Origin of the sequence: Streptomyces sp. NPDC001381, from assembly GCF_042895685.1 — a bacterium.
Lineage (GTDB): Bacteria > Actinomycetota > Actinomycetes > Streptomycetales > Streptomycetaceae > Streptomyces.
This window is the reverse complement of sequence record NZ_JBIAWO010000001.1, coordinates 425,693-652,763: the sequence shown is the minus strand read 5'-3', so window position 1 is coordinate 652,763 and position 227,071 is coordinate 425,693. Positions and strand designations below refer to the sequence as shown.

General features: G+C 72.2%; 197 protein-coding genes, 1 other RNA gene, 3 pseudogenes and 1 riboswitch (2 of these 202 cut by a window edge). Of the genes and pseudogenes, 103 read left to right on the top strand and 98 right to left on the bottom strand.

Annotation, left to right across the window (positions count from 1 at the left end; genetic code table 11):
• The 3 genes in view from ACFY2L_RS02945 to ACFY2L_RS02935 are tightly spaced (each overlapping or abutting the next) and all read left to right on the top strand, a layout consistent with a single transcriptional unit that may run on beyond the window.
• On the top strand, positions 1–95 hold the end of the coding sequence (locus tag ACFY2L_RS02945) for a glycosyltransferase family 4 protein (RefSeq protein WP_390821317.1). 1,291 nt of this gene lie to the left of the window's left edge; 95 of the gene's 1,386 nt are visible here — the last part of the coding sequence; the start codon falls outside the window, past its left edge; its stop codon occupies positions 93–95.
• Positions 89–850: a class I SAM-dependent methyltransferase gene (locus tag ACFY2L_RS02940; RefSeq protein ID WP_390655613.1), complete on the top strand. Its 762-nt coding sequence runs from the start codon at positions 89–91 to the stop codon at positions 848–850. Before ACFY2L_RS02945 ends, ACFY2L_RS02940 begins: the two co-directional genes overlap by 7 nt.
• On the top strand, positions 847–1,917 hold the full coding sequence (locus tag ACFY2L_RS02935) for a prenyltransferase (protein WP_390821316.1): 1,071 nt from the start codon (positions 847–849) through the stop codon (positions 1,915–1,917). Before ACFY2L_RS02940 ends, ACFY2L_RS02935 begins: the two co-directional genes overlap by 4 nt.
• A 106-nt stretch (positions 1,918–2,023) precedes the next feature.
• Here the strand turns inward: ACFY2L_RS02935 and ACFY2L_RS02930 are convergent, their stop codons facing one another.
• Positions 2,024–2,317: a hypothetical protein gene (locus ACFY2L_RS02930; RefSeq protein WP_390655615.1), complete on the bottom strand. Its 294-nt coding sequence runs from the start codon at positions 2,315–2,317 to the stop codon at positions 2,024–2,026.
• A 148-nt stretch (positions 2,318–2,465) separates the two neighbouring features.
• Between ACFY2L_RS02930 and ACFY2L_RS02925 the strand changes: the two genes are divergently transcribed.
• Both ACFY2L_RS02925 and ACFY2L_RS02920 read left to right on the top strand, forming a co-directional pair.
• Positions 2,466–2,936, top strand: a complete 471-nt coding sequence (locus ACFY2L_RS02925; RefSeq protein WP_390821315.1) for a hypothetical protein — start codon at positions 2,466–2,468, stop codon at positions 2,934–2,936.
• Entirely contained in the window at positions 2,923–3,705 is a 783-nt protein-coding gene (locus ACFY2L_RS02920) for a hypothetical protein (protein ID WP_390655618.1), read from the top strand. The genes ACFY2L_RS02925 and ACFY2L_RS02920 overlap by 14 nt, the downstream gene beginning before the upstream one ends.
• 18 nt (positions 3,706–3,723) lie before the next feature.
• On the opposite strand, the gene ACFY2L_RS02915 is transcribed toward ACFY2L_RS02920, so the two are convergent.
• From ACFY2L_RS02915 to ACFY2L_RS02900, 4 genes and pseudogenes are all read right to left on the bottom strand, one after another.
• Positions 3,724–4,734 (bottom strand): LLM class F420-dependent oxidoreductase, encoded by a 1,011-nt coding sequence (locus ACFY2L_RS02915; RefSeq protein ID WP_390821314.1) that lies wholly within the window; start codon positions 4,732–4,734, stop codon positions 3,724–3,726.
• A gap of 109 nt (positions 4,735–4,843) precedes the next feature.
• Positions 4,844–5,665, bottom strand: coding sequence for a DUF5336 domain-containing protein (locus tag ACFY2L_RS02910; protein WP_390655620.1), 822 nt, complete (start codon positions 5,663–5,665; stop codon positions 4,844–4,846).
• A gap of 167 nt (positions 5,666–5,832) precedes the next feature.
• Positions 5,833–6,798 carry an N-acetylmuramoyl-L-alanine amidase gene (locus ACFY2L_RS02905; RefSeq protein WP_390655621.1) on the bottom strand — a complete coding sequence of 322 codons (966 nt, stop codon included), beginning with the start codon at positions 6,796–6,798 and terminating at the stop codon, positions 5,833–5,835.
• 259 nt (positions 6,799–7,057) lie between these two features.
• Positions 7,058–7,249 (bottom strand): annotated as a pseudogene (locus ACFY2L_RS02900) (SigE family RNA polymerase sigma factor); the annotation flags it as partial.
• Between the two features lie 230 nt (positions 7,250–7,479).
• Here ACFY2L_RS02900 and ACFY2L_RS02895 point away from each other — a divergent pair.
• Positions 7,480–9,225 (top strand): MFS transporter, encoded by a 1,746-nt coding sequence (locus tag ACFY2L_RS02895; protein ID WP_390821313.1) that lies wholly within the window; start codon positions 7,480–7,482, stop codon positions 9,223–9,225.
• Positions 9,226–9,326: 101 nt separating this feature from the next.
• A complete protein-coding gene (locus tag ACFY2L_RS02890) occupies positions 9,327–9,977 on the top strand; it encodes a class I SAM-dependent methyltransferase (RefSeq protein ID WP_390821312.1) in 651 nt (216 codons plus the stop codon).
• A 106-nt stretch (positions 9,978–10,083) separates the two neighbouring features.
• On the opposite strand, the gene ACFY2L_RS02885 is transcribed toward ACFY2L_RS02890, so the two are convergent.
• Both ACFY2L_RS02885 and ACFY2L_RS02880 read right to left on the bottom strand, forming a co-directional pair.
• Positions 10,084–10,716: a response regulator gene (locus tag ACFY2L_RS02885; protein WP_390656183.1), complete on the bottom strand. Its 633-nt coding sequence runs from the start codon at positions 10,714–10,716 to the stop codon at positions 10,084–10,086.
• A 32-nt stretch (positions 10,717–10,748) separates the two neighbouring features.
• On the bottom strand, positions 10,749–12,059 hold the full coding sequence (locus ACFY2L_RS02880; protein ID WP_390821693.1) for a sensor histidine kinase: 1,311 nt from the start codon (positions 12,057–12,059) through the stop codon (positions 10,749–10,751).
• 508 nt (positions 12,060–12,567) lie between these two features.
• Here ACFY2L_RS02880 and ACFY2L_RS02875 point away from each other — a divergent pair.
• The 3 genes from ACFY2L_RS02875 (at position 12,568) to ACFY2L_RS02865 (ending at position 15,604) form a co-directional block, all read left to right on the top strand.
• Positions 12,568–13,425: a MaoC/PaaZ C-terminal domain-containing protein gene (locus ACFY2L_RS02875; RefSeq protein WP_390821311.1), complete on the top strand. Its 858-nt coding sequence runs from the start codon at positions 12,568–12,570 to the stop codon at positions 13,423–13,425.
• 32 nt (positions 13,426–13,457) lie between these two features.
• On the top strand, positions 13,458–14,534 hold the full coding sequence (locus ACFY2L_RS02870) for a Zn-dependent alcohol dehydrogenase (protein WP_390821310.1): 1,077 nt from the start codon (positions 13,458–13,460) through the stop codon (positions 14,532–14,534).
• Between the two features lie 131 nt (positions 14,535–14,665).
• Positions 14,666–15,604: a 3-oxoacyl-ACP reductase gene (locus ACFY2L_RS02865; RefSeq protein ID WP_390821309.1), complete on the top strand. Its 939-nt coding sequence runs from the start codon at positions 14,666–14,668 to the stop codon at positions 15,602–15,604.
• A 169-nt stretch (positions 15,605–15,773) separates the two neighbouring features.
• Here ACFY2L_RS02865 and ACFY2L_RS02860 read toward each other — a convergent pair whose 3' ends face one another.
• Positions 15,774–15,932 (bottom strand): hypothetical protein, encoded by a 159-nt coding sequence (locus tag ACFY2L_RS02860; protein WP_390655627.1) that lies wholly within the window; start codon positions 15,930–15,932, stop codon positions 15,774–15,776.
• 94 nt (positions 15,933–16,026) lie between these two features.
• Positions 16,027–17,268: a hypothetical protein gene (locus ACFY2L_RS02855; RefSeq protein WP_390821308.1), complete on the bottom strand. Its 1,242-nt coding sequence runs from the start codon at positions 17,266–17,268 to the stop codon at positions 16,027–16,029.
• 515 nt (positions 17,269–17,783) lie between these two features.
• On the opposite strand from ACFY2L_RS02855, the gene ACFY2L_RS02850 reads away from it, so the two are divergent.
• Genes ACFY2L_RS02850 through ACFY2L_RS02840 form a run of 3 tightly spaced genes read left to right on the top strand, consistent with a single transcriptional unit; the run spans position 17,784 to position 20,839 of the window.
• Positions 17,784–18,641 carry a Nif3-like dinuclear metal center hexameric protein gene (locus ACFY2L_RS02850; RefSeq protein ID WP_390655629.1) on the top strand — a complete coding sequence of 286 codons (858 nt, stop codon included), beginning with the start codon at positions 17,784–17,786 and terminating at the stop codon, positions 18,639–18,641.
• On the top strand, positions 18,638–19,381 hold the full coding sequence (locus ACFY2L_RS02845) for a zinc ribbon domain-containing protein (RefSeq protein WP_390656185.1): 744 nt from the start codon (positions 18,638–18,640) through the stop codon (positions 19,379–19,381). The genes ACFY2L_RS02850 and ACFY2L_RS02845 overlap by 4 nt, the downstream gene beginning before the upstream one ends.
• Before the next feature lie 12 nt (positions 19,382–19,393).
• Complete coding sequence (locus tag ACFY2L_RS02840) at positions 19,394–20,839, top strand: bifunctional RNase H/acid phosphatase (protein WP_390821307.1); 1,446 nt, start codon at positions 19,394–19,396, stop codon at positions 20,837–20,839.
• A gap of 49 nt (positions 20,840–20,888) precedes the next feature.
• On the opposite strand, the gene eda is transcribed toward ACFY2L_RS02840, so the two are convergent.
• From eda to ACFY2L_RS02820, 4 genes are all read right to left on the bottom strand, one after another.
• Positions 20,889–21,536, bottom strand: coding sequence for a bifunctional 4-hydroxy-2-oxoglutarate aldolase/2-dehydro-3-deoxy-phosphogluconate aldolase (eda, locus tag ACFY2L_RS02835; protein WP_390821306.1), 648 nt, complete (start codon positions 21,534–21,536; stop codon positions 20,889–20,891).
• A gap of 112 nt (positions 21,537–21,648) precedes the next feature.
• A complete protein-coding gene (yaaA, locus tag ACFY2L_RS02830; protein ID WP_390821305.1) occupies positions 21,649–22,431 on the bottom strand; it encodes a peroxide stress protein YaaA in 783 nt (260 codons plus the stop codon).
• A gap of 131 nt (positions 22,432–22,562) precedes the next feature.
• Entirely contained in the window at positions 22,563–23,150 is a 588-nt protein-coding gene (locus ACFY2L_RS02825) for a hypothetical protein (protein ID WP_390821692.1), read from the bottom strand.
• Between the two features lie 26 nt (positions 23,151–23,176).
• The gene (locus ACFY2L_RS02820; RefSeq protein ID WP_390821304.1) at positions 23,177–23,932 is read right to left on the bottom strand and encodes a MerR family transcriptional regulator; all 756 of its coding nucleotides are present in this window, start codon (positions 23,930–23,932) and stop codon (positions 23,177–23,179) included.
• 162 nt (positions 23,933–24,094) lie between these two features.
• On the opposite strand from ACFY2L_RS02820, the gene ACFY2L_RS02815 reads away from it, so the two are divergent.
• From ACFY2L_RS02815 to rnpB, 4 genes and pseudogenes are all read left to right on the top strand, one after another.
• Positions 24,095–24,673 carry a Uma2 family endonuclease gene (locus ACFY2L_RS02815; protein ID WP_390655634.1) on the top strand — a complete coding sequence of 193 codons (579 nt, stop codon included), beginning with the start codon at positions 24,095–24,097 and terminating at the stop codon, positions 24,671–24,673.
• A gap of 69 nt (positions 24,674–24,742) precedes the next feature.
• Positions 24,743–25,564 carry a helix-turn-helix domain-containing protein gene (locus tag ACFY2L_RS02810; RefSeq protein ID WP_390655635.1) on the top strand — a complete coding sequence of 274 codons (822 nt, stop codon included), beginning with the start codon at positions 24,743–24,745 and terminating at the stop codon, positions 25,562–25,564.
• A 22-nt stretch (positions 25,565–25,586) separates the two neighbouring features.
• Positions 25,587–26,369: pseudogene (locus ACFY2L_RS02805) on the top strand (DMT family transporter); the annotation flags it as partial.
• A 115-nt stretch (positions 26,370–26,484) separates the two neighbouring features.
• An RNA gene (rnpB, locus tag ACFY2L_RS02800) (RNase P RNA component class A) lies at positions 26,485–26,889 on the top strand.
• 380 nt (positions 26,890–27,269) lie between these two features.
• Here the strand turns inward: rnpB and ACFY2L_RS02795 are convergent.
• Positions 27,270–27,839: a DoxX family protein gene (locus tag ACFY2L_RS02795; RefSeq protein ID WP_390821303.1), complete on the bottom strand. Its 570-nt coding sequence runs from the start codon at positions 27,837–27,839 to the stop codon at positions 27,270–27,272.
• Positions 27,840–27,969: 130 nt separating this feature from the next.
• Here ACFY2L_RS02795 and ACFY2L_RS02790 point away from each other — a divergent pair, with 130 nt between their 5' ends.
• Positions 27,970–28,296: a nuclear transport factor 2 family protein gene (locus ACFY2L_RS02790; protein ID WP_390655658.1), complete on the top strand. Its 327-nt coding sequence runs from the start codon at positions 27,970–27,972 to the stop codon at positions 28,294–28,296.
• A gap of 68 nt (positions 28,297–28,364) precedes the next feature.
• Here the strand turns inward: ACFY2L_RS02790 and ACFY2L_RS02785 are convergent, their stop codons facing one another.
• Together ACFY2L_RS02785 and ACFY2L_RS02780 are read right to left on the bottom strand one after the other, a co-directional pair.
• Positions 28,365–29,099, bottom strand: a complete 735-nt coding sequence (locus ACFY2L_RS02785) for an ABC transporter ATP-binding protein (protein ID WP_390655659.1) — start codon at positions 29,097–29,099, stop codon at positions 28,365–28,367.
• A gap of 185 nt (positions 29,100–29,284) precedes the next feature.
• Complete coding sequence (locus tag ACFY2L_RS02780; RefSeq protein ID WP_390821302.1) at positions 29,285–30,745, bottom strand: ABC transporter permease; 1,461 nt, start codon at positions 30,743–30,745, stop codon at positions 29,285–29,287.
• A gap of 224 nt (positions 30,746–30,969) precedes the next feature.
• On the opposite strand from ACFY2L_RS02780, the gene ACFY2L_RS02775 reads away from it, so the two are divergent.
• A complete protein-coding gene (locus ACFY2L_RS02775; RefSeq protein WP_390821301.1) occupies positions 30,970–32,307 on the top strand; it encodes a D-alanyl-D-alanine carboxypeptidase in 1,338 nt (445 codons plus the stop codon).
• Positions 32,308–32,564: 257 nt separating this feature from the next.
• On the opposite strand, the gene ACFY2L_RS02770 is transcribed toward ACFY2L_RS02775, so the two are convergent.
• Entirely contained in the window at positions 32,565–33,326 is a 762-nt protein-coding gene (locus tag ACFY2L_RS02770) for an SDR family oxidoreductase (protein ID WP_390821300.1), read from the bottom strand.
• 156 nt (positions 33,327–33,482) lie between these two features.
• On the opposite strand from ACFY2L_RS02770, the gene ACFY2L_RS02765 reads away from it, so the two are divergent.
• Positions 33,483–35,123 (top strand): alkaline phosphatase D family protein, encoded by a 1,641-nt coding sequence (locus ACFY2L_RS02765; protein WP_390821299.1) that lies wholly within the window; start codon positions 33,483–33,485, stop codon positions 35,121–35,123.
• Positions 35,124–35,136: 13 nt separating this feature from the next.
• On the opposite strand, the gene ACFY2L_RS02760 is transcribed toward ACFY2L_RS02765, so the two are convergent.
• The 3 genes from ACFY2L_RS02760 to ACFY2L_RS02750 form a co-directional block, all read right to left on the bottom strand.
• Complete coding sequence (locus ACFY2L_RS02760; protein ID WP_390655664.1) at positions 35,137–36,123, bottom strand: small ribosomal subunit Rsm22 family protein; 987 nt, start codon at positions 36,121–36,123, stop codon at positions 35,137–35,139.
• A 102-nt stretch (positions 36,124–36,225) separates the two neighbouring features.
• Positions 36,226–37,392 (bottom strand): serine hydrolase domain-containing protein, encoded by a 1,167-nt coding sequence (locus ACFY2L_RS02755; protein ID WP_390655665.1) that lies wholly within the window; start codon positions 37,390–37,392, stop codon positions 36,226–36,228.
• Entirely contained in the window at positions 37,347–38,630 is a 1,284-nt protein-coding gene (locus ACFY2L_RS02750; protein ID WP_390655666.1) for a multidrug effflux MFS transporter, read from the bottom strand. The genes ACFY2L_RS02755 and ACFY2L_RS02750 overlap by 46 nt, the downstream gene beginning before the upstream one ends.
• Before the next feature lie 87 nt (positions 38,631–38,717).
• On the opposite strand from ACFY2L_RS02750, the gene ACFY2L_RS02745 reads away from it, so the two are divergent.
• From ACFY2L_RS02745 to ACFY2L_RS02735, 3 genes are all read left to right on the top strand, one after another.
• Positions 38,718–39,719, top strand: a complete 1,002-nt coding sequence (locus ACFY2L_RS02745) for a Gfo/Idh/MocA family protein (protein WP_390655667.1) — start codon at positions 38,718–38,720, stop codon at positions 39,717–39,719.
• Positions 39,720–39,851: 132 nt separating this feature from the next.
• A complete protein-coding gene (locus ACFY2L_RS02740) occupies positions 39,852–40,493 on the top strand; it encodes a TetR/AcrR family transcriptional regulator (protein ID WP_390655668.1) in 642 nt (213 codons plus the stop codon).
• A 115-nt stretch (positions 40,494–40,608) separates the two neighbouring features.
• On the top strand, positions 40,609–41,340 hold the full coding sequence (locus tag ACFY2L_RS02735; protein WP_390655669.1) for a bifunctional DNA primase/polymerase: 732 nt from the start codon (positions 40,609–40,611) through the stop codon (positions 41,338–41,340).
• 21 nt (positions 41,341–41,361) lie between these two features.
• Here the strand turns inward: ACFY2L_RS02735 and ACFY2L_RS02730 are convergent, their stop codons facing one another.
• The 4 genes from ACFY2L_RS02730 to efeO are packed head-to-tail and all read right to left on the bottom strand — an operon-like array spanning position 41,362 to position 45,609.
• The gene (locus tag ACFY2L_RS02730; protein WP_390655670.1) at positions 41,362–42,375 is read right to left on the bottom strand and encodes a hypothetical protein; all 1,014 of its coding nucleotides are present in this window, start codon (positions 42,373–42,375) and stop codon (positions 41,362–41,364) included.
• Entirely contained in the window at positions 42,323–43,207 is an 885-nt protein-coding gene (efeU, locus tag ACFY2L_RS02725; protein ID WP_390655671.1) for an iron uptake transporter permease EfeU, read from the bottom strand. The genes ACFY2L_RS02730 and efeU overlap by 53 nt, the downstream gene beginning before the upstream one ends.
• A 3-nt stretch (positions 43,208–43,210) precedes the next feature.
• The gene (gene efeB / locus ACFY2L_RS02720) at positions 43,211–44,458 is read right to left on the bottom strand and encodes an iron uptake transporter deferrochelatase/peroxidase subunit (protein ID WP_390655672.1); all 1,248 of its coding nucleotides are present in this window, start codon (positions 44,456–44,458) and stop codon (positions 43,211–43,213) included.
• Positions 44,459–44,469: 11 nt separating this feature from the next.
• A complete protein-coding gene (efeO, locus tag ACFY2L_RS02715) occupies positions 44,470–45,609 on the bottom strand; it encodes an iron uptake system protein EfeO (RefSeq protein WP_390655673.1) in 1,140 nt (379 codons plus the stop codon).
• An 897-nt stretch (positions 45,610–46,506) separates the two neighbouring features.
• On the opposite strand from efeO, the gene ACFY2L_RS02710 reads away from it, so the two are divergent.
• Complete coding sequence (locus ACFY2L_RS02710) at positions 46,507–47,160, top strand: PhzF family phenazine biosynthesis protein (protein ID WP_390655674.1); 654 nt, start codon at positions 46,507–46,509, stop codon at positions 47,158–47,160.
• A gap of 117 nt (positions 47,161–47,277) precedes the next feature.
• Entirely contained in the window at positions 47,278–47,535 is a 258-nt protein-coding gene (locus ACFY2L_RS02705; RefSeq protein WP_390655675.1) for a hypothetical protein, read from the top strand.
• Between the two features lie 96 nt (positions 47,536–47,631).
• On the opposite strand, the gene ACFY2L_RS02700 is transcribed toward ACFY2L_RS02705, so the two are convergent.
• A complete protein-coding gene (locus tag ACFY2L_RS02700) occupies positions 47,632–48,279 on the bottom strand; it encodes a heme oxygenase (biliverdin-producing) (protein ID WP_390656187.1) in 648 nt (215 codons plus the stop codon).
• Between the two features lie 157 nt (positions 48,280–48,436).
• Complete coding sequence (gene map / locus ACFY2L_RS02695; RefSeq protein ID WP_390655676.1) at positions 48,437–49,294, bottom strand: type I methionyl aminopeptidase; 858 nt, start codon at positions 49,292–49,294, stop codon at positions 48,437–48,439.
• 58 nt (positions 49,295–49,352) lie between these two features.
• Between map and ACFY2L_RS02690 the strand changes: the two genes are divergently transcribed.
• Positions 49,353–49,586 carry a hypothetical protein gene (locus ACFY2L_RS02690; protein WP_390655677.1) on the top strand — a complete coding sequence of 78 codons (234 nt, stop codon included), beginning with the start codon at positions 49,353–49,355 and terminating at the stop codon, positions 49,584–49,586.
• On the opposite strand, the gene ACFY2L_RS02685 is transcribed toward ACFY2L_RS02690, so the two are convergent.
• A complete protein-coding gene (locus tag ACFY2L_RS02685) occupies positions 49,587–50,903 on the bottom strand; it encodes an MFS transporter (RefSeq protein ID WP_390655678.1) in 1,317 nt (438 codons plus the stop codon).
• Positions 50,904–50,955: 52 nt separating this feature from the next.
• On the bottom strand, positions 50,956–51,567 hold the full coding sequence (locus ACFY2L_RS02680) for a hypothetical protein (RefSeq protein ID WP_390655679.1): 612 nt from the start codon (positions 51,565–51,567) through the stop codon (positions 50,956–50,958).
• A 103-nt stretch (positions 51,568–51,670) separates the two neighbouring features.
• Here ACFY2L_RS02680 and npdG point away from each other — a divergent pair, with 103 nt between their 5' ends.
• Positions 51,671–52,387 carry an NADPH-dependent F420 reductase gene (gene npdG, locus ACFY2L_RS02675; RefSeq protein WP_390655680.1) on the top strand — a complete coding sequence of 239 codons (717 nt, stop codon included), beginning with the start codon at positions 51,671–51,673 and terminating at the stop codon, positions 52,385–52,387.
• A 93-nt stretch (positions 52,388–52,480) separates the two neighbouring features.
• Complete coding sequence (locus ACFY2L_RS02670; RefSeq protein ID WP_390655681.1) at positions 52,481–52,660, top strand: hypothetical protein; 180 nt, start codon at positions 52,481–52,483, stop codon at positions 52,658–52,660.
• Between the two features lie 2 nt (positions 52,661–52,662).
• Here ACFY2L_RS02670 and ACFY2L_RS02665 read toward each other — a convergent pair whose 3' ends face one another.
• Positions 52,663–53,460, bottom strand: a complete 798-nt coding sequence (locus ACFY2L_RS02665) for a site-2 protease family protein (RefSeq protein WP_390655682.1) — start codon at positions 53,458–53,460, stop codon at positions 52,663–52,665.
• 216 nt (positions 53,461–53,676) lie between these two features.
• On the opposite strand from ACFY2L_RS02665, the gene ACFY2L_RS02660 reads away from it, so the two are divergent.
• On the top strand, positions 53,677–57,456 hold the full coding sequence (locus ACFY2L_RS02660) for a BTAD domain-containing putative transcriptional regulator (protein ID WP_390821298.1): 3,780 nt from the start codon (positions 53,677–53,679) through the stop codon (positions 57,454–57,456).
• Positions 57,457–57,474: 18 nt separating this feature from the next.
• Here the strand turns inward: ACFY2L_RS02660 and ACFY2L_RS02655 are convergent, their stop codons facing one another.
• The 3 genes from ACFY2L_RS02655 to panB form a co-directional block, all read right to left on the bottom strand.
• A complete protein-coding gene (locus ACFY2L_RS02655) occupies positions 57,475–58,296 on the bottom strand; it encodes an ABC transporter permease (RefSeq protein WP_390655684.1) in 822 nt (273 codons plus the stop codon).
• Complete coding sequence (locus ACFY2L_RS02650) at positions 58,293–59,318, bottom strand: ATP-binding cassette domain-containing protein (RefSeq protein ID WP_390655685.1); 1,026 nt, start codon at positions 59,316–59,318, stop codon at positions 58,293–58,295. Before ACFY2L_RS02650 ends, ACFY2L_RS02655 begins: the two co-directional genes overlap by 4 nt.
• Positions 59,319–59,489: 171 nt before the next feature.
• A complete protein-coding gene (gene panB, locus ACFY2L_RS02645) occupies positions 59,490–60,365 on the bottom strand; it encodes a 3-methyl-2-oxobutanoate hydroxymethyltransferase (protein ID WP_390655686.1) in 876 nt (291 codons plus the stop codon).
• A gap of 206 nt (positions 60,366–60,571) precedes the next feature.
• Between panB and ACFY2L_RS02640 the strand changes: the two genes are divergently transcribed.
• The 4 genes from ACFY2L_RS02640 to ACFY2L_RS02625 all read left to right on the top strand — a co-directional run bounded on the left by ACFY2L_RS02640 (position 60,572) and on the right by ACFY2L_RS02625 (position 65,461).
• A complete protein-coding gene (locus ACFY2L_RS02640; RefSeq protein WP_390655687.1) occupies positions 60,572–62,164 on the top strand; it encodes an MFS transporter in 1,593 nt (530 codons plus the stop codon).
• 64 nt (positions 62,165–62,228) lie between these two features.
• On the top strand, positions 62,229–62,849 hold the full coding sequence (locus ACFY2L_RS02635) for a TetR/AcrR family transcriptional regulator (RefSeq protein WP_390656188.1): 621 nt from the start codon (positions 62,229–62,231) through the stop codon (positions 62,847–62,849).
• A gap of 193 nt (positions 62,850–63,042) precedes the next feature.
• On the top strand, positions 63,043–64,110 hold the full coding sequence (locus ACFY2L_RS02630) for an endonuclease/exonuclease/phosphatase family protein (RefSeq protein ID WP_390821297.1): 1,068 nt from the start codon (positions 63,043–63,045) through the stop codon (positions 64,108–64,110).
• Positions 64,111–64,234: 124 nt separating this feature from the next.
• Entirely contained in the window at positions 64,235–65,461 is a 1,227-nt protein-coding gene (locus ACFY2L_RS02625) for an MFS transporter (RefSeq protein ID WP_390655689.1), read from the top strand.
• 127 nt (positions 65,462–65,588) lie between these two features.
• Here the strand turns inward: ACFY2L_RS02625 and ACFY2L_RS02620 are convergent, their stop codons facing one another.
• From ACFY2L_RS02620 to ACFY2L_RS02605, 4 genes are all read right to left on the bottom strand, one after another.
• Positions 65,589–67,628 (bottom strand): NAD(+) synthase, encoded by a 2,040-nt coding sequence (locus tag ACFY2L_RS02620; protein WP_390821296.1) that lies wholly within the window; start codon positions 67,626–67,628, stop codon positions 65,589–65,591.
• Positions 67,629–67,746: 118 nt separating this feature from the next.
• Positions 67,747–69,687 (bottom strand): protease pro-enzyme activation domain-containing protein, encoded by a 1,941-nt coding sequence (locus ACFY2L_RS02615; RefSeq protein WP_390821295.1) that lies wholly within the window; start codon positions 69,685–69,687, stop codon positions 67,747–67,749.
• Positions 69,688–69,870: 183 nt separating this feature from the next.
• Complete coding sequence (locus ACFY2L_RS02610) at positions 69,871–70,491, bottom strand: DUF305 domain-containing protein (RefSeq protein ID WP_390655692.1); 621 nt, start codon at positions 70,489–70,491, stop codon at positions 69,871–69,873.
• Positions 70,488–71,150: a DUF3105 domain-containing protein gene (locus ACFY2L_RS02605; RefSeq protein ID WP_390821294.1), complete on the bottom strand. Its 663-nt coding sequence runs from the start codon at positions 71,148–71,150 to the stop codon at positions 70,488–70,490. Before ACFY2L_RS02605 ends, ACFY2L_RS02610 begins: the two co-directional genes overlap by 4 nt.
• 155 nt (positions 71,151–71,305) lie before the next feature.
• Between ACFY2L_RS02605 and ACFY2L_RS02600 the strand changes: the two genes are divergently transcribed.
• Positions 71,306–71,740 (top strand): Rrf2 family transcriptional regulator, encoded by a 435-nt coding sequence (locus ACFY2L_RS02600; RefSeq protein ID WP_390655694.1) that lies wholly within the window; start codon positions 71,306–71,308, stop codon positions 71,738–71,740.
• 102 nt (positions 71,741–71,842) lie between these two features.
• Here the strand turns inward: ACFY2L_RS02600 and ACFY2L_RS02595 are convergent, their stop codons facing one another.
• A complete protein-coding gene (locus ACFY2L_RS02595; RefSeq protein WP_390655695.1) occupies positions 71,843–73,033 on the bottom strand; it encodes a globin domain-containing protein in 1,191 nt (396 codons plus the stop codon).
• A 319-nt stretch (positions 73,034–73,352) separates the two neighbouring features.
• On the opposite strand from ACFY2L_RS02595, the gene glnA (ACFY2L_RS02590) reads away from it, so the two are divergent.
• A complete protein-coding gene (gene glnA / locus ACFY2L_RS02590; RefSeq protein WP_390655696.1) occupies positions 73,353–74,714 on the top strand; it encodes a type I glutamate--ammonia ligase in 1,362 nt (453 codons plus the stop codon).
• Positions 74,715–74,840: 126 nt separating this feature from the next.
• Here the strand turns inward: glnA (ACFY2L_RS02590) and ACFY2L_RS02585 are convergent, their stop codons facing one another.
• Positions 74,841–75,272, bottom strand: coding sequence for a VOC family protein (locus ACFY2L_RS02585; protein ID WP_390655697.1), 432 nt, complete (start codon positions 75,270–75,272; stop codon positions 74,841–74,843).
• Positions 75,273–75,418: 146 nt separating this feature from the next.
• On the opposite strand from ACFY2L_RS02585, the gene ACFY2L_RS02580 reads away from it, so the two are divergent.
• A complete protein-coding gene (locus ACFY2L_RS02580) occupies positions 75,419–78,418 on the top strand; it encodes a bifunctional [glutamine synthetase] adenylyltransferase/[glutamine synthetase]-adenylyl-L-tyrosine phosphorylase (RefSeq protein ID WP_390655698.1) in 3,000 nt (999 codons plus the stop codon).
• Positions 78,419–78,532: 114 nt separating this feature from the next.
• Here ACFY2L_RS02580 and ACFY2L_RS02575 read toward each other — a convergent pair whose 3' ends face one another.
• Entirely contained in the window at positions 78,533–79,141 is a 609-nt protein-coding gene (locus ACFY2L_RS02575) for a TetR/AcrR family transcriptional regulator (RefSeq protein ID WP_390655699.1), read from the bottom strand.
• 188 nt (positions 79,142–79,329) lie between these two features.
• Here ACFY2L_RS02575 and ACFY2L_RS02570 point away from each other — a divergent pair, with 188 nt between their 5' ends.
• Together ACFY2L_RS02570 and ACFY2L_RS02565 are read left to right on the top strand one after the other, a co-directional pair.
• Complete coding sequence (locus ACFY2L_RS02570; protein ID WP_390821293.1) at positions 79,330–80,868, top strand: APC family permease; 1,539 nt, start codon at positions 79,330–79,332, stop codon at positions 80,866–80,868.
• A 25-nt stretch (positions 80,869–80,893) separates the two neighbouring features.
• Complete coding sequence (locus ACFY2L_RS02565) at positions 80,894–82,456, top strand: amidohydrolase (protein ID WP_390821292.1); 1,563 nt, start codon at positions 80,894–80,896, stop codon at positions 82,454–82,456.
• A 477-nt stretch (positions 82,457–82,933) separates the two neighbouring features.
• On the opposite strand, the gene ACFY2L_RS02560 is transcribed toward ACFY2L_RS02565, so the two are convergent.
• Together ACFY2L_RS02560 and ACFY2L_RS02555 are read right to left on the bottom strand one after the other, a co-directional pair.
• The gene (locus ACFY2L_RS02560; RefSeq protein WP_390821291.1) at positions 82,934–83,830 is read right to left on the bottom strand and encodes a phosphatase PAP2 family protein; all 897 of its coding nucleotides are present in this window, start codon (positions 83,828–83,830) and stop codon (positions 82,934–82,936) included.
• 132 nt (positions 83,831–83,962) lie between these two features.
• A complete protein-coding gene (locus tag ACFY2L_RS02555) occupies positions 83,963–84,997 on the bottom strand; it encodes a LacI family DNA-binding transcriptional regulator (protein ID WP_390655703.1) in 1,035 nt (344 codons plus the stop codon).
• A 392-nt stretch (positions 84,998–85,389) separates the two neighbouring features.
• Here ACFY2L_RS02555 and ACFY2L_RS02550 point away from each other — a divergent pair, with 392 nt between their 5' ends.
• From ACFY2L_RS02550 to ACFY2L_RS02525, 6 genes are all read left to right on the top strand, one after another.
• Positions 85,390–86,664, top strand: coding sequence for an extracellular solute-binding protein (locus tag ACFY2L_RS02550; protein ID WP_390821290.1), 1,275 nt, complete (start codon positions 85,390–85,392; stop codon positions 86,662–86,664).
• Between the two features lie 117 nt (positions 86,665–86,781).
• The gene (locus ACFY2L_RS02545) at positions 86,782–87,786 is read left to right on the top strand and encodes a carbohydrate ABC transporter permease (RefSeq protein ID WP_390655705.1); all 1,005 of its coding nucleotides are present in this window, start codon (positions 86,782–86,784) and stop codon (positions 87,784–87,786) included.
• A gap of 14 nt (positions 87,787–87,800) precedes the next feature.
• Complete coding sequence (locus ACFY2L_RS02540) at positions 87,801–88,709, top strand: sugar ABC transporter permease (protein WP_390655706.1); 909 nt, start codon at positions 87,801–87,803, stop codon at positions 88,707–88,709.
• A 178-nt stretch (positions 88,710–88,887) separates the two neighbouring features.
• A complete protein-coding gene (locus ACFY2L_RS02535; RefSeq protein ID WP_390655707.1) occupies positions 88,888–90,567 on the top strand; it encodes a glycoside hydrolase family 13 protein in 1,680 nt (559 codons plus the stop codon).
• A gap of 331 nt (positions 90,568–90,898) precedes the next feature.
• Positions 90,899–91,675, top strand: coding sequence for an Fpg/Nei family DNA glycosylase (locus ACFY2L_RS02530; protein WP_390821289.1), 777 nt, complete (start codon positions 90,899–90,901; stop codon positions 91,673–91,675).
• Between the two features lie 147 nt (positions 91,676–91,822).
• Complete coding sequence (locus ACFY2L_RS02525; RefSeq protein ID WP_390655709.1) at positions 91,823–93,196, top strand: alpha-amylase family protein; 1,374 nt, start codon at positions 91,823–91,825, stop codon at positions 93,194–93,196.
• A gap of 91 nt (positions 93,197–93,287) precedes the next feature.
• On the opposite strand, the gene ACFY2L_RS02520 is transcribed toward ACFY2L_RS02525, so the two are convergent.
• Complete coding sequence (locus ACFY2L_RS02520; RefSeq protein WP_390821288.1) at positions 93,288–95,357, bottom strand: carbohydrate-binding module family 20 domain-containing protein; 2,070 nt, start codon at positions 95,355–95,357, stop codon at positions 93,288–93,290.
• 190 nt (positions 95,358–95,547) lie between these two features.
• On the opposite strand from ACFY2L_RS02520, the gene pulA reads away from it, so the two are divergent.
• The 3 genes and pseudogenes from pulA to ACFY2L_RS02505 all read left to right on the top strand — a co-directional run bounded on the left by pulA (position 95,548) and on the right by ACFY2L_RS02505 (position 102,695).
• Positions 95,548–100,962 (top strand): pullulanase-type alpha-1,6-glucosidase, encoded by a 5,415-nt coding sequence (pulA, locus tag ACFY2L_RS02515; RefSeq protein WP_390821287.1) that lies wholly within the window; start codon positions 95,548–95,550, stop codon positions 100,960–100,962.
• Positions 100,963–101,036: 74 nt separating this feature from the next.
• Positions 101,037–102,299, top strand: a pseudogene (locus tag ACFY2L_RS02510) (PP2C family protein-serine/threonine phosphatase); the annotation flags it as partial.
• Between the two features lie 30 nt (positions 102,300–102,329).
• Positions 102,330–102,695, top strand: a complete 366-nt coding sequence (locus ACFY2L_RS02505) for a 5-carboxymethyl-2-hydroxymuconate Delta-isomerase (protein ID WP_390821286.1) — start codon at positions 102,330–102,332, stop codon at positions 102,693–102,695.
• A 40-nt stretch (positions 102,696–102,735) separates the two neighbouring features.
• Here ACFY2L_RS02505 and ACFY2L_RS02500 read toward each other — a convergent pair whose 3' ends face one another.
• The 3 genes from ACFY2L_RS02500 to ACFY2L_RS02490 form a co-directional block, all read right to left on the bottom strand.
• Positions 102,736–103,425, bottom strand: coding sequence for a TetR/AcrR family transcriptional regulator (locus tag ACFY2L_RS02500; RefSeq protein ID WP_390655713.1), 690 nt, complete (start codon positions 103,423–103,425; stop codon positions 102,736–102,738).
• A 113-nt stretch (positions 103,426–103,538) separates the two neighbouring features.
• Positions 103,539–105,467: a hypothetical protein gene (locus ACFY2L_RS02495; RefSeq protein ID WP_390821285.1), complete on the bottom strand. Its 1,929-nt coding sequence runs from the start codon at positions 105,465–105,467 to the stop codon at positions 103,539–103,541.
• Positions 105,468–105,521: 54 nt separating this feature from the next.
• Positions 105,522–106,001 carry a tetratricopeptide repeat protein gene (locus ACFY2L_RS02490; protein ID WP_390821284.1) on the bottom strand — a complete coding sequence of 160 codons (480 nt, stop codon included), beginning with the start codon at positions 105,999–106,001 and terminating at the stop codon, positions 105,522–105,524.
• Between the two features lie 123 nt (positions 106,002–106,124).
• Here ACFY2L_RS02490 and ACFY2L_RS02485 point away from each other — a divergent pair, with 123 nt between their 5' ends.
• Positions 106,125–106,574: a hypothetical protein gene (locus tag ACFY2L_RS02485; RefSeq protein ID WP_390655716.1), complete on the top strand. Its 450-nt coding sequence runs from the start codon at positions 106,125–106,127 to the stop codon at positions 106,572–106,574.
• A 99-nt stretch (positions 106,575–106,673) separates the two neighbouring features.
• Here ACFY2L_RS02485 and ACFY2L_RS02480 read toward each other — a convergent pair whose 3' ends face one another.
• From ACFY2L_RS02480 to ACFY2L_RS02450, 7 genes are all read right to left on the bottom strand, one after another.
• On the bottom strand, positions 106,674–108,236 hold the full coding sequence (locus tag ACFY2L_RS02480) for a DUF1996 domain-containing protein (protein ID WP_390821283.1): 1,563 nt from the start codon (positions 108,234–108,236) through the stop codon (positions 106,674–106,676).
• Positions 108,237–108,407: 171 nt separating this feature from the next.
• The gene (locus ACFY2L_RS02475) at positions 108,408–109,064 is read right to left on the bottom strand and encodes a LuxR C-terminal-related transcriptional regulator (protein WP_390655718.1); all 657 of its coding nucleotides are present in this window, start codon (positions 109,062–109,064) and stop codon (positions 108,408–108,410) included.
• Positions 109,049–110,335, bottom strand: a complete 1,287-nt coding sequence (locus ACFY2L_RS02470) for a sensor histidine kinase (protein WP_390821282.1) — start codon at positions 110,333–110,335, stop codon at positions 109,049–109,051. The genes ACFY2L_RS02475 and ACFY2L_RS02470 overlap by 16 nt, the downstream gene beginning before the upstream one ends.
• Before the next feature lie 52 nt (positions 110,336–110,387).
• Positions 110,388–111,413: an NAD-dependent epimerase/dehydratase family protein gene (locus tag ACFY2L_RS02465; protein WP_390821281.1), complete on the bottom strand. Its 1,026-nt coding sequence runs from the start codon at positions 111,411–111,413 to the stop codon at positions 110,388–110,390.
• Between the two features lie 60 nt (positions 111,414–111,473).
• Positions 111,474–112,031 carry a winged helix-turn-helix domain-containing protein gene (locus tag ACFY2L_RS02460; RefSeq protein ID WP_390655721.1) on the bottom strand — a complete coding sequence of 186 codons (558 nt, stop codon included), beginning with the start codon at positions 112,029–112,031 and terminating at the stop codon, positions 111,474–111,476.
• 389 nt (positions 112,032–112,420) lie between these two features.
• Positions 112,421–113,452, bottom strand: coding sequence for a glutamine synthetase (glnII, locus tag ACFY2L_RS02455; RefSeq protein ID WP_390655722.1), 1,032 nt, complete (start codon positions 113,450–113,452; stop codon positions 112,421–112,423).
• 310 nt (positions 113,453–113,762) lie between these two features.
• Positions 113,763–114,212: a MarR family winged helix-turn-helix transcriptional regulator gene (locus tag ACFY2L_RS02450; RefSeq protein WP_390655723.1), complete on the bottom strand. Its 450-nt coding sequence runs from the start codon at positions 114,210–114,212 to the stop codon at positions 113,763–113,765.
• A 72-nt stretch (positions 114,213–114,284) separates the two neighbouring features.
• Between ACFY2L_RS02450 and ACFY2L_RS02445 the strand changes: the two genes are divergently transcribed.
• Positions 114,285–115,169, top strand: coding sequence for an alpha/beta fold hydrolase (locus ACFY2L_RS02445; protein WP_390821280.1), 885 nt, complete (start codon positions 114,285–114,287; stop codon positions 115,167–115,169).
• Positions 115,170–115,172: 3 nt separating this feature from the next.
• On the opposite strand, the gene ACFY2L_RS02440 is transcribed toward ACFY2L_RS02445, so the two are convergent.
• The 3 genes from ACFY2L_RS02440 to ACFY2L_RS02430 form a co-directional block, all read right to left on the bottom strand.
• Complete coding sequence (locus ACFY2L_RS02440; protein WP_390655725.1) at positions 115,173–115,877, bottom strand: hypothetical protein; 705 nt, start codon at positions 115,875–115,877, stop codon at positions 115,173–115,175.
• A gap of 144 nt (positions 115,878–116,021) precedes the next feature.
• Positions 116,022–116,951, bottom strand: coding sequence for a hypothetical protein (locus ACFY2L_RS02435; RefSeq protein WP_390821279.1), 930 nt, complete (start codon positions 116,949–116,951; stop codon positions 116,022–116,024).
• A gap of 66 nt (positions 116,952–117,017) precedes the next feature.
• Positions 117,018–117,377 (bottom strand): arsenate reductase family protein, encoded by a 360-nt coding sequence (locus ACFY2L_RS02430; protein ID WP_390655727.1) that lies wholly within the window; start codon positions 117,375–117,377, stop codon positions 117,018–117,020.
• Positions 117,378–117,642: 265 nt separating this feature from the next.
• Between ACFY2L_RS02430 and ACFY2L_RS02425 the strand changes: the two genes are divergently transcribed.
• Positions 117,643–117,957 carry a hypothetical protein gene (locus ACFY2L_RS02425; RefSeq protein WP_390655728.1) on the top strand — a complete coding sequence of 105 codons (315 nt, stop codon included), beginning with the start codon at positions 117,643–117,645 and terminating at the stop codon, positions 117,955–117,957.
• A gap of 93 nt (positions 117,958–118,050) precedes the next feature.
• Here the strand turns inward: ACFY2L_RS02425 and ACFY2L_RS02420 are convergent, their stop codons facing one another.
• Positions 118,051–119,235, bottom strand: coding sequence for a winged helix DNA-binding domain-containing protein (locus ACFY2L_RS02420; protein WP_390821278.1), 1,185 nt, complete (start codon positions 119,233–119,235; stop codon positions 118,051–118,053).
• A 195-nt stretch (positions 119,236–119,430) separates the two neighbouring features.
• On the opposite strand from ACFY2L_RS02420, the gene ACFY2L_RS02415 reads away from it, so the two are divergent.
• Together ACFY2L_RS02415 and ACFY2L_RS02410 are read left to right on the top strand one after the other, a co-directional pair.
• On the top strand, positions 119,431–120,798 hold the full coding sequence (locus ACFY2L_RS02415) for a DUF2252 domain-containing protein (protein ID WP_390655730.1): 1,368 nt from the start codon (positions 119,431–119,433) through the stop codon (positions 120,796–120,798).
• Between the two features lie 68 nt (positions 120,799–120,866).
• Positions 120,867–121,139 carry a hypothetical protein gene (locus ACFY2L_RS02410; RefSeq protein ID WP_390655731.1) on the top strand — a complete coding sequence of 91 codons (273 nt, stop codon included), beginning with the start codon at positions 120,867–120,869 and terminating at the stop codon, positions 121,137–121,139.
• A gap of 12 nt (positions 121,140–121,151) precedes the next feature.
• On the opposite strand, the gene ACFY2L_RS02405 is transcribed toward ACFY2L_RS02410, so the two are convergent.
• The 4 genes from ACFY2L_RS02405 to ACFY2L_RS02390 form a co-directional block, all read right to left on the bottom strand.
• Positions 121,152–121,736 carry a hypothetical protein gene (locus tag ACFY2L_RS02405; protein WP_390655732.1) on the bottom strand — a complete coding sequence of 195 codons (585 nt, stop codon included), beginning with the start codon at positions 121,734–121,736 and terminating at the stop codon, positions 121,152–121,154.
• A 3-nt stretch (positions 121,737–121,739) separates the two neighbouring features.
• A complete protein-coding gene (gene htpX / locus ACFY2L_RS02400; RefSeq protein WP_390655733.1) occupies positions 121,740–122,660 on the bottom strand; it encodes a zinc metalloprotease HtpX in 921 nt (306 codons plus the stop codon).
• Between the two features lie 109 nt (positions 122,661–122,769).
• Entirely contained in the window at positions 122,770–123,027 is a 258-nt protein-coding gene (locus tag ACFY2L_RS02395) for a hypothetical protein (RefSeq protein ID WP_390655734.1), read from the bottom strand.
• A 279-nt stretch (positions 123,028–123,306) separates the two neighbouring features.
• Entirely contained in the window at positions 123,307–124,590 is a 1,284-nt protein-coding gene (locus ACFY2L_RS02390) for a cation:proton antiporter (protein ID WP_390821277.1), read from the bottom strand.
• 319 nt (positions 124,591–124,909) lie between these two features.
• On the opposite strand from ACFY2L_RS02390, the gene ACFY2L_RS02385 reads away from it, so the two are divergent.
• Positions 124,910–125,251: a hypothetical protein gene (locus tag ACFY2L_RS02385; protein ID WP_390655736.1), complete on the top strand. Its 342-nt coding sequence runs from the start codon at positions 124,910–124,912 to the stop codon at positions 125,249–125,251.
• 24 nt (positions 125,252–125,275) lie between these two features.
• Here ACFY2L_RS02385 and ACFY2L_RS02380 read toward each other — a convergent pair whose 3' ends face one another.
• Both ACFY2L_RS02380 and glnA (ACFY2L_RS02375) read right to left on the bottom strand, forming a co-directional pair.
• On the bottom strand, positions 125,276–127,636 hold the full coding sequence (locus ACFY2L_RS02380) for an arylsulfatase (protein ID WP_390821276.1): 2,361 nt from the start codon (positions 127,634–127,636) through the stop codon (positions 125,276–125,278).
• Positions 127,637–128,042: 406 nt separating this feature from the next.
• Positions 128,043–129,452: a type I glutamate--ammonia ligase gene (gene glnA / locus ACFY2L_RS02375; protein ID WP_390655738.1), complete on the bottom strand. Its 1,410-nt coding sequence runs from the start codon at positions 129,450–129,452 to the stop codon at positions 128,043–128,045.
• Between the two features lie 199 nt (positions 129,453–129,651).
• Here glnA (ACFY2L_RS02375) and ACFY2L_RS02370 point away from each other — a divergent pair, with 199 nt between their 5' ends.
• Positions 129,652–130,119, top strand: a complete 468-nt coding sequence (locus ACFY2L_RS02370; RefSeq protein ID WP_390655739.1) for an RDD family protein — start codon at positions 129,652–129,654, stop codon at positions 130,117–130,119.
• Between the two features lie 250 nt (positions 130,120–130,369).
• Here the strand turns inward: ACFY2L_RS02370 and ACFY2L_RS02365 are convergent, their stop codons facing one another.
• The 4 genes from ACFY2L_RS02365 to lipB form a co-directional block, all read right to left on the bottom strand.
• The gene (locus ACFY2L_RS02365; protein ID WP_390655740.1) at positions 130,370–131,071 is read right to left on the bottom strand and encodes a DUF4191 domain-containing protein; all 702 of its coding nucleotides are present in this window, start codon (positions 131,069–131,071) and stop codon (positions 130,370–130,372) included.
• Between the two features lie 111 nt (positions 131,072–131,182).
• Positions 131,183–131,386 carry a hypothetical protein gene (locus ACFY2L_RS02360; RefSeq protein ID WP_390655741.1) on the bottom strand — a complete coding sequence of 68 codons (204 nt, stop codon included), beginning with the start codon at positions 131,384–131,386 and terminating at the stop codon, positions 131,183–131,185.
• Positions 131,387–131,674: 288 nt separating this feature from the next.
• Complete coding sequence (gene lipA / locus ACFY2L_RS02355) at positions 131,675–132,661, bottom strand: lipoyl synthase (protein WP_390655742.1); 987 nt, start codon at positions 132,659–132,661, stop codon at positions 131,675–131,677.
• A gap of 134 nt (positions 132,662–132,795) precedes the next feature.
• The gene (gene lipB, locus ACFY2L_RS02350; protein ID WP_390655743.1) at positions 132,796–133,614 is read right to left on the bottom strand and encodes a lipoyl(octanoyl) transferase LipB; all 819 of its coding nucleotides are present in this window, start codon (positions 133,612–133,614) and stop codon (positions 132,796–132,798) included.
• A 245-nt stretch (positions 133,615–133,859) separates the two neighbouring features.
• Here lipB and ACFY2L_RS02345 point away from each other — a divergent pair, with 245 nt between their 5' ends.
• Positions 133,860–135,344 (top strand): regulator, encoded by a 1,485-nt coding sequence (locus tag ACFY2L_RS02345; RefSeq protein ID WP_390655744.1) that lies wholly within the window; start codon positions 133,860–133,862, stop codon positions 135,342–135,344.
• Between the two features lie 85 nt (positions 135,345–135,429).
• On the opposite strand, the gene ACFY2L_RS02340 is transcribed toward ACFY2L_RS02345, so the two are convergent.
• Complete coding sequence (locus tag ACFY2L_RS02340) at positions 135,430–136,887, bottom strand: NAD(P)/FAD-dependent oxidoreductase (protein ID WP_390821275.1); 1,458 nt, start codon at positions 136,885–136,887, stop codon at positions 135,430–135,432.
• Positions 136,888–137,681: 794 nt separating this feature from the next.
• Entirely contained in the window at positions 137,682–138,581 is a 900-nt protein-coding gene (locus tag ACFY2L_RS02335) for a TIGR01777 family oxidoreductase (protein ID WP_390655746.1), read from the bottom strand.
• Between the two features lie 71 nt (positions 138,582–138,652).
• Here ACFY2L_RS02335 and ACFY2L_RS02330 point away from each other — a divergent pair, with 71 nt between their 5' ends.
• A complete protein-coding gene (locus ACFY2L_RS02330; RefSeq protein WP_390655747.1) occupies positions 138,653–139,147 on the top strand; it encodes a GNAT family N-acetyltransferase in 495 nt (164 codons plus the stop codon).
• Between the two features lie 3 nt (positions 139,148–139,150).
• Here the strand turns inward: ACFY2L_RS02330 and ACFY2L_RS02325 are convergent, their stop codons facing one another.
• Positions 139,151–140,335 carry a MarP family serine protease gene (locus ACFY2L_RS02325; protein ID WP_390655748.1) on the bottom strand — a complete coding sequence of 395 codons (1,185 nt, stop codon included), beginning with the start codon at positions 140,333–140,335 and terminating at the stop codon, positions 139,151–139,153.
• Positions 140,336–140,525: 190 nt separating this feature from the next.
• On the opposite strand from ACFY2L_RS02325, the gene ACFY2L_RS02320 reads away from it, so the two are divergent.
• On the top strand, positions 140,526–141,401 hold the full coding sequence (locus tag ACFY2L_RS02320) for a peptidoglycan recognition protein (protein ID WP_390821274.1): 876 nt from the start codon (positions 140,526–140,528) through the stop codon (positions 141,399–141,401).
• A 72-nt stretch (positions 141,402–141,473) separates the two neighbouring features.
• Positions 141,474–141,722, top strand: coding sequence for a hypothetical protein (locus ACFY2L_RS02315; RefSeq protein ID WP_390655750.1), 249 nt, complete (start codon positions 141,474–141,476; stop codon positions 141,720–141,722).
• 16 nt (positions 141,723–141,738) lie between these two features.
• Here ACFY2L_RS02315 and ACFY2L_RS02310 read toward each other — a convergent pair whose 3' ends face one another.
• From ACFY2L_RS02310 to ACFY2L_RS02280, 7 genes are all read right to left on the bottom strand, one after another.
• Positions 141,739–142,257, bottom strand: a complete 519-nt coding sequence (locus ACFY2L_RS02310; protein WP_390656189.1) for a DUF4240 domain-containing protein — start codon at positions 142,255–142,257, stop codon at positions 141,739–141,741.
• 57 nt (positions 142,258–142,314) lie between these two features.
• Positions 142,315–143,319: a helix-turn-helix transcriptional regulator gene (locus ACFY2L_RS02305; protein ID WP_390821273.1), complete on the bottom strand. Its 1,005-nt coding sequence runs from the start codon at positions 143,317–143,319 to the stop codon at positions 142,315–142,317.
• Positions 143,320–143,396: 77 nt separating this feature from the next.
• Entirely contained in the window at positions 143,397–146,099 is a 2,703-nt protein-coding gene (aceE, locus tag ACFY2L_RS02300; protein ID WP_390655752.1) for a pyruvate dehydrogenase (acetyl-transferring), homodimeric type, read from the bottom strand.
• Positions 146,100–146,371: 272 nt separating this feature from the next.
• Positions 146,372–146,995 carry a GntR family transcriptional regulator gene (locus ACFY2L_RS02295; RefSeq protein WP_390655753.1) on the bottom strand — a complete coding sequence of 208 codons (624 nt, stop codon included), beginning with the start codon at positions 146,993–146,995 and terminating at the stop codon, positions 146,372–146,374.
• Positions 146,996–147,236: 241 nt separating this feature from the next.
• The gene (gene sucB, locus ACFY2L_RS02290) at positions 147,237–149,012 is read right to left on the bottom strand and encodes a 2-oxoglutarate dehydrogenase, E2 component, dihydrolipoamide succinyltransferase (protein WP_390655754.1); all 1,776 of its coding nucleotides are present in this window, start codon (positions 149,010–149,012) and stop codon (positions 147,237–147,239) included.
• Positions 149,013–149,071: 59 nt separating this feature from the next.
• Positions 149,072–150,460 (bottom strand): dihydrolipoyl dehydrogenase, encoded by a 1,389-nt coding sequence (lpdA, locus tag ACFY2L_RS02285; RefSeq protein WP_390655755.1) that lies wholly within the window; start codon positions 150,458–150,460, stop codon positions 149,072–149,074.
• 309 nt (positions 150,461–150,769) lie between these two features.
• A complete protein-coding gene (locus ACFY2L_RS02280) occupies positions 150,770–152,308 on the bottom strand; it encodes a leucyl aminopeptidase (protein ID WP_390655756.1) in 1,539 nt (512 codons plus the stop codon).
• A gap of 425 nt (positions 152,309–152,733) precedes the next feature.
• Here ACFY2L_RS02280 and ACFY2L_RS02275 point away from each other — a divergent pair, with 425 nt between their 5' ends.
• From ACFY2L_RS02275 to ACFY2L_RS02260, 4 genes are all read left to right on the top strand, one after another.
• Entirely contained in the window at positions 152,734–154,752 is a 2,019-nt protein-coding gene (locus tag ACFY2L_RS02275) for a hypothetical protein (RefSeq protein ID WP_390655757.1), read from the top strand.
• Between the two features lie 150 nt (positions 154,753–154,902).
• Positions 154,903–156,441 (top strand): GT4 family glycosyltransferase PelF, encoded by a 1,539-nt coding sequence (gene pelF / locus ACFY2L_RS02270; protein WP_390655758.1) that lies wholly within the window; start codon positions 154,903–154,905, stop codon positions 156,439–156,441.
• Positions 156,442–156,509: 68 nt separating this feature from the next.
• Entirely contained in the window at positions 156,510–157,970 is a 1,461-nt protein-coding gene (locus ACFY2L_RS02265; protein ID WP_390821691.1) for a hypothetical protein, read from the top strand.
• The gene (locus ACFY2L_RS02260) at positions 157,967–158,785 is read left to right on the top strand and encodes an endo alpha-1,4 polygalactosaminidase (RefSeq protein ID WP_390655759.1); all 819 of its coding nucleotides are present in this window, start codon (positions 157,967–157,969) and stop codon (positions 158,783–158,785) included. The genes ACFY2L_RS02265 and ACFY2L_RS02260 overlap by 4 nt, the downstream gene beginning before the upstream one ends.
• Positions 158,786–159,161: 376 nt before the next feature.
• On the opposite strand, the gene ACFY2L_RS02255 is transcribed toward ACFY2L_RS02260, so the two are convergent.
• Positions 159,162–159,941, bottom strand: coding sequence for an adenosylcobinamide-GDP ribazoletransferase (locus tag ACFY2L_RS02255; protein ID WP_390821690.1), 780 nt, complete (start codon positions 159,939–159,941; stop codon positions 159,162–159,164).
• A 73-nt stretch (positions 159,942–160,014) separates the two neighbouring features.
• Between ACFY2L_RS02255 and ACFY2L_RS02250 the strand changes: the two genes are divergently transcribed.
• The gene (locus tag ACFY2L_RS02250; protein ID WP_390655760.1) at positions 160,015–160,770 is read left to right on the top strand and encodes a hypothetical protein; all 756 of its coding nucleotides are present in this window, start codon (positions 160,015–160,017) and stop codon (positions 160,768–160,770) included.
• Positions 160,771–160,828: 58 nt separating this feature from the next.
• Here ACFY2L_RS02250 and ACFY2L_RS02245 read toward each other — a convergent pair whose 3' ends face one another.
• The 3 genes from ACFY2L_RS02245 to cobT form a co-directional block, all read right to left on the bottom strand.
• Complete coding sequence (locus ACFY2L_RS02245) at positions 160,829–161,602, bottom strand: hypothetical protein (protein WP_390655761.1); 774 nt, start codon at positions 161,600–161,602, stop codon at positions 160,829–160,831.
• Positions 161,599–163,329 carry a phosphatidylglycerol lysyltransferase domain-containing protein gene (locus tag ACFY2L_RS02240; protein WP_390655762.1) on the bottom strand — a complete coding sequence of 577 codons (1,731 nt, stop codon included), beginning with the start codon at positions 163,327–163,329 and terminating at the stop codon, positions 161,599–161,601. Before ACFY2L_RS02240 ends, ACFY2L_RS02245 begins: the two co-directional genes overlap by 4 nt.
• Positions 163,330–163,392: 63 nt before the next feature.
• On the bottom strand, positions 163,393–164,493 hold the full coding sequence (cobT, locus tag ACFY2L_RS02235) for a nicotinate-nucleotide--dimethylbenzimidazole phosphoribosyltransferase (protein WP_390655763.1): 1,101 nt from the start codon (positions 164,491–164,493) through the stop codon (positions 163,393–163,395).
• A 150-nt stretch (positions 164,494–164,643) separates the two neighbouring features.
• Between cobT and ACFY2L_RS02230 the strand changes: the two genes are divergently transcribed.
• On the top strand, positions 164,644–165,567 hold the full coding sequence (locus ACFY2L_RS02230; protein ID WP_390655764.1) for a class I SAM-dependent methyltransferase: 924 nt from the start codon (positions 164,644–164,646) through the stop codon (positions 165,565–165,567).
• A gap of 33 nt (positions 165,568–165,600) precedes the next feature.
• Here the strand turns inward: ACFY2L_RS02230 and ACFY2L_RS02225 are convergent, their stop codons facing one another.
• The gene (locus ACFY2L_RS02225; RefSeq protein WP_390821272.1) at positions 165,601–166,809 is read right to left on the bottom strand and encodes a bifunctional adenosylcobinamide kinase/adenosylcobinamide-phosphate guanylyltransferase; all 1,209 of its coding nucleotides are present in this window, start codon (positions 166,807–166,809) and stop codon (positions 165,601–165,603) included.
• A gap of 114 nt (positions 166,810–166,923) precedes the next feature.
• Between ACFY2L_RS02225 and ACFY2L_RS02220 the strand changes: the two genes are divergently transcribed.
• Complete coding sequence (locus ACFY2L_RS02220) at positions 166,924–167,136, top strand: hypothetical protein (protein WP_055633266.1); 213 nt, start codon at positions 166,924–166,926, stop codon at positions 167,134–167,136.
• 49 nt (positions 167,137–167,185) lie between these two features.
• On the opposite strand, the gene ACFY2L_RS02215 is transcribed toward ACFY2L_RS02220, so the two are convergent.
• The 3 genes from ACFY2L_RS02215 to ACFY2L_RS02205 form a co-directional block, all read right to left on the bottom strand.
• Positions 167,186–168,259, bottom strand: a complete 1,074-nt coding sequence (locus ACFY2L_RS02215; RefSeq protein ID WP_390821271.1) for a S1C family serine protease — start codon at positions 168,257–168,259, stop codon at positions 167,186–167,188.
• Between the two features lie 68 nt (positions 168,260–168,327).
• Positions 168,328–169,038: a class I SAM-dependent methyltransferase gene (locus tag ACFY2L_RS02210; protein WP_390655767.1), complete on the bottom strand. Its 711-nt coding sequence runs from the start codon at positions 169,036–169,038 to the stop codon at positions 168,328–168,330.
• Positions 169,039–169,121: 83 nt separating this feature from the next.
• Positions 169,122–169,718 carry a DUF3043 domain-containing protein gene (locus ACFY2L_RS02205; RefSeq protein ID WP_390655768.1) on the bottom strand — a complete coding sequence of 199 codons (597 nt, stop codon included), beginning with the start codon at positions 169,716–169,718 and terminating at the stop codon, positions 169,122–169,124.
• A gap of 329 nt (positions 169,719–170,047) precedes the next feature.
• Here ACFY2L_RS02205 and ACFY2L_RS02200 point away from each other — a divergent pair, with 329 nt between their 5' ends.
• The 6 genes from ACFY2L_RS02200 to ACFY2L_RS02175 all read left to right on the top strand — a co-directional run bounded on the left by ACFY2L_RS02200 (position 170,048) and on the right by ACFY2L_RS02175 (position 178,783).
• Positions 170,048–170,824 carry a PspA/IM30 family protein gene (locus ACFY2L_RS02200; protein WP_390656192.1) on the top strand — a complete coding sequence of 259 codons (777 nt, stop codon included), beginning with the start codon at positions 170,048–170,050 and terminating at the stop codon, positions 170,822–170,824.
• Between the two features lie 37 nt (positions 170,825–170,861).
• Positions 170,862–171,140, top strand: a complete 279-nt coding sequence (locus ACFY2L_RS02195; protein WP_390655769.1) for a hypothetical protein — start codon at positions 170,862–170,864, stop codon at positions 171,138–171,140.
• Between the two features lie 110 nt (positions 171,141–171,250).
• Positions 171,251–172,474 (top strand): sensor histidine kinase, encoded by a 1,224-nt coding sequence (locus ACFY2L_RS02190; RefSeq protein WP_390655770.1) that lies wholly within the window; start codon positions 171,251–171,253, stop codon positions 172,472–172,474.
• On the top strand, positions 172,471–173,154 hold the full coding sequence (locus ACFY2L_RS02185; protein ID WP_390655771.1) for a response regulator: 684 nt from the start codon (positions 172,471–172,473) through the stop codon (positions 173,152–173,154). The genes ACFY2L_RS02190 and ACFY2L_RS02185 overlap by 4 nt, the downstream gene beginning before the upstream one ends.
• Positions 173,155–173,313: 159 nt before the next feature.
• Positions 173,314–176,442 carry an efflux RND transporter permease subunit gene (locus ACFY2L_RS02180; RefSeq protein WP_390821270.1) on the top strand — a complete coding sequence of 1,043 codons (3,129 nt, stop codon included), beginning with the start codon at positions 173,314–173,316 and terminating at the stop codon, positions 176,440–176,442.
• Positions 176,443–176,557: 115 nt separating this feature from the next.
• Positions 176,558–178,783 carry a serine/threonine-protein kinase gene (locus ACFY2L_RS02175; RefSeq protein WP_390821269.1) on the top strand — a complete coding sequence of 742 codons (2,226 nt, stop codon included), beginning with the start codon at positions 176,558–176,560 and terminating at the stop codon, positions 178,781–178,783.
• Positions 178,784–178,798: 15 nt separating this feature from the next.
• On the opposite strand, the gene nadA is transcribed toward ACFY2L_RS02175, so the two are convergent.
• Complete coding sequence (gene nadA / locus ACFY2L_RS02170) at positions 178,799–179,995, bottom strand: quinolinate synthase NadA (RefSeq protein WP_390655774.1); 1,197 nt, start codon at positions 179,993–179,995, stop codon at positions 178,799–178,801.
• A 287-nt stretch (positions 179,996–180,282) separates the two neighbouring features.
• Between nadA and ACFY2L_RS02165 the strand changes: the two genes are divergently transcribed.
• Complete coding sequence (locus ACFY2L_RS02165; RefSeq protein WP_030582488.1) at positions 180,283–180,639, top strand: iron-sulfur cluster assembly accessory protein; 357 nt, start codon at positions 180,283–180,285, stop codon at positions 180,637–180,639.
• 70 nt (positions 180,640–180,709) lie between these two features.
• On the opposite strand, the gene ACFY2L_RS02160 is transcribed toward ACFY2L_RS02165, so the two are convergent.
• Both ACFY2L_RS02160 and ACFY2L_RS02155 read right to left on the bottom strand, forming a co-directional pair.
• The gene (locus ACFY2L_RS02160) at positions 180,710–182,506 is read right to left on the bottom strand and encodes a hypothetical protein (protein ID WP_390821268.1); all 1,797 of its coding nucleotides are present in this window, start codon (positions 182,504–182,506) and stop codon (positions 180,710–180,712) included.
• Between the two features lie 119 nt (positions 182,507–182,625).
• Complete coding sequence (locus ACFY2L_RS02155; RefSeq protein ID WP_390821267.1) at positions 182,626–182,835, bottom strand: hypothetical protein; 210 nt, start codon at positions 182,833–182,835, stop codon at positions 182,626–182,628.
• Positions 182,836–182,965: 130 nt separating this feature from the next.
• On the opposite strand from ACFY2L_RS02155, the gene ACFY2L_RS02150 reads away from it, so the two are divergent.
• Positions 182,966–183,940 (top strand): carbohydrate kinase family protein, encoded by a 975-nt coding sequence (locus tag ACFY2L_RS02150; RefSeq protein ID WP_390655777.1) that lies wholly within the window; start codon positions 182,966–182,968, stop codon positions 183,938–183,940.
• 41 nt (positions 183,941–183,981) lie between these two features.
• On the opposite strand, the gene ACFY2L_RS02145 is transcribed toward ACFY2L_RS02150, so the two are convergent.
• A complete protein-coding gene (locus ACFY2L_RS02145) occupies positions 183,982–185,334 on the bottom strand; it encodes a cysteine desulfurase/sulfurtransferase TusA family protein (protein ID WP_390821266.1) in 1,353 nt (450 codons plus the stop codon).
• Positions 185,335–185,606: 272 nt separating this feature from the next.
• Between ACFY2L_RS02145 and coxB the strand changes: the two genes are divergently transcribed.
• The 4 genes from coxB to ACFY2L_RS02125 all read left to right on the top strand — a co-directional run bounded on the left by coxB (position 185,607) and on the right by ACFY2L_RS02125 (position 190,088).
• Complete coding sequence (coxB, locus tag ACFY2L_RS02140) at positions 185,607–186,566, top strand: cytochrome c oxidase subunit II (RefSeq protein ID WP_390655779.1); 960 nt, start codon at positions 185,607–185,609, stop codon at positions 186,564–186,566.
• Positions 186,563–188,299: a cytochrome c oxidase subunit I gene (gene ctaD / locus ACFY2L_RS02135; RefSeq protein ID WP_390655780.1), complete on the top strand. Its 1,737-nt coding sequence runs from the start codon at positions 186,563–186,565 to the stop codon at positions 188,297–188,299. The genes coxB and ctaD overlap by 4 nt, the downstream gene beginning before the upstream one ends.
• Entirely contained in the window at positions 188,296–188,694 is a 399-nt protein-coding gene (locus ACFY2L_RS02130) for a cytochrome c oxidase subunit 4 (RefSeq protein ID WP_390655781.1), read from the top strand. Before ctaD ends, ACFY2L_RS02130 begins: the two co-directional genes overlap by 4 nt.
• A gap of 131 nt (positions 188,695–188,825) precedes the next feature.
• A complete protein-coding gene (locus ACFY2L_RS02125) occupies positions 188,826–190,088 on the top strand; it encodes an Ig-like domain-containing protein (RefSeq protein WP_390655782.1) in 1,263 nt (420 codons plus the stop codon).
• Between the two features lie 5 nt (positions 190,089–190,093).
• Here ACFY2L_RS02125 and ACFY2L_RS02120 read toward each other — a convergent pair whose 3' ends face one another.
• Entirely contained in the window at positions 190,094–190,495 is a 402-nt protein-coding gene (locus ACFY2L_RS02120; RefSeq protein ID WP_390655783.1) for a hypothetical protein, read from the bottom strand.
• 178 nt (positions 190,496–190,673) lie between these two features.
• On the opposite strand from ACFY2L_RS02120, the gene ACFY2L_RS02115 reads away from it, so the two are divergent.
• The 6 genes from ACFY2L_RS02115 to ACFY2L_RS02090 all read left to right on the top strand — a co-directional run bounded on the left by ACFY2L_RS02115 (position 190,674) and on the right by ACFY2L_RS02090 (position 197,982).
• Positions 190,674–191,294 (top strand): heme-copper oxidase subunit III, encoded by a 621-nt coding sequence (locus ACFY2L_RS02115; protein WP_390655784.1) that lies wholly within the window; start codon positions 190,674–190,676, stop codon positions 191,292–191,294.
• Positions 191,295–191,370: 76 nt separating this feature from the next.
• Positions 191,371–192,183, top strand: a complete 813-nt coding sequence (locus ACFY2L_RS02110; protein ID WP_390655785.1) for a c-type cytochrome — start codon at positions 191,371–191,373, stop codon at positions 192,181–192,183.
• Positions 192,180–193,241: a Rieske 2Fe-2S domain-containing protein gene (locus ACFY2L_RS02105; protein ID WP_390655786.1), complete on the top strand. Its 1,062-nt coding sequence runs from the start codon at positions 192,180–192,182 to the stop codon at positions 193,239–193,241. The genes ACFY2L_RS02110 and ACFY2L_RS02105 overlap by 4 nt, the downstream gene beginning before the upstream one ends.
• Positions 193,238–194,875 carry a cytochrome bc complex cytochrome b subunit gene (locus tag ACFY2L_RS02100; protein WP_390655787.1) on the top strand — a complete coding sequence of 546 codons (1,638 nt, stop codon included), beginning with the start codon at positions 193,238–193,240 and terminating at the stop codon, positions 194,873–194,875. Before ACFY2L_RS02105 ends, ACFY2L_RS02100 begins: the two co-directional genes overlap by 4 nt.
• Before the next feature lie 143 nt (positions 194,876–195,018).
• A complete protein-coding gene (gene trpD, locus ACFY2L_RS02095) occupies positions 195,019–196,083 on the top strand; it encodes an anthranilate phosphoribosyltransferase (protein WP_390655788.1) in 1,065 nt (354 codons plus the stop codon).
• Positions 196,084–196,158: 75 nt separating this feature from the next.
• Positions 196,159–196,275, top strand: a riboswitch (SAM riboswitch).
• Between the two features lie 345 nt (positions 196,276–196,620).
• Entirely contained in the window at positions 196,621–197,982 is a 1,362-nt protein-coding gene (locus ACFY2L_RS02090; RefSeq protein ID WP_390821265.1) for an aminotransferase class V-fold PLP-dependent enzyme, read from the top strand.
• 51 nt (positions 197,983–198,033) lie between these two features.
• Here ACFY2L_RS02090 and ACFY2L_RS02085 read toward each other — a convergent pair whose 3' ends face one another.
• Together ACFY2L_RS02085 and ACFY2L_RS02080 are read right to left on the bottom strand one after the other, a co-directional pair.
• A complete protein-coding gene (locus ACFY2L_RS02085) occupies positions 198,034–198,315 on the bottom strand; it encodes an Lrp/AsnC family transcriptional regulator (RefSeq protein ID WP_089101146.1) in 282 nt (93 codons plus the stop codon).
• Complete coding sequence (locus tag ACFY2L_RS02080; protein ID WP_390821264.1) at positions 198,312–199,046, bottom strand: rhomboid family intramembrane serine protease; 735 nt, start codon at positions 199,044–199,046, stop codon at positions 198,312–198,314. The genes ACFY2L_RS02085 and ACFY2L_RS02080 overlap by 4 nt, the downstream gene beginning before the upstream one ends.
• 180 nt (positions 199,047–199,226) lie before the next feature.
• Here ACFY2L_RS02080 and ACFY2L_RS02075 point away from each other — a divergent pair, with 180 nt between their 5' ends.
• From ACFY2L_RS02075 to ACFY2L_RS02055, 5 genes are all read left to right on the top strand, one after another.
• The gene (locus ACFY2L_RS02075) at positions 199,227–199,466 is read left to right on the top strand and encodes a hypothetical protein (RefSeq protein WP_055541554.1); all 240 of its coding nucleotides are present in this window, start codon (positions 199,227–199,229) and stop codon (positions 199,464–199,466) included.
• Between the two features lie 71 nt (positions 199,467–199,537).
• Complete coding sequence (locus ACFY2L_RS02070) at positions 199,538–200,881, top strand: NYN domain-containing protein (protein WP_390655791.1); 1,344 nt, start codon at positions 199,538–199,540, stop codon at positions 200,879–200,881.
• A 212-nt stretch (positions 200,882–201,093) separates the two neighbouring features.
• A complete protein-coding gene (locus ACFY2L_RS02065) occupies positions 201,094–202,134 on the top strand; it encodes an NlpC/P60 family protein (protein ID WP_390655792.1) in 1,041 nt (346 codons plus the stop codon).
• A gap of 264 nt (positions 202,135–202,398) precedes the next feature.
• Positions 202,399–203,421: an NlpC/P60 family protein gene (locus tag ACFY2L_RS02060; RefSeq protein WP_390821263.1), complete on the top strand. Its 1,023-nt coding sequence runs from the start codon at positions 202,399–202,401 to the stop codon at positions 203,419–203,421.
• Between the two features lie 40 nt (positions 203,422–203,461).
• Positions 203,462–204,679 carry a hypothetical protein gene (locus ACFY2L_RS02055; protein WP_390821262.1) on the top strand — a complete coding sequence of 406 codons (1,218 nt, stop codon included), beginning with the start codon at positions 203,462–203,464 and terminating at the stop codon, positions 204,677–204,679.
• Here the strand turns inward: ACFY2L_RS02055 and ACFY2L_RS02050 are convergent.
• Entirely contained in the window at positions 204,667–205,197 is a 531-nt protein-coding gene (locus ACFY2L_RS02050) for a PadR family transcriptional regulator (RefSeq protein WP_390655795.1), read from the bottom strand. The two genes, ACFY2L_RS02055 and ACFY2L_RS02050, sit on opposite strands and share 13 nt — an antisense overlap.
• A gap of 102 nt (positions 205,198–205,299) precedes the next feature.
• Here ACFY2L_RS02050 and ACFY2L_RS02045 point away from each other — a divergent pair, with 102 nt between their 5' ends.
• Positions 205,300–206,625, top strand: a complete 1,326-nt coding sequence (locus ACFY2L_RS02045) for an MATE family efflux transporter (protein ID WP_390821261.1) — start codon at positions 205,300–205,302, stop codon at positions 206,623–206,625.
• Here ACFY2L_RS02045 and ACFY2L_RS02040 read toward each other — a convergent pair.
• Positions 206,583–207,809 (bottom strand): glycosyltransferase 87 family protein, encoded by a 1,227-nt coding sequence (locus ACFY2L_RS02040; RefSeq protein ID WP_390655797.1) that lies wholly within the window; start codon positions 207,807–207,809, stop codon positions 206,583–206,585. The two genes, ACFY2L_RS02045 and ACFY2L_RS02040, sit on opposite strands and share 43 nt — an antisense overlap.
• A 131-nt stretch (positions 207,810–207,940) precedes the next feature.
• Between ACFY2L_RS02040 and ACFY2L_RS02035 the strand changes: the two genes are divergently transcribed.
• Both ACFY2L_RS02035 and ACFY2L_RS02030 read left to right on the top strand, forming a co-directional pair.
• Positions 207,941–209,083 (top strand): glycosyltransferase family 4 protein, encoded by a 1,143-nt coding sequence (locus ACFY2L_RS02035; protein WP_390821260.1) that lies wholly within the window; start codon positions 207,941–207,943, stop codon positions 209,081–209,083.
• Positions 209,084–209,210: 127 nt separating this feature from the next.
• Positions 209,211–210,791, top strand: coding sequence for a GMC oxidoreductase (locus ACFY2L_RS02030; RefSeq protein WP_390655799.1), 1,581 nt, complete (start codon positions 209,211–209,213; stop codon positions 210,789–210,791).
• Positions 210,792–210,808: 17 nt separating this feature from the next.
• Here the strand turns inward: ACFY2L_RS02030 and ACFY2L_RS02025 are convergent, their stop codons facing one another.
• Positions 210,809–212,605, bottom strand: coding sequence for an AMP-dependent synthetase/ligase (locus tag ACFY2L_RS02025; RefSeq protein ID WP_390821259.1), 1,797 nt, complete (start codon positions 212,603–212,605; stop codon positions 210,809–210,811).
• A gap of 337 nt (positions 212,606–212,942) precedes the next feature.
• Between ACFY2L_RS02025 and ACFY2L_RS02020 the strand changes: the two genes are divergently transcribed.
• From ACFY2L_RS02020 to ACFY2L_RS01995, 6 genes are all read left to right on the top strand, one after another.
• On the top strand, positions 212,943–213,698 hold the full coding sequence (locus ACFY2L_RS02020; protein ID WP_390656193.1) for a metallophosphoesterase: 756 nt from the start codon (positions 212,943–212,945) through the stop codon (positions 213,696–213,698).
• A gap of 117 nt (positions 213,699–213,815) precedes the next feature.
• Positions 213,816–214,253, top strand: coding sequence for an SRPBCC family protein (locus ACFY2L_RS02015; protein ID WP_390655801.1), 438 nt, complete (start codon positions 213,816–213,818; stop codon positions 214,251–214,253).
• 173 nt (positions 214,254–214,426) lie between these two features.
• Positions 214,427–215,593 carry an ArsA family ATPase gene (locus ACFY2L_RS02010; RefSeq protein ID WP_390655802.1) on the top strand — a complete coding sequence of 389 codons (1,167 nt, stop codon included), beginning with the start codon at positions 214,427–214,429 and terminating at the stop codon, positions 215,591–215,593.
• An 82-nt stretch (positions 215,594–215,675) separates the two neighbouring features.
• The gene (locus ACFY2L_RS02005; RefSeq protein WP_390655803.1) at positions 215,676–216,173 is read left to right on the top strand and encodes a DUF5304 domain-containing protein; all 498 of its coding nucleotides are present in this window, start codon (positions 215,676–215,678) and stop codon (positions 216,171–216,173) included.
• Between the two features lie 119 nt (positions 216,174–216,292).
• Positions 216,293–217,246 (top strand): ROK family glucokinase, encoded by a 954-nt coding sequence (locus ACFY2L_RS02000; RefSeq protein WP_390655804.1) that lies wholly within the window; start codon positions 216,293–216,295, stop codon positions 217,244–217,246.
• Between the two features lie 137 nt (positions 217,247–217,383).
• Positions 217,384–218,130, top strand: a complete 747-nt coding sequence (locus tag ACFY2L_RS01995) for an endonuclease/exonuclease/phosphatase family protein (RefSeq protein ID WP_390655805.1) — start codon at positions 217,384–217,386, stop codon at positions 218,128–218,130.
• Positions 218,131–218,174: 44 nt separating this feature from the next.
• On the opposite strand, the gene ACFY2L_RS01990 is transcribed toward ACFY2L_RS01995, so the two are convergent.
• Positions 218,175–218,792 carry a hypothetical protein gene (locus ACFY2L_RS01990; RefSeq protein ID WP_390655806.1) on the bottom strand — a complete coding sequence of 206 codons (618 nt, stop codon included), beginning with the start codon at positions 218,790–218,792 and terminating at the stop codon, positions 218,175–218,177.
• On the bottom strand, positions 218,785–219,564 hold the full coding sequence (locus ACFY2L_RS01985) for an alpha/beta hydrolase (RefSeq protein ID WP_390655807.1): 780 nt from the start codon (positions 219,562–219,564) through the stop codon (positions 218,785–218,787). Before ACFY2L_RS01985 ends, ACFY2L_RS01990 begins: the two co-directional genes overlap by 8 nt.
• Before the next feature lie 158 nt (positions 219,565–219,722).
• Here ACFY2L_RS01985 and ACFY2L_RS01980 point away from each other — a divergent pair, with 158 nt between their 5' ends.
• The 5 genes from ACFY2L_RS01980 (at position 219,723) to ACFY2L_RS01960 (ending at position 224,785) form a co-directional block, all read left to right on the top strand.
• On the top strand, positions 219,723–220,481 hold the full coding sequence (locus ACFY2L_RS01980) for a lysophospholipid acyltransferase family protein (RefSeq protein WP_390655808.1): 759 nt from the start codon (positions 219,723–219,725) through the stop codon (positions 220,479–220,481).
• Between the two features lie 31 nt (positions 220,482–220,512).
• The gene (gene macS / locus ACFY2L_RS01975) at positions 220,513–221,736 is read left to right on the top strand and encodes a MacS family sensor histidine kinase (protein ID WP_390821258.1); all 1,224 of its coding nucleotides are present in this window, start codon (positions 220,513–220,515) and stop codon (positions 221,734–221,736) included.
• Positions 221,733–222,431 (top strand): response regulator, encoded by a 699-nt coding sequence (locus ACFY2L_RS01970; RefSeq protein ID WP_390821257.1) that lies wholly within the window; start codon positions 221,733–221,735, stop codon positions 222,429–222,431. Before macS ends, ACFY2L_RS01970 begins: the two co-directional genes overlap by 4 nt.
• A gap of 235 nt (positions 222,432–222,666) precedes the next feature.
• Positions 222,667–223,695, top strand: coding sequence for a 6-phosphofructokinase (locus tag ACFY2L_RS01965; protein ID WP_390821256.1), 1,029 nt, complete (start codon positions 222,667–222,669; stop codon positions 223,693–223,695).
• A gap of 94 nt (positions 223,696–223,789) precedes the next feature.
• Positions 223,790–224,785, top strand: coding sequence for a 2-hydroxyacid dehydrogenase (locus ACFY2L_RS01960; RefSeq protein WP_390656194.1), 996 nt, complete (start codon positions 223,790–223,792; stop codon positions 224,783–224,785).
• Here ACFY2L_RS01960 and ACFY2L_RS01955 read toward each other — a convergent pair.
• Positions 224,737–226,617: an anthranilate synthase family protein gene (locus ACFY2L_RS01955; protein WP_390821255.1), complete on the bottom strand. Its 1,881-nt coding sequence runs from the start codon at positions 226,615–226,617 to the stop codon at positions 224,737–224,739. The two genes, ACFY2L_RS01960 and ACFY2L_RS01955, sit on opposite strands and share 49 nt — an antisense overlap.
• 99 nt (positions 226,618–226,716) lie before the next feature.
• On the bottom strand, positions 226,717–226,773 hold the full coding sequence (locus tag ACFY2L_RS01950; protein WP_078912442.1) for a trp operon leader peptide: 57 nt from the start codon (positions 226,771–226,773) through the stop codon (positions 226,717–226,719).
• Positions 226,774–226,885: 112 nt separating this feature from the next.
• Between ACFY2L_RS01950 and ACFY2L_RS01945 the strand changes: the two genes are divergently transcribed.
• Positions 226,886–227,071: the 5' portion of a class II 3-deoxy-7-phosphoheptulonate synthase gene (locus ACFY2L_RS01945; RefSeq protein WP_390655813.1), read on the top strand. 1,167 nt of this gene lie beyond the right edge of the window; the window shows 186 of its 1,353 coding nt (coding positions 1–186); the start codon lies at positions 226,886–226,888; its stop codon lies beyond the right edge, outside the window.

Genomic DNA, 227,071 nt, shown 5'->3' with positions numbered 1-227,071 from the left:
TAGCCGGGGGTGCCCGCCGGCCGGCGGACAGGGTGCCCGAAGATGTTGACGTTGTAACCCAAGCATCCGATCGCGAAAGCAGGGCCACGTGCTGACCGTCGACTTCTCCCGGTTCCCGCTCGCCCCGGGCGACCGTGTCCTGGACCTCGGTTGTGGAGCCGGCCGGCACGCCTTCGAGTGCTACCGGCGCGGTGCCCAGGTCGTGGCCCTCGACCAGAACGGCGAGGAGATCCGCGAGGTCGCCAAGTGGTTCGCGGCGATGAAGGAGGCCGGCGAGGCACCGGAGGGCGCCACCGCCACGGCCATGGAGGGGGACGCCCTCGCGCTGCCCTTCCCCGACGAGTCCTTCGACGTCGTCATCATCTCCGAGGTCATGGAGCACATCCCGGACGACAAGGGCGTCCTCGCGGAGATGGTCCGCGTGCTCAGGCCCGGCGGACGGATCGCGATCACCGTCCCGCGCTACGGCCCCGAGAAGGTCTGCTGGGCGCTGTCCGACGCCTACCACGAGGTCGAGGGCGGGCACATCCGCATCTACAAGGCGGACGAACTCCTCGCCAAGATCCGCGAGGCGGGACTGAAGCCGTACGGCACCCATCACGCCCACGCGCTGCACTCGCCGTACTGGTGGCTGAAGTGCGCGTTCGGCGTGGACAACGACAAGGCGCTGCCGGTGCGGGCGTACCACAAGCTGCTGGTCTGGGACATCATGAAGAAGCCCCTCGCCACCCGGGTCGCCGAACAGGCGCTGAACCCGCTGATCGGCAAGAGCTTCGTCGCCTACGCGACCAAGCCGCACCTGCCGCACCTGCCGAACGTGTCCGCGAAGACCGGGGCGGCCGCCAAGTGACCACCCCCCGGACAGAACACCTGGTCCTGCCCGGGGTCCTCACCGCCGAGCAGGCCGCCGAAACCGTCGCCGGCATCCTCGCCGTACAGCGTGAGGACGGGGCGATCCCGTGGTTCCGGGGCCACCACCTCGACCCGTGGGACCACACCGAGGCCGCGATGGCCCTGGACGCGGCAGGCGAGCACGCGGCGGCCGAGCGTGCCTACCTGTGGCTGGCCCGGCACCAGAACGAGGACGGCTCCTGGTACGCGGCCTACGCCGACGGGGACTTCGACGACGTCACCGACCGGGGCCGCGAGTCGAACTTCGTCGCCTACATCGCCGTGGGCGTCTGGCACCACTACCTCTCGACCGGCGACGACACCTTCCTGGACCGCATGTGGCCGTCCGTCCACGCGGCCGTCGAGTGGGTCCTGCGGCTCCAGCAGCCGGGCGGCCAGATCGGCTGGCGGCGCGACGACGACGGCACGCCCACCGCGGACGCGCTGCTCACCGGCTCCTCCTCGATCCACCAGGCGCTGCGCTGCGCGCTGGCGATCGCCGAGCAGCGCGAAGAGCCGCAGCCGGACTGGGAGCTGGCGGCGGGCGCCCTCAGGCACGCCATACGGCGTCACCCGGAGCGGTTCCTCGACAAGGACCGCTACTCCATGGACTGGTACTACCCGGTGCTGGGCGGCGCGTTGACGGGCGCGGACGCCAAGTCCCGGATAGAGGAGGACTGGGAGCGGTTCGTCGTCCCCGGGCTCGGCGTGCGCTGTGTCGTGCCCAACCCGTGGGTCACCGGCGGGGAATCGGCCGAACTCGCCCTGGCCCTGTGGGCGATGGGCGAGTCCGACCGGGCCCTGGAGATCCTCCAGTCCATCCAGCATCTGCGGGACACCGAGTCCGGGCTGTACTGGACGGGGTACGTGTTCGAGGACGAGGTGGTCTGGCCCCGGGAACTGACCACGTGGACGGCGGGATCGCTGCTGCTCGCCGTCGCCGCGCTGGGCGGCCACGAGGCCACCTGCGCGGTGTTCGGCGGCGAGCACCTGCCGACGGGCCTGGACCCGGACTGCTGCGAGTAGCCTCCGGCGAGCGAGGGCGTTCGAGAACCCCGGTTGCTCTGCCGGATGGTGGGTGCGGGCCGTCCGTGGCTGGTCGCGCAGTTCCCCGCGCCCCGGAAACGGCGTCTCAGTGCCGGTGGACCCGGTTGGCGATCGCGTGGCCCACGAACAGGTACACCACGGCCGCCAGGCCGTAACCGGCGACGACCCGCGCCCACGCCTCGTCGAACGTGAACAGGTCGTGCGACCAGCCCGCCAGCCAGCGGGCCGCGTCATGGACGAACTGGACGAAGTCGTTGCCGCGGTTGGCGCCCAGCAGGTACATGAGAATCCACAGGCCCAGGATCAGGGCCATGACGTCGGCCACGACGGCGATGACCGTCCCGGCCTGGTTCGCACCGTTGCGATATCGAGGGGACATGCTCGACGGGTATCCCCTGCCCCGCGTCCGAAACCCGCCCTGCGAGGGGGCGTCATTTCACCGCCGTTGGCGTGGAGTTATGCGTTCCGGGGGACATTGTTCGAAGGGGTCCTTGATGATCCTGCCCCCTTGAGTGGCAGGAGGGCCGTTGTCCGACACCGGAAGACCCGCGATCGAGGAACCGAGGCTCACCACCCGCCGGGTGCGCCGCCGCCGCGTCCCGCGGCACGTCCTCGTCGCGCTGCCGCTCGCCCTCGCCGGACTGATCTCGCTGCTCGTCTCCGGCAACACCCTCAGACCCTTCGAGCACATCACCACGCTGGACGCGAAGATGGCCTCCAAGTCGGACTTCTTCAAGGACCCCGAGGTGCGCCGGCTGTTACTGCGGCACGGCATCCGCGTCGACATCCACCGCCTCGGCTCGCGCGGCAGGGAGTTCCTGCGCCGGCACGCACAACTGGGGCCCGCCGCCGACGCGGTGCCCACCTTTCCCGTCCAGTTCGGAGAGGCCGATGCCAAGGCGCTGCGCAAGGCCGCCACCGCCACCGGCGGCCGGATGGTCGACGCCGGCCTCTCCTCGCTCTCCGACGCGTTCAAGGAGATCCGTGGGTGTCATTGACGGTCAGTGGTGGAGCCTGTGGTGGCCCTGGGTGGCCGTCTGGGCGGTGACGGCGGCGGCGTGCGCCGTGCTGGCGCGCCACGCCCTGCAGCGGATGGGGTGGCTGCGCCGCCGCCGGCGCGACGGCGGACGCACCGTCCAGGGCATGTGCTTCTTCCTGCACAAACCCCGGGTCATGGACCTCTACGAGTACGGCGGCTTCTCCGCCGCCCTGGAGGCGGAGGTCGCCGTCCGCACCAACGTCAACGCGGGGGTCGGACTGTTCACCCGGCTGTTCGGCGGCCTGTTCGGGGCGCACCGGGACGCCACCAGGGAACGCGTCACCGCCTACATCCAGCAGAGCACGCCCATCACCGTGATCCGGCTGCTGATGGACACCATGCGCAAGGAGGACGCCGTCGTCCACGCCGACCTCACCACCGGTGTCGTCACCCCGAACCGGGCGCTCGCCGACCGCCTGGCCGAACAGGGCGGCGAGGGCCGGGTGCCGCTGACCGCCATCGGCGTCGCCACGGCGTTCGTCTCGGTCACCGGCCTGTTCACCGCGCGCCGTGCCGAGAACGGCGACATCGTGCTGCGCGCCCAGTACGGCGGCGGCGACCCCGCCGCCCAGGTGCGGATCACCTGCGAGGCGGCCGGGGTCCGCGAGGGCTTCCAGAACGCCGAGTACTTCACCGGCGAGTTCCAGGCCCGCTGCCTCGGCAAGGTACCGACCTGGAACCGCGAACGCGGGGAACTGACGCTGAACCCGATCGCGATCTTCCTCTGAACGCTCCTGCGGCACGCTCTACGCGTTGAGTTCGGCCAGCACCCGCAGCGTGTCCGGGTCCGGTGCCACGACCAGCAGGTCCGTCACCGGGCCCTTGCGCCACGACTCCAGCCGCTCCGCGATCCGCCCCCGCGGGCCGACCAGCGAGATCTCGTCGGCGAACGCGTCCGGCACGGCCAGCACGGCCTCCTCCCGCCGCCCCGCCAGGAACAGCTCCTGGATCCGCCGCGCCTCCTCCTCGTACCCCATGCGGCCCATCAGATCGGCGTGGAAGTTGCGGGTGGCGTGCCCCATGCCGCCGATGTAGAAGCCGAGCATCGCCTTGACGGGCAGCAGCCCCTCGGAGACGTCGTCACAGACCCTGGCCCGGACGAGGGGAGCGACGACGAACCCCTCCCGCAGCTCGCTCACCCCCGGCCCGTAGGCGTCCGGACGGTTCGGCGACCAGTACAACGGCAGCCACCCGTCGGCGATCCGCACGGTCTGCGCCACGTTCTTCGGACCCTCGGCCCCGAGCAGCACCGGCAGACCGGCCCGGAGCGGGTGCGTGATGGACTTCAGCGGCCGCCCGAGCCCGGTGCCGTCCGGCCCCCGGTAGGGGTGGGAGTGGAACCGCCCGTCGAGCTCCACCGGAGCCTCCCGCGCCAGCACCTGCCGTACGACGTCCACGTACTCCCGGGTCGCGGTCAGCGGCGACTTCGGGAACGGGCGCCCGTACCAGCCCTCCACGACCTGCGGGCCCGACAGACCGAGCCCCAGCGTCATCCGCCCGCCCGAGAGATGGTCCAGGGTGAGCGCGTGCATGGCGGTCGTGGTGGGGGAGCGGGCCGCCATCTGCGCAACCGCCGTCCCCAGCCTGATCCTTGAGGTCCGCGCCGCAATCCAGGTCAGCGGCGTGAAGGCGTCCGACCCCCAGGACTCCGCCGTCCACACCGAGTCGTACCCCAGCCGCTCCGCCTCCCGCGCCAGCTCCACCTGGCCGGGGGCGGGGCCGCGGCCCCAGTAGCCGAGCGCGAGACCGAGCCGCATGCCTGCCTCCTGACGATCCGTCAGATACGGGGGCTGCGACTGTACGACAACGGCCCCCCGCCCGGAAGGGCGAGGGGCCGTTCGTGCCGCTGTCCGGCCGGGCCGGGGCTCAGCCGCGCTGAATGCCGGAGGTGTCCCGCAGGACACCGCGACGACCGTCCTGCGTCTGGGCGACCAGGCCCTGGGCGCCCTGCTCGACCGCGAGGTACCAGGTGCCCGGCGCCAGCTCCGCGATCGGCATCGGCGCGCCGTCCTCCGCGTACAGCGGGCGCGGCACCGGCACCGCGAACCAGAACGGCGAGAAGTCCGGCGCCGGCGGCTGCGCGGCCGGACCGGGCTGACCGCCGAACTGCTGGCCCGGCTGCCCCTGCTGCGGCTGACCACCGAAGGCCGCGGGCTGCTGCGCCCCCGGGTAGCCGTAACCGGCGGGCGGCTGGGCGCCGTAGGGCTGGGGCGCCGCCGGCTTCGGAGCCGGGACGAGACCGGCCTGGAGGGCCGGGACGAGGGGGGTGGCGATGGCGGCGGCGGCCATGATCAGGGTGGCGATCAGGGCGATGATCAGGCCGGTGCCGGCGGAGGGGGCGTTGGAGTTGTCGCCACTGAAGTTGTCCAGGCCGCCCACCGGGTCGATGACGTTGCCGAGGGCACTCCACGCGGCGAAGAGCGCGAACGCCACACCGAACGGGCCGAGCTCCAGACCCGCCACCTTCCGGGGCTGCGGCAGAGCGCGGGAGACGACGATGAGTGCGGCGCCGATGAGGCCCGCCAGAACGACACTGAGCAGGACCGGTCCGCTCGACCACAGGCTCGGGATGTCGATGCTGTCGGAAACGCCGTCGTACGAGTAGTTGTCGAGAAACGACGCGATGAACAGCAACACCGCTGCTCCGATCACCACGCCGTCGCCTCGAGTGAGGGAGCGGATATTCACTTCAGGTCCTTCGTCAGTCGTCTCGTCATCGGTACGTCCGTTAGAGGCGTCGCTGTCACCATGCCGCCGTCGGGCCCCGGTGTGAAGCGCGGGGGTGGCCCCTGATCGTAGGGACGACACTATCGTCCGTGCGATCAGGCTGTCCGCCGGGATCAGCGCGCCGATCACTACCCGCGCAGGAAACTCACGATTCCCTCAGAGATCCCCTGCGCCGCCTTCTGCCGCCAGGCGCCGCTGGTCAGCAGTGCCGCGTCCTTGGTATCGCGCATGTTGCCGCACTCGATGAACACCTTGGGAACCGTTGACAGATTGAGACCGCCCAGGTCCTCACGCGTGACGAGACCGGTGCCGTCGCCGATGTAGTTGGACGGTGAACTGCCCGTGCTGCGGGCGAAGTCGTCCGCGATCAGCTTCCCGAGGTCCTTCGACGCGGCGACGATCGGACGGGTGTCGGCGGCGCCCGCGTGCACCGCGCCCGGCAGGATCACATGGAATCCCCGGTTGCCCTGTGCCGACCCGTCGGCGTGGATCGACACCACGGCGTCGGCGTGCGCCGCGTTCCCGATCCGGGCCCGCTCGTCGACACACGGCCCGAACGCCCGGTCCGCGTCCTGCGTCAGCTTCACCGTCGCCCCCTGCCGCTGCAGCAGCGTGCGCAGCCGGTGTGCCACGTCGAGCGTGAACTTCGCCTCGCTGTAACCCGCGTTGGTGGCCGTCCCCGTCGTGTCGCACTCCTTGCGGTGGGTGCCGATGTCCACCTTGCGGTTGATCTCTGCGGTGTGCTGGGAGTTGGTGAGGTTGTGGCCGGGGTCGATGACGACGACCTTGCCCGCGAGGGGAGCGGCGTCCTGGCTCGGGGAGGCGGAGAGGGTGCCGGGCTTGTGGTCGGCGGCGGTGCCGGAAGGGGAGCCGATGACGCGGGTCGGGCCCCCCGCCGCCCCGCCGTTCCCACCGCTGCCGGCCCCGCCCAGCGCGTCGTACGCCACCCACCCCAGCAGCGCCCCGGGCACGAGCGCGGCCAGCGCCACGGTCAGCGGGCGGCGCAGCGGCGAGCGCCGGGCCTGCGGGGAGTCGTAGGGGTCGTACGACTCGGACGGGCCGAAGGGGTCGGGGTGCTGGCCGGAGTAAGACACGCTGCCACCCTAACGGGCACCTGGGCCGAGGCTCAGGAGACGGCGACGGGGGATGGCGTGGGCGCCGCCCTCGTGCCCGGCCACCCCTCCCGCGGGTCGCAGCCCTCCCGTCCGGACGTCGCGCCATCCCGTCACCTTCGCCGACTTGTACTCCGTGCCCTGCGGCGCCAGGCAGACGATCCAGTTGTACGGGGAGTCCTCGGTCCAGGGTCACGTGTCCCCAGCCGGTGCTGTCCTCCCCGATGCCGCGGTGCACGAAGTAGGCGCTCTTGCCGACCAGCTCGGCGGCCCGGCGCCAGGCCACATAGACCTGTTCGAGTGTCGACTGGACCAGGTCCTCAGCGGCGTGCTGCTCCCCCGTGAGGAGAAACGCCGTGCGCATCAGCCGTGGCCAGCGGCCGACGACGAAGGCCTGGAACTCGGTGTCCCGGGCTTGCTTTCGATCCCCCATGTGCGCCTCCTTGATACACAAAGGAGGCCACGAGCGGCCCGGACCGTTGCCTCCGACGGCACGGAAGATTCCGACCGGGCTTCGGCCGCCGTACCGGTCGTCGGACGGGGCCGGTGTGTCAAGAGTAGTTAAAGAAATCATTAGTACGCCAAAGCATCGGAATAGTTGCCCGTGCATACAGGTTCGGCCTCCATGTAATGCCGACCAGCCGCCCCGGAGGCCCCCACCCCATGACGCACACGACGACCGACCGGCCCACCCGCCGGACGAGCGGAGCCGTCGTCCCGGTGCTCGCCTTCGCGGGCATCGTGGTCGCGGTGATGCAGACCCTGCTCGTCCCGGTCATCAAGGACCTGCCGCAGCTGCTGGACACCGCGCCCAGCGACGCCACCTGGGTCCTGACCTCCACCCTGCTGTCGGGTGCCGTGGCCACGCCGATCATGGGCCGCCTCGGCGACCTGTACGGCAAGCGGCGCATGCTGATCCTCAGCCTCGCCGTGATGGTCGTGGGCGCTCTGGTCAGCGCCCTCGCCAGCACCCTGATCCCGATGATCGCGGGCCGCACCCTGCAGGGCTTCGCGATGGGCGCGATACCGCTCGGCATCGGCCTGATGCGCGACATGCTGCCCCGCGAGAAGCTCGGCTCGGCGATGGCCCTGATGAGCTCCTCGATCGGCGTCGGCGGCGGCCTCGCGCTGCCCGCCGCGGCCCTGGTCGCCCAGCACGCCGACTGGCACGCCCTCTTCTACGGCGCCGCCGGCCTCGGCGCCCTCGCCATCGCCCTCACGCTCCTCGTCGTCCCCGAGTCCCCGGCGCGCGCCGGGGGCACCTTCGACGTCCTGGGCGCGATCGGCCTCTCCACCGGCCTCGTCCTCTTCCTGCTGCCGATCACCAAGGGCAGCGACTGGGGCTGGACCTCCGGCACCACCCTCGGCCTGTTCGCCGCCTCCGCCCTGGTCCTCGCCCTGTGGGGCGTGATGGAGCTGCGCGTCGCGGCACCGCTGGTGGACCTGCGGACGACGGCCCGCCCCGCCGTCCTGTTCACCAACCTCGCCTCGATCATGGTCGGTGTCAGCTTCTACGTCGTCTCCCTGGTCCTGCCGCAGCTCCTCCAGCTGCCCACCGCCACCGGCTACGGCCTCGGCCAGTCCATGGTCGTCGCCGGTCTGCTCGTGGCCCCGCTCGGCCTGACGATGATGGTCACCGCGCCCGTCTACGCCCGCCTGTCCGCCAGGTACGGCCCCAAGGTCACCCTGATCCTCGGCATGCTGATCATCGCGATCGGCTACGGCGCCGGCCTCGGCCTGATGAGCGCCGCCTGGCAGAGCCTCGTCATCGCCGTGGTCCTCGGCGCGGGCATCGGCCTCGCCTACTCCTCCCTGCCCGCGCTGATCGTCGGCGCGGTCCCGGCCTCGGAGACCGGCGCGGCCAACGGCCTCAACACCCTGATGCGCTCCATCGGTACGTCCGTGTCGAGCGCCGTCATCGGCATGGTGCTGGCCAACACCGCGAACGACGTGGGCGGCGTCGCCGTCCCGACCATGCACGGCTTCCGCGTCTCCTTCCTGATCGCCACCGCCGCCGTCGCCGTGGGTCTGCTCTTCGCCCTCCTCCTGCCCCGTCAGCAGCGCCCGTCCGCTGCTGGCCCGCAGCTGCGCGCCAGCAGCGAGGAGGACGCCAACCTGGAGCGCGCCGAGCAGGCCCTGCGCGGCTTCCGCGGCCGGGTCGTGGACGCGGAGGGCGCGCCGGTCGCCCGTGCCAAGGTCACCCTGATCGACCCCCGGGGCCGCCAGGCGGGCGCCACCGTCTCCGCGGACGACGGCAGCTACAGCCTCGCCGTCCCCGCCCAGGGCGCCTACGTCCTCGCCGCCAAGGCCAGCGGCCACGGCCCGCTCGCCTCCGCAGCGACCCACGCGGGCGAAGCGGCTTCCGTGGAGCTGGACCTGGCGCTGCCGGGGGAGACGGTCACCGCCTGACCCGTCCGTGACACCGCGGTCCGCACCCCCCGTCGTTCCCCCGGCGGGGGGTGTGGTGCACCATGGGCCGCCGGCACGCACGTACTACCGAAGGGACCTCCATGTCCGCGGCACCCAAGCCCGAGATCCTGGCCGCGTTCGAGGCGGCGAAGGGCTTCATGCCCGTGGACGAGGGGCTCGCGCTGTACGCGGCCGCGGCGGAGGCCGTGCGGCTCGGGCTGCCGCTGCTGGAGGTCGGCACGTACTGCGGACGCTCCACGATCCTGCTCGCCGACGCGGCCCGCGAGGCGGGCGTCACCGCCCTCACCGTCGACCACCACCGGGGCAGCGAGGAACAGCAGCCGGGCTGGGACTACCACGACCCGGAGACCGTCGACCCCGAACTCGGCCTGATGGACACGCTGCCCACCTTCCGCCGGACGCTCCACCGGGCGGGCCTGGAGGAGCACGTCGTCGCCGTCGTCGGCCGCTCCCCGCAGATCGCGGCGATCTGGAGCTCGCCCCTCGGCCTCGTCTTCGTCGACGGCGGACACACCGACGAGCACGCCACCGCCGACTACGAGGGCTGGGCCCCGCACCTCGCGCAGGGCGGCCTCCTCGTCATCCACGACGTCTTCCCCGACCCCGTCGACGAGTTCACCGGCCAGGCCCCCTACCGCGTCTATCTGCGCGCCCTGGAGTCCGGCGCCTTCGCGGAGGTCTCCGCCACGGGCTCGCTGCGGGTGCTGCGGCGCACCGGCGCGGGGATCTAGGACGCGGCATGCCTCTCGCGGCGGTGGCGGTGCACGACGACTCCGGTCGCCATGGCCACCGTCACCGCCACCGCGCCCGCCCCTTGCGTCGGGCGGATGGCGGACGTCAGAGCCAGCCCTGCCGGCGGGCCTCGCGCATCGCCTCCATCCGGTTGCGGGTACCGGTCTTGCCGATGGCCGAGGAGAGGTAGTTGCGGACCGTGGACTCGGACAGGTGCAGCTTCGCCGCGATGTCGGCCACCGTCGCGCCGTCCGCCGACGCCTTCAGCGCGTCGCGCTCGCGGCCGGTCAGCGGATTCGGGCCGGCGCTGAGCGCCGCCGCCGCGAGCGCCGGGTCGACGACCGTCTCCCCGGTCAGCACCCGGCGGATCGCCGCCGCCAGCTCCTCCACCGGGCCGTCCTTGACCAGGAACCCGGCGGCCCCGGCCTCCATGGCCCGGCGCAGATAGCCGGGCCGGCCGAACGTCGTCAGGATCAGCACCCGGCAGTCGGGCACCTCCTCGCGCAGTACGGCGGCGGCGTCCAGGCCGCTCATGCCCGGCAGCTCGATGTCGAGCAGCGCGACGTCCGGGCGGTGGAGCAGGGCCGCGTCCACGATCGCGTCCCCGGCGCCGGTCTGCGCGACGACCTCGATGTCCGGCTCCATCCCCAGCAGCAGGGCCAGTGCCCCGCGCATCATGCCCTGGTCCTCCGCCAGCAGGACCCTGATCGACTTGGCGGGGCGGTGGTCGCGGGGCATCTCGTTCACGGACCGGCCGCCGGGCGTCTCGTTCACGGCCCCAGCGTAGGCCCGGTGGCCACCGGCGGCACCGCTCCCGCACACCCCGCACGCCCGCCCGGAGCGGTGGTCCACTCCGCCCCGTGCGGCGCCCTCACCTCGTCGGACCGAGTCTCCACGGGGAGTTTCGCGGTGACCCTGAAGCCGCCGCTCGGGCCGGGGCCCGCCGTCAGGGAGCCGCCGGCCGCCGCGAGGCGCTCACGCAGGCCGGTGAGACCGGTGCCGCCGCCGTCGGCGCCGCCCCCGCCGGCGCCCGTGCCGTTGTCCGTGACCGTGAGCCGGGCCCGTTCCTGAGTGCCCGTCACGGCTATCTCGCAGCGGGTGGCGCCGCTGTGCCGGACCACGTTGGTGACCGCCTCGCGCACCACCCAGCCCAGCAGAGCCGCCGTCTGCGGTTCCGCGGGAGCCCCCGACCGGCAGATGGACGGCTCGACACCGGCCGCCGTCAGGACCGAGCGGGCCCGGTCCAGCTCGGTGGCCAGACTGCCCTCGCGGTAGCCGGTGACCGCCTCGCGTATCTCCGTCAGCGCCTGACGGCCCACCGACTCGATGTCCGCGATCTGGGCGAGCGCCGCGTCCGGCCGGCCGGGAGCCAGCCGACGGGCCGCCTCCGACTTCACCACGATCACGGAGAGGGTGTGCCCGAGCAGGTCGTGCAGATCGCGGGAGAACCGCAGCCGCTCCTTGTCCACCGCCTGCCGGGCCAGCTCCTCGCGGGCCGCGCGCAGCTCCCGCACGGCCTCGGACAGGCTCAGGATCACGGCCGTCACGATCGTGGAGATCCAGGTGGCGTAGGCGGTGCCGAGGCCGCTCCAGCCGTTGTGGAGGTAGGAGACCGCGCCCGCCAGGACGGCCAGGACGACGCCTGCCAGAGGCAGGTGACGGCCGCGCAGGGCGGCGCCCGCGGCGAGGCCGAGCAGCGGGAAGAACAGCACCCAGCTGCCGCCGTACCCGAGGGCGAGGCCGCAGGTCACCACGGCCATGACCGCCAGCGCCACCCGGGTGGAGACCGCCTCCCGCTTCTCCTTCACGAACGCGCGGACGGCGACGTAGATGTAGCAGGAGTTGAAGGTGAGCACGCCCAGGCCGCCGAGCAGCGGGTTGGGCGTCTCGCCCTGGAACAGGTTGGAGAAGGCGCCCATGCCCAGCAGCAGCCAGGGCAGCAGGGAGACGGGGCTGGACGGCGGGCCCGGCGACTCGCCCTCCTTGTCCTCCCGGGCCGCCCGCACCCGCGCCCGCCAGGCCTCCCGGTGGCAGGCCGCCCCGCGCCGCCACCGCGCCCCGTGCTCCTCCGGCCTCGTCATCTCTGCCGCCCCCGTTCCAGCGTTGTCCACGCTCTCGACGCTACGGCTCCGGGCGGGTGTGCGGCAGGCAGGGATGTCATCAACCCGGCAGTACAAATGTCACAGCCGCCCGGTAGCTGCCCGCCGACTCCGAGCCGTGCCCGCCGATTCCGAGGCGTGCCCGGCGACTCCGAGCCGTGCCACCGTACTTCGAGCTGCGCTCGGCGGAATCAGAGTGAGCCGCCCCACCGGACCCCGAGTGAGCCGCGCCCGTCGGCCCCCCCCTGGCCGCGCCCGCCGTCCCCCGGCCGCGCCCGGCCGGCCGGCCCCTCGTCCACCGCCGGACCCCGGGTCTGACACTCCGTCAGGAGCCTTCACAAGTGTCGAGCGCTCGGCTATACAGAGGGCGCCGGACTGGAACGCGTTCTAGATCGGCACCGCGACGACCTCGGTGCGTCCGACGGTGCGGACGGTCGCACCGAGGTCTTGACCGGCCCGTGCCGGGCCCGAGCCGTGACCAGGGAGCCCCATGCCCATCGACGCAGCCAAGGCGCTCGCCGCCGCCCCCCGCTCCGGTGAGATCTCCTGGATTCCGAAGGACGTCCAGCTCTACCACCTCGGCATCGGCGCCGGCGTCCCCGCGACCGACCCCGACGAGCTGCGCTACACCCTCGAGTCCCGGCTGCACGTCCTGCCGAGCTTCGCCACCGTCGCGGGCGCCGGTTCCCCCGGTGTGATCAGCGGACTGTCCATGCCCGGCGTCGACGTCGACCTCGCCCGCGTCCTGCACGGAGGACAGCGTCTGGAGATCCACCGCCCCCTCCCGGCCGAGGGCCGGGCGACCGCCACCGGGCGCATCGCCGCCGTGTACGACAAGGGCAAGGCCGCCGTCCTCGTCATGCGCACCGAAGTGGCCGACGACGACGGGCCGTTGTGGACCAACGACGCCCAGATCTTCGTACGCGGGGAAGGCGGCTGGGGCGGCGACCGCGGGCCCTCCACCCGCCTGGACCCGCCCGTCGGCGAACCCGTCAGGGTGGTCGAGCGGGCGGTCCGCGAGGACCAGGCCCTCCTCTACCGTCTCTCCGGCGACGGGAACCCGCTGCACGCCGACCCGGAGTTCGCCAAGCTCGCCGGGTTCGAGCGGCCCATCCTGCACGGCCTGTGCACGTACGGGATCACCCTCAAGGCGGTCGTCGACACCCTGCTCGACGGCGATGTGACCCGGGTGCGCTCGTACGCCACCCGCTTCGCCGGGGTCGTGTATCCCGGCGAGACCCTGCGCATCCGGATGTGGCGGGGCGAGGGCGAGGTGCGGGTGGCCGTGAGCGCGGCCGAGCGTGACGATGCGGCGGTCCTCGCCGACACCGTCGTACAGCACACCTGAGACCGTCCACCGTTGGTGAGGGGAGCCGCACCATGCGCGCAGCCGTACTGCACGAGATCGGCCAGGACAAGCTGGAGGTCCTCGACGACGTCGAGGCGGTGGGCTTCGGCCCCGGCAGGGTCAGGATCCGGATACGGGCCACCGGGCTGTGCCACTCCGACCTCTCCGCGATGGGCGGGGTGCTGCCGCAGCCCGCGCCGTTCGTGCCCGGACACGAGGGCGCGGGCGAGATCCTGGAGGTGGGGGAGGGCGTCACCCGGGTGAAGCCCGGCGACCGGGTCGTGGTCTGCTGGCTGCCCGCCTGCGGCGCGTGTCCCGCCTGCAAGCGGGGCCAGACCGAGCTGTGCCTGGCCGGGTTCGTGAACGCCGGCACGCCCAACTTCCGCCGCGGGGGCGGTGACGTGTTCGGCTTCGCCGGGACCGGCACCTTCGCCGAGGAGGTCGTCGTCGACGCCGGCTGCGCCGTCCCGATCCCCGACGACGTGCCCTTCGACATCGCCGCCCTCATCGGGTGCGGGGTGACGACGGGCCTCGGCGCCGCCCTCAACACGGCGGACGTGGAGGCCGGTTCGTCCGTCGCCGTGATCGGCTGCGGCGGGGTCGGCATCTCCGCGATCCAGGGCGCGCGGCTCAAGGGAGCCGCCGAGATCGTCGCCGTCGACCCCGTCGCCTCGCGCCGCGAGGCCGCGCTCAGGTTCGGCGCCACGAAGGCGGTCTCGCCGGAGGAACTGCCCGGAGCGAAGCAACTGGTCACCGGCGGCGAGGGGTTCGACTACGTCTTCGAGGTCGTCGGCCGCTCCGCCACCGCCCGCACGGCCTACGAGAACACCCGGCGCGGCGGCACCCTCGTCGTCGTCGGGGCGGGCGCCATGGACGACTTCCTCCAGCTCAACATGTTCGAGCTGTTCTTCGACGAGAAGCGGATCCTGCCCTCGATGTACGGCGGCGGAGACGTCCTGCGCGCCTACGAGCGGACCATCGCGCTGTGGCGGGCCGGCCGGATCGATCTCGCCGGACTGATCACGCACCGGCTCCCGCTCGCCGAGATCAACGAGGCGCTGGACCAGATGCGCACGGGCGCGGCTCTGCGTACCTGCATCGAGATCTGAGACGACCCGACAGCGGTCTCCGACGACCTGGCAGTGGTCTGCGACGACCCGACAGCGGTCTGAGGCGACCGACAGAGATCCGACATCCGACAGAGATCCGACATCCGACAGAGAAGATGCGGGAGGCCTTTATGGCACTGCCACTCGAGGGGCTGGCCGCGATCGTCACCGGTGCCGGGCGCGGGCTCGGGCGGGCCGAGGCGCTGGAGCTGGCCCGGCTGGGCGCGGCCGTCGTCGTCAACGACTACGGCCGCCCGGGACGGGACGGCTCGGGCGAGCTGTCGGCCGCTCCCGCGGAGGAGGTCGCGGCGGAGATCCGGGCCGCGGGCGGTACCGCGCTCGTCCACACCGGGGACGTGTCCGACTTCCCGCAGGCCCGTGAGCTGGTCGAGTTGGCGATCGGGGAGTTCGGCAAGCTGGACGTCGTCGTCAACAACGCGGGCATCCTGCGCGACCGCATGGTCTTCTCCATGACGGAGGAGGAGTGGGACTCGGTGATCCGGGTCCACCTCAAGGGACACTTCAACACCACCCGCTTCGCCGCCGCGCACTGGCGGGAGCGGTCCAAGGCGGCGGGCGCTCCGGTGTACGGGCGGATCGTGAACACCGCGTCGGAGGCGTTCCTCGCGGGGTCGGCGGGACAGCCCAACTACGCGGCGGCGAAGGGCGGGGTCGTCGGCCTGACGACCTCCACGGCCCTCGCGCTCGGCAAGTACGGGGTGACCGCCAACGCGATCTGCCCGCGTGCCCGCACCCGGATGACGGCGGACGTCTTCGCCGGGTTCGAGCAGCCCGCCGAGGGGCTCGACCCGCTCGCCCCCGAGCATGTCGCCCCGCTCGTCGGGTACTTGGCGTCACCGGCCGCCGCGCGGATCAACGGGCAGCTGCTCGTGGTGCACGGCGGGATGGTCGCCGTCGTCGAACGGCCACGGGTGCAGGCGAAGTTCGACAGCAAGCAGGACACCTTCAGCTACGAGGAGCTGGACGCCGTCCTCGGCCCGCACTACGCGGACCGGCCGGCCGGGGAGACGTTCGCGGCGGCGGAGGTGCTGGGGCTGCGGCGGGGATAGTCCGTAGCGGCTGAGCGCGCGCGGACGAAGGGGCGCGCGGGGAAGGTGCGCAGGCGGGCGGAGGAGCGCGCGGGGAAGGTGCGCAGGCCGGCGGAGGAGCGCAGGTGAAGGGGCGCAGGCGAAGGGGCGCCTTCCGCCCGTAGACGGGAGGCGCCCCTTCGGCGTACTGTCAGGCAGCCGCTTCGGCCTGTTCCTCGGCCGGCTTGCGGTGTCGGCCGCGCGGGGCCGAGTCGCCGTCGTGGGACGAGACCGGGCCCCTGTGCCGGCCGTGACCGGCCGTCTCCTGGGCGTCGGCGGACAGCGGCTGCCTGTTGCTTGCGTCGCTCATCGGTTGAGTTCACCCCGTCAACATGATCTTTTTCAGCCGGGTGAGTTTATCCGGCACACCACGGGGCGAATCCAGGCGGGCACGCCAACCGCTGCTACTTCGTTACAAGTCGGCCAAGCGGAGCCTCTTGCAGAGGGACCGGGCGAGGTGCCGGCGGGGTGGTGGCCGGATCGCAGGACGACCCGGCCGCCGGCTCCCCGAACTCCGCCGGGCCCCGGTCCGAGTGCCGGGCCGGACCCCTGTCCGGGTCCCCGTCCGGGGCCGTGGCCGGGGCGGGCGGTGGCGCCGTCAGCCGGGCCACCGCGCAGGGTTCCGTCCTCGTGGCGTACGGCAGCCGGAGCACGCCGTCCTCCGTCCACAGACCGGTGCCGGCCAACCAGCCCTCAGGGGCAGCGAATTGGTGGAGGTGCCGGTCCGCGGGGCGCCAGACGCCGACCCAGCTGCCGAAGGGGCTGTCGATCCGCAGCGCCACCGCGCAGCGCTCCGGCAGGAGCATCTGGCCGGGCTGGAGGGCGAACGGCGTGAGGGTACGGCCGGGCAGGCGCAGGGACTCCGGGAAACGGACCGGCAGGGTGCTGCCCAGCACACCCCACCCCAGCCGGGGCTCGCCGGGGGAGGGGGCGTCCGAGCCGATCAGCAGCAGACCGCTGTCGGGGTCGGCGAGCAGGAGGCGGTCGTCGCTGTGGGCGGCGATCTGCAGCAGCGGGGAGACCTCGCCGCCGCGCTCCAGGTCCACCACGACCGTCTTGGTCCGCCCGCCGATCTCACGGTCCAGGGCGAGCATCCGGCCCGTACGGTCCAGCCATACGCCGCCCGAGCAGCGGCCCGGGATCTCGGCGAGGTGCTCGGGCCCGAAGGCGCCGCCGGCCACCAGCCACACGGCGGTGGTGTACCGGCCCACGGCGAGGGCGTACGCGCGGGCGCCGCAGGGGGCCGGGGGGAGCAGGCGCAGGCTGGTGGCCTCGTCCGGGCACTCCACGGCGCCCAGGGGGTGTTCCCCGGTGCCGGGGTCGGTGGGGTAGAGGAGGGAGAAGGTGTGCAGGTCCTGGACGGGCCGCCGGACCAGGACCCGGCCGTCGGCCAGCGGCTGCACCTCCGTGCCGGGCTCTTCCGGCTGGTTGGCGGGGAGCGGTACGGCGTAGGGCTCGGGGCCGTCGAGCGTCCAGCGCTCCGGGAACCAGGTGTCGGGGCGGGGGCCTCGGGCGAGGCGGGCGGCGTAGGCGCCGTCCGCGGTGATCACACAGGGGGCGGGCGGTGTGTGGTCCTCGTCGCCGTCCGCCTCGTCCGTCCCGTCCGCTCTGTCCTTCGCGGCGGGTCCGATCGCACAGACCGTCATGGTTCGGTCACCTCCGGTGACGAAGCTAGTTTCGCATGCGCGGCTGGGGGAGTGGGGGACGGGCGCTTCCCTCGTAAGAGTGGTGCAGAAGCGATTCGCCTGAGGTCGGTCGGACGGCTGTGCATCCCCGGGCCTCCGTCCCGCCGGGCGCCGGCCCCGGCCCGCGCACCAGACGCCGGCCGCCCCCGCCCGCCTGCCTGTCTCGTCTGGCGTCGGCCTCCGGTCCGCGCATCGGGTGCCGGCGGTCCCGGCCCGCCCGCCTCGCCGGATGGGCCCCGGCCCGCCCGCCGCCGGGATCGGCACGGCCGTGGGTCACCGGGCCCGGTGACCCGGCCGGTGAGCTCGGCCGGGTGCGGCGGGCGGCCAAGGGCGGCTTGCCGGGGGGCGGTGGGGACGGGCGGCTTGCCCGGCGGTCGTATCGGAACCGGGGGCCGATTTCCCCTTCCCCCGCCCCCCGCCCGGCGGCCCCACCCGCACCGGTACTGCCGCGTGAAACGGCCAGGTAGCCTTGCCCCGTGCCCCGTCTGTCTGAAGTCATCGCCGCGCTGGAGAACCTGTGGCCCGCCGAGCGGGCCGAGTCCTGGGACGCGGTCGGAACCGTCGTGGGGGAGCCCGGTCAGGACGTCTCCCGGGTGCTGTTCGCCGTCGACCCGGTCCAGGACGTCGTAGAGGAAGCCGTGAAGCTGGGCGCCGATCTGCTCGTCACCCACCATCCGCTCTACCTCCGGGGGACCACCACCGTCGCGGCCTCCACCTTCAAGGGGCGGGTCGTGCACACCCTCATCAAGAACGACATCGCCCTGCACGTCGCCCACACCAACGCCGACACCGCCGACCCCGGGGTGAGCGACGCCCTCGCCGGCGCCCTCGACCTGCGCGTCGTACGGCCTCTCGTGCCCGACCCCACCGACGGCGAAGGGCGGCGCGGCCTCGGCAGGATCTGCGAGCTGGACCACCCGCTCACGGTCCGCGAGTTCGCCGCCCGCGCCGCCGAGCGGCTGCCCGCCACCGCCCAGGGCATCCGGGTGGCGGGGGACCCCGAGGCCCTCGTACGGACCGTCGCGGTCAGCGGCGGGTCCGGGGACAGCCTCTTCGAGTACGTCCGTGCCGCCGGCGTCGACGCCTTCCTCACCGCGGACCTGCGCCACCACCCGGCGTCCGAGGCCCGCGCCGAGAGTCCTCTCGCGCTGCTCGACGCGGCGCACTGGGCCACCGAATGGCCCTGGTGCGAGCTGGCCGCAACCCAGCTCGACGAGATCTCCGACCGGAAGGGATGGGGCCTCAGGGTCCATGTCTCCCGTACGGTCACCGACCCCTGGACCGCCCACGCGGCGTCCAGCCCCACCTCTAGCGCAATGGGAGCCCCCAACTGAACGCCGCGCCCGCCGACCAGATCCGCCTTCTCGACGTCCAGGACCTCGACGTCCGCCTTCAGCAGCTCGCGCACAAGCGGCGGTCGCTGCCCGAGCACGCCGAGATCGAGTCGCTGACCAAGGATCTGACGCAACTGCGCGACCTGCTCGTGGCCGCGCAGACCGAGGAGAGCGACACCGCCCGCGAGCAGACGAAGGCCGAGCAGGACGTGGACCAGGTGCGCCAGCGTGCCGCCCGCGACCAGCAGCGCCTCGACTCCGGAGCGGTCACCTCCCCCAAGGACCTGGAGAACCTCCAGAAGGAGATCGTCTCCCTCGCCAAGCGCCAGGGTGACCTCGAGGACGTCGTCCTGGAGGTCATGGAGCGCCGGGAGGCCGCCCAGGAGCGCGTCGCCGAGCTGACCGAGCGGGTCGGCGCCGTGCAGGGGAAGATCGACGACGCGACCGCCCGCCGGGACGCCGCCGTCGAGGAGATCGACGGCGAGGCCGCCACGGTCACCAAGGAGCGCGAGGTCGTCGCCGGGTCCGTCCCCGCCGACCTGCTCAAGCTGTACGACAAGCTGCGTCAGCAGCAGGGCGGCATCGGCGCGGCCAAGCTGTACGCGCGCACCTGCCAGGGCTGCCGCCAGGAACTCGCCATCACCGAGCTCAGCGAGATCCGGTCGGCCGCGCCCGACACGGTCGTCCGGTGCGAGAACTGCCGCCGGATCCTGGTGCGCACGTCCGAATCCGGTCTGTAAGGGGTCTGCGGGGTGCGGGAGTTCATCGTCGAGGCCGACGGAGGGTCGCGGGGCAACCCCGGGCCCGCGGGCTACGGCAGCGTGGTGATCGACGCGGCGACGGGGGAGACGCTCGCCGAGCGCGCCGAGTACATCGGGGTCGCCACCAACAACGTGGCCGAGTACCGGGGTCTTGTGGCCGGCCTGCGCGCCGCCCACGAGCTCGACCCGTCGGCCGCGGTGCGCGTCCGCATGGACTCCAAGCTCGTCGTCGAGCAGATGTCGGGCCGCTGGAAGATCAAGCACCCCGACATGAAGCCGCTGGCCGCGGAGGCAGCCCGGGTCTTCCCGCCCGGGCAGGTCACCTACGAGTGGATCCCGCGCGAGCAGAACAAGCACGCAGACCGCCTGGCCAACGAGGCGATGGACGCGGGCCGGCGCGGTGAACAGTGGGACCCGGCCGCCTCCCGCGCCGCGCTCGCCGCCGCCCCGGCGGCCCCGGCCGTCCCCGAGCCGTCCGGCCCGCCCGGTGACGCGGCGGCGGGCGCGGCGAAGGCCCGGCAGGCGCTGGCCCGGAGCCGCCCGGCGACCGCCTCCGCCCCCGCCGCCGGTCCCGCCTCCGCCTCCGCCCCCGCCTCCACCCCCGCCGCCGGTCCCGCCCTGGGGGCGACGGCCGGGACGACGACTGCGGACACCCCCGGAACGACGGCCGCCGACCGCGACCTCCGTGCCGCCCGCACCGTCGCCACCCCGTCCGCTTCCACGGACGGCACCGTCCCGGAAGCCGCAGGAACCGCGCCCGCCGCGCCCACCGCGAAACCCTCCGTCGGATGGGGCGCCGCCCCCGACCTCGGTGCTCCCGCCACCTTCGTCCTGCTCCGGCACGGCGAGACGCCCCTCACCCCGCAGAAGCGGTTCTCCGGCAGCGGCGGCACCGATCCCTCCCTCTCCGACGTCGGCCGGGAGCAGGCCGAGCGGGTCGCGGCCGCGCTCGCCCGGCGCGGGACGATCCAGCACATCCTCGCCTCCCCGCTCGCCCGCACCCGCGAGACCGCCGGCGCCGTCGCCTCCCGCCTCGGTCTGGAGGTCACGATCGAGGAGGGGCTGATCGAGACCGACTTCGGCGCCTGGGAGGGGCTCACCTTCGGCGAGGTCCGGGAGCGTCACCCCGACGACCTGAACAAGTGGCTCGCCGACCCGGAGGCCGAACCCACCGGCGGTGGCGAGAGCTTCGCGGCCACCGCCGCCCGCATCGCCGCCACCCGCGACAAACTGGTCGCGGCGTACGCGGGCCGCACGGTCCTGCTGGTCACCCATGTGACCCCGATCAAGACGTTCGTACGGCTCGCCCTGGGCGCCCCGCCCGAGTCGCTGTTCCGCATGGAACTCTCGGCGGCCTCACTCTCGGCGGTGGCCTACTACGCCGACGGCAACGCCAGCGTCAGGCTCTTCAACGACACGTCCCATCTGAGGCCCTGAGGCCCTGAGGCCCTGAGGTCATGACGCCCGCGGTCATGACGCCCTGAGGTCACGAGGTCCTGAAGTACGTGGCGGCGCGTGCCAGGCCCTCGATCCGGCCCCAGTCCCGCGCCGCCACGGTCTCCGCCGGGACCATCCAACTGCCGCCCACGCAACCGACGTTGGGCAGGGCCAGATACTCCGCCGCGTTGTCCGGGCCGATCCCGCCGGTCGGGCAGAAACGGGCCTGCGGGAGTGGTCCGGCGAGCGACCGCAGATACGCCGTACCCCCCGCCGCCTGCGCGGGGAAGAACTTCATCTCCCGCACCCCCCGCTCGAGCAGCGCCACCACCTCCGACGTGGTCGACACCCCGGGCAGGAACGGCATCCCCGACGCCCGCATCGCCGTCAGCAGGACGTCCGTCCAGCCGGGGCTGACCAGGAACCGCGCCCCCGCCGCCGCGCACGCCGTCACCTGTTCCGGTGCGATCACCGTTCCCGCCCCGACCACCGCCCCCGGCACCTCCCGGGAGATCTCCCGGATCGCGTCCAGCGCAGCCGGCGTACGCAACGTCACCTCGATCGCCGGCAGCCCGCCCGCCACCAGGGCCCGCGCCACCGGTACGGCGTCGGCGGCGTCCTCGACGACCACCACGGGCACGACTGGGGCCAGGTCCAGTACCGAGGCAGCCGGCGAGGAGGGCGGCGGTGAGGTCATGCGCGTCATCGTGCCGGTGCCGTACAGCATGCGCAAAGGTCATTGCGCATGCTGCAACACTGTTCCGGTGCTTCCGGTGCTTCCGGTGCTGCGGTGTTCGTGGCGGTCCGGGTCAGTGCACCTCGTCCACCAGCACATCCAGCGTCCACGGCGTCCCCGCCCGCGCCGGCTCCCGCACCTCCACCACGTACCCGAGCCCGCGCAGCGCCTCCACCAGATCCGCCGGGCCCTGCGGCGCGATGCCCGCCGCCAGCAGGCTCCGCACGATCCGCCCCTTCGTCGCCTTGTTGAAGTGGCTGACGACCTTCCGGGTCGGCGCGTGCAGCACCCGCACGGTCGCCGTCCGCCCGGCCGGCTCGCCCTTCGGCTTCCACGCCGCCGCGTACGCCGCCGACCGCAGGTCGAGCACAAGCCCGTCCCCGGCCGCCTCGGGCAGCACGGCCGCCATCGGCGTCCGCCAGTACGCCCCCAGCGCCCCGAGCCCGGGCAGCTTCACCCCCATCGAGCAGCGGTACGAGGGGATCCGGTCCGTGACCCGGACGGCGCCCCACAGCCCCGAGAACACCAGCAGCGACCGCGCCGCGCGCTTCTTCGCGGCCGCGTCCAGGGAGGCCAGGTCGAGGGCGTCGTACAGGACACCCGTGTAGATCTCCCCGGCCGGACGCGCGCCCGCGGTCAGCAGCTCCGCGTTCTTCGCCACCTCGCCGCGCAGGCCCTCGCTCAGCCCGAGCACCTCGCGTGCCTTCTCCTCGTCACCCGTGCAGAGCTCGACCAGCTCGCCGAGCACGGCCTCCCGGGCGGCGGTCAGCCCCGGCAGCGCGAGCGACTCCAGCTTCAACGGCGCGCCACGACCGGACGAGGCCTTCCCCTCGGAGGGCGGCAGCAGGACAAGCACGGGATCTCCTTCTGTAGAGCTCTGCGACAGCGTACGGCGTACCACTGAGGCCCCAGCGCCGCTCCGCCCTCAGCGCCCCCGCGGCCCCGACACCCCTTCGCCCCAACGCCGCTCCGGCCCCCGACCTGCGCTCACGGCGCCGCCGGCGCGCCACCGTCCCGCGTGAGGGCCTGTACGAGGCCGGCGGCGTCGTCGGCGTGCAGGCGGACCACCCGGACCTCCCGGCGGCGGCCGAGGAGGGTGAGGTGGGGGACCGGGGCGGTGAGTTCGAGGGTGACCGAGGTCTGCGAGCCGACCGGAAGGTTCAGCTCACCGTCGGCATGCTCGTGCGTGGTGCGCCGCTCCTGCCGTATCGCGGCGATCGCGGCCAGCGGGATGCGCAGATCCACATGGGCCGCCTGACGGACGCGCAGGGCGTCGTCGTACAGGACGTGCGGCCGGACCGTCCAGGCCGCGTACAGACCGGCCACGAGGACGAACGTACAGAGGTCGAGGACGAGCACCACCCGGTGCGCGGCGGGCCAGTCGCGCAGCAGCACGGACAGGGTGAACGTCTCGACCGCGCACACGAACACGAACCCGGCCATGACCGCGCCCTGACCTCGCGCGTAGCCGAACGCCCGCCCGTCACCCACCCCGTGCCGCCGACGGGCCACCCACAGCAGCAGACCGGCCAGCAGCCGCAGTTCGTGCCGCACGAGGCTGGCCACGAGCCCCAAGACCCTGCCGCGGTGCCCACGTCGTCTCACCGTCCCTCCTCCGTGAGGATGCGCAGCGCCCGGCGGATCGCCTCCGCCTGGGCGGGGGCGAAGTCGGCGTACAGGGCGCGCAGGAAGCTGTGGTCGAGGTCGAGGGGGGCGGCCTGCGGGAGCAGCTCGCGCGGGGTGCACTCGGCGAGCCGGCGGGCGGCCCGCTCCACCCGTGGGTCGTCGGGGCGGGCGTCGGCCAGCGCGTCCAGCAGCGCGTACGCCTCGTTGGCCCGGGCCACCGCCTCCGGCGACCGTACGACCTCGCCGACCGCCGCCAGCAGCCGTTCACGCTCCTCCGGGGCCGCGGCCGTCTCGACGAGGGCGAGCACCTCGCGGTCGCGGGCGGCCATGGGGGAGTCGGACAGCTCGGCCGCCGTGCGCGCGAACAGCGCGGCCAGCTCGGGGGAGACCGGCCCCTCGGCGGGCAGGTGCCCGGCATCCAGCAGGGCCCTCAGCCGGGCCCGCCGCTCCCGGATCGCGGTCTCCTGCCGGGCCAGATCCTCGTCCAGCTCGGTGAGCACCTCGACGAGATCCCTGCCGGCGTCGTCGGCGAGGACGTCCCTGGCCTCCGCCAGCCCGAGGCCCAGCTCGGTCAGCCGCCGGATCCGGGCGAGCGTGACGGCATGGCGCAGGGTGTAGTCCCGGTAACCGTTCGCACGCCGCTCGGGTTCGGGGAGCAGCCCGAGGTGGTGGTAGTGCCGGACGGTCCGCGTGGTGACGCCGACGGCCTCGGCGAGTTCTCCGATCCGCATGGGACCAGTAGAGAGGTTGACGTCGCGGCAGGGTCAAGCGGCGAGGCGGCGCCTGACGCCGGGCTTGGTCGTGTGCCACGATCGAGGGAACTGTTCCCGATCTCACGGGCAGGTGATCTTCCGATGTCCCAGTCTGGCGAGCGACCGAAGGAGGGGCGTGACATGACTGCCATGGCCCATGAGCCGCTCACGCAGGAAGAGGTCCTGCTGGAGGGCTTTCTCGCCCTGGACACCCCGGAAGGTTTCCGGGCGGAGCTTGTCGAGGGGGAGATCGTTGTGACACCGCCGCCGGACGGGGATCACGAGAAGTACATCAGCCGCATCGTGAGGCAGGTGATCAGGCGGGCGCGCACCGATATGGACTTCTCCGGCAACAAGGGACTGAAGCTGCAGAAGGCGGAGGGCTGGCCCAAGGACCATGTGATCCCGGACGCCACATTCAGCCCGGTCGAACTCGACCTGTTCGGGGGCGCCGACTCTTGGATGCCCTGCGATGGCGTGGCCATGGTGCTGGAGGTCACCTCCACCAAACCCAAGGCCGACCGCGAGGCCAAACGCCGCTGCTACGCCCGCGCCGGCGTCCCGCTCCACCTGCTGGTCGATCGCGACACATCCGAGATCACGCTCCTCAGCGACCCGAGACAGGACGACTACCGCCAGCGCTGCACCCTCCCCTTCGGCAAGCCGCTCACCCTCCCCGAGCCCTTCGCCTTCGACCTGGACACCTCCGACTTCCTCTGAACGCCGCCCCCGGCATGAATCGACCCTTGACGGCGTTGCACCCTCAAGGTGACAAGGGGGTACCAGCCGATGGGTGAGCAGGCGATATGGACACGGGCGCGGCTCGGCCGCTGTGGACCGCCCCTCGATCTGCTCACCGCCCGCTTCGACAAGCACGTCTTCGCCCCGCACGCCCACGACGAGTTCACCGTCGGCGTCTGCGTCGGCGGCTCGGAGATCATCGACTACCGGGGCGGCCACATCCGCAACGGCCCCGGTGCCATCGTCGTCCTCGCCCCCGGCGAGCCGCACACCGGCGGCCCAGCCAACGACACCGACGGTTACGCCTACCGCGCCCTGTACGCCGGCCTGGCCCTGCTCACGGAGGGCGTCCTCGGCGGCGTACCGCACTTCCGGGAGCCGCTGATAGACGACCCGGAACTCGCCGCCGCCCTGCGCGCCACCCACACCGAACTCAGCGTCTGCCCCGACCCCCTGGAGACCGAGTCGCGCCTGCCCTGGCTGCTCACGGCCCTGGCCCGCCGCCACTCCACGGCCCGCCCCGCCCCCGACACCGTCCCCGGCGCCGACCGCATCGCCCGCGCGGTGCGCGACCGCCTGGCCGACGAACTCCTCGAACCCCCCACCCTCACCGACCTCGCCGCCGACCTGGGCCTGTCCCGCTACCAGCTCCTGCGGGCCTTCCGTACGACGACCGGCATGCCTCCCTACGCATGGCTGGCCCAGTACCGCGTGACGAGGGCCCGCACCCTCCTCGAGACGGGCCTGCGCCCCGCCGAGGTCGCCCCGCTCGTCGGCTTCGCGGACCAGGCACACCTCACCCGCTGGTTCCGCCGGGTCCTCGGGGTCACCCCGGCGGCGTACCGCAACAGCGTTCAAGACGGAGGGTGACCCGGCGGCCGACACTGCCCGCATGACTGCACGCGGCTGGTTCCTCTTCTCCCTCATGGGAGTGATCTGGGGCATCCCCTACCTGATGATCAAAGTGGCGGTGGACGCCTCGATCTCCCCCTCCATGGTGGTGTTCACGCGCTGTGCGCTGGGCGCCCTGCTCCTGCTGCCCTTCGCCCTCCGCCAGGGCGGTCTGTGGCGGACCGTCCGCACCCACTGGGTGCCCATGCTGGCCTTCGCGTGCATCGAGATCATCGGCCCCTGGTTCACCCTCACCGACGCCGAGCGGCACCTGTCGAGCTCCACCGCCGGCCTGCTGATCGCGGGCGTCCCGATCATCGGCGTCGTGGCGGCCCGCTTCCTCGGGGACGGCGAGGGACTGGGCGTACGGCGGACGGCAGGCCTGGCCGTGGGTCTGGCGGGGGTGGCGGTCCTGACCGTGCCGCACCTGACGGGCGGCGACGCGCGGTCGCTGGCCGAGGTCCTGCTCACGGCGGTGGGCTACGCGACGGCCCCGCTGATAGCGGCCCGCCGCCTGAAGGACGTCCCCACCCTCCAGCTCATCGTCCCCTGCCTGACCCTGGCGGCACTCGTCTACGCACCGGCGGCCGCCGTCACCTGGCCCGACCGGACCCCCTCGGCCGAGGTCCTCGCGGCCCTCGCCGCCCTGGGCGTCCTCTGCACGGCCGTCGCCTTCGTCGCCTTCCTGGAACTGATCAAGGAGATCGGCCCGACCCGCTCCACCGTCATCACCTACGTCAACCCGGCGGTCGCAGTAGCCGCGGGCGCCCTGTTCCTCGACGAACCGCTGACCCCCACCATCCTGGCCGCCTTCGCCCTGATCCTGACGGGCTCGGTGCTGGCGACGGCGGCTGGTCCTCGGCGGGACAGCCGCCCGGTACCATGGTCGACACGGCAGACGAGCCGGGCGGACGGCCGCGTGGAGTCCCCTCAGGGGGCTTCCCGAGGAACGTCCGGGCTCCACAGGGCAGGGTGGTGGCTAACGGCCACCCGGGGTGACCCGCGGGACAGTGCCACAGAAAACAAACCGCCCGGCGCTCCGGCGCCGGGTAAGGGTGAAACGGTGGTGTAAGAGACCACCAGTGCCCAGGGTGACCTGGGCAGCTAGGTAAACCCCACCCGGAGCAAGGTCAAAAGGAGCGCCGTGAAAAGCGCTCTGCGCGGACGTTCGAGGGCTGCCCGCCCGAGTCCGCGGGTAGACCGCACGAGGCCGGCGGCAACGCCGGTCCTAGATGGATGGCCGTCTCCCCGGCCGCCGCGAGGCGACCGGGCGACAGAACCCGGCGTACAGCCCGACTCGTCTGCCGCTCTCTGCGGCTTTGCCTGGGAAGGGCCTCTGATCTGCGACGGTTGGGCACGCGTTGGAGCTCGCCGCCGCGTCGGTCCGCTCCGACCTGGTTCTTCGCTTGTTACTCGAGACTCTCAGGGCGGTCGGTGCTGTGGTCACCGAGGAGCAGTACGCCCGATACACGGATCTGTGCGAGCGCCTGGGCTATCACCAGAACTACATTCGCAACTACGAGCGTCTGCTACCAGGGCGAGGCGACTGGAACTGATCGACCCCTGTGAACCTCACCGGTACACGCCAGCCCGTACCCTCGCCACCGCGGGCAGCCGCCGACAACTGGAGCCCTTGCTCCCGGGAGTTCGGGCGCGGGATCCGCGGTGCGGTCGGATCGGCTCGTCACCGCTCCCCGGACAAGGCCTCCTGCTCGTCGAACAGCGCCGTCTGTTCGCCCTGCTCCGCGCGGTCCAGGCGCTTTCTGCGGGCGCCCACCACCAGGGCCGTCACCAGGCCGGTCGCCGCGAGGGCCGTGGGGACCATCCAGCCCCGGTCGAAGACGTGGCCGAGGGCGTGGTCGAGGGAGAGGCGGCCGGGGCCGGCGATGGCGAGGCCGGTGGCGGCCAGGCCCAGGGTCGCCGCGTACTCGTAGCCGCCCTCCTGGTTGAAGAAACCGTTGGGGGTGTGGACCGCCGACGCGCCCGTCATCGCGCCGGCCGCCGCCGCGCCCGCCGCCGGGGTGGCGAGGCCCAGGGCCAGCAGCGCGCCGCCGCCCGCCTCGGCGAGGCCCGCCGCCGTTGCGCTGGCCTTGCCGGGCGTGTAGCCGACGGTCTCCATGAACTGACCGGTGCCCTCCAGTCCGTGGCCGCCGAACCAGCCGAACAGCTTTTGCGTGCCGTGGGCGGCCAGCACGCCGCCGGCGCCCAGCCGGAGCAGCAGCAGGCCCAGATCACGTCGGTCGAAAGAGGTCACGGTGACTCCCTGAGCAGACAGCAGCGGCAACCCCCCTCGCGTTTCCACCGTCGCACCCTTCACACCCACCCGGCTCCTCCGGCACGCCGTTCGGGTGGCGGGGGTCCCGGGGCGGTGTGACGCTGCCCGTATGACGATCCAGACCGGAAGACTCAGCGACCCGGCCGTCCGGGCCTTCGTCACCGCCGTGAACGCGCATGACCGGGAGACGTTCCTCAGCCTGCTGACGCCGGACGCGACCATGGCAGACGACGGCTCCGACCGTGACCTCACCGAGTGGATCGACCGCGAGATCTTCTCCTCGAACGGCCACATCGACGTCGAGAGGGAGCGGGACGCGGGGCGTTCCCTCGTCGCCCGCTACCGCAACGACACGTGGGGCGAGATGCGCACCAGGTGGCAGTTCAGTGTCACCGACGACGGCCACATCTCCCGGTTCGAGACCGGCCAGGCGTGACCCGCCGCCAAGACGGACGGGCCGCTCACCCGAGTCGGTGAGCGGCCCCTGCCCCGGTGCCGGAAGGCTCAGTAGCCCTGGCTCCCGTGGTCCGCGTACGGCTGCTGCCGGGCGTACGCCCGCGCGTCGCCCTGTTCGGTCAGCGTGATCTGTCCCGCCTTGATGGTGGCCAGACGCGGGGCGCGGCGGGCGATCGACGAGTCGTGGGTGACCATGACGAAGGTCAGGCCGTACTCGTGCCACAGGCCTTCCAGCAGGCCCATGATGTCGTCGCGGGTGCCCTCGTCGAGGTTGCCGGTGGGCTCGTCGGCGAGGAGCACCTTGGGCTTCTTCACCAGCGCGCGGGCGATCGCGACGCGCTGCTGCTGGCCGCCGGAGAGTTCGGAGGGGGCGTGGCCGAGGCGTTCGCCCAGGCCCACCGAGCGCAGTGCCTCCGCCGCCCGCTCGCGCCGCTCGGCCGGCTTCACGCCGAGCGGGACGAGGGCCGTCTCCACGTTCTCCTGCGCGGTCAGCGTCGGGATGAGGTTGAACGACTGGAAGATGATGCCGATCTTCTCGGCGCGCAGCCGGGTCAGCTTGGCCTCGCTGATGCGGGCGAGGTCGACGCCGTCCAGTTCGACGCTGCCCTCGGTCGGGCGGTCCAGGCCGCCGATCATCTGCAGCAGGGTGGACTTGCCGCCGCCCGTCGGGCCCTGGATGACGAGCTGGTCGCCGTCCTCGATGGTGAGGTCGATGCCGCGCAGCGCCTCGACGGTCTCCTTGCCGCGCGAGTAGCGCTTGGTGACGCCGGTCAGTCTGTACATGGGTAGCTCCGTAGCCGCGTAGGGGGAGAAGAAGAGGGGTGGGGCGCCGCGTGCCGGGGGGGAAGGGGTACGCGGCGCCCCTGCTCAGGGGGTGCCTCGGTCCGGGGCACCGCCTCCTCGGGGTGCCTCAGTCCGGGGGCACCGCCTCCCGGGGGAGTGGAGGCGGTTGCCCGGCCGGAGGGGTGTTACGACACGCTGCGCAGCGCGTCCGCCGGGCGCATCCGCGAGGCGCGCCAGCCGCCCATCGCGCCGGCGATCAGACCACCGGCCACCGCCAGGCCCACCGCGAGCGCGATGGTGGTCCCGGAGACGGGCGCCGACAGGGCGATCTCCATCGTGTTGGAGGCCGACTGCTGGCCCGGACCGCCCCCGCCGGGGCCGCCGCCCATTCCGCCGCCGCCGGTGTTGCCGAGCTCGGCCGTCAGCTTGGGGCTGACCGCGGTCACCGCGTACGCGGCCGCCAGGCCCAGGGCGATGCCGAGGGCGCCGCCGAGCAGACCGTTGACGATGGACTCGCCGACCACCTGCCGGGTCACCCGGCGGCTCGGCCAGCCGAGCGCCTTCAGGGTGCCGAACTCACGCACCCGGCGGGACACGGCCGAGGAGGTGAGCAGCGCGGCCACCAGGAAGGCGGCGGCGAGAACGGCGATGGACAGCCACTTGCCGACACTGGTCGCCAGGTTGGAGGCGGTGGACAGGGAGCCGGAGACCGTCTCGGCCAGGTCGGCGGAGGTGGTGACCGTCGTACCGGAGATGTTCTTCTGGATCGTCGCCTTGACGGTGTCGATCTGCTGGGAGTCGGTCGCCTTGACGTAGATCGTGGTGACCTGGTTCTTGGCGTCGGCGAGGGTCTGTGCCTCCTTCAGCGGCAGGTAGACGTCGGTGGTGGACTCGCTGCTGTCGGGCGTCGCGATGCCGATGATCTTGTACTTGGTGCCGGAGATCTTCAGGGTCTCGCCGACCGTGTACTTGTTCTCCTTGGCGTACGACTTGCTGACGACCGCGACCTTCGCGTTGGTCTGCGCGGAGGTGAACGTCACGCCCGAGGTGATCTTCGAGCCGGCCAGCGGGCCGAGGTCCTGGTCGGTGACGTCCACACCGGCCACGGAGTAGGAGTTGACGTCGAAGGAGGCGCCGCCGCCCTGGACCTGCGGGGCCGCGGTGGAGCCGCCGCCCTGACCGCCGGGACCGCCCTGGCCGCTGCTGCCGCTGGTGGAACTCTGCGCCTTGCCCTGGGTGAAGGAGCCGTTGACCTTGGTGACGTTCAGCGTGAGCGCGCCGACCGCGGCCGACACGCCCTTCTGTGCGGCGACCTCGGCCACCAGCGAGGACTTCAGGGCCTGACCGCCCTGGGTCATCACCCGGTCGGAGCTCTGCTCGGTGTCGTCGTCGTCCGACTTCGCGTCGAACTCGAATCTGGGCTGGCCGGAGCTGTTGCCGGAGGGTGCCGTGCGGGCCTTGGTGACCGTCATGTCGGTGCCGAGGCCGTACAGCGACTGCAGGACCTTGTCCTGTGCCTGCGTCATGCCGGCCGACACCGAGTTGACGGTGATGACCAGCGCGATACCGAGCGCCAGACCCAGTGCGATGACCAGGGCAGCCTTCTTGCGCCGGCCCAGCTCGCGCTTGAGATAGATGCCAAACATCCCGTTCCTCGAAGGTTCTTGGCGCCCGCTGTGGGCGCGGCCCAAAAACTAGGGAGGAACCTTTGAGCCGGACTGAGTAAAGGATGTGTGAGGACTGAGAATGCGGGCCGGATCCGGGCCGCCGCCTCAGAATTCCATCAGACAGCTCATTCCTAAGCTGTGGAGGGGGTTTTCCCAGGTGGAGCGGGTTGGCTGCCCACAGGATCCCCTTGTACGGTCCCGCCGTGCACGCATTCACACGCCCTTCACGGCGGTCCCTGCTCGCCTTCGGCGCACTCGCCCCGCTCGCCGCGGCCACCCCTGCCGCCGCCGCGACCGGCACGGTGATCGGCGGCGCCCGGCTCGCCCGTGACGGTGTCCAGGCGACCCTCACCACCGGTCTGCCGAAGAAGCTCACCGCCCGCGCCTGGCTGCTCGCCGATTACGACACCGGCGAGGTGCTCGCCTCCTACCGCGCGCACCGGCGGCTGGCGCCCGCCTCCACGCTGAAGATGCTGTTCGCGGACACCCTGCTGGGGAAGTTCGAGCGCACCGAGCGGTACACCGTGACCGACGCGGACCTGGCCGGCCTTCCTCCCGGCTCCAGCCTCGTCGGACTCGAGCCCGGGGTCACCTACACCGTCGAGCAGTTGTGGCAGGGCGTGTTCCTGCGCTCCGGCAACGACGCCGTGCACATCCTCGCCCTGATGAACGGCGGGGTCGCCAAGTCCGTCGCCGACATGCGGGCGAAGGCCGCCGATCTGCAGGCCCTCGACACCCATGTCGTCAGCTGCGACGGCTACGACCACACCGGCCAGCTCTCCTCCGCCTACGACCTCACCCTCTTCGCCCGGCACGGGCTGCGGAACGCCGACTTCCGCGCCTACTGCTCCACCAAGGCCGCCGACTTCCCCGCCGGCGGGCGCAGGACGTTCCGGATCGAGAACACCGACCGGCTGCTGTCGGGGACGTACGGAGTCACGCCGTACGACGGCATGATCGGGGTGAAGAACGGCTACACCACGCACGCCGGCAACACCTTCACCGGCGCCGCCACCCGCGACGGCCGCACCCTCCTGGTCACCGTCCTCCATCCCGAGAGCGGCAACAACGCCGTGTACGAGGAGACGGCCGCCCTCCTGGACTGGGGTTTCGGGAAGGGCGGTTCGGCGGGGTCCGTGGGCAGGCTGGTCGATCCCCTGAGCGAGGGCGGCGCGAGCGCGTCACCCTCCGGGAGGACACCGCACGCCGGGGCGCAGGCGGCGGAGGACGGGGGCTCCGGTGGAGGCTGGGGCGTGTTCGGCGGCGCCGGGGGCGCGATCCTGCTGCTGGCGGCGGGAGCCTACGAGGCACGGCGCAGACGACGGGCCGAAGGGGCGCCGGGAACGGCGCGGCGAACGACGACGGACCCGCGGCCCGCGACGCACGAGACCCCCCATGCGGCGACGCACGAGACCCCCCATGCGGCGACGCACGAGACCCCCCACCCCGCGACGCAGGAGACCCCCCAGGCCACCACGCGCGAAACCCCCGACCCCGCCCCGCGCGAAACCCCCGACCCCGAGCCCGGCTCGCCGCGCTGAACGTCGAGGCAGCCGCTCCACGGCCCCGGTGCGTACCTCGCGGTCCCATGCGAGGTCCACCCCCAACCCGGTGCCGTGGAGCGGCTGCCCTCCCCCCTCGGTATGGCTCGACCCGCGGAGCGCCCCGCGGAAATTCCGTGCGCGAAGTGTGAAGTTCTCGTGCAGGAGAGTTGAGCATAAGTCCGCTACCGGCCGCAATGGCCCGGATGGTCAAATTCCACTTGTAGGGGTCGAGGAACTGACGGCCCGTGGGCCCCTCACCCGCGCCCCACGTACGGCATCGCCGTCGCCAGCACCGTCGCGAACTGCACGTTCGCCTCCAGCGGCAGCTCCGCCATGTGCCGCACCGTGCGCGCGACATCGGCCACGTCCATCACCGGTTCCGGCGCGATCTCGCCGTTGGCCTGCAGCGCGCCCGTCCGCATCCGCGCGGTCATGTCGGTCGCCGCGTTGCCGATGTCGATCTGCCCGACGGCGATGCCGTACGCCCGGCCGTCCAGCGAGAGGGACTTCGTCAGCCCGGTGAGGGCGTGCTTGGTCGCGGTGTAGGGCGCCGACAGCGGCCGGGGCGCGTGGGCCGAGACCGAGCCGTTGTTGATGATCCGTCCGCCCCGGGGGTCCTGCTCCTTCATCTGCCGGAACGCCGCCTGCGCGCACAGGAACGCCCCGTTGAGATTGGTGTCCACCACATGCCGCCAGGCGTCGTAGGGCAGTTCCTCGAACGGCACGCCCCCGGGCCCGAACGTCCCCGCGTTGTTGAACAGCAGATCCAGCCGCCCGAACCGCTCGCGCACGGCGGCGAACAGGGCGGTCACGTCGTCGGGGCGCGACACGTCCGTCCGTACGACGAGACTCGCGCGCTCGGGCGCCGACGCGGCCGTCCCCGCCAGAGCCTCCTCACGCCGCCCCGCCAGCGCCACCGACCAGCCCGCGCACAGCAGTTCCACGGCCACCGCCCGCCCGATGCCGGACCCGGCACCGGTGACGATCGCGATCCTGGGAGTCCGTTCGGCATCCATGCCGCCGCAGCGTACGGCAGACCGGACGTCGTCGTCCGTCATACGGAACGCGCCCGTCCGCCATCCGACCGTCGTGCGCGTGTCCCCCCGGCGACGCTCCCGGGTCGTCCCCGGCCACTCCAATGCCAGGGACACCCACCGTCAGGGGAGGACCGGATGACACCCGCAGCACGCCCGTCCCCGCACGCCCCCGAACTCCGGGCAGCCGCCCGCCACATCGGCCGCCGCCGCTTCCTCACCGTCACCGGCGCGGCCGCCGCCCTCGCCTTCGCCGTTAACCTGCCGGCCGCCGGCACCGCGGCCGCCGCCGAACTCGACCCCGCGCGCATCACCGACGACCCCTTCACCCTGGGCGTGGCCTCCGGCGACCCGCTGCCCGGCTCCGTCCTGCTGTGGACGCGGCTCGCCCCCGCCCCTTACCAGCCCGACGGCGGACTGCCCGCCGAACGGGTCGCCGTGCACTGGGAACTGGCCCACGACGAGAACTTCCGGCGGACGGTCAGACGCGGCACGGCCACCGCGCACCCCGAGTTCGACCACACGGTCCACGTCGAGGTCCCCCACCTCGACCCCGACCGTGTCTTCCACTACCGCTTCCGCGTCGGCGACTGGGTCAGTCCGACCGGCCGCACCCGCACCGCGCCCGCCCCCCACGCCCGTACCTCTGCCCTCACCCTCGCCGCGGTCTCCTGCCAGGCGTACGCCGACGGCTACTACACCGCCTACGGCCATCTCGCCCAGGAGGACGTCGACGTGGTCTTCCACCTCGGGGACTACCTGTACGAGTACGCCGTAAATCCGGTCGGCAACCACCGCAACTACACCGACCGCACGCTCCCCGACGTGTTCAACCGCGAGACGGTGACCCTGGAGGACTACCGGCTGCGCTACGCCCTCTTCAAGTCCGACCCCGACCTGATGGCCGCGCACGCCGCGCACCCCTTCGTCGTCACCTGGGACGACCACGAGACCGAGAACAACTACGCCGGCGACCTCCCCGAGAACGACGTCCCGCCGGAGGAGTTCCTGCTGCGCCGCGCCTCCGCCTACCGCGCCTACTGGGAGAACCAGCCGCTGCGCCGCCCCCAGCTCCCCGACGGCCCCGACATGCGGCTCCACCGCCGCCTGCACTGGGGCGAGCTCGCCCAGTTCGACGTCCTCGACACCCGCCAGTACCGCTCCGACCAGGCCTACGGCGACGGCGCGCAGCTGCCCGGCCCCGACATCGACGACCCGGCGCGCACCATGACCGGCGACACCCAGGAGCGGTGGCTCCTCGACGGCTGGCGCGCCTCACGGGCGCTGTGGAACGTCGTACCGCAGCAGGTCACCTTCTCCCAGCGGAAACTGGACCTGAACCCGGTCGCCAAGCTGTCCATGGACGCCTGGGACGGCTACCGCGCCTCCCGCCGCCGCGTCCTGGACGGCGCGAAGGCCGCCGGCGTCGACAACCTGATGGTCCTCACCGGCGACGTGCACGTCGGGTACGCCTTCGACATCAAGGACGACTTCGACGACCCCGCCTCCCGGACGCTCGGCACGGAGATCGTGGCCACCTCGATCGCCAGCGGCCGCGACGGCTCGGACAGGCCCGCGAACTGGAACACCTACATGACGGCCAACCCGCACCTGAGGTTCTACAACGGCCGGCGCGGCTACGTCACCGTCACCCTCGGCCGCGACCTGGCCCGCGCCGACTTCAGGACCGTCCCGTACGTCACCACCCCGGGCGCCCCGCTCACCACGGCCGCGTCCTTCGTCACGGAGACCGGCGACCAGGGACTCAAGCCGGCCTGACCCCCGAGGGCTCCTACGACGCCGGCGGCCAGGCGTCGCCCCAGGCCGCGTCCCGGGCCGCCTTGTACAGGTCGCCGTGCTTCTTCGTCACCGTCGTGCGGCCCAGCCGCTCCTCGGCCTCGCACAGGTCGAGGAGCACCTGCCCCTTGCGGATCTGCGGCCGGCGGACCACCCGGGAGGCGGCGGGGGAGACGGGGAAGCGGGCGGCTGCCACGTACGAGAACTTCTCGTCCTCGTACGGCAGCGAGCCGCCCTTGACCTGCCGGTGCAGGGAGGAGCGGCTGACCCGCGCCGAGAAGTGGCACCAGTCCTCGCCGGGCACGATCGGACAGGCGGCGCTGTGCGGGCAGGGCGCGGCGACCCGGAATCCGGCGGCGATCAGCCGGTCACGGGCCTCGATGATCCGGGCGTAGCCGTCCGGGGTGCCCGGTTCGACGATCACCACGGCCTGCGCGGCGGACGCGGCGGCGTCCACCAGGGCGGCGCGGTCGGCGGCGGCCAGCTCGTTGAGGACGTAGGAGACGGTGACGAGGTCGCAGCTCTCCAGGGCCAGGGCGGAGCCGATGCGGGCCCGCAGCCAGCGCGCGTCGCCGAGCGCCGGGTTCGCGGCGGCCACCTCGCGGCCGAGGGCCAGCGCGGGCTCCGCCCAGTCGAGCACGGTCACCGGGCGCGTCCCCTCCCAGGTGGCGCTCACCGCCCAGGTCGCCGCGCCCGTCCCGCCGCCCACGTCGGTGTGGCTGCCCGGCGTCCACTCCGGTACGGCGTCCGCGAACGCCTCCAGCGCCGAGCGCACCGCCTCGAAGGTCGCCGGCATCCGGTACGCGGCGTAGGCGGCGACGTCCGCGCGGTCCCGCAGGATGGGCGCGTCGGTCGGGGTCGCGCCCCGGTAGCTGGCGATGAGCCGCTCGACGGCCTGAGCGGCCTGCCGGGGCGGCAGGCCGTCGAGGAGTTCCGCGAGAGCGGTGCGGAGGGTTTCGGCGGCGGACACGGAGACGTTCACCTGGCGATTATGAGGCACCCGGCCGCGGTGCCGCCCTCGCTGGGAACAGCGCCCCCAGCCGGGCAGGACGGCGCGGCCCGGCGCCCCGGCGCCACGAGCCGCTCACCGCACCGCCATCGCCATCCGCGTCCCCGCCAGCGCCCGCGGCGCACTGTCCGGCGTCCTGCGCACCGGATGCACCGTGTTCGCCAGCAGCACCACGAAGGTGTCCGTGGCCGGGTCCAGGACCAGTGAGGTCCCGGTGAAACCGGTGTGGCCGGCCGCGCCCTCGCCGGCCAGCTCGCCCATGAACCACGGCTGGTCCACGGCGAACCCCAGTCCCGGCGGCGTCAGCAGCAGCTCCACGAAGTCCGGGCCGAGGATGCGCGCGGGGCCGTACGAGCCGCCCGCGAGCAGGGTGCGGCAGAAGACGGCGAGGTCGCGGCCGGTGGAGAACAGGCCCGCGTGACCGGCCACCCCGCCCAGCGCCCACGCGTTCTCGTCGTGCACCTCGCCCCGCAGCATCCCCCGGTCCGCCTTCGCCCACGGCCGCCGCTGGTCCTCGGTGGCCGCCGCGCCCGGACAGGGCCCGAACCGGGTGGACGTCATGCCCAGCGGCCGGGTGATCCCCTCGTGCACGAGGACGTCGAGGGAGCGTCCGGTCAGGCGCTCCAGGAGCTGCTGGAGCAGCAGCATGTTCAGATCGGAGTACACGTACGTGCCCGGCTCCGCCACCGGTGTCTCCGCCCGCAGCAGCTCCAGCCGCTCGGCGTCGTCCGCGCAGGCGTACAGCGGCAGCTCGGGGCGGAGCCCGGAGGTGTGGGTGAGGAGGTGGCGGACGGTGAGGCCGTGGGCGGCGGCACCGCGGAAGTCGGGCAGGTAGGCGCCGACGCGGGCGTCGATGCCGAGGGTGCCCCGCTCGATCTGCTGCACCGCCGCGACCGACGTGAACAGCTTGGTGAGGGAGGCCAGGTCGAAGGGGGTGCCGACGGTCATCGGGACGCGGGCCTCCGGCGGCAGCTCCACCCCCGCGTCGCGCCCCGGGTCGTAGGCCTCGTACCGCACCGCCCAGCCCGCCGCCTCCTGTACGGCGATCACCGGGCCGCGTCCGGCGACGACCACGGCGCCCGCCGCCCACGGCCGGTCGCCGACGGTCAGGTCCATGACGTCGAGGACGAGCAGGCGCATCTCCTCGGGGTCGAGCCCCGCCCGTTCCGGGGTGTCGACACGCAGTCTCGGCGCGCTCAGTGCTCGGCTCCCTCCGCCCCCGTGTTCTTCCAGGGACGGCACATTCCCACGAAGCAGGCCATCGCCACCAGTGCGGCCGCCAGTTGGACGACGGCCATCGGGACGGCCGTGTGCTCACCGGCGATCCCGACGAGCGGGGAGGCGACCGCGCCGATGAGGAACGAGGAGGTGCCGAGGAGCGCGGAGGCGGACCCGGCGGAGTGGCGGACCCGCATCAGCGCGAGCGTCTGGGCGTTGGGCAGCGTCACACCCATCGCGGACATCAGCACGAACAGGGCCGCCGCCACCGGGGCGAGCCCCACCTCGCCGAACGCGCCGCCCGCCATCAGCAGCAGCGCGGCCGCGGCCAGCGCCACCACCGTCAGACCCACGGCCAGCACCCGGTCCAGGCGGACCCGGCCCACCAGCACCTTGCCGTTGACCTGCCCGACCAGCACCAGCCCGACCGAGTTCGCGCCGAACAGCAGACCGAACGTCTGCGGCGAGGCGCCGTAGATCTCCTGGATCACGAACGGCGAGGCGGATATGTACGCGAACAGCGCGGCGAAGGCGAAGCCGCCGGTCAGCATGTAGCCGGTGAAGGGCAGGTCGGCCAGCAGACGGCGCATCGAGCGCAGCGCCTCGCCGACCCCGCCCGCGTGCCGCTCGGCGGGCTCCAGCGTCTCCGGGAGCCTCGCCCACACCAGCGCGGCCAGCGTCAGCCCCACCACCGTGAGGACCGCGAACACGCCCCGCCAGTCCGTCACCCGCAGGATCTGCGCGCCGATCAGCGGCGCCACCACCGGGGCCACCCCGGAGATCAGCATCAGGGTGGAGAAGAACCGGGCCATCGCCACACCGTCGTACAGGTCCCGGACGACGGCCCGCGCGATCACGATCCCGGCCGCGCCCGCCAGCCCCTGCGCCAGCCGGAACGCGATCAGCAGCTCCACGGTGGGCGCGAGCGCGCACAGCACCGTCGCCACGACGTACACCGCGAGCCCGGCGAGCAGCGGACGGCGGCGCCCCCACCGGTCGCTCATCGGGCCGACCACCAGCTGCCCCAGCGCCATGCCGGCCAGACAGGCGGTCAGCGTCAGCTGCACGGTCGCGGCGGGGGCGTGCAGATTGCGGGTGACCTCCGGCAGGGCCGGGAGGTACATGTCCATCGACAGCGGGGGAGTGGCGGTCAGACCGCCGAGGACGAGGGTGACCAGCAGGCTGGTGCGGCGCCGCGCACGCGGGGGCGGCGCCACGGCCGTCGTCTCCGACACCTTCGGTGTCGCCCCACCCTCCGGCATACGGCCGCCCCTCCCTGTGCGATGTCTGCGCCACCTATGCTCTCAGCTCGAACGGACTGCTGGTACGGCCACGAGGGCGGGCGGGGTATGACGACGGACACGGTGCGGTGGGGAATCCTGGCGACGGGCGGGATCGCCGCCGCCTTCACGGCGGACCTGGTCGACCTGCCCGACGCCGAGGTCGTCGCCGTCGGCTCGCGCTCGGAGGCCTCGGCGCGGGCGTTCGCCGAACGCTTCGGGATCCCCCGGGCCTACGGCGACTGGGGCGCGCTCGCCGAGGACGCGGACATCGATGTCGTCTACGTCGCCACCCCGCACGCCGCCCACCGCACCGCCGCCGGGATGTGCCTGAAGGCCGGCCGGGGCGTGCTGTGCGAGAAGCCGTTCACGCTCAACGTGCGCGAGGCCGAGGAACTCGTCGCGCTGGCCCGGGACAACGGCCGCTTCCTGATGGAAGCCATGTGGATGTACTGCAACCCCGTGATCCGCCGGCTCAAGACCCTCGTCGAGGACGGCGCGATCGGCGAGGTCCGCACGGTCCAGGCCGACTTCGGTCTGGAGGGTCCCTTCCCTCCCTCGCACCGGCTGCGCGACCCGGCGCAGGGCGGCGGCGCCCTCCTCGACCTCGGCGTCTACCCCGTCTCCTTCGCCCAGCTCCTGCTCGGCGAACCGTCCGGGATCTCCGCGCAGGCGGTGCTGTCCGCCGAGGGCGTCGACCTCCAGACCGCCCTCGCCCTGTCCTGGGAGTCCGGCGCGCTCGCCGCCCTGCACTGCTCGGTCACCGGCGGCACCGGCACCACCGCCTCCGTGACCGGCTCCCGCGGCCGCATCGACATCCCGTCCGGGTTCTTCCACCCCGACCGTCTGGTCCTGCACCGCGCCGGCCGCGATCCCGAGGAGTTCGCCGCCGACCCGGCCGACGGCCCCCGGACCACCTTCCGGCACGAGGCCCGCGAGGTCATGCGCGCCCTGCGGGCCGGCGAGACGGAGTCCCCGCTGGTACCGCTCGACGGCACCCTCGCGGTGATGCGCACGCTGGACGCGGTACGGGAGCGGATCGGCGTGCGGTACCCGGAGGAGCGGATCTAGGGGGTGTTCCGAAAGTCCCGCACAGCACCCGCGGCGGGCGGCGTCCGCCCCGTCGCGGCACCGGGCACCGGGCGGGTCCGCGGGGCGCCGTTGGCGAGACGCCCCGTCTCACCCCCTTGGTACGGTCGCCCCATGGTCACCAAGCCCGCCAGGTCCGCCCAGCCCGCCAAGCCCGCCCCCGACACCACCCGCCGCAGCGAGAGATCCCGGCGCGCCATCTACGAGGCGGCCCTCGCCCTCGTCGCCGAGGCCGGCTACCCGAGGACCACGATCGAGGGAATCGCCGCCCGGGCCGGCGTCGGCAAGCAGACCATCTACCGCTGGTGGGGGTCGAAGGCCGACGTCCTGCTGGAGGCGTTCCTCGACCTCGGCGAGCAGGCCGCCGAGGCCGCGGGCCAGGTGCCGTACACCATCCCGGACACCGGCGACCTGGCCGCCGACCTCAAGGGCGTCCTGCGCGCCACCGTCGACGAGCTCCTCGACCCCCGCTTCGAGGCACCGGCCCGCGCCCTGTCCGCCGAGGGCGTGGTCAACGAACAGCTCGGCCGCGAGTTCGTCGCCAAGCTCCTCGAACCCCAGCTCCAGGTGTACGTCGACCGTCTGCGCTCCGCCCAGCGGGCCGGCCTGCTCCGCCCCGAGATCGACCCGCGCATCGCCCTGGAGCTCTTCGTCTCCCCGCTGGCCCAGCGCTGGCTCCAGCACACGGGCCCCATCTCCTACGACTACACCGACACCCTGGTCGACTACGCCCTGTACGGCCTCGTCCCCCGTTAGGGCTCCCGCGTCACATCCGTCCCACCTGCCCCGATTAGGGCCTCGGGACCCCCGATGCGCAGGATGATGGGACCATAGGGCATGCTGTCCGCATCACAGCGAGGCGAGGGGATAGATGAGCGCGGAGTTCGGCGGCCTGAGCGGCCTGCGGGGCAGACTCACCCGGTGGCTGCGGGGAAGCGGCCCGACGGAAGGCGCCGACGACGGCGACCGTGAGGCCCTGCTGCTCGCCGCCGCGGGCGCGGGTCTGCCCCTCGCACCCGCCGCGTACCCGGCGGCCGGCTACCGGTGTTCCTGCGACCGCGTCGGCTGTCCGACCCCCGCCCGGCACCCGGTCTCCTTCGCCTGGCAGACGCAGTCCACCACCGACCGCGCGCAGATCGAGCGCTGGGCCCGGCACCAGCCGCAGGCCAACTTCATCACCGCGACCGGCATGACCCACGACGTCCTCGACGTACCGCTGGAGGCCGGCCGCCAGGCCCTGGAACGGCTGCTCGGCTCCGGCGTCGAGGTCGGCCCGGTCGCCGAGAGCGACGACGGCCGCATGCTGTTCTTCACCCTCACCCGCGGCACTCCCGAGGACGAGGACGAGTGGTGGCCCTGCGAGCTGGACTGCCACCCCGAGACCATGGACGAACACCCCGGACTGCGCTGGCACTGCCGGGGCTCCTACGTCCTCGTCCCGCCGGCCCGTCTGCCGGGGGACGACGGACAGTCGGTGCACTGGCTGCGGGGCCCCGAACACCCCCTGCCGGACCCCCTGAGCCTCCTGGAGGCCCTGACGGACGCATGCGCCCGTCACGTGACCGAACAGGACCACGCGGCGCCGGGATGGCAACGCCTCTGAGCGCCGCACCCGGGCGACGGGCTATTCCCCCTTCGCGCCCGTCAGCCCCTCCAGCCGGCTGAGCAGCGAGACCTTCCCGTCCCCCGAGCCCTTCGCCGGATCCAGGGCCAGCTCGTTCGCCACGAACTCCATCGTCAGCGACTGCTTGATCTCCCCGGTCGTCAACGCCCGCACACTCTCGTTGGGCGTGGGCACCGACGCCCCGGCCGCGGCCGTCTGCTTGACGTAGTGGTGCGTGGAGAAGAACACCAGCGCCCCGCCGTCCTTGGTCCGCAGCGCCAGCGGAGCGAACGCGCCGTCCGTCAGCGGCTCGTCGATGTACTGCTGCACCAGGCCCGGCTTCCTGGAGTTCTTCGCACGGGTGGTCCGCAGCTCGCTGGTGTACGTCCCGTCCGCGAAGACGTCCCCGCCGTCCTTCAGATGGACGGCGTAGTCCTCGCTCAAGTCCTCGGGCGCCCGCGTCAGTCCGGCGGACTCCGCCGGCACGGCCTCGGCCCAGCCGTCCTTGTCCTTGGCGAACTCCGGCATCGCGCCCGGCGCCACCAGCGTCAGATACGCCGCCTGCCACGGCTCGGAGAGGCCGCCGCGGGTGAACACCAGCACCCAGCGGGCGTCGCCCCCCTTGTTGGCCCTGGCGTCGGCGACGAACCAGCGCGGCCAGCCCGCCTTCTTGGGGATCGTGTACGTCACGTCCGAGAGCACCAACGGCGTGTGCTGCGGGTTGCCGTCCGGGTTGTTGACGCTCCCCGCCTTCAACCGCGCCGCGTCGATGGCCCCGACGGCGCCGGTGGTGTACGCGGCGTCCAGGGAACCGTCGTACGCCTTGTCCGCCTTGTTGTACGCGTTGGTGAACTGCCGCAGCGCCTTCGCGGCCTCCGCCCGGGTGGCCGCGGGGAGCACCACACGCTCCCCGTGGACCACCACACAACCGCTCGCCGTCAACGACAGAGCGGTCACGGAGGCCGCGATCAGTACGCGCCGGTCAAGCCTGCGAAGCCTTCGAGGGCCGCGATCCCTGGTCGTCAGGTGCGTCATCAGGTGCCTTCACCTTCCCCTTCCCGGAGGCGAACCCTACCGGGGCGAGGAACAGCGCGAGTGTCGGGACCAGGTACAGCAGCCACACCGTGACCTGGAGGACGGTCGGGTCGGGCTGGAAGTTGAACACGCCCTTCAGCAGCGTCCCGTACCAGCTGTCCGGCGGAATCGTGCCGCTGATGTCGAAGGCAAGGCTGTTCAGACCGGGGATCCAGTCGGCCTCCTGCAGATCGTGGAAGCCGTACGCCAGCACACCCGCGGCCACGACGACGAGCATGCCCCCCGTCCAGGTGAAGAACTTCGCCAGGTTGATTTTCAGCGCCCCGCGGTAGAACAGCCAGCCCAGGAACACCGCGGTCGCCAGGCCCAGGGCCACGCCGATCAGCGGGCGCGGGGTGCCGTCGCCGGCCGCGTGCACCGACGCCCACACGAACAGGGCGGTCTCCAGGCCCTCCCGGCCGACCGCGAGGAACGCGGTGGCGACCAGCGCGCCCGTGCCCAGCTGCAGAGCCGTGTCCAGCTTGTCGTGCAGCTCCGACTTCAGATGCCGGGCGGTGCGCCGCATCCAGAACACCATCCAGGTCACCAGCCCGACCGCGAGGACGGACAGCGAGCCGCCCAGCGCCTCCTGCGCCTGGAACGTCAGTTCCTGGGAGCCGAATTCGAGGACGCAGCCGAAGACCATGGCGATGAGGACGGCGATGGCGATGCCGGTCCACACCGGCTTCAGCGCGTCCCGGCGCCCGGTCTTCACAAGGTAGGCGATGAGGATGCAGACGACGAGCGAGGCCTCGAGCCCCTCGCGCAGTCCGATCAGGTAGTTGGAGAACACGGGCTACGCCTCCTCGGAGAACAGCGTCCGGCCCCACCAGTCGTCCTTGTCGCGGACGCCCGGCGGGACGGCGAAGACCGCCGAACCCACGTGCTGGATGTACTCGTTGAGCGCGTCGGTCGCGAGATTGCGCTGGACCCGGATGAACCCCTCGCGCACGTCCCGCTGGTAGGCGAGGAAGAACAGCCCCGCCTCCAGGCGCCCGAGACCGTCGGTGCCGTCGGTGAAGGAGTAGCCGCGGCGCAGGAGGGTCGCCCCGCCGTTGGAGTCGGGGTGCGCGAGCCGCACGTGCGCGTCGGGCTTCATCGCCTTCAGGAACGGCTCGTCGCGCTCCTTCGCCTTGCCGACCGGCGCGCCCTCGCCCTTGTCCCGCCCGAAGATGTCCTCCTGCTCCTGCAGGGAGGTGCGGTCCCAGGTCTCGATGTGCATGCGGATGCGCCGGGCGACGAGGTACGAGCCGCCCACCATCCAGTCGGGACCGTCCTTCTCGTCCACCCACACGAACTTCTTCAGCCGGTCGGTCTCGGTGCCCGCGATGTTGCGGGTGCCGTCCTTGAAGCCCATCAGGTTGCGGGGCGTCTGGGCGTCCGGGGTCGTCGAGGACGTCTTGCCGAAGCCCAGCTGCGACCAGCGGATGGAGACCTTGCCGAAGCCGATCCGGGCCAGGTTGCGGATCGCGTGCACGGCGACCTGCGGGTCGTCGGCACAGGCCTGCACACACAGGTCGCCGTCCGAACGGGTCGCGTCCAGGGCGTCCCCGGCGAACTTGGGCAGGTCGACGAGGGCGTCGGGCCGCTGGTCGGCGAGCCCGAACTTCGCGAACAGGGAGGGGCCGAAGCCGATCGTGAGCGTCAGCCGCGAGGGCTTCAGACCCAGGGCCTCGCCGGTGTCGTCCGGCGGCGCCTCGACGAGCCCGCCGTACGCCCCGTCACCGACCGTCTTCCCGGCCGTCATCCGGCGCGCGGCCGCCGTCCAGTCCTTGAGCATCTGGACGAACTCGGCGCGGTCGGTGGTCTTCACGTCGAACGCGGCGAAGTGCAGCCGGTCCTGGACGGGCGTGGCGATGCCGGCCTGGTGGGCGCCGTGGAAGGCGACGGCCGCGCCCGTCTCGGCGGCCGTCGGCTCGATGTCGTCGCCGGTCCGGGTCATCGCCACCGCTCCGCCGGCCGCGACGGCGCCGAGCGCGAGCCCGGCACCGCCCCAGCCGATCAGCGAACGGCGGGTGGGGCTGCTGCTCTGGGTCTCGGTCATGGACGTGCCTCCTACTTCACCACGGCCGCGGCGAGCTTCGAGAGGGGCTCCGCGAGCGCGTTCACCGCGTCGGAGAGCTCCTTGCGCTGGTCCTCGGTGACCTTGTCGTAGGAGACGAAGTCGTAGGAGGTCTTGTCCGAGCGGTACTGGTCGAGCAGTGCGTTCAGCGCCGCGAACTGCTTGTCGAGCTCGGTGGTCAGCGCCTTGTCGTTGGTCTGCGCGACCGGCTTGAGCAGGTCGTACGCCTTCTGCGCGCCCTCGACGTTGCCCTTGAAGTCGGTGAGGTCGGTGTGCGAGTAGCGGTCCTCCTCACCGGTGACCTTGCCGGTGGCGACCTCGTCGAGCAGTTCCTTGGCGCCGTTGGCCATGGAGGTCGGGGTGATCTCGGCCTTGCCGACCCGCTTCTGCCAGTCCTCCAGATCGGTGACGAGCCGATCGGCGAGGGTCTTCTCCTCGTCGCCGATCTTCTTGTCCTGCCAGAGGGCCTTCTCCAGCCGGTGCCAGCCGGTCCACTTCTGACCGTCCTCGAGGCCGTCCTCGCGCACGTCGACCTTCGGGTCGATGTCGCCGAAGGACTCGGCCACCGGCTCGGTGCGCTCCCAGCCGAGGCGGGAGGGGGCGAAGGCCTTCCGGGCGGCGGCGAGGTCGCCGGCCTTGACCGCCTTCACGAACGTCTCGACGAGCGGGATGGTGGCGTCGGCCTGCTCCTGGACGTACTCGCGGTAGTCGGCGACGGCCTTGTCCAGCTTCGGGTTCCGCTTGACGGCGGTGCCGCCGGTGACCGTGAGGTCCTGGCGGATTCCGTCGCCCTTCATGCCGGGCTTGCAGGCGATCTGGTACGTGCCCGCCTTCACCTCGGCGGTGACGCGCTGCTTGGTGCCGGGGCCGATGTTCTCACGCTCGGTGACCACGCGGTCGTCCGGGAAGAGGACGTAGACCTCGGTGACCTTGGAGCCCTTGTTCGCGATGGCCAGTTCGACGTGCCCGGCGGAGATCTCCTTCTTGGAGGTCTCGCACTTGGAGTCGGTGGCGGTCACGTTGATGACCCGGTCGCCGTCTTTGGCGTCGCTCTTCGAGGTGCAGCCCGTGACCGCGGTGACAGCGGTCACGGCGGCTACGGCGGTGAGGACGGACAGTCTGGCGGCTCGCATTCGGGCTCCCAGCGATGGCTGAATATTCGCGTTGCGGGACTCACAAGGATTGGTGAGCCTCGCCTAACTTATCCAAGGCTTACCTGCGTAATACCCGCGCGTGCCGTGATTCAGCTCTCATAGACGGTGTAAGAGCACGGGAGGGTCACGGTGGCTCAAAACGAACCCCAAGAAAAGGTCAAAGGAGATTCAAAGATTCCGCTTCCCCGCAAGCCCCAGCCGCAGCACGCATGCGCAGCCAGGGGCCGGGCACCCACGCCCCCGAGTGCCCGGGGCGGAGCCCCGCCCCTGAAGGGGCGCGGGGAACTGCGCGACCGGCCCCGACGGACCCGCGCCCGCCCCGCCGGGGGCCGCCCGGCGGGACCGCGCGGCCCCCGGCCTGGGTCGCGGACCCACGCGCCTGGGTGGGGCTCGGGGCGGAGCCCCACCCCTGGAGGGGCGCGGGGAACTGCGCGACCGGCCCCCACGGACCCGCACCCGCCCGGCCGCACCACGCCGCCCCCGGCCGGGGTCGCGCACCCACGCGCCCGGGTGCCCGGGGCGGAGCCCCGCCCCTGGAGGGGCGCGGGGAACTGCGCGACCGGCCCCCACGGACCCGCACCCGCCCGGCCGCACCACGCCGCCCCCGGCCGGGGTCGCGGACCCACGCGCCCGGGGGTCCGGGGCGGAGCCCCGCCCCCTGAGGGGCGCGGGGAACTGCGCGAGCGGCCCCGACGGACCCGCGCCCGCCCGGTCGCAGCACGCCGTCCGGCGGGACCGCGCGGCCCCCGGCAGGGCGTCGTGCGAGCGGCCCCGACCAAACCCGCGCCCGCCCGGCCGCAGCGCGCCGCCCGGCGGGGCCGTGACGGTGGACGGCCGTGCTCACCGGCCACGGCCCCGCGGTGCTTCAATTTCCGGGTGACTGATTACGACGTGCTCCGCGTCTTCTGCGCGCCGAACGGCGGCTACGGCAACGAACTGGGCGTGGTTCGCGACGGCTCGGTGCTGCCGGACCGGGAGGACCGCCAGGCCCTCGCGGCGAAGCTCGGCTTCAGTGAGACGGTGTTCGTCGACGACCCCGAGCGGGGGGTCATCGACATCTACACGCCCACCGTGCGCCTGCCCTTCGCCGGCTACCCGTGCGTGGGCGCCGCCTGGCTGCTCGACGTCCCCGAGCTGGTCACACCGGCCGGCGTGGTGGGAGCCCGGCTGGACGGGGAGTTCAGCTGGATCGAGGCGCGCGCGGAGTGGGCCCCGCCGCGCACCTTCCGCCAGTACGCCACCGCCGCCGAGGTCGAGGACCTGAGCGTGCCGCCGCCCGGCGAGTGGATCTACGCCTGGGCGTGGGAGGACGAGCCGGCGGGCCGGATCCGCGCCCGGGGCTTCCCCGGCCGGGGCGACGGCATCGAGGAGGACGAGGCGACCGGCGCGGCGGCGCTCCTGCTCACCGAGCGGCTCGGCCGCGCGCTGAACATCACCCAGGGCGCCGGATCCCAGATCCTGACGGCCCCGCAGCCGTACGGGTGGGTGGAGATCGGCGGCCGGGTCTGCCTGGAGGGTGCCGAATCCTAACGGCGGCTACCGGCGTCCGTGGTGTTCTGGGCGGCCGTACGGGTGGTCCCGCGTGTGCGCCCGGAGGCGAACGGTTACCTCTGGGCGTGACCACTCCGCCTCCATGAGAGGAGCATCATGCGTATCCGATCAGTTCTGGCCGCGACCGTCCTGGGGCTCGCCCTGGCCACCGCCGGCGCCACGAGCGCCGTCGCAGACGAGGGCCCCCGCCATTACGGCAACGACCACTACGGCTCGGAAGGCCACTACGGCCACGCGGAGCATGGCAAGCACCACGGCGTCCACGCGGGCCCCGTCTGCAGCCCGTACTTCGGCAAGATCGACACGGTCTCCAGCGACATCGTCTGGGGCGGCGCGCACTGCGGCTGGTTCTGACGGGACCGACCCGGCACCGGGCCCCTTCCCGACAAGGGAAAGGGGCCCGGCCCGTGCACGGAGCGGCCGCCGGCCGCAGGGCCTCGGCCGCCGGCCTCAGGCCGAGAGCGGGAACTCCTCGCCCAGCGCCCGGAACACGGCCGTGTTGAGGGCGAAGGCCCGCTTGCACTCGGCGACGATCCGCTGCTTCTCCAGGTCGTCCGCGCGCACCCCGTCCAGCCGTTCCCGGTAGTCCCGCTTGAACGCCGCCGGGCTGCCGATCTCCTCGAAGACGTAGAAGCGGACGCCGTCGCCCTTCTTCTCGAAGCCCCAGGCCCTCTCCGCCCGGTCGCGGATGATCTGGCCGCCGGAGAGGTCGCCGAGGTAGCGCGTGTAGTGGTGGGCGACGTACCCGGCCGGCCACCGCCCGGCGCACTCCCGCACCCGGTCCGCGTACGCCCGCGTCGCCGGCAGGGCCGACAGTCCCGCCCGCCAGCCGGGTCCCCGAAGGTGCGCCAGGTCCCGCTCCAGCGCGGCCAGCCGGAACAGCTCGGGCCGGACGAAGGGCCCGGCGACCGGATCCGACGCCAGCCGCTCGACGCCGGTCTCCAGCGCCTCGTACACGAACCACAGCTGTTCGGTGTAGCGCGCGTAGGCGTCGATCCCGAGCCGCCCGCCGAGGAGGTCGCTCATGAACGTCGAGGTCTCGGCCTCCACGTGCTGTGCGTGGGACGCCGTGCGCAGGAGTGCCGAGAACGAGGCCATGGGCTCCAGATGATCCATACGGCACATCCTCTGAGGTAAGGCTTACCTAAGTCAACGTCCTGGCAGCATCTTGCCGACACCGTGTCGGTAAAAGCGTACAAGGAAAGGCCCGCCCTCCCACAAGAGCAGGAAAGCGGGCCCGGCGCGCTCCGGACTGCTACGGCAGAGTGAGGATCTCCGCGCCCGTGTCCGTCACCACGAGCGTGTGCTCGAACTGGGCGGTCCGCTTGCGGTCCTTGGTCACCACGGTCCAGCCGTCGTCCCACATGTCGTAGTCGTGGGTCCCCAGCGTCAGCATCGGCTCGATCGTGAAGGTCATCCCCGGCTGGATGACCGTCGTCGCGTGCGGGCTGTCGTAGTGCGGGATGATCAGCCCGGAGTGGAACGACGAGTTGATCCCGTGTCCCGTGAAGTCCCGCACCACCCCGTACCCGAAGCGCTTCGCGTACGACTCGATGACCCGCCCGATGATGTTGATCTGCCGGCCCGGCCTGACCGCCTTGATCGCCCGGTCGAGGGACTCCCTGGTCCGTTCCACCAGCAGCCGCGACTCCTCGTCGACGTCCCCCACCAGGTAGGTGGCGTTGTTGTCACCGTGCACCCCGCCGATGTACGCCGTCACGTCGAGGTTGACGATGTCGCCGTCGCGCAGCACCGTCGAGTCCGGGATGCCGTGGCAGATCACCTCGTTGACACTGGTGCACAGCGACTTGGGGAAACCGCGGTAGCCGAGCGTGGACGGGTAGGCCCCGTGGTCGCACATGTACTCGTGCGCCACCTTGTCCAGTTCGTCGGTGGTGACCCCCGGCGCGATCAGCTTCGCCGCCTCCGCCATCGCCCGCGCGGCGATCCGCCCGGCGACGCGCATCGCCTCGATCGTCTCCGGCGTCTGCACCTCCCCACCGGTGTAGGGCGCCGGCGCGGGCTTGCCGACGTACTCGGGGCGGCGGATGTTTCCGGGCACGGAACGGGTGGGGGACAGCTCCCCGGGGACGAGCAGCGACTGGCCAGACATGCCAGTGAGTCTAACGAGCGGCCGTGGGGGAACATGTGGATGGCGAGAGGAGCTGGTCATGACCCTGTTCAAACGGCGCGTCACGGGAAAGCCGGGCGAGTGGTACTACTGCCTGGAGCACAAGAAGGTCGAGGAAGGGCCGGACTGTCCCGGCAAGGACCGCTTCGGCCCCTACGCCTCCCGGCGGGAGGCCGAGAACGCGATGGAGAGCGCCCGCGAGCGCAACCTCCAGTGGGAGAACGACCCCAGGTGGCACGACGCCCCGACGGGCAACACCCCCGACGGGGACTGATCAGGTCCCGGTCACGGGTGCCGCCGCGCGCCGCTCACGCAGCCGTTCCGCGTGCTCGTCGGTCCGTACGTCGTAGCGCATCAGCGCCGGCAGACACAGCGCCAGCAGCCCCACCGCACCGGCGCACAGCACCCCGCCCGACCAGACGGACGTCCGCACCCCGAGCCAGGCCGCGAAACCACCGGAGCGGACCTGGCCGACCGTCGGCCCCACCGAGTAGGACAGCAGCTCGATCCCGGCGAGCCGCCCGCGCAGCTCGTCCGGGATCGTCTGGTTCCACATCGCTCCCCGGAAGATCCCGCTGACCATGTCGCAACCGCCCGCGAGGGTGAGACACAGCAGCACCAGCCACACCTCGCCGGCGAGACCGGCGCCCGCGATCGCCACCCCCCACAGCGCGGCCGAGACGACCACGGCCCGCCCGTGCCGGTGCACCCGCGAGGTCCAGCCGCTCGTCAGGCTCACCAGCATCGACCCGGCCGGCACCGACGCGTACATCAGCCCCAGCGACCACTCGGCGTCCAGTTCGTCGGCGAGGAACGGCAGCACGGCGAGCGGCATGGCGAGGAACATCGCGGCCAGGTCGACGGCGTACGTCCCGAGCAGCTCCTTGCGGCTCCACGCGTACCGGGCGCCCTCGGCTATCGCCCGCAGGGACGGCTTCGCCGCCTCGTGCGCGGCCGGGGAGGAGGCGATCCGCACCACGAGGGCGACGGACACGACGAAGGTGAGGGCGTCGGCGGCATAGGCCCAGCCGAGTCCCGCGTAGGCCACGACGATCCCGGCGACCGCCGGTCCGGCGACCCCGCCGACGGTCCAGCGCAGCGAGTTGAGCGAGGTGGCGGCCGGCAGGTGCTCGTGGGCGACGATCCGCGGCCACAGCGAGTCCAGCGCGGGCCGCTGCACCGAGAACAGCACGGCGGACAGACCGGCGACGAGATAGAGCGGCCATACGGCGGGGTCCGGGAGCAGCGCGTTGACCAGCAGCGCGGCACTGAGCAGCCCCTGCCCGGCCTCCGTCCACACGATCAGCGTCCGCTTGTCGAGCGCGTCCGCGAGCGCCCCTCCGTACAGTCCGAACACCACCAGCGGCACGAGCTCCACCGCGCCGATGGCCCCCACCGCCGCGGCCGACCCCGTCAGGTCCTTGAGCTGCACCGGCAGCGCGACGAAGGTCAGGAAACTCCCGAAGTTGGAGATCAGGCCCGAGAACCAGAGCCGGCGGAAGTCACGGGAGGCGCGCCAGGGAGCGAGATCGGGGAGCAGGGAACGCACCCCGGAGGGCGGGGCGGGTACGGCGCTGTCGTCGGCGGTCACGAGGGGCCATGTTCGGCGGCGCCGTCAGGGGCGGCAACCCGTTTTCCGGCCGTCACCAGGGCGGCGGGGGCGGGGCCGTCAGGGACTCCGCCAGCCTCGACAGACGGGCACGGACCCCGCGGCGCGCCCGCGCCGAGCGCCCCGCGTTCTCCCCCGCCGCCGCGCTGACCAGGTGCTGCACGGTGTCCAGGTCCAGCTCCGAGCCGTCCGGCACGGCCAGCGTCTCGTGGGCCAGGGCCGCCCACTCGCCCTCACCGGGACCGAGGCTCAGCACGGTGAGCCCGGCCCGGCGCGCGTCGGACACCCTCTCCAGCAGCGCCGCATCCCGCGTCGCGGCCTCCTCCGGCGAGGCCACCAGCAGTGTCTCGCCCCGCCGGGCCGCCTCGATCCGGCCGAGGCCGGCCGCGAGGTGCGCGGGGTCGGACGGACGCGCGTCGTGCCGTACGAGAGTCGGCGCCAGCTCGGGCGTGCCCGACCACGCCGCCTCGTCCACCAGATGGGCCGCGAGGTGCCAGGGCTCGTACTCCGCGGTCCCCACCAGCAGCAGCCCGCCCCCGTGCGCGACCACCGACCCCCTCAGCACCGCGCCGAACCTCCGCGTGGCCCCCAGCCACTGCGTCCCGGCGAGCACCTCGCGCAGCAGCGCGACCCGTACGGCGTCCATGCGGCCGCATACTGCCGCAGCCGGTGAGCGCCGGCACGGGGTTCGCCGCTCATTCACCCGGGACGGCGACGGGCGGCCCGGAACGCCCACGTAAAGTCGGCCCATGACCTCTACCGACAGTGCACAGAACGCCCCCGCGAAGGCCCCCGCCAAGGACCCGTGGGACCTTCCCGACGTTTCCGGCCTGGTCGTCGGCGTGCTCGGCGGAACCGGCCCGCAGGGCAAGGGTCTCGCCTACCGCCTCGCCAAGGCGGGCCAGAAAGTGATCATCGGCTCGCGCGCCGCCGACCGCGCGCAGGCCGCCGCCGACGAGCTGGGACACGGAGTCGAGGGCGCCGACAACGCCGAGACCGCCCGCCGCAGCGACATCGTGATCGTCGCCGTGCCGTGGGAGGGCCACGGCAAGACGCTGGAGTCCCTGCGCGAGGAACTGGCCGGCAAGCTCGTCGTCGACTGCGTCAACCCGCTCGGCTTCGACAAGAAGGGCGCCTACGCGCTCAAGCCCGAGGAGGGCAGCGCCGCCGAACAGGCCGCCGCCCTGCTGCCGGACTCCCGGGTCACCGCAGCCTTCCACCACCTCTCGGCGGTCCTCCTCCAGGACCCGGGGATCGAGGAGATCGACACCGATGTGATGGTGCTCGGCGAGGAGCGCGCCGACGTGGAGATCGTGCAGGCCCTGGCCGGCCGGATCGCCGGCATGCGGGGCGTGTTCGCGGGCCGCCTGCGCAACGCCCACCAGGTCGAGTCCCTGGTCGCCAACCTGATCTCCGTCAACCGCCGCTACAAGGCGCACGCGGGACTGCGCGTCACGGACGTATGAGCGCATGGGGGACACTGGACGCCGTAGCAGTGTCCCCCCACGGGACCGGCAGGTTCCCACCGGATCGACAGGACCGACAGGAGAAACGTCCCCATGCCCCGCCTCGCCCTCTACACCCTCGTCGTCTGTCTCCTCGCCCTCGCCGCCGCCGTGCTGTCCTTCGCGCGGGGCAGCCTGCTGGGGATCGTCTGGGTGCTGCTCGCGGGTCTGTCGTCCAACATGACCTGGTACTACATCAAGCGGGACAAGGCCCGGAAGTCCGTCACCGGCTGACCTCAGGACACCGCGCAGTACTCGTTCGTCTCCTGCCAGAAGCGGTAGAGGTTCTCGCCGCAGGCGCGGTTCAGGACGTCGACGCCCAGCCCGTCCAGGATCCAGTACACCGCCTGGAAGAACTCGCGGTTCACCGACGGCACCATCAGCAGCGCGAACACGAACAGCAGCCCGAACGGCGCGAACGGCGCCACCTGCCGCTTCACGTCGTACGACAGCCAGGGCTCGATGACGCCGTAGCCGTCCAGGCCGGGCACCGGCAGGAAGTTCAGGAGCGCCGCCGTGACCTGCAGCAGGGCGAGGAACGCGAGCGCGTACCGGAAGCCGTCCGGCACGCCGTCCAGGGCGTCCAGCCAGAACGGCGCGGTGCACACCGCGGCGAACAGCACGTTCGTCAGCGGACCCGCCGCCGAGACCAGACTGTGCCGCCAGCGGCCCCGGATCCGCCCCCGCTCGATGAAGACGGCACCGCCCGGCAGACCGATCCCGCCCATGATCACGAACACCACGGGCAGCACGATGCTGAGCAGCGCGTGCGTGTACTTGAGCGGGTTGAGGGTGAGGTACCCCTTCTCGCCGACCGTGATGTCGCCGCTGTGCAGGGCGGTACGCGCGTGCGCGTACTCGTGCAGACACAGGGAGACGATCCAGGCCGCCGTCACGAACAGGAACACGGCCAGGCCCGGCTGCTCGGCGAAGCCGGTCCAGGTCGCCCAGCCGGTGACGGCGGTGACGGCCAGGATCCCCACGAAGACGGGACTGATCCGGCGGTCGCCGCGGCGGGTCGTGACGCTGGTCATGAGGCTCCCTGAGCTCGTCGACATGCTTGGAACCGCCCGACCGTACCGGGCGCACGGGGAAAACGTCTCGCGGTGGGCCCCGGGTTCCGTGGAAAGGTATGACGCACCGGCCGCACCCGCCGGGCGGCCGGCCGCGGCGTCGCCGGCCGACGCCGCACAGCCGGTCGGCGCCACCCCGCCGCAACCCCGTGACCGTCCCGACCTCCGCCGGAGACAATGAACCCCGTGCGCTACCGCATTCTCGGCACCACCCAGGCACTCCGCCCGGACGGCACCCACGTCGCCGTCGGCGGGGCGCGGCTGCGCGCGCTGCTGACCGTGCTGGCCCTGCGGGCCGGGCGGAGCGTGCCCGCGGGGCTGCTGGTGGAGGAGGTGTGGGCCGGGGACCCGCCCGCCGACGCGCCGGGCGCGCTCCAGGCGCTGGTCGGGCGGCTGCGCAGGGCCCTGGGCGCGGACGAGATCGCCTCCGCCGAGGGCGGCTACCGGCTCACCGCCGGCCCCGACGCCGTGGACCTGCACCGATTCGAACGGCTCAGCGCCGACGGCAGCCGCGCCCTCGCCGACGGCGACCCCGCCAAGGCGGCCGTCCTCCTCGACGAGGCCCTCGCCCTGTGGCAGGACCCGCCCCTCGCCGACCTGCCGGACCGCACCGCGGAGGCGGCCCGCCGGGAGGCCCGCCACCTGGACGCCGTGCGCGCCCGCCACACCGCCGCGCTCGCCCTGGGGCACGCCGAACAGTCGCTCCCCGAACTCACCGCCCTGTGCGACGCCCACCCCCTGGACGAGCCCCTCCAGTCGCTGCGCCTGCGCGCCCTGCGCGACGCGGGCCGCCCGGCCCAGGCGCTGGCCGCCTACGAGGACGTACGCCACCTCCTGGCCGACCGCCTCGGCTCCGACCCGGGCCCCGAACTCCAGGCCCTCCACACCCAGCTCCTCAACCCCCCGCCCCCGTCGAGGACCAGCACCCCGTCACCGTCACGGCGGCCCGGCCGGCCCCTCACCGAGCCGGCCGGCCCACCCACCCCGGCACCGGCCCGAACCTCCCCGACCCCGCCCCACACCACAGTCCCCACCACCCCCTACGGCACAGTCCCGCCTCCGCCGGGCGGGCCAGTCCCGCTCTCGCCCAACGGCACAGTCCCCACCTCGCCGGACGGCACAGTCCCGCCTCCGCCGGGCGGGCCAGTCCCGTTCTCGCCGTACGGCGCAGGCCCCGGCTCGGCGGGTGGCCCGGCCGTGCCCTCGCAGGGCGGGGTGCCCCAGGCCGGCCAGCACGGCGGCGGTGGTCCGGCGTCGGTGGCGTACGGTGCGGCGGCCGTCGGGGTGGATGGCTCGGTCGGGCCGGCGTCGGGCGGTGCGGTCCCCTTGTCGTACGGCGGAGGTGCCGGCTCGGCCGCGTCTTCGGTGGGAGGGGCGGACCGGGGCGGGCAGTACGGCGGGGGCGGTGGTGCGGTGGGGCTGGTCGCGTCGCCGCCCTCCGGCAACCTCCGTGCGCGGCTCACCTCCTTCGTCGGCCGGGAGGCCGAGATCGGGGTGATCCGGGGGGACCTCGCGGGCGCCCGGCTCGTCACGTTGCTCGGGCCCGGCGGGGCGGGGAAGACACGGCTGTCGCAGGAGGCCGCCGACGGCGTACGCGACGCCGCCCCCGACGGCGTGTGGCTGGCCGAGCTCGCGCCGGTCGCCGACCCCGACGCCGTACCGCAGGCCGTGCTGACCGCCGTGGGGGCGCGGGAGACCGTGATGTACGGCGCCGGCGCCGAGGACATCCGGGCGGCCGCCGAGCGGCACGACGATCCGGTGGAGCGGCTGGTCGAGCACTGCGCCCGGCGGCGCATGCTCATCGTCCTCGACAACTGCGAGCACGTCGTCACGGCCGCCGCCCGCCTGGTCGAGGAACTCCTCAGGCGCTGCCCCGAGGTGACCGTTCTCGCCACCAGCCGGGAGCCCCTCGGCGTGCCGGGGGAGCTGCTGCGCCCCGTCGAGCCGCTGCCGGAACCCGTCGCCCTGCGACTGCTCGCCGACCGGGGCGCCGCCGCCCGCCCGGGGTTCCGCGTCGAGGACGATCCCGAGGCCTGCGCGGAGATCTGCGGGCGGCTCGACGGCCTGCCCCTCGCGATCGAGCTCGCCGCCGCCCGGCTCCGCATGCTGACGCCACGCCAGATAGCCGAGCGGCTCGACGACCGCTTCCGGCTGCTGACCTCCGGCAGCCGAACCGTCCTGCCCCGCCAGCAGACCCTGCGCGCGGTCGTGGACTGGTCGTGGGACCTGCTCGACGAGGACGAGCGGGAGGTCCTCGCCCGGATGTCCGTCTTCGCCCGCGGCTGCGACCTCGCCGCCGTCGAGGCGGTCTGCGGGCCCGCCGTGCGCGACACGCTCGACCCCTTCGCCTGCCTCGCCTCCCTCGTCGACAAGTCCCTCGTGGTCGCCGCCCCCGCCTCCGACGGCGAGATGCGCTACCGGCTCCTGGAGACCGTCGCCGAATACGCCGCCGAGCGGCTCGACGAGACCGGCCGGCGGGCGGACGCCGAGCGCGCGCATCTGACGTACTACCGCGAACTCGCGCGCACCACCGAGCCGTTGCTGCGCGGACCGCGCCAACTCGCCGCCATCGAACGCTTCCAGCTGGAGTACGAGAACCTGCGCACCGCCCTGCGCCGGGCCGTCGCGGCCCGCGACGAGCACGAGGCGCTCACTCTCGCCCTCTCCCTCGTCTGGTACTGGCAGATGCGCGACCTGCGCATCGAGGCGCTGACCTGGTGCCGCGCGGTCATGGACCTGGGCCCCGACCCCTTCGCCGGCCCGGTCCGCCCCGTCGCGCCCGTCTGGAAGCCCCTCATCGACGCCCCGCCGCCGCTGTCCGGCGAGGTCCTCGCGGAGGCCCGGCGCGGTGTCCACCTCGCCCATCTCGCCTGCATGGACCGGGAGCTGGACGCCTGGCAGACCCCCGCCGCGCAGGCCAAACTGCGGGTCATCAGCGACACCTACACGCCCGGCCTGCCGCAGATCTGCCGGCCCCCCGGCCTGTTCTGGTTCTACGCCGTCATGCTCGTCGACGGCATCGACCGCATCCGCACCATCGTCGACGCCAACGTCGAGACCTGCCGCCGCACTCCCGGCTTCGAGCACGAGCTCGCCGCCTGTCTGCAACTGCGCGCCAACCTCCTCGCCAACCGCGCGGACTGGGCCGGTGACGCGACCCAGGACGCCGACGAGGCCCTGGAACTCTTCCGCCGCCTGGGTGACACCTGGGGCACGGCCGAGGCGCTCTCCGCGCGCGCCGAGGCCAACGAACGGCTGGGCGCCTACCGGGAGGCCGCCCGGGACTACGAGGCGGCCATGGTCGAGGCCGAACGGCTCGGCGCCCGCCACCAGACGGCCGTCCTCAGCGCCCGGCTGGGCAGCGCGCTCATCGAGGCGGGGGAGGAGGAGCGGGGCGAACGGCTGCTGCGCGAGGTCGTCGACAGCCCGTGGGGCAGTGCCAACGAGGCGATGCCCGCCGGCCGTCTCTTCCTGGCCGGCCACCTCGGTCTGACCGGCCGCCGCGCCGAGGCCCGGGAGCAGCTCCGGCTGCTGCGGGAGGGCTTCGGTCTCGCGCGCTTCGTCGTCTTCGACGCCTTCGTCCTCGGCGCGGAGGCCTGGCTGGACGCGATGGACGGCGAGCACGAGGCCTCCCTGGCCGCCATCCGCGTGGCGCTGGAACGCGCCGACGACCCCCTGTCCATCACCCTCGCCCCGCACCTTCGCTCCTTCTACCTCGCCATCGCCGCCCTCGCCCTGGCCGGCGTCGACGGCGGCGCCCGGGCCCGGACCGCCGCCCGCTGCCTCGGCACCGCCGACGCCCTGCTGTCCCCGCGCCATGTCGCCGTACGTCTGGAGCGCGAGTCCCACCGCCTCGCCGCCGAGGCCGCCCTGGCCGTCCTCGGCGACGAGGCGTTCGAGGCCGCGTACGCCGAAGGCGGCGGCCTCTCCTTCGCGGAGGCCGCCGCCCTGGTCTGACCGGCTCTCGCCGGTGGCTCAGCTCTTGGTGCGGAACTTGTGGATGGCGACCGGCGCCATCACCGCCGTCAGCCCCACGGACCAGGCCAGCGTCACCATCAGCCCGTGCGCGACCGGCCCGCCCACCATCAGTCCGCGGGCCGCGTCCGCGAGCGAGGACAAAGGGTTGTACTCGGTGAAGTTCTGCAGCCAGCCCGGCATCGAGGCGGTCGGCGCGAAGATGGACGAGCCGAACTGCAGCGGCATCAGCACCAGGAAGCCCATCGCCTGCACCGACTGCGCGCTCTTCATCACCACGCCGAGCGTGAGGAACACCCACATCAGTGCCGAGCCGAACACCGTGGCCAGGCCCACGGCGGCGAACAGACCGGGCCAGTGCGTGATGTCGAAGCCCACCAGCACGGCCACCACCATGAGGATCGCGCAGGCGACCAGCATGCGCATCAGCTCCACCACGATCTTGGCGAAGAGCACCGAGCCCCGTCCGATGGGCAGTGACCGGAAGCGGTCCATGACCCCGGAGTTGAAGTCCGTGTTGAAGCCGGTGCCCACGCCCTGCGCCATGTTCATCCCCATCATGGCCAGCAGCCCGGGGATGACGTACTGGACGTAGGCCTCCTGTCCGCCGCCCAGCGACTGGCCGATGGACCCGCCGAAGACGTACACGAACAGCAGGGTGAAGATCACCGGGAACAGCACCGCGTCGAACATGGACTCCGGGTCCTGCCGGATCCACAGCAGATTGCGGCGGATCAGGGCGCCGGTGTGGCGGAGGTGGCCGCGCAGCGGGATACGGGTGTCGGAAACGGTGGCGGTACCGGTGACGGTGGCGGCGCTCATACGGCGACCTCCTCGCGGGTGTCGGCGGGCGTGGCGTCCTGCGGGGCACTGGCGCGGTGGCCGGTGAGCGACAGGAACACCTCGTCCAGGCTGGGCAGTTCGGTGGTGAGGGAGGAGAGGGTGACACCGCGGGCGGTGACCGCGCCGACGACGGCGGTGAGCTGTTCGTCGCTCAGCACCGGCACCAGCAGCGAGCCGCGCTCGGCGTCCACGACGGTGGTGGCGAGGCCGGTGACGCCGAGTTCGTCGATCCAGGCCGCCAGCGGCCGCAGCTGCAGCGGATCGGCCGGCCGTACCCGCAGGGTGCGCCCGCCGACCTTCGCCTTCAGCTCCTCGATGCCGCCGCCCGCGATCACCCGGCCCCGGTCGACGACGGTCAGCTCGGAGGCGAGCTGTTCGGCCTCCTCCATGTACTGGGTGGTCAGGACGACGGTCACGCCGTCCCCGACCATCGCCTCGACCTCGCTCCACACCTCGTTGCGGGTGCGCGGGTCGAGCCCGGTGGTCGGCTCGTCCAGGAACAGCACGGCCGGCCGGCCGATCATGGACGCGGCGAGGTCCAGCCGCCGTCGCATGCCTCCGGAGTACGTCCCCGCCGGCCGCCGGGCGGCCTCGGTGAGCGAGAACCGCTCCAGCAGCTCGTCGGCCCGGACCCGCGCCTCCTTGCGGGACAGGTCGAGCAGCCGACCGATCATGTACAGGTTCTCCCAGCCCGGGAGCTTCTCGTCCACGGAGGCGTACTGTCCGGTGAGGCCGATGACCCGGCGCAGCTGGCGGGGCTGGCGTACGACGTCGTAGCCGGAGACGGTCGCCCGGCCCGCGTCGGGGGCGAGCAGGGTGGACAGGATCCGCACGAGGGTGGTCTTACCGGCGCCGTTCGGGCCGAGCACGCCCATCACGGTGCCCTCCCGCACGTCCAGGTCCACCCCGTCCAGCGCCTTGGTCTCGCCGTAGTGCTTCACCAGCCCCCGCACGGTCACGGCGCTCCCGGCGCCGCTGGTGTTCTTGTCGATTCGCGTCATGCCGGCAACGCTCCCAACGCCCACCGACAAACCACCGACAGCCCGCCGACAGACCTCCGCCGGCACCGACAGCTCACCTACACGCTCCGGGCGGCCCCCGGGCGCGGGGCCGGGAAACGCGGCAGCCCGCCGACGGGGGACGATCGGCGGGCTGCCCTGTGCGGAGATGGCTCAGTGAACGCTGTGCTCCTCCAGCGGGAAGGTCCCGCCGACGACGTCCTCCGCGAACGCCTTCGCCGCGTCGCCCATGACGGTACGCAAGTCGGCGTACTGCTTCACGAACTTCGGCACCCGCCCGCCGGTCAGACCCAGCATGTCGGTCCACACCAGCACCTGCGCGTCCGTCTCCGGACCGGCTCCGATGCCCACCGTCGGGATGTGCAGCACGCGGGTCACCTCGGCGGCCAGCTCGGCCGGGACGAGTTCGAGGACCACGGCGAAGGCGCCCGCGTCCTGCACGGCCTTCGCGTCCCGCAGCAGCTGCGCCGCCGCCTCCTCGCCGCGCCCCTGCACGCGGTAGCCCATCGCGTTCACGGACTGCGGGGTCAGTCCGATGTGCGCCATGACCGGGATGCCGGACTCCACCAGCAGCTCGATCTGGCGGTGCGAGCGCTCGCCGCCCTCCAGCTTCACCGCCCCGACCCCGGCCTCCTTCACCAGCCGGGTCGCCGAGCGCAGCGCCTGCACCGGGCCCTCCTGGTACGAGCCGAAGGGCAGGTCGCCGACGATCAGGGCGCGCTGCGTGCCCCGGACGACCGCCGCCGACAGCATGGTCATCTCGTCGAGGGTGACGGGCACGGTGGTCTCGTACCCCAGGTGGCAGTTGCCCGCCGAGTCGCCGACGAGCATCACGGGGATCCCGGCCTCGTCGAACACCGACGCGGTCATCGCGTCGTACGCGGTGAGCATGGGCCACTTCTCGCCGCGTTCCTTGGCGAGCGCGATGTCGCGGACGGTGATACGGCGTGTGCCCTTGCCCCCGTACAGCGCCTTGCTGCCGTCGGAGGTCTTCTGCTGTGCAGTCTGGGCAGCCGAAAGCTGCGTCATTGCAACGGCTCCTTACGTCATCTCGAGGCGCCCTCACGGCGTCCCCGGACCACCCCCATGGTGGCACCTCGTGCCAGGCAGGGCCAGAGGGCCCCGTGTGGCCGACACCTCACGAGGAGGAGCCGTGGGTAAAAGCTGAGTAAGGAAGTCGCCGGACGATCAGATACGAGACGGTCTCGTATCGAAAAACCTCTACCCTCGAACGCATGACTACTCCTGCCGTCCCCACCGCGCCCCGGATACCGGAACACGTGCACCGGCGCCGTTGGGCGATCCTCGGCGTGCTGATGCTGAGCCTGCTGATCGTGGTGCTGGACAACTCGATCCTGAACGTCGCGATCAAGACGATCTCCACCCCGGCCCCGACCGGGCTCGGCGCCACGCAGAGCGAGCTGGAGTGGGCCATCAACGCCTACACCCTGGTCTTCGCGGGCCTGCTGTTCACCGCCGGTCTCCTCGGTGACCGCATCGGCCGCAAGAAGGTCCTGCTCGGCGGCCTCGCCGTGTTCGGCATCGGCTCCGCGCTGGCCGCCGAGTCCGGCTCGCCCGCCCAGCTGATCGCCTTCCGCGCGCTGATGGCCGTCGGTGCCGCCTTCGTGATGCCGGCCACCCTCGCCGTCCTCATGAACGTCTTCGAGCGGGAGGAGCAGCCCAAGGCGATCGGCATCTGGGCCGGCGGCGTGGGCCTGGCCATCGCCATAGGACCGATCACCGGAGGCCTTCTCCTCGACCACTTCTGGTGGGGCTCGGTCTTCCTCATCAACGTGCCGATCGTGCTGCTCGCGTTCGGGCTGATGCTGTGGCTGGTGCCCGACTCCCGCGATCCCGCCCCCGGCCGGATCGACCCGGTCGGCGTCGTCCTGTCCGTCGTCGGCCTCGTCCTGCTCGTCTACGGCATCATCAAGGGCGGCGAGCTGGCCGACTTCACCGACCCGGTCGTGCTGGCGACCATCCTCGGCGGACTGGCGGTGCTCACCGCGTTCGTGGTGTTCGAGGCGCGCAGCGACCATCCGTCGATAGACGTCACCTACTTCAAGAACAAGGTCTTCTCGGCCGCGATGGCCGTCATCACCCTGGTCTTCTTCGCGCTGATGGGCGTGACCTTCTTCTCGGTCTTCTACACCCAGAGCGTGCGCGGCTACTCGCCGCTCCAGTCCGGTCTGCTCCTGCTGCCGCTGGCCGCCGCCCAGCTGCTCTTCGCGCCGCGCGCCCGGCTGGTCGTCGACCGCTTCGGGGTCAGGGCCACCACCACGGGGGCCATGCTCGTCCTCACGGCGACCCTGGCCGCGTTCGCCACGCTCGACGCGGACACGCCGATCTGGCTCCTGGAGGTCGTCTTCTTCTGCATGGGCGCCGGCATGGCCCACGTCATGACCCCGACCAGCGTGGTCATCATGCAGGCCCTGCCCCGGGAGAAGGCGGGCTCCGCCTCCGCCCTCAGCAACACCTTCCGCCAGCTCGGCGGCGCGCTCGGCATCGCCGTCCTCGGTTCGGTGCTGTCGACGGCGTACCGCGACGGCATCGAGGACAGGCTCGGCGCGCTGCCGGCCGGTCTGCGCGAGACGGCGGGCGAGTCCATCGAGGCCACGCTGGGCGTCGCCGCGAAGCTCGGCGCCCGCGGCGGGGACCTGGTCGCTCCCGCCAACGACGCGTTCCTGCACGCCATGCACGTCACCGCGCTGTGCGGCGCCGTGGTGGCGCTCGCCGGCGCGGTCGTGGTCGGGGTGTTCCTGCCGGGCAGGCCCAGGACGCCTCAGCAGGGCGCCCCCGAGGAGGAGTTGGTGCGCACCGAGTCCTAGACCTGCCGTGGCGGGAAGGCCCTTGGGCGAGAATTCCCCCAGTACGACGAAAGGAACGATGGACGTGAGCCTCGCCGGCAGTGGCACCGCTCCGGAACAGCCCGTCAGGGGCCGGCCCCGCAGCGAGGCCGTGGAACGGGCCATCATCGAGGGCACGATGAAGCTGCTGGAGGACGGCGTCCCGCTCGCCGAGATCTCCATGGAGCGCATCGCCCGTACCGCCGGAGTCGGCAAGGCCACGATCTACCGGCGCTGGAGCGGCAAGGAGGAACTCTTCGTCGACGTGCTGCGCGCCGCCGAACCCGAGGACCCCGAACTGCTCCCGGGCACCTCCCTGCGCGACGACCTCATCGTGCTGCTGGAGTCGCTGCGGAGGCGCGGCCTCGCCAACCGCTCCTCGGCGATCCTGCACAACGTCCACGCCCAGATGAAGAGCAGCCCCAAGATCTGGGCGGCGTACCACAACTCGGTCATAGCCCCCCGGCGCAGGCTCGGCATCGAGATCCTGCGCCGCGGTCAGGAGAACGGCGAACTCCGGGCCGACCTCGACCTGGAGCTGGTCAACGACATCGTCGTGGGCCCCATGCTCGTCCGCGCCGTCCTGCGTCCCGAGGCCGATCTCCCCGACGACCTCGCGGAGCGCATCGTCGACACCCTGCTCACCGGACTACGCCCCGTCAACTGACACACCCGCCGACGGGAATGTGCGCGTTTCGTCACAGACCAGGCATCGCGCCGCAGGTCCGGAACCCCCGGCGCCACCCCGGTCGTCCCAGTGCGCGTACGGCCGTCGAGGGACGGCAGGATCGGAGCCGATCATCCCCTAGGGTCGTACCCACGGGGGAGACGGTGTGCACGGCAGGCAGTGAGGCGACGGTATGGCGCAGCAGGCGTACATGACGGAGACGGACGACAACGGCGGCTCGGGACCCGAGCGTCGGGGAGATCGCCTCCGGCGCCTGATCGGACGTCTGGCCGGCCGGCTGGCCGCCGGCTGGCGCGGCGATCCGCGCATCTGGCGCCGCGGCCTGGTGGTCGCCGCGCTGGCCCTCCTCCTCTCCCTGGTGATGCTGCTGCACTCGCGCATCCCCAACCGCTTCGGCAACCTCGGCAGCCTCACGGAGACGTTCCTGCCGTGGCTGGGCCTCTTCGTCCCGCTGTTCCTGCTCCTCGCCGTGGTCCGCAGGTCGGCGAGCGCGCTCATCGCGGTGGTCCTGCCGGCCGTCGTCTGGCTGAACCTCTTCGGCGGACTGCTCGGCGACAAGACCGGCAGCGGCGGCGACCTCACCGTCGCCACCCACAACGTCAACGCCGACAACGCCGACCCGTCCGGCACCGCCCGTGACGTGGCCGCGTCCGGCGCGGACGTGGTGGCGCTGGAGGAACTGACCGCCTCGGCGGTGCCGGTGTACGAGAAGGCGCTGGCGGCGACGTACAAGTACCACTCGGTGCAGGGCACGGTCGGCCTGTGGAGCACGTACCCGCTGAGCGGGGTGAAGCCCGTCGACATCAAGCTGGGCTGGACGCGCGCGATGCGGGCGACGGTGGCGACCCCGGAGGGCGACGTGGCGTTCTACGTGGCCCATCTCCCCTCCGTGCGGGTCAAGCTGCAGGCCGGCTTCACCGCCCGGCAGCGCGACAAGAGCGCGGACGCGCTGGGCGAGGCGATCGCCGACGAGCCGCTGAGCCGGGTGATCCTGCTCGGCGACCTGAACGGCACCATGAACGACCGCTCGCTCAACGCCGTGACCTCCCAGATGCGTTCCACGCAGGGCGCGGCGGGCAGCGGCTTCGGCTTCAGCTGGCCGGCGTCCTTCCCGATGGCGCGGATCGACCAGATCATGGTGCGGGGCGTGGAACCGGAGACGTCGTGGACGCTCCCGGAGACGGGCAGCGACCACCTGCCGGTGGCGGCGCGTGTGAAGCTCACCACGCCGGACGGGTGAAAGGCCCGGGAAACCGGGACGTAGAGGATCCGCAACCTGCCGGAATAGCGGGCGGGGGAGAGTTTGTTCCGTCGTTGAACATACGATGGAAGCAACCCCTCCCCCGAAAGGCAACGGCCCCCTCATGCCTCTGGCCCTGCTCGCCCTCGCCGTCGGCGCCTTCGGCATCGGCACCACCGAGTTCGTGATGATGGGCCTGCTGCCCGACGTGGCGGCAGACCTGCGCATCTCCCTCCCCACCGCCGGACACCTGGTCTCCGCCTACGCCCTCGGCGTGGTCATCGGCGCACCGCTGCTCGCGGCGGTGACGGCCCGGATGCGCCGCCGGACGCTGCTGGTGTCCCTCATGGCGCTGTTCGTCGCGGGCAACGCGCTGTCCGCCCTCGCTCCCGGCTACGACTGGCTCCTGGCCGCCCGCTTCCTCAGCGGCCTTCCGCACGGCGCCTTCTTCGGCGTCGGCGCGGTGGTGGCCACCGGCCTGGTCGCGCCGGAGCGCAAGGCGCGCTCGGTGTCGCTGATGTTCCTCGGCCTGACGGTCGCCAACATCGCGGGCGTCCCGGTCGCCACGCTCGTCGGCCAGCACCTGGGCTGGCGGGTGACGTTCCTGGGCGTGAGCGCGATCGGCCTCGCGGCCATCGCCTCCCTCGTCCTGCTCGTCCCGCGCGAGGTGACGGGATCCCCCGCGGCCGGCCTGCGCGGCGAACTGAGGGCGCTGAAGTCCCTCCCGGTCTGGCTGGCGCTGGGCACGACGGTCGCGGGCTTCGGCGCGCTGTTCTCCGCGTACAGCTACATCACGCCGATGCTGACCGACGCGGCCGGCTACGCCGGCTCCAGCGTGACGCTCCTGCTCGGCCTGTTCGGCGTGGGCGCGACGATCGGCAACCTGCTGGGCGGCCGCCTCGCCGACCACGCGATGCGCCGCACCCTGTTCGCCGGCCTGATCTCCCTCGCGGCCGTCCTGGCGCTCTTCCCCGTCCTGATGCGCACCCAGTGGAGCGGGGCCCTGGCGGTCGTCCTCCTCGGCATCGCGGCCTTCGTCGCGGGCAACCCGCTCAACCTGATGGTCATGGAGAAGGCGACGGCGGCCCCCTCCCTCGCCTCCTCCGCCAACCAGGCCGCGTTCAACCTCGCCAACGCCGGCGGCGCCTGGATCGGCGGCCTGGCCCTGGCGGCGGGCTTCGGCGTGACCTCCCCGGCCCTGGCGGGCGCGGTGCTGGCGGTGCTGGGCCTGGCCGTGGCGGGCGTGGCGTACGGCGTGGACCGCCGCAGGGCCGCGGCCGGTGTCACCGGCCGGGAGCGGATCGTGGCGACGCACCGGCCGGAGCCGGCGGAGGCTGCGGCGCGTCACTGACGCCTCCTGGGGGAGCGGGGCGAAGCCCGGTCCCCGGAGCGCGGAGCCGCGGCGAGGCGCGGCTCCGCCGCGCGGGGCGCTCAGCGGGGGCGGCCACCTTCCGACCCACCCGAGGCGGGCGGGTGGGCTATGCGTCGAAGCGGGCGAGATCGCGCAGCCAGGCCCGGGCCGAACTGTCGGACGGCGCCCGCCAGTCGCCGCGCGGCGAGAGCGAACCCCCCGCCGAGACCTTCGGCCCGTTCGGCATGGCCGAGCGCTTGAACTGAGCGAACGCGAAGAAGCGCCGGCAGAAGACCTCCAGCCACTGCCGGATCTCCGGCAGGTCGTACGCCACCCGCTTGGCCTCGGGGAAGTTCGGCGGCCAGGCGCCGGCCTCCGGGTCGTGCCAGGCGTGCCAGGCCAGGAAGGCGATCTTCGACGGCCGGAAGCCGTACCGCAGCACGTGGAAGAGCGTGAAGTCGTGCAGCGCGTACGGGCCGATCTTGGATTCGGTGGACTGCAACTCCTCGCCCGGGACCAGCTCCGGGCTGATCTCGGTGTCGAGGATCGCGGCGAGCGTCCGGCCGGTCTCCTCGTCGAACTGGCCGCTGCTGATGACCCAGCGGATCAGATGCTGGATCAGCGTCTTCGGCACGCCCGAGTTGACGTTGTAGTGGCTCATCTGGTCGCCCACGCCGTACGTGGACCAGCCGAGCGCCAGCTCCGACAGGTCACCGGTGCCCAGCACGATGCCGCCGCGCTGGTTGGCGAGCCGGAACAGGTAGTCGGTGCGCAGTCCCGCCTGCACGTTCTCGAAGGTGACGTCGTACACCGGCTCCCCGGAGGCGAACGGGTGGCCCATCTCCCGCAGCATCAGCCGCGCCGTCGGCGTGATGTCCAGCTCGGCGGCGGTGACGCCGAGCGAGTTCATCAGCTTGTGGGCGTTGTCCTTGGTGTGGTCGCTGGTGGCGAAGCCGGGCAGCGTGAAGGCCAGGATGTCGCTGCGCGGGCGCCCCGCGCGGTCCATCGCGCGGGCGGCGACGATCAGCGCGTGCGTGGAGTCGAGGCCGCCGGACACCCCGATGACCACCTTCGGGCCGCCGATCGCCGCCAGCCGCTGCTGAAGGCCCGCGACCTGGATGTTGTACGCCTCGAAGCAGTCCAGGGCGAGGCGGTCGGCGTCGGCCGGCACGAACGGGAAGCGCTCCAGGCGACGGCGCAGCCCCAGGTCGGTGAGCGGCGGCTCGAGGGCGAACGTGACCGTCCGGAAGTCGCCGGTCCGCGCCTGGTGCGTACGGCGGTTGTCGTCGAACGTGCCCATCCGCTGCCGCTCCTGCCGCAGCAGGTCGAGGTCCACGTCCGCCACCGCGTGGCTGTCGCCGAGCGGGAACCGCTCGGTCTCCGCCAGCAGCACCCCGTTCTCGTAGACCATGGCCTGGCCGTCCCAGGACAGGTCGGTGGTCGACTCGCCCAGCCCGGCCGCCGCGTAGACGTACGCCGCGAGGCAGCGCGAGGACGCCGAACGGCACAGCAGCTTGCGGTCCTCGGCCCGCCCGACCGTGATCGGGCTGCCCGAGAGGTTGACGAGGACGGTCGCACCGGCGAGGGCCGCCTCCGCGCTGGGCGGCACCGGCACCCACATGTCCTCGCAGATCTCCGCGTGCAGCACGAGACCGGGAACGTCCCGCGCGTCGAACAGCAGGTCCACGCCGAACGGTACGGTCTCGCCGCCGACGCGGATCGACCCGCCGCGCTCGTCGGCGCCGTCGCCGATCTGCCGGCGCTCGTAGAACTCCCGGTAGTTCGGCGGGTACGACTTGGGCACCACACCGAGGACACGGCCGCGGTGCACGACCACCGCGCAGTTGTAGACCCGGTTGCGGTGGCGCAGCGGGGCACCGACGACGAGAACCGGCAGCAGATCCGCCGAGCCGGCCACCACCTCCCGGAGCGCCGCCTCGACCTGGTCGAGGACCGCGTCCTGGAGCAGCAGGTCCTCGATCGAGTAGCCGCACAGCACCATCTCCGGGAAGACGGCGACGGCGACCCCCTCCTCGGCGCACCGGCGCGCGTGGCGCAGGACCGACTCGGCGTTGGCATGCGGGTCCGCGATGACGGTGTGGCCCGTACATGCGGCGACGCGTGCGAAGCCGTGCTGATAGATCGACCAGAAGTTCAACGGAGGCACGGGGGCCAGTGTAATCGTCAGAGCGACACGATCGGGTGGCGCGGGGTGTCCCCACGCGGTGAAGGGGCGTGGGGTGTGTCCACCCCACGCCCCTTCGCGGTGCCGTCGCCGGCGTTCCTCAGCGGCCCTTGTACGACTCCACGTAACCGTTCGCGGGCGTGCCCACGCCGGTGACGTCGTCGTAGCCCTTGACCGCGGACAGCGAGCTGTCCTTGCCGAGACTGCGGACGGAGGTCAGCAGACCGTCGGCGGCGTCGTAGCCGTTGGCGAAGTCGACCCGCGCCACGGCGAGCCCGGACCCCGTGGGGTTGTCCGTGACGTCGTGGTAGACCCGCGAGCCGTACTTGGAGTAGATCGACGGGTTGGCGAAACCGATCGCCTTGCCGCCGCGCGCCTCCTGCGCCAGGGCCTGGACGGCCGCGATGACCGGCGCGGCCAGCGAGGTGCCGCCGATGCGGTACTCGCTGTACTGCTCGGACCCGTCCGGGAAGGTCTGGGTCTGGCCGACCTTGAAGCCGGTGTTCGGGTCGGCGATCGCCGCGATGTCCGGGACGACCCGGTTGCCGGCCGCGTTGTTGGCCGTGGCCAGCGCGTTCGGGACGACGCCCTTCTGGTAGTACGGCTCGGCGACGGTCTTGCTGGTGCCGCCGCCCGCACCCGAGGTGAACGCGCCGGGGAAGCCGGTCCAGCTCCTGCCGTCGTCGGACAGCATGGCCTTCTCGGTGCCCCAGCCGGTCTCCCACAGGTACTTGTCGCCCTTGCCGACCGCCAGCGAGGTGCCGCCGACGGCCGTCACCCACGCCGAGTTGGCCGGGGTGTCGACCTGCTTCGTACCGGTGTTGGCGACCTCGTCGCCGTTGTCGCCCGAGGAGAAGTAGAAGCCGATGCCCTCGACCGCGCCGAACTGGAAGACCTGGTCGTAGGCGGCCGCCAGGTCCGGCGTCTGGTTGGCCTCGATGTCGCCCCAGGAGTTGGAGACGATGTCGGCCAGGTGGTTGTCGACGATCTTGCCGAGCGAGTCGAGCAGGTCGTCGTCGTAGCAGGACGAGGCGCCGACGTAGGTGACGCTCGCGGCCGGCGCGACCGCGTGCACGGCCTCGACGTCGAGGGTCTCCTCGCCGTACCAGCCGGCCGCCCCGCACTCCTCGGTCTTGGTGTAGTTCTTCGGCAGGACCTGGGTCAGCTGGCCCGTCTTCCAGGCCGCGTCGCCGTGCGCCTTCGCGTAGGCGGCCGCGTCGTAGGCGATCGTCGGCGAGGCGTACGCGTCGGTGATGGCGATGCGCACGCCCTTGCCCGTGCGGGTGCCCGCGCCGTAGGCGGCGCGCAACTGCTTGCCGGTGTACCCCTGGACGGCGTACGGGATCTTCGTGCCGTACGCGTCCGGGAGCGTGCTCGCGATGGCCGAGCCGTAGTACGAGGAGAAGGGCCCGGAGTTCTTGAACACCGCGTCCGGCGGCGGGAGCTGGTCCTTGGCGCCGGCCTTGTGCGGCGCGTTGTCCAGGCCGGTGACGGTCAGGACGGCACCGTCCAGGCTCTCGGGCGCCGAGGCCGCCTTCGACGGCGCGCGGTACGTCCTGCCGCCCTTGGCGTAGTTGTGCAGCTGGGTGCCGAACGCCTTCTCGGCGGCGGCCACGTCACCGCTGACGGAGACGTAGTGCCGCGTGGTGCCCGTGACCTTGAGACCGGCCGCCGTCAGCCACGCCTCGACCGCGGCCACCTGCGCCTTGGTCGCGCCGAAGCGGGACCGCGCCTGCCGGGCGGAGAGGTACTTGCCGTAGGCCGGGGAGGACGGGTCGGACACCGCCTTCGCGTACGCGGCGAGGCCGTCGGCGTCCCGCCCCGCGAGATACACGCGGGCGGAGACCCGGGCGCTGTCCGAGGTCGCGCCCTTGTCCGCCTTGGCCGTCGCCCACGCGGGCTTGGTCCCGGCCAGCGTGTCACGGGCCGGACCGTCCGCGGCGTGCGCCGCGGGTATGCCGAGCGCCAGCGCGCCGGCGATCATGGGCAGTGTCGCTGCCATGCTCACCCCGGCGCGCAGCGCGGCACGGTTGGATCTCATCGGACCCCCTGTATGTGGTTCGACGCGAGTGGATCACTCGACGTGCGGGCCACTCTTGCGACGAACCGTTCATGCCAGGGGAATGCGCACCCCAAGAAGCGGCCAAGTGACCGCTTCCTGGGCTGATTTGACGGATACGTCCGTGAAATCGAGGGAAAACCCTATGGGGGTCCGCGGGGCGGGCTACGGCTTGGCTCCCCGCGCCTTCAGCAGGTCCGTCATCAGGTCGATCTCCGACTGCTGCGCCTCGACCATGCCCTGCGCGAGCCGCTTCTCCACCTTGACCGTGCACTTCGCCGCACAGCCCTCGGCCATGTGGATGCCGCCCTTGTGATGGGCCGTCATGAGCCGGAGATAGAACACCTCGGCCTGCTCGCCGTCGAGGGTGCCGAGCTTCTCCAGTTCGGCGTCGGTGGCCATGCCGGGCATCAGCGCGCCGTCCTCGCCGTCGCTCATGCCGCCCATGCCCATCCAGGTCATGGGCGCGTCGGAGGACACCTTGGGCAGTCCCCACAGATCGAGCCAGCCGAGGAGCATGCCGCGCTGGTTGGCCTGCGTCTGGGCGATGTCGTAGGCGAGCCGCCGCACCTCCTCGTCGTCCGTCCGGTCCCGCACGATGTACGACATCTCGACGGCCTGCTGGTGATGGACGGCCATGTCCCGGGCGAACCCGGCGTCCGCGGAGTCCGCGGCGGGGGTCGCGGTGTCCGGCCCGCCGTCCTCGGCGACGGCGTAGGTGAGCGCACCGACCGCGACCAGGACCGCCGCCGCCGTTCCCGCGACCAGGCCCGCGTGCCGGCTCACTTCATCGTCCCGCCGGTGCACGAGGCGCCCGGCTCGGGCGTCTGCTCACCCTGCACGAACTTCTGGAAGAACGTGTCCACGTCCGGGTCGTCGGCGCCGGTCACCGTCCGCTGCCTGCCCCACGCCGTGAGCATGATCGGGTCGGCCTGCTTGTCGTCGGGGCTCATGAACGTGTACGGCGTCTTCTTCACCTTCGCCGCGAGCGCCTCGACGTCGGCCTTGCCGGCCTCGCTGTTGTACGTCACCCAGACCGCGCCGTGCTCCAGCGAGTGCACGGCGTTCATGTTGTCGACCGGCTCGGTGTACACGTCGCCGTTGCAGTTCAGCCAGACCGGGTCGTGGTTGCCGCCGACCGGGGGCTCCACCGGGTACTTCACGGTCTTGGAGACGTGCGTCCGCCCGAGCGTCCCCTTCCAGGTCTTCACCCCGTCCGAACCGGTGGTGAAGTGCCCCGAGGACTTGGAGTCGGCGGCGGGGGCGTCGTCGCCGGACTGCGACTTCACCACGAACACCCCGCCCGCCACCAGCGCGGCGACGGCGACGGCGCTGCCGGTGATCACGAGGAACCGGCCGCGCCGCTCGCGGGCCTGCTGAGCCCGCCGCATCTGCTCTATGCGCGCCTTGCGTTCGGCACTGCTGGACTTGTTGGCGGAACCCATGAGCCTGTCCTTCTGGGGGAAAGGGGCGGGACGGTCGGGCGGTACGAGTGCGCTGATCGTAATGGGGGAGCGGGGGAACGGCGTAGACAGGTCACAGCCAGGCCGGCCCCGGCCGATAATTTGAAGGACAGATGCGTATTATCTACCCTTCCCCCATGCGCCTCCTGCGATCCACCGACCTGGCCCTGCGCTTCCTCATGCGCCTCGCGGTCGCGGGCGAGACCACCCCCACGACGCGCGAGGTGGCGGCCTCGATGGAGGTCCCCTACACCCACGCCGCCAAGGTCGTGGCCGAACTCCAGCACCTCGGCCTCCTGGAGGCCCGCCGGGGCAGGGGCGGCGGCCTGTCCCTGACCGAGAAGGGGCGCAAGGCGTCGGTGGGCGGCCTGGTCCGCACCTTCGAGGGCGAGGGCGACGTGGTCGAATGCGAGGGGGCCACGCCCTGCCCCCTGAACGCGGCCTGCCGTCTGCGCGGCGCCCTGCGCCGCGCCCAGGAGGCGTTCTTCGCGTCCCTGGACCCGATCAAGATCGAGGACATCGTGGCGGACCCGACGGGACCGGTGCTGCTGGGGATCTCCAGGCGGCCCTGAGGCTCCTGGCCGCCCGCGCCGGCCCCGGGCCCGCCACCCGCGCTGATCCGCCGCCGGTGGTGGGCCCGCGGTCACGACGCCTGTCAGGGCCTTCTTGTGCCGTCAGGCCGCCGCCAGCCAGAGGTCCGGGCCGAACACCTCGTAGTGGATGTCGGCCGCGGCCACGCCCTTCTCGATCAGCTGCGCCCGCACCGCCCGCATGAACGGCAGCGGCCCGCACAGGTACGCGCGCGTGCCCGCGGGGACGGGGACGTCCGTGAGGTCGGCCAGGCCCGTCGCGGTGCCCTCCGGCGCCTCCCGCTCGTACCACAGGTGCACGGACGCCTCCGGGAGCTTCGCCGCGTACGCCTCGTGGTCGGCGCGCAGGGCGTGGGCCGCGGGGGAGCGGTCGGCGTGGACGACCGTGACCGGGGCCCGGTGGCCCGTCGCCGCCAGGTGCGCCAGCATCGCCACCATCGGGGTCACGCCGATCCCGGCCGAGGCCAGCAGCAGGGGCGTGTCCCGGGCGTCGTCGAGGACCAGGTCGCCGTACGGCTCGGACAGCTCCAGCACGTCGCCCTCCCGCACGTGCGCGTGGAGGTGGTTGGAGACCTCGCCGTCCGGGGCCGTCCCGTCACCGGGGACCCGCTTGACGCTGATCTGGCGTACGGCGGAGTCCGGGGCGCCCGAGAGGCTGTACTGGCGTATCTGGCGGGCGCCGTCGGGGAGACCGACGCGGACGGAGACGTACTGGCCGGCGCGGAACTCCCGTACCTGTCCGGCGTCGAGCGGGCTCAGCCGGAGGGTGACGACGTCCTCGGTCTCCGGGAGGCGTTCCACGACCTTCCACCGCCGCCACTCGCCCGCGCCCCCGCGCTCCTCGTACAGCCGCCGCTCGATCGCGATCAGCGCGTTCGCCATCAGCCAGTAGACCTCGGTCCAGGCGGCGGCGACCTCGGGGGTGACCGCGTCGCCCAGGACGGCGGCGATCGCGCCGAAGAGGTGCTCGTACACCACCTCGTACTGCTCGGGCGCGACACCCAGGGAGGCGTGCTTGTGGGCGATGCGGGAAAGCATCGCGTCCGGGCGGGTGTCCGGGTGCTCCACGAGGTGGGTCGCGAAGGCGGCGATGGAACCCGCCAGGGCCTGGCGCTGGGTGCCCGCGGCCTGGTTGCCGCGGTTGAAGAGGTCGCGCAGGAGTTCGGGGTGGGCCGTGAACAGGTCGGCGTAGAAGCGTTCGGTGATCTCGCCGATCGCCGCGCCCACGGCGGGGAGCGTGGCGCGGACGGTGGCTGCGGACTGCTCGGACAGCATCGGGTCTCCTCTGGGCTCGCCGGCGCTGCGGGCCGGCGTTCGGCTGAGCCGCACGCTAGTTAAACTTGCATCTGAGATGCAAATTAACGAGGTGGGAGGGACTGAGGGGGCCGGGCATTACGGATGTCAGTCCGAGCAGGCAAGATGGGCGGGAGAGCAGTACACCTGCCTGACGTGAGGCGTTCAGGGCGGGGTCGCCCAGGCGATCATGGTCCGCAACGCGCACGAAATGGTGTTGTGGTGGGATGCTCGGGTGCCCGACCGCCTCTCGCGGGACGAGGGACAGGCGGCCTGACCAGCAAGGATGGGGAAGCGGAAGATGGACAAGCAGCAGGAGTTCGTGCTCCGGACCTTGGAGGAGCGCGACATCCGGTTCGTACGCCTGTGGTTCACGGACGTGCTGGGCTTCCTCAAGTCCGTCGCCGTGGCCCCGGCCGAGCTCGAGCAGGCGTTCGACGAGGGGATCGGCTTCGACGGCTCCGCGATCGAGGGCTTCGCCCGGGTCTACGAGTCCGACATGATCGCCAAGCCGGACCCGTCCACCTTCCAGGTCCTGCCCTGGCGCGCGGAGGCCCCCGGCACCGCCCGCATGTTCTGCGACATCCTCATGCCGGACGGCTCCCCGTCCTTCGCGGACCCGCGCTACGTGCTCAAGCGAGCCCTCGCCCGCGCCTCCGACCTGGGCTTCACCTTCTACACCCACCCGGAGATCGAGTTCTTCCTGCTGAAGGACAAGCCGGTCGACGGCTCCCGCCCGACCCCCGCCGACAACTCGGGTTACTTCGACCACACCCCGCAGAACGTGGGCATGGACTTCCGCCGCCAGGCGATCACCATGCTGGAGTCGATGGGCATCTCGGTCGAGTTCTCCCACCACGAGGGCGCCCCCGGCCAGCAGGAGATCGACCTCCGCTACGCCGACGCGCTCTCCACGGCCGACAACATCATGACCTTCCGCCTGGTCATGAAGCAGGTGGCGCTGGAGCAGGGCGTGCAGGCGACCTTCATGCCGAAGCCGTTCTCCGAGCACCCGGGCTCCGGCATGCACACCCACCTGTCCCTGTTCGAGGGCGACCGCAACGCGTTCTACGAGTCCGGCGCCGAGTACCAGCTCTCGAAGGTCGGCCGGTCCTTCATCGCCGGCCTGCTGAAGCACGCCGCCGAGATCGCCGCCGTCACCAACCAGTGGGTCAACTCCTACAAGCGCATCTGGGGCGGCACCGAGCGCACCGCGGGCGCCGGCGGCGAGGCCCCCTCGTACATCTGCTGGGGCCACAACAACCGCTCCGCCCTGGTCCGCGTCCCCATGTACAAGCCCGGCAAGACCGGCTCCGCCCGCATCGAGGTCCGCTCCCTCGACTCCGGCGCCAACCCCTACCTGGCCTACGCCATGCTCCTCGCCGCCGGCCTCAAGGGCGTCGAGGAGGGCTACGAGCTTCCGCCGGGCGCCGAGGACGACGTCTGGGCCCTCTCCGACGCGGAGCGACGCGCCATGGGCATCGAGCCGCTGCCCCAGAACCTCGGCGAGGCCCTCACCCTGATGGAACGCAGCGACCTCGTCGCCGAGACACTCGGCGAGCACGTCTTCGACTTCTTCCTGCGCAACAAGAAGCAGGAGTGGGAGGAGTACCGCTCGGAGGTCACCGCGTTCGAGCTGCGGAAGAACCTGCCGGTCCTGTAGGGCCCGGGGGCGTCGGCGCGCCCCGGGGCGCGCGGGGGTGCGGCGGCCCTTCCCGGTGGGGGCTTGTCGCGCTCGTGGGGCGGGGCCGCGTTCCGGTGCGGTTCCGCGGGCCTTCGGGGCGGCTGCTCAGCCGCCGGTGCCGGCGAGCACCTGGTGCAGGGGTTCCGTCAGTCTGCGGCGGTACTCCTGGATCGCCCAGCCGTTGCCGTCCGGGTCCTTGAAGTACATGAAGGTGGCGCCGTCCTGAGGGGCGAAGCGCTGGGGTTCGGTGACGTCCAGGCCGCGGGCGGTCAGTTCCCGGTAGGCCGCGTCGGCGTCCGTGACGCAGAGCTGCAGGCCGTGGTAGCTGCCGGGCCGAGGCGTGCCCGTGGGCACCTGGAGACCGCCGGCCAGGGCGATCGAACAGCCCGAGCCGGGCGGAGTGAGCTGGACGATGCGTACGCCCTCCATGACCTCGCCGTCGAGGTCCACGTGGAAGCCGACCTTGTCCCGGTAGAACTCCTTGGCGCGGTCCACGTCGGACACCGGCAGCAGGACCACCTCTAGCGACATGTCCATGGTTTGGCTCCTCGCCTCCCTCGGCCCTCCGGCTCCGTCGCCGCGGCCGCTCCTGTTCCACGGAACCCGAAACCGGCACGGGGCGCCACCGAGGGGCGCGGGTTACGCTCGGGGGCGTACGACCTTGATCCGAGGGAGGGCCGGGGATGGCGCCGGGGCGCAGGAGCAGTACCTTCACTCGGCTGCTGCGGCACGGCTTCACGGACCCCTCCGCCGCCGAGCGGCTGCTGGACGGGCCTGAGCTGTCCCCGGTGCGCAGCGATCCGTTCCTGCTGGAGGCGCTGGGGGCGACCGCCGACCCGGATCTCGCGCTGCGCGGGCTCGTACGGCTGCTGGAGGCCCAGTCCGGGCCCACGGCCCGCCGGGGACTGCTCGACACCCTGATAGCGGCCAAGCCGTTGCGGGACCGGCTGCTGGGAGTGCTGGGAGCGTCCGCCGCCCTCGCCGACCACCTGGCCCGGCATCCCCGGGACTGGGAGGCGCTGCTCACGTACGAGCCCAGGGATCTGCATCCCGGGGTGGAGGAGTTCGAACGGGGGCTCGCGGAGGCGGACGACCCGGTGTCCCTGCGGGTCGCCTACCGGCGGTGTCTGCTGTCGATCGCCGCGCGGGACGTGTGCGGGACGACCGATGTCGCTCAGACCGCGGCCGAGCTCGCCGACCTGGCCACGGCCACCCTGCGGGCCGCGCTCGGCATCGCACGGAGTGCCGCGCCCGAGGAGGCGGCGCTGTGCCGGCTCGCCGTCATCGCCATGGGGAAGTGCGGCGGCCACGAGCTGAACTACGTGTCCGACGTGGACGTCATCTTCGTGGGGGAGGCCGCCGACGGGGCCGACGAGGGCAAGGCGCTGCGGGCCGCCACCAAGCTCGCCTCCCACATGATGCGGATCTGTTCCGAGACGACCGTCGAGGGCACCATCTGGCCCGTCGACGCCAATCTGCGGCCCGAGGGGCGCAACGGGCCGCTCGTGCGGACGCTGAGCAGCCATCTCGCCTACTACCAGCGGTGGGCCAAGACCTGGGAGTTCCAGGCGCTGCTCAAGGCCCGGCCGGTGGCGGGGGACCTGGAGCTGGGGGCCGAGTACATCGCCGCCGTCGAGCCGCTGGTGTGGAAGGCGGCCGAGCGGGAGAACTTCGTCGCCGACGTGCAGAAGATGCGGCGGCGAGTCGTCGAGAACATTCCGGCCGCCGAGGTCGAGCGTGAGCTGAAGCTCGGGCCCGGCGGGCTGCGGGACGTCGAGTTCGCCGTGCAGCTGCTGCAGTTGGTGCACGGGCGGTCCGACGCCTCGCTGAGGAGCGGGACGACTCTGGACGCCCTGCAGGCCCTGGCCGCGGGCGGGTATGTGGGGCGGGCGGACGCCGTCCAGCTCGACGACGCCTACCGCTTCCTGCGGTCCATGGAGCACCGGATCCAGCTCTACCGGCTGCGCCGGACCCATCTCGTCCCCGAGCAGGAGGACGACCAGCGGCGGCTCGGGCGGTCGTTGGGGCTGCGGGCCGATCCGGTCGGGGAGCTGAACCGGGAGTGGAAGCGGCACGCGGCCGTGGTGCGGCGGCTGCACGAGAAGATCTTCTACCGGCCGCTGCTGGACGCGGTGGCCCAACTCGCCACCGGCGAGGCCCGGTTGAGCCTGGCCGCGGCCCGGGAGCGGCTGGTCGCCCTGGGGTACGCGGATCCCGGTTCCGCGCTGAGGCATCTGGAGGCGCTGGCTTCGGGCGTCAGCCGGAAGGCCGCCATCCAGCGGACGCTGCTGCCGGTGCTGCTGGCGTGGTTCGCCGACTCCGCCGATCCGGACGCCGGGCTGCTCAACTTCCGCAAGGTGTCCGACGCGTTGGGGAAGACGCCGTGGTATCTGAGGCTGCTGAGGGACGAGGGGGCCGCGGCCGAGAACCTCGCCCGGGTGCTGTCCGCCGGGCGGCTCGCTCCCGATCTGCTGATGCGGGCGCCGGAGGCCGTCGCGCTGCTGGGCGACGCCGACGGCGACGGGGGCGGGCTCCAGCCGCGCGGGCGGGCGCACCTGGAGCAGGAGATCCTGGCCACGGTGGGGCGCGCGGAGAACGCCCAGCAGGCCGTCACCGCGGCGCGCGGGGTGCGGCGGCGGGAGCTGTTCCGTACGGCCGCGGGGGACATCGTCGGTTCGTACGGCACCGAGATGCAGCCGGCCGAGCCCGATCAGGGGGCGCTGGTGGACCGGGTGGGGGCCGCCGTCTCGGACCTGACGGCCGCCACCCTGGCCGGGACGTTGCGGGCCGTGGTGCGGGAGGGCTGGGGGGACAGTCTGCCCACCCGGTTCGCGGTGATCGGCATGGGGCGGTTCGGCGGGCACGAACTGGGATACGGCTCGGACGCGGACGTCCTGTTCGTGCACGAGCCGCGGGAAGGCGTCGAGGAGCGGGAGGCCGGCGAGGCCGCCAACCGGGTCGTCGCCGAGATGCGGCGGCTGCTGCAGATCCCCAGTGCCGATCCGCCGTTGCTGGTCGACGCCGATCTGCGGCCCGAGGGCAAGTCCGGGCCGCTCGTACGGACGCTGAAGTCGTACGAGGCCTACTACCGGCGGTGGTCGCTGGTGTGGGAGTCGCAGGCGCTGCTGCGGGCCGAACCCGTGGCGGGGGACGAGGAGTTGGGGCGGCGGTTCATCGAGCTGATCGATCCGCTGCGGTATCCGGCGGACGGGCTCGGGGAGGATGCCGTGCGGGAGATCCGGCGGCTGAAGGCCCGGATGGAGTCGGAGCGGATGCCCCGGGGGGCGGATCCGAAGCTGCACACCAAGCTGGGGCCGGGCGGGCTGTCCGACGTGGAGTGGACCGTGCAGTTGCTGCAGATGCGGCACGGGTGGGGGGAGCCGGGGCTGCGGACCACACGGACCCGGGAGGCGCTGAGCGCGGCGCGTGCGGCCGGGGTCATCTCGGAGGAGGACGCGGAGATCCTCGACGAGGCGTGGGTGCTGGCCACGCGGGTGCGCAACGCCGTGATGCTGGTGCGGGGGCGGGCGGGGGACACGTTTCCCTCGGAGAGCCGGGAGCTGGCTGCCGTGGGCCGGTATCTGGGGTACGGGCCCGGGCGGGTGGGGGAGCTGCTGGACGGGTACCGGCGGACGGCTCGGCGGGCTCGGGGGGTCGTGGAGCAGTTGTTCTACGGGGGGTGAGCGGGGCTGTGCGGGAGGACTCGCCGTTGCGGGGCTGAGGAGAGTTCCGCGCCCGCCCACCCGCCGCCCACCTGCCCGCCCGCCCGTGTGGGCGGGGCGGGGCCGTGAGGGCTGTCACGTGGTGGTCCGCAGGGTTCTCGCGTGGTTCATCAGGCCTTGCAGGCCTGTTTCGAAGGCTCGGTCCGCCCTGTTCTCCGAGACCGCCGCCAGGGCTTCGGCCAGGTGGGGGGTGGGGGTGTCGTCCGTCAGTTCCCACATCGTCTCGGGGGCCGCGAGGTCCAGGGCCGAGCCCAGGACCAGGTTCTCCAGGGCGATGATCATCGGCATCACGTCGGCGGGGGCGAAACCCGCGTCCAGGAGGAGGGTCACCGCCCGTTCGTACTGTTCCAGGACGCGGGGGGCCCGCACGGGGGAGGTCATCAGCAGCGGGATCGTCCTCGGGTGCGCGGCGAACGCGGCCCGGTAGGAGCGGGCCCAGGACTCCAGCGCCCGGTCCCAGGGGGTGAGGTCGAGGGTCCGCGGGTCGATCGCGGAGGCGACCCGTTCGCGCAGGAGTTCCACTATGCCGTCGCGGCCGTCCACGTGGTGGTACACCGAGCCGGTCTGCACGCCGAGCCGTCTGGCGATCTGCGGCACGCTGAACTCTCCCTGCTCGTCGATGAGTTGCAGCGCGGTCGTGGTGATGCGCTCGCGGTCGAGGAGCGGTGTGCGCGGCCGTCCCATGTGTGCGTTCTCCCCGTGGATGTCGGACGAAGGTCGGTGAGGGGCTTCCCGGATGCCCAGGAGGAGGCTACATTGCCGAAACCGAAAGCCTTTAGATTTACGGGTCCGGGGCAGCCACCCCGCCTCGGGATCGCCGGTCATCCCGCACGCCCGGAACCCTCCCGTCCGCCGCGCTCGAAGGGCTTCCCATGTCCGTCACCACCCCCGAGAAGAGAACGCCGCCCGCCGCGGCGACCCTCCGCTCCGGCTCGCTCGGCACCGCCGACATCGCCTTCTTCGTCGTCTCCGCCGCCGCCCCGCTCACCGTCATGGCGGGCGTCGCCCCGCTCGCGATCCTGCTCGGCGGCGTCGGCGCCCCGGCCGGCTACCTCATCGCCGGTCTCACCCTCGCCGTCTTCGCCGTCGGCTTCACCACCATGAGCCGGCACGTGCGCAGCGGCGGCGCCTTCTACGCGTACATCACCCGGGGGCTCGGGCGTCCCGTCGGCATCGGTGCCGCGCTGCTCGCCCTCATCGGCTACAACGGCATGGAGATCGGCGTCTACGGTCTCCTCGGCACCGCCGGTCACGACACCGCGCGGGCCCTCTTCGGCACCGACGTGCCCTGGCTGCCGATCGCCCTCGCCGGGCTGCTGGTCATCGGCTACGGCGGCTACCGCTCCATCGACTTCGGCGCCAAGCTGCTGGGGGTGCTGCTCGCCGCGGAGACCGGGATCCTGCTGCTGCTCGCCGGCGGTGTGCTGGTCAAGGGGGGCGCGCACGGGCTCTCCGGGGCGTCCTTCGCGCCGGGCAACGTGCTCGTGCCGGGTACGGCCGTCGTCCTCGCCTTCGCCTTCGCCGCCTTCACCGGGTTCGAGTCGACCGTCATCTACCGGCGCGAGGCCCGCGACCCCGAGCGGACCGTGCCGCGCGCGACGTACGCGGCCATCGGGTTCCTCGGGCTCTTCTACGCCTTCATCGTGTGGATCACCATCCAGGCCTTCGGCGACCGCGACGTGATCGCGGCCGCCGCCAAGGACCCCGGCGGGCTCTTCTTCTCCGCCATCACCACCTACGTGGGGGGCTGGGCGGCCGACCTGATGCACGTCTTCATCGTCACCAGCGTCATCGCCTCCCTGCTCGCCTTCCACAACGCCATCAACCGGTACGTCCTCGCGCTCGCCGAGGAGGGAGTGCTGCCCGCCGCCCTCGGCCGTATCCACCCCCGGCACCGCTCCCCGTACGTCGCCGGTGTCGCACAGACCGTCCTCGGCGCGGTCGTGGTGATCGGGTTCTGGGCGGCAGGCGCCGACCCGTACCAGCAGCTGCTGCTGTGGGTCAACACCCCGGGCATGATCGGACTGTTCGTGCTCCAGCTGCTCGCCGCGATCGCCGTCCCCTGCTACTTCCGCCGGGTGCGGCACCAGGAGGGCGTGCTGCGCACTGTGGTCGCGCCGGTCGTCGCCGCCGTGCTGCTCGCCACCGCCATAGGGCTCGTGATCACTCACATCGACCTGTTCACCGGCGCCTCCGACACCGTGAACACCGTGCTGATCGTGCTGGCGCCCGCCGTCTTCGCCGGGGGCCTCGGCCTCGCGTGGTGGCTGCGCCGCGCGCGGCCCCGGGTGTACGCCGCCTTCGCCGCCGAGCCGGCCGAGCCCGGTGAACCCGCCGTGCCCGTCGAGTCCGCCGTGCCCGGTGAGTCCGCCGTGCCCGTCGAGTCCGCACCGCTCGCCGAACAGCCCTGACCCGCAGACAAAGGGAGTCACCCGCATGACCGACCTGATCCTCGCCGGTGCCAAGGTCCGCACCCTCGACCCCGCCCGGCCCCACGCCACCGCCGTCGCCGTCCGCGACGGGCTGATCGCCGCCGTCGGCGACGAGAGCGACGTACGCGACTGGCGCGGGCCGGGCACCGAGGTCGTCCCCCTGGAGGGTGCGCACCTCGTGCCCGGGCTGGTGGACGCGCACAGCCACCCCGTGTGGGGGCTGGACATGGCGACCGGCGTGGATCTGTCGGGGGTGACCGATCCGGCGGGGCTGCGGGCCGCCCTGGCCGGTGCCGAGCGGATCGGCGGGTGGGTGGTCGGCTTCGGGCTGGACCACAACGCCTTCGGCGGGCGGCCCGTCGACCGCGCGCTCGTCGAGGACGTCCTCGACGGGGCCCCGGCCTTCGTGCGCCTGTACGACGGCCACTCCGCGCTGGTCAGCGGCGCGGCACTCGCCGCGGCCGGGGTGACGGGGGCGCGGGAGTTCGCCCAGCGCTCGGAGATCGTGTGCGACGCCGGCGGCCGGCCCACCGGGCACCTCGTCGAGCACGCGGCCATGGAACTGGTGGCGGAGGTGATGCCCCGGCCGTCCCGCGCGGTCCGGCGGGAGCGGCTGGTGGGCCTGCTCGCCGCGATGGCCGCGACCGGGCTGACCGGGGCGCACGTCATGGACGCCGGTGACCCGGAGCTGGTCGCGTCGGTGGCGGAGGAGACCGTGCTGCCGGTGCGGCTGCGGTTCGCGCCCTGGTGCATGCCGGGGATCGACCGGGCCGGACTCGGGGAACTGGTCGCCGGGCAGGGGCGGGGCGGACGGCACTGGGTGGTCGACGGGGTCAAGTTCTTCATGGACGGGACCGTCGAGGGCGGTACCGCCTGGCTGGAGCACGCGGACTGCCACGGCCAGGGGACGGAGGCGTTCTGGCCGGACCCGGACGCGTACGCCGCCGCCGTACGGCATCTGCACGCCGCCGGGGTGCGCACGGCCACGCACGCCATCGGGGACGCGGCCGTACGGCACGTCCTCGACGTGGTGGCGGGACTCGGGGAGGGTGCCCGGGGGCGGCACCGGATCGAGCACGTCGAGACCGCGCCCGACGCGCTGCTGCCGAGGTTCGCCGAGCTGGGGGTGGCCGCGTCGATGCAGCCGCCGCACACCGCGTACACCCGGGCCGACGGCACCGACGAGTGGTCGCGCCGGCTGGGCGCCGGCCGGGCCGGGCACGCCTGGCGGCTGCGTGATCTGCGGGACGCGGGCGCGACGGTCGCCCTCGGCTCGGACTGGCCCATCGCCCCCTACGACGTCCGGGCCGTCCTGACCACGGCGCGTGCGCCACGGGGCGCCGCTGCGAGGAGGGCGGGACTCACGGGGCTGGAGGCGCTGGAGGGGTGTACGACCCATGCGGCGCGGGCGGCGGGAGAGGCCGACCGCGCCGGACGCATCGCCGTCGGCCTGCGGGCCGACCTCACCGCGCTCGGCCTGGACCCGGTGGAGGCCCCGGCGGACGAAGTCGCCGAGGCGCCGGTACGGCTGACCGTGACCGGCGGCCACGTGGTCCACCGGGGGTGACCACCACAGCCGGCCGCCGGGTCCCCCGGGAGTGACCCCACGGCCGCCCACCACCGGCCCGCCCACCGCCGGTCACGCCGGCATCCACCAGCGAGCGGTGTGCCGGCCCCGGTTTCCGCGGGCGAGTGCTGCCGGACCTGGCTTCCGTAGGCGAGTGCTGCCGGACCCGGCCTCCACCGGCGAGCGGGGTCCGGACGTCGCTTCCACCGGTGAGCGGTGCCGAACCCCACTTCCACCGGCGAGTGGTGTGCCGGACGTCGCTTCCGCCGGCGAGCGGTGTGCCGGACCCGGTTTCCGCGGGCGAGTGCTGCCGGACCTGGCTTCGTAGGCGAGTGGTGCCGGCCCCTGCTTCCACCGGCGAGCGGGGTCCGGACGTCGCTTCCGCCGGCAAGTGGTGTGCCGGACCCCGCTTCCACCGGCGACTGGTGCCGGACCCCGCTTCCGTCGGCGAGACCCCGCCTCCGCCGCCCGCCAGGGCTACGTCTTCGTCGGCAGCAGTGGCACGCCGGGCTCTCGCTCCGGCACCGCCCTCGGCAGGCTGTACGGCAGGGTCCCGTACCAGAGGCCGGCCACCGTGAAGCCGAAGGCGAGGCAGAGGACGCCGCCCACCGCGTCCAGCCAGAAGTGGTTGGCGGTGGCGACGATGACCACCAGGGTCACCACCGGGTAGAGCAGGCCCAGGATCCGCACCCAGGGAAGCCTGGCCAGCGCGAAGATCGTCAGGCCGCACCAGAGGGACCAGCCGATGTGCATGGACGGCATCGCGGCGTACTGGTTCGACATGTGCTTCAGATCGCCCGAGGCCATCGAGCCCCAGGTCTGGTGGACCATGACCGTGTCGACGAAGGCGCCGCCGCTCATCAGGCGCGGAGGCGCCAGGGGGTAGAAGTAGTAGCCGACGAGGGCCACGGCGGTGGTGGCGAAGAGGACCAGGCGCGTCGCGGCGTAGCGGCCGGGGTGGCTGCGGTAGAGCCAGACCAGGACGCCCAGGGTGACGACGAAGTGCAGCGTCGCGTAGTAGTAGTTCATGCCCACGATCAGCCACGTCACCGAGTTCACGGCGTGGTTGACCGACTCCTCGAAGGCGGCCCCGAGCCGCTGCTCCGCCTGCCAGATCCAGTCCGCGTTGCGCAGGGCCTCCGAGCGCTGCTCCGGGACGGCGTTGCGGATCAGCGAGTACGTCCAGTAGCTCACCGCGATGAGGAGGATCTCGAACCAGAGGCGGGGCCGGCGCGGGCTGCGCAGACGGCCGAGCCTGCGGCGGTCGGGCGAAGGGGCGGGAGCCGGGACCGGGGCGGGCGAGCCCCCGGCCGTGACGGGCTGCGGAACGGCCTGTTCACGGCCTTCCAGTGGCGTCACGGTCGAGTCACCCATGGACACAAAGTCTGCCAGAAAAGCCCTCTTCACCCGATCATCCCTCGGTCGGGTTCGGCCTGCACGTCCTACGGCGGAAAGACCCCCCGCCGTCCTCCCGGCGCAGTGGGGGAAATCCCCGCCTTCTCCACCCTACGGACGGTTTCGCTTCTCCGGCGCCGAAGCCGTCGAACCGCGCACCACCAGCTCCGGCATGAACACGAACTCGCTGTGCGGCGCGGGCGTCCCGCCGATCTCCTCCAGCAGCGTGCGGACCGCGGCCTGCCCCATCGCGGGCACGGGCTTGCGGATCGTGGTCAGCGGCGGGTCGGTGAACGCGATCAGGGGGGAGTCGTCGAAGCCGACCACGGAGATGTCCTGGGGGACCGCAAGGTCCAGCTGGCGGGCGGCCCGTATGGCGCCGAGCGCCATCATGTCGCTGGCGCAGACGATCGCCGTGCAGCCCCGGTCGATCAGCGCCGTGGTCGCGGCCTGACCGCCCTCCAGGGTGTAGAGGGAGTGCTGGACGAGATCGGCCTCGATGGACTGGGGGTCCAGCCCCAGCTGGTCCTGCATGGCGCGGACGAAGCCCTCGATCTTGCGCTGCACGGGCACGAACCGCTTGGGACCCAGGGCCAGCCCGATGCGGGTGTGGCCGAGGGAGACGAGGTGGGTGACCGCGAGGGTCATCGCCGCGCGGTCGTCCGGCGAGATGAAGGGGGCCTGGACCTTCGGCGAGAAGCCGTCGACCAGCACGAAGGGGACGCCCTGCGCGCGCAGCTGCTCGTAGCGCTGCATGTCGGCCGTGGTGTCCGCGTGCAGTCCGGAGACGTAGATGATGCCGGCGACCCCGCGGTCCACCAGCATCTCGGTCAGCTCGTCCTCCGTGGAGCCGCCCGGTGTCTGGGTGGCGAGCACGGGGGTGTAGCCCTGGCGGGTCAGCGCCTGGCCGATGACCTGGGCCAGGGCCGGGAATATCGGGTTCTCCAGCTCGGGCGTGATGAGGCCGACGAGGCCCGCGCTGCGCTGGCGCAGGCGGACCGGGCGTTCGTAGCCCAGGACGTCCAGCGCGGCGAGCACGGACTGGCGGGTGGTGGCGGCGACGCCAGGCTTGCCGTTGAGGACGCGGCTGACGGTCGCTTCGCTCACCCCCGCCTGCGCAGCGATGTCGGCAAGCCGTGTGGTCACAGACGTGGACTGTACCGGCCAGGTGTCGCCTTGCACACCAATCGGACGCCGTGGGCGACCGTTGGGCCGGCCGCGCCCGGGCTGCTGCGTCATCGCGCTCCCTCGTGATCCCTCATGAAAGTGATGGCAAGAGCTTGCAGAGTCTTGCACAGACCGCCTCAAGTGCTCGACGGGCGTAAACAAGCGTCTCACGGTGGTCGCTGTCGGGTCACGCCCGGATAACTTCGGAGACCTCTTGCACTTTTTTGCTGCAAGGACTTTCGCAACGCTTTCAACGCTGTTACGTTCGGCGTCGCCCGGCGGCGGCAACGGCGCAGTCGGCGAAGTCGGCAGGGACGGCGGACGGGACCGCTCCCTGTAGCTACACGGGCTTTCACCCTCAAGGAGAACTCATGCGGCGTGGCATAGCGGCCACCGCGCTGGTGGCGTCCCTCGCCCTCGCGGCGACGGCCTGCGGCGGAGACGACAGCGGCAGCGACAAGTCGGACGGCCCGGTGACCATCACCTGGTGGGACACCTCCAACGCCACCAATGAGGCACCGACGTACCAGGCCTTGGTCAAGCAGTTCGAGGCTGCCAACAAGAACATCAAGGTCAAGTACGTCAACGTGCCCTTCGACCAGGCGCAGAACAAGTTCGACACGGCTGCCGGTGCCTCCGGCGCCCCGGACGTGCTGCGCTCCGAGGTCGGCTGGACCCCGGCCTTCGCCAAGAAGGGCTACTTCCTGCCGCTGGACGGCACCGAGGCCCTCGGCGACCAGGCCAAGTTCAAGTCGAACCTGGTCGAGCAGGCCAAGTACGACGGCAAGACGTACGGCGTGCCGTTCGTCACCGACACCCTCGCGCTCGTCTACAACAAGGCGCTCTTCGAGAAGGCCGGCATCACCGAGGCTCCCAAGACCTGGGACGACCTGAAGAAGGCCGCCGCCACCGTCAAGGCCAAGACCGGCGTCGACGGCTACTGGGGCTCCACCCAGGCCTACTACGCCCAGACGTTCCTCTACGGCGAGGGCACCGACACCGTCGACGTCGACGCCAAGAAGATCACGGTGAACTCGGCCGCCGCGCAGAAGGCGTACGGCACCTGGCTGAGCATGTTCGACGGCAAGGGCCTGCACAAGGCCGACACCACCGCCGACGCCTACGCCCACATCCAGGACGCGTTCGTCAACGGCAAGGTCGCCGCGATCGTCCAGGGCCCCTGGGAGATCACGAACTTCTACAAGGGCAGCGCCTTCAAGGACAAGAACAACCTGGGCATCGCCACCGTCCCGGCCGGCTCCGCCGGCAAGGCGGGCGCCCCGACCGGCGGCCACAACCTCTCGGTCTACGCCGGCTCGGACAAGGCCCACCAGGCCGCTTCGCTGAAGTTCGTCAACTTCATGACGTCCGCCAAGTCCCAGGCGACCATCGCGCTGAAGAACTCCACCCTGCCGACGCGCGACGACGCCTACACCGACCAGGTCAAGGCCGACCCGGGCATCGCCGGCTACGGCGCCGTCCTGGCCGCCGCCCAGCCGCGCCCCGCGCTGCCGGAGTACAGCTCCCTGTGGGGGCCGCTCGACACCGAACTGCCCAAGATCGCGGGCGGTAAGGAGTCCCTCGACAAGGGCCTGAGCACCGCCGAGACCGCCATCGCCAAGCTGGTGCCGGACTTCAGCAAGTGAGCCCCGCGTGGCCGTCGGATCTCCCGCTGCATGGGGGGAGAGATCCGGCGGCCACCGGCCTGTGAGCCGTACACCCCCCTCGAAGATCCAGCGTGAAGATCCAGAAGGTGTCGAACCATGACAGTCGCCATCGACCGCGCGACCGGCAAGCGCCGCGGTGACCGTGAACCAGGGCCCGGCCTGGGCGGGCGCCTGAAGCGGGGCTACCAGAAGCACTGGTACGCCTACGCGATGATCGCCCCGGTGGCGGTCGTCCTCGGCGTCCTCGTGCTGTATCCCCTGGTGTACGGCCTCTACCTCACCCTCACCGACGCCAACAGCCTCAACACCGCGCGCACGATCGGCGTCAACCACATCGACGCCACCTACAAGTTCATCGGCCTGGACAACTACGCCGACATCCTCTGGGGCCCGACCGCCTACGACCGCTTCTGGTCGCACTTCATCTGGACGATCGTCTGGACGGTCGTCTGTGTCGCCCTGCACTACTCCATCGGCCTCGGCCTCGCGCTCCTGCTCAACCAGAAGCTGCGCGGCCGCACGATGTACCGGCTGATCCTGGTGCTGCCCTGGGCGGTGCCCACCTTCGTCACCGTCTTCGGCTGGCGCTTCATGCTCGCCGACGGCGGCATCATCAACTCCGCGCTCGACGTCCTCCATCTGCCGACACCGCTCTGGCTGGAGGACACCTTCTGGCAGCGGTTCGCCGCGATCATGGTCAACACCTGGTGCGGTGTGCCGTTCATGATGATCTCCCTGCTCGGCGGGCTGCAGTCCATCGACGCCTCCCTCTACGAGGCGGCCGAGATGGACGGCGCGACCGCCTGGCAGCGGTTCCGCTACGTCACCCTCCCGGGCCTGCGGACGGTCAGCTCCACCGTCATCCTGCTCGGCGTCATCTGGACCTTCAACCAGTTCGCCGTGATCTTCCTGCTGTTCGGCAACACCGCCCCCGACGCGCAGATCCTCGTCACCTGGGCGTACTACCTCGGCTTCGGACAGCAGCCGCGTGACTTCGCCCAGTCGGCCGCCTACGGCATCCTGCTGCTGGCCATCCTGATCGTCTTCACCTCCTTCTACCGCCGCTGGCTGAACCGCAACGAGCAGCAGCTCGCGATCTGAGGCAGGAGTTCTCCATGAGTACGACCACCGCGCAGACCTCCGCCCCGGTGAGCAAGGACGACCCCGTGAAGACACCGCGCCGGAGCCGCCGACGCGGCGAGACGAGCCTCGCCGGCTCCCTGGTCTCCCACGGCGTCCTGACCGTCGCGAGCCTGATCGCGCTCTTCCCGATCGTCTGGCTGCTCTATCTGTCCCTCGGCCCGGACAAGGACGACTACCTCCACCCGGGCGGCATCTGGGACAAGATGACGTTCGACAACTACACGTTCGTCGTCGAACACACCAAGTTCTTCGACTGGTTGAAGAGCTCGCTCATCGTCACGCTCGGCACCACGTTCATCGGCGTGCTGATCGCCGCCACCACCGGCTACGCGGTCTCCCGCATGCGCTTCCCCGGGTACAAGAAGTTCATGTGGGTGCTGCTGGTCACCCAGATGTTCCCGGTCGCCGTACTGATGGTGCCGATGTACCAGATCCTCTCGGACCTGAAGCTCATCGACAACTACTTCGGCCTCGTCCTCGTCTACTGCACCACGGTCATCCCGTACAGCGCCTGGCTGCTCAAGGGGTACTTCGACACCATCCCCTTCGAGATCGACGAGGCCGGACGCGTCGACGGGCTCACCCCCTTCGGCACCTTCTTCCGGCTCGTCCTCCCGCTCGCCAGGCCGGGCCTCGCGGTGGCCGCCTTCTACAACTTCCTCACCGCGTTCAGCGAGGTCGCCTTCGCCTCGACGTTCATGCTCAGCGACGACAAGTACACGCTCGCCGTCGGTCTGCAGTCGTTCGTCAGCGAGCACGACGCCCAGCGCAACCTCATGGCCGCGACCGCCGTGCTGATCGCGATACCCGCCGCCGCGTTCTTCTACCTCGTGCAGAAGAACCTGGTGACCGGACTCACCGCGGGTGGCACGAAGGGCTGACCCGCCCTCGCCGGTGACCCGGTGAAAAGACTCCCGCGCACCCGACCGCGCGGGTGGCGGCCGCGGTGTCCATCCGACCCCGCCGGCACCGCGGCCGCCTCATCACCACCCCACCACCCACACCCGCCGCAGGACCCCGACAACCATGAACACAACCCCGTTACGTACCAAGGACGCCATGAGCCAGCAGCACTCCGCAGCCCCGGCCCCTACCCCCACCTCCGCTACGGCCGTCGCCACCGTCGCCAAGCGCCGTGACTGGTGGCGGGACGCGGTGATCTACCAGGTGTACCCGCGCAGCTTCGCCGACAGCAACGGCGACGGCATGGGCGACCTGGAAGGCGTACGCTCCCGCCTCCCGTACCTGCGCGACCTCGGCGTGGACGCCGTGTGGCTCAGCCCCTTCTACGCCTCCCCCCAGGCCGACGCCGGCTACGACGTCGCCGACTACCGCGCCGTCGACCCCATGTTCGGCAACCTCCTGGACGCCGACGCGCTGATCCGCGACGCCCGTGAACTGGGCCTGCGGATCATCGTCGACCTCGTCCCCAACCACTCCTCGGACCAGCACGAGTGGTTCAAGCGGGCGGTGGCGGAGGGCCCCGGCTCACCGCTGCGGGACCGCTACCACTTCCGCCCGGGGAAGGGTGAGAACGGCGAACTCCCGCCCAACGACTGGGAGTCCATCTTCGGCGGCCCGGCGTGGACCCGGGTCGACGACGGGGAGTGGTACCTGCACCTCTTCGCGCCCGAGCAGCCGGACTTCAACTGGGAACACCCCGCGGTCGGCGACGAGTTCCGCTCGATCCTCCGGTTCTGGCTGGACATGGGCGTGGACGGCTTCCGCATCGACGTCGCCCACGGTCTGGTGAAGGCGGCCGGACTGCCCGACCTCGGCTCCCACGACCAGCTCAAACTGCTGGGCAACGATGTCATGCCGTTCTTCGACCAGGACGGCGTCCACGAGATCTACCGCCAGTGGCGCCTGATCCTGGACGAGTACTCGGGCGAGCGCATCTTCGTCGCGGAGGCCTGGACCCCCACGGTCGAGCGCACCGCGAACTACGTCCGCCCCGACGAACTCCACCAGGCCTTCAACTTCCAGTACCTGTCCACCGAATGGGACGCGGAGGAGCTGCGGACGGTCGTCGACCGCACGCTGGAGGCGATGCGCCCGGTGGGCGCCCCCGCCACCTGGGTGCTGTCCAACCACGACGTGACCCGCCACGCCACCCGCTTCGCCAACCCGCCCGGCCTGGGCACCCAGATCCGCTCGGCGGGCGACCGCGCACTGGGCCTTCGCCGGGCCCGCGCGGCGACCCTGCTGATGCTGGCCCTGCCCGGCTCGGCCTACGTCTACCAGGGTGAGGAACTCGGCCTCCCCGACGTCGTCGACCTCCCCGACGAGGTCCGCCAGGACCCCGCCTACTTCCGCGGCGCCGGCCAGGACGGCTTCCGCGACGGGTGCCGGGTGCCGATCCCGTGGACGCGGGAGGGCTCGTCGTACGGCTTCGGCACGGGCGGCAGCTGGCTGCCCCAGCCGGCCGAGTGGGCGGAGCTGAGCGTGGAGGCCCAGCAGGGCGTGGCCGGCTCCACCCTGGAGCTCTACCGCTCCGCCCTCCACCTGCGCCGCACCCACCCCGACCTGGGCGCCGGCGACGCGGTGGAGTGGCTGAAGGCCCCGGAGGGCGTCCTGGCCTTCCGCCGCGGCGAGTTCGTGTGCGTCACGAACACGACCGGCGAGTCGGTCCGGATCCCGTCGTACGGCCGTGTCCTGCTCGCCAGCGGCGAGGTGGCGGAGACGGACGGAGAGGCGAAACTCCCGGCCGACACGACGGTCTGGTGGACGACGGCCTGACCCCCGCACCGCACCACGGGCCCGCCACTCCTGGGGAGCGGCGGGCCTTCGTGCTGCCGCCGGCGAACCGTCGCGCCCGGTGACAGGGGAGGCACCCGCGCGAGCCGCTCCCGGCGGACTCCGGTGAGGATCACCGTGGCGCCCACGAGGGCCCGGTCGGGGCTCGAGCGCGCAGACCGGACGATCTCCGGCACCCGCCGGGCGTCCCTCCGGCGAGAGCGGTGCTGCACCGACGCCCGGCACGGGCCACCATGGAGGAAGGGGCGGCGGCCCGCTCGCCGGGCGGGCGGCTCCTCGGCCGGGGGAGGGCGTACCGGGAGGACGTGACCCCATGCCCGAGCTGCCGGACGTCGAGGGATTCCGCAGGGTGCTGGAGTCCTGCGCGCAGGGCAGGGTCGTACGGCGCGTCGACGTCATGGACACGGGAGTGCTGCACGGGGTGAGTGCGCGGCGGCTGCGCGACGCCCTGGAGGGCCGGCGCTTCACCCGGCCCGAGCGGCACGGGAAGTGGCTGCTCGCCCGCACCGGCGGCCCCACCCTCCTGCTGCACTTCGGCATGACCGGCCAACTGCTCTGCGCCCACCCGAACGACCCGGTCGAGGCACACGACCGCGTCCTGTTCACCGTGTCCCGCGACCGGCAGCTCCGCTACCGCGACCAGCGCAAGCTCCAGGGCCTGTGGCTGGCCCACGACGAGTCCGAGGTCACACGGGTACTGGGCCGCCTGGGCCCCGACGCGACGGCGGTCGGCCGGGAGGACTTCGAGGCCGCGCTCTCCTCCCGCCGCGGCAGCGTCAAGACCGTCCTCACCGACCAGACCGTCCTGGCCGGACTCGGCAATCTCCTCGCCGACGAGATCCTGTGGCGCGCGAGGCTGAGCCCCACCAGCCGGGCCGACGGTCTCGGCGAGGCCGAGCGGCGCAGCCTGTACGCGCACATGCGCCGCACCCTGCGCTCCGCGATCCCCGCCGGCCGCGTCCCGCCGCGGAACTCCTGGCTCACCGGCCACCGCGACGACCCCGACGCCGTCTGCCCGCGCTGCGGCAGCCCTCTGCGCCGGTCCCGCGTGGGCGGGCGCGGCACCGTGTGGTGCCCGCGCTGCCAGTAGCCCGTATCCGGGGTGTCACTCCGTGAGTTGTTGCAGATCCTTCACGCACACCCCTGCCCTTTCAGGCCAACGAACCCTTAACATCGCGCCACTGCAAGGTTTCTGAAAGATTTCCGCAAGAGCCTTCAATGGAGAAGGAACCCCCACATGGCAAGCAGCAGAACCCTTTCGGGCGCCGTCGCCCTGGCCGCCGGCCTGACCCTGCTCGGCCCCGCCGCCCACGCCACCCCGCCCGGCACCAAGGACGTCACGGCTGTCCTCTTCGAGTGGAACTTCGCCTCGGTGGCGAAGGAGTGCACCAGCACCCTCGGACCGGCCGGCTACGGATACGTCCAGGTCTCCCCGCCCGCCGAGCACATACAGGGTGCGCAGTGGTGGACGTCGTACCAGCCGGTGAGCTACAAGATCGCGGGTCGGCTCGGTGACCGGGCCGCCTTCCGGAACATGGTCGACACGTGCCACGCGGCCGGCGTGAAGGTCGTCGTCGACACCGTCGTCAACCACATGTCGGCCGGGAGCGGCACGGGCACGGGCGGATCGTCGTACACGAAGTACACCTACCCCGGGCTGTACTCCTCCTACGACTTCGACGACTGCACCTCCCAGGTCTCGAACTACTCCGACCGCTGGAACGTCCAGCACTGCGAACTGGTCGGTCTGGCCGACCTCGACACCGGTGAGGAGTACGTCCGCAAGGCCGTCGCCGGCTACATGAACGACCTGCTCACCCTCGGCGTCGACGGCTTCCGCATCGACGCGGCCAAGCACATCGACACCGCCGACCTCGCCAACATCAAGTCGCGGCTGACCAACCCGGGCGTGTACTGGAAGCAGGAGGTCATCTACGGCTCCGGCGAGGCCGTCCAGCCGACCGAGTACACGGGCAACGGGGATGTGCAGGAGTTCCGTTACGCCTACGACCTCAAGCGGGTCTTCAACAACGAGAACCTCGCCTACCTGAAGAACTACGGCGAGGGCTGGGGCTACTTGAACAGCTCCGTCGCGGGTGTCTTCGTCGACAACCACGACACCGAGCGCAACGGCTCCACCCTCAACTACAAGGACGGGGCGAACTACACGCTCGCCAACGTCTTCATGCTCGCCCACCCGTACGGCGCCCCGGACGTCAACTCCGGCTACGAGTGGTCCGACGTGGACGCGGGGCCGCCCAACGGCGGTGCGGTCAGCGCCTGTTGGCAGAACGGCTGGAAGTGCCAGCACGCCTGGCCGGAGATCCTCCGCATGGTCGCCTTCCGCAACGCGACGCGCGGCGAGGCCGTCGCCAACTGGTGGGACAACGGCGGCGACGCGATCGCCTTCGGCCGCGGCGCCAAGGGCTATGTCGCCATCAACCACGAGTCGGGCAGCCTGACGCGGACGTATCAGACCTCCCTGCCCGCGGGGACGTACTGCGACGTGCAGAGCAACACGCCGGTCACGGTGAACTCCAGCGGGCAGTTCAGCGCGACCCTCGGCGCCAACACCGCCCTCGCGATCTACGTGGGCAAGAGCGGCTGCTGATCCTCCGGGACCCGGTCGCCACGGCCGGTGCGACACACCGCCGTGGCGACCGGGCCCGCTCACCCGGACGGACCGGGACCGCCGAGGCGGCTCACTTCCAGGTGTCGCTCGTGGAGTACCCGGACGAACTGCCCGTCGTGTAGGAGCGGTTCGTCCCGGACTCCCAGGTGACGGTCCCGGCGGCGTCCTTCTTGACGAACTTGTACGTGAAGGCGGTGCTCTTCGGGACGATCACCGTCCTGCTCCAGGTCGGGTACGACGCCGACGACAGCGGGACCGGGTCGCCCGTGTTCCAGGAGCCGAGGGAGGGGAGGGAGCCGACGACGTAGACGTTGGTGCCCCAGTCCGTCGTCGCGTTGACGTTGAAGGTGACGTCGGTGGCGCTCGCGTCGGCCACGTTCCAGGAGTTGTTCAGGGTGAGCGCCGAGGTCGTCGTCGTGGCGGACCGGTTGGCGTTCGACTCCCAGGTGACGGTGCCGGAGGCGTCCTTCTTGATGAACTTGTACGTGAACGACGTGTTGATGGGCACGCTCACCTCCCCCGACCAGACCGGGTAGCCGGAGGACGACAGCGGCACGGCCTTGGAGGTGTCCCAGCCGCCGAGGGCCGCGATCGAGCCGACGACGTAGACGTTCGTTCCGCTCGTCGTCGGCGCGTACTCGTTGAAGGTCGCGCTCACCGTGGACGTCGCGTCGTCGTCATCGTCCTCGCAGGTCGTGCACGGCGTGAAGGCGCCGTCGTAGAAGGCGACCGCGCTCTTCGCCGGGAGGGTGAGCGTGGCGCTGCCGCCGGACACCGTCACCGTGCTCGCACCGCCGTCGATCACGTTCTTGTAGGTGCCGTCGGCCATGCCCGTGGTGAAGGTGTGGGTGGCCGCGGACGAGCCGTTGTTGAGGGCGAAGAAGCCGGTACCGGAGCGGCCGAAGCCGATCACGCCGGACGACTTGGTCTGCCAGTGGGACACGGCGGCCGTGCCGACGGCGTTGTGCCAGGCCACCATGCCGACGACGCCGGTGTCCCGGTCGAGGCAGTACCAGCCTTGGGAGCAGTCGGTGTCGGTCACGAAGCCCGACGAGTTCGGCGGGGCCTGGTCGCTCTGCGTCCACTCCCAGCCGGCGTACACGGTGGGCGTGGACCACTTGTAGGCGAGCTGGAAGAGGTTGGCGAGCCGGTAGGTGTCGCCGTCCTTGTAGCTCAGGTGCAGGCCGTTGCGCTCGGTGTCGTGGTTGGTCACGAAGGACACCGAGTCGGCGGCCGGGAGGATGCCGGAGGACGACAGTGACTCCAGGTCGCCGACATTGCCCTGGAAGGCCGACTTCAGCTTGCTCGCATAGGTGAAGTCCAGGACGTCACCGGAGGCGTAGAAGTCCGCCGGCTGCGGGGTCGAACCCGGGTACACCTCCTGGAAGACGTACGGCGTGGCCCCCGAGGTCGTGGTGGTCAGCCTGGCCTCGACGGCCGCGAGGTCGGCCTCGGGGATGTGCTTGGCCGCGTCGATGCGGAAGCCGTCCACGCCGAGGGCGAGCTGCTTGTTGAGGAAGGCCGCGATGCCGGAGCGGACGCTGTCGTTCTCGGTCTCCAGATCGGGCAGGCCGAGCAGTTCGCAGTTCTGGACCTCGGACAGGCTGGACCAGTCGTCGATGATCAGGTCGGAGTCGTTGCAGTCGTCGGACTGGTGGTAGTCGCCCGGGTCCCAGTCAGGGGTGTCGTACTTGCTGGTGAGCGTCGTGCCGTTGTAGCCGGTGCCGGTCTGGGCGGCGGTGTGGTTGATCACCGCGTCCGTGTAGACCTTGACGCCCGCCGCGTGGCAGGCGGTCACCATCGAGGCGAACTTCGCCGCCGTGCCGAAGCGGCTGTTCAGGTCGTAGGAGTACGGCTGGTAGGCGTCCCACCAGTAGGACGAGGACTGCTTGAGGGACTCGGCGGGCGGGGCGACCTGGACCGCGCCGTATCCGGCCGGGCCCAGCACCTCGGTGCACTCGGTGGCGACGGAGTCCCAGTTCCATTCCCACAGGTTGGCGATGACGTCGCCTTCGGTGGTGGTGTCCGCGTGGGCCGCGCCGGCCGGCAGTGCGACGGCGCCGGTCAGCGCGAGTGCGGCGGCGGCCACGGCTGTGGTGGCGCGCCGTAGGACACCCGGGGGGTGGTGTCTGGTGGTCATGTGCGGCTCCGGAAGGGGGAGTTAGGGTTTCAACAACCGGTGAGCGTGGGGCAGTTGAGAAGGGCACGTCAAGGTTTCCGGTGAAAGTTCTTGCTGTGAATTGCAAGGCTCTTGCTGTAAACCTTTCGTTAGCGATACGGTCGCGCGGGGTCGGACCCAAGAGAGCCGTAATCGCAAGGAGTTCTCGCCTGTGATACCGAGATGGCCGGCGCCCTCGGCGCGCCGCACCGCGCAAGCAAGACGGATCGCGGCCGTCACCGTGACAGCGCTGGCGGCCGCCCTCGTGCAGCCGCTCGCCGCGCACGCGGACAGTCCGCCCCCGCCCCCGTCCGACGCGAAGCTCGCCGCCGCGCCCGCCCGGCACGACGACACCCGCGAGCAGTTCTACTTCGTCATGCCGGACCGTTTCGCCAACGGGGACGCCGCCAATGACAAGGGCGGCCTCACCGGTTCACGCCTCAGCACCGGATACGACCCCGCCGACAAGGGCTTCTACCAGGGTGGCGACCTCAAGGGCCTGACCAAGCGCCTCGACTACATCAAGGGCCTCGGCACCACCGCCATCTGGATGGCCCCGATCTTCAAGAACCGGCCGGTCCAGGGGACGGGCGCCAACGCCTCCGCCGGCTACCACGGTTACTGGATCACCGACTTCACCCAGGTCGACCCGCACTTCGGCAGCAACAAGGACCTCGAGACCCTCATCGCCAAGGCGCACGCCAAGGGCATGAAGGTCTTCTTCGACGTCATCACCAACCACACCGCCGACGTGGTCGACTACGAGGAGAAGTCCTACGACTACCTCTCCAAGGGCGCGTTCCCGTACCTGACGAAGGACGGCGAGCCCTTCGACGACGCCGACCACGCGGCCGGCGGCTCCCCGTTCCCCGCCGTCGACGCCGACTCGTTCCCGCGCACCCCGACGGTCACCGCCGCGCAGCGGACCGCCAAGGTCCCGTCCTGGCTCAACGACCCGACGATGTACCACAACCGCGGCGACTCGACCTATGCCGGAGAGTCGACCACGTACGGCGACTTCTCCGGCCTCGACGACCTGTGGACCGAGCGTCCCGAGGTCGTCAGCGGGATGGAGAAGATCTACCGGCGCTGGGTGCGGGACTTCGACATCGACGGCTTCCGGATCGACACCGTGAAGCACGTCGACATGGAGTTCTGGACCCAGTGGGCCACGGCCCTGGACGCCTACGCGGCGAAGCGGGGGCGCGAGGACTTCTTCATGTTCGGCGAGGTCTACTCCGCCGACACGGACATCACCTCCCCCTACGTCACCCAGGGCCGCCTGGACGCCACCCTCGACTTCCCCTTCCAGGAGGCGGCCCGGCAGTACGCCTCGCAGGGCGGCAGCGCGCGGAAACTGGCGTCCGTCTTCGAAGACGACTACAAGTACACGACCGACAAGGCCAACGCGTACGAGCAGGTCACCTTCCTCGGCAACCATGACATGGGCCGCATCGGGTACTTCCTGAACCAGGACAACCCGAAGGCGACCGACGCCGAGCTGCTCGCCAAGGACACGCTCGCCAACGAGCTGATGTTCCTCAGCCGCGGCAACCCGGTCGTCTACTACGGCGACGAGCAGGGCTTCACCGGCTCCGGCGGCGACAAGGACGCCCGCCAGACCATGTTCGCCTCCCGGGTCGCCGACTATCTCGACGACGACGAGATCGGCACCGACCGCACCCACGCGAGCGACGCCTACGACACGAAGGCGCCGCTGTACCGGCGGATCGCGGCCCTCGCCAAGCTCCGCAAGGCCAACCCGGCGCTGACCGACGGAGTCCAGACCGAGCGGTACGCGGCCGACGGGGCCGGTGTCTACGCGTTCTCCCGCACCGGCACCGGCAAGGACACGACCGAGTACGTCGTGGCCTTCAACAACGCGGACACGGCGAAGACGGCGACCTTCGAGACCGGTTCCGCGCACATGGCCTTCCGCGGGATCCACGGCACCGGCAAGACGGTGACCTCCGGCGCCGACAAGAAGATCACCGTCACCGTTCCGGCCGGTTCCGCGATCGTCCTCAAGGCCGCCGGGCCGCTCGGCAGGCCCGCCGCCAAGCCGACGCTCACCCTCCGGGCCCCGGCCGCCGGCGCCACCGGCACCGTCGAGCTGAGCGCCGACGTCGACGGCGGACAGCTCAACCGGGTCGTCTTCGCCGCCCAGACCGGCAACGGACGGTGGAAGATCCTCGGCTCCGCCGACCACGCCCCCTACAAGGTCACCCAGACCATCGGCGGGGACGTGCCCGCCGGAACCGCCCTGCGCTACAAGGCGGTGGTCGTCGACTCGGCCGGCCGGACCGCCGGTGCCACCGCCGCGAGCACCACCGGCACCCCGCCCGCCGAGGAGGTCCCCACCGCCTCCTCCCGCGACTACGCGATCGTCCACTACAAGCGCACCGACGGCGACTACGCGGACTGGGGCCTGTACGCCTGGGGCGACCTGGCCGACGGCGAGTCCACGAACTGGCCGGACAGCCACCCCTTCACCGGCCGGGACGCGTACGGCGCCTTCGCCTACGTCAAGCTGAAGCCGGGCGCGTCGAACGTCGGCTTCCTCGTCATCGACAAGGACGGCACCAAGGACGTCTCCGCCGACCGCACGATCGACGTGACGAAGACCGGCGAGGTCTGGATCGAGCAGGGCAAGGAGGCCGTCCTCACGGAGAACCCCGGCCACCCGGCCCAGGACGAGACCAAGGCGGTCCTGCACTACCACCGTGCCGACGGCGACTACGACGGCTGGGGCCTGCACGTCTGGACGGGCGCCGCCCAGCCCAGCGAGTGGTCCAGCCCCCTCGAGCCGGTGCGCACCGACGCCTACGGCGCGGTCTTCGAGGTACCGCTCGCCGACGGGGCCACCAGCCTCAGCTACATCATCCACAAGGGCGACGAGAAGGACCTGCCCGCCGACCAGTCCCTCGACCTCACGGCGAACGGCCACGAGGTGTGGCTGCTGAACGGCCAGGAGAAGTACCTGCTCCCGCAGCCCGCCGGATCCGCCGCCGCGCTAGACCTGACCACCTCCAAGGCGGTCTGGATCGACCGGAACACGGTCGCCTGGAACGGCTCCGAGGCCGCCGCCTCCACCCAGCTGCTGTACTCCCACGACGGCTCGATCACCGTCCACGACGGCACGCTCACCAGCGACGACGAGCGGTGGCTGCGGCTGGCGAAGACCACGCTCACCGACGCCCAGAAGGCGAGGTTCCCGCATCTGAAGGGCTACACGGCCTGGTCGGTCGACCCGCGCGACCGCGACCGGGTGCGGGAGGCGCTGAGCGGTCAGATCGTCGCCTCCCAGCGGGCCGCCAACGGCGCCGTCCTGGCGGCGACGGGCGTCCAGATCGCCGGCGTACTCGACGATCTGTACCCCGCCGCGACGAAGGCGGAGCTGGGCCCGGCGTTCCACGACGGCCGCCCCACGCTGGCCGTCTGGGCGCCGACCGCGCAGAGCGTGGCACTGGAACTCGACGGCTCCACCGTGCGGATGAAGCGTGACTCCGGCACCGGCGTCTGGTCCGTCACCGGCCCCAGGTCCTGGAAGAACAAGCCCTACCGGTACGTGGTGAAGGTCTGGGCGCCCAGCGTCCGCAAGGTCGTCACCAACAGGGTCACCGACCCCTACGCGGTCGCGCTCACCGCGAACTCCGAGCGCAGCCTCGTCGTCGACCTCGACGACAGGTCCCTGGCGCCGAAGGGCTGGTCGTCGTACACCAAGCCCAAGGCGGTCGCCCTCAAGGACGCCCAGATCCAGGAGCTGCACATCCGGGACTTCTCCGTCGCGGACGAGACCGTCCCGGCGCAGGAGCAGGGCACCTACCTCGCCTTCACCGACCGGGACAGCGCCGGCTCCGTGCATCTGCGCGAGCTGGCGCGGTCGGGCACCTCGTACGTGCACCTCCTGCCGGCCTTCGACATCGCCACCATCCCCGAGAAGAGGGCCGACCAGGCGACCCCGGACTGCGACCTCGCCTCCTACGCGGCCGACTCCGGGCAGCAGCAGGAGTGCGTGACGAAGAGCGCCGCGAAGGACGCCTACAACTGGGGCTACGACCCGTACCACTACACCGTCCCCGAGGGGTCCTACGCCACCGACCCGGACGGCACCGCCCGTACGGTCGAGTTCCGCAGGATGGTGAAGGCGCTGAACGACGACGGCCTCCGGGTCGTCATGGACGTCGTCTACAACCACACCGCGGCGAGCGGCCAGGCGGACACCTCCGTCCTCGACCGGATCGTCCCCGGTTACTACCAGCGCCTCCTCGCCGACGGATCGGTCGCCAACAGCACCTGCTGCGCGAACACCGCCACCGAGAACGCCATGATGGGCAAGCTGGTCGTCGACTCGATCGTGACCTGGGCCAAGGAGTACAAGGTCGACGGCTTCCGCTTCGACCTCATGGGCCATCACCCGAAGGCCAACATCCTGGCGGTCAGGAAGGCCCTGGACGCACTGACCCCCGCCAAGGACGGCGTGGACGGCAAGAAGATCATCCTGTACGGCGAGGGCTGGAACTTCGGCGAGGTCGCCGACGACGCCCGCTTCGTGCAGGCCACGCAGAAGAACATGGCCGGTACCGGCGTCGCGACCTTCTCCGACCGGGCCCGGGACGCCGTCCGCGGCGGCGGCCCCTTCGACGAGGACCCCGGCGTCCAGGGCTTCGCGTCCGGGCTGTACACCGACCCCAACGCGTCCACGGCGAACGGCACTCCGGCGCAGCAGAAGGCCCGCCTCCTGCACTACCAGGACCTGATCAAGGTCGGCCTGTCCGGCAACCTCCGGCAGTTCACCTTCACCGGCACCGACGGCAAGGAGGTCACCGGCGCCGAGGTCGACTACAACGGCTCGCCCGCCGGCTACGCGGACGCACCGGGCGACGCCCTCGCCTACGCCGACGCGCACGACAACGAGTCCCTGTTCGACGCCCTCGCCTACAAGCTGCCGAAGGACACGTCCGCGGCCGACCGGGCCCGGATGCAGGTGCTCGCGATGGCCACGAGCGCCCTCTCGCAGGGTCCGGCGCTCTCCCAGGCCGGCTCCGACCTGCTGCGCTCCAAGTCCCTGGACCGCAACTCCTACGACAGCGGCGACTGGTTCAACGCGATCCACTGGAACTGCGCCGACGGCAACGGCTTCGGGCGCGGGCTGCCCCCGGCGGCCGACAACTCCTCCAAGTGGCCTTACGCCAAGCCCCTGTTGACCTCCGTCGGTGTGGGCTGCGCGCAGATCACGGCCGCCTCCGCCGCGTACCGGGACCTGCTGCGGATCCGTACCACGGAGAAGGCGTTCTCGCTCGGCACGGCCGAGGCGGTGCAGTCGGCGCTGTCCTTCCCGCTGTCCGGCACGGACGAGACACCCGGTGTGATCACCATGGAGCTGGGCGACCTGGTCGTCGTGTTCAACGCGACTCCGGCCGAGCAGAAGCAGCGGATCGTTTCTCTCGCCGGCCAGGACTACCGGCTGCACCCGGTGCAGGCATCGGGCGCGGACTCTACCGTCAAGACCTCGTCCTACGTGCGTGAATCGGGCACGTTCGCCGTTCCGGGTCGTACTGTCGCGGTATTCTCCCGGGTTTCCTGATACAGGGCTACGTTGGTGGGGCGGTCCCGGGTGCGGGGCCGCCCCACCACGTCGTTTCCTAGAGGGCCGGGAGTCTGACGGTGCCCGCCGAACCCCCGCAGACGCAGTCCGTCGTGCGGGCCGCGCTGCGCGGGGCGCGGCGGCGGGGTGACCCGGAGGTGCGCGCCCGTCGGCTGACCCTGCTCGCGGAGACGACCGTCGCCGTACAGACGGCGCGCTGCCCCGGGGAGCTGGCCCACGCGGCCGCGGAGGGCGCCGCGCGGCTCATCGGCGCCCCGGCCGTCGTGTTCGTGGTCGGCCCGGACGGCGGACTGCACCGGGGCACCACCCGCGACCGCGGCGCGCTCGGGCTGCCGGACGCGGCCGCGCACGAGACGGTGGCCCGGATGGTCTCCCGGCTCGCGGCGGGACCCGGCGGGGTGCGGGGCGTGGTCGCGCCGGCGACGCTGTGGCCCGCCGGGTTCTTCCGGCCCGGCCGGCGGGAGGCGGCCCGCCTGGTGCTGGCCGTGACCCGGCGTCGCCGCACCCCGGTCTGCGTGGCCACCCCCGCCGCCGCCCCCGTCGCCGACGACGGCCTGCTCTCCCGGCTCGCCCAGGTCACCGCGCTGGCCGCCGAGCCGCTGCTGATGTACCAGGTGGAACGCCATGTCGCGCGCACCCTGCAGCACAGCTTCCTGCCCCGCCCCGAACGGCCGCCCCGCCTGCCCGGCGTGGACCTCGTGGTGCGGTACGTGCCCGCGTCCCGGGAGTCGGAGATCGGCGGCGACTTCTACGCGGCCGTGTCCACCGGCGCCGGGGTGTTCACCGCGGTCGGTGACGTCGTGGGGCACTCGCTGGAGGCGGCCGCGGTGATGGTGGAGATCCGGCACGCGCTGCGCGCCTACTGCGTCGAGGACCCCGACCCGGCGGTGCTGGCCGCCCGTCTCGACCGGATGCTCCAGCACTACCACCCCGAGGTCACGGCGACCGTGTGCCTGGCCCTGCTGGATCCGGCCACCGGGCGGCTGCGGGTGGCCAACGCCGGCCATCTTCCCCCGCTGGTCGTCTCCGGCTCCGGCGGCGCCGGGTACGTCGACGTGCACGGGCCGCTGCTCGGGCTCGGCCTCGACCGTCCGGAGCCGGCCGAGCTGGTGCTGGGGCCCGGGGACCGGCTGCTGATGGTCACCGACGGTCTGATCGAGACGCGCGGCACGGACCTCGGCGTCTGTCTGGAGCGGTTGCGCACGGCCGCCGCCGAGGCCCCGCAGGGTCTGGACGCCCTGTGCGACCTGCTGCTCGCCCGCTTCGGCCGCGACCAGGAGGACGACATCGCGATGCTGGCGCTGCGGCTAGGGTGAGCCTCAGGACGCCCTGGAAGAGGAGTGCTCATGCCGAACATCACCGTCGACTACTCGGCCACGATGGCCCACGACTTCGACCCGGCCGCCTTCGCGGCGGCCCTGCACTCGTCGGTGGTGGAGATCGCGGCCGCCAAGCCGGAGGCCTGCAAGACCCTGTTCCGCAAGGCCGACGCGACCGCGTTCGGGTACGAGGACCCGCGGGAGGCGCGGCACGCGGTCGTCCACGTCACCGTCGGGCTGCTCGCCGGCCGCACCGACGAGACCAAGGCGCGGCTGACCGAGGCGGTCCTGGAGCTGCTGCGCGAGCACGTGCCGGCGGAAAGGGACTTCGTGCTGCACGCCTCCGCCGAGATCCGTGACCTGGACCCGTCGTACCGCAAGTTCGAGGGCTGAGCGCCCGCGTCGCCGGCATGATCCGCCGGGCGGACACGACCTAGGACGCCAGGGCGATCAACCGGGTCGCCAGGTCGCCGAAGGGGCCGTCGGCCGGCTCGCCGCTCAGGACGGGGCGCAGTACGGCCCGCATCTCGTCGTCGAAGGCCGCGCTGACGGCGGTGAGCGCGGCGAAGTCGTGCACGAGCTGCACCTCCAGCTCCGCGCGCGGGATGCGCCGTCCGTCCAGCCAGATCAGCGCGGTCGACTCGGCGAGCGAGATCCAGGAACGGATCACCAGTTCCAGGCGGGCGGGCGGGTCGGTGATCTCCAGGTGGGAGAGGATCTGCTCGTAGGCGGCCTGGCGTACCGAGTCGATCAGGGCGTTGGTGGTCGAGGAGCCGACCGCCGGGCCACCGCGCATGAGGGCCGAGAAGCCGGGGCCGTGCTCGTCGACGAAGTCGAAGTAGCGGCGCATCACCCGCAGCAGCCGCGACCCGAGCGGGCCCTCGGCGGGTTCGATGAAGCGGCCGGCGAGATCCTCCGAGGCCCGCTTCAACGCAGCCTCGTACAGGCTGAGTTTGCCGGGGAAGTAGTGGTAGACGAGCGGACGCGAGATGCCGGCGGCGGCCGCTATCTCGTCGATGGAGACCTCGTCGGGCGAGCGCTGGGCGAACAGTTCGAGGGCGACGCCGATCAACTGCTGCCGACGCTCCTCGACTCCCATTCTTCGACGAACCCCGGTAGTCATGGGCACACCTTACCGATCGGATCCAGCCTCGAACGGACGGGTTCGGCCGCGCGCGTTCACCTGACGAGCACCAGCCGATCACTTCGCACCCCGGGAGCGGGGACCGGTGCCGATCAGTTGAGGCCGTTGATCGAACGCCCGTCGGCCAGTGTGCCCTTCAGATCCGCCTTCGCGCCCTTCTCCGCGCGCAGGGTGAGCAGGTTGCCCTGCGCCGACCCGCTCACCCCGCCGGTCGCCCGCACGGACCGCGCCCGCTGGTCGCCGGCCGCGAGGAGGTACCAGTTGCCGCCCTCCGACTTCCACAGCACCCCGGCGAGCACATGCGGATCGCGCGGCCCGCACCCGGGCACGTCCCCGGCCTTGGCGACGGCCGCCCCGGAGAGCCCGCCCGGCGTGCGGAACTGGGCGAGGACCCGGGTCCCGTCGCCCCGCCAGGTCTCCGCCCGGGTGCACACCCATTCCGCCGAGCCGCTCCCGTCGGGCAGCGGCTGGCGCGCGTACGACCACGCGTTGACCGTCCGTACGCCCTGCCCGCGCACGTCCGCCAGCGAGCAGGCGTACGGCGCCCAGGTGCGGAGCGCCTCCGCGCCCGTCGCCTCCGCCGGCGCGCCGGGCCGGCCCGAGGTGAGCCGGGCGGGGACGAGTTCGCCCAGGTCGGTGAGGAGGTGGGTGCCCGAGGCGTCCGTGATCTGGAGGACGTTCCAGCCGGTGCAGGTGCCGGACCGGGTGGCGGGGCTGGCCAGCGGCGAGGTGATGCCGTCGGTGAGCGTCAGGTCCATCACCCCGGCGCCGGGCTTGGACAGGTCCCGCTCGCCCGCCCTCGTCACCCAGGGCGCCGTCAGCCAGCGGACGTTGCCGTCGGCCCGGTCCAGGACGATCGCGGCGGCCTCGGCACCGGCCGCGCCGTCGACCCGCGCGAAGTCGAGGGCCGCCCCGGCCGTGCCGTCCTTGGGCTCGGCGTAACGGGCGATGCGCAGACCGTCGTACAGGATCACCACGCGGGCGGTGCCGACGTCGCCCGCGTACAGGAGCTGGGGCGGCCCGAAGGGGCCGCCGGAGGGGGTGTCGGGGGTCGCGGAGACCCGGACCGTCCCGCCCGGGCGGGCCCAGACGGCGAGGGCGCGGCGCAGCAGCGCGGTGTCGCGGACGAGCGCGCCGCGGGCCGGCCAGACGGAGAAGTCGGTGCGCGCGGACGTCTTCCAGGCGACGGGGGAGACCCGCAGCAGCCGGCCCGGGTCGAGGGCGGCCTCGGCGGCCGGGTTGCGCGCGTACAGGGGGGCGGCGGCACCGTCCGGTCCCCAGCCGTCGCCGGGCAGGGCCACCAGGGCGCCGCACACCGCGAGCGCGGCGGCGGCGGCGAGCGCGGCCCTGGTGTGCCGGCGGCGGCGCATGAGATCGGTGGGCCGGGCCTGGAGCGAGCAGGGGTCGAACTCGGGGGAGTCGAGGAGCGCGAACTGGGCGGGAACCCGGTCGGCCTCGCGCAGCGCGCCGTCGATGTCCTCGACACCGGCCTCGCCGAGCACCTTGCGCACGTCGCCGTCCGGCAGCTTCTCCAGACCGCGCAGGACGTAGACGGCACGGGCCGGGCCGGAGAGGGCGGACAGGCGCTGGTCCAGCGCGAGTTCGTCGGCGCCGCCGGAGCGCGGGAACAGCCTGAGGCCCAGGACCTGGGGGAGCAGCGGCGGGAGCTGGGCGCGCCTGGGCCACGCCCGGAGCCCGAGCGGTGCGCCCGCCTCCAGCGCCGTACGCACCACCTGGAGGCGGACGTACGCGTACCCGGGGTCGCCGTCGCGGGCGCCGGCCTGGGCCTGCGCCGGGATCACGGGGGCCGCGGCGCGGCCGCGGGGCAGGGCGCGCTGGACGAGGGCGTGGGCGGTCAGGACCCGGCGGCCCCGGCCGGGGCCCGGCGGCAGCACCAGGTAGGCGAGCCGGACGAGACGCGGGTAGTGCTCGACGAGCGCGGCCTCGGCCTGCTCGACGTCGACGACCCGGTCGGTGACGGAACCGGGTGCGGGGCGCGGGGCGACATCCTGTGACTGCACGTCCAGCAGAACGAGCGGGGCGGTGGATGGTCACCGCCGTCCGGCCGGGGCGGTCTACGGCTCCACGAGTGCCCGCGCGTAGTTCGCCATCGACCGCTGGTAGCGGGGGAGATGGGGGGCGAGGGCGCCGAGGACCAGGGACAGGCCCTCGCGGTCGCGGCCCAGGCTGGACAGGCACAGGGCGAGGGTGGCCCGGACGGCGTCGTCCAACTCGTCGGACGGGGCGTCCAGTTCGGGGGTGAGGAGCTCGACGCCCTCCTCGGCCAGGCCGGTGTTGCGCAGGGAACTGGCGAGCTGGATCCTGGCGCGCCGGCCCTTGTGGCGGCTCAGCTCGCTCAGTCCGCGGGCGAGTGCCTCCCGGTACAGCGGGACGGCCTTGTCGGAGTGCCCGGTCGAGTCCCAGGCGCACGCCTGCTCGAAGAGGCCGAGCGGACTGCCCTCGGGCAGTTCGTCGACGAGCGCGTCGATCACGGCGCGGAACTCGCCCGCCCGTTCCTCGGGGTACTCGTCCAGAGTGGCCCAGACGGCGGTCACGCGGTCTTCCCAGTTCCGGTTCACCGGCTCACTCTCGCACGTCGCGGTCCGGCTCGCGCCGGTATTTTGAGCGGACCGCACGCGGGAGCCGTATCCAGGACGAGGCTCTTGCAGGGAGGACAGATGAAGGTGACCCGACCGATCTTCGCGGCGGCGGCCGCCGCGGCGGCGCTGGTGCTGGCGGGGTGCGGCTCCTCGGGCTCCGGGAAGGCCGAGGTGTCCGTGCCGACGGCGGCGACCGGCAGCCTGGAACACCTGGCCGCCGAGGTGGACTGCACGCCGGACATGCAGACGGACGCCGACGAACTGCGCCAGGCCATCTGCAAGACCGCCGCGGGCAGGTTCCTCCTGTTGACCTTCGCCACCGACCGCGGGCAGCGCGAGTGGATCAACGGGGCCAAGGACTACGGCGGTCACTACCTGGTCGGCCGCAAGTGGGTGGCCGTGGGCGAGGAGACCAGCACCGTGACGGCGCTGCGCAAGACGCTCGGCGGCGACATCGAGGAGGGCACCGACCACTCCGCGCACGCGTCGCACGAGGCGTCCGGCAGCGCGACGCACTCCGGTCACTGAACCCGGACGGTCCACGGGCGACACGGAAGGCCGGCGGTGAGGAATCCTCACCGCCGGCCTTTCAGTCGGCCTCAGCCGGTCTCAGTGGACCTCAGCGGGTCACTGGCACCGCTTGCCGGTGTTGATGCAGTTGACCATCTTGTTCATCGTGTTCGCGGAGAAGAAGTTGATGAAGTCGTTGTGGTCGGTGATCGGCTTGTGCAGGTTCTCCGGGAAGGTGTCGACCGCGTAGGCGTTCTTCACGACACCGTTCTGGATGACCGGCTGCGGAACGTTGTAGACCAGCCGGACCTGGAGCTGCGGGATCGCCTTGAAGCCGTTGGCGCAGGTGCCGTCGGCCTGGACGAACGCCACGTGCGTGCGGTGGTTGGCGCTGTCGATGTTCTTGCCGTCCCAGCAGCTCTGGAAGTTGGTCGTGCGGACGACCTGGCTGCCCTGCGGGCAGATCGGGTACTGGGTCTCCAGCTGCACCTTGTTCTCGAAGCCGGTGCAGCTCCAGTTCACGTTGGCGTTGCCGTTGCCGTTGACGAAGGCCTTGGCGTCACCGGTGATGATGCGCAGGGCCGTCGGCATGGCGACGACCTTGCCCCTCTTGTTGCCGACGAACTTCAGCTGGGCCTGGACCGGCTGAAGGATCTTGCCGACGTTGCCTTCCTTGCCGCCGCCGTCCTTGTTCTGGTCGAAGTCCTGCGAGCCGTCCTGGACACGCAGCACCGGCCAGAAGTAAGAGGACTTGTCGCCCTGGTTCTGGCAGCTCGTCTGGGCGGCCGCCAGCTTCTGGTCGTTCGCGAACGCGTCGTTGCTCTGGTTGCCGACGTAGTCGTGCAGGTGATGGGCACCGTTGCTGACACCGGGGGCCACGATCACGTTGTCCGTGTTGTGGTTGTCGTTGCCGTTGGTGCCGCACTTGGTGGTGAAGCTGCCGCGCGAGCCCGAATTGCCGTTCGCCTTCAGACCGTTGGCGCCGACACCGAGCTGTGCGTTGGCCTGGACCTTGGTGATGTCCACGAAGTCCGCCGCGGTCGGGCCGTTGCCGCCCTGGCCGTTGGCGCCCGCCTGCTGCTGGCCGCCGTTCTGCTGGCCGCCGTTCTGCTGCTGGCCACCGTTCTGCTGCTGGCCGCCGTTCTGCTGCTGCTGGCCACCGTTCTGCTGCTGGCCGCCACCCGCCTGGCCGGCGTTGGTGTTCGCCGTCTGCGTGGTGCAGGCCGCGAGCTGGCTCAGCGAACTGTCGAACTGGCCGCCGACCCGCTGGATGTTGATCCGGATCCGGTCGATCGTGGCAGCCCGCTTCTCCTTGAGAGGGCCGACGATCGCGTTCTGCACGAACCCGGCGTCGTTCGCCTGCGCCTGACGCGACGAGGCGAGGCGGGCGTAGGCCTCGGTGATCTGCTTGTCGAGGTTCGCCAGTTCGGTGGCGACGCCCTGCTTGGCCTTCGCCGGCACGTTCGTCAGCTTCTGCCCCACGTCCGGGCAGGAGATGGTGGCGACCTGCGCGGCCGCGGTGGCGGCCTTGGTCGTGTTCTGGCCCGAGCTGCTCGACTCGTGAGCCGAAGCATAGAAGTTCGCCCAGATCAGCCCGCCCCCACCGAGCGCTAGGGCCGCCGATGCTGCCACGGCCTTCGTGGCCATCGACGAACGGCGTTTACGTATGTTGCGTCCCATGGAACTCCTCTGACTTCCTTGGCGGGGCAGCATCGAGGCGCCCGACAGGAGTGAAGCTGCCCCCTCTCTTACGCGCGCCGTCCCAGGGGTGTTCAGCGTTCTCAGAAATTGATGAGAGGTCCGTACGACAAAACGGCCCCAACGACCCCACACTTCACGGTAGTTGGCGAGCTACCGGTCGCGGTCCAGATAGGCCAGCACCGCCAGTACCCTGCGGTTGTCGTCGTCCGAGACCTCCAAACCCAGCTTCACGAAGATGTTCGCGGTGTGCTTGGCGACGGCGCGCTCGGTGACGACCAGCCTGCCGGCGATCGCCGCGTTCGAGCGGCCCTGCGCCATCAGCTCCAGAACCTCCCGTTCGCGGGGGGTGAGCCGGTCCGTCGGGCCCTGCCCGTCGCCCGAGCGGCGGGCGAGGAGCTGCTGGATCACCTGGGGGTCCATCGCCGTACCGCCCGCCGCGACCCGCCGTACGGCGTCCACGAACTGCTCCGCGTCGAACACCCGGTCCTTCAGCAGATACCCGACCCCGCCGGTGCCGTCGGCGAGCAGCTCGCGCGCGTACAGCTGTTCCACGTGCTGGGAGAGGACCAGCACCGGCAGGCCCGGCTTCCTGCGGCGGGCCGCGAGCGCGCACTGCAGGCCCTCGTCGGTGTGCGTGGGCGGAAGCCGGACGTCGACGACGGCGACGTCCGGCTCCAGTTCGGCGAGGGCCCGCTCCAGCTCGGGCCCGCTCTCCACGGCGGCGGCGATCTCGAAGTCGTAGGCCTCCAGCAGCCGCACCAGCCCGTCCCGCAGCAGGAACAGATCTTCGGCTAGGACAACGCGCAAGGAATCTCCATGGTCACCATGGTGGGACCGCCCGCCGGGGAGCTGACGGCCAGGACGCCGTCGAATGTACCCAGTCGCCGCTCCACCCCGGCCAGGCCCGAGCCGGCCCCGGTCACGGCGCCGCCGCGGCCGTTGTCGGTGACGCAGATCCGCAGATGCCCGTCCGTGTGGTGCAGGTCGACCCAGACGCGCTCGGCGCCGGAGTGCTTGACCGCGTTGGTGAGCACCTCGCTGACGGCGAAGTACGCGGCCGACTCGACCGGCGCCTCGGCCCGTCCGGGAAGGTCCACGGCCACCTCGGTCGCGATCGGCAGCCGCAGTGCCAACGCCTTTACCGCATCGCCCAGTCCGCGCTCGGCCAGCACCGGCGGATGGATCCCGCGCACCAGGTCGCGCAGCTCGGCCAGCGCCTCGGCGGACGACTGCCGGGCCTGCGCGAGCAGTTGCTTGGCCTTCTCGGGGTCCTTGTCGACGAGCACCTCGACCGTGCCGAGGTCCATGCCCATCGCCACCAGCCGGGCCTGCGCGCCGTCGTGCAGATCCCGCTCGATGCGCCGCAGTTCGGCCGCGGAGGTGTCCACGGCGTCCCGCCGGGTCTCGGTCAGCACCCTGACACGCTCGGCCAGTTCGGCCTGACTGGGGGCGAGCAGGGCCCCGGTGAGCCGGAAGTGGAGCCGCAGCGCGCTCACGGCGTACCGGTCGGCGACGACCAGGAGAAGCACGGCCAGCGCGGCGGCGGCGAACGCGGTCGTCTGGTCGCTCACCGGCACGAAGCCGTACCAGTACGGTCCGTACTCGCCGTAGGGCCCGGCCGTCATGGTCCGCCACAGCCCCGCCGCCAGGGCGAACCCTTCCAGCGGGTAGAGGACGAGGACGACGGGGAGCAGCGCGGTCACCAGCCCCGCCACCATGTCCACCTGGAGCCACCGCAGGTCCCGCCAGGTCGCCGGGTCCTGGAGCAGCGCGTAGGTGCGCTTCCACGGGTTGGCGGTCCCGGGGCGCGGCCGGTACGCCGACGGGATGCTCGTCCCGCACCATCTCCGGGCCAGCTCGCGGCGGTTGTCCGCGAGGGCCCGCACCCAGGTCAGGATCCACGGCGTGGTGAGGACACCGATGCCGAGCGGAATCAGCGCGAGGGAGAGGAGGGCCAGGACGTAGCACGCCACCGTCCAGGGCCAGACCGCGACGGCCAGCACGAGCCCCCGCACGGCGGCGAGCACCGTCTCCCGTGCCCTCGAACCGCCGTCGCGCCTCTTCGTTTTGGTGTTCATGACGTCAGTCTGGCCGAGCGGCACCGCGCGGGCACTGGCCCGGAACCCCGTCTCAGGGGGTGGTGTCAGATACACCCCCGGTGCCCGCGAGCACCTCGGCCTCCACCCGCGGATCGAGACCCTTGACCGTCCGGTCCGGGCGGTGCGGCGCCGTTCCGCCGATCGACCGCAGCCAGTTCCAGGTGTCGGCGACGGTCTCCCCGGCCGGACGGCAGGACAGCCCCGTGGCCACCGCCCGTGAGACGTCCGCCGCGTGCAGGGCGTCGTGCATGTCGGTCCCCGGCGGCACCCACACCGGCAGCTGGGTCCACGGCTCGATGCCGGCGCCGAGCACGACCTCCGGCCCGGTCCAGCGCAGTTCGGCGTCCGAACCGGTGACCCGGACGCACGCGTCCAGCAACTCGCCCATGGTGGCGTGTCCTTGAGGGCTCATCAGGTTGAACGGCCCGCTCAGCTCCTGCTCGGCCGCCCCGAGGATCCACGCGGCGAGGTCGCGGGCGTCGACGTACTGGAGGGGAAGGCCGCGCGGACCGGGGGCGAGGACCGGGCCGCCGCGCGCGATCCGGCCCAGCCACCAGGGCAGCCGGCCCACGTTCTCGTACGGGCCGAGGATCAGCCCGGCCCGTACGAGGACCGAGTCCTCGGTGCCGAAGGCGTCCACCGCGGCCAGCTCGCCGCCCCGCTTGTCGCGGGCGTAGTCGGTCCGGTCGGCGTCGGGCGCGGCGCCCTCGACCACGGGAGCGTCCTCCCCGTACCCGGCGGGCGGGGCCCAGGCGTACACCGAGCAGCTCGACACGTACACGTACCGGCGGGCGCGGCCCCGCAGCAGCCGCGCTGCCTCGTGCACCGGGCGGGGCGCCGCCGACCAGGTGTCGACGACGGCGTCCCAGTCCCCGGCGTGCGCGTCGAGGGCGTCCAGTCCGCCTGGCGCGGTGCGGTCGCCGGTCAGGGCCGTCACCCCCGGGGCGGGGGCGTGCCGCCCCCGGTTCAGGACCGTCACGTCCCAGCCGCGTCCGAGGGCCGCCTCGACGACGGCCCGTCCCACGAACTCCGTACCACCCAGCACCAGAAGTCTCATACCGGTGACTGTGCCCGGCCGGGGCGCGGGACGGAACCGTGCTCTGCCGAGGGCAGAGGGTCAGCGGCCGGTCGGCGGGGTGTACTTGTAGCCGACCCGGCGCACCGTCTGGATGGTCCGGCGGTGTTCCGCGCCCAGCTTGCGGCGCAGCCGCGCGACGTGGACGTCGACCGTGCGGCCGTCGCCGACATGGCCGTAGCCCCAGACCGTGGTGACGAGCTGGTCGCGCGTGTGCACCCGGTTCGGATGCGCCACGAGATGCGCGAGCAGCTCGAACTCCAGGTAGGTGAGGTCGAGTTCCCGCCCGTCCACCTCGGCGGTGCGCTGCACGGGGTCGATGCGCACGAGCGGGTCGGCCGAGCCGGTGTCCGGCGCCGGGACCGGCCGGAACGGCTGTCGCTGGTCCGCCGGGATCAGCACCAGGTAGCCGACCATCTCCGGCCGGCCGGGCAGGGTGGGCAGGCTGTGCTGGGGTGCCGGCAGCCAGGTGGCGCCGGGTGGCAGGAGATCCGTCACGTCCACCACGTCGTCCGGCTGGACGGCCCGCAGCCGGTGCCGGGAGCCGTTCTGGACGGGGTCGGGGAGAGCGGCGGTGGAGAGAGAACGAGTGGTCGCCATGAGAGGTCAGCTCTTTCGCGCGAGGAGTGTCGTCGGAAGGGACGTACGTCGTCTCGCGGCGGCCGAAGGCCGGGGTGTACGGCTTTAGAGGGCCGGCGCGTTCGTCGCGCGGCAACACACCCGGTCGAAGTCGTGGTGCTGACGGGAAGGCCAGAAGGGCTCGAGGTCATGGCGACCCGTCGCGGTGTGCTTCTGGAAGCTGGCCATGAGCATATTGAAGCAGACACCTGCCCGTCACAGGAGCCGTCTCTCACTGCTTGGACGCTTCCTCGGCCTGAAGTCGACGTCCGACGGGCACCCGCGCGGTCGCCGGCGGCACGCGCACGGCATGCGCGAGGGGCGCCCCGCCGGACCGGCGGGGCGCCCCTTCACGAGAGCCGCGGCGCGGATCAGACCTGGCCGGCCTTCTCCAGCGCGGAGCAGCAGGTGTCCACGATCAGGCGGGTCACCAGGTACGGGTCGACGTTGGCGTTCGGACGGCGGTCCTCGATGTAGCCCTTGCCGTCCTTCTCGACCTGCCAGGGGATACGGACCGAGGCGCCGCGGTTGGAGACACCGTAGGAGTACTCGTTCCACGGGGCGGTCTCGTGCAGACCGGTCAGGCGGTCGTCGATGCCGGCGCCGTAGTTCTTGACGTGGTCGAGCGGCTTGGAGCCCTCACCGAGCGACTCGCAGGCGGTGATGATGGCGTCGTAGCCCTCGCGCATCGCCTTGGTGGAGAAGTTGGTGTGCGCGCCGGCGCCGTTCCAGTCGCCCTTGACCGGCTTCGGGTCCAGGGTGGCGGAGATGCCGAAGTCCTCGGCGGTGCGGTAGAGCAGCCAGCGGGCGACCCACAGCTGGTCCGCGACCTCGAGCGGGGCGAGCGGGCCGACCTGGAACTCCCACTGGCCGGGCATGACCTCGGCGTTGATGCCGGAGATGCCGAGGCCGGCGGCCAGGCAGTTGTCGAGGTGGGCCTCGACGACCTCACGGCCGAAGATCTCGTCGGCGCCGACACCGCAGTAGTAGCCGCCCTGGGGGGCCGGGAAGCCGCCCTTGGGGAAGCCGAGCGGGTAGCCGTCCTGGAAGAAGGTGTACTCCTGCTCGATGCCGAAGATCGGCTCCTGGGACGCGAACTTGGTGGCGACCTCGGTGAGCGCGGCACGGGTGTTGGACTCGTGCGGCGTCATGTCGATGTTCAGGACCTCGCACAGGACGAGGATGTCGTCGCCGCCGCGGATCGGGTCGGGGCAGGTGAAGACCGGCTTGAGGACGCGGTCCGAGGCGTGGCCCTCGGCCTGGTTCGTGGAGGACCCGTCGAAGCCCCAGATCGGCAGCGCGTCCAGACCGGCGGGCTCACCCGCGATGATCTTGGTCTTGGAGCGGAGCTTGGCGGTCGGCTGGGTGCCGTCGATCCAGATGTACTCAGCCTTGAAGGTCACGGGCCACTTCCTTCGGGGGTGTGTCTGACGCACTTGCGGGTGCTGCGGCGCTGCGGCACTGGGGCGCCGCGGGTGTTTGCCCGGAAGCTTGTCAACAGGCGATTTCCCGATCATTGCTCGAATGTGAACCCCGTGTTACCTGGTGGTTCTGTGCTGCGGCTCACCTTGTGAGGGCATGCGCCGGGTCCCGAGTCACCGTTCGCGGGAGCAGACACGACGGCGGCCCGTGTCCCCCCGCGCGCTCGTATGCGATGGGAGTGCGGGGCGTGCAAGGGGGTAGGGCAGGCGGGGAAGCGGGGGCGCGCCGCCGTCAGCCGGCCTCGGCCGCCGCCTCGCGCACCCCCTCCAGGAAGCCGTGGATCGCGGCGCGCTCGCGCTCGTCGTAGCCGCGCAGCAGGTCCACCACCTGGCCGATGAGCGGGCCGAAGAAGGACCGGCCGAGCTCGACCGCCCGCTCGTCCACCTCCACGACGACCCTGCGCCGGTCCGTCGCGCTCCGCACCCGCCGGACGTGGCCGGCCCGCTCCAGCCGGTCCACGAGGGCGGTCGTCCCCGCCGAGTTCAGCCCGAGCGCGGCCCCGAGCCGCCCCGCCGTCATCTCCTCGGCCGCCCGTCGCGCGTCCATGAGCGCGATCAGGGCCCGTACGTCCGTCGGGTGCATACCGTTGCGGTTCGCGAACCGGGCGCTGTGCAGGCCGAGTTCCACGGCCACCGCGCGCAGGAGGTGGACGGTCCGCAGCTCCGGGTCCTCGGTCGCCATGCGCCTGTCCTTTCCGTCGTGTTCATCTCGCTCGCCATGTATCTTGCTCAGCGAGATAATAGGGGAGGTCTCATGGGCACGTACGACGACGACGCATTCCAGGCCGCCTACGACAAGGTCATGGCCAAGTGGCCGGCGGACCGGGAGGCGGTCACCGTCCCCACTCCGTTCGGCCCGACGCACGTCAACGTCTGCGGGCCGCGTGACGCGCCCGCGCTGCTGCTCCTGCCCGGGGGCGGCGGGGCGACCTCGGCGTCATGGTTCGCGCAGGCGGCCGATCTGGCCCGGGTCCGGCGGGTGTACGCCGTCGACCTGCCCGGGGCGGCGGGGCGCACCCGGGTGCGCGGGGTGCGCGACGTCGCCGCGCTGGGGGACTGGCTGGACGCGGTGCTGACGGGCCTGGGCGTCGGGCGGGCGGATGTGGGCGGGCACTCCTACGGCGCCTGGACCGCCCTGCACTACGCCCTGCGCGCGCCGGAGCGTGTACGCCGCCTGTTCCTCCTCGACCCGACCCGGTGTTTCGGCGGGTTCGAGACGGCGTATCTGCTCCGCGCGCTGCCGATGCTGCTGCGGCCCACCCCGCGCCGGGTGCGGGCCTTCCTGGAATGGGAGACCGGGGGAGCGGTCATGGACCCCGACTGGCTCCGGCTCCAGGAGACCGCCGCGGGCTTCCCCGCCGGACGGCCGGTGACCGGCCCGCGTCCGGCACCGGACGCGCTGCGGTCACTGCGGGTGCGGGTCCTGCTGCTCGTGGCCGCGAACAGCAGGACCCATCCCCGCGCCCGGCTTCGCCCGAGCGGGGGGACCCGTGACACGTACACGGTGACGGCCAGGGCGGAGCGACTGCTGGGGGACGGTGTGGAGACGGTCGTCCTGCCGGACGTCTCCCATCACGCGCTTCCCCAGGCCGCGCCCGCGGACCTGGGCCGCCGCCTCATCTCGTTCCTGGGCGGCTGAGTCTCACCCCACCTTCTCGATCAGGGCCCGGCGGATCAGGAACTTGCCGGGCTCACGGACCTGCTCGAAAGCGGCGTTGTTCAGCAGCGCACAGCTGCCGGAGACCGAGGTCACCTCGACCGTGATGGACTTGTTGTTGTCCAGGTTGGTGACCTTCAGCTTCGTACCCGCCGGGAACTGGTTGCTGGACGCGGCCGGGGCGCCCGCCTCACCGGAGAGCGTGACGGTGGAGCCGTTGCAGACCTGCTGCCCCGAGGCCGCGGCACCGCCGGTTCCCGTGTTCCCGGCGTTCCCGGCGTTGCCCGTGTTCCCCGCGTTGCCGGCCGCGGGGGCGGAGGCCGTCGCGGAGGGGGCCTGCGAGGGCTGGGCCGGCTGCGCCGCCTGGGAGTCCTGAGCCGACTCCCCAACGGCGCACCCCGACGCCTTCTGCTGGACCTTGATCTGCGCGATGACCGCCTCACGGTTGGCGATCCGGGCCGCCGACTGCGCGTCCGGAGCGGCCCGCTGGCCGTCGATGAACTTCTGGTTGTTGCCGAGGGCGGTGGCGAGACCCTGACAGACGTTCGAGTCCGCGGCGGACAGCGTCCGCGGGGTCTGGGCGGCGTTCGAACTGCTCGCCATGGCGAAGGCCCCACCGCCCGCCACCGCCGCCGCGCTGACGAGCAGCGCGATCTTCTTCTTCGTGCCGAGTGTTCTCCTGCGTGACATGCGCGCCTCCTGAAGAGGTAGGGGAGCGTACGCCGCTATGTACGAGATCCCGAACGCGGTTACTCAGCGGTTGCGGGAGTCAATTGGCGTGGCGCGCGTCACAGCGGGCGGGGAGCCGGTCGGGGCAGGCGGGCCGGCGGCGGGTCACCGCGTCCCCGTCCGCCCGTCCTCGTAGGCCACGACCGTGTCATTGACGTGCCGGAGCAACCCCTCGGTCTCGGTGGTGAGTTCGGCCTCCCCGGTCTCCTTGCCGTCCCCCCACTGCCCGTTGGCGAACACCACCGAGCGGACGGTCATCACCCGGCGGAAGACCCCCGCCGAACCGGGCGGCACGGTCGGCAGGCCGGCCTGCGGGGGCGGGTCGAGCGAGACGACCTGATAGGTCACGGGGTCCATCGAGGCCATCATGAACACCCGCGAGGCGTCCTCGACGCGCGCGAAGCTCAGCACGGTGACCGTGATCTGCGAGAGCCGCTCGGCGTCCGTGAACAGAGCCGCCGTCAACCGCGAGCACTCCTCGCCCTGTTCGATCAGCTGGGCGAGCTCCGGTGACATGCCCTCGGCGCAGTCGGTGGTGGTCGCCATGTCCACCCGCGTGTACCGGGAGCCGTCGGGGAGACGGACGTTCGTGGCGGGGAAGGCCTGCTCCGGCCGGATCACCGGACGGGCGAGCAGGGAGGGGAGGGAGCTGGGGGCGTCCGAGGGGAGGCTGACGTCGACGGAGGGCGCGGCCGCCGTGTCCGGCGTCGCCGTGTCCGAGGCGGTGGTGTCCGAGGCGGCCGTGGGCCGTTCGTCGTCGCCGCCGGCGATCATCAGCGCGCCGGCGGCGATGGCGCCGGCGAGCACGACACCGGCCCCGGCGGTCACCGCCCGCCGCGTCCGCCGGCGGCGTATGTGCTCCTGCCGCGCCACGAACGGGGCGTACGGGTCGGACGCGCCGTGCGGGTGGGGGGTGTGCGGGGATGCCTGGCCGTACGGCGAAGGCGGGCCGTAGGGCGAAGGCTGTGTGTAGGGGCCGGGCTGGGCGTGCGGGTCGGGCTGGGTGGGCGGGATTCCTTGATCACCGAAGGTCATGGCGGCGGAGGGTAACAGCGGTTCGTGCCCCGGCTCCCGTCACCGGACGAACCGCTGCCCACCCGACTATCGGGACAGAGCATCCCGTACGGCCTCGTCGGTGCGCGCCACCACCGCCGTGCCGTCGTCGGCCGTGATGATCGGGCGCTGGATGAGCCGGGGATGCTCGGCGAGGGCGGCGATCCAGCGCCCGCGCGACCCGGCGTCCCGCGCCCACTCCTTGAGCCCCAGTTCCTTCGCCGCCGGCTCCTGCGTCCGCGTGATGTCCCACGGCTCCAGCCCGAGCCGGTCGAGCACCTCCCCGATCTCGTCCTCGCCCGGCACGTCCTCCAGGTACCGGCGAACCGTGTAGCTCGCCCCCTCGGCGTCGAGAAGCGTGAGCGCGCTGCGGCACTTCGAACAGGCCGGATTGATCCAGATCTCCATGCCGTCCACGGTAGTGGCCCCGGCGGGGGCGCCGGACGGGGCGATGGTCGGAGCGGGGGCCCGAGGGATGCTCTGTTCGAATATTCAGCGCCTCGTGCACCTCTCGTGAACCTGGTGTGACATGGCGCCAATTTCCTTTCCCACCTGGGCATTTGCCGACGGTGCGCACTCCCTGATTGTCAGTGGTGGGCGGTAGACTGTGAGCAGTGTTCGAGAGTTCCGCCGGATGTCCCGGCGGGGTTCTGACCGCGACAGGAGGATGCCTGTGCCCGCTGCCGCACTGAAGCCGAAGCCGTTGCCGACCCAGTCCACCGCGAAGCGTTCCGTTCAGCTCGACCAGCCCTATGTGCCCGTGGCGAAGACGCCGTTGCCGGCCGGACGGCCCCGGGAGTGGTACGTGGCGCACAACCGCCGCCTCAAGGCGATGCGCCTCGCCATAGCGCTGCTCGACCTGGGCGTCCACATGCCGAACCAGGCCCGCAACGAGAAGATCCGCAGCACGGCGGAGCTGATCGGGGTCCACCCGCCGTCGGACACGACGTGCCACATGGTCAGGGCGTTCATGCGCTACAACCGGTGAGCCGGCCGCCGGGTGCCGTCCGCGCGGACGGCACCCGGCGCACCCCCTCTGCCTGCCCGTCCCCCTCGGACCGCCCGTCGTCCGCCCCTCGCCTCAGCCCGCCAACTCCTTCTCCACCGGCGTCCGGAACCGAGGCGTCACCCGGGCGTCGCCCAGCCACCCGGTCATCCGCTCCGCCTCCGCCGCGATCGCCGCCTCGGCCTCCCGGCCGACGCCCTCCCCGGCCAGGATCCGCCAGGCGATCCCGCCGTCCGCCCGCTGGGCCCAGCTCCCCACCACCCGGCCGTTCCACCACACCGTCGGCCCCACGTTGCCGCTGCGGTCGAAGAGGGCGGGCCGCAGCTCCGGCGCCAGATACCAGTCACGGGCCTGCCAGCCCATCGTCGTCGGGTCGAGGCAGGGCAGCAGCGCCGCCCACGGCTCCTCCGGGGCGGCCACCGGATCGACGTCGCCCTCGACGACGTACCCCGTGCCCTCGTCCAGCGTCACCGCCCGCGCGCCGATCGACTTCAGCGCCCGCCGGACGTCGCTCACCTTCCACCCCGTCCACCACTTCAGGTCCCCTTCGGTGGCCGGGCCGCACGCCGTCAGCCAGCGCCGCAGCAGCTCCGCCTGGGCGTGTGCCGGATCCAGCTCGGGATGGGCGGGCGCGAGGGCCCAGCGGAACTGGCTGGACGTCCAGGAGCCCAGCGGGCGGCCCCGGACCACCTTCCCCTCCACGCCCAGCAGCCGCAGCAGCCGGGTCGACACCGTGTGCACCCCCTCGTAGCTCTTCCCGGCCGCGTACGCGAACTGCTCCCGCAGCCGCGGTTCCTCCCGCGCCAGCTCCGTCGCCGTCGCCTGCCCCAGCCGCCCCAGCGCGGCCAGCGTCGACTCCTCGACCTCCTTCAGCCAGGCCGCGTCCGGGGCACCGGCCTTCGCCATGTCGTTCACCAGGGCGGCCCGGGCCCGGGCGGCGACCACGAGGCCGGTCGAGGCGTGCACGACGGCCGTCAGCTCCGTGGGGAACACGAACACCGTGTGCCGCATGCCGTGCATCCGCACCAGCGTCCGGTCGCCGTACAGTGCCCGCTCCGTCTCCGGCACCGCCCGCGCCGGCTCCCCCAGCCGGGCCCCGACCGCCAGATACACCGTCGCCGGGTCCGTGCCGTGCAGGGCGACGAGGGACGCGGCCACCGCCTCGGGCGTCGCCGCCCGCCCCGCCGGGGTCAGCCGGTGCCGCAGGGCCAGCCGGGCCCGCCGCTCCGCCCCGTCGATGTACCGAGTCTGCTCACCCATCACGGCCTCCGCCCCGTCGTCACCGGTCCCTGACCGCATCCTCCCCGACGCCACTGACAACCGGCCCGCTCCGTACGGGTCACCCGTTCGCCGTACCCGGCGTGCGGGCCTCCCCGGGCCGTCCTTCACTGCGAACAGAGGCCCGGTGGTGGTGCGTACGAGTCGGGAGGCCGACGTGGTACGGAGACGACGCAGATGAACGCCCCCCGCGCCTTCGGCGCTCCCGGCACTCCCGCCGAACGGGCCCGGCGCGGCAAGGAGGCCCGTAAGCGCCTTGCCCGGTCCGCGCACGCCGGATGGACGCCCCCGGTCGACCGGGACGATCCCGTGGCCGTGCTCGAACGGCAGGGCCGCGACCGGCTGCCCGAACTGCTGCCGGTCCGCTACGGGCGCATGACCGCCTCGCCGCTCGCCTTCCTGCGCGGAGCCGCCGCCGTGATGGCCGCCGACCTGGCCGCCCGGCCGCACACCGGGCTGACCGTCCAGCTGTCCGGCGACGCCCATCTGCTCAACTTCGGGCTGTACGCCTCCCCGGAGCGGTCCCTGCTCTTCGACCTCAACGACTTCGACGAGACGTTTCCCGGCCCCTTCGAGTGGGACGTCCAGCGCCTCGCGGCCTCCGTCGCCGTGGCGGCCCGCGAGAACGGCCACCCCGAGGCCAGGGTGCGGTCCGCCACCGTGGAGGCCGTCGCCGCCTACCGCGGGGCGATACGGCGGCTGGCCCGGCTCGGCGAACTCGCCGTCTGGTACGAGCGCATCGACGCCGAACGGCTGCTGCCCCTGGTGCGCTCCGCCCGCCGGCGCCGCCGCGCCGAGGCCAGCCTGACCCGCGCCCGCCGCCGCACCAGCCTTCAGGCCCTCGGCAGACTCACCGAACACGTCGACGGACGCCGGCGCATCATCCACGACCCGCCGCTGCTCCAGCCCGCGGGCGTGTCCGACTCCGCCGCCCTGCGCAAGATCTTCAGCGACTACCGCTCCACCCTCTCCGAGGAACGCCGGCTGCTCCTCGACCGCTACCGCTTCGTCGACGCCGCCCGCAAGGTCGTCGGCGTCGGCAGCGTCGGTCTGCGCTGCTTCATCGTGCTGCTCGCCGGACGGGACGCCGACGACCCGCTGTTCCTGCAGATCAAGGAGGCCCGGGCGTCCGTCCTGGAGGCCCATCTGCCCAGCGGGCCGTACCTCCATCCCGGCCACCGGGTCGTCGCCGGTCAGCGGCTCCTCCAGGCGGCGAGCGACATCTTCCTCGGGTGGATGACCGGCCCCCAGGGGCGCGCCTACTACTGGCGGCAACTGCGGGACATGAAGGGCTCCGCCGACGTCGTCGGCATGACCCCCGGCGAGCTCACGGCGTACGCGCGCCTGTGCGGCAGCGCCCTGGCCCGCGCCCACGCCCGCTCCGGCGACCGGATCGCCATCGCCGGCTACCTCGGCGGCGCCGACACCTTCGAACGCGCCGTCGCCGACTTCGCCCTCGCCTACGCCGACCGGACGGCCGCCGACCACGCGGCGCTGGGCGCGGCGGTCGCGGCCGGGGTGGTCACCGCGGCGCCCGACGTGTGAGGCCGGTGCCGCCACGCCCGCGGAAAAGGAGATGCACGGTGAGTGACCGGCTCCCTACGCTGAACGGCATGGGCACCATCGTCATATCCGGGACCTTCGTCCTGGTCGTCCTGGGATTCGGAAACCCCCTCTACTGGCTCGCCGCCGTCGCCCTGCTCTACGTGTACGTGCAGTACGGGCGCGGCTCCTCGTCCTCGTCCTCGTCCTCGTCCTCGGCCCCCGCGCCGGGGCCCGCCCCGGGCCCGGGGGCCGCGCCGACGACGTACAAGGCCTACCGTGCGCGCCGGGACCTGCAGACCAAGTGGGAGCGCCGCTACGCGCGCGAGCGCAGCGGAAAGTAGCGCAAGGCCGGCTCAGAGGCCGGGCGCTCCCCACACGGGGAACCAGCGGCTCAGGTCCGGCTCGATCCGCAGGTCGTCCGTCAGGGCCGCCTTCACCTGGAGCTCCAGCGCGTTGTCGCGCCGCTGCCCCCGCTCGGGCAGCGGCGCGAACGGGTAGAAGGTGCCGCGCTTGTAGAGGTAGACCAGGGCGAGCGGCCGGCCGGCGGGGTTGACGAAGCCGGCCAGGGAACACAGCAGTTGCGGCCCGAAGCCGTTGACCTCCATCGCGCTGTTCACCGCGTGCAGATCGTTGACGAGGGCGGACAGCTCGTCGGGGGTGCGGGAGGACAGCAGCCAGGAGTAGCCGTAGTCGTCACGCAGGAGCCCGACCGGGGGACCGGTGCGCTCGGCGTCCGCGTCGAGGAGGGCCTGGACCTCGCGGTGCGTCTGCTCGAAGGCGGCGCCCTCGACGGTCGCGAAGCAGACGGCACCCTGGCCGGTCGGGGTGAACCCGGTCGCCGCCTCCAGCGTCACCGCCGCCGACGGCAGCGCGAACAGCCGGTCCAGGTCGGGCGTGACCGCCCTCGTCCGGCCGAGCAGGATGTCCAGCAGCCCCATCCGTCAGCCTGCCTTCCCGGGCGTGGCCGCCTCGCCCAGCTCGCCGGAGATCCGGCCCAGCTGGTCGAGCCGCTGCTCCAGGCTCGGGTGGGTGGAGAAGTACCGTTCGATGCCGGGCTCCTTGCCGGTCGCCGGGGTGAAGTAGAAGGCGTTGAACGCCTGGGCGGTGCGCAGGTCCTTCGTCGGGATCCGCGCGATGTCACCGGAGACCTTCGTCAGCGCCGAGGCCAGCGCCGAGGGACGGCCGGTGAGCAGCGCCGCGGCACGGTCGGCGGCCAGCTCCCGGTAGCGGGACAGGGCCCTGATCAACAGGAAGCTGATCGCGTACACGGCGGCCGAGACCCCCATCACCGCGGCGAAGACGGCGGCGGTGTTCTGGTCCCTGCGCCCGCCGCCGAACAGCTGCGAGTAGAAGGCGAACCGCACGATCAGCCCGGCGATCACCCCGAGGAAGGACGCGACCGTGATGACGGCGACGTCCTTGTGCGCCACGTGCGACAGCTCGTGCGCCAGCACACCCTCCAGCTCCGCCGGCTCCAGCCGCCGCAGCAGCCCCGTCGTCACGCACACCACCGCGTTGGCGGGATTGCGCCCGGTCGCGAACGCGTTGGGCATGTCCATATCGGACACGGCGACGACCGGCTTGGGCATGTCCGACAGGGCGCACAGCCGGTCCACGACCGCATGCAGCTCGGGATACTCCTCCCGCTCCACGACCCGGCCGCGCATCGCGAACAGGGCGATCCGGTCGGAGAACCAGAACTGCGCGACGAACATGGCGGCCACCAGCACCACGACCAGCAGCCACGACCTCAGCAGCACGATCAACGCGGCGACGAACGCCACGTACAGCAACCCGAGCAGAAACATGGTGACCGTCATCCGCACGGTCAGCCCCCGGTCGCTCCGGAAACGGCTCCGCATCTGCATCACCTCAGGCAGTCAGGCACTCGCCCCACTGCAAGTGTGCACCCGCCGCCTCCCATGAACGGGTCCCGAACGGCCCTGGTACCAGCAAAAAAGGTCCCCGTTCTCAGTACGGCGCCTGGAAGCGCGCGTAGCCCAGGACCAGGATCACCGCCGCCACGCAGCCCAGCACGATCGTCGTCGACACCCAGGACGATCTGCGGGGCGCGGCCGGCCCCGGGTCGCCGCGGAACGGGACCGGTTCCGGTGGGTTCTCCTTCCAGCGGGCGGCCAGCATGCGGGCCCGGGCCGAGGGCTCCTTGTGCGCGGCCTGGTCGGCCCACGTGAGGTCGAACTCCCGCTGGTCGTCGTCCTGTTCGGGCATCCCCGTCTCCCCCTGTTGCCTGTTCTCGAACAGCAGTGCCAGAAACGATACGACGGCGCCCCCGTCCTGAGAAACAGGAATCGGGGGCTCCGACGGAAACCGTCGCGTGAACACGGCATGCACGCCTTGCGGCACTGCGCATCGGTGCTGCTTCGACTCCGGGGAGAACGCGGCCGACGGCCCGGAGACGGCCCAGGGGAGCGCTTACCCGCTCTGACCTGGGGCGATATCGCACGTCGGATCGGAGAAGTGAGCTACGGGCCACCAGCGACCGGGCCCTCAGCGCGGTGTGTGGTCGTGGGCGAGGGCGTTCTCGCGCAGGTTCGGTTCCTGCCGGAGTGTTCGGGTGAACCATGCGCCGTAGCGGTCCCCCAAGAAGGGAGCCGAGGCTCCGTGGAGGATGACGCTCAGGCTGACGGTCACAGCGATGACCCTGCTCAGCAGCGTTCCCCCGGGCAGGTGTTCTTCGAGGGCGAGCAGGCCGAACACGAGGGAGGCGAGCCCGCGCGGACCGAACCAGCCGATGTAGGCCACGGAGGTGGCGCGCAGCCCGGTGCCGATCAGCGCGAGAGCGACCGGCAGCATCCGGAGGACGGTGAGGCTGAGCAGCGCGTAGACGACCATCCGCCACGTCAGGTGCTGGAGCGTCGGTCCGAGGATGACCGCGCCGAAGACGAGGAAACTCAGCGAGGAGAGCAGCAGGCCGAGCCGTTCGGTGAACCTCGTGCTCTGCGCTGGATCCGAGTCCTGGGGACTGAGACCCAGACCGGTGGGCGTCCTGCGCAGGTGGACGCCGAAGGCCAGGCCGGCGGCCCAGGAACCGATGAAGCCGCTTCCCTCGCCCATGAGGCACAGCGCGTAGGTGACGGCCGGAACGGCGAGGACCAGGAACTGCCGCCAGTCGGAGCTGCTCCACCCGCGGGCCAGGGACCAGCGCAACAGGCTCGCCCCGGCCCAGCCGGCCGCGATGCCGATCGCGCCGCTCAGCAGCAGTGCCCGCAGGAACGTCTCGACCACACCCGGATAACCGTGGCCCTCACCCGCCGCCGCGAGTGCCAGCACGAAGAACGGAAGCGCCAGACCGTCGTTCAGACCGGACTCCACCGTCAGGCCGCCGCGGACCAGGGGCGGCACCCGCTTGTTGGAGAAGGCCTGCTGTCCCAGCGCGGCGTCCGTCGGCGCCAGGATGATGGCGGCCAGGGCCAGCTCCCACACACCCAGGCCGGGGAGCAGGGGCCAGGCCGCCAGCCACCCCAGAGCCATCGTGGCCGGCAGGCCCACCGCGAGCAGCCGCAGCGGCAGGAACTCCTCCCGGCGCAGGTCCCGGGCCCTGATTCCCGCCGCGTCCGCGAACAGCAGGAGCACCAGCGCGCTCTCCAGCAGCGTCCGCGTGACCTCGGGATCCTTCGCGCGGTCCAGCAAATCCAGGCCCAGCGGGCCGATCGCCACACCTACGAGCATGAACACCAACGGTCCCGAGAGCACCGTGGTCGACAGGCGCCGCGAGAGCATCGCGTAGCCGATGACCACGCCCCCGGCGGCCACGACGGCCCAGCCGTTCATCCGCACTCCTCACATCGGACATCCGTCGTCGCCGGGGCGGCTGCGCCAGGGACAGCGAGACGGGTTTCCGGCACGTCCTCTCACCTCACGCGGAGACACGAAGCCTGACCTTACGTCGCGTCCGGCCGGGCCCCCGGAAACCTTGGGCCGAACCCGCCCGGCCCGGCTCGGTCGGCCCAACGGCCGTCGGCGATCGGCTTCGCCGTGGCGCGACCCCGCCGACCGGAACCGCTTCCGATGAACGCCCTGCTCACCTGGTGTCGGCACCGTGTGACAATCGGAGTCGACTGGTGTTTTGTGCACAAGTGAGGTGGTCTCCATGGCGGTGACGGTGCCGGTGGGCGATGCCCGGGTCGCCGCGGTGCGTGCCGCTCTGGAGCCCTTCGGATGGCAGTCGTTCACGGCCGAGCTGGTCTGCCGCCGTGCGGTGGCCGCCATGGACGGTGGGCAGGCATTTCCCCGCCCACGTGGTCCGCGGAACGGGCGCGGCCCGCAGGACGAACTCGCCGAAGCGCTGGTGGAGGTCCTGAGGGCCTGCCGGTGGCGGTCGCTCACCGTCGACGGTCTGAGCCGGCTGCTGGTGGGCGCCGCGGAGATCTGGCGACACGAGCGGGCCTGGTTCGACATCCGGCTGGGCCTGCTGCTGGACGGCATCGGCTGACCACCAGCAGGCCCGGCCGGGCCCTCACTGCCGGGCCATGTGCATGCGCATCTCGCTCGGCGCGTCGACGATCAGGTCGCCGGACAGGTCGACGGTCACGCCGTGCAGGGTGCCGGTGAACCGGAACGGCGCCCGGTAGTCGGCGGTGACGGCCGATCCGGGGTTCGCGCCGCAGCACATGCCGCCCGGGTTGAAGGCGACCGGGGTCGTGAACGGCATGTCGATCTCGCCGACCAGGCGGTCGTCGACGTAGAGCTGAGCGCGGCCGGGCGAGCCCTTGCCCGCCGCGATGTCCGGGCTGCCGGTCGGCTCGAACTCGAAGCGCAGCGTGTGACGGCCCTCGGGGACGGATTCGCCCGACGCCACGTGGTGCAGTGTGCGGTGGACGTAGTTGTGGGCGTAGTGCAGACGGTTGTCCTTGACGTAGAAGGACCAGCCTCCGGCGTTGGTGCCCTGGCACAGCAGCACGCCCTCGGCGCCGCCGGGCGGGATCTCCACGTCGGCGGTGATGCTGTGCGGGCGGTTGAGGACCCGGGGAGCGACGGCGGCCGGCAGGACCTGCGTGTCGGGGCGGAAGGTGTAGCTGGTCCGGGCCTGGGTGATCTGCGGCCGTTCGAGCATCATGCGTTCGAGGGCGCTGCCGTCGATCGGCAGCACGTTGTACTTGCCGGCCTCGACGTACCACAGGGCGATCATCTCGATCAGTTTGCTGCGGTGTTCCTCGGCGAGGTCGCGGGTCTCGGCGACGTCTTCTTCGACGTGGTAGAGCTCCCAGTGGTGGGCGTCCAGGTCGTCCAGGTCCGTCATGGAGATCGGGGTGCCGAACGGCTTTCCGGCCTCGACGAACGAAGAGCCGGGCCAGGGGCAGACCGCGCGCCAGCCGTTGTGGTCGATCGCCCGGTGTCCGAACATCTCGTAGTACTGGGTGCGGTGTCGGGTCGGGGCGGCGGCGTCGTCGAAGGTGTGCGCGAAGCTGACCCCGTGCAGGGGCGACTGTGTGACGCCCCGGATGGTGGCGGGCGGTTCGACCCCCAGCACGTCGAGCACGGTGGGCACCATGTCGATGATGTGCGCGAACTGGTCGCGGACCTCGCCGCGGGCCTGGATGCCCGCCGGCCAGTGGACCAGGAACGGGTCGCTGACGCCGCCCCGGTAGGTCTCCCGCTTCCAGCGCCGGAACGGCGTGTTTCCCGCCCACGTCCAGCCCCACGGGTAGTGGTTGAACGTCTCGGGGCCGCCGATCTCCTCGATCCGCGCCAGGCTCTCCTCCAGGGGCTCGGGCGCGTTGTTGAAGAACTGCAGTTCGTTGGTCGTGCCGGTGACCCCGCCCTCGGAGCTGGCGCCGTTGTCGGAGACCACCATGACCAGCGTGTTGTCGAACTCGCCGATCTCCTTCAGGAAGGCCATCAGCCGGCCGATGTGGTGGTCGGTGTGGGAGAGGAACCCGGCGAAGACCTCCATCATCCGCGCCGCGAGGCGGCGGGCGTCCGGCGACAGGGACTCCCAGGCCGGCACGTCCGGGTCGTGCGGGGACAGCTGGGAGTCCGCCGGCACGATGCCGAGCTGCTTCTGCCGGTCGAAGGTGCGCTCGCGGTACGCGTCCCAGCCGTCGTCGAAGACGCCCCGGTAGCGGTCCGCCCACTCCTTGGGCACATGGTGCGGGGCGTGCGTCGCGCCGAGGCAGAAGTGCAGGTAGAAGGGCTTGTCCGGGGCGACCTGCTTGGCGTCCGCGATGAACGACATGGCCCGATCGGTCAGGTCCTCGGTCAGGTGATAGCCCTCCTCCGGCGTCGCCGGCTGCTCGACCTGGTGGTTGTCGTACACCAGGTCCGGATACCACTGACTGGTGTCTCCACCCAGGAAGCCGTAGAACCGCTCGAAGCCCCGCCCCAGGGGCCACCGGTCGTACGGCCCCGCGGCCGACTCCTGCTCCGAGGGCATCAGGTGCCACTTGCCGACCATGTACGTGTTGTAGCCGTGCTGGAGCAGCATCTCGGACAGCATCCCGTTCTCGAACGGGATCTGTCCGTTGTAGCCGGGATACCCGGTGGCGAGCTCGGTGATCGACGCCATCCCGTTGGCGTGGTGGTTGCGGCCGGTCACGATGCAGGAGCGCGACGGCGAGCACAGTGCGGTGGTGTGCATGTTGCGGTACAGGAGCCCGCCCGCCGCCAGCGCGTTCAGGCCGGGCGTCTCGATCGGGCTGCCGTAGCAGCCCAGCTGCCCGTACCCGGTGTCGTCCAGCACGATCATCAGCACGTTCGGCGTACCCGGCACTGCCCGTACGGGCTGTGGCCACGCCGGAGTGGACTCGTCGGTCGTCCGGCCGATCACTCCGGGGAACGACCGCCCCGGCTTGTACTCACTCCAGGATGTCTGCGGCATTCCGGGTCTCCGATTCCGCCGGTGCACAACGCTGTCCTGCCGGCACTTGACGTCTCTGAGACATGAGGCACGCGGTGGATCCACCCGCCGGGTCGCCGACCCGTACCGTCCATCCACGAGAAACGCCCTGCGCCGTAGCAGGCGCCTGCCCTGGGCCGTCGAAGGGGCGCCTTCAACGCTAGGCCGGGAAGGATGACGCCGCCATCCGGACAGGCCGCTTGGCCGCCGCGCCCAGGAACCACGCGCCGGAGCTGAGCGACGGCCCGGCCGCAGCCCCGACGACCGATCGTTCGCGGTGCGGGGCCCGAAACAGGCCGTCGGCCGTGTCCTTCCACGCAGGAAGGGCACGGCCGACGGCCCACAGACGGCCCAGGGGAGCGGAAACCCGCTCTGACCTGGGGCGATATCACACGTCGAAGTAGAGCTCGAACTCGTGCGGGTGCGGACGCAGCTGCAGCGGGGCGATCTCGTTCGCGCGCTTGAAGTCGATCCAGGTCTCGATCAGGTCGGACGTGAAGACGTCGCCCGCGAGCAGGAACTCGTGGTCGCGCTCGAGGGAGTCGAGGACGGCCGGGAGCGAGGTCGGGACCTGCGCGACGTTCGCGTGCTCCTCGGGAGCCAGCTCGTAGAGGTCCTTGTCGATCGGCTCGGCCGGCTCGATCTTGTTCTTGATGCCGTCGAGGCCCGCGAGGAGCAGGGCCGAGAAGGCCAGGTACGGGTTGCCGGAGGAGTCGGGCGCGCGGAACTCGACGCGCTTGGCCTTCGGGTTCGAGCCCGTGATCGGGATACGCATGGCGGCGGAGCGGTTGCGCTGCGAGTACACCAGGTTGATCGGCGCCTCGAAGCCCGGGACCAGGCGGTGGTAGGAGTTCACCGTCGGGTTGGTGAAGGCCAGCAGCGACGGGGCGTGCTTGAGGATGCCGCCGATGTAGTAGCGGGCGGTGTCCGACAGGCCCGCGTAACCGGCCTCGTCGTAGAACAGCGGGTCGCCGTTGCTCCACAGGGACTGGTGGACGTGCATGCCCGAGCCGTTGTCACCGAAGATCGGCTTCGGCATGAAGGTCGCGGTCTTGCCGTTGCGCCAGGCCACGTTCTTCACGATGTACTTGAAGAGCTGGAGGTCGTCGGCGGCGGCGAGCAGCGTGTTGAACTTGTAGTTGATCTCGGCCTGGCCGGCGGTGCCCACCTCGTGGTGCTGGCGCTCGACCTTCAGACCCTGCTTGTCCAGCTCCAGGGAGATCTCGGCGCGCAGGTCGGCGAAGTGGTCGACCGGCGGGACCGGGAAGTAGCCGCCCTTGTAGCGGACCTTGTAACCACGGTTGTCCTCGAGGGCGCCGGTGTTCCAGGCGCCGGCCTCGGAGTCGATGTGGTAGAAGCTCTCGTTCGCGCTGGTGGCGAAGCGCACGGAGTCGAAGACGTAGAACTCGGCCTCGGGGCCGAAGTACGCGGTGTCCGCGATACCGGTCGACGCGAGGTACGCCTCGGCCTTCTTCGCCACGTTGCGCGGGTCACGGGAGTACTGCTCGCCCGTGATCGGGTCGTGGATGAAGAAGTTGATGTTGAGGGTCTTGTCGCGGCGGAACGGGTCCACCCGCGCGGTCGACAGGTCGGCGCGCAGAGCCATGTCGGACTCGTGGATGGCCTGGAAGCCGCGGATCGACGAACCGTCGAAGGCGAGCTCCTCGTCCGGGTCGAACGCCTCGACGGGCACCGTGAAGTGCTGCATGACGCCCGGCAGGTCGCAGAAGCGGACGTCGACGAACTTGACGTCCTTGTCCGCGATGAACTTCTTGGCCTCGTCGGCGTTCTGGAACATCCAGCTCCTCCTACTCCCGGCCGTTCCCGTGCCGGGGTGGTAGTTCGTTCGTGCGGCCAGTGCGGTGGCACACGCTGACCTCGACCCTAGGGACGGGTGATTTCTCTGGCGTGACCCATTTGTTTCGCCCAAGTTAACCGGACTCCGTCCGATTCCCCCACCTGTCCGTATCGCGAAACGGGGGCAGTACCGTGGACGCGTGGACAAGAGGGAAGCAATCGGATCGTGGCTCTCGGGCCCCCGCGCGGCCGCCGAGGACGCCGGAGTCGACTTCGGATACAGGGGCGAACAACTCGGTCTGCCGGAGGAGGGACCGGGCTCGATCGCCCGCCCGGGCCGGCGGCTCGGGGCGCTGGCCGTGGACTGGGGCCTGTGCCTGCTGATCGCATACAGCTTGATCACCGACGGCTACACCCCTTCCACCAGCAACTGGACCCTGCTGGTCTTCCTGGTCGTGAGCCTGCTCACGGTCGGTACGCTCGGCTTCACCCCCGGCAAGCGTCTCTTCGGTCTGCGGGTGGTGTCGGTGGAGACCGGCGCCGTGCGGCCGCTGGGCGCGCTGATCCGCACGGTCCTGCTGTGCCTGGCGATCCCGGCCCTGGTCTGGGACCGGGACGGGCGGGGGCTGCACGACCGGCTGGCCCGCACGGTCGAGGTGCGCATCTAGGGGGTGTTTCGAAAGTCCCGCACAGCACCCACGGCGCCCGGCACGCACCCTCGCCGCACCGGACGAAGACCCAAGCAGCTCCGCTACGAGGGTCTTCGTCCGGCACGCCGAGGGCACGCACCGAACACCGCGGGCACCGCACAGGACTTTCGAAACACCCCCTAGCACGGCGGCGACCACGGCGACGTGTACGACGAGGGGGCGCCCGGTGATCACCGGGCGCCCCCTCGTCGTACACGTGGGTGCGAGGTCAGCGAGCCTTGGGCCCGCCCTTCGGCAGGCGCATCCCCTTGGGCATGGGCCCCTTCGGGAGCGGCATGTTGCTCATCAGGTCGCCCATCGCGCGCAGCCGGTCGTTGGTCGCCGTGACCTGCGGGCCGGTGAGGACGCGGGGGAACTTGAGCAGGGTGGTCCGCAGCTTCTTCAGCTCGGTCTGGCCCTCGCCCGTGCCGACGATCACGTCGTGCACGGGGACGTCCGCGACGATGCGGTTCATCTTCTTCTTCTCGGCGGCCAGGAGGCCCTTCACCCGGTTCGGGTTGCCCTCGGCGACCAGCACGATGCCCGCCTTGCCGACGGCGCGGTGCACCACGTCCTGGCTGCGGTTCATCGCCACCGCGGGGGTCGTCGTCCAGCCCCGGCCGATGTTGTCGAGCACGGCCGCGGCGGCGCCCGGCTGGCCCTCCATCTGACCGAAGGCGGCCCGCTCGGCCCGGCGTCCGAACACGATCGCCGTCCCGAGGAAGGCGAGCAGGAAACCCAGGATGCCCAGGTAGACCGGGTGGCCGATCAGGAAACCGATCGCGAGAAAGACACCGAAGATGAGGAGGAAGACTCCCGCGAGCACGAGGCCGATCGTCTTGTCGGCCTTGCGGGTCATCTTGTACGTCAGGGCGATCTGCTTCAGTCGCCCGGGGTTCGCGGCGTCCGCCGCGCTGTCACTTCTCGCCATGCCACGAAGTCTACGTGGCCCCGGAAGTGCCCACGACGGCAGTGTCCGGGAGGGGGGGACGGGAAGGGCGTGGGGGTGGGGAGGGGGTGGAGCGTGGTGGAGCGGGGTCGGTCAGGAGGTGCGGGCGGGGCCGACCGCTTCGAAGACGCGCTGCGCCTCGACACGGTCCTTGGCGCGACGGCGGTCCTCCAGCACGGAGGTCCAGGCGTTGCGGCGGGCGGTGCGCTGTCCGCTGCTCATGAGCAGCGACTCGACGGCGCGCAGGGCGGTGGTGAAGGACGGGATCGCGGTGGCGCGAACGGGCGCGGCCTGCATGGTGGAAGTCCCCCTCGGCGGCTTCGGGTGGGTTCTACGTGGTGTGATACCAGCGTCACTGTTTGGTGTTACCAGGGCGTGACCGACCGGTCAAACGCCCATGAAGCCTTGATGCGGGGCATTCGGGGGTCTCCGTACGCCGACGCGGTCCCGACCGGGGCCCTCATCTGCGAGGACGGTCGGGACCGCGTCGATTCGGCCGTTACTGGCCAGTAGCATCTTGTGCGCGAGTTCACACGCTTGACCGGCGCCCGTATGGCGCAAGGATGCCGGCGGATGTCGCCCAGGTCACACGGCCTGCGAGGCGGCGAGGGCGTCTCCCGGCCGCGGATCGGCGGACCGCTGCTCCACGGCCATCTGGTAGAGGCGTCCGGCGCGGTACGAGGACCTGACCAGCGGTCCGGACATCACCCCGGAGAAACCGATCTGCTCGGCCTCCTCCTTCAGCTCCACGAACTCCTGCGGCTTCACCCAGCGCTCCACGGGGTGGTGGCGCACGGAGGGGCGCAGGTACTGGGTGATGGTGATCAGCTCGCAGCCGGCCTCGTGCAGCTGCTTCAGCGCCTCGCTGACCTCCTCGCGGGTCTCGCCCATGCCGAGGATCAGATTGGACTTGGTGACCAGGCCGTGGTCGCGGGCGTCGGTGATCACCTTGAGCGAGCGCTCGTAGCGGAAGCCGGGGCGGATCCGCTTGAAGATGCGGGGGACCGTCTCCACGTTGTGCGCGAAGACCTCGGGGCGGGAGGCGAAGACCTCCGCCAGCAGTTCGGGGACCGCGTTGAAGTCGGGGGCGAGCAGCTCGACCTTGGTGCGGCCGGCCGCGCGGGAGGCGGTCTGCTCGTGGATCTGGCGGACCGTCTCGGCGTACAGCCAGGCGCCGCCGTCCTCGAGGTCGTCGCGGGCGACACCGGTGATGGTGGCGTAGTTCAGGTCCATGGTGACCACGGACTCACCGACCCGGCGCGGCTCGTCGCGGTCCAGCGCCTCGGGCTTGCCGGTGTCGATCTGGCAGAAGTCGCAGCGCCGGGTGCACTGGTCGCCGCCGATGAGGAAGGTCGCCTCGCGGTCCTCCCAGCACTCGTAGATGTTGGGGCAGCCGGCCTCCTGGCACACGGTGTGCAGTCCCTCGCTCTTCACGAGCTTCTGCATCGCGGTGTACTCGGGACCCATTTTCGCCCGCGTCTTGATCCACTCGGGCTTGCGCTCGATGGGGGTCTGGCTGTTGCGGACCTCCAGGCGCAGCATCTTGCGTCCGTCGGGTGAGACTGCGGACACGACCGGCTCCCTAGCGATTGATTCTTCGGCGTCGTCAAGCGTACGCCCGTTGATTTGAAACCCGGCGCGGGTGTGGGCCTCGCCCGGGGGCTGCGTCCCCCGGGCCCCGCTCGGGCCCCGGCGGGGCCTCGTCCTCACACGCCGGACGGGCTGAGCGGGGCCGGTGTCTCCTCGACGGGGCGCGGCTTGAGCTCGGCGTTCCCCAGTACGTCCGCCAGGTGGCGCTCGGCGACCGGCAGCACCTCGTCGATGGTGACCTCGCGGCCCAGCTCGTACGCCAGGGAGGTGACGCCGGCGTCCCGGATGCCACAGGGGATGATCTTGTCGAAGTTGGACGTGTCCGGGTTCACGTTCAGGGCGAAGCCGTGCATGGTCACGCCCTTGGCGACCCGCACGCCCATGGCGCAGATCTTGCGGTCCTCGCGGCGCTGGCCGGCGTTGGAGGGGGCGTACTCGGGGCCGTTGAGGCGGGGGTCGAACTCCTCGTCGGTCAGCCGGGGGTCGAAGTCCAGGGAGAGTCCGCCCAGGGCGGGGCGCTGGTCCACCGGGTCGCCCAGGACCCAGACTCCGGCCCGGCCCTCCACCCGGCTGGTCGCGACGCCGAACTCCGCGCAGACGCGGATCATCGCCTCCTCCAGGCGGCGCAGGTGCGCGACCACGTCCACGGGGCGCGGGAGCTTCTGTATCGGGTAGCCGACCAGCTGGCCGGGGCCGTGCCAGGTGATCTTGCCGCCGCGGTCCACGTCGACGACCGGGGTGCCGTCGAGGGGGCGTTCGTCGTCGGCCGTGCGCCGGCCGGCCGTGTAGACCGGCGGGTGTTCCAGGAGGAGCACGGTGTCGGGGACCTCGTCGGCGAACCGGGCCGCGTGCACCCGGCGTTGCTCGTCCCAGGCCTCCTGGTACTCCACGGCCCCGGCACCGAAACCCATACGGACGAACCGCAACTCACTCACGGCAAGCGCCTCCCTGGAAGGTCGTAAGGCACGAAACGCGCCCAAGCCACTGTACGTCCGCGCTCTCCGCGTCAGCCGCACGGCCAATCCTCACACGATCGGATGAATGAAGGTCGAGATGTGCGACCGGCTGCTTACGCTCCGCTACATTCGCGCCGTTCACGAGGCATCAGGCCTGATCACAGCCCTCAGGGCACTTCATCCGGGCACGTCGGAGGCCCGGGAGGCAGGAGACCCAACCGCAGATGACGGAACGACCCGCGCAGCGCACGCCCAACCGCCAGCTCGCCGCGCTCATCGCAGAAGCGGGCTTCTCCAACGCGGGTCTGGCCCGACGCGTCGATCAGCTGGGCCTCGAGCACGGGCTGGACCTCAGATACGACAAGACCTCCGTCACCCGGTGGCTGCGCGGGCAGCAGCCCCGGGGCACCACCCCCGCCCTCATCGCCGAGGTCTTCACCCGCCGCCTCGGCCGCCGGCTGACCGCCCAGGACCTCGGCCTGGACGCCTGTGCCCCGGTCTACGCGGGACTGGAGTTCGCCGGGACCCCCGAGGAGGCCATCGACATCGTCGGAGGGCTGTGGCGCAAGGACTCCGGCAGCCACGCCGAGCTGCGCAAGATCGCCTTCACCCCGGCGGGGCTCGTCGTCCCGAGCCGGGACTGGCTGATCGGGCGGCCCGACGAGAAGGTCGCCCGCGGCGAGCCGGCTCCCCGGGTGCCGGTCCAGGGCCGGCCGGCGCCCAGGGCGACGGGTCCGAAGCCCGCGCCCGCGGCACCGGCCGCCGTCCCGCGCCAGCGCGGCCAGGGCAGTGAGCGCGGTCCCGGCCAGCGGGTCAGCGGCGGCGACATCTCCGCCCTGCGCTCGGTCGGGGAGCTCTTCCGCACCCTCGACAACATGTACGGCGGCGGCCACGCGCGCCAGGCGCTCGTGCGCTATCTCGAACACGAGTGTGAGCCCATGCTGCGGGGCGTCTACGGCGAGCAGACCGGCCGCCGCCTGTTCGGCGCCGCCGCCGACCTCACCCGGCTCGCGGGCTGGACCTCCTTCGACATCGCCGCGCACGGCCTCGCCCAGCGCTACTTCGTCCAGGCCCTGCGCCTCGCCCAGGCGGCCGGGGACCGGGCGTACGGCTCCTTCGTCCTGGTCACCATGAGCCGCCAGGCCGTCTACCTCGGCCACGGCCGCGAGGCCGTACAGCTCGCCCGGGTGGCCCAGCAGGGCGTCGGCGGCGGCGCCCCGCCCGTCGTCCAGGCGCTGCTGCACGCGGCCGAGGCGCGCGGGCACGGCGTGCTCGGCGAGGTCCGGGCCTGCACGGCCGCCCTGGTGCGGGCCGAGCGCGCCCTGGAGGCGGCCAGGGGCGGGGACGAGGTGCCGTACTGGGCGCGGTTCTTCGACGAGGGGCAGCTGGCCGACGAGTTCGGGCACTGCCACCGCGACCTCCAGCAGTTCCGGGCCGCCGCCCAGCACGCCGAACGCTCCCTCCAGCTGCGCCCCGCCGCCTACGCCCGCAGCCGGCTGTTCTGCCGGGTCGTCCTCGCCTCCGCCCGTCTGGGCCTCGGCGAACTCGACCAGGCCTGCCAGCTGGCCGCCGAGGCGGCCGGACAGGCGGCGGAGATGCGGTCGGTCCGGGCGGTGGAGTACGTCAGGGACTTCGAGCGGCGGCTGGAGCCGTACAAGGACGCGGCGCCGGTGCGGACGTACCGGGACAAGGTCGCCGCGTTCGGATAGGGGACCCGGTGGCTCCCACCGCCCGTGGGACCCGCGCGGCCCGGTCGTCGCCGGTCGCGCGGGCCCCGCGGCCCTCGGGGGCGGTTCAGGCCGCCTCCGCCGCGGGCTCCGGGTCCGCCCGGTGCATCGAGCCCGCCGCTCCCAGGTCCGCCACGATCGCCGCGGCGGCCCGGTGCGCCGAGTGCAGGGCGCCCTGGACGGTGCTGGTGTCCCGGTGGTCCCCGCACACGTACAGGCCCGCCAGGAGCCGCACCGCGCGCCGCAGGTCGTGCGGCGGACGCATCGCGGGGACGGCCTCGGCGGTGTGGTGGACGGCGAGGGTCTCCCAGCGCGCGGTCGAGGTGCCGTAGAGCCGGGCGAGGTGCATCCGCACGGCGGTGTCGACGCCGTCGGGCGGGGGGCCCAGGACCGTGGAGGAGATCAGGGCCCGGCCCTCGGGCGCGCGGGACGGGTCCACGGAGCTGACCACCGTCGTGTGCGCGACCGGACCGCCCCGGTCGGCGTCGAGCAGGAGGGACCCGCCGGTCGCCGGGGGCTCGTCCGTCGTGTGGTGGACGACCGTCACCGGGTGGAAGTCGGGCACGCGCAGGCCGGGCAGCAGCTCGGCTGCGGTACGGGCGTCGGTGGCCACCAGGACGGCGCGGCAGCGGAACTCGCCGTGCTCGGCGGTGGTCACCGAGGTCGTGGACACCGAGGTGACCCGCACCCCGGTGTGCACGGTGCCCGGCGGCAGCGTCCGCGCGAGCAGCTCCGGCAGCACCTCGGCGCCCCCCTCCGGCACGCACAGCCGGCCCGCCGCGAACGCGCGCAGCGCGAGGTCCGCGCACCGGCTGGAGGTGGTGAGGTCCGGGTCGCAGAGCAGGGCGGCGAGCAGCGGACGCAGGAAGCCGTCGATCGTGCGGGCGGGCAGCCCGCGCGCCGCCAGCGCCTCGGCGGCCGCCGACTCCGGGCGGCGCAGCAGCCGTTCGGTGGAGGTGGCCGCGATCCGGGTGAGCGCGGCGCTCAGCCGGGCCTGGTCCACGGCCGTCCCCAGCGGGGCGCCGGGCCGGACCCGGGGCGGCGGCACCGCCTGCCCCGGCGCGCCCGCCCGGCCCCCGGGCAGGGACATGCTCCGGCCCCCGGACAGCGGCACCGCCCGGGCGGCGCCCGTGCGCGGCCGGGGCAGCGCACCCGGCCGTGGGGCGCTCGCCAGGGCGCGTACGGCATGGAGTGCGCCCCGTGCGCTCCCCGCGCCCGCCTGCGCGCCGGCGCGGTGATGGCGCCCGTCGCTGTGCAGCAGGACGCCGGGGGCGAAGGGGCGCAGCACCAGCGTGTCCAGCCCCGGGGTCAGGGCCAGTTCGGGGTACGCCGTGGACAGCAACTGCCCGATGCGGTCGAGCCGGAAGCCGTCGACCTTCTCGGTCGACATGCGGCCGCCCGGGTAGGGGGCGGCCTCCAGGACTGCGGTCGTTATTCCTGCGCTGGTCAGCCGATGTGCGGCGGAGAGTCCGGCGATTCCGGCTCCCACGACGACGACGTCTGCCTGGTACGCGGGCTCAAGCACGTGCCCCTCCTCGAGGTTTGCGCGGCCGGTGGAGACGTCATGCCCCCAACTGGCGTCCGGGATACCCGAGTTCGGATCGAGGGTAGGGCCGTGATCGGTCAGGGGCAGTCGCGCATGGGCAGGGCACGGTCGCACGGCGGTCGCATTCGGTCGCCGAGGGTGAGCACACCTGGTCGCACACCGCCGTACGGGCCCACCCACCCCGCACTCCCGCCGCACCCGTGGCATCGCGCACACCGCACACACGGCGTCTCCCCCGCCCCAGGCCCGCCTCTCGCCGCCCAGGACCACCTCTGCACGCACGACTTCCCAGGCCCACGAATCCGTCTGCGCGGACCGCCCCCCCCGCTTCACGGACCGCCCCCCCCCGCTTCACGGACCGCGCCCCCCGCTTCACGGACCGCGCCCCCCGCTTCACGGACTGCGGCTCCTCGTCTCACGTACCGCGTCTTCCCGCACGGCGTCTCGCGCCCACGGGTCTGTCTGCGCGGACCGCGTCCCCCACCGCGCACGCAGGGTCCCGCGTGCCACGGATCCCCTCCAGCGCGTCGCGGACCGGGCCTGCGCGCCTCAGGGCCGCGCGGACCGGGCCTGCGCGCCCCAGGGCCGCGCGGACCGCGCCTGCGCGCCCCAGGGCCGCATCTGTACGCACGGCGGCTCGCACCCCACGGAGCGCGGCCCACGCCCCACGCGACCTCGCCCCACCCCCACGCGACCTCGCCCCACCCCCACGCGACCACGTCCCACGCGACCTCGCCCCACCCCCACGCGACCGCGTCCCACGCGACCGCGTCTCACGCCGCGCGGATCGCGTCCTCGATGCCGGGGAACGCGAAGGTGAACCCGGACTCCAGCAGCCGCTTCGGCACCACCCGCGCACTGCCCAGCACGTCCCGGGCCATCTCGCCCAGTACCGTCCGCAGCACCGGCGCCGGGACCGCGAACAGCGTCGGCCGGCGCAGCACCCGCCCCATCGCCTCCGTGATCTCACGGTTCGTCAGCGGCTCGGGCGCGGTCAGGTTGAAGGGCCCCGACAGGTCGTCACGGTCCATCAGATGCCGGATCGCCGCGACCTCGTCGTGCAGCGCGATGTAGGACCAGTACTGCCGTCCGTCGCCCATCCGCCCCCCGAGGCCCGCCAGGAAGAGCGGGAACAGCCGCCCCCAGGCCCCGCCGCCGCGCGCCACGACCAGACCCGTCCGGGTGAACACCGTCCGGACGCCGGCGTCCCGGGCCGGCGAGGCGGCCGCCTCCCACTCCACGCACAGCTCCGGCAGGAAGCCGGTACCGGCGGGCGCGCTCTCGTCCACGACCCGTTCGCCGGTCTCGCCGTAGATGCCCATGGCGCTGCCGTTGACGAACACCCGCGGCGGCTCGTCGAGCGAGGCGACCGCCTTCGCCAGACCGGCCGTGGCATGCACCCGGCTGTCGTGGATCCGCTTCTTGTACGCGTCCGTCCACCGCCGGTCCCCGACCCCCGCGCCCGCCAGGTTGACCACGGCGTCGCACCCCGCGAGCCCCGCCGCGTCCACCCGCCCGCGCTCCGGATCCCACCGCACCTCGTCCGCGCCCCCGGGCGCACGGCGCACCAGCCGGACCACCTCGTGCCCGTCGGCGGTCAGGGACCGCACCAGGGCGCTGCCGATGAGACCGGACGCACCGGCCACCGCGATTCGCGCACGTTCCTGTTCCATGCGCACATCCTGCCCGGTGCGGGCACAAAACCCCGGTCGGGACGGCGGCCGCGCGCCTTAGGGTGGCGCCCATGCCCGAGCCCTCCGCACTCCGTATCCGCGCCGCCCGGTCCGCCGACGACGGGGCGCTCGCCCTGATCGACCGGCGCACGTGGTCGCATCTGCACGCCGTGATGCCCGAGCCGGGGCCCGACGAGCCCTTCTTCGACGAACGCCATCTCCCCGAGGACCATCTGGTCGCCGAACTCGCCGGCCGCGTCGTGGGATACATCCGCCTCGGCCGCCCCACCCCGGTCGCCGCCAACGCGCACGTCCTGCAGATACAGGGCCTCGCCGTCGCCGACGAGGCGCGCGGCGAGGGAGCCGGACGGGCGCTGCTCCGGGCGGCCGTGGAGGAGGCGCGCGGACGCGGCGCCCGCCGCCTCACGCTGCGCGTCCTCGGCCACAACACCCCCGCCCGCAAGCTCTACGAGTCCGAGGGGTTCGTGGTGGAGGGGATCCTGCCGGAGGAGATGCTGCTCGGCGGGGAGTACGTGGACGACGTCCTCATGGGGCGCCGCCTGTGAGGCTCAGGAACCGGTGAGCTCGCCCGTGTCCACCGGCGCCGTCGCCTTCGCCGCCCGCGAGGCGTCGTCGGCCACCTCGGCCGCCGTCAGCACGTAGCCGGTCTCGTCGTCGGAGGTGGAGCGGGCGAAGACGACGCCGAACACCTCGCCGTCGGTGGTCAGCAGCGGGCCGCCGGAGTTGCCGGGGCGGACGGTGGAGCGGATCGAGTAGATCTCGCGGGTGACCGTCGAGTCGTTGTAGATGTTGCGCCCGGTCGCCTTCACCCGGTTCGCGACCGTGGCCGCCTGGAGGTCGAGGTCGCCGTCCTGCGGATAGCCCGCCACGACCGCCTCGTCGCCCCGCTCCGCGGTGTCGTCGAAGCGCAGCACGGGGGCGCGCAGCCGGGGGACGTACAGCACGGCCACGTCCTTGTCCGGGTCGAAGAGCACCACCTGGGCGTCGTACGAGGACCCCACCCCGCCGACGCGCACGCTCGGGTGGTCGATGCCGGCCACCACGTGCGCGTTGGTCATCACGTGCTCGCGCGCGTACACGAACCCGCTGCCCTCGCGGCCCTGGTCGCCCGAGGATCCCTCGATCTTCACCGTGCTCAGCTTGGCCGCGTTGGTCGCCCGCGCCGTGACGCTGTCGCCGCTGGGCTTGGCGACCCGGGCCGCCGACTCGTTCTCGAACGGGTTGAAGACCTGCGGGAAGCCCGCCGCGGTCAGCGCGGAGGTGGCGTTGGAGAACCACGCCGGGGTGGTCTCCGGCATCGCGTCCTGCACCGCTCCCAGCAGCTTGGAGTCCCGGATCGAGGAGGTCACCAGCGGCGAGGAGGACGCGCCCAGCACGCTCGCCGCCACCCACGCCACGATCAGCACCGCCACCGCGTTCGCCGCCGCGCCGCCGATCCCGTCGGCCACCCTGAGCGGCCCCCGGTCCAGCTCGCGCCGCAGCCGCAGCGCGAGGCGCCCCGCCAGCTCGTGCCCGAACGCCGCCGGGACCAGGACCGTGAACACCGCGGTCAGCGTCGCGGCCGTGGTCCCCGGTGTCACGAGGTTCATCACCCACGGCAGCGCCCACACACCGATCACCGCGCCGCCCACGAACCCGGCCAGCGAGACACCGCCGGCCACCAGTCCGCGCCGGTAACCGGAACCGGCGTAGGCCAGGATCGCCAGCACCAGCAGGATGTCGAGCAGGTCCACGGAGCCGCCTTTCTCTTGGACCCTTCAGTACGTGGGGGACGGGCCCAGTGATCAGCCGCACGCACGCGTGCCCGAACGCAATCGGCCACGTGTGCGTACACCGAGAGAAACGCCGCGGACCGGGACGATGGTTCCACCAGGTGGCACACCCCACGTCGCGGGCGGAGCGGAACCGGCCGACAGTGGGTCCATGTGTGCCCTCCGACCGGTGCCCCGCGGGACCCGGGGAACGCGAGGACGGCGGCGCCCGCGCATACCGGGCCCGCTCCTCGTCCTCCTGGGCTGCCTGCCCGGGCTCGCCGCCGTCGCCGCCCTGGTGCTGTGCGCGGGCGGCGTCGACCGCGCCGCCTCGGCCCACCTGGCCGCCCGCGCCGGCCGTCCCACCCCGGCCCGCACGATGACCGGCGCGTACACCGCGCCCCGGCCGCACATCGTGCCCCGCTCGGCCTGGCTCGACGCGCGCAGCCGGCACGACCAGCCGCCGCCGCGCTACGACGACGAGGTCGTCGCCGTCTTCGTCCACCACACCGACTCGCCCAACGGCTACGCGTGCGCCGACGCGCCCCGCATCATCCGCTACCTGTACGCGGGCCAGACCGGCGTCCGTGACTGGGACGACATCGGCTACAACTTCCTCGTCGACCGTTGCGGGACCGTCTACGAGGGCCGCGCGGGCGGTGTCGACCGTCCCGTCACCGGCGCCCACACCCAGGGCTTCAACCACCGCACGGCCGGCATCGCGGCCATCGGCACGTTCACCGCCGGCGTGCCCGTGCCGCAGCCGATGGTCGACGCGATCGCCGCCCTGACGGCCTGGAAGCTCGGCCCGGCCGGCATCGACCCGCGCGACATGGTCCGCCTCACCTCGAGCAACAGCCTCAGCCGGTACGCCGCCGGAGTCACCACCACCCTGCCCGCCCTCGCCGGCCACAACGACGGCTACATGACGAGCTGTCCCGGCGCGGCCCTCACCGCCCGGCTGCCGGAGATCCGCGCGACGGCCGCCCGCCTCCAGGGCCGCACGGCCGCCACGGCGCCCTCGGGGACGCTCACAGGAACCCCTTAGGCGGGCTTCAGAGTTCTCCCATGCCCGGGGCCTACGGTCATGAGCAACAGGAACCGACCGGAGGTGGGGACGATGAACAGCAGCCACAGCGTGGGCGGCGGCGGTCACGGCTCGGAGCACGCGGCCGCCGGATGGACCAGGGCGGCCCGCGGTCCCTGGACGGTCCTCTGCGCCGTCGCCGCGGTCGTCCTCGGCCCGGCCGCGGTCACCGCGTCCGCCCTCGAACAGGCCAACAAGGCGCCGCTGCACCACGCGGTGCGCGCCGACCAGACGCAGGCGTACATCCCGGCGGACAGCACCCGCCGCAAGGCCGCGGTCTGAGGCCCGCGACGGCGGATCACTCCTTGAAGCGCGCCCACAGCCGGGGATAGCGCTCGGCGAGCGCCATCTCGTTCTCGAAGTCCACGGGCGTGCCCTCGGGTTCGGACGGAGCGGGCGGAACGCCCAGGTCCGGGGCGACGGTCCCGGTGAGCTGCTCGTAGGCCTCGTCGGCCGCGTAGCCGAGCTCCTCCCCGTCTCCGTCGATCTCCTCGTCGAACTCGTCCAGCAGATCGGCGAGCGCGTCCGGATCGTGCACCGCGCCCTCGAACGTCTCCCGGCCCTGCCCGATCAGCCAGCACCGGAAGAAGTCGAAGGCGTCGTCGCTGGCCCCGTCCAGCAGCACCCACGCGGCGCCCCACAGATCCCAGGTGTAGGCGCGGTTGTAGCGGGACTCGAAGTGCCGGGCGAAGTCGAGCACGGACTCCGGGTCCAGCCGGATCAGCCGCTCCACGAGCAGGTCGGCCTGCTCCTCGGGGTCGCCCTCGGCGGCCTCACGGGAGGCGTCCACCAGCTCCCAGAACTCCAACTCGTCCATCACGCGTCCAAGCATCGTGCCTGGAGGTGTGCGGCGCACCCGGAGTGCCGGTGATTGTCACAGGCGCCGGTACGACTCCGCCAGCCGTGCCGCGTCCTCGGCGAACCGCTGCCGCAGGGACGCGGGGGAGACCACCTCGGCCTCGGCGCCGAGCGCCGTGAGCTGGGTATGCGCCACGTCCTCCGACTCCACCCGCAGCGCGACCGTCACCCATCCCCGCCCGTCCGGCTCCCCCGCCGTCGCGAGCGCGTCCCGGGCGGCCACCGGATCCACGGCGTGCGGCAGCGCGCGCACCCCCGCCCGCGACAGCCTTACGACGACCTCGGACCGCAGGATCGCGCGCGCGAACCGCTCCGCCTGCGCGGCCCAGAACCCGGGCAGATCGAAGTCCTCGTCCCGGCAGAAACGATCTTTCAGATCCTCCACCCCGGCGAACCGGTCGATGCGGTACGTCCGGAAGACACCGCCCCCGCCCCCGTCACCGCGCACCCGCGCGCACAGGTACCAGACCCCCGCCTTCAGCACGAGTCCGTACGGCTCCAGCTCCCGCACCACCTCCCGCGGCGACTCCCCGTCACCGCCCCGCCGGTAGCGCGCCCGCACGCACCGGTCGTCCCACACCGCGCCCGCGACCACCGCCAGCGCCTCGGGAGTCCGCGGCTCCCTGAACCACGCGGGCGCGTCCAGGTGGAACCGCTGGGCCGCCGCGCGAGGGGCGTCCCGCAGCGAGGGCAGCAGCGCGGCGGACACCTTCAGCCGGGCGGCGAAGGCGGCGTCCTCCAGCCCCATCTCGCGCAGCGCCTCCGGCACCCCGCTCAGGAACAGCGCCTCGGCCTCGCCCCGGGCCAGCCCGGTCAGCCCCGTCCGGTACCCGCCGACCAGCCGGTACCCCCCGGCCCGCCCCCGCTCCGCGTACACCGGCACCCCGGCCTCCGACAGCGCCTGCGCGTCCCGCGTGACGGTCCGCTCGGACACCTCCAGCTCCCGGGCCAGCTCGGCGCCGGTCATGGCGGGGCGGGACTGCAGGAGCAGCACCATCTTGATCAGGCGGGCAGCGCGCATACGGTCATGATGCCGGGACCCACCGACAGGGAAGGGGGGTACGGCGACCGCCGTACCCCCCTTCCCCGAACCGTGACCTACAGGCCGTAGCGCTCGCGCGCCTCCTTCACCGCGCTCGCCTTGACCTCGCCGCGCCGGGCCAGCTGGGCCAGGGCCGCGACGACCACCGACTCCGCGTCGACGCCGAAGTGACGGCGGGCCGCCTCGCGGGTGTCGGAGAGGCCGAAGCCGTCCGCGCCCAGGGAGGACCAGTCCTGCTCGACCCACTGCGCGATCTGGTCGGGGACCTGGCGCATGTAGTCGGAGACCGCGAGCACCGGCCCCTCGGCGCCCTGCAGCGCCCGGCGGACGTACGGCACCCGCTCCTCGCCGCGCAGCAGGCCGGCGTCGGCCTCCAGCGCGTCCCGGCGCAGCTCGGTCCAGGAGGTCGCGGACCACACGTCGGCGGCCACGCCCCACTCCTCTGCGAGCATCTTCTGCGCCTTGAGGACCCAGTGGATCGCGGTGCCGGAGCCGAGCAGCTGGATGCGCGGGGCGTTGGCGACCGGGGACAGGCCGGCCGACTCCGCCGTGTTGAAGCGGTACAGGCCCTTGACGATGCCCTCGTCGACGCCGGGTCCCGCGGGCTTCGCGGGCTGCGGCAGCGGCTCGTTGTAGACCGTCAGGTAGTAGAAGACGTTCGGGTCCTCGTCCGGGGCGGCCTCGCCGTACATGCGGCGCAGACCGTCCTTGACGATCGCGGCGACCTCGTAGGCGAACGCCGGGTCGTAGGTGAGGGCCGCCGGGTTGGTCGCGGCGATGACCGGGGAGTGGCCGTCGGCGTGCTGCAGGCCCTCGCCCGTCAGGGTCGTACGGCCCGCCGTGGCGCCGACCAGGAAGCCGCGGCCGAGCTGGTCGCCGAGCTGCCACATCTGGTCGGCCGTGCGCTGCCAGCCGAACATCGAGTAGAAGATGTAGAACGGGATCATCGCCTCGCCGTGCGTCGCGTACGACGTCGAAGCGGCGATGAAGTCGGCCATCGAACCGGCCTCGGTGATCCCCTCGTTGAGGATCTGGCCGTTCTCGGCCTCCTTGTAGTACATCAGCTGGTCGCGGTCGACCGGCTCGTACGTCTGGCCCTTGGGCGAGTAGATGCCCAGCGACGGGAAGAGCGACTCCATGCCGAAGGTGCGCGCCTCGTCGGGGACGATCGGCACCCAGCGCTTCCCGGTCTCCTTGTCGCGGACCAGGTCCTTGACGAGACGGACGAAGGCCATGGTGGTGGCCACGTTCTGGGAGCCGGAGCCCTTGTCGAAGGAGGCGAACGCCTTCTCCGCGGGCGCGGGCAGCGGGGCCACCGGGTGCACGCGGCGGGCCGGGGCGGGACCGCCGAGGGCCGCGCGGCGCTCCTGGAGGTAGCGGACCTCGGGGGAGTCGGCGCCGGGGTGGCCGTAGGGGACCACTCCGTCGGTGAAGTCGCTGTCCTTGATGGGCAGTTCGAGCAGGTCGCGCATCGTCTTGAACTCGTCCACCGTGAGCTTCTTCATCTGGTGGTTGGCGTTCTTCGACGCGAAGCCCTCGCCGAGGGTGTGACCCTTGACGGTCTGGGCCAGGATGACGGTCGGCGCGCCCTTGAACTCGACGGCGGCCTTGTAGGCGGCGTACACCTTGCGCGCCTCGTGACCACCGCGGGAGAGGTGGAAACACTCCAGGATCTTGTCGTCGGACAGCAGCCGGGCCATCTCGACGAGGGCCGGGTCCTTGCCGAAGAAGTCCTGGCGGATGTAGGCGGCGTCGCGGGTCTGGTACGTCTGCACCTGGGCGTCCGGCACCTCGCGCAGGCGGCGTACGAGCGCGCCGGTGGTGTCGAGCCGGAACAGTTCGTCCCAGGCCGAGCCCCACAGCGTCTTGACGACGTTCCAGCCGGCGCCGCGGAACTGGGCCTCCAGCTCCTGCACGATCTTGAAGTTGGCGCGGACCGGGCCGTCGAGGCGCTGCAGGTTGCAGTTGATGACGAAGGTCAGGTTGTCCAGACCCTCGCGGGAGGCGAGCGCGAGCGCCGCCGTGGACTCGGGCTCGTCCATCTCGCCGTCGCCGAGGAAGGCCCAGACGTGGGAGGCGGAGACGTCCTTGATGCCGCGGTTGGTCAGGTAGCGGTTGAAGCGCGCCTGGTAGATCGCGGAGAGCGGGCCGAGGCCCATCGACACCGTCGGGAACTCCCACAGCCAGGGGAGGCGCCGCGGGTGCGGGTAGGAGGGCAGGCCGTCGCCGCCGGACTCGCGGCGGAAGTTGTCCAGGTGGGACTCGTTCAGCCGGCCGTCGAGGAAGGCGCGGGCGTAGATGCCGGGGGAGGCGTGGCCCTGGATGTAGAGCTGGTCGCCCGAGCCGTCGGCCTCCTTGCCCCTGAAGAAGTGGTTGAAGCCGGTCTCGTACAGCCAGGCCGCGGAGGCGAAGGTGGCGATGTGGCCGCCGACGCCGTACTTGGAGCCGCGGGTCACCATCGCGGCCGCGTTCCAGCGGTTCCACGCGGTGATCTTCCGCTCCATCTCCTCGTCACCGGGCACGCCCGGCTCGGCGGCGGTGGGGATGGTGTTGACGTAGTCGGTCTCGAGAAGCTTCGGCAGCGCGATGCCGCCCGCCTCCGCGCGCTCCAGCGTGCGGCGCATCAGGTACGCGGCACGGTGCGGGCCGGCCGCCTTGGCGACCGCGTCCAGCGAGGCCTGCCATTCGGCGGTCTCCTCCGGGTCGCGGTCCGGGAGCTGGTCGAGCTCGCTCGGCTGGATGGCGTTGGGGTCGGTCATGTCGCCGCCTTCCTCAGTCGAAGGGGGTTCCCTCATCGGTAAGGGTTCGGGGGTGCCCTTGGTCTTTGGCAGGACAGGGCGAGGACCTCGGTGGAGGTCCGTCGGCGACTGTAGCTCCCTGATCGATGATCGATCAAAGGGTTGAGGGGAAAAACCTCTCGATTCCGAGAAAGTCGGCACGGGGTGTCTTCCGGACAGGCACCCGGTGCCGCTTATGTCGGGCGTTCTCGCAGGTGAGGGCCCACGTATGAGCGTGGGTACGCTCCGCTGAACTACGCGCGCGGCGCGCAGCCGAGGACGTGCGCCTTCACCAGCTCGGCGATCCTCGGGTCCCGGCGCCGGAACGCCTGGACCAGCTCCTCGTGCTCCTCGGCGTACGACTGCTGCCGCGTCCCCAGCCAGCGGATCGACAGGGCGGTGAACACCTCGATGCCGAGGCCCTCCCAGGTGTGCAGCAGCACCGAGTTTCCGGCCGCCCGGACCAGTTCCCGGTGGAAGCCGACGGTGTGCCGCACCTGGGCGGTGCCGTCGGCGTTGCGGTCGGCCTCGTAGAGAGCGGCGACATGCGGCTCCAGGGCCGAGCAGTCCTCGGCCAGCCTCGCCGCCGCCAGCTCGGCCGCGATCGCCTCCAGACCGGCCCGGACCGGGTAGCTCTCCTCCAGATCGGCCGCGGTCAGATTCCGCACCCGTACGCCCTTGTTCGGCGCGGACTCGATCAACCGCAGCGACTCCAGCTCGCGCAGCGCCTCCCGCACCGGCGTCTGGCTGACCTCCAGCTCGGTGGCGATCCGCCGCTCCACGATCCGCTCGCCCGGCTTCCAGCGCCCGCTGACGATCCCCTCCACGATGTGCTCGCGGATCTGTTCGCGCAGCGAGTGGACGACGGGCGCGGTCATGAGTGCTCCTTAAGGAGGGGCCGCCCATCGGCCCCGGGGGCGTTCGACGTTTAGACAATACGGCCGCGAGTGCTTTCCCGAGGGGCGCGCGGGGGCGCTTTTACGCAGGTGAGACAAGGCGCACACCGCGGTGTGCGGCGCCACGGCCGGGCGCCCCGGGCGGTCGGAGCCGGCCCGCGCCGAACAGCGGCGCCCCGCCCGGGAAACCCGGGCGGGGCGCCGTACTGCCTGACGAGGGTGATCAGAGGCCGAGTTCGACCTCGAACTCGCCCGCCTCCAGGATCGCCTTGACCGCGGTCAGGTAACGGGCCGCGTCGGCGCCGTCGACCAGACGGTGGTCGTAGGACAGGGTCAGGTACGTCATGTCGCGGACGCCGATGACCGTGCCCTCCTCGGTCTCGATGACGGCCGGACGCTTGACCGTGGCACCGATGCCGAGGATCGCGACCTGGCCCGGCGGCACGATGATCGTGTCGAAGAGCGCGCCGCGCGAACCGGTGTTGGAGATGGTGAAGGTCGCGCCGGACAGCTCGTCCGGGGTGATCTTGTTGCCGCGGACCTTGCCGGCCAGGTCGGCCGTGGCCTTGGCGATACCGGCGATGTTGAGGTCGCCGGCGCCCTTGATGACCGGGGTCATCAGGCCCTTCTCCGAGTCCACCGCGATACCGACGTTCTCGGTGTCGAAGTAGGTGATCGTGCCCTCGGCCTCGTTGATCTTGGCGTTGATGACCGGGTGGGCCTTCAGCGCCTGGGCCGCCGCCTTCACGAAGAACGGCATCGGGGAGAGCTTGACGCCCTCACGGGCCGCGAAGGAGTCCTTCGCCTTGGCGCGCAGCTTCATCAGCCGCGTGACGTCGACCTCGACGACCGAGGACAGCTGGGCCTGCTCGTGCAGCGCCTTGACCATGTTGTCGCCGATGACCTTGCGGATGCGGGGCATCTTCACGGTCTGGCCGCGGAGGGGGGAGGCCTCCAGGGCCGGTGCCTTCTTCGCGGCGGCCGGAGCGGCGGCGGCCGGGACGGCGGCGGCCTTCGCGGCCTCGGCGGCGGCGATGACGTCCTGCTTGCGGATACGGCCGCCGACGCCGGTGCCCTTGACGGAGCCCAGGTCGACACCGTTCTCGGCGGCGAGCTTGCGCACCAGCGGGGTGACGTAGGCACCCTCGTCGGTGGGCTGGGCGGCGGGCGCGGCCGGAGCCGGGGCGACCGGAGCCGGAGCGGCCGGCGCGGGGGCCGGGGCGGCCGGAGCCGGAGCGGCGGCGGCCGGGGCGGGCGCCGGGGCCGGGGCTGCCGGAGCCGGAGCCGGGGTGGGCGCCGGAGCGGCCGGGGCGGCCGGAGCAGCGGCGGCGGGGGCCGGGGCGGCGGGGGCCGGAGCGGCGGCCGGAGCCGCGCCCGGGGCACCGATGACGGCGAGCTTGGCGCCGACCTCGGCGGTCTCGTCCTCAGCGACGGTGATCTCCAGCAGCACGCCCGAGGTGGGCGCGGGGATCTCGGTGTCGACCTTGTCGGTGGAGACCTCGAGCAGCGGCTCGTCGGCCTCGACGGAGTCGCCGACCGACTTCAGCCAGCGGGTGACGGTGCCCTCGGTGACGGACTCGCCGAGCGCGGGCAGGACCACGTCCGTGCCCTCGGCGGAGCCGGCGCCGGTGGCGGCCTCGGCGGTGGGCGCCGGGGCGGGAGCGGCCTGCTCGGTGGAGGGCTGGGCGGCCGGGGCCGGCTCGGGAGCCGGCGGGGCGACCTCTTCGGCGGCCGGGGCCGGGGCGGCGGCCGGGGCGCCGGTGCCGTCGTCGATGATCGCCAGCTCGGCGCCCACCTCGACGGTCTCGTCCTCGGCGACCTTGATGGAGGCCAGGATGCCCGCGGCAGGCGCGGGGATCTCGGTGTCGACCTTGTCGGTGGAGACCTCGAGCAGCGGCTCGTCGGCCTCGACGCGCTCACCCTCGGCCTTCAGCCAGCGGGTGACAGTGCCCTCGGTGACGCTCTCGCCGAGCGCCGGAAGGGTTACGGAAACCGCCATGGTTTCGGTTGCTCCTTACGAGTTGCGGAAGTCTGTGTCGTCGCTTCGTCGACCGAGGGTCAGTCGTGCGAGTGCAGCGGCTTGCCCGCCAGGGCCAGGTGGGCCTCGCCGAGCGCCTCGTTCTGCGTCGGGTGGGCGTGGACGAGCTGGGCGACCTCGGCCGGCAGCGCTTCCCAGTTGTAGATCAGCTGGGCCTCGCCGACCTGCTCGCCCATGCGGTCGCCGACCATGTGGACGCCGACCACGGCACCGTCCTTGACCTGGACGAGCTTGATCTCGCCCGAGGTGTTCAGGATCTTGCTCTTGCCGTTGCCCGCCAGGTTGTACTTCAGAGCGACGACCTTGTCCGCGCCGTAGATCTCCTTGGCCTTGGCCTCGGTGATACCCACGGAGGCGACCTCGGGGTGGCAGTACGTCACCCGAGGGACACCGTCGTAGTCGATCGGGACGGTCTTCAGACCGGCCAGGCGCTCCGCCACCAGGATGCCCTCGGCGAAGCCGACGTGCGCGAGCTGGAGGGTCGGGACCAGGTCACCGACGGCGGAGATGGTGGGGACGTTCGTCCGCATGTACTCGTCGACCAGGACGTAGCCGCGGTCCATCGCGACGCCCTGCTCCTCGTAGCCGAGACCGGCGGAGACGGGCCCGCGGCCCACCGCGACCAGCAGGATCTCGGCCTCGAACTCCTTGCCGTCGGCCAGGGTGACCTTGACGCCGTCGGCGGTGTACTCGGCCTTCTGGAAGAAGGTGCCGAGGTTGAACTTGATGCCGCGCTTGCGGAAGGCGCGCTCGAGCAGCTTCGAGGAGTTCTCGTCCTCGACCGGGACGAGGTGCTTCAGGCCCTCGATGACCGTGACGTCCGCGCCGAAGGACTTCCACGCCGAGGCGAACTCGACGCCGATGACACCGCCGCCGAGGATGATCGCGGACTTCGGCACGCGGTCCAGGACGAGGGCGTGGTCGGAGGAGATGATCCGGTCGCCGTCGATCTCCAGGCCCGGCAGCGACTTCGGCACGGAGCCGGTCGCGAGGAGCACGTGCCGCCCTTCGACCCGGCGGCCGCCGACGTCGACGGAGGTCGGGGAGGACAGCCGGCCCTCACCCTCGATGTACGTCACCTTGCGGGAGGCGACGAGCCCCTGCAGGCCCTTGTACAGGCCGGAGATCACGCCGTCCTTGTACTTGTGGACCCCGGCGATGTCGATGCCCTCGAAGGTGGCCTTGACGCCGAACTGCGCGCTCTCGCGGGCCTGGTCGGCGATCTCGCCCGCGTGCAACAGGGCCTTGGTGGGGATGCAACCCCGGTGCAGGCAGGTGCCGCCGACCTTGTCCTTCTCGATCAGGGCGACGTCCAGGCCCAGCTGCGCCCCGCGCAGGGCCGCGGCGTAACCGCCACTACCACCGCCGAGGATCACTAGGTCGAAAACGGTGCTGGCGTCGTTCGCCACGTCACGTCCTCCATGCATGTGCGCCGTGCGCCGGTCGTCGCTGACCGCCGGCGGCTGATGTCCGGCCGCTCTTCTTCGGCCCTGTGGTGGGGGCCCTGTCCTGCCGACGCCCATCCTCGCACTTGTCGGAGGCCGACGAGACACGGGGCACCTATGTGAGACGCCCCACGCTCGCTTGTGAGGGGCGGCGGGAAAGTCCCCTCAGGGGCGCGGGGAACTGCGCGACCTGCCACACCCGGCCCGCACCCGCCGTACGGCGGACGCACCCGAGTGATCAGGCGCACAGTCCCCGCTGCCTGAAACGGAACGTCAGCCCAGGTCACCCGCGGCGGTCAGCTCCGCGAGCCGCACCAGGGTCCGCACGGCCGTCCCGGTGCCGCCCTTCGGCGTGTACCCGAAGGGACCCCCCTCGTTGAACGCCGGCCCGGCGATGTCCAGGTGCGCCCAGGTGATCCCCTCGCCCACGAACTCGCGCAGGAACAGACCGGCGACCAGTCCGCCGCCCATCCGCTCGCCCATGTTCGCGATGTCGGCGGTGGCGGAGTCCATGCCCTTGCGCAGGTGCTCCGGCAGCGGCATCGGCCACGCCGGCTCGCCGACCTCCTCGGCGGCCTCGTACACCGCCGTGCGGAACGCGTCGTCGTTGGCCATGATCCCGAACGTCCGGCTGCCCAGCGCCAGCATCATCGCGCCGGTCAGCGTCGCCACGTCGACGATCGCGTCCGGCTTCTCCTGGGACGCCGCCCACAGCGCGTCGGCGAGGACCAGCCGGCCCTCCGCGTCGGTGTTCAGCACCTCCACGGTCTTGCCGCTGTACATGCGCAGCACGTCACCCGGGCGGGTGGCGGTGCCCGACGGCATGTTCTCGGCGAGCGCCAGCCAGCCGGTGACGTTGACCTGGAGCCCCAGCCGCGCGGCGGCGACCACGGCGGCGAAGACCGCCGCCGCGCCGCTCATGTCGCACTTCATCGTCTCGTTGTGGCCGGCCGGCTTCAGCGAGATGCCGCCCGAGTCGTAGGTGATGCCCTTGCCGACGAAGGCGAGGTGCTTGTCCGCCTTCGAGGAGGTGTACGACAGCTTGACCAGGCGCGGGGCCGCAGCGGAGCCGCCGCCGACGCCCAGGATGCCGCCGTAGCCGCCCTTGGCCAGGGCCTTCTCGTCGAGCACCTGCACCTTGATGCCGTGCTCCTTGGCCGCGGTCTGCGCCAGGGCGGCGAACGTCTCCGGGTTGAGGTCGTTCGGCGGCATGTTGATCAGGTCACGGGCCCGGTTGAGCTCCTCGCCCACGGCGGCGGCACGGGCGAGCGCGGCCTTGTGGGCGGCGTCGCGCGGCTTCCCGCCGAGCAGGACGGCCTCGGCGAGCGGCGCCTTGGCGTTCTTGGCCTTGGCGTCGCCGCCGTTCTGCTTGTACGCGTCGAAGGAGTAGGCGCCCAGCACCACGCCCTCGGCGACCGCGCCGACGTCGCCGGCGTCCGTGAGGGGCAGGGCGAAGGCGGCCTTGCGGGACCCGGTGAGGGTGCGGGCGGCCACGCCGGCCGCCCTGCGGAGCGCCTCGGAGTCGAAGGACGCGTCCTTCTCGGGCTCCGCGCCCAGCCCCACCGCGAGCACGAGGGGTGCCTTGAAGCCGGCCGGGGCGGGCAGCTTCGTCACCTCGCCCTCGGCGCCGGTGGCACCGAGGGTTTCCAGCACGCCGGCGAGGCGGCCCTCGTAGGCCTTGTCGACGGGCTCGGCGCCCGGGGCAACGATCAGGGCCCCGGACCGGGAGGCAGTGCCCTTGGCGACACCGATCACGATCGCGTCGGCCCGGAGGCCGGGCGCCGCGGCGGTGCTGAGAGTGAGAGCAGTCACGGTGGTGAAATCTCGCTTCCGATGTGAAGTTGCTGTGGCCGGAATGTGTGGGTCGACCGGGCCCGGCAGCAGACCCTAGACCGTGCCGTCGGAGTCCCGACGGCACGGTCCGGTCCCGCCGGAGGAGCGGTCGCATCCGGGGTCGGTCCCACCGGCGCGGCGAACCGGCGTGACGAACCCCGCAACGAGCGTACGCGTGCCTGCGCATTCGCTCATGCACGCGAGCGTTCACCTGTCGGTGGCGTCGTAGCCACTTCTGGATCCTCGCACTCCATGACCTGAGTCACACTCGTCGGGTTCCGGCGAGGAGATCACTTCGCCGCTTCGCATGATTTCCACGGATTCCCCGCCGCATCGGCACAGCCATGTCCCGCGCGCGGAGATCCATTTCTGGGGGAGGACACACCATGGCGCACCGTGCGCGCATGTGGAGAACCGCCAAAAACGCCGCCGCTTTCCTGGCGGCCACGGGGCTGACGGCGCTGAGTCTGGGGGCGGCACCCGGCGCCGCCGCGGCCGGGGAGCCGCGGATCGACCTGAGGGTCCTGGTCGTGGACAACGGCGACAGCCCGGTCCAGGCGATCACCGCCCAGCTCAAGAGCACCGGCATCCCGTACACCGTCGTCGACCTCAACTCCGCGAGCCGGCCGACGATCACCGCGGCCTTCCTGGCCGACACCGTGAACGGGACGCCGAGGGCCAGGTTCCAGGGCGTCGTGCTGCCCAACGAGGCACCGTTCGGGGAGGGTTCGGCCGAGCAGACCGCGCTGGAGGCGTACGAGAAGACGTACGGCATCCCGCAGGTCGACGCCTACACGTGGGCGCACCCGGAGGTCGGCCTGGACCACGCGTCCTACGCCGGCTCCCTCGACGGGCAGCAGGCGTCCGTCAGCGCGGCCGGCCGGACCGGCTGGTTCGGCTACCTCGACGGCGGCCTCACCTTCGAGGACAACTCACCGGCGATCGGCGAGAGTTACGGCTACCTGGCGGCGCCCCGCGCGGGCTACACCAGCTACGTCGACGCGCCCCTGCCCGGTGGCGGCGGCACCGGCAGCCTGATCGGCGAGTACGCCCACGACGGACGCCGTGAGCTGGTCGTGACGTTCGCCTACAACCAGTACCAGCAGCAGTTCCGGCTGCTGGCCCGGGGCATCGTCGAGTGGCTCACCCAGGGCATCCACCTGGGCCAGGCCCGCAACTACTTCGCGGTCCACGTCGACGACGTCTTCGCACCCGACGCCCGCTGGGACGCCGAGCGCAACTGCACGCCCGGCGACATCGACTGCGTGGGCGGCGGGGACGACGACGGCACGCCCATCCGGATGACGGAGGCCGACGCGGCCTACGCCGCCCAGTGGCAGCAGGAACACGGCTTCACCATGGACATGGTGTACAACGCCGGCGCCGGGGAGGAGTGGAAGACCGAGAACGGCGGCACCGACCCCATGGCCGACCGGCTCCTCGCCGACAAGGCCATGTACCGCTGGATCAACCACACCTACACGCACCCGTTCCTCGGCTGCGTCCAGGACACCTCCACCGTGCCGTGGAGCTGCGCCGAGAACGCCGACGGCTCGACCCAGTACATGAGCCGCGCCGACATCTCCGCGCAGATCCGCGACAACAACGACTGGGCCGCCGCCAAGGGGCTGCCGATCGACCGCACCGAACTGGTCACCGGCGAGCACTCGGGCCTGAAGACGCTGCCGCAGCAGCCCGAGGACAACCCCAACCTGGGCGGCGCCCTCTCCGACAACGGCGTCAAGTGGATCGCCTCGGACAACTCGCGCGAGCCCGAGCAGCGGGCGGTGGGCCGGGCGCTGACCGTGCCGCGCTACCCGATGAACGTGTACTACAACACGGGCACCAAGGCCGAGATGGCCGACGAGTACAACTGGATCTACACCTCCCAGGCCGACGGCGGCAGCGGCATCTGCGAGAACAACGCGGCCTCCACCTGCCTGGCCGAGCCGCTGGACCCGGCCACCGGCTACGACGACCACATCGTCCCGCAGGAGGCCCGCACCGACCTGGGGCACGCCATCAGCAACGACCCGCGGCCGCACTACGCGCACCAGTCCAACCTGGCCGAGGACCGTCTGCTGTACCCGGTCATGGAGAAGGTGCTGACCGACTACAAGGCGCTGTTCGCCGACAACACCCCCCTGCAGAACCTCCGCCAGAGCGCCATCGGCACCGAACTCCAGCGCCGCGCCGCCTGGCAGGCCGCCGTCGCCGCCAACAAGGTGACCGCCTACCGCATCGGCACGACCGTGACGATCACCGCGCCGAACGGCACCCAGATCCCGGTCACCGCGCCGGAGGGCACGAAGAAGCAGCAGCTCATCGGCAGCTCCGTCTTCGGCACGCCGTACGCCGGCAGCCGCTCGGACTGGACCACGCCGACCGGCCTGCAGACCTCGGTCACGCTCAGGCTGCCGTAGACACCGGCGCCCCACGAGGGGCACAGCCCGGGGGGAAAGCGCTCTGAAGGGCGCGGGGAACTGCGCGACCGGCCACCACGGCCCGCGGCCGGAATCCGGTCCGCGGTTCCCCCACATCATCCGCACCACACAGGGGGAAGCGGCGCAGCCATGCGCACAGGCCGTCATGTCACCATGCTCACCGAAGGCACCTACCCACTCGTCCACGGCGGGGTCAGCACCTGGTGCGACCAGCTCGTCAAGGGCATGCCGGAGGTGGACTTCCACATCGTCTCGATCTCCGGCAGCGGCCGCGAACCCGTGACCTGGGAGCTGCCGCACAACGTCCACCGGCACACCTCCGTGCCGACCTGGGGCCCGCGCCCCGGCCGCGACCGGCCGCCGTACGGCAGGGATCTGCGCCGCTTCACCGACGCCTACGAGCGTCTCCTGCTGTCCTTCCTCGACCCCGAGGCGCCCTGCGACTTCGGCGAGAGCCTCTACGAGCTGGCCGAACTCGCCCGGGAGGGACGCCTGTCGGCGGCCCTGCGCAGCGAGACCGCGCTGCGCTCGCTGATGTGGATATGGACGATGCCGCACCTCCCCACGGCCGCCGCGGCCCCCACCGTGCACGACGCGCTCACCGCCACCGACCTGCTGGAACACGCCCTGCGCCCGCTGGGCGTCCGCATCGCGCGGTCCGCCGACGGCACGGCGGGCACCGTCGCGCACGCCGTCAGCAGCGGCCTCGCCACCCTCCCCGCCCTCACCGCCCGGCACTTCGACGGTGTGCCCTTCCTCCTCACCGAGCACGGCATCTACCTGCGCGAGCGCTACCTCGGCAGCCGCCGCGAGGCGCACCGCTGGCCGGTGAAGGCCTTCATGCTCGGCTTCCACCGTGCCCTGAACTCCCTCGGCTACCGGACGGCCGACCTCATCACCCCCTGCAACCAGTACAACCGCCGCTGGGAGGAGCGCGGCGGCGCCGACCCCGGCAAGATCCGCACCGTCTACAACGGCGTCGACCCGCACGCCTTCCCGCACGCCGGACCCGAGCCCGAGGTCCCCACCCTGACCTGGTGCGGCCGCGTGGACCCGATCAAGGACCTCGAGACACTGCTGCGCGCCTACGCCCTGGTCCGCGCCGAACTCCCGGAGACCCGGCTGAGGTTGTTCGGCCCGGTGCCTCCCGGCGGCGAGGAGTACGCCACCCGTCTGGAGAAGCTCGCCGCCGAACTCGGCGTCACCGACGGCCTCACCTTCGAGGGCCGGGTCACCGAGGTCTGGCGCGCCTACGCCGCCGGGCACGTCGTGATGCTGTCGTCGATCTCCGAGGGCTTCCCGTTCTCCATCATCGAGGCCATGTCCTGCGGCCGTACGACGGTGTCGACGGACGTCGGCGGAGTGCGCGAGGCCGTCGGCGACACCGGTCTGGTCGTCCCGCCGCGCGAGCCGGAGAAGATGGCCGCGGCCGCCCTGACCCTCCTCAAGAACGACGAGCAGCGCCTGGAACTGGGGGAGTTGTCCCGCCGACGGGTCATCGACCGCTTCACGCTCCGCCGCTCGGTCGACAACTTCCGCACGATCTACCAGGAGCTCGCCGGCCTCCCCGAGGTCTACGAACCCACGGTCGAGACGGTCGCCGACTGGACCGAGGAACTGCGCGACCCGTGGTACCGCGCCGTCGCGACGGACGGGACCGACTGGTGAACCAGAACACCACCGGCCGGAACACGACCGGCCGCGACACCACCGGCCCGGACGCCACCGGCCGGAACATGACGGGCGGGAACACGACCCGTCAGGACACGGCCGCGCCGCCCGCCGTCCCCCGGCAGCGCACGGCGACGCCCTCCTGGGCCGCCCCCGACCCCGTCGACCAACTCGCCGAGCGCTTCGACGAGTCCGTGGCCGCCGCCGTCCACCCGGACGAGATAGCCGCCCTGCTGGAGTCCGACGGCCTCTCCGACGACCGGATCCGCGAACGCTACGGCGCCCGGAACTCCTTCGCGCTCGCCGAGGAGCTCTACGCCCGCGTCCCGCGCCGCCATCCGGAGCCCGACGGCCCGCTCGACGACCCCTGGCGGGTGGGCCTGCGCGCGTGTCTGCTGCGCGGCCTGGTCTTCGCCCTGCCCGGCTTCGCGTACGTCCTCGGCGCCCCCCTGCTGACCGGCCCGCCCGGCGCCCTCGGGCTCCCCGCGGGCACGGTCCCGCTGCTGGCCGGCGCGCTGCTGGGCTGGACCTGGAACCAGGGACTGTCCCACCGGGCGTACGCCTGGCTGGGGCTGGGCAACCGGCCGGCCGCCCGCCGCTGCCTCCTCGTGGGGGCCCCGGTGGGCGCCCTGCTCGGCGTACTGACCGCCCTGGCCGTGGCCGGGCCCGCCGACGGGACGGCCGTGGCGTTCGCCGCCGGCCAGTCCTGCTACCTCGGCGCGTCCACCACCCTGCTCGTCCTGGGCCGCGAACGCGCCCTGCCGGCCGCCCTGGCGCCGATGACGGCGGGCGCCCTGCTGTCGCTGGTCCGTCCCCTCCCGGAGCCGGCCGGCCTGACCCTGCTGCTGGGCTCGCTCGCCGCGGTGATGCTGCTCGGCCTGTGGGAAGTGGCGCCCTCGGCGAAGGAGTGGCGGCGCCCGTTCTCCGGGTCCGGCGACGGGCCCCGGCTGACCGGCTCCCTCCCGTACGCCCTCTTCGGCCTCGGCACCGGCGCCCTCGTCCTGTACGCGGCACTGGGGGACGTACTGGCGGGGGAGGAGCACAGCGGCCTGGCCGCGCCCGCCGCCGTGGCGCTCACCCTGAGCATGGGCCCCGCCGAATGGCTGCTGTACCGCTTCCGCAGCGGCAGCCTGGCCGGGCTGCGCTCCACCGGCACCCCGGGCGCCTTCCGGCGGGCCGCGCTCCGCACCGGCGCCGAGTGCCTGTCCGGCTACCTGCTCGTCCTGCTGGCCCTCGGCCTGGCCGCCACGGCCCTGTGGCCGGACGCGCCCGGCCTCACCGGCGTACGCCTCGCGGGCCTGCTCCTGCTGGGCGTGGTCCTGTGGACCGGGCTGCTGCTCCAGTCCTTCGGCGCCGTCCGCGGCACGGCCGCCGTCTGCTGCGCGGCCGCCCTCGCCCAGACCGTGGCCCTGCGCACCCACGTGGCGGACCCGCACCACGTTGCCCTTACGGTGTACGGAACGGCGGCCGCCGTCCAGGCGCTGCTGGTCCGCACACTCCTGGGAAGGGCGACGGCCCACCGATGAACACGCGCACCCTCCTCGCGGCCGCGTCCCTCCTCCTGCTGCTCACGGGCTGCACGACGGCCCCCGACGACAAGCCGGGAAGCGGCGGGAAGGAGACGGCGGAGCAGGACTCGGGCGCGCGCTGGCGGCCGAGGCCCGGCACCGACTGGCAGTGGCAGCTCAGAGGGAAGCTGGACACCTCCGTGGACGTCCCGGTGTACGACATCGACGGCTTCGACCACGGAGAGGAGACCGTCGACGCTCTGCACGCGGACGGCCGCAAGGTCATCTGCTACCTCTCCACCGGCGCCTGGGAGGACTGGCGCCCGGACGCCGACGACTTCCCCGAGGAGGTGCGGGGCGAGGGCAACGGCTGGGAGGGCGAGAGCTGGCTCGACATCCGCCGCACCGACGTCCTCGAACCCCTGATGGCGGCCCGTCTCGACATGTGCCGGGACAAGGGCTTCGACGCGGTCGAGCCGGACAACATGGACGGCTACAAGAACACCACCGGCTTCCCGCTGACGGCGGCCGACCAGCTCCGCTACAACCGCCTGATCGCCCGCCTCGCCCACGAGCGGGGCATGTCGGTCGGCCTGAAGAACGACCTCGACCAGATCCCCGCCCTCGTCGACGACTTCGACTTCGCGGTCAACGAGCAGTGCGCCCAGTACGACGAGTGCGAGGAGCTGACCCCCTTCATCGAGGCGGACAAGGCGGTCTTCCACGTCGAGTACGAACTCCCCACCAGCCGCTTCTGCGCCGAGTCCAGGCGCCTGAAGCTGAGTTCCCTGCTCAAGAAGTACGAACTGGGCGCCTGGCGCAGGGCCTGCTAGGGGGTGTTTCGAAAGTCCTGTGCGGTGCCCGCGGCGTCCGGTGCGTGCTCTCGCCGCACCGGGCTGAAGCCCGAGTACATCCAGTACGAGGCCTTCCGCCCGGCACGCCGGGAGCACGCTCCCCCACGCCCGGCTTCGCTCGCGCGGGAGGGGCCCCACGACGCCGCGAGGCCCGCCCCGCGGGCGAACGGCGGGACTTTGCGGACACGACCTAGGGGGTGTTTCGAGAGTCCCGCACAGCACCCGCGGCGCCCGGCACGCACCCTCGCCGCACCGGCCAAAGGCCCAAGTAGCTCCGCTACGAGGGCCTTCGTCCGGCACGCCGAGGGCACGCACCGAACACCGCGGGCACCGCACAGGACTCTCGAAACACCCCCTAGCCGGCCAGGGCCAGCGCCACGAGCGCGGTCGTCGCCGCCGTCTCCGCCAGGCCGCCGAACACGTCCCCGGTGACCCCGCCGAAGCGGCGCGTGCAGTGGCGCAGGAGGAGTTCGGCGGCGGCGAGCGCCAGGACGATCGCGACGGCCGTACGGACACCGCCGTACCCGCCCGACGACGCCCCCCAGGCCGCCGGGCCCAGGGTGCACACGGCCGTCACCGCGAGCGCGCCCGGCACCGGGACCACCCCAGCGACCGCCGCGCCCAGCCCCTCCGGACGGGCGGCCGGGACGCCGGCGCGGGCGGCCAGGGTGAGCGCCAGCCGGGCCGCCACGGCCGAGGTGACGGCGGCGACGGCACCCCGGGCCCAGGACTCGCCGTAGAGCTGCGCCAGCGCGGCCACCTGCGCCAGCAGCGCGAACACGAGCGTGAGCACACCGAACGGACCGATGTCCGACTGTTTCATGATCCGCAGCGCGTCCTCGGCGGGCTTGCCGCTGCCCAGTCCGTCCGCGGTGTCGGCGAGCCCGTCGAGGTGCAGTCCGCGGGTGAGGACCGCGGGCACGGCGGCGGAGGCGACGGCGGCCAGCGGCGGGCCCGCGCCCAGCAGGAGCAGCAGCAGGCCGAGTCCGGCCGCGCAGCCCCCGACGACCAGCCCGACCACGGGGGCGCTCAGCATGCCGCCGCGCGCCGCCTCCCGGTCCCAGCGGGTCACCCTGACGGGGAGGACGGTGAGGGTGCCGAAGGCGAAGCGGAGACCGTCGACGGCTGAGGTCATGAACACGTCGGCAGACTAGCCCGGACGCCCTTCCCGCGAGGCGGCCCACCCCGCTCCCCGTGAGACTGGGGACATGGGCCACTGGCTTCAGCGCAACATCGTGGAACCGGGAAAACTCCCCCTGCTCCTCGCGCTGACCGCGTTCGTCCTCACCTTCCTGATCACCCGGGCCATCACCCGGCTCATCCGGGCGGGCAGGGGGCCCTTCGGCAACATCAGCTCCGGCGGGGTGCACATCCACCACGTCGTGCCCGGGGTCGTGCTGACCGTCACGGGCGGCTTCGGGGCGGTGGCCAGCGGCCGGCAGGGGTTCGGCGCCGCCGCCTTCGCGGTGGTCTTCGGGATCGGTACGGGGCTCGTGCTCGACGAGTTCGCGCTGATCCTGCACCTCGACGACGTGTACTGGACGGAGGCGGGGCGCAAGAGCGTGGAGGCCGTCGTGCTGACGGCCGCTCTCGTCGGACTGCTGCTGGTGGGGGCCGCGCCGTTCGGCGTCGACGGCCTGAGCGACGACGAGCTCCAGGACCGGGGGAGCGTCCTCGCGACCGTCGCGGTCAACTTCCTCTTCTCGCTGGCCGTGCTGTTCAAGGGCAAGGTCAAGATGGCGGTCTTCAGTGTGTTCATCCCGTTCTTCGGCCTGATCGGCCTGGCACGGGTGGCGCGGCCCGGGTCCCCGTGGGCCCGCCGCTTCTACCGGCGGCGGCCGAAGGCCCGGGCGAAGGCGGTGCTGCGGGCCTACCGGCACGACCGGCGATGGGCGGGGCCCCGCCGGATGGTGGGCGACTGGCTGGGCGGCAAGACGACTGCGGAGCTGGAACGCGGCGCGTAGGGCCTGTTGCGAGAGTGGCGACGCCGCGCGGCCGGGAGTGGGGGTACCGCCCACGCCCTCAGGGCGGTGGGGGAGCGTGCCGGGCGTCGCCCGGCAGGCGCCACTTTCGCCACGGGCCCCAGGGGGACGGGTGTGCCCGCTGCGGGGCGCGCCCGGGGGTCGGCGTGGCCGGTCGCGCGGATCCCCACGCCCCTTCGACCCGGCGCCCCGGCCCGCGGCGGCCGGCGCACAGCACCACCACCCCCGCGATCGCCGCCAGGTGCTCCCTGCCCGCCAGGTTGTCCTTCAGCAGGACCTCCACCACCATCGCCACGATCACCGCCCCCGCCGTCGCGTACGCCCGATGACGCCGGCCCAGGAACACCGCCAGGCCCACCACCGCCGCCGAGGGGCCGGTGTCCACCACCTGGGCGTCGGTGACGGGGAGCGCGCCGAGGGCGATGCCCGCACGGGCGTACAGGGTGCCGGCGAGGGTCGCGGCGTACCCGACGACCAGGGCGCGCCACCAGCCCAGGCACAGCTCCGCGAGGCCGAACACCAGCAGGATCTGGGCGAGCGCACCCCACACCGGCAGGTCGAGGGCGGGGACGAAGAGCGACAGCGGGGTGCGCAGGAGGGCGAGCCACAAGGGGTCCTCGGCCCGGACCGCGCCCAGGCCCTGCACCGGCCCGTAGCCCCAGGGCTGGTTCTGCGCCACCTGCAGGACCGACGTCAGGCACACCGCGCCGAGGGTCATCGGGACCGCCCGCCACCGCCGCTCCACCAGGGGCCCGCGCACGGCCTCGTACAGCGGCCCCCACTCGGTGCGGGCCCAGCGGGCGATCCGGTTCACCGGTGGGTCTCCAGACGCTCGCGGTGCAGCCGCTTCGGCAGCCCCGGCGCCGTGGGCGGGGTCGTCAGGAACCCCTCGGCCCGTGCCGACGCGAGTCCGATGCGGGGCAGGTCCGCGCTCTTCTCGAAGAGCAGGAAGCGCGGCTCCCAGATGGGCCGGTACTTGGCGTTGGCGCGGTACAGCGACTCGATCTGCCACCAGCGGGAGAAGAAGCTCAGCAGCGACCGCCACAGCCGCAGCACCGGCCCGGCGCCCAGACGCGCGCCCCGTTCGAAGACCGAGCGGAACATGGCGAAGTTCAGCGACACCTGGGTGATCCCGATCTCGCGGGCGCGCCGGAGGAGCTCGATGACCATGAACTCCATCAGGCCGTTGTCGGAGTCCCGGTCGCGCCGCATCAGGTCCAGGGAGAGCCCGTGCGGGCCCCACGGCACGAAGGAGAGCAGCGCCCTGAGGCGCCCCTGGGCGTCGGCGCACTCCAGCATCACGCAGCGGCCGTCCTCCGGGTCCCCGAGCCGCCCCAGCGCCATGCTGAACCCGCGTTCGGTCGCCCCGTCCCGCCAGTCGTCGGCGCGGCGCAGCAGGTACGCCATCTCGTCGGCCGGGATGTCCTCGTGCCGTCGTACGCGCACGGTGTACCCGGCCCGGCGCACCCGGTTGTACGCCTGCCGGACGGTCCGCATGGCCCGGCCCTCCAGGGTGAACTCGGCGACCTCGACGATCGCCTCGTCCCCCAGTTCGAGGGCGTCCAGTCCGTGCCGCGCGTACACCGTCCCGGCCTCCTCGCCCGCCCCCATCACCGCCGGGATCCACCCGTGCGCCCGCGCCTCGGCCAGCCACGGCTCGATCGCCCCCGGCCAGGCCTCCGGGTCACCGAGCGGATCCCCGGACGCCAGCGACACCCCGCCCACCACCCGGTAGGCGACGGCCGCCTTCCCGGTCGGCGACCAGCACACGCTCTTCTCCCGGCGCAGCGCGAAGTACCCGAGCGAGTCCCGCTCGCCGTGCCGGTCGAGCAGCTCCCGCAGCCGCTTCTCGTCGTCCTCGGTGAGCGGGTCGACGGCGCGCCGGGAGCGGAACGCGGCGTAGAGGACGGCCAGGACGAGGACCGTGCTCAGCACGTTGACGGTGACGTCGACCCAGGTGGGCGGGGCGATGCCGGGGACGCGGTAGTCGTCGGCGGCCACCGAGACCAGCCGCAGCGCGCCGTACCGCCAGCGTTCCAGGAACGTGGAAGGGGCGGAGGCCCGGTTGGTGAGCGTCACCAGCAGCGCGGCGAGCAGCGAGGTGACGAGCAGTCCGCCGAGACCGACGGCCGCGGCGAGCCGCGGATTGGCGCGGTCGCCCTTGGCGTAGAACTCGGTCCGGCCGACGAGCAGCGCGGTCACGAAGGCGGCGGTGAGGACGAGCGACACCCAGTTCTGCGGGTGGCGGCGGATCTCCGGGAACGCCATGGCCAGCGCGAACAGCCCCAGGAAGGCGCCGCTCAGGCCGAGGTTGAGGATCCAGGCGGCCCGTTTGCGCCGCCGCATGGTGACGGCCAGGAACGCGGTGAACACCCCGGACGCGAATCCGGCCGTCAGCAGATACGGCGTGAAGAAGTCCTCCTGGTTGTGCCGCCGCACGTCCTGTCCCAGGGAAACCCACACCGCGCTGAGGAAGTTGACGAAGGCGACGGCACGCAGATACCAGACGGCGAGGACGGCGGCGACCCGGGGGTTTCCCATGAGCGGTGATCATATGGCCGCACTTCACGGAAACCGCTCTTTTGGGTCGCCTGTCCCTTTTCGCTAGGTGATGTCCTCGGTGATCCCCGTGTCCTGCTCCGGCTTCTCGGGGGCCGCCTCGGGCTTCTCGGGCAGTTCCGCCGCCAGCGCCGCCGCGGCCTGCACCAGCGGCAGCGCCAGCAGCGCCCCGGTGCCCTCGCCGACCTTCACGCCCTGGTCGAGCAGGGGCTCCAGCGCCATCCGGTCCAGCGCCTTCGCCTGGCCCGGCTCACCGCTCTTGTGCGCGGCCAGCCACCAGTCCGGCGCCCGGAACGCGATCCGCTGCCCGACGAGCGCACAGGCGGCCGCGACGACACCGTCCAGGACGACCGGCAACTTCCGTACGGCGCACTGCAGCAGAAAGCCCGTCATCGCGGCGAGGTCGGCACCGCCCACCGTCGCCAGCAGCCGCAGCTGCTCCCCGAGCACCGGCCGCGCCCGCCGCAGCGCGTCCCGGATCGCCGCGCACTTGCGCATCCACGCCAGGTCGTCGATGCCCTCGCCGCCCCGCCCGGTCACCACGGAGGCGTCGGTTCCGCACAGCGCGGCGACCAGCACCCCGGCGGCCGTGGTCCCGCCGACGCTCACATCGCCGAGGACGACGAGGTCCGTACCGGAGTCGGCCTCCTCGTCCGCGACCGCCACACCCGCCCGGAAGGCCGCCTCGGCCTCCTCCGCGGTCAGCGCGTCCTCGATGTCGATACGGCCGCTGCCGCGCCGCACCCGGTGCCGTTCCACGTCCTCCGGGAACGTGCCCGGCTCGCAGTCCAGCGCCATGTCCACGATCCGCACCGGCACGTCGAGCCGGCGCGCCAGCACCGCGACCGGGCGGGCGCCCTCCAGGATCTCCCGCACCAGCTCCGCGGCGCTGCCCGCCGGCCGGGCCGAGACGTCGAGCCCGGCGACGCCGTGGTCGCCGGCGAACAGCACCACCCTCGGCCGTACCACCGGCCGCACGGGCACCGCGCCCTGCGCCGCCGCCAGCCACTCACCCAGTTCGTCCAGGCGCCCCAACGATCCGGGCGGCACGATCTGACGTTCCCGGCGGGCCTCCGCGTCGCGGCGCACGCCGCCGTCGGGGCGCTCGATCAGATCGGTGAAGTCGTCGAGATTAAGCGAGCTCATTCGCCGAACAGTACCGGCCCCCGCTGGGCGGTCCGGCGCCACATCGTCACCACACCCCCACGACGTCTTTGCACCCAAGATCGGTATCCCATACGTTCCGCTTTGCTGCGGAATGTCGTAGCTCCTGTTCTCTGTTCTCCGGAGCCGCTCATGCCCTCCAGGCCCAGAACCGTGCCCAGGCCGGTCCACGATCCGCGCCGCGACGACTGCCCCTGGTGCGGCTCCAAGCGCCTGCGCACCCGGCTGCGCGCACCGGACCTGCGGCACCGCAGACCCGGCACCTTCGTGCTCGACGAGTGCCGGGACTGCGCCCACGCCTTCCAGAACCCGCGCCTGACCCCCGAGGGCCTGGCGCTGTACGACGTCCGCGGCGAGGAGCGGTTCAGCCGCAGGCGCCTGCGGGCGACGGCCCGCGCGATGCTGCCGTTCCCCGAGCCGGAGAGCTGGCTCGACGTCGGCACGGGGAGCGCCGCCTTCCCGGCGACGGCCAAGGAACTCTTCGCCTACACGGCGTTCGACGGGGTGGACCCGACCCCCAGGGTGCGGCGGGCCGCGGCGGCGGGCCGGCTGGACGAAGCCCACCAGGGCCGTCTGACGAGCCCCGAGCTCCTGGCCCGGCTGCGCGGCCGTTACGACGTCGTCAGCATGCTCCACCACCTGGAACACACCCGCGACCCGCGGGAAGAACTCGCCGCGGCCCTGACGGCCCTGCGCCCCGGCGGCCACCTGCTGCTGGAACTCGCCGACCCCGCCAGCGCGTCCGCGGCCGTCCTGGGCAAGTGGTGGCACGCCTACGACCAGCCCCGCCACCTCCATCTGATCCCCCTGGCCAACCTCCGCACGGAACTGGAGCTGCGGGGCTGCGACATCGTCACCACGGACCGCAGCTCCCCGCACACCCCCCACGACCTCTCCGTGGCCGTCTTCCGCGGACTGACCCGGACCCGCCTGCACCACGCGGCCCTCCCCGCGGCAGCCGTGGCGGCAGTCCTGGACCGCGCCCTGGCCCCCGTCCTCAGCCGCACCCGCTTCTCCAACGCCTACCGGGTGATCGCCCGCAGACGTCCCGGCTGACCGAGGTGCCTCCGGCGGGTGCGGGCGGAGGGCTCACCCCCGCAGCACCACCGCCTGCCCCGCCACCACCAGCACGACCTCCTCGCACTCACCCGCCACCGCCGCGTTCAACCGCCCCAACTCGTCCCGGTACCGCCGCCCCGACGCCGTGGCCGGCACGATCCCCGACCCCACCTCGTTCGACACCAGCACCACGGTCCGCCGGGCCCCCCGCACCGCCGCCGTCAGCTCCGCCGTCCGCGCGCGCAGCGCCCGCTCACCCCCGTCCGCCCACTCCGCGTCGTCCCACGCCCCGACGGAGTCCATGGCGTCCGTCAGCCACAACGACAGACAGTCGATCAGCAACGGCGCCCCGTCCTCCGCCAGCAGGGGCACGAGGTCGCACGTCTCGGCCGTACGCCACGACCCCGGCCGCCGCTCCCGGTGCGTCGCCACCCGCGCCGCCCACTCGGTGTCCCCGCCCCGCGAACCCCCCGTCGCCACGTACAGCACGTCGGGGAACGACTCCAGCCGCCGCTCCGCCTCCACCGACTTCCCCGACCGCGCCCCGCCCAGCACCAGCGTCCGGCGCGGGACGTCCGGCACGTCCTCGTAGACCCCCACCACCAGCGTCGCCCCGTCCGGCACCGCCCGCGCCCCCGCCGCCGCGAGCCGCCGCGTCAACTCCGCGCCCGGCGGCACGTCATGGTCGAGGTGGACGGCGACGACGTCCGTCGTCGGCCCCACCGCACCCACCGCCCGCAGCTTCGCCAGCGCGTCCGGCCGCCCCACCAGATCCGCCAGGACCATGTCGTACCGCTCGACGGGCTCCGGCCCCTCCTCCAGGCCGGCCGGAGCGCCCCCCGGCGGCAGGTACAGCAGCCGCTGCCCGTCGGGACCGGTCACCGCGTACCCGGTGCCCGGCGCGTCCATCGCCACCGCCCGCACCCGATGTCCCGTCAGCAGCGCCAGCTCCCGCCCGTCCGACACCCGCCCGGGCTGCGGCAGCCCGGCCGGCACCTCCACCGGCGGCCCGTCGTGCGGGTGCGACAGCATCACCTGCCGCACGCCGCCCAGCGACTGCCCCACCCGCGCCGCCGCGAACGCCACCCCCGGCGTCAGATCGAGCAGCAGCGCCCCGTCCACGAGCAACGCGGTCGCCGCACGCGCGCGCGAACCCAGCGAGGTCGCGCACACCGCGCAGGGACAGTCGGGGCGGGGCAGTCCCGCGGGGGCACCGGTACCGAGCAGAGTGACTTCCACGAACCTGATTTTCGCGTGTCTGACCTGGTCTTGCGCATCCGACTAGGCTGCTCGGCAGGAGCCGGACCAAGATCCGGCTTCTGCTCTGCACGTGTTCATATCAGGGAGGCGTACATGGCGGCATGGACGTGGCGGTTCGAGAAGGCCGACGGGACGGAGGTCCAGCCCGCGGTGGAGCCGGAGGAGTTCACCACCCAGGGGGACGCCGAGTCCTGGATCGGGGAACAGTGGAAGGCCCTGCTCGAAGGCGGCGCGGACCAGGTGCGGCTCTTCGAGGACTCCACCGAGATCTACGGCCCCATGAGCCTGCACGCGAACGAGGCGTAGCCGCACAGCCGTAGGACGGGGGACGCCGCGCACCGGGGCGCCCCCCGTCTCACTGCTCGCCCAGGGTCACGTCCGCCTTCTTCCCGTCCCCGTCCCGGGTGAACGTCACCGTCGTGCGCGCCCCCGGCTTCTCCTCGGCCAGCGCCTCCGTCAGCGAGGTGACGGTGGTGACGGACCTGTCGCCCAGCGCCGTGACGACGTCCCCGGCCCGCAGGCCCGCCCGGTCGGCCGTGCTCTTCCTCCGCACCTCCACCACCGCGACCCCGGCCGGCCGGAAGCCCGCGTCCACGAAGGTGCGCCCGGTGATCCCGAGCGCCGCCCGGCCCGAGTCGGTGACCCTGCCGTCCCTGACGATCTGTCCGGCGACGGTCCGCACCATCGACGAGGGGATCGCGAATCCGATGCCGGCCGCGGCCCCGCCGAGGCCCGGGTCGGTTGCGGCGAGCGTAGGAATGCCGATGACCCGCCCGTCCAGGCCGACCAGCGCGCCGCCGCTGTTGCCCGGGTTGATCGGCGCGGACGTCTGCACCATGTTCGCGATGGTGACCCCCGGCCCGCCGTCCCCGTCACCCGCGCTGACGGTCCGTCCGGTCGCCGAGACGATGCCCTGCGTCACGCTCGACGACAGGCCGAGGGGCGAGCCCATCGCCAGCACGATCTGCCCGACCTCGACCTTCGAGGAGTCACCGAACTCGGCCGCCCTCAGCCCGGCCGGCACCTTGTCCAGCTTGACGACCGCCAGGTCCTGCTCGGGGTAGGAGGAGACGAGGGTGGCGCTCAGCGGCTCCTCGCTGGTCGCGGTCGTGACCCGGAAGGTCCGCCCGTCGCCGACGACGTGCGCGTTGGTGACGACGTGACCCCTGCCGTCGTAGACGACACCCGACCCCAGGCCGTCGGCGGACTGCACCTGCACGACCGACGGCAGGACGTCCTTGATCACCTTCTGGTACGCCCGCTGCAGCTCGTTCCCCGGCTGCCGGGGAACCGTCGTGGCCCGGGGCGCGGCCTGCGTGGTCGTGGTCCTGGCCGCCGGCGACGGACCGGCCGCGGAACACCCGGCGAGCAGGGCGACGGAGCACGCGAGCGCGGCGAGTCCCCGGACACGCGTGGGGGAAGCGTCCATGCCCCGAGTCTCTCCTCGGGGTGACGGCCCGGCTTGTCCGGTTCACCCGAACGAGCGGACCGCGCCGGTCAGCCGCGCACCCCGCACAGATGCAGCAGCGCCGCCACGCTCCGGTACGGATCGGTCCGCCCCGCGCGCTCCTCGACGGCCAGCAGCGCCTCGGCGTCCTCCGGGTCCCCGGGGATCCCGGTCCCGTCCGCCGCCGTGTCGGTGAACACCCGCACGCCGTACCAGGCCTGCAGCGGAGCCCCGATCCCGGCCAGCGTGTCGGTCAGCGTCGCCAGCCGGTCCGCGCGCACGTCCAGCCCCAGCCGGTTCGTGTACGCCACGGTGTCGAAGGCGGCCAGCGCGCCCGCCCAGTCGCCGGCCAGTCCCGGGCGCATGGCCAGCGCGTCCGCGTTGCGCACCAGCAGCGACAGCAGCCCGCCCGGGGCCAGCATCCGCGCCAGGCCCGCCAGCAGGGCGTCCGGCTCCTCGACGTACATCAGCACGCCGTGGCAGAGCACCACGTCGAAGCTGCCGGGCAGGAAGTGCACGCCCGTGTCCCGGCCGTCGCCCTCGATGATCCGCATCCGCTCCCGGATGCCCTCCGGCTCCCCGGACAGGGCCTCGCGGGCCGCGGCGACCATCGTCGCGTCCTTCTCCAGGCCGGTCACCTGGTGGCCGAGCCGGGCCAGCCGCAGCGCCTGCGTGCCCTGTCCCATCCCGACGTCGAGCACCCGCAGCCGCTGCCCGACCGGATAGCGTCCCGCGATCTGCTCGTCGAGCTGCCGGGCCACCAGCTCCTGCCGTACGACATCGCGCAGCCCGCCCAGCCCGCTCAGCCAGGCCTCGGCCGCTCCCCCGGAGAAAGCCGTCGTGCTCAGGGCCGCTCTCCGCGCTTGACCTGCGGCTTGGGCAGCCGGAGCCGACGCATCTGCAGGGAGCGCATGAGCGCGTAGGCGACCGCGCCACGGCGGTTCTGGTCGGGGAAGCGCTCCGTGAGCCGCTTGCGCAGCCGGAAGCCGGTGACGAACGAGTCGAGCACGATCAGCACGATCACGACCAGCCACAGCAGCAGCGCGATCGTCTGCAGCGAGGCCACCCGGACCAGGCTCAGCAGGAGGATGACCACGGCCATGGGCAGGAAGAACTCCGCCACGTTGAACCGCGAGTCGATGAAGTCGCGCGCGAACTTGCGGACCGGGCCCTTGTCACGGGCCGGCAGGTACCGCTCGTCGCCGCCCGCCAGCGCCTGGCGCTGACGCTCCAGCTGGGCGCGGCGCTCGTCGCGCTGACGCTTGGCCGCCTCCTTGCGCGAGGTCGGCGTGTTGGCGACGCTGCGGCGCTGGGACTGGGCCTCACTGCGCTTGGGGGTCGGCCGGCCCTTGGGGGCCTGCGGGTCACGGGGCTGCTTGGAGTCGGTCACGACCGCCTTGTCGGCGGGGGCCTTCTCTTCCTTGGCACGGCTACGGAACACAAAACCCAAGGGTAAGCGCTCACGGGCATGGACCCCAGCCCCGCGGGGAACGATCCGGCAACACCAGTCGTCTGTAGTGAAGACGGACCGGGACGGATCGGGGGAAACCCCGGGAAGAGAGGACGCAGGGGGGAGCCACCGCTGACCCTGAAGGTCACCTACTCCTTACGCCGGAGCAGGCCCACGGTCAGTCGTCCTTGGGGAGGAGCGCATCCGTCCCCGAACAGTGCGTCAATGGATGCAGGGCCCGTACTGTGGGTTCTGTCGCAGAGCTGGAGCTGGACGTCAGAAGGGGGCGCGCGAAGCCCATGAGCGGTGTCATGAAGCGTATGGGGATGATCTTCCGCGCGAAGGCGAACAAGGCCCTTGACCGGGCCGAGGACCCGCGCGAGACCCTCGATTACTCGTACCAGAAGCAGCTGGAGCTCCTGCAGAAGGTCCGTCGCGGCGTCGCCGACGTCGCCACCTCGCGCAAGCGCCTCGAGCTGCAGCTCAACCAGTTGCAGTCGCAGTCCTCCAAGCTGGAGGACCAGGGCCGCAAGGCGCTCGCGCTCGGCCGGGAGGACCTCGCCCGCGAGGCGCTCTCCCGCCGCGCAGCCCTCCAGCAGCAGGTCACCGACCTGGAGACACAGCACGCGACGCTGCAGGGCGAGGAGGAGAAGCTCACCCTCGCGGCCCAGCGCCTGCAGGCCAAGGTCGACGCCTTCCGCACGAAGAAGGAGACCATCAAGGCCACCTACACCGCCGCCCAGGCACAGACCCGCATCGGCGAGGCCTTCTCCGGCATCTCCGAGGAGATGGGCGACGTCGGCCTGGCCATCCAGCGGGCCGAGGACAAGACCGCCCAGCTCCAGGCCCGCGCCGGCGCCCTCGACGAGCTGCTCGCCTCCGGCGCCCTGGACGACCCCACCGGCATCGCGAAGGACGACATCCAGGCCGAGCTGGACCGGCTCTCCGGTGGTACGGATGTAGAGCTGGAGCTGCAGCGCATGAAGGCGGAGCTCGCCGGAGGCACCTCCTCCGGCCAGCAGGCCATCGAAGGCGGCACGAACCAGTCGCAGCCCCAGCAGCAGCCGCAGGACACCCCGCGCCTCGACAAGCAGTGACAGCCCGGCGCCGGGGACCGGAGCCGAGGAGGGCCGAATGATCGTGCGGATCATGGGGGAGGGCCAGTGGGTGCTGGCCGACTCCCACTTCGCCGAGCTGAACAAGCTGGACGACGAACTGCTGGCGGAGATGGAGGGCGGCGACGCGTCCGGCTTCCAGCGCACCCTCGGTGCCCTGCTGGACGCGGTCCGCCGCCTCGGCGAGCCGCTGCCGGACGAATCCCTCGAACCGTCGGAACTGATCCTCCCGTCCCCGGACGCGACGCTGGAGGAGGTCCGGGCGATGCTGAGCGACGGCGGGCTGATCCCGGGGTGAGATCACCCGGCCCGTCCGGCGGGTGAGGACGAGGCCCGTTCCGGGCCGAAGCGGGGCTCCGGGGGCGGCAGCCCCCGGCCACGGCAGGGAAAGCGACGGTAACCAGACAAGTGACCCCCCTCGCCCGAGCCCGGCGCCAGCTGCAGGCTCACCCCCTGGCCCTGGACGCGGCTCTCGCGGCGGGCGTCCTGCTGTGCATGCTGGCCGGCTCCTTCGTCGACCCGCACAGCGGCCACTCCGTCAGCTGGAGCGTCCGCACCCCCGACCCGCTCAGCCTGCTGCTGATGACCCTCGGCGCCGTCGCCCTCGTCTTCCGCCGCAGCGCGCCCATGACGGTCCTCGCCGTCACCGGCACCCTCTCCGTCGTCGAGTGCGTCACCGGCGACCCCCGCGCCCCCGTGGCGATGGCCGCCGTCGTCGCCCTCTTCACCGTCGCCGCCACCACCGACCGCCCCACCACCCTGCGCGCCGGCCTGCTCACCATGACGGCCCTCACCAGCGCGGCGATGCTCGCGGGCCCGCTGCCCTGGTACGCCCAGGAAAACCTCGGCATCCTCGCCTGGACCGGCATCGGCGCCACCGCCGGGGACGCCGTCCGCAGCCGCCGGGCCGTCGTCCAGGCCATCCGGGACCGCGCCGAGCGGGCCGAACGCACCCGCGAGGAGGAGGCGCGCCGCCGGGTCGCCGAGGAGCGCCTGCGCATCGCCCGCGACCTGCACGACGTGGTCGCGCACCACATCGCCCTGGTCAACGTCCAGGCCGGCGTCGCCGCACACGTCATGGACAAGCGGCCCGACCAGGCCAAGGAGGCCCTCGCGCACGTCCGCGAGGCCAGCCGCTCCGCGCTCAACGAGCTGCGCGCCACCGTCGGCCTGCTGCGGCAGTCCGGCGACCCGGAGGCCCCCACCGAACCGGCCCCGGGCCTGGACCGCCTCGACGAGCTGGCCGGCACCTTCCGCAGCGCCGGCCTCCAGGTCGAGGTGGCCCGCTGCGACCAGGACACGGCACTCCCCGCCGCCGTCGACCTGGCCGCCTACCGGGTCGTCCAGGAGGCACTGACCAATGTCCAGAAGCACGCGGGACCGGACGCCAAGGCCGAGGTCAGCGTCGTACGCGTGGGACCCCACGTCGAGATCACGGTCCTCGACGACGGCCGCCCCGCGACCGAGGAGACCCCGGTGACCGGGGGCGGCCACGGCCTCCTGGGCATGCGGGAACGCGTCACCGCCCTGCGGGGCACCCTCACCACCGGTCCCCGCTACGGGGGCGGCTTCCGTGTGCATGCCATCCTGCCGGTCAAGACCCGCACCCGCACAGCCGAGGACCCCGTATGACCATCCGTGTCCTGCTCGCCGACGACCAGGCGCTGCTGCGCAGCGCGTTCCGGGTGCTCGTCGACTCCGAGTCCGACATGGAGGTGGTCGGCGAGGCGTCCGACGGCGCGGAGGCGGTGCGGCTGGCCCGGCAGGAGGGCCCCGACGTCGTGCTGATGGACATCCGGATGCCCGGCACGGACGGTCTCGCCGCGACCCGGCTGATCAGCGCCGACCCGGATCTCGCCCACGTCCGGGTGGTCATCCTGACGACCTTCGAGGTCGACGACTACGTGGTGCAGTCGCTGCGCGCGGGCGCCTCCGGGTTCCTCGGCAAGGGCAGCGAGCCGGAGGAACTGCTGAACGCGATCCGGATCGCCGCCGGCGGCGAGGCCCTGCTCTCCCCGGCCGCCACCAAGGGCCTGATCGCCCGCTTCCTCGCCCAGGGCGACGCGCTGGGCGACGACCGCGACCCCGCCCGCGAGGAGCGCCTCGCCGCGCTCACCGTGCGCGAGCGGGAGGTGCTCGTCCAGGTCGCCGGCGGCCACTCCAACGACGAGATCGCCGAACGCCTGGAGGTCAGCCCGCTGACCGTGAAGACGCACGTCAACCGGGCCATGGCCAAGCTGGGCGCCCGCGACCGGGCGCAGCTCGTGGTGATCGCCTACGAGTCCGGGCTGGTACGCCCGAGGGTGGACTGAGCCCCGCCCGTCCGTACTGCGGCCGGAGTATGAGCCGGATAAGGAAATGGACCTGGGGCTTACGGATCGGGGCGGGACGATGGCTCAGGGTGTAGGGGTCGGCGCTCATCTGTGCCTTCCCACCGCTTCTGCCGCTCACAGAAGAGAGATCCCTGACCCATGTCCTGGCTGTCCAGGTTCAGCCTCGCCCAACGGGCCCTGATAGGCCTGATGTCCCTCGTCGCGCTGGTCTTCGGCGCGATCGCCATCCCACAGCTCAAACAGCAGCTCCTGCCCACCATCGAACTGCCGATGGTCTCCGTGCTCGCGCCCTACCAGGGCGCCTCGCCGGACGTCGTCGAGAAGCAGGTGATCGAGCCGATCGAGGACAACCTCGAGGGCGTCGACGGCATCACCGGCGTCACCTCCACCGCGAGCGAGGGCAACGCCCTCATCGTGGCGTCCTTCGACTACGGCAACGACACCGAGCAGCTGGTCGCCGACGTCCAGCTGGCCGTCAACCGGGCCCGGGTCCAGCTTCCGGACTCCGTGGACCCGCAGGTCGTCGCCGGTTCCACGGACGACATGCCCACCGTGGTCCTCGCGGTCACCTCCGACCGGGACCAGCAGGCGCTCGCCGACCAGCTCGACACCACCGTGGTGCCCGCCCTGAAGGACATCGACGGCGTCGGCCAGGTCGCCGTCACCGGCGTCCGCGACCTTCAGGTCACCGTCACCCCGGCCGACGCCAAGCTCGCGAAGGCCGGCCTGACGACGCAGTCCCTCGCCCAGGCCCTGCAGGCGGGCGGCGCGACCGTCCCGGCCGGCGCCTTCGACGAGGCGGGCAGCAACCGGACCGTCCGGGTCGGCGGCGGCTACACCTCCGTCCAGCAGATCGAGGACCTGCGGATCCCCGGTGCCGGCGGCGGCAAGCCGGTCCGTCTCGGTGACGTGGCCGCGGTCGAGCAGGAGGAGGCCCGGGCCGACTCCCTCACCCGCACGAACGGCGAGCCCAGCCTCGCCGTGATGGTCACCATGGACCACGACGGCAGCGCGGTCGCCATCTCGAACGCCGTCGAGGACCAGCTGCCGGACCTGCGCGCGGACCTCGGCTCCGGCGCCACGATCACCGTCGTCAGCGACCAGGGCCCGGCCGTGTCCAAGGCCATCGACGGTCTGACCACCGAGGGCGCGCTCGGCCTGCTCTTCGCGGTCCTCGTCATCCTGGTCTTCCTGGCGTCGGTCCGCTCGACGCTGGTCACGGCGGTCTCCATCCCGCTGTCCGTCGTGCTCGCCCTGATCGTCCTGTGGACCCGCGACCTGTCGCTCAACATGCTGACCCTGGGCGCGCTGACCATCGCGATCGGCCGGGTCGTCGACGACTCGATCGTCGTCCTGGAGAACATCAAGCGCCACCTCGGCTACGGCGAGGAGCGCCGCACGGCGATCATCACGGCCGTCCAGGAGGTGGCCGGCGCGGTCACCTCCTCCACCCTCACCACGGTCGCCGTGTTCCTGCCGATCGGTCTGGTCGGCGGCATGGTGGGCGCCCTGTTCGGCGCGTTCAGCCTCACCGTCACCGCGGCCCTGCTGGCGTCCCTGCTGGTGTCGCTGACGGTCGTGCCCGTCCTGTCGTTCTGGTTCCTGCGGGCCCCCAAGGGCACCCCCGAGGACGCCGAGGAAGCCCGCCGCGCTGCCGAGGAGAAGGAGGCGAGGAGCCGTCTGCAGCGCTTCTACGTCCCCGTCCTGCGGTTCGCGACCCGGCGCAGGCTGACCAGCGTGGCCCTCGCGGTCGTCGTCCTGCTCGGCACCTTCGGCATGGCACCCCTGCTGAAGACCAACTTCTTCGACCAGGGGGAGCAGCAGGTCCTGACGGTCAAGCAGGAACTGAGGCCGGGCACCAGCCTCGCCGCGACCGACGCCCAGGCCAGGAAGGTCGAGCGGCTGCTCGCCGGCACCGAGGGCGTGAAGGACTACCAGGTCACCGTCGGCTCCTCCGGTTTCATGGCGGCCTTCGGCGGCGGCACGGACACCAACCAGGCGTCGTACCAGGTGATGCTGGAGGACTCGGCGTCCTACGAGGACGTCCAGGACCGGATCGAGGACGGGCTGCGCGAGCTCGACGGCATCGGCACCACCACCGTCGCCGCCGGTGACGGCTTCGGCAGCCAGGACCTGAGCGTCGTCGTGAAGGCCTCCGACGCGGGTGTCCTGCGCACCGCGTCCGAGCAGGTCCGCAAGGCCGTCGCCGGGCTGGACCACGTCACCGACGTCACCAGCGACCTCTCGCAGAGCGTGCCGCGCATCTCGGTCACGGCCAACTCCAAGGCCGCGGCGGCCGGGTTCGACGAGCAGACGCTGGGCGCGGCGGTCACCCAGGCCGTGCGCGGGACGACGGCGGCCAAGGCGGTCCTCGACGACACCGAGCGTGACGTCGTCATCCGGTCGGCGAAGCCCGCCGAGACCCTCGCCGAGCTCAAGGCGCTGCGCCTCGGCCCGGTGCGGCTCGGCGACATCGCGACCGTCGAACTGGTCGACGGGCCCGTGTCGATGACCCGGATCGACGGGCAGCGCGCGGCGACCGTCACCGCCCGCCCGACCGGCGACAACACGGGCGCGGTGAGCACCGAGCTCCAGTCCGAGATCGACGCCCTGAAGCTGCCGGCCGGTGCCACGGCGGAGATCGGCGGTGTCAGCCAGGACCAGGACGACGCCTTCGCCAACCTCGGCCTGGCGATGCTGGCGGCCATCGCGATCGTCTTCATGCTGCTGGTCGCGACCTTCCGGTCGCTCGCCCAGCCGCTGATCCTGCTGGTCTCCGTCCCGTTCGCGGCGACCGGCGCGATCGGCCTGCTCATCGTCACCGGCACTCCGATGGGCGTCCCGGCGATGATCGGCATGCTGATGCTCATCGGCATCGTGGTGACCAACGCGATCGTGCTGATCGACCTCATCAACCAGTACCGCAAGCAGGGTTACGGCGTCGTGGAGGCCGTGGTCGAGGGCGGCCGGCACCGTCTGCGCCCCATCCTCATGACCGCGCTCGCCACCATCTTCGCCCTGCTCCCGATGGCACTGGGCGTCACCGGCGAGGGCGGTTTCATCGCCCAGCCGCTGGCGGTGGTCGTGATCGGCGGTCTGATCACCTCGACCCTGCTCACCCTGCTCCTCGTCCCGACGCTCTACGCGATGCTCGAACTGCGCAAGGAACGGCGCGCGAAGAAGCGGGCGGCGAAACGGGAGAAGAAGGCGGGCACCTCCGCCGACACCACCCCGGCCGCGGACGAGCCGGAACCGGCGAACGCCTGACGGACCGTGAGTTCACGGCGGCCGGGTTCCCGGACCTCGAGGGGTCCGGGAACCCGGCCGTCGTCGTTACGTATCCTGTGGCTCGAACTGCTCGACGGGGGAAGGGGGTTCGGCCGTGCCGCTGCACAGGGACGACCCGAGGTCGGTCGGCGGGTACAAGCTGGTCGACCGGCTGGGGGCCGGGGGCATGGGGGTCGTCTACCGGGGCAGATCGCGGTCGGGACGGGACGTGGCCGTCAAGGTGGTGCACGCCCAGTACGCCGAGGACGCCGTCTTCCGCACCCGGTTCCGGCAGGAGATCGAGGCCGTCCGCAGGGTGAGCGGAGCCTTCACCGCACCCGTCGTCGACGCCGACCCGGAGGCCGCACGGCCCTGGATGGCCACGCAGTACGTGCCCGGACGCTCCCTGGCCCAGCGGCTGCGCGACCGGGGCCTACTGCAGGGCGGCGACCTGCGCCGCCTCGCCCTCGGGCTGGTGGAGGCGCTGCGTGACATCCACCGGGCCGGGGTGGTGCACCGGGACCTGAAGCCGGCGAACGTCCTGATGGCCGAGGACGGCCCCCGCGTCATCGACTTCGGCATCTCCCGCGCGGCGGAGAACCACACCCTGACCGAGACCGGCCAGATGATCGGCACCCCGCCCTTCATGTCCCCGGAACAGCTCACCGACGCCCGCACCGTCGGCCCGGCCTCGGACGTCTTCTCGCTCGGCGCACTGCTGGTGTACGTCACGACCGGCCGAGGTCCCTTCGACGCCGACAGCCCCTATCTGACGGCCTACCGGGTGGTCCACGACGATCCCGTGCTGGACGGGGTGGGGCAGCCGCTGCGGGAGATCCTGGAGCGCTGCCTGGCCAAGGAGGCGGGGGAGCGACCGGAACTCGACGAACTGGCACGGGACTTCGCGGCCGCGCTGCCCGAAGCGTCCCCGGGCGACCGGCCCACCGTGACACTGGGCCGGGACGCCCCGGACGAGACCGCCGGCCGGGCCGGCGGCGTGGCCCGTCCGGTGATCGCCGGACGCCCCGGCCGTACCCGCCGCTCCCTGCTGACCGCGACCGGCGCGGTCGGCGCGCTGGCCCTCGCGCTGACGGCCTACCTGCTCCTCGGGCCGGGGCTGTCGGACGGCCGGAGCGAGCAGACGTCCCGGGCCGGCCGGTGGGGCACCCTTCCCGACGGCTGGCGGCCCTGGCGGACGACGGTGTACGGGACTGCCGAGAGCGGGGTGACCAAGGCGCTGGACGGCGGAGGCGGAGGGGCGGCCAACGGCGGCCCGCTGTCCTGCGAGATGGGCGAGGGATCCCTCTACTGCGGGGGAGACGGGACTCTCCCGGTCCGCGTGGACGGCGTGACGGGCAGGATCGTCTGGCGGTCCGGCCCCCAGCAGCCGGGGGTGGAGCGGGAGGCCTACAGCAGCGCGATGCTCGGGGTGGTCGACGGTGTGCTGCTGTACACCCAGGGGATCATGAACGAAGAGCGGGACGGCGAGACGATCAGTGTCGTCGCCGTCGACGCCGAGAGCGGCGAGCGGCTGTGGTCACGCCCCGTGAAAGGGAACGGCTTCGAGGCGGCCGTCGTCGGCGACCTGTTCCTGACCCCGGACGGCGACCGCATGACCGCCCGGTCGCCGCGGGACGGCAAGGCGCGGTGGACCGCGACCCTCCCGTCCGGCTACGGCTGTGAGTTCCTCGACGTCGACGGCCGCCCGTACGCGGCATGCACCGACCTGGGGCAGGAGGGCGTCGACAACGTGCTCCTCGCCATCGACCCGGACGACGGCGCCATGCGGCGGGCGGAGGTTCCGGGCATCGACGGTGTTCAACTCGGCAGCGTCGACGGTGACCTGGTCTTCGCGGAGTACGCCGACCGGGACTCCGAGAGCACCGCGGAGACGGGATACGCCGACGTCCTGCTGATCGACCCGGACACCGGGACCGTGCGGTCGAGGAGGACGATGGAGGGCAGCCCGCGCGGAGAGGCGGCCCTGGTGCACGGTGTGCTCCTGTTCGCCTCCTCCAGCGGTCGGACGACCGCCGTCTCGCCCAGGACGGGCGAGCTGCTGTGGCAGACCTCGACGACCCTGCAGCAGCCCGGCACGCCGGTCGCCGACGGACAGGGACGCACGGTGTACGTGTCCAGCGCCAGCGGGCGGGTCGCCGCCCTCGACGCCCGCGAGGGCACCCTGCTGTGGGAGTCCTCCCCGAGGGCCGACCAGGTCGTGGGCGTTCCCTTCGCGTCGAAGGTCTTCCCGGACGAGGGTGCCCTGGTGGTGCTGGTCCCCGACGGCACCGTCTTCGGTCTCGACCCCGCCCACCCCGAGCGGAAGCCCGACTCGGGGTGAGGCGGGTGCCGGAGGCTACGGCAGGGCCAGCATCCGCTCCAGGGCCAGCTTGGCGAAGGCCTCGGTCTCCTGGTCGACCTCGATGCGGTTGACCAGCTTGCCCTCGGCGAGGGACTCCAGGGCCCAGACCAGGTGGGGGAGGTCGATGCGGTTCATGGTCGAGCAGAAGCAGACGGTCTTGTCGAGGAAGACGATCTCCTTGCCCTCGGGCGCGAAACGGTTCGCCAGGCGGCGCACCAGGTTCAGCTCGGTGCCGATGGCCCACTTCGAGCCGGCCGGGGCCGCCTCCAGCGCCTTGATGATGTACTCCGTCGAGCCGACGTAGTCCGCCGCCGCCACGACCTCGTGCCTGCACTCGGGGTGCACCAGCACGTTCACGCCGGGGATGCGGGCGCGGACGTCCTCGACCGACTCCAGGCTGAAGCGGCCGTGCACCGAGCAGTGACCGCGCCACAGGATCATCTTCGCGTCGCGCAGCTGTTCGGCGGTCAGCCCGCCGTTCGGCTTGTGCGGGTTGTAGACGACGCAGTCCTCCAGGGACATGCCCATGTCCCGGACGGCCGTGTTGCGGCCCAGGTGCTGGTCCGGCAGGAACAGCACCTTCGTCGTCGAGGGCTCGCCCTGCTGGAACGCCCACTCCAGGGCGCGCCGGGCGTTGGACGAGGTGCAGATCGTGCCGCCGTGCTTGCCCGTGAACGCCTTGATGTCCGCGGACGAGTTCATGTAGGAGACGGGCACGACCTGCTCGGCTATGCCGGCCTCGGTCAGCACGTCCCAGCACTCGGCGACCTGCTCGGCCGTCGCCATGTCGGCCATCGAGCAGCCGGCGGCGAGGTCGGGGAGGACCACCTTCTGGTCGTCCGAGGTCAGGATGTCGGCGGACTCGGCCATGAAGTGCACACCGCAGAACACGATGTACTCGGCCTCCGGGCGGGCGGCCGCGTCCCGGGCCAGCTTGAAGGAGTCGCCCGTGACGTCGGCGAACTGGATGACCTCGTCGCGCTGGTAGTGGTGGCCGAGCACGAAGACCTTGTCACCGAGCTTCTCCTTGGCCGCGCGGGCGCGCTCGACCAGGTCCGGGTCGGAGGGCGAGGGCAGGTCGCCGGGGCACTCGACACCCCGCTCGCTCTTCGGGTCGGCCTCACGGCCGAGCAGCAACAGGGCGAGCGGAGTCGGCTGTACGTCGAGCTCCGTGGTCTGGGCGGTGGTCACGACACGCACCCTTTCTACTTTTCGTCGATCTGACGCTATCTATCATAGCTTGCTTCGTGTCACTTTGACGATGGTCATCGCGTCGATGTGACATGAATCCCGGCCCCGCCACGGAGAGCGGCACGGCCCGGCGGTGGGCGGCCCGGGCGGTCGCTGTTCGCTTCGCCGCCGGTGTGCGAGCATGAAGGAACAGGCGAAAGAGAAAGTGCCCGGCCCGGAATGAATCCGCGGCCCCGTCGGTTGCAACCGTCGGCAAGCAGTCTCCGTACAACCCGGGAGAGATGTAGATGTCCGTATCGGACGAGACCAGCACCGTCACCGACGGCATCATCCTGTCCGACGCCGCGGCGGCGAAGGTCAAGGCCCTGCTCGACCAGGAAGGCCGTGACGACCTGGCCCTGCGTGTCGCCGTGCAGCCCGGCGGCTGCTCCGGCCTGCGCTACCAGCTCTTCTTCGACGAGCGCTCCCTCGACGGCGACGTCGTCAAGGACTTCGGTGGCGTCAAGGTCGTCACCGACCGCATGAGCGCCCCGTACCTGGGTGGCGCGTCCATCGACTTCGTGGACACCATCGAGAAGCAGGGCTTCACGATCGACAACCCGAACGCGACGGGTTCCTGCGCCTGTGGTGACTCCTTCAGCTAAGCCATGACGGCGCGTACGAAGGCGGCGGCCCCCTCCTCGGGGGCCGCCGCCTTCGTCGTGGTCCGGGCGCCTACTGGACGTCGGGCAGCCGCGCCCCGTCCTTCTCCAGCGGCACGGCCTTGCCCTCCGCGTCGACCACCTTCCGGCTGCCGAGCGGCTCGTCGAGCCGTACGGTCCGGTGGTACTCCTTGGCGATCATGATGCAGACCTTGTCCGGCCACGGCGTCTCGGTCACGGTGACGGTCACCTCGTCCCCGCTCTCCTTCGCCGTCGCCTCGTAGTCGGCGCACACCCCGCCGGTGAAGCTCACGACCAGCTCACGCCCCTCGGCCGTGTAGCCGTCCACCTGCACGTCACGGGGAGCCGAGCTGGCGCTCGGCGCGGGCGTCGTCGCCGCCTTCAGATACGCCGGGTCGACCGCCGGCTGGGTCACCCGGTACTCGTCCGCGGCCCCCGTGCCCTTCACGTCGAACAGCCACGACGGCACGAGCACCTGCCGTCCGCCCGAGGTGTGCGGGGCGAGCCCGAGCACCGCGTCCCCGACCGTCACGGTCTCCCCCTGAGGAGTGCCCGTGGACGACGAGCCGCACGGGCTCTCCAGCCGGTCCTTCAGCGGCACCGGGCTCGCACACCCGCCGATGCCCATCCGGTGGTCGCTCCCGGGCGCCGCGTTCAACGCCTCCAGGGCCTCCGCGGCGCTCAGCAAGGGGTACGTGTCCCCTTCGGCCGGTGCCTTCAGCTGCCCGTTGCCACCGATGACCGCCCCGTCGGCGCCGACGCTGATCCCGGTGGTCCAGCCGTAGGTGGGCAGGCCGCCGATCTCCGGGTCCGCGTTCACCACCCGCTGGGCGCCCATGACCTGGCTCGCGTCCACCTTGGCGTCGTCCTGACCCACGGCCTTGAGGATCGGCGCCGCCGCCTTCTTCGCGGCCGCTTCGCTCACCGGGTCGGCGGCCGGGGCCCCGGGATCCCGGGTGCACTTGGCGATGCCGCCCTTGCAGGTGTCGGTGCCGGGCGCGTACCGGCTGAACGTCCACGTGCCCGGCGCCTGCCGGTTCACCCGCAGCACCGGACCCGAGCCGTCATGGCCGGAGCCCACCTTCCAGGCCTCCCCGTCCACCACGGGCGTCCCGTCCACGCCGAGCGCCTTCGCCAGCCTGGCCACCTCGGCCTTGCCGACCGCGCCCTTCGCCCAGTACACGGGCGCGGAACCGGGGCCTTCGGGGAGCGTGCCCGCGGCCTTGTAGGTGACGCCGTACGGGTTCGGCTCGCCGGGCGCGATGCCGTTCGTACCGTCGTCGGAACCGCCCCCCTGGTAGTCGTCCAGCGCGAGCGGCCCGGGAGTGCCGTCACCGGAGGGCGCCCCGGCGCCGGAGCCCCCGGTGGCCTGCGCGCCGAGGTACGCGCCACCGCCTCCGACCAGCAGCACGGCGGCGGCGACGGAGGCGACGAGGAGGGGGGACCGCCGCCGAGGCGCGGAGGAGGAGGCGGTGGGCTCCTCGGCGCCGTGACCGGCCGGCCCGCCCTCGTCGGCGCCCCGCGCCGCCTCGTCGGCCGCGGCGGACTCGTCGGCCTTGCCGGCCCCCGTGACCTCCTCGGCCTTCCCGGTCCCCGCGCCCTTCCCGGCCTCGTCGCTCCCCGTGACCTTGTCGGCCTTCTCGGCGGGCGCGACTTCCTCGGTCTTCTCGGCCGGAGCGACCTGCTCGGGCTTCTCGGCGGGCGCGGCCTGCTCGGCCCTCTCCGCCTGCTCGGCCTTCTCCGCCGGCGCGACCTTCTCGGCCGGCGCGGACTCCTCGGTCTGCTCGGCGGAACCCGACTTCTCCGGCTCGCGCGCGGCGTCGTCGTTCTCGGGTCGCTCGGTGTTCACCGCATCGCTCCTTCGGCTGCCCTGCTGTCGTACCTCACATCCCCTTTACGGGGGACAGCGATGGGACGCGCCGGGGGAGCGCACGGTTCCCCTCCGAGCGCCGTACCGACGAGGAACCCTCAGTTGCCGTAGTCCGGCATGGCCTCCAGCAGGCGCGCGGACCTCGCCGGGACGGTCACGCCGTGGATGAGTGACGGGGAGACCGGGCGGGAAGAGATCTTCTCCGGGGCCGCCCAGTGCGGAACCATCCGGGCGCAGTCACCCCGCAGCGACGCGAGGCCGCCGTCGAGGTCGGCCGGAGCGGGGGCGTGGAACTCGAGGTTCGTCATAGCGGAACCGTAAGCACGCACGAGCCCGCGAAGAAAGATCTACTATCGGGTAGTTTCAGCTGCTTCAGTGGCGCCTCTCGACCGGGTAGCGTGAACTGTCAATCCCCCTCCCCTCAGGAGAGTCCACGCCGTGCGCATCGCAGTCACCGGCTCCATCGCAACCGACCACCTCATGACGTTCCCCGGCCGCTTCGCCGACCAGCTCGTCGCGGACCGGCTCCACACGGTCTCGCTCTCCTTCCTGGTCGACAACCTGGACGTGCGCCGGGGCGGCGTGGCCGCGAACATCGCCTTCGGGATGGGACAGCTCGGCACCCGGCCGGTCCTGGTCGGCGCCGCGGGGGCGGACTTCGACGAGTACCGGGCCTGGCTGGACCGGCACGGCGTGGACACCGGGTCGGTCCGCATCTCCGAGACCCTGCACACGGCCCGCTTCGTGTGCACCACGGACGCCGACCACAACCAGATCGGCTCCTTCTACACGGGCGCCATGAGCGAGGCCCGCCTGATCGAGCTGAAGACCGTCGCCGACCGTGTCGGCGGCCTCGACCTGGTCCTGATCGGCGCCGACGACCCGGAGGCGATGCTCCGCCACACGGAGGAGTGCCGCTCCCGCTCGATCCCCTTCGCCGCCGACTTCTCCCAGCAGATCGCCCGCATGGAGGGCGAGGAGATCCGGATACTGCTGGAGGGCGCCACGTACCTGTTCTCCAACGAGTACGAGAAGGGCCTGATCGAGTCCAAGACCGGCTGGACCGACGCCGAGATCCTCGCCAAGGTCGGCCACCGCGTCACCACCCTCGGCGCGCGCGGCGTCCGTATCGAGCGCGACGGCGAGGACCCGATCGAGGTCGGCTGCCCGGACGAGGAGCGCAAGGCCGACCCCACCGGCGTCGGCGACGCCTTCCGCGCCGGCTTCCTCTCCGGCCTGGCGTGGGACGTCTCCCTGGAGCGCGCCGCCCAGATCGGCTGCATGCTCGCCACCCTCGTCATCGAGACGGTCGGCACCCAGGAGTACCAGCTGCGGCGCAACCACTTCATGGACCGCTTCCGCAAGGCGTACGGCGACGAGGCCGCCACCGAGGTCCAGAAGCACCTCGCCTGAGCCCGCCCACCCGGCACCGGGGCCTGCCCGGCGGGCAGGCCCTAAGCCACCCGGCGGACCACGTAGGCAGCACCCCGGTCCGCCGGTTCCTCACCCACGTACTCCTGCCCGCGCATCTCGCACCACGCCGGAATGTCCAGCCGGGCCGCCTCGTCGTCGGACAGCACCCGCACGGTGCCTCCCACCGGCACCTCCCCGATGACCTTCGCCAGCTCGATGACGGGAATCGGGCACCGCCTGCCGAGGGCGTCCACGACCAGCTCGTCCGCGCGTGTCTGCGCCACCTCGGCGGACGGCGCCCCCAGCTTCTCCCGCACCCCCGCCACGGCCCCCGGCAGCACGGCGAGGAACCGCTCCACCTCCTCCTCGGGCACCCCGGCGGGCAGCGACACCCGCACGTTCCCCTCGCTCAGCACCCCCATCGCCCTGAGCACATGGCTCGGCGTCAGCGTGCTGCTGGTGCAGGAAGACCCCGACGACACCGAGAACCCCTCCCGGTCCAGCTCGTGCAGCAGCGCCTCCCCGTCGACGTAGAGACAGGAGAAGGTGACGATCCCCGGCAGCCGCCGCCGCGGATCCCCCACGACCTCGACGTCCGGGACCAGTTCGGGCACCCGGACCCGGATGCGCTGCGTCAGCTCCCGCAGCCGCACGGCCTCCTGGACCGCCTCCGCCCGCACGGCGCGCAGCGACGCGGCGGCCGCCACGATCGCCGGCAGGCTCTGGAACTCCTCCGCCTCCCGCGCCGCGAACCGCACGCCCTTGCGCACCACGCGCAGCCCGACCCCCGACGGTCCGCCCCACTTGTGCGCACTGGCCGTCAGCACCGACCAGTCCCCGGCCACCCGCTCCCACCCGAGCGACTGCGCCGCGTCCACCAGCAACGGCACCCCGGCCGCGCGGCACGCCTCGGCCACCGCCGCGACGGGCTGCTCGGTGCCCACCTCGTGGTTGGCGGACTGCAGACACGCGAGCGCGGTGTCCGGCCGCAGGGCCGCCGCGAACGCACCGGCGTCCACGGCCCCCAGCCGGTCGACGTCCACCCGCGTCACGGTCCCGCCGTCCGCCTCGTGCGCCTCCGCCGAATGGAGCACCGACGAGTGTTCAACGGATGACACGATCAGGTGACGCCCGGCCCGCCGCCGGCCCGCCAACACGCCCGCGACGCCCGTCTGCACCGCCCGTGTCCCGGACGAGGTGAACACCAGCTCGTCCGGCCGGCACCCGACGGCCTCCGCCGCGGCCTCCCGGGCGGCGTCCAGCAGCAGCCGGGCCCGCCGCCCCTCCCGGTAGAGCCGCCCGGGATCCGCCCACCCCTCGTCGAGAGCGGCCAACAGCGCCTGACGGGCGACGGGATGGAGGGGAGCGGCGGAAGCAGCGTCGAAGTAGACCACACGGCAACGCTAAGCGCCCCGAAGGGGCGCGGGGAACTGGGCGAGTGACCACGAACCACCCGCACGCGCCGAATCACCCGCACTCGGCGAGCTATTAGGCGCATTCGGCTACCCGGCGGCGCGTAACCCACCCTCCCCGCGAACCCCCGGAGGGCGTCGGCTAGGGTTTGGTCCGCATAAACATCCAAACCCCTGCCCGACGCAGGGCGGCGACCGACCAGCGAGAAGGCCGCAGCCGATCCGCGCGGGCGAGACTCTCGGGAAGGCGCTACGTGAGTCCCAACGGCTCCGACCGCTCGCCGCGGCGCCCGATGCGGCGGAAGCTGCTGCAGGCAATGACCGCGGGCCTGGTCCTGGCGACCGCCACCGGTTGCACATACAAGGACTTCCCCCGCCTTGGCATGCCCACCCCCGTCACGGAAGAGGCTCCGCGGATCCTCTCCCTGTGGCAGGGATCCTGGGCTGCCGCGCTGGCCACCGGCGTGCTGGTGTGGGGCCTGATCCTGTGGAGTGCTTTCTTCCACCGGCGCAGCCGCACAAAGGTCGAAGTTCCTCCGCAGACCCGGTACAACATGCCCATCGAGGCGCTGTACACGGTGGTCCCGATCATCATCGTCTCGGTGCTGTTCTACTTCACGGCCCGCGACGAGTCGAAGCTCCTCAGCCTCGAGAAGAAGCCCGACGTCACGGTCAACGTGGTCGGCTTCCAGTGGAGCTGGTGCTTCAACTACATCGAGAACGTCGACGGCTCCACCGGTGACGCGAAGACCGACGAGAACCTGGCCGCGATCCCGGACCGGTACAAGAAGGACTTCCCGGCCGACGCGGGCGGCGTCTACACCTGCGGTGTCCCCGGTGAGCGGAACCCGCAGACCAACAACCCGGGCCCGACCCTCTGGCTCCCCAAGGGCAAGACGGTCCGCTTCGTCCTCACCTCGCGTGACGTCATCCACTCCTTCTGGGTGGTGCCGTTCCTGATGAAGCAGGACGTCATCCCGGGCCACACCAACGCCTTCCAGGTGGTTCCCAACAAGGAGGGCACCTTCCTGGGCAAGTGCGCCGAGCTCTGCGGCGTCGACCACTCGCGGATGCTGTTCAACGTGAAGGTCGTCTCGCCCGAGCGCTACGAGCAGCACCTCAAGGACCTCGCCAAGAAGGGGCAGACCGGTTACGTTCCCGCGGGCATCGAGCAGACCGCCCATGAGAAGAACCGGGAGACGAACAACCTGTGAGCATCCTCAACGAACCCCAGGGTGCCGCGGCAGCTGAAGACTCCTACGAGAACGAGCTGCCGGTCCGGCGCAAGCAGCCCGGCAATGTCGTGGTCAAGTGGCTCACCACCACCGACCACAAGACCATCGGTACGTTGTACCTGGTCACGTCGTTCGCGTTCTTCTGCATCGGCGGCGTCATGGCGCTCTTCATGCGCGCCGAGCTCGCCCGCCCGGGCCTGCAGTTCATGTCGAACGAGCAGTTCAACCAGGCGTTCACGATGCACGGCACGATCATGCTGCTGATGTTCGCGACGCCGCTGTTCGCCGGCTTCGCGAACTGGATCATGCCGCTCCAGATCGGCGCTCCCGACGTCGCGTTCCCGCGGCTGAACATGTTCGCCTACTGGCTGTACCTGTTCGGCTCGCTGATCGCCGTCGGCGGCTTCCTCACCCCGCAGGGTGCGGCCGACTTCGGCTGGTTCGCCTACTCCCCGCTGTCGGACGCGGTCCGCAGCCCGGGCATCGGCGCCGACATGTGGATCATGGGTCTGGCCTTCTCCGGCTTCGGCACCATCCTCGGCTCGGTCAACTTCATCACCACGATCATCTGCATGCGCGCGCCGGGCATGACCATGTTCCGCATGCCGATCTTCGTGTGGAACGTCCTGCTGACCGGTGTCCTGGTCCTGCTGGCCTTCCCGGTCCTGGCGGCCGCGCTGTTCGCCCTGGAGGCGGACCGCAAGTTCGGTGCCCATGTCTTCGACGCGGCCAACGGCGGCGCGTTGCTGTGGCAACACCTCTTCTGGTTCTTCGGACACCCAGAGGTGTACATCATCGCCCTGCCGTTCTTCGGCATCATCAGTGAGATCGTCCCGGTCTTCTCCCGCAAGCCGATGTTCGGCTACATGGGCCTGATCGCCGCGACCATCGCGATCGCCGGCCTCTCGGTGACGGTGTGGGCGCACCACATGTACGTCACCGGTGGCGTGCTCCTGCCGTTCTTCTCCTTCATGACGTTCCTCATCGCCGTTCCGACCGGCGTGAAGTTCTTCAACTGGATCGGCACGATGTGGAAGGGCTCGCTGTCCTTCGAGACCCCGATGCTCTGGGCGACGGGCTTCCTCGTCACCTTCACCTTCGGCGGTCTGACCGGCGTCATCCTGGCCTCGCCGCCGATGGACTTCCACATCTCGGACTCGTACTTCGTGGTGGCGCACTTCCACTACGTCGTCTTCGGCACCGTCGTCTTCGCGATGTTCGCCGGCTTCCACTTCTGGTGGCCGAAGTTCACCGGCAAGATGCTCGACGAGCGCCTCGGCAAGATCACCTTCTGGACGCTGTTCATCGGCTTCCACGGCACCTTCCTGGTCCAGCACTGGCTGGGTGCCGAGGGCATGCCGCGCCGCTACGCCGACTACCTGGCGCAGGACGGCTTCACCGCCCTGAACACGATCTCGACGATCAGCTCGTTCATCCTCGGTCTGTCGATCCTGCCGTTCTTCTACAACGTGTGGAAGACGGCCAAGTACGGCAAGCCGGTCAACGTCGACGACCCGTGGGGCTACGGCCGCTCCCTGGAGTGGGCCACCTCCTGCCCGCCGCCGCGGCACAACTTCCTCACCCTGCCGCGGATCCGCAGTGAATCCCCCGCGTTCGACCTGCACCACCCCGAGATCGCCGCGCTCGAGCAGCTCGAGCACGCCGGTCACGGTGCCACCGCCGTCTCGGGCAGCAAGGAGGCCGGCAAGTGAAGGTCCAAGGCAGGTTGTTCATCTGGCTGAGCGTCTTCCTGCTCGTCATGGCGATCGTCTATGGCGTGTGGTCGAAGGAGCCGGCCGGCACCACGGCCCTCTTCCTGGCCTTCGGCCTGGCCATCATGGTCGGCTTCTACCTGGGCTTCACGGCCCGGCGGGTCGACGCGGGCGCCCAGGACAACAAGGAGGCCGACGTCGCGGACGACGCCGGCGAGCTGGGCTTCTTCAGCCCGCACAGCTGGCAGCCGCTGGCGCTCGGCATCGGCGGCGCCCTCGCCTTCCTCGGCGTGGCGGTCGGCTGGTGGCTGCTGTACTTCTCCGCCCCGCTGATCCTGGTCGGCATCTGGGGCTGGGTCTTCGAGTACTACCGCGGTGAGAACCGCACCCAGTAGCACGCGCCGAGCGCACGGGAGCCCGGACACTCCGTCAAGGAGGGTCCGGGCTCCTTCGTCTGCCGTAATCCCTGTCCTCCATCCGTGGCGCCCAGCGCGCCGCGATTGACGCGGCTCCCTAGCGTGAAGCCATGAGCCACACACCCCGCCCCCGTACCGTCGTCGGCTGCACGCTGCTGGTGATCGCCCTCGGCGCGGGTGCCGTCACCGCCTGCGGCTCGGACGGCAACCCCCTCGCCGAACGCCCCTACGACGCGAGCGACCAGATCTCCTTCAACGGTCCCGACGGGGACGGCAGGAAGAAGGCCGACCCGGACAAGCCCCTGGAGGTCCTCGCGGAGGACGCCGACGAGCCCATCACGGACGTCACCGCCGTGGACGCCTCAGGCCGCTATGTGGCGGGCGAACTCTCCGCCGACGGCAGCCGCTGGCACAGCACCGAGCCGCTGGCCGCGGACGCCCACTACACGGTCCGGGTGAGCACCGAGGACGCCGACGGCGCCCCCGGCCGCCGGGTCATCACCTTCGACACCGGCAAGCCCAGCGGCAAGAAGCGCCTGGCGGTCGAGTTCGGCCCGGAATCGGGCACGTACGGCGTCGGCCAGCCCGTCACCGCCAAGCTGAGCGAGGCCGTCAGGGACCCGGCCCAGCGGGCCGTGGTCGAGCGCGGCCTCAAGGTCGACTCCACGCCCGCCGTGCAGGGCGCCTGGCACTGGGTGGACGACAAGGAACTCCACTACCGCCCCCAGGAGTACTGGCCCGCCCACGCCACGATCCGGGCCCACAGCAACCTGAACGGCATCCGGATCGGCGACCGGCTCTGGGGCACCACGTCGAAGGACGTGAAACTGTCCATCGGCGACCGGGTCATAGCCGTCACCGACGCCTCGGCCCACTCGATGACGTTCTACAAGAACGACGAAGTGATCAACACCATCCCGGTCACCACCGGCAAGCCCGGCTTCGACACCCGCAACGGGGTCAAGGTGGTCCTGGGCAAGGAACAGTTCGTCCGGATGCGCAGCACCACGGTCGGCATCGCCGAGGGCTCGTCGGAGTCGTACGACCTGCCGGTCTACTGGGCCACCCGGGTGACCTGGAGCGGCGAGTACGTCCACGCCGCCCCCTGGTCGGTGGGCTCGCAGGGCTACGAGAACGTCAGCCATGGCTGCACCGGCATGAGCACGTCCAACGCGGCCTGGTTCTTCGACCACGTCCGCCCCGGCGACGTGGTCAAGGTGATCAACAGCAAGGGCAGCACGATGGAGCCGTTCGGCAACGGCTTCGGCGACTGGAACGTCGACTGGGTCAAGTGGCGCGACGGCAGCGCGCTGACCACGGGCGGGCAGAAGACCCGGCCGGACACCTCCACGCTCCGGCCGGCCGCGGTGTGAACCGCTCAGGCGCTCAGCAGCCGCTTCTGCCGCAGCAGGGACGCCAGGGCAGCGGCGAACTCCACCGGCTCCACCGGGAGCGTCACAGCCGCCTCCGCGCGGCTCCACGTGGCCAGCCAGGCGTCCTGGGGCCGGGCGATGAGCAGCAGGACCGGCGGGCAGGCGAACACCTCGTCCTTGATCTGCCGGCACAGCCCCATGCCCCCCATCGGCACGGCCTCGCCGTCCAGGACGCAGACATCGATCCCGCCCTTGTCCAGCTCCCTGACGACGGCCGCGGGCGTCGCACACTCCACGAACTCCACCAGGGGGGCGTCCGGGGCCGGCCTGCGCCCGGTCGCGAGCCGGACCTGCTCCCGGGTGTTGGAGTCGTCGCTGTAGACCAGCACCGTCGCGGTCGCCTGCATGCTTCCTCCGTGACATCAGCGTCGTACGGACAGAACCGTTGCGGCGGATGCTACCCCCCTGAACACCCCGTCAACACCGCTTGGAACATCACTTCGATGGGCCATCCGGGCAGTACACACGCTGGGAACACTCCGAACGGCACCCCCCGGAGTGAGGGCGGGATAAGCGACCGACATAATGTCGGTCGTGGCGACAGCAACGACAGTAGAAACCGGGCACGCGCACCCGTCGGTCAATCGGCCGAACCTCACCAGCGTCGGAACCATCATCTGGCTGAGTTCCGAGCTGATGTTCTTCGCGGCCCTCTTCGCGATGTACTTCACCCTGCGTTCGGTGACGGGTCCCGAGCACTGGAAGGAGATGGCCGAGGCCCTGAACTTCCCGTTCTCGGCCACGAACACCACGATCCTGGTGCTCTCCTCGCTCACCTGCCAGCTCGGCGTGTTCGCCGCCGAGCGCGGTGACGTGAAGAAGCTCCGGGGCTGGTTCATCATCACCTTCATCATGGGCGCGATCTTCATCGGCGGTCAGATCTACGAGTACACCGAGCTGGTGAAGAAGGACGGGCTCTCGCTCTCCTCCGACCCGTACGGCTCGGTGTTCTACCTGACCACCGGCTTCCACGGACTGCACGTGACGGGCGGCCTCATCGCCTTCCTGCTGGTCCTCGGGCGCACCTACGCGGCCAGGAGGTTCACCCACGAGCAGGCGACCGCCGCGATCGTCGTGTCCTACTACTGGCACTTCGTCGATGTCGTCTGGATCGGCCTCTTCGCCACGATCTACATGATCAAGTAGCCGGGCCCGTTCCACGCGCCCAGAAGCGCACATCCCAGAAGCATCGACGCTGAAGATCCTGACACCGGGGTAATCCGTGAAAAAGCTCTCCGCACGACGACGCCATCCGCTGGCGGCGCTCGTCGTCCTACTCCTCGCGCTGGCGTGCACGGGGGGGCTGTACGCCGCGTTCGCGCCCGCGAGCAAGGCGCAGGCAGATGAAACCGCCCAGTCCCTCGCCATCGACGAGGGCAAGAAGCTGTACGCCGTAGGCTGCGCCAGCTGCCACGGCACCGGCGGTCAGGGCAGTTCCGACGGTCCGAGCCTGGTCGGCGTGGGCGCCGCGGCCGTCGACTTCCAGGTCGGCACCGGGCGTATGCCCGCCGCGACCTCCCAGGGCGCGCAGGTGCCCCGGAAGAAGGTCATCTACACGCAGGCCCAGATCGACCAGCTGGCCGCGTACATCTCCTCCCTGGGCGCCGGTCCGAACATCCCGACCGAGGCCGAGTACGGCTCGGAGGGCGCCGACATCGCCAAGGGCGGCGAGCTGTTCCGCACCAACTGCGCGCAGTGCCACAACTTCACCGGCAAGGGCGGTGCCCTCACCAAGGGCAAGTACGCTCCGACCCTCGAGGACGTGGACCCGAAGCACATCTACGAGGCCATGCAGACCGGCCCGCAGAACATGCCCTCCTTCCCCGACACGACGCTGTCGGAGCAGAACAAGAAGGACATCATCGCGTACCTGCACGCGGTCAACGGTGACGAGACGGAGAACCCCGGTGGTCTGGAGCTGGGCGGCCTCGGCCCGGTCAGCGAGGGCCTGTTCGCCTGGATCTTCGGTCTCGGCGCCCTGATCGCGGTCGCCGTCTGGGTCGCCGCTCGGACCGCAAAGGCCAAGAAGTCATGAGTAGCCAAGACACTCCAGAAGAGAACCTGCCCGCTGAGCAGGAGCACGCGCACGGTACGGCCGTAGGCGTCGCGGACGAGCAGAACCCGTTCGCCGACCCCGGGCTGCCGCCCCACGAGCACCGGATCCAGGACATCGACGAGCGGGCCGCCAAGCGGTCCGAGCGTGTGGTCGCCCTGCTGTTCACGGTGTCGATGCTGGCCACGGTCGGCTTCATCGCCGCGTTCGTGGCGATCCCCGCCGACAAGTCGATCTTCGTGTTCCCGATCGGCCACCTCAGCGCGCTGAACTTCGCGCTGGGTCTGACGCTGGGCACGGCGCTGTTCACCATCGGCGCCGGCGCGGTCCACTGGGCCCGCACCCTGATGTCGGACGTCGAGGTCGCCGACGACCGTCACCCGATCGAGGCGTCCCCCGAGGTCCGTGCGAAGGTCCACGCGGACTTCAAGCAGGGCGCCAGGGAATCGGTGATCGGCCGTCGCAAGCTGATCCGCAACACGATGTTCGGTGCCCTCGCCCTGGTGCCGCTCTCCGGTGTCGTGCTGCTGCGCGACCTCGGCCCGCTGCCCGAGGACAAGCTGCGCCACACGCTGTGGGCCAAGGGCAAGCTCCTCGTCAACATGAACACGAACGAGCCGCTGCGTCCCTCGGACGTCGCCGTCGGTTCGCTCACCTTCTGCAAGCCCGAGGGCCTGGAGGAGCACGACGAGGACTTCCAGAACGAGATCGCCAAGGCGGCCCTGATGATCGTCCGGCTGCAGCCGGACAACATCAAGGACAAGCGCGAGCTCGAGTGGTCGCACGAGGGCATCGTGGCGTACTCGAAGATCTGCACCCACGTCGGTTGCCCGATCTCCCTGTACGAGCAGCAGACGCACCACGTGCTGTGCCCCTGCCACCAGTCCACCTTCGACCTCTCCGACGGTGCCCGAGTGATCTTCGGCCCCGCCGGTCACGCCCTGCCGCAGCTGCGCATCGGCGTGAACGACGAGGGCTACCTCGAGGCGCTCGGCGACTTCGAAGAGCCCGTCGGTCCTGCTTTCTGGGAGCGCGGATGAGCACGAACGAGAACCACGAGTCCCGCGAACGCGGGAAGGCGCCGGCCGGCGAGCGGATCGCCGACTGGGCCGACGGCCGGCTGGGGATCTACTCCCTGGCCAAGGCCAACATGCGCAAGATCTTCCCCGACCACTGGTCGTTCATGTTGGGCGAAGTGTGCATGTACAGCTTCATCATCATCATCCTGACGGGTGTGTACCTGACGCTGTTCTTCCACCCCTCGATGAACGAGGTGGAGTACCACGGCAGTTACGTCCCGCTCCAGGGACAGCTGATGTCCGAGGCGTTCAGCTCGACCCTGCACATCTCCTTCGACGTGCGCGGCGGTCTGCTCATCCGGCAGATCCACCACTGGGCGGCGCTGATCTTCCTCGCCGGCATGTTCGTGCACATGATGCGCGTGTTCTTCACCGGCGCGTTCCGCAAGCCGCGTGAGATCAACTGGCTGTTCGGCTTCCTGCTGTTCGTCCTCGGCATGTTCACCGGTTTCACCGGTTACTCGCTCCCGGACGACCTGCTCTCCGGCACCGGTGTCCGCTTCACCCAGGGCGCCATCCTGTCGATGCCGATCGTCGGCACGTACATCTCGATGTTCCTGTTCGGCGGGGAGTTCCCGGGCCACGACTTCGTGGCGCGGTTCTACTCGATCCACATCCTGCTGCTGCCGGGCATCATGCTCGGTCTGATGGTGGCCCACCTGATCCTGGTCTTCTACCACAAGCACACGCAGTTCGCGGGTCCCGGCAAGAGCAACAAGAACGTCGTCGGCATGCCGCTGCTGCCCGTGTACATGGCCAAGGCCGGAGGCTTCTTCTTCCTGGTCTTCGGTGTCATCGCGGTCATCGCCGCGGTCGCGCAGATCAACCCGATCTGGGCCATGGGCCCCTACCGTCCGGACCAGGTGTCCACCGGCGCCCAGCCCGACTGGTACATGGGCTTCGCCGAGGGTCTGATCCGCTTCATGCCGGGCTGGGAGGTCAACCTGTGGGGCCACACCCTGGTCCTGGGCGTGTTCATCCCGCTGGTCCTGTTCGGTGTCGTCCTGGCGGCGCTCGCGCTCTACCCCTTCATCGAGTCGTGGATCACGGGCGACAAGCGCGAGCACCACATCCTGGACCGTCCGCGCAACGCCCCCACGCGCACCGCGCTGGGCGCCGCCTGGGTCACGATGTACATGATCACGCTGGTCGGTGGTGGCAACGACCTGTGGGCCACGCACTTCCACCTGTCGATCAACTCGATCACCTGGTTCGTCCGGATCTTCTTCTTCGTCGGACCGGTCATCGCGTACGTCCTCACCAAGCGCATCTGCCTCGGCCTGCAGCGCCGCGACAGGGACAAGGTGCTGCACGGTCGCGAGACCGGCACCATCAAGCGCCTGCCGCACGGTGAGTTCATCGAGGTCCACGAGCCGCTCAGCCAGGAGCAGCTCCACACCCTCACGGCGCACGAGCAGTACGAGCCGGCCGCGATCGGCCCGGCCGTCGACGAGAACGGCGTCGAGCGCAAGATCAAGCGGTCCGAGAAGCTGCGCGCCAAGATCAGCAACGCGTACTTCGGCGAGGACCAGCAGATCCCGAAGCCGACCGTCGAGGAGTACAAGGAGATCACGAGCGGCCACGGCCACCACTGATCGTCCGGCGTCGCCACGCCACGGCCGAAGGGCCCCGTCCGGTGTTCGGACGGGGCCCTTCGCCGTGCTCCCGGCTGGATAGGGTGGGATCACACGCTCCGACGAGAGCGTCCGTTGATCCATACGAAACCCAGGAGCGGCTGATGAGCGCTGTGACCCCCGCTGGAGGCGACACCGCGGCGGGCCGTTCCTGGCCCGACGTGCTGAACGCCCTGCTGTACGGCCGTGACCAGAGCGCGGACGCCACGGCGTGGGCGATGGACCGGATCATGCGCGGCGAGGCGACGGACGCGCAGATCGCCGGGTTCGTGGTGGCCCTCAGGGCCAAGGGCGAGACCGTCGAGGAGATCAACGGGCTCGTCCGGGCCATGTACGAGCACGCCAACGTGATCGAGGTGCCCGGGCGGACCGTGGACATCGTCGGCACCGGCGGCGACGGCGCCAAGACCGTCAACATCTCCACGATGTCGGCGATCGTCGTCGCCGGGACGGGCGCCACGGTCGTCAAGCACGGCAACCGGGCCGCGTCCTCCGCCTCCGGTGCCTCGGACGTCCTGGAGAAGCTCGGCGTCAACCTGGAGCTGACCCCGCGGCGGGTGGCCGAGGTGGCTCAGGAGGCCGGGATCACGTTCTGCTTCGCGATCAAGTTCCACCCGGCGCTGCGCCACGCCGGCGCCGCCCGCGGCCAGCTGGGCATCCGCACGGTCTTCAACATCCTCGGCCCGCTGACCAACCCCGCCCGGGTGCGGGCCCAGGCGGTCGGGGTCGCGGACCCGCGCATGGCGCCGGTGGTCGCGGGCGTCTTCGCCGAACGCGGCAACTCGTCCCTGGTCTTCCGCGGCGACGACGGCCTCGACGAGCTGACCACGACGGCCACCTCGCGGGTGTGGACCGTCCGCGACGGCAAGGTCACCGAGGAGAGCTTCGACCCGCGTGACGTCGGCATCGAACTGGTGCCGGTGGAGGCCCTGCGGGGCGGGGACCCGTCGTACAACGCGGAGGTCGCCCGCCGCCTGCTGGACGGCGAGCAGGGCCCGGTCCGGGACGCCGTCCTGCTGAACTCGGCGGCCGCGCTGGTCGCCCTGGAGCCGGGCGGCGGAACACTGGCGGAGCAGATCAGGGCCGGTATGGACCGGGCGGCCGAGTCCGTCGACTCGGGCGCGGCGAAGCGGACTCTGGAGCGCTGGGTGGCCGCCAGCAACGCGTAGCCCCACCCCGACGTCGTCCCGCGATCCGGACTCGGGTTGCGGGACGACGATCACTTCACGTACGTTCCTGTACCAGGTCATGAGTGACAGTCATGAGGCCCCGGCCGACTGTCCGGCAACCCTCCGTCCGTGGCGGGGTGCCCCGGGTGAAGACCAGGCCGTGGACAGCAAGGTCCCCGGCAAGCGCGGACCCCTCGCGAAACCAGGGGTCCTGGGTCGTCCGAGGGAGTCTTCCGTGAGCAAGCGAATGCGCTAGGTCGTGTCCGCAAAGTCCCGTCGTTCGCCCGCAGGGCGGCCTCCCGGCGTCGTGGGGGAGCGTGCTCTCGGCGTGCCGGGCGGAAGGCCTCGTACTGGGTGTACCCGGGCTTTCGCCCGGTGCGGCGAGAGTGCGTGCCGGGCGTCGCGAGGCAGGCGGGACTTTGCGGACACGACCTAGGGCGTAGAGCCCCGCCTCCGCATCCCCATTTCGCCTTCCTCCGTGCCGGAGCCACAGCCGCCCGCACGGTGGTTCCCCCTTGCCTCTCACGGGAGTTCCCCATGTCCGTCTCCACCGCTGCCGCCGACCGTACCGTTTGTGCCCCGCTGCCCGTTCTGGGCCGGGACGTCACCGTCCCGCTCGTCACGGGCGGCGAGGTCTCCTACGCGGCACTCGACTACGCGGCCAGCGCCCCCGCCCTGCAGCGCGTCTGGGACGACGTCGCGGCCTACGCCCCGTACTACGGCAGCGTCCACCGCGGCGCCGGCTACCTCTCCCAGCTGTCGACGGACCTCTTCGAGAACGCCCGCAGCACCGTGGCCGGGTTCCTGGACTGCCGGGCCGACGACCAGCTGATCTTCACCCGCTCCACCACCGACTCCCTCAACCTCCTGGCGGCGGCCCTCCCCGCCGACTGCCAGGTCTTCGTCTTCGAGACCGAGCACCACGCCTCGCTGCTGCCCTGGAGGGGCGCCCGGGTCACCTGGCTCGACGCCCCGCGCACCCCGCGGCAGGCCGTCGATACCCTGGAGAAGGCCCTGGCCGACCGCGACCCGTACGGCCCGGCCCTGGTCTGCGTCACCGGCGCCTCGAACGTCACCGGCGAGCTGTGGCCGGTGCGCGAGCTCGCGGCGGCCGCGCACGCGCACGGCGCCCGGATCGTGCTGGACGCGGCCCAGCTGGCCCCCCACCACCCGGTCTCGGTGCGCGACCTCGACGTCGACTGGATCGCCTTCTCCGGCCACAAGCTGTACGCCCCGTTCGGCTCCGGCGTCCTGGCCGGCCGCGCCGACTGGCTGCGCGCGGCGGAGCCGTACCTCGCGGGCGGCGGCGCCAGCCGCAGGGTCACCCGGCGCGAGGACGGGGGAGTGGACGTGGAGTGGCACGAGAGCGAGGCCCGCCACGAGGCCGGCTCCCCGAACGTGATCGGCGCCCACGCCGTCGCGTCGGCCTGCAAGGCCCTCACGGAGGCCGGCTTCGACACGCTGGTCGCCCGCGAGCAGTACCTGATCGAGAAGGTGCGGGCGGGCCTGGCCGGGGTCCCGCAGGTCCGCGTGCTCTCCCTCTTCGGCGACGACGCCCCCCGGGTCGGGGTGATCTCCTTCGTCGTCGACGGCTGGAACAGCTCCCACTTCGCCGCCGCCCTCTCCGCCGAGTACGGCATCGGCGTCCGCGACGGCCTCTTCTGCGCCCACCCGCTGGTGCGCACCCTGCTGGGCGGCGACGCGCAGACCCAGGGCGAGTGCGGCGCCCCCGAGGCGGCCCCGGGGGAGAAGTCCCTCAACGCCATCCGGGTGAGCTTCGGCGCCGGCACCCCCGACGAGCACGTGGAGCGCTTCGTCGCGGCGGTGCGGGAACTGGTGACCGAGGGTGCGCGGTGGACGTACCGGACACAGGACGGCCGCTGCGTCCCCGCGGTGTGACGGGACAGACGCCAGGGGCGCGGGCGCCCCCGGACGCCCGGGCGAACGTCCTTACGAGTCGAGCCCGATGGCGAACGCGGCCTCCAGGTCGTGCTGCGAGTACGTACGGAACGCCACGTGGGTGTCCGTCGCCTCCACGCCCGGGATCTTGCTGATGCTGCCGGGGATGACCTCCGCGAGGTCCTCGTGCTGCTTCACCCGCACCATGGCGATCAGGTCGTAGGTGCCCGTGACGGAGAAGACCTCGCTGACGGAGTCCAGCGCGGCGATCCGCTCCGCGATCTCGGGGATCCGGTCCACGCTGGTCTTGATGAGGACGATCGCGGTGATCACGGCTGGTTCTCTCCCTCGGGAGCCGTTGCTGGGGCGGCCCTCACTCTAGTCGTACGGCCGAAACGGGCCCACGCGAAGCAGAAGCCGAGCCCGAAGCCCACCAGGTGCGCCAGATACGCCACCCCGGGCCCCTGGTCGGCCTGCCCCGCCGCCACCCACTGCAGCGCCGCCCAGAACGGCAGCACGACCCACGCCGGGAACCGCAGCGGCAGGAAGAACAGGAACGGCAGGAGACTGGTCACCCGGGCCCGGGGGAACAGGTAGAGAAACGCCCCGAGGACCGCCGAGATCGCCCCGGAGGCACCCACCAGCGACTGCGGGGAGCCGGCGTGGGCGGTCGCGTACCCCACCAGGGCCAGATAGCCGCAGCCGACGTAGAACAGCGTGAACTGGACGCGGCCCATCCGGTCCTCGGTCATCGCCCCGAAGACGTAGAGGAAGAGCATGTTGCCCAGGAGGTGCACCCAGCTGCCGTGCACGAAGAGGGCCGTGGCGGGGGCCAGGACGGCGCGCGCGGAGCCCTCGAACAGTTCCGCCGGGACCACGCCCCACCGGCGGAACCAGGCCCGCTGGGCGGCCACCAGCTCGTCCCCGGAGCCGTACGCCGGGCTGAGGCCCGAGGCCGGGCCGATCGCGAAGATCAGGCAGCACAGGGTGATCAGTCCGTACGTCACCGGCGCCGAGGGGCTGCGGAGGGCTCTGCGGACGGTCCCGCTCCAGTTGCCGATCATGAATACAGAGCATGACGTAACGGGACGCACCGGCGCAGACCGCCTCGCCGCCGGACGGGCCCGTGGGACGGATGGGCGTCGAGTACGCGCCAGGCCGTAGGGTTACGAGCCATGCACAGCGGGGAGCCTCCGGCGCGACCCGACTGGAAGACGGACACTAGAAGGAAGCGGACGGTCACGATGACGGTTCCCCTGCCGACCGCCACGACGCGGTGGCGCTGCACCCTCTGCGGCAACCTCACCCGGTTCGACGTGACGCGCTCGTCGAAGGTCGTCGAGTACGTCCACCTCGACCTCGCCGGTGAACCGAAGGTCGAGGAGCGCGAGGTGGTCAGTGAGACCATCGAGTCGGTGCGGTGCCGCTGGTGCAACGCCGTGGATCAGGTGGAACTCGTGGATCGGCCGGGCGCCGGTTCCTGACGACGGGGGTCCCCCCGCTCGAGCGTGATCGAGAGCGGGGGAGGGCCCCGGACAGTATTGGGGTGTGACGGATGGTGGAGAGCGCAGGCGGGGGGCCGGGCGACGGCGCCGCTGAGGTGCTCGACCGTCCGCTGCCCGACGGCGTGCGCCGCCGGGTCGTGCAGATCGTCTCCGACGGCTTCGGCGGCCTCACCGTCGGCGAACTTCCCGCCCAGTTGCGGCAGTACGCCCGGTTCGCCCCGAACCGGCGGGCGAAGTTCGCGGGCAACGCGATGGCGGCCGCGCTGGAGACCGATCCGCTGTTCCGGCAGCGCATCGCCGAGAAGTACAGAGAAGTCCAGCCGGAGCTCTCCGGCGCTCTCGACTCCGGCTCGCCGACTCCGGCCGCGGACCCGCTCGACGTGGCGGCCGCGGCCTATGTGCTGCGGCCCACCGGCTGGGTGAAGCTGGTGACCGCGGCCGGCGAGGAGGCCCAGCGGGCGGACGCCGAGCGCGCCGACGAGGAGAACCGCGCCGAACTGGAGCGCCTGCGCGAGGACCTCGCTCTGGCGCGCGAGCAGACCCGTGCGGACACCGAGCGGCTGCGCGCCGAACTGGACGCGGCGAAGAAGGAAGCGGAATCGCTGCACCGCAAGCTGCGTTCGGCCCAGAGCGACGTCAAGCGCGGCGAGGCCGCGCTGCGCAGACTGCAGGGCGAGATCGAGGCCGTACGCGCCGAGGGGCAGGCCCAGGTGTCCGCCGCCGAGAGCGAGACCCGGCGGCTGAAGGCGCGCCTCGGGGAGGCCGAGGCCGCCCTGGAGGCCACCCGGCGGGCGGCCCGCGAGGGGCGCAGCGTCGAGGACATGCGGGTCCGGCTGCTGCTGGACACCGTGCTCGACGCGGCCCAAGGGCTGCGCCGCGAACTGGCGTTGCCGCCGGTGTCCGTGCGCCCGGCCGAGACGGTCGACGCGGTCGAACCGGGACGAATGACCCCGAAGGACATCGCCGCGCGCGCCCTGTCGGAGCACGATCCCGCCATTCTCGACCAGTTGCTCGCACTGCCCCAGGCACATCTGGTCGTCGACGGCTACAACGTCACCAAGACCGGCTATCCGCAGATGCCGTTGGAGAAGCAGCGGCTGCGGCTGCTCGGGCAGCTGTCGGCGCTCGCCGCGCAGACCGGCGCCGAGGTCACCTGTGTCTTCGACGGGGCCGAACTCGCGGCTCCGGTGCTGCTCGCACCGCCGCGCGGGGTGCGGGTGCTGTTCTCGAAGCCGGGTGTCACGGCCGACGAGCTGATCCGCCAGCTGGTGCGCGCCGAGCCGCCGGGCCGGCCGGTCATCGTCGCCTCGACCGACCGTGAGGTCGCCGACGGCGTCGCGAAGGCGGGCGCCCGGCCCGTGGCTTCCGCGGTACTTCTGAAGCGGCTGTCCTGAAGGTCGAAGTTGCAGGTTTAATGCCCGAATTGGCGGGATCGTCACGCAACGTAGGGTCAAGCCCGCCTCACTCCCCGTGAGTTGCGTGAAAAAACTGCGTTGCGTGATGCGATTTTTGGTCCCGGGGATTTGAACTGATCACGGCGGGGTCACTAAGGTCTGGTGCTCGAACCTCCACACGGGTGATCACTCAAAAGAAGGAGCCCGTCTCCGTGGCGTCCCACCGTCGACCCAAGCAGCCGAGTCGCGCACGCGTGACCGTGCTGACCACCGCAGCCGCCGCTGCCGTCGCCCTGAGCTCCCAGGCCGCCAACGCGGCGCCCACCGAGAAGCTCGGCAAGGACGAGGTCAAGGCCAAGGTCGACAAGCTCTACGAGCAGGCGGAGCAGGCCACCGAGAAGCTCAACGGGGCCACGGAGAAGCAGGAGAAGCTCCAGAAGGAGATCTCCACCATCCAGGACAACGTCGCCCGCGGCCAGGAGGAGCTCAACGAGCTGCGCGACTCCATAGGCCTGGCGGCCGCCGCGCAGTACCGCACCGGCACCATCGACTCCTCCCTCCAGCTCTTCCTGTCGTCCGACCCGGACGACTACCTGGACAAGGCGTCCACCGCCGACCAGCTCAGCGCCCAGCAGGTCGAGGCGCTGAAGAAGATCCAGGAGAAACAGCGCGAACTCGCGCAGGAGCGCGCCGAGGCCTCCGACAAGCTCAAGGACCTCGCCTCCACCCGCACCGAACTGGCCAAGCAGAAGAAGGCGGTCCAGGGCAAGCTCGCCGAGGCGCAGAAGCTCCTGAACTCCCTGACGGCCAAGGAGAAGGCCGCCCTCGCGGCCGAGCAGGACCGCGCCAACCGCTCCTCCTCCGAGCGCGTCGACCTCGGTGACACGGGCACCGCCTCCGGCCGCGCCGCGGCCGCGTTCTCCGCGGCCCAGTCCAAGATCGGCTCGCCGTACGTCTACGGCGCCTCCGGCCCGTCCTCCTTCGACTGCTCGGGCCTGACCTCCTGGGCCTACGCCCAGGCCGGCGTGTCCATCCCGCGCACCTCCGAGGCCCAGTCCGGCTACGGCACGAAGATCTACTCCGTCAGTGACCTCAAGGTCGGCGACCTGGTGTTCTTCTTCAACGACCTGCACCACGTGGGCCTCTACGCCGGCAACGGCCAGATCCTGCACGCCCCGCGCACGGGCACGGTCGTCCGCTACGAGTCGATGAGCACGATCGGCGGCCCGTTCATGTGGGGCGTCCGCGTCTGACCCTTCGGCCGCGACTCCCGGCCGTCACCCCCACGGGGCCGTTCCAAGATCAGGACACGGCACCGCCCGAACGGGGGAATTACGACTACCCGAAGTGACCCCGCGCCCCGCCGGTGACCTGCGTCAGCGGCGGGGCGTCACTGTGTGTGCCCGCGGAGGTCTTTGGTCACCCCCCGGACACAGGGCTACTGTCTGCCGCGTTTCCTCCGGGGTCCGCCCACGGGGGACGGTCTCTGTCCGCCAGTGGAAGGAGCGCGGCTTCCCGTGGGGTCCCATCGCCGCCTTGCACCGTCCGGGTCCGACCGGGGCGCCTCCCGCCCCCTGAGCGTGCTGTCCGCGGCGGCCGCCGCACTCGGCGCCCTGACCGCCGTACCGGCCTCGGCCGCCCCGCACGACGACACCCGCGCCGAGGTGGACCGGCTCTACGAGGAGGCCGAGCACGCCACCGAGGCGTTCAACAAGGCCGACGAGCGCGTCGGCGTCCTGCGCCGTGCGGTGGGTGACGCGCAGGACCGGGTCGCCCGGCAGCAGGGGCGCATCAACGACCTGCGCGAAAGGCTCGGTTCGCTGGCCGGCGCCCAGTACCGGTCCGGCGGCCTGGACCCCTCCCTGGCCCTGCTGTTCTCCGACGACCCGGAGGACTATCTCGCCAAGGCCTCCGTCCTCGACCGGATCACCGCCCACCAGGCCGGGGAACTCGGCGAACTCCAGGACGCGATGCGCGCGCTCGCCCAGGAGCGCGCCGAGACCGCCCACACGCTGGCCGAGCTGGAGAAGAGCCGCAAGGCCGTCGCCGGCCACAAGAGGACCGTCGAGCGCAAGCTCGCCCGGGCGAGGCGGATGCTGAACGCCCTGCCGTTCGCCGAACGCGCCGCCTTCGACCGGGCGTCCCGCTCCGGTCGCTTCCCCATGCCCGACCTCGCGGGCGCCGTCCCCGCCTCGGGCCGTGCGGCCGCCGCCCTCGCCGCCGCCCGTTCCGCGCTCGGCAAGCCGTACGTCTGGGGCGCCAACGGCCCCTCCGGGTTCGACTGTTCGGGCCTGATGCAGTGGTCCTACGCGCAGGCCGGGGTCGCCCTGCCGCGCACCTCGCAGGCCCAGGCGCACGCCGGGCGCAGCGTCCCGCTCTCCCAGGCCCGGCCCGGCGACATCGTCACCTACCGCTCCGACGCCAGTCACGTCGGCATGTACGCGGGCAACGGCCAGGTCATCCACGCCCCCTACCCGGGCGCCGCGGTGCGCTACGACCCGGTCGGGATGATGCCGGTCTCCTCGGTCACCAGGCCCTGACCGGAGCCCGCCCCCGCGGGGGCGCCGTACGATCGGGAGGATGGCTGGTCGTGGGCGGGTGCGCGGATCCGGGGTCCCGGGCCGCGGTGTGCTGCTCGTCTCCCTGGCCGGCCTCGTCCTGGTCGGCTGCGGCGGGCGGCCCACGGCCGACACCGCGACGGCCGAGGTGCAGCGGGTGCTGGACCGGCGGGCGGCGGCCGTCCTGCGCCACGACGCCCGGGCCTACGCCACCACCGGCACCCGCGCGGGCTGGGCCGGCGTCGAGGCGGTGCCGCTGGCGGCCTGGTCCTACGAGGTGAAGGCGGTGCGCCGGGACGGGGACTCCGCGACCGCCGACGCCGAGCTGAGCTACCGCATCCAGGGCTACGACAGGGCCCCGGTGACCGTGGGCCGCACCCTGCGGCTGACCCGGGACGCCGCCGGACGGTGGGCGGTGGCCTCCGAGAAGCCCGCCAAGAAGGCGGGCGAACAGCTGTGGGACCAGGGCGTGGTGACCGTCGTACGCGGCGAGCACAGCCTGGTGCTCGGCGCCGGTCAGCCCGTCGCGCGGCTCCGCTCCTTCGCCCGTCTCGCCGACGACGCGGTCCCGGCGGTGTCGGCGGCCTGGGGCACGGACTGGGCGGGGCGCGTGGTCGTCCTCGTACCGAAGTCGCTGGACGGCATGGCGGGTCTGCTCGGCTCGCCCGCCTCCTCCTACCGGGGCATCGCCGCCGTCACCACCGGTGAGACCGGCGGCCGGGCCGGCGGCGGGGATCCGGCGCCGGCCGACCGGGTGGTCGTCAACCCCGAGGCGTACGCCATGCTCGGTTCGGTCGGGCGGCAGGTCGTGCTCACCCATGAGACCACCCATGTCGCCACCCGCGCCCACACCGACGCCGCCACCCCGCTGTGGCTGTCCGAGGGGTACGCCGACTGGGTCGGCTACCGGGACACCGGACGCACCCCGCGCCAGGTCGCGCCCGAACTCCGGAGCGCCGTCACCGGGGACCGCGTGCCGGCCGGGCTGCCCACCGACGCCGACTTCGGCTTCTCCGGCAACCCGGCCCGGCTGGCCCGGGCGTACGAGGGCGGCTGGCTGGCCTGCCGGATGATCGCCGAGCGCTGGGGCGAGGTGAAGCTGGACGCCTTCTACCGGGCGGTCGGCGCCCACCAGGAGCGGGCCGGAGCGGTCGAGGGGGCGCTGAAGGGCGTGCTGGGCCTGTCCCTGGAGCGGTTCACCGCGGACTGGCGGGCGTATCTGCGCTCTCAGCTCGGCTGAGTCAGCCGCCCGACGGCTTCCCGGAGCCAGGCCCGTTCCGCCGCTCCCGTCGCCCGCGCGACCCGCAGCATGCCCTGCCGGAACAGGTCGTCCGCCTCCTCCGCCCGCACCGGCCTGCCTCCCTCGTAGAAGAAGCTCGCGGGTGTCTCCAGGAAGTCCAGCCGGCGGCGGAGCACGGCCGCCTGCTCCCGGGGGTCGGGCAGGTGCCGCAGGAACGCCAGGACCGTGTTGAACCTGACCTGGTCCGTGATCTCGACCGGCTTGGGGTGCCGGAGGCGTTCCAGCAGGTCCTCGCGCCCCCGGTCGGTGAGGGTCAGCACCCGGCGCGGGGCCGCGCCCGCCCCGTCCTCGGTGTGCTGGTCGAGCTTGCCGGCGGTGACCAGGCGGGTGATGGCCGGGTAGAGCGCGCCGTCGCTGACCGGGCGGACGTGGCCGGTGAGGGCTCTGATCCTTTCCTTGAGCTCGTATCCGTGCAGCGGCTCTTCGGCGAGGAAGCCGAGGATCGACAGCTCCAGCATGGCTCTCTCCTGCGGTGGCGCGACGGCCTTGCGGTGTGCGGTGACCCATGTTACCTCTTATCGAGCTATCTCGAATCGAGGTAGCTCGATAAGAGGGGATTCATGAACGCGCACCGCAGACAACTCGTCTCGCTCGCCCACCCCGTCTACCTCTCGCTGCTCGCCTCCGTCGCCGCCGGGATCATCAACACCGTGTGGGTCTCCCGGCTCGGCGGACCCGCGGTCGCCGCCGTCGCGGTCGCCACCAACACCGAGAACGTGCTGCTCGGTGTCGCCCTGGTCTTCGCCTCCGGGACCACCGTGCTCGTCGCGCACGCACGCGGTGCACGGGACCCCGGGGCCGTGCGGGCGGCCGTGCGGGGCGGCTGGGCGCTGTGCGCGGTCGTCACGCCGGTCGTCGCGGGGGCCGGCTTCCTGCTGCGCGCACCGCTGTCCCGGCTGGTCCTGGGCGGTGACGGCGGCCCGGCCCTCCCGCTCGCCGTCTCCTACTTCGCGATCTCCATGCCGGGCCTGGCCGTCTTCTTCGCGCAGAACCTCCTCGACGGCATCCTCAAGGGCGCGGGAGACACGCGGACGCCGATGCGCCTCGCCCTCCTGGCCAACGGCCTGATCCTGGTCTGCGACCCGCTCCTCATCCACCTCTGCGGCGTCCCCGGCGCCGCCGCCTGCACCGTGCTGTGCCGGTGCGTGGCCCTCGGCGCCGGCCTGGTCGCGCTGCGCCGGAACGCCCTGCTGCGGTCGGCGGCCGGGGCGGTGCCCGCTGTCCCGCTCGCGGCCTCCCTGCGGCGCACGCTGGCGACCGGGCTGCCCATGTCCGCCGACTTCACCGTCCGGCAGGCCGGGGCGCTCGGGCTGGTGGCGGTGGTGGCGCGGCTCGGGGTGACGGCGGTGGCCGCGTACTCGATCGCCTACAAGGTCATGTACGTGGCGACGATGGCCTTCTACGCCGTGCGCCAGGCCGCCTCCATCCACACCGCGCACACCCGGGGCGAGGGGAAGGGCGAACGGCGGGCGATCGGGCGGCAGGCCGTGGTGGTGTCGGCGAGTGCCGGGCTCGCGGCGGCCGTCCTGCTGTTCGTCACGGCTCCCTGGATCATGGCCGCCTTCGGCGCCGGGCCCGCCGTGGCCCACGAGGGGGTGCTCTTTCTGCGCTGCGCCGGACCGTACCTGCTGCTGATGGCCGGCTTCATCGCGCTCGGCGGGGTCTTCGAGGGCAGCGGGGGAGCGCCGGCGCTGCTGCGGGTCACCCTGCTCGGTACGGCGGTCCAGCTGCCGCTCGCGTACGGGCTGTCGGGACTCGGGCTGCCGGGCGTGTGCCTGGCGCTGGCGCTCGCGATGGGGACGCAGTGCGCGGCGGTGGGGGTGGTGGTGCGGCGCGCGTGGCGTCAGGAGAAGGTGCGGGCGGTCTCGTCGGTGCGGGTGGGGTGACCGGGGGCGGGATCCGGTACGGTCGCGCGCCACAGGTGCACGGCGGCGCGGAGGGCGGCGGTGACCAGAAGGCCGTTGCGCAGGAGGAGGAGCCCCACACCGAGGGGGGTGCTGTCGACGACGTCCGCGAAGAAGACCGGGAACTCCAGCACCGTCACGAAGGCCGCGGCCAGGACCAGCACGGCCGGGCCGGTCATCCGGCTCGCGCGGGAGCAGAGGCAGACCGCGGCCAGGCCGACCAGCCAGACCAGGTACTGCGGGCTGATCACCCGGCTGGTGACCGTGAACAGCAGCACCGCCGTGAACGCCGCCTCCGCGAGGGTGTGCGCGGCGAGGCGCTTCGCCGACAGCCGCCACAGCAGCAGCCAGCCGAAGGCGAGCGCGGTCAGGCCCAGGGCCAGGTCGCTCACCACCGCGACGTACGGGCCGAGGAACTCCACCGAGCCGTAGTTCAGCAGCACCTGCCCCTGCCAGCCGAACTGCCGCGCGACATGGAAGACCAGGGCGCCCAGCGACTCCACCTCGGTGCCCCGGTCGCGCTGGAAGGTGAGGAAGGCGAACGCGCCGGGCATGGCGAGGGCGAAGACCGCGGCCAGGGCGGCGGCCGTCGCCGTCGCGGCGGCCCACGCCCGCCGCCGCACCGCGCCCACCAGCAGCAGCACGGGCCAGACCTTCAGCAGCGCGGCGAAGCCGGTGAGCGCGCCCATCAGCCGGGGGTGCCGGGCGCCCGCGAGCAGGGCTGCCACGGCGACGGCGGTGACCATCACGTCGTAGCGGGCGTAGACCGTGGGGCCGAGCAGCGGCACGCCCGCCACCCACACCCAGGCGCCGCGCGGTGAGCGGCCGGGGCGCAGGCCGGCGTTCAGGAGCAGCAGGAGGACGGCCAGGTCGGCCAGGAAGGCCAGGACGAAGAAGGCCTGCGCGTAGCCGAGGAAGGGCAGCAGAGCGGGGGAGAGGATCGCGAGCGCGGCGGCGGGCGGGTACTGCCAGGTGACATCGGCGTGCGGGAAGCTCCCGGTGCGCAGCACGTCGTACCAGCTTTGGTAGATGTACGACACGTCGGTCGTCACGTCCGGGCCGGGGAAGACGAACACCTTGAGGACGAGCAGCAGCAGGACGAGCCGCGTCCCGCCCCAGGTCGCCAGCAGCCGGGTGAGCGGCCGTCTCGCCTCCGTGAAGTCCACCGGTGTCCGTCCTGTCGGTCTCTGCGGTCGTCTGTCCGGCACTGTCCGTCCGTGCGGCCCATGATCCTCCGGTCGTCTGTGAAGCGCGGCCCCGCGCGGCTGTGAAGGGCGTTTGGATAAGGTCGGCGTCGATGCACAAGACCCTGATCGTGACGAACGACTTTCCGCCCCGCCCCGGCGGTATCCAGGCGTTCCTGCACAACATGGCGCTCCGGCTCGACCCCGACCGCCTCGTCGTGTACGCCTCCACCTGGAAGCGCGGCCGGGAGGGCGCCGAGGCGACGGCCGCCTTCGACGCCGAGCAGCCCTTCACCGTCGTACGGGACCGCACGACGATGCTGCTGCCGACGCCCGGGGCGACCCGGCGGGCCGTCGGGCTGCTGCGGGAGCACGGCTGCACGTCCGTGTGGTTCGGGGCGGCCGCGCCGCTCGGGCTGATGGCCCCCGCGCTGCGCAGGGCGGGCGCCGAGCGGCTCGTGGCGACGACCCACGGGCACGAGGCGGGCTGGGCGCAGCTGCCCGCGGCCCGCCGGCTGCTGGGCCGGATCGGGGACACCACGGACACGATGACCTACCTGGGCGAGTACACGCGCTCGCGGATAGCGACCGCGCTCGGCGCCGAGGCGGCCGGGCGGATGGTGCAGCTGCCGCCGGGCGTCGACGAGAAGACCTTCCACCCGGGCTCGGGCGGCGAGGAGGTGCGGGCCCGGCTCGGACTGACCGAGCGTCCGGTGGTGGTGTGCGTCTCGCGGCTGGTGCCGCGCAAGGGCCAGGACACCCTGATCCTCGCCATGCCCCGGATCCTGGCCGCCGAGCCGGACGCGGTGCTGCTGATCGTCGGCGGCGGGCCCTACGAGCGGGATCTGCGGCGGCTGGCGCGCGAGACCGGTGTCGCGGACTCCGTGCGGTTCACCGGGGCGGTGCCCTGGGGCGAGCTGCCCGCGCACTACGGCGCCGGTGACGTGTTCGCGATGCCGTGCCGGACCCGGCGGGGCGGGCTGGACGTCGAGGGGCTCGGGATCGTCTACCTGGAGGCGTCCGCCACCGGGCTGCCCGTCGTCGCCGGGGACTCCGGCGGGGCGCCCGACGCCGTGCTCGACGGGGAGACCGGCTGGGTCGTGCGGGGCGGTTCCCCGGCCGAGGCCGCCGAGCGCATCGTCGTGCTCCTCGGGGACGCCGGGCTGCGCCGCCGGATGGGAGAGCGGGGGCGGCAGTGGGTGGAGGAGAAGTGGCGCTGGGACCTGCTGGCGGAGAAGCTCAGGACGCTGCTGTAGCGGCCCGCTTCAAAGGTATGGGCAAACCCTGCCGCGGGCTCTAGCCGGACGGCCGGAATCCGCTGATGCTGCGCACATGACAGTCAAACTGATGCAGCGTCAGCTGACGAGACGTCAAATTCTTGGTATGGCCGCCCTCCAGACGGCGGCCACCCTCGGCTTCACCCGCATCGGCCTCCAGTCGGCCCGCGCGGACGAGCCCGCCGCGGTCGAGTCCGCGCCCGCGATCGTCATCGGCTCCGGCTACGGAGCCGCCGTCGCCGCCCTGCGCCTCGGCCAGGCCGGCATCCGCACGCTCGTCCTCGAGATGGGCCGGCTCTGGAACACCGCCGGCGCCGACGGCAGGATCTTCTGCAACACCGCCAGCCCCGACCAGCGCTCCATGTGGTTCAAGACCCGCACCGAGGCGCCGCTGGCCACCTTCCTCTGGCTGGACGTCGTCAACAAGGACATCAGCCCCTACCCCGGCGTCCTGGACCGGGTGCACTTCGACAACATGTCCGTCTTCGTGGGCCGCGGGGTCGGCGGCGGCTCCCTGGTCAACGGCTCGATGGCGGTCACCCCGCTCCAGTCCTACTTCGCCGAGCAGTTCCCGACCGTCGACGTCACCGAGATGTACAGCACGTACTACCCGCGCGCCCGCGCCATGCTCGGCGTCAACACCATCGACCCCGCCTGGTTCGAGTCGACCGAGTGGTACCGGTTCAGCCGCACCTCCCGGAAGGCCGCCGCCAACACCGGTCTGAAGACCACCTTCGTGCCCAGCGTCTACGACTTCGGCTACATGCAGCGCGAGGCCGCCGGCACCGCCGTGAAGTCCGCCCTCGGACAGGAGGTCATCTACGGCAACAACCACGGCAAGAAGAGCCTCGACAAGACCTATCTGGCGTCCGCGCTCGGCACCGGGAACGTCACCCTCCACACCATGGAGAAGGTGACCGCCATCAGCCGGGCGAGCGACGGCACCTGGCTGCTGACCGCCCAGCGCATCGACGACACCGGCGCCGTCGTCGAGACCAAGCAGTACGGCTGCACCTATCTGTTCCTCGGCGCGGGCAGCCTCGGCACCAGCGAACTCCTGGTCCGGGCACGGCAGACCGGCGCGCTCCCGGCGCTGGACGCGAGCGTGGGCACCGGCTGGGGCACCAACGGCAATGTGATGCTCGGCCGGGCCAACCACCTGTGGGACACGGTCGGCGCCAACCAGTCGACCATGCCGGTCCTGGGCATCGACGACTGGGCCAACGCCGACAACCCCGTCTTCGCCGAGATCGCCCCGCTGCCGACCGGCCTGGAGCACTGGGTCAGCCTCTATCTGGCGATCACCAAGAACCCCGAGCGGGCCGCCTTCTCCTGGACCAACGGCGCGCTCAGGCTGAACTGGAGCGCCGCCCAGAGCGCGGTCTCGGTGAGCATGGCGAAGAAACTCTTCGACCGGATCAACTCCGCCAACGCGACGATCTACCGGTACGACCTCTTCGGCTCGTCCAGCAAGATCTTCGCCGACGATTTCACGTACCACCCGCTCGGCGGCTGTGTGCTGGGCAGGTCCACCGACAACTACGGACGCGTGAAGGGGTATTCCAGGCTCTACGTCACCGACGGCTCGCTGGTGCCGGGCAACATCGGCGTCAACCCGTTCGTCACGATCACCGCCCTCGCCGAACGCACGATGGCGCGGGTCCTCGCCGAGGACACCGCACCATGATCGTGCCGCTCGCCTGACTACTTCGCGTAGATCGCCTCGATCTCCGGCGCGAAGTCCTTCGCCACGACGTTGCGCTTGAGCTTCAGCGACGGCGTGAGATGGCCCGAGTCCTCCGTGAACTGGGAGGAGAGAATGCGGAACTTCCGCACCGATTCCGCCTTCGACACCGCGGCGTTGCCGTCGTCGACCGCCGACTGGATCGCGGCCAGCAGGTCCGGGTCCTCGAGCAGCGACGCCGCGGTGGAGCCCGCCGGCTTGCCGTGATCGGCGGCCCAACGGCCCAGGAACTCCTCGTCGATGGTGACCAGCGCGCCCACGAACGGCCGCCCGTCGCCCACCACCATGCACTCCGCGACCAGCGCGTGCGCACGGATCCGGTCCTCGATCACGGCCGGGGCGACGTTCTTGCCGCCCGCGGTGACGATGATCTCCTTCTTGCGGCCGGTGATCCTCAGGTAGCCGTCCTCGTCGAGGGTGCCGATGTCACCGGTGTGGAACCAGCCGTGGGCCAGCGCCTCGGCGGTCGCGCCGGGGTTGTTCCAGTACTCCTTGAACAGGTGCTCGCCGTGCAGCAGCACCTCGCCGTCGTCCGCGATCCGCACCACCGAACCCGGCAGCGGCTGCCCGACCGTGCCGATCTTCTGCCGGTCCCAGGGGTTGAAGGCGGTGGCCGCGCAGGACTCGGTCAGGCCGTAGCCCTCCAGCACGGTGAAGCCGATGCCGCGGAAGAAGTGGCCGAGGCGCTCGCCCAGCGGCGCGCCGCCGGAGATCGCGTACTCGCCCCGGCCGCCGAGCACCGCGCGCAGCTTGCTGTAGACCAGCCGGTCGAAGACCTTGTGCTTGATCTTCAGACCGATCGACGGGCCGGACGGCGTGTCCAGCGCCTTGCTGTACGCGATCGCGGTGTCCGCCGCCTTGTCGAAGATCACGCCCTTGCCGTCCGCCTGCGCCTTGGCCCGGGCCGAGTTGTAGACCTTCTCGAAGACGCGCGGCACGCCGAGGATCAGCGTCGGCCGGAAGGCCGCCAGCTCGTCGGTGAGGTTCTTGATGTCCGGGACCGTGCCCAGCTTGATCGGCGCCATCATCGGAGCGATCTGCACCAGCCGGCCGAAGACGTGCGCGAGGGGCAGGAAGAGCAGCACGCTGCACTCGCCCGTACGGAACAGCGGACGCAGACGCTCGACGACGTTCCCGCACTCGGCGAAGAAGCTGCGGTGGGTGAGCACACAGCCCTTGGGCCGGCCGGTCGTACCGGAGGTGTAGACGATGGTCGCCGGGTCGTCGGCCTTGGCGAGCGAGCTGCGCTCCTCCACCGTCTGGTCCGCGACGTCCTGGCCGAGCCGCCCGAGCTCCTCGACACCGCCCGCCTCGATCTGCCACACGTGCTTCAGGGCGGGCAGCGAGTCGCGCACCGACTCGACGGCGGCCGCGTGGCCGTCCAGCTCGACGACGATCGCGGTCGCGCCCGAGTCGGAGAGGATCCACTGCACCTGCTCCGGCGAGCTGGTCTCGTACACCGGCACGCTGACCGCGCCCGCGCTCCAGATCGCGAAGTCGAGCAGCGTCCACTCGTAGCGGGTGCGCGACATCAGGCCGACCCGGTCGCCCGGCTGGACACCGGAGGCGATGAGTCCCTTGGCGGCGGCGTGCACCTCGGCCAGGAAGGCCGTGGCGGTCACGTCCTGCCAGACGCCGCCCACCTTGCGGGCGATGACGGCGACGTCAGGGTGCTGCGCGGCGTTTCTGCGGACGATGTCGGTCAGATTGCCGTCCGCAGGGACCTCGTACAAAGCCGGAAGGCTGAACTCGCGCAAGACTGCTGCTCCTCATAGGGCGCCGGCGCCACGACGTTGTGTGATGCGACGGTGCGGTCCACGGCTCGGGTGGCGCTCAGGGTTTCAACGGTTGAAATCCTGAGCACGACTGGACTGCCCGGACGTTACCCGCCGGTATGGCTTCTTTGACAGGGGGTCCCGACGAGATGTTCGCTGCGTCACACAGATTGGTGCTTTCCCGCGCACAGTAGTCCACCCCTTTACTGACTGGCCAGTAACCGCTATTCCCGTCGCCACTGTTCACGTATGCCGCACACGCCTACTCTTGATCGACATGGCATCCACACCCTCCGGTAACCGCAGGACACGCATCCACGTGGTCAGCGACGTGCACGGCAACGCCCGTGACCTGGCCCGGGCCGGAGAGGGCGCGGACGCCTTGATCTGTCTGGGCGACCTCGTCCTCTTCCTGGACTACGCCGACCACTCCCGCGGGATCTTCCCCGACCTCTTCGGCGTGGAGAACGCGGACCTGATCGTCGAGCTGCGCACCGCCCGCCGCTTCGAGGAGGCCCGCGAGCTCGGGCGCCGGCTGTGGGGCGGCATCGACGGCGACCGGGCCATGCTCATCGAACAGGCCGTGCGCAGGCAGTACGCCGAGCTGTTCCCGGCGTTCCCCACCCCGACCTACGCCACCTACGGCAACGTCGACATGCCCCAGCTGTGGCGGGAGTTCGCCGGACCGGGCACCACGGTCCTGGACGGCGAGCGGGTGGAGATCGGCGGCCGGGTCTTCGGCTTCGTCGGCGGCGGTCTGCGCACGCCGATGCGCACCCCCTACGAGATCAGCGACGAGGAGTACGCGGCGAAGATCGAGGCCGTCGGCGAGGTCGACGTGCTGTGCACCCACATCCCGCCCGAGGTCCCCGAACTCGTCTACGACACGGTCGCGCGCCGCTTCGAACGGGGCAGCCGCGCCCTGCTGGACGCGATCCGCCGGACCCGCCCCCGCTACGCCCTCTTCGGACACGTCCACCAGCCACTGGCCCGGCGGATGCGGATCGGCGCGACCGAGTGCGTGAACGTCGGGCACTTCGCGGGGAGCGGCGAGCCGTGGGCGCTGGAGTGGTGACCCGGCCGGGACCCGACGGTGACCTGACGCCGGGTGAACTCGGCAGGTCGGCCGCGCGGTAGCCTTCACGCTGCACACACGTACCTTTACGGGCCCGTATCCGGAGGAGTCACGGCGATGGCGGAACACACCAGCTCGAGCATCACGATCGAGGCGGCCCCGGCCGACGTCATGGCCGTGATCGCGGACTTCGCCCGCTACCCGGACTGGACGGGCGAGGTGAAGCAGGCGGAGGTCCTCAAGAAGGACGAGCAGGGCCGCGCCGAGCAGGTCCGCCTGGTCATGGACGCCGGCGCCATCAAGGACGACCAGGTCCTGGGCTACACCTGGACCGGCGAACACGAGGTGTCCTGGACGCTGGTGAAGTCCCAGATGCTGCGCCAGCTCGACGGCTCCTACCTCCTCAGGCCGGCCGGCGCGGGCGCCACCGAGGTCACCTACCAGCTGACCGTCGACGTCAAGATCCCCATGCTCGGCATGATCAAGCGCAAGGCGGAGAAGGTCATCATCGACCGGGCCCTGGCCGGGCTCAAGAAGCGCGTCGAGTCGGCGTAACCCGCGGGCAGACGTGCCGCCGGGGCGAGGGGGGTCCCCCGCCCGGGCGACGCCGGGAGCGGGGGAGGGCGGACCCGGGCGGCACCCCGCGCGCGCCGGGCCGCGCAGCCCACCCCCGGCACCGGGCCACGGCCCGACCCGCCCGCACTCCTCCGACGGTACGGTTCACCCCCATGCGCACCATCCTGATCACCGGCCCCGGCGGCAGCGGCCGGACGACCGTCGCGGCCGCCACCGCCCTCCACGCGGCCGCCGCGGGCACCCGCACCCTCGTCCTCAGCGCCGACCGCACCGACACCCTCGGCGCCGCGCTGGGGGCGCGGACAGGGGCGAAGCCGGTGCGCCCGGCCCCGAACCTCACCGCCTGGCGGCCCGACGCCACCGCCGGCTTCCGGGACGACCTCGCCGGCTTCCAGGAGCGCGCCTCCACCGTCCTCGACCTGCTCGGAGCCGCCCGGCTCGACCCCGAGGAGGTCACCCCGCTCCCCGGCGCCGGGGAACTGACCCTGCTGCGCGCGCTGCGGGACGCCGCCCTCGCCGAGGCGCACGACCTGCTCGTCGTCGACCTGCCGCCCACCGCCCAGGCCCTCGCCCTGCTCGCCCTCCCCGAGGAACTGCGCCGCTACCTGCGCCGCCTGCTCCCGCCGGAACGCCAGGCCGCCCGCGCCCTGCGCCCCGTCCTCGGCCGCCTCGCCGGGGTGCCGATGCCCGCCGAGTGGCTGTACGAGACCACCGCCCGCTGGGACGTGGAACTGGCCGCCGTGGAGGCGGTCCTCGCCGACCGCGACACCGCCGTACGGCTGGTCGCCGAACCCGGCCCGGCCGGGGCCGAAGCCGTCCGGGACGCCCGCCTCGGCCTCGCCCTGCGCGCGCTGCCCGTCGAATCGCTCGTCGCCAACCGCGTCCTGCCGGAGGCGGCGGCCGACGACGGATGGCTCGGCCGGCTGGTCACCCAGCAGCGCAAGGCCCTCGGGGAGTGGGGCGGCCCGGCGCGGACCGTCGCCCACCTGGGTCACGACCCCCGGGGCGCCGACGACCTCACGGCCCTCGCCGTGCCCCCGGTCGACCCGGACACCTCCCCGGTCGAGTGGCCCGTCGCCGACCGGCTCGCCGAGGACGGCGTGCTCGTCTGGCACATCCCGCTGCCCGGCGCCATACGGGACGAGCTGGACCTCGTCCGGCGCGGCGACGAACTCGTCCTCGCCGCCGGACCCTTCCGCCGTATCGTCCCGCTCCCCTCGGCCCTGCGCCGCTGCGCCGTCGGCGGCGCCTCCCTGCGCGACGGCGAGCTGCGCATCCGGTTCACGCCGGATCCCGGTCTCTGGCCGCGCGGACGGTGAACGGGATACCCCCGTTCGGGTAACGTCGGAGGGGACGACCCGTGATGAGGCGTCGTCCACCAGGAGCCATCAGGAGTCCGTCATGAGCGAAGAGCGCCCCACGCCCGACGCCGCCCGGGACGAGGCCGTCGCCGAGGAGCCCCGCGCGACCGACACCGACGCCTGGGCCACCGCCTGCGCCGAGGACCTGGCCCGGGAGAAGGCCCGTCACCGCGCCGAGCAGGGCCGGCCGGAGGGCTCGGCCGCCGAGGAACTGCGCAAGCTCGTCGACGCCGTCGCCGACAAGCTCTCCGGCATCCAGTCCCCGCTGCTCGGCGCGGTCGCGGGCGGCGCCGCCCAGCAGATGGTCCGCCAGGTCGTCCAGCAGGCCAAGGCCGCCGTCGAACCCGTCATCGAGCGCAACCCCGACGTCTTCGACCACCTCGCGGCGGCCGGCGGCGAACTGCTCGCCGCCTACCGCTCCGCGGTCCAGCACCAGGAACAGCGCTGGACGAGCCGCACGCAGGACCCGCGCGACGAGCACGACCCCCGCGACGGCGGCGAGGGAACCGGCCCCGGACAGCGCATCGACCTGGACTGACCCTCGAGGGCGAGCCCCCCGTGCCGTCCGGCCTGTCCGCCGGGCGGACGACGCGAATCCGACGGCAGTGGCTCGGGTACCGTTGGCCGTAGCGGGGCTCGACCGAAACTGAGGGATTCATGGGACTCACCATCGGCGTCGACATCGGCGGCACGAAGATCGCGGCCGGCGTGGTCGACGAGGAAGGCAACATCCTCTCGACCTTCAAGGTGCCGACCCCCACCACGCCCGAGGCCATCGTGGACGCCATCGCCTCGGCGGTGGAGGGCGCCCGCGCGGGCCACGAGATCGTCGGCGTGGGCATCGGAGCGGCCGGATACGTCAACCGGCAGCGCTCCACCGTCTACTTCGCACCCAACATCGACTGGCGCCAGGAACCGCTGAAGGACAAGGTCGAGGCCCGCGTGGGCCTTCCGGTCGTCGTCGAGAACGACGCCAACGCCGCCGCATGGGGCGAGTACAAGTTCGGTGCCGGCAAGGGCCACCGCAACGTCATCTGCATCACGCTCGGCACCGGCCTCGGCGGCGGCATCATCATCGGCAACAAGCTGCGCCGCGGCCACTTCGGCGTCGCCGCCGAGTTCGGCCACATCCGCATGGTCCCGGACGGCCTGCTGTGCGGCTGCGGCAGCCAGGGCTGCTGGGAGCAGTACGCGTCGGGCCGGGCGCTGGTGCGCTACGCCAAGCAGCGCGCCAACGCCACCCCCGAGCACGCCGAGGTCCTCCTCGGCCTGGGCGACGGCACCCCCGACGGCATCGAGGGCAAGCACATCTCCATGGCCGCCCGCCAGGGCGACCCGGTCGCGGTCGACTCCTACCGCGAGCTGGCCCGCTGGGCCGGCGCCGGCCTCGCCGACCTCGCCTCCCTCTTCGACCCCTCCGCCTTCATCGTCGGCGGCGGTCTCTCCGACGAGGGCGAACTGGTCCTCGACCCGATCCGCAAGTCCTACAAGCGCTGGCTGGTCGGCGGCAACTGGCGCCCGGTGGCCGACGTCATCGCGGCCCAGCTGGGCAACAAGGCGGGCATGGTGGGCGCGGCGGACCTGGCGAGAGAGCCGGATCCCATCATGTGACGGCCGGGGGGCCGACCGCTGAGGGGCGCGGGGCTGTGTCACCATGCGGCTCCGCCGCGTGGGCGCGACTGACCACGGACAACCGTCAGTCGCGTACAAACCTCGCGCCCCGCCGCATCGGGCGTAAATTGATCCACATGCCGCAGCTCCCCAACTCCCGCACCGAGTCCGACGGTTCGGTCGTCATCCGGGTCATGAGCTACAACATCCGCTCGATGCGCGACGACACCGACGCGCTCGCCCGCGTCATCACCGCCTGCGCCCCCGACCTGGTCCTCGTCCAGGAAGCCCCTCGCTTCTTCCGCTGGCGCAAGAAACTCGCCCGCCTCGCGGCCGCCTCCGGCCAGGTGATCCTCACCGGCGGCGGCACGGCGGCCGGGCCGGCCGTCCTGTGCTCCCTGCGGGCCACGGTCGAACGCACCGAGGACGTCCTGCTCCCCCTCACCCCCGGCGAGCACCGCCGCGGCCTCGCCACCGCCGTCGTCCGCATCGGGGGCGCCCGCCTCGGAGTGATCAGCTGCCACCTCGGCCTCCGCGAGGACGAGCGGTACGACCAGGGCGGCATGCTGCTCGACCGCCTCGCCGGCCTGGGAGTGGAGCACGCCGTCGCCGGCGGCGACCTCAACGAGAGGCCCGGGGGCCGCACCTTCGGCCTGCTGTCCGGCACCCTGCGGGACTGCCGCACCACCGCCCCCTGGGGCGCCGGGCACACGTTCCCCTCCACCGCGCCGGACCGCCGTATCGACGCGGTCTTCGTCACCAAGGGCGTGGAGGTACTGGGCTGCGGCGTGCCCCTCGGCCTCCCCGGTGTCACCGAGAACGACCTGAGGGCGGCCACGGACCACCTCCCGGTCCTCGCCGCCCTCACCGTCCCGGCCGCCTAGGGCCTGTTGCGAAAGCGGCGCCTGCCGCGCTTGCGCAACAGGCCCTAGACGACCGCTCCCCGCCCCGGGTCCCCGTCGTCCTCGTCGTCCGGGCGCATCCGCACCACCAGGGTGGCGAAGCCGCCGAGGAAGCCGCCGATGGAGACCGTCGTCAGCCACCACGTCATGTCCCAGCCGAGCAGCACCGCCAGCAACAGCAGCAGCGGCCCGCCGATCACCCCGAGCCAGGCGAACTTGGCCGTGGTGTCGGCGGCCGGCAGCGGCGGCGGCTCCGGCGGCACGAAGTGACCCTCGTCGTCCTCGTCGAAGTCCTCCTCGGCCGGCTCCGGCGCGGTGTGGTCGCGGGGGCCCACGCCGGGCGCGAAGGAGACGGAACTGCCCAGCGGCTTGGCCGGTTTCGGCTCCTGTTCCTCACCCGGGTCACGGGGTTCGTCCTCGTTCGTCCTGGACTCCAGGAGCGCCAGGTCCTCGACCGACTTGAACGGCTTGGCCCCCGGCGGGTCCGGCGGCTCGTCGCCGTACCCCGCGACGATCGCCGCCCACGCGGCCTCCTCGTCGAAGGGCACGCTCTGCTCCTCCGGCTCCCGGCCCCGGCGGGCATCCAGGCCGTCCCGCTCCTCCCGGTTCTCCCGGTCCTCGCGGTCGGAGTCGTGCTCAGCCACCTACGGCCGTCCCTTCCTTGCCGACACTGGGCGCGATCCGGGCGATGAACGCGTAGCTCTCCTCGAAGATCCGGTCCGCATCGTGGTCCAACGTTGCCACGTGGTAGCTCTGTTCCAGGAGGATCTCGGTCACGTCCACGGACGACACCCGGCTCAGGACCCGGGCCGAGTCGGCGGCCGGAACGACATGGTCCTGGACACTGCGCAGCAGCAGCAGCGGCTGCGTGACCTGCGGAAGCTCTCCGTCGACCTGCCGCAGAAAGCCCCGCAGGGAGTGCGCCGACCGCAGCGGCACCCGCTCGTAGCCCGTCTCCACGACACCCTCCTTCGCGATGTCGCTCACGATCCCCTTCGTCGACCGCACGAAGTGGTGGGCCACCGGCAGCGCGTACGCGGACAGCCCGTGCACCCGGTTCGCCGGATTCACCACGACGACACCTCCGACGCCCTCGCCGTGCTTCGCGGCCAGCCGCAGCGCCAGGGCGCCGCCCATGGACAGCCCGGCCACGAACACCCGGGAGCACCGCTCGCGCAGGGCGCGCAGCTCGCGGTCCACCTCCGCGTACCAGTCGGGCCAGCCGGTGAGCGTCATGTCCTCCCAGCGCGTGCCGTGACCCGGCAGCAGGGGCAGTGAGACGGTCAGACCCCGGTCGGCCAGGAACCGGGCCCAGGGGCGCAGCGACTGCGGGGAACCGGTGAAGCCGTGGCAGAGGAGGACCCCGACCTCCCCGCCCTCGTGGCGGTACGGCTCGGCTCCAGGAAGGACCGGCACCTTCGGTCTCCTGTCTTCGTCTGTTCATGGTGGGAGGGACGTGTGCTTCACGGTACGCGACCGCACCGACACCGACCAGGGCCGTCGGAGCCTTTGCCGCCGCTCCGGGTTAAGGTCTGAGGACACATACAGGAGGCACTCGGGTGTTGTACGGCGCGATGAAGGTCGCTATCGGGGGACCGCTGAAGGTCACCTTCAGGCCCTGGGTGGAAGGCCTCGAGAACATTCCCGCCGAGGGGCCCGCGATCCTGGCGAGCAATCACCTGTCGTTCTCGGACTCGTTCTTCCTGCCGGCGGTCCTGGACCGCAAGGTCACGTTCATCGCGAAGGCCGAGTACTTCACCACACCCGGCGTGAAGGGCCGGCTGACGGCCGCCTTCTTCAAGGGCGTCGGCCAGCTCCCGGTGGACCGCTCCGGCGCGCGCGGCGCCGGCGAGGCCGCGATCAGGAGCGGCATAGAGGTGCTGGAGCAGGGCGAGCTGTTCGGGATCTACCCGGAGGGCACCCGCTCGCCCGACGGCCGCCTCTACCGGGGCAAGCCGGGCGGCCTCGCCCGGGTGGCGCTCGCCAGCGGCGCGCCCGTCATCCCGGTCGCGATGATCGACACGGAGAAGATCCAGCCGCCCGGCAAGGTGATGCCCAAGCTGATGCGGCCCGGCATCCGCATCGGCAGGCCGCTGGACTTCAGCCGGTACGAGGGCATGGACCACGACCGTTTCGTGCTCCGCGCGCTGACGGACGAGGTCATGTACGAGATCATGAAGCTCTCCGGCCAGGAGTACGTCGACATGTACGCGACCGCCGCCAAGCGGCAGATCGCGGAGGCGGCGAAGGCCGGGAAGGAAGCGGAGAAGGCCGCGAAGGCGGCGCTCGCGCAGGCCGAGAAGGATCAGGCCAAGAAGGAAAAAGAGCAGTAGGCGGCGCTCCGGGGGCGGGGGGACGGGTCGGATGGCCAGGCGCGAGAGAGTCATGAGGATGTCGGTCGAGCTGCCGCTGTGGCGTGCGCTCACCGGCTACCGGGTGCTGACGATGCTGTACGCGGTCGGCCTGTTCGCCGCCGCCTACGACGACTACGACCGGCCCCGCGTCGCCGTCGCCTACTTCGCCGTCCTGTTCGTCTGGACGCTGGCCACCGTGCCTCGGGTGCAGAACGCGGTGGCCTGCACCAAGCGCTTCCTCGCCGTCGACCTGGCCGTCGCGCTCACCGGCATCGTCCTCACCCCGTTCGTCGTCACCGACCGGCACATCCTGGCGGGCGGACCCACCCTGCCCTCGATCTGGACGGCGGGCTCGGTCCTCGCGTTCGCCATCAAGGGCGGCTGGCGCTGGGCCGCGTTCGCCTCCACGCCCGTCGCCGCCGCGAACCTGATCGAGCGCGGCCATCCGGCCCGCGACACCGTCCACAACGTGATCCTCGTCTGGGTCGCCTCCATCGCCATCGGCTACGTCGTCGAGGTCGCCCGCGCCTCCGAGCGCACCCTCGCCCGCGCCCTGGAGATCGAGGCCGCCACCCGGGAGCGGGAGCGGCTGGCCCGGGACATCCACGACGGTGTGCTCCAGGTGCTGGCGATGGTGCAGCGGCGCGGCGCGGTCATCGGCGGCGAGGCCGCCGAGCTGGGCCGGCTGGCCGGGGAGCAGGAGGTCGCGCTGCGCACGCTGGTCTCCGGCGGGCTGGTACCGGTTTCCCGGGTGTCGGAGGACGCAGCCGAGGGGGCCGTCGTCCGCCTGGTCGACGAGCCGGAGGAGAGCGACGGTCCGCTCGACCTGCGCACGCTGCTCGCCCCGTACGCCGCCGCGCGGGTCAGCCTCGCCGAGCCGGGCGCGCCGGTGCTGCTGGAGCCGGCCGCGGCCCGGGAGCTGGCCGCGGCCGTGGGCGCGGCCCTGGACAATGTGCGCAGGCACGCCGGGGAGGACGCCCGGGCCTGGATCCTGGTCGAGGACGAGCCCGACGAGGTGATCGTCTCGGTACGGGACGACGGGCCCGGGATCCCGGAGGGGCGGCTGGCGCAGGCCGAGGGCGAGGGGCGGCTCGGGGTCGCCCAGTCGATCCGGGGCCGGCTGCGCGACCTCGGCGGCCGCGCCGAGCTGATCTCGACTCCGGGGCAGGGCACGGAGGTCGAGCTGACGGTACCGAAGGAACACGCGAAGCGGGGGAAGGCAGGACTGCGATGAGCCAGGACCAGGGCGGACAGGCCGGGGCCGGCGGGCCGATCAAGGTCATGGTGGTCGACGACCACCCCATGTGGCGGGACGCGGTCGCCCGGGACCTGGCCGCGTCCGGCTTCGACGTGGTCGCCACCGCGGGCGACGGCGAGCAGGCGGTGCGCCGCGCCCGGGCCACCACGCCCGACGTGCTCGTCCTCGACCTCAACCTGCCGGCCAAGCCCGGGGTGCAGGTGTGCAAGGAGGTCGTCGCCGCGAACCCGGCGCTGCGCGTCCTCGTGCTCTCCGCGAGCGGTGAGCACGCCGATGTGCTGGAGGCGGTCAAGTCCGGTGCCACGGGCTACCTGCTGAAGTCGGCGTCCACGGAGGAGCTGCTGGACGCGGTGCGCCGCACGGCGGTCGGCGACCCGGTGTTCACCCCCGGCCTCGCCGGACTGGTCCTCGGCGAGTACCGCCGTCTGGCCTCCGACCCCGGTCCCGCGTCCGGCGGGGACGAGCCGGACGCGCCCCGCCTCACCGACCGGGAGACCGAGGTGCTGCGGCTGGTCGCCAAGGGGCTGAGCTACAAGCAGATCGCCGAGCGCCTGGTCATCTCCCACCGCACGGTCCAGAACCATGTGCAGAACACCCTCGGCAAGCTCCAGCTGCACAACCGGGTGGAGCTGGTGCGGTACGCGATAGAACGCGGCCTGGACGACGCGTAACCGCCCGGCGGGGCCCTCCGTGCCGCTAGTGTCGCGGCAGGGAGCGTTCGCCCCGTCGCGACGCCCGGCACGCCCTCTCGCCGCACCGGCCGAAAGCCCAAGTACATCCAGTACGAGAGCTTCCGGCCGGTACGCCGAGAGCACGCACCGGACGCCGCTCCTTGACGGGCGAACGCTGCCTGCCGCGGCACCAGCGTGGGGCCGGGAAGCGGAGGACCGGTGGAGGGGGACCTGCATGCGTGTCGGAGTACTGACCGGAGGCCGCGACTGCCCGGGGCTCAACGCCGTGGTGCGGGCCGTCGTCCGTAAGGGCGTACAGGAGTACGGCATCGAGTTCGTCGGCTTCGTCGACGGCTGGCGCGGCCCCCTGGAGGGCGAGACCGTCCCGCTCGACATCCCGGCGGTGCGCGGCACCCTGCCGCGGGGCGGCACCATCCTCGGGTCCTCGCGGACGGACCCGCTGCGGCAGCCGGACGGTGTCCGCAGGATCCGGGACAACCTCGCCAAGCACGAGGTCGGGGCGCTGATCACGATCGGCGGCCGGGACACGCTCCGCACGGCCGCGCGCCTGGCGGCCGACCACGGGCTGCCCTGCGTCGCCGTGCCCAAGACCATCGACAACGACGTGCCCGGCACCGACTGCACCCTCGGCTTCGACACCGCCGTCGGTGTCGCCACCGAGGCGATCGACCGGCTGCACACCACCGCCGAGTCCCACAAGCGGGTGCTCGTCGTCGAGGTGATGGGCGGTGAGACGGGCTGGATCGCCCTGCGCTCCGGGCTGGCCGGCGGCGCGAACGTCGTCCTCATCCCCGAGCAGCCCTTCGACATGGACCAGGTGTGCGCCTGGGTCACCTCCCGTTTCCGCGCGTCGTACGCGCCGATAGTCGTGGTCGCCGACGGGGCCGTACCCCGGGACGGCTCGGTGGCGCTCGGGCCGCGGCCGGGCTCCGGGGCCGGCGCGGCGCGGCTGTCCGGGGTGGGGGAGTGGCTGGCCGGGGAGATAGAGCGGCGGACCGGGAAGGAGGCCCGCACCACGGTCCTCGGGCACGTCCAGCGCGGCGGCAGCCCCAGCGCCTTCGACCGCTGGCTCGCCACCCGCTTCGGCCTGCACGCCGTCGACGCCGCGCACGAGGGCGACTTCGGCACGATGGTCGCCCTGCGCGGCACGGACATCGTGCGCGTACCGCTGGCGGAGGCGACGGGGCCGCTGAAGAGCGTGGACCCGAGGCTGTACGCCGAGGCGGGCGTGTTCTTCGGCTGACGTCCGGGCGGCTCCGGCCGGCGCCCCGCACGGGCCCCGTCCCCGTATAGTCGCCAGAGTCGGACAAATGCACCCAAACGTTGCGGAGGGCCTTGTGGAGATCCTCGTCTTCGGTGTGCAGGCCGACGAGAAGCCCCTGATCGAGCGGGCTTTCGCCGGCCACCACGAGGTCCGCTGCGTGGACGTCTTCCTCAACGAGGACACCGCCCCCATCGCGGCCGGCTACGAGGCCGTCTCCACCAGCGTCAACGCCGTCCTCGACCGCCATGTCCTGAACATCCTGGCGGCCGGCGGGACCAGGATGATCGCCCAGCGCTCCACCGGCTTCAACAACATCGACCTCGCCGTCGCCGAGCGCCTCGGCATGACGGTCGCGCGGGTGTCGTCCTACTCGCCGTACGCGGTGGCCGAGTTCGCCTGGACCCTCGCCCTGGCCGTCAACCGCAGGATCGTGCGGGCCGCCGTCCGCACCCGCGACTTCGACTTCCGGCTGGACGGACTGATGGGCCGGGACCTGCACGGCCGCACCGTGGGCGTGCTGGGCACCGGAAAGATCGGTGAGGCCTTCACCCGGATCGCCCACGGCTTCGGCATGCGCCTGCTCGGCTGGGACGTCGCCGAGAACCCCGCCTGCATGGAACTCGGCATGAAGTACGTCGCCAAGGAGCGGCTCCTCGCCGAGTCCGACCTGGTCACCCTGCACGTCCCCCTGATGCCCGAGACCCGGCACCTCGTCGACGCCGACGCCCTGAAGGCCATGAAGGACGACGCGATCCTGGTGAACTCCAGCCGCGGCGGACTGATCGACACCACGGCCCTCGTCGCCGAGCTGCGCGAGGGCCGCTTCACGGGCGTCGGCCTGGACGTCTACGAGGCGGAGGCGGGCCTGTTCTTCCAGGACAGGTCCCTGGAGGCCGTCGACGACGACACCCTGGCCCGCCTCGTCACCTTCCCGAACGTCCTGGTCACCTCCCACCAGGCGTACTACACCGAGGACGCCGTCGGCCAGATCGTCGACGCCACGGTGCGGAACGTCCTGGACTACAAGGCGGGCCGCCGCTCGGAGAACGTGCTCGTCCCGCGCACCTGAGCCACCAGCTCCCGTACGACCGAGGCCCCGTCCAGCGTCAGCACGGACTCCGGGTGGAACTGCACCCCGGCGAACCCGGCGCCCCGTACCGCGTGCACCTCCCCGTTCTCAGCCCGGCTCACCTCGACGCCGTGCGCGGTGAGCTCCGCCAGCGCCTCGTCGTCGCAGCGGGCCACGAAGCTGTTGTAGAAGCCGACCGTCTCGGGCCGCCCGAACAGGTCGATCTCCGTCTGCGCCCCCTGGTACGGCACCTCCTTCCGCACGATGTCCAGCCCCAGCTCCGCCGCGATCAGCTCGTGGCCGAGGCAGACGCCGAGCACACCGTGCCGGTGCCCGCGGAGCACCACGGAGGTCAGCTCCCGCAGGAAGCGCATCTTCGGGTCGGTCGGGTCGGACGGGTCACCGGGGCCGGGGCCCAGCACGAGCGGCCCCTCGTGCGCGAGCACCGCCTCCCGCAGCCCGGCCTCGTCGTAGCGCCGGACGGACACCTCGAGGCCGCTGGAGCGCAGCACGTGCGCGAGCATCGCGGTGAACGTGTCCTCGCCGTCGACGACGAGCGCGTGCCCGGTGAGGTCGTGCGTCCGCTCCTGCATCCGCAGCCAGAACGGCGCCAGCGAGGCCCGCCGTCCGTCCAGCGCGGCCCGCACCCGGGGATCGTCGGCCAGCCGGAGACCGGTGTGCTCAGACCGGGGCCTGCCCGGCCGTACGCCGAGGGCCGCCAGCACCCCGGCCGCCTTCGCGTGCGTCTCCGCGACCTCGCCCGCCGGGTCCGAACCCCGTACGAGCGTGGCGCCGACCGGCACCCGCAGCCGCCCGGCCGCGTCGATGTCGGCGGTCCGGATGAGGATGGGGGAGTCGAGGGTCTGGGCGCCGCCGGAGTCCCTGCCCAGCAGCGCGAGGGCGCCCGCGTAGTAACCGCGCCCGCCGACCTCGTGGCGCTCGATGACCCGGCAGGCGTTCTGGACCGGCGAGCCGGTCACGGTCGCCGCGAACATCGTCTCCCGCAGGACCTCCCGGGCGTCCAGCGAGGACTTCCCGCGCAGTTCGTACTCGGTGTGCGCGAGGTGCGCCATCTCCTTCAGCCGGGGCCCGATCACCACCCCGCCCATGTCGCCGACCGTGCACATCATCTTGAGCTCCTCGTCGACCACCATCGACAGCTCCTCGATCTCCTTGCCGTCCGCGAGGAAGCCGAGCAGCTGCTCCGGCGAGGGTCCCTCGGCCGGATAGCGGTACGTTCCGCTGATCGGGTTCATGACGACCGTGCCGCCGGACATCCGCACATGCACCTCGGGGCTGGCCCCGACGAGCGTCCGCTCCCCGGTGTGCACGACGAACGTCCAGTAGGCGCCCCGCTCGCCTTCGAGGAGCCGCCGGAAGAGGGCCAGGGCGTCCCCGCGGGAGAACCCCGGGATCTCACCCTCGTACGTCCGGCGGATCACGAAGTTCGCGCCCTCGCCCCGCCCGATCTCGTCCCGCAGCACCCGCCCGACGATCTCGGCGTACTCCTCGTCGGCGACGTCGAAGCCCCCGCCCTCGACCCGCACGTCATGGGCGGGGAGCCGGTCCAGCGCCTCGGCGAGCGGGATGGTGTGGCGCTCCTCGGGGACGAGGACGGACAGCGGCGTGCCGTCGTCGCGGACGTCGAAGCCGCGCTCGCGGATCTGGCGGAACGGCACGAGGGCCAGACCCTCGTCGGGGAGGTCGGCGAGACGGTCGTACGTGGCGACCGGGCCGATCAGCAGCTCGACCGTGTGCTCGTCGTGGCCGGGCGTACGGCGGCGCAGGAGGGCGAAGGGACGGGTGTCGTGCGGCAGGTCCTGAAGGTTCATCGGTCGGGGTCTCTCTCGCTGGGAGGGGGAGAGGAACGACCCCGGGAACACCGAAGGCCGCCCCTCGGGCGGCCTTCGCGAAGTCTTGCGTACGCGCAGTCAGTGGGCCGCCGGATGAGCGGTCCACCACCAGTTCTGGGTCGAAAGCGCGAACATGCGCCGCACCCTACCCCATGGGCGGCGGGTCGCGTCCACAGGTGAGCGGGACACCGTCTCACCTGTCGAGCCGGGAGAAAACGACGCGACACGACCCCGTAATGTTGAGGGCGTGACCGTGAACGCTAAGACCAGCCCCGGCGCTGGCAACACCTGGCGAGACCTGCCCGCGGCGCAGCAGCCCGAGTACCCCGACCCCGAGGCTCTGCGCGCAGTCGTTGCGGAGCTGGAGTCGTATCCGCCGCTCGTCTTCGCGGGCGAGTGCGACCAGCTGCGCGCCCGGATGGCGGCCGTCGCC

What these genes read in the sequence shown, in the direction of transcription:
- ACFY2L_RS02930 (WP_390655615.1), bottom strand. Translation starts at nt 2,317, where the DNA reads ATGTCCCCTCGATATCGCAACGGTGCGAACCAGGCCGGGACGGTCATC.
- ACFY2L_RS02915 (WP_390821314.1), bottom strand. Translation starts at nt 4,734, where the DNA reads ATGCGGCTCGGTCTCGCGCTCGGCTACTGGGGCCGCGGCCCCGCCCCC.
- ACFY2L_RS02895 (WP_390821313.1), top strand. Translation starts at nt 7,480, where the DNA reads ATGACGCACACGACGACCGACCGGCCCACCCGCCGGACGAGCGGAGCC.
- ACFY2L_RS02890 (WP_390821312.1), top strand. Translation starts at nt 9,327, where the DNA reads ATGTCCGCGGCACCCAAGCCCGAGATCCTGGCCGCGTTCGAGGCGGCG.
- ACFY2L_RS02885 (WP_390656183.1), bottom strand. Translation starts at nt 10,716, where the DNA reads ATGCCCCGCGACCACCGCCCCGCCAAGTCGATCAGGGTCCTGCTGGCG.
- ACFY2L_RS02880 (WP_390821693.1), bottom strand. Translation starts at nt 12,059, where the DNA reads ATGACGAGGCCGGAGGAGCACGGGGCGCGGTGGCGGCGCGGGGCGGCC.
- ACFY2L_RS02875 (WP_390821311.1), top strand. Translation starts at nt 12,568, where the DNA reads ATGCCCATCGACGCAGCCAAGGCGCTCGCCGCCGCCCCCCGCTCCGGT.
- ACFY2L_RS02870 (WP_390821310.1), top strand. Translation starts at nt 13,458, where the DNA reads ATGCGCGCAGCCGTACTGCACGAGATCGGCCAGGACAAGCTGGAGGTC.
- ACFY2L_RS02865 (WP_390821309.1), top strand. Translation starts at nt 14,666, where the DNA reads ATGGCACTGCCACTCGAGGGGCTGGCCGCGATCGTCACCGGTGCCGGG.
- ACFY2L_RS02860 (WP_390655627.1), bottom strand. Translation starts at nt 15,932, where the DNA reads ATGAGCGACGCAAGCAACAGGCAGCCGCTGTCCGCCGACGCCCAGGAG.
- ACFY2L_RS02855 (WP_390821308.1), bottom strand. Translation starts at nt 17,268, where the DNA reads ATGACGGTCTGTGCGATCGGACCCGCCGCGAAGGACAGAGCGGACGGG.
- eda (WP_390821306.1), bottom strand. Translation starts at nt 21,536, where the DNA reads ATGACCTCACCGCCGCCCTCCTCGCCGGCTGCCTCGGTACTGGACCTG.
- ACFY2L_RS02820 (WP_390821304.1), bottom strand. Translation starts at nt 23,932, where the DNA reads ATGCGGATCGGAGAACTCGCCGAGGCCGTCGGCGTCACCACGCGGACC.
- ACFY2L_RS02815 (WP_390655634.1), top strand. Translation starts at nt 24,095, where the DNA reads ATGACTGCCATGGCCCATGAGCCGCTCACGCAGGAAGAGGTCCTGCTG.
- ACFY2L_RS02810 (WP_390655635.1), top strand. Translation starts at nt 24,743, where the DNA reads ATGGGTGAGCAGGCGATATGGACACGGGCGCGGCTCGGCCGCTGTGGA.
- ACFY2L_RS02790 (WP_390655658.1), top strand. Translation starts at nt 27,970, where the DNA reads ATGACGATCCAGACCGGAAGACTCAGCGACCCGGCCGTCCGGGCCTTC.
- ACFY2L_RS02785 (WP_390655659.1), bottom strand. Translation starts at nt 29,099, where the DNA reads ATGTACAGACTGACCGGCGTCACCAAGCGCTACTCGCGCGGCAAGGAG.
- ACFY2L_RS02780 (WP_390821302.1), bottom strand. Translation starts at nt 30,745, where the DNA reads ATGTTTGGCATCTATCTCAAGCGCGAGCTGGGCCGGCGCAAGAAGGCT.
- ACFY2L_RS02770 (WP_390821300.1), bottom strand. Translation starts at nt 33,326, where the DNA reads ATGGATGCCGAACGGACTCCCAGGATCGCGATCGTCACCGGTGCCGGG.
- ACFY2L_RS02765 (WP_390821299.1), top strand. Translation starts at nt 33,483, where the DNA reads ATGACACCCGCAGCACGCCCGTCCCCGCACGCCCCCGAACTCCGGGCA.
- ACFY2L_RS02750 (WP_390655666.1), bottom strand. Translation starts at nt 38,630, where the DNA reads ATGCCGGAGGGTGGGGCGACACCGAAGGTGTCGGAGACGACGGCCGTG.
- ACFY2L_RS02745 (WP_390655667.1), top strand. Translation starts at nt 38,718, where the DNA reads ATGACGACGGACACGGTGCGGTGGGGAATCCTGGCGACGGGCGGGATC.
- ACFY2L_RS02740 (WP_390655668.1), top strand. Translation starts at nt 39,852, where the DNA reads ATGGTCACCAAGCCCGCCAGGTCCGCCCAGCCCGCCAAGCCCGCCCCC.
- ACFY2L_RS02735 (WP_390655669.1), top strand. Translation starts at nt 40,609, where the DNA reads ATGAGCGCGGAGTTCGGCGGCCTGAGCGGCCTGCGGGGCAGACTCACC.
- ACFY2L_RS02730 (WP_390655670.1), bottom strand. Translation starts at nt 42,375, where the DNA reads ATGACGCACCTGACGACCAGGGATCGCGGCCCTCGAAGGCTTCGCAGG.
- efeB (WP_390655672.1), bottom strand. Translation starts at nt 44,458, where the DNA reads ATGACCGAGACCCAGAGCAGCAGCCCCACCCGCCGTTCGCTGATCGGC.
- efeO (WP_390655673.1), bottom strand. Translation starts at nt 45,609, where the DNA reads ATGCGAGCCGCCAGACTGTCCGTCCTCACCGCCGTAGCCGCCGTGACC.
- ACFY2L_RS02705 (WP_390655675.1), top strand. Translation starts at nt 47,278, where the DNA reads ATGCGTATCCGATCAGTTCTGGCCGCGACCGTCCTGGGGCTCGCCCTG.
- ACFY2L_RS02700 (WP_390656187.1), bottom strand. Translation starts at nt 48,279, where the DNA reads ATGGCCTCGTTCTCGGCACTCCTGCGCACGGCGTCCCACGCACAGCAC.
- map (WP_390655676.1), bottom strand. Translation starts at nt 49,294, where the DNA reads ATGTCTGGCCAGTCGCTGCTCGTCCCCGGGGAGCTGTCCCCCACCCGT.
- ACFY2L_RS02690 (WP_390655677.1), top strand. Translation starts at nt 49,353, where the DNA reads ATGACCCTGTTCAAACGGCGCGTCACGGGAAAGCCGGGCGAGTGGTAC.
- ACFY2L_RS02680 (WP_390655679.1), bottom strand. Translation starts at nt 51,567, where the DNA reads ATGGACGCCGTACGGGTCGCGCTGCTGCGCGAGGTGCTCGCCGGGACG.
- npdG (WP_390655680.1), top strand. Translation starts at nt 51,671, where the DNA reads ATGACCTCTACCGACAGTGCACAGAACGCCCCCGCGAAGGCCCCCGCC.
- ACFY2L_RS02670 (WP_390655681.1), top strand. Translation starts at nt 52,481, where the DNA reads ATGCCCCGCCTCGCCCTCTACACCCTCGTCGTCTGTCTCCTCGCCCTC.
- ACFY2L_RS02665 (WP_390655682.1), bottom strand. Translation starts at nt 53,460, where the DNA reads ATGACCAGCGTCACGACCCGCCGCGGCGACCGCCGGATCAGTCCCGTC.
- ACFY2L_RS02660 (WP_390821298.1), top strand. Translation starts at nt 53,677, where the DNA reads ATGAACCCCGTGCGCTACCGCATTCTCGGCACCACCCAGGCACTCCGC.
- ACFY2L_RS02655 (WP_390655684.1), bottom strand. Translation starts at nt 58,296, where the DNA reads ATGAGCGCCGCCACCGTCACCGGTACCGCCACCGTTTCCGACACCCGT.
- ACFY2L_RS02650 (WP_390655685.1), bottom strand. Translation starts at nt 59,318, where the DNA reads ATGACGCGAATCGACAAGAACACCAGCGGCGCCGGGAGCGCCGTGACC.
- panB (WP_390655686.1), bottom strand. Translation starts at nt 60,365, where the DNA reads ATGACGCAGCTTTCGGCTGCCCAGACTGCACAGCAGAAGACCTCCGAC.
- ACFY2L_RS02640 (WP_390655687.1), top strand. Translation starts at nt 60,572, where the DNA reads ATGACTACTCCTGCCGTCCCCACCGCGCCCCGGATACCGGAACACGTG.
- ACFY2L_RS02630 (WP_390821297.1), top strand. Translation starts at nt 63,043, where the DNA reads ATGGCGCAGCAGGCGTACATGACGGAGACGGACGACAACGGCGGCTCG.
- ACFY2L_RS02625 (WP_390655689.1), top strand. Translation starts at nt 64,235, where the DNA reads ATGCCTCTGGCCCTGCTCGCCCTCGCCGTCGGCGCCTTCGGCATCGGC.
- ACFY2L_RS02615 (WP_390821295.1), bottom strand. Translation starts at nt 69,687, where the DNA reads ATGAGATCCAACCGTGCCGCGCTGCGCGCCGGGGTGAGCATGGCAGCG.
- ACFY2L_RS02605 (WP_390821294.1), bottom strand. Translation starts at nt 71,150, where the DNA reads ATGGGTTCCGCCAACAAGTCCAGCAGTGCCGAACGCAAGGCGCGCATA.
- ACFY2L_RS02600 (WP_390655694.1), top strand. Translation starts at nt 71,306, where the DNA reads ATGCGCCTCCTGCGATCCACCGACCTGGCCCTGCGCTTCCTCATGCGC.
- ACFY2L_RS02595 (WP_390655695.1), bottom strand. Translation starts at nt 73,033, where the DNA reads ATGCTGTCCGAGCAGTCCGCAGCCACCGTCCGCGCCACGCTCCCCGCC.
- glnA (WP_390655696.1), top strand. Translation starts at nt 73,353, where the DNA reads ATGGACAAGCAGCAGGAGTTCGTGCTCCGGACCTTGGAGGAGCGCGAC.
- ACFY2L_RS02585 (WP_390655697.1), bottom strand. Translation starts at nt 75,272, where the DNA reads ATGGACATGTCGCTAGAGGTGGTCCTGCTGCCGGTGTCCGACGTGGAC.
- ACFY2L_RS02580 (WP_390655698.1), top strand. Translation starts at nt 75,419, where the DNA reads ATGGCGCCGGGGCGCAGGAGCAGTACCTTCACTCGGCTGCTGCGGCAC.
- ACFY2L_RS02575 (WP_390655699.1), bottom strand. Translation starts at nt 79,141, where the DNA reads ATGGGACGGCCGCGCACACCGCTCCTCGACCGCGAGCGCATCACCACG.
- ACFY2L_RS02570 (WP_390821293.1), top strand. Translation starts at nt 79,330, where the DNA reads ATGTCCGTCACCACCCCCGAGAAGAGAACGCCGCCCGCCGCGGCGACC.
- ACFY2L_RS02565 (WP_390821292.1), top strand. Translation starts at nt 80,894, where the DNA reads ATGACCGACCTGATCCTCGCCGGTGCCAAGGTCCGCACCCTCGACCCC.
- ACFY2L_RS02560 (WP_390821291.1), bottom strand. Translation starts at nt 83,830, where the DNA reads ATGGGTGACTCGACCGTGACGCCACTGGAAGGCCGTGAACAGGCCGTT.
- ACFY2L_RS02550 (WP_390821290.1), top strand. Translation starts at nt 85,390, where the DNA reads ATGCGGCGTGGCATAGCGGCCACCGCGCTGGTGGCGTCCCTCGCCCTC.
- ACFY2L_RS02545 (WP_390655705.1), top strand. Translation starts at nt 86,782, where the DNA reads ATGACAGTCGCCATCGACCGCGCGACCGGCAAGCGCCGCGGTGACCGT.
- ACFY2L_RS02540 (WP_390655706.1), top strand. Translation starts at nt 87,801, where the DNA reads ATGAGTACGACCACCGCGCAGACCTCCGCCCCGGTGAGCAAGGACGAC.
- ACFY2L_RS02535 (WP_390655707.1), top strand. Translation starts at nt 88,888, where the DNA reads ATGAGCCAGCAGCACTCCGCAGCCCCGGCCCCTACCCCCACCTCCGCT.
- ACFY2L_RS02530 (WP_390821289.1), top strand. Translation starts at nt 90,899, where the DNA reads ATGCCCGAGCTGCCGGACGTCGAGGGATTCCGCAGGGTGCTGGAGTCC.
- ACFY2L_RS02525 (WP_390655709.1), top strand. Translation starts at nt 91,823, where the DNA reads ATGGCAAGCAGCAGAACCCTTTCGGGCGCCGTCGCCCTGGCCGCCGGC.
- ACFY2L_RS02520 (WP_390821288.1), bottom strand. Translation starts at nt 95,357, where the DNA reads ATGACCACCAGACACCACCCCCCGGGTGTCCTACGGCGCGCCACCACA.
- ACFY2L_RS02505 (WP_390821286.1), top strand. Translation starts at nt 102,330, where the DNA reads ATGCCGAACATCACCGTCGACTACTCGGCCACGATGGCCCACGACTTC.
- ACFY2L_RS02500 (WP_390655713.1), bottom strand. Translation starts at nt 103,425, where the DNA reads ATGACTACCGGGGTTCGTCGAAGAATGGGAGTCGAGGAGCGTCGGCAG.
- ACFY2L_RS02485 (WP_390655716.1), top strand. Translation starts at nt 106,125, where the DNA reads ATGAAGGTGACCCGACCGATCTTCGCGGCGGCGGCCGCCGCGGCGGCG.
- ACFY2L_RS02480 (WP_390821283.1), bottom strand. Translation starts at nt 108,236, where the DNA reads ATGGGACGCAACATACGTAAACGCCGTTCGTCGATGGCCACGAAGGCC.
- ACFY2L_RS02470 (WP_390821282.1), bottom strand. Translation starts at nt 110,335, where the DNA reads ATGAACACCAAAACGAAGAGGCGCGACGGCGGTTCGAGGGCACGGGAG.
- ACFY2L_RS02465 (WP_390821281.1), bottom strand. Translation starts at nt 111,413, where the DNA reads ATGAGACTTCTGGTGCTGGGTGGTACGGAGTTCGTGGGACGGGCCGTC.
- ACFY2L_RS02460 (WP_390655721.1), bottom strand. Translation starts at nt 112,031, where the DNA reads ATGGCGACCACTCGTTCTCTCTCCACCGCCGCTCTCCCCGACCCCGTC.
- ACFY2L_RS02450 (WP_390655723.1), bottom strand. Translation starts at nt 114,212, where the DNA reads ATGGCGACCGAGGACCCGGAGCTGCGGACCGTCCACCTCCTGCGCGCG.
- ACFY2L_RS02445 (WP_390821280.1), top strand. Translation starts at nt 114,285, where the DNA reads ATGGGCACGTACGACGACGACGCATTCCAGGCCGCCTACGACAAGGTC.
- ACFY2L_RS02440 (WP_390655725.1), bottom strand. Translation starts at nt 115,877, where the DNA reads ATGTCACGCAGGAGAACACTCGGCACGAAGAAGAAGATCGCGCTGCTC.
- ACFY2L_RS02435 (WP_390821279.1), bottom strand. Translation starts at nt 116,951, where the DNA reads ATGACCTTCGGTGATCAAGGAATCCCGCCCACCCAGCCCGACCCGCAC.
- ACFY2L_RS02430 (WP_390655727.1), bottom strand. Translation starts at nt 117,377, where the DNA reads ATGGAGATCTGGATCAATCCGGCCTGTTCGAAGTGCCGCAGCGCGCTC.
- ACFY2L_RS02420 (WP_390821278.1), bottom strand. Translation starts at nt 119,235, where the DNA reads ATGGGTGAGCAGACTCGGTACATCGACGGGGCGGAGCGGCGGGCCCGG.
- ACFY2L_RS02415 (WP_390655730.1), top strand. Translation starts at nt 119,431, where the DNA reads ATGAACGCCCCCCGCGCCTTCGGCGCTCCCGGCACTCCCGCCGAACGG.
- ACFY2L_RS02410 (WP_390655731.1), top strand. Translation starts at nt 120,867, where the DNA reads ATGGGCACCATCGTCATATCCGGGACCTTCGTCCTGGTCGTCCTGGGA.
- ACFY2L_RS02405 (WP_390655732.1), bottom strand. Translation starts at nt 121,736, where the DNA reads ATGGGGCTGCTGGACATCCTGCTCGGCCGGACGAGGGCGGTCACGCCC.
- htpX (WP_390655733.1), bottom strand. Translation starts at nt 122,660, where the DNA reads ATGCGGAGCCGTTTCCGGAGCGACCGGGGGCTGACCGTGCGGATGACG.
- ACFY2L_RS02395 (WP_390655734.1), bottom strand. Translation starts at nt 123,027, where the DNA reads ATGCCCGAACAGGACGACGACCAGCGGGAGTTCGACCTCACGTGGGCC.
- ACFY2L_RS02390 (WP_390821277.1), bottom strand. Translation starts at nt 124,590, where the DNA reads ATGAACGGCTGGGCCGTCGTGGCCGCCGGGGGCGTGGTCATCGGCTAC.
- ACFY2L_RS02385 (WP_390655736.1), top strand. Translation starts at nt 124,910, where the DNA reads ATGGCGGTGACGGTGCCGGTGGGCGATGCCCGGGTCGCCGCGGTGCGT.
- ACFY2L_RS02380 (WP_390821276.1), bottom strand. Translation starts at nt 127,636, where the DNA reads ATGCCGCAGACATCCTGGAGTGAGTACAAGCCGGGGCGGTCGTTCCCC.
- glnA (WP_390655738.1), bottom strand. Translation starts at nt 129,452, where the DNA reads ATGTTCCAGAACGCCGACGAGGCCAAGAAGTTCATCGCGGACAAGGAC.
- ACFY2L_RS02365 (WP_390655740.1), bottom strand. Translation starts at nt 131,071, where the DNA reads ATGGCGAGAAGTGACAGCGCGGCGGACGCCGCGAACCCCGGGCGACTG.
- ACFY2L_RS02360 (WP_390655741.1), bottom strand. Translation starts at nt 131,386, where the DNA reads ATGCAGGCCGCGCCCGTTCGCGCCACCGCGATCCCGTCCTTCACCACC.
- ACFY2L_RS02345 (WP_390655744.1), top strand. Translation starts at nt 133,860, where the DNA reads ATGACGGAACGACCCGCGCAGCGCACGCCCAACCGCCAGCTCGCCGCG.
- ACFY2L_RS02335 (WP_390655746.1), bottom strand. Translation starts at nt 138,581, where the DNA reads ATGGAACAGGAACGTGCGCGAATCGCGGTGGCCGGTGCGTCCGGTCTC.
- ACFY2L_RS02330 (WP_390655747.1), top strand. Translation starts at nt 138,653, where the DNA reads ATGCCCGAGCCCTCCGCACTCCGTATCCGCGCCGCCCGGTCCGCCGAC.
- ACFY2L_RS02320 (WP_390821274.1), top strand. Translation starts at nt 140,526, where the DNA reads ATGTGTGCCCTCCGACCGGTGCCCCGCGGGACCCGGGGAACGCGAGGA.
- ACFY2L_RS02315 (WP_390655750.1), top strand. Translation starts at nt 141,474, where the DNA reads ATGAACAGCAGCCACAGCGTGGGCGGCGGCGGTCACGGCTCGGAGCAC.
- ACFY2L_RS02310 (WP_390656189.1), bottom strand. Translation starts at nt 142,257, where the DNA reads ATGGACGAGTTGGAGTTCTGGGAGCTGGTGGACGCCTCCCGTGAGGCC.
- ACFY2L_RS02305 (WP_390821273.1), bottom strand. Translation starts at nt 143,319, where the DNA reads ATGCGCGCTGCCCGCCTGATCAAGATGGTGCTGCTCCTGCAGTCCCGC.
- aceE (WP_390655752.1), bottom strand. Translation starts at nt 146,099, where the DNA reads ATGACCGACCCCAACGCCATCCAGCCGAGCGAGCTCGACCAGCTCCCG.
- ACFY2L_RS02295 (WP_390655753.1), bottom strand. Translation starts at nt 146,995, where the DNA reads ATGACCGCGCCCGTCGTCCACTCGCTGCGCGAACAGATCCGCGAGCAC.
- sucB (WP_390655754.1), bottom strand. Translation starts at nt 149,012, where the DNA reads ATGGCGGTTTCCGTAACCCTTCCGGCGCTCGGCGAGAGCGTCACCGAG.
- ACFY2L_RS02275 (WP_390655757.1), top strand. Translation starts at nt 152,734, where the DNA reads ATGTGGAGAACCGCCAAAAACGCCGCCGCTTTCCTGGCGGCCACGGGG.
- pelF (WP_390655758.1), top strand. Translation starts at nt 154,903, where the DNA reads ATGCGCACAGGCCGTCATGTCACCATGCTCACCGAAGGCACCTACCCA.
- ACFY2L_RS02265 (WP_390821691.1), top strand. Translation starts at nt 156,510, where the DNA reads ATGACGGGCGGGAACACGACCCGTCAGGACACGGCCGCGCCGCCCGCC.
- ACFY2L_RS02260 (WP_390655759.1), top strand. Translation starts at nt 157,967, where the DNA reads ATGAACACGCGCACCCTCCTCGCGGCCGCGTCCCTCCTCCTGCTGCTC.
- ACFY2L_RS02255 (WP_390821690.1), bottom strand. Translation starts at nt 159,941, where the DNA reads ATGACCTCAGCCGTCGACGGTCTCCGCTTCGCCTTCGGCACCCTCACC.
- ACFY2L_RS02250 (WP_390655760.1), top strand. Translation starts at nt 160,015, where the DNA reads ATGGGCCACTGGCTTCAGCGCAACATCGTGGAACCGGGAAAACTCCCC.
- ACFY2L_RS02240 (WP_390655762.1), bottom strand. Translation starts at nt 163,329, where the DNA reads ATGGGAAACCCCCGGGTCGCCGCCGTCCTCGCCGTCTGGTATCTGCGT.
- cobT (WP_390655763.1), bottom strand. Translation starts at nt 164,493, where the DNA reads ATGAGCTCGCTTAATCTCGACGACTTCACCGATCTGATCGAGCGCCCC.
- ACFY2L_RS02230 (WP_390655764.1), top strand. Translation starts at nt 164,644, where the DNA reads ATGCCCTCCAGGCCCAGAACCGTGCCCAGGCCGGTCCACGATCCGCGC.
- ACFY2L_RS02220 (WP_055633266.1), top strand. Translation starts at nt 166,924, where the DNA reads ATGGCGGCATGGACGTGGCGGTTCGAGAAGGCCGACGGGACGGAGGTC.
- ACFY2L_RS02215 (WP_390821271.1), bottom strand. Translation starts at nt 168,259, where the DNA reads ATGGACGCTTCCCCCACGCGTGTCCGGGGACTCGCCGCGCTCGCGTGC.
- ACFY2L_RS02200 (WP_390656192.1), top strand. Translation starts at nt 170,048, where the DNA reads ATGGGGATGATCTTCCGCGCGAAGGCGAACAAGGCCCTTGACCGGGCC.
- ACFY2L_RS02195 (WP_390655769.1), top strand. Translation starts at nt 170,862, where the DNA reads ATGATCGTGCGGATCATGGGGGAGGGCCAGTGGGTGCTGGCCGACTCC.
- ACFY2L_RS02185 (WP_390655771.1), top strand. Translation starts at nt 172,471, where the DNA reads ATGACCATCCGTGTCCTGCTCGCCGACGACCAGGCGCTGCTGCGCAGC.
- ACFY2L_RS02180 (WP_390821270.1), top strand. Translation starts at nt 173,314, where the DNA reads ATGTCCTGGCTGTCCAGGTTCAGCCTCGCCCAACGGGCCCTGATAGGC.
- ACFY2L_RS02165 (WP_030582488.1), top strand. Translation starts at nt 180,283, where the DNA reads ATGTCCGTATCGGACGAGACCAGCACCGTCACCGACGGCATCATCCTG.
- ACFY2L_RS02155 (WP_390821267.1), bottom strand. Translation starts at nt 182,835, where the DNA reads ATGACGAACCTCGAGTTCCACGCCCCCGCTCCGGCCGACCTCGACGGC.
- ACFY2L_RS02125 (WP_390655782.1), top strand. Translation starts at nt 188,826, where the DNA reads ATGAGCCACACACCCCGCCCCCGTACCGTCGTCGGCTGCACGCTGCTG.
- ACFY2L_RS02120 (WP_390655783.1), bottom strand. Translation starts at nt 190,495, where the DNA reads ATGCAGGCGACCGCGACGGTGCTGGTCTACAGCGACGACTCCAACACC.
- ACFY2L_RS02115 (WP_390655784.1), top strand. Translation starts at nt 190,674, where the DNA reads ATGTCGGTCGTGGCGACAGCAACGACAGTAGAAACCGGGCACGCGCAC.
- ACFY2L_RS02105 (WP_390655786.1), top strand. Translation starts at nt 192,180, where the DNA reads ATGAGTAGCCAAGACACTCCAGAAGAGAACCTGCCCGCTGAGCAGGAG.
- ACFY2L_RS02100 (WP_390655787.1), top strand. Translation starts at nt 193,238, where the DNA reads ATGAGCACGAACGAGAACCACGAGTCCCGCGAACGCGGGAAGGCGCCG.
- trpD (WP_390655788.1), top strand. Translation starts at nt 195,019, where the DNA reads ATGAGCGCTGTGACCCCCGCTGGAGGCGACACCGCGGCGGGCCGTTCC.
- ACFY2L_RS02090 (WP_390821265.1), top strand. Translation starts at nt 196,621, where the DNA reads ATGTCCGTCTCCACCGCTGCCGCCGACCGTACCGTTTGTGCCCCGCTG.
- ACFY2L_RS02080 (WP_390821264.1), bottom strand. Translation starts at nt 199,046, where the DNA reads ATGATCGGCAACTGGAGCGGGACCGTCCGCAGAGCCCTCCGCAGCCCC.
- ACFY2L_RS02075 (WP_055541554.1), top strand. Translation starts at nt 199,227, where the DNA reads ATGACGGTTCCCCTGCCGACCGCCACGACGCGGTGGCGCTGCACCCTC.
- ACFY2L_RS02070 (WP_390655791.1), top strand. Translation starts at nt 199,538, where the DNA reads ATGGTGGAGAGCGCAGGCGGGGGGCCGGGCGACGGCGCCGCTGAGGTG.
- ACFY2L_RS02055 (WP_390821262.1), top strand. Translation starts at nt 203,462, where the DNA reads ATGGCTGGTCGTGGGCGGGTGCGCGGATCCGGGGTCCCGGGCCGCGGT.
- ACFY2L_RS02050 (WP_390655795.1), bottom strand. Translation starts at nt 205,197, where the DNA reads ATGCTGGAGCTGTCGATCCTCGGCTTCCTCGCCGAAGAGCCGCTGCAC.
- ACFY2L_RS02045 (WP_390821261.1), top strand. Translation starts at nt 205,300, where the DNA reads ATGAACGCGCACCGCAGACAACTCGTCTCGCTCGCCCACCCCGTCTAC.
- ACFY2L_RS02035 (WP_390821260.1), top strand. Translation starts at nt 207,941, where the DNA reads ATGCACAAGACCCTGATCGTGACGAACGACTTTCCGCCCCGCCCCGGC.
- ACFY2L_RS02030 (WP_390655799.1), top strand. Translation starts at nt 209,211, where the DNA reads ATGGCCGCCCTCCAGACGGCGGCCACCCTCGGCTTCACCCGCATCGGC.
- ACFY2L_RS02015 (WP_390655801.1), top strand. Translation starts at nt 213,816, where the DNA reads ATGGCGGAACACACCAGCTCGAGCATCACGATCGAGGCGGCCCCGGCC.
- ACFY2L_RS02010 (WP_390655802.1), top strand. Translation starts at nt 214,427, where the DNA reads ATGCGCACCATCCTGATCACCGGCCCCGGCGGCAGCGGCCGGACGACC.
- ACFY2L_RS02005 (WP_390655803.1), top strand. Translation starts at nt 215,676, where the DNA reads ATGAGCGAAGAGCGCCCCACGCCCGACGCCGCCCGGGACGAGGCCGTC.
- ACFY2L_RS02000 (WP_390655804.1), top strand. Translation starts at nt 216,293, where the DNA reads ATGGGACTCACCATCGGCGTCGACATCGGCGGCACGAAGATCGCGGCC.
- ACFY2L_RS01995 (WP_390655805.1), top strand. Translation starts at nt 217,384, where the DNA reads ATGCCGCAGCTCCCCAACTCCCGCACCGAGTCCGACGGTTCGGTCGTC.
- ACFY2L_RS01980 (WP_390655808.1), top strand. Translation starts at nt 219,723, where the DNA reads ATGAAGGTCGCTATCGGGGGACCGCTGAAGGTCACCTTCAGGCCCTGG.
- macS (WP_390821258.1), top strand. Translation starts at nt 220,513, where the DNA reads ATGGCCAGGCGCGAGAGAGTCATGAGGATGTCGGTCGAGCTGCCGCTG.
- ACFY2L_RS01970 (WP_390821257.1), top strand. Translation starts at nt 221,733, where the DNA reads ATGAGCCAGGACCAGGGCGGACAGGCCGGGGCCGGCGGGCCGATCAAG.
- ACFY2L_RS01965 (WP_390821256.1), top strand. Translation starts at nt 222,667, where the DNA reads ATGCGTGTCGGAGTACTGACCGGAGGCCGCGACTGCCCGGGGCTCAAC.
- ACFY2L_RS01955 (WP_390821255.1), bottom strand. Translation starts at nt 226,617, where the DNA reads ATGAACCTTCAGGACCTGCCGCACGACACCCGTCCCTTCGCCCTCCTG.